Source organism: Flavobacterium hungaricum, from assembly GCF_015182285.1.
GTDB lineage: Bacteria > Bacteroidota > Bacteroidia > Flavobacteriales > Flavobacteriaceae > Flavobacterium > Flavobacterium hungaricum.
Map to the genome: position 1 here is coordinate 865,071 of NZ_PRDM01000002.1, position 230,686 is coordinate 1,095,756.

224 protein-coding genes, 7 tRNA genes and 1 pseudogene (1 of these 232 running past the window's edge) are annotated in these 230,686 nt (G+C 33.7%); 96 read left to right on the forward strand and 136 right to left on the reverse strand.

The window, feature by feature from the left end; all coding sequences use genetic code 11:
- Both C4F50_RS11485 and sppA read right to left on the reverse strand, forming a co-directional pair.
- Positions 1 to 540, reverse strand: partial view of an alpha/beta hydrolase family protein gene (locus C4F50_RS11485; protein ID WP_194138799.1) — the 5' portion only. 408 nt of this gene lie to the left of the window's left edge; only the first 540 of its 948 coding nucleotides appear in the window; the start codon lies at positions 538 to 540; its stop codon lies off the left edge, out of view.
- Between the two features lie 10 nt (positions 541 to 550).
- Positions 551 to 2,308 (reverse strand): signal peptide peptidase SppA, encoded by a 1,758-nt coding sequence (gene sppA, locus C4F50_RS11490; protein ID WP_194138800.1) that lies wholly within the window; start codon positions 2,306 to 2,308, stop codon positions 551 to 553.
- Positions 2,309 to 2,623: 315 nt separating this feature from the next.
- On the opposite strand from sppA, the gene folK reads away from it, so the two are divergent.
- On the forward strand, positions 2,624 to 3,757 hold the full coding sequence (gene folK / locus C4F50_RS11495) for a 2-amino-4-hydroxy-6-hydroxymethyldihydropteridine diphosphokinase (RefSeq protein WP_194138801.1): 1,134 nt from the start codon (positions 2,624 to 2,626) through the stop codon (positions 3,755 to 3,757).
- A gap of 144 nt (positions 3,758 to 3,901) precedes the next feature.
- Here the strand turns inward: folK and C4F50_RS11500 are convergent, their stop codons facing one another.
- From C4F50_RS11500 to C4F50_RS11510, 3 genes are all read right to left on the reverse strand, one after another.
- Positions 3,902 to 6,094, reverse strand: a complete 2,193-nt coding sequence (locus C4F50_RS11500; RefSeq protein ID WP_194138802.1) for a T9SS type B sorting domain-containing protein — start codon at positions 6,092 to 6,094, stop codon at positions 3,902 to 3,904.
- Between the two features lie 41 nt (positions 6,095 to 6,135).
- A complete protein-coding gene (locus C4F50_RS11505) occupies positions 6,136 to 6,672 on the reverse strand; it encodes an RNA methyltransferase (protein ID WP_194138803.1) in 537 nt (178 codons plus the stop codon).
- Between the two features lie 81 nt (positions 6,673 to 6,753).
- Positions 6,754 to 7,185, reverse strand: a complete 432-nt coding sequence (locus tag C4F50_RS11510) for a DUF1573 domain-containing protein (protein ID WP_194138804.1) — start codon at positions 7,183 to 7,185, stop codon at positions 6,754 to 6,756.
- A gap of 158 nt (positions 7,186 to 7,343) precedes the next feature.
- Between C4F50_RS11510 and mutS the strand changes: the two genes are divergently transcribed.
- The 4 genes from mutS (at position 7,344) to C4F50_RS11530 (ending at position 10,788) form a co-directional block, all read left to right on the forward strand.
- Complete coding sequence (gene mutS / locus C4F50_RS11515; protein WP_194138805.1) at positions 7,344 to 9,950, forward strand: DNA mismatch repair protein MutS; 2,607 nt, start codon at positions 7,344 to 7,346, stop codon at positions 9,948 to 9,950.
- A gap of 160 nt (positions 9,951 to 10,110) precedes the next feature.
- Positions 10,111 to 10,183, forward strand: a tRNA-Gly gene (locus C4F50_RS11520).
- Positions 10,184 to 10,197: 14 nt separating this feature from the next.
- Positions 10,198 to 10,283 (forward strand) — tRNA-Leu (locus C4F50_RS11525).
- Between the two features lie 124 nt (positions 10,284 to 10,407).
- Positions 10,408 to 10,788, forward strand: coding sequence for a DUF1508 domain-containing protein (locus tag C4F50_RS11530; RefSeq protein ID WP_194138806.1), 381 nt, complete (start codon positions 10,408 to 10,410; stop codon positions 10,786 to 10,788).
- 149 nt (positions 10,789 to 10,937) lie between these two features.
- Here C4F50_RS11530 and C4F50_RS11535 read toward each other — a convergent pair whose 3' ends face one another.
- Together C4F50_RS11535 and C4F50_RS11540 are read right to left on the reverse strand one after the other, a co-directional pair.
- Positions 10,938 to 11,153: a PG1828 family lipoprotein gene (locus C4F50_RS11535; RefSeq protein WP_194138807.1), complete on the reverse strand. Its 216-nt coding sequence runs from the start codon at positions 11,151 to 11,153 to the stop codon at positions 10,938 to 10,940.
- A 350-nt stretch (positions 11,154 to 11,503) separates the two neighbouring features.
- Positions 11,504 to 12,733, reverse strand: coding sequence for a 3-deoxy-D-manno-octulosonic acid transferase (locus tag C4F50_RS11540; protein WP_194138808.1), 1,230 nt, complete (start codon positions 12,731 to 12,733; stop codon positions 11,504 to 11,506).
- A gap of 134 nt (positions 12,734 to 12,867) precedes the next feature.
- Between C4F50_RS11540 and C4F50_RS11545 the strand changes: the two genes are divergently transcribed.
- From C4F50_RS11545 to C4F50_RS11555, 3 genes are all read left to right on the forward strand, one after another.
- The gene (locus C4F50_RS11545; protein ID WP_194138809.1) at positions 12,868 to 13,998 is read left to right on the forward strand and encodes a DegT/DnrJ/EryC1/StrS family aminotransferase; all 1,131 of its coding nucleotides are present in this window, start codon (positions 12,868 to 12,870) and stop codon (positions 13,996 to 13,998) included.
- A 111-nt stretch (positions 13,999 to 14,109) separates the two neighbouring features.
- Positions 14,110 to 15,126 carry a UDP-glucose 4-epimerase GalE gene (gene galE, locus C4F50_RS11550; protein WP_194138810.1) on the forward strand — a complete coding sequence of 339 codons (1,017 nt, stop codon included), beginning with the start codon at positions 14,110 to 14,112 and terminating at the stop codon, positions 15,124 to 15,126.
- A gap of 82 nt (positions 15,127 to 15,208) precedes the next feature.
- Complete coding sequence (locus C4F50_RS11555; protein ID WP_194138811.1) at positions 15,209 to 16,114, forward strand: DMT family transporter; 906 nt, start codon at positions 15,209 to 15,211, stop codon at positions 16,112 to 16,114.
- A 162-nt stretch (positions 16,115 to 16,276) separates the two neighbouring features.
- Here C4F50_RS11555 and fabD read toward each other — a convergent pair whose 3' ends face one another.
- The gene (gene fabD / locus C4F50_RS11560) at positions 16,277 to 17,152 is read right to left on the reverse strand and encodes an ACP S-malonyltransferase (RefSeq protein WP_194138812.1); all 876 of its coding nucleotides are present in this window, start codon (positions 17,150 to 17,152) and stop codon (positions 16,277 to 16,279) included.
- 72 nt (positions 17,153 to 17,224) lie between these two features.
- Positions 17,225 to 17,587, reverse strand: a complete 363-nt coding sequence (locus C4F50_RS11565; RefSeq protein WP_194138813.1) for a DUF983 domain-containing protein — start codon at positions 17,585 to 17,587, stop codon at positions 17,225 to 17,227.
- A gap of 225 nt (positions 17,588 to 17,812) precedes the next feature.
- Here C4F50_RS11565 and C4F50_RS11570 point away from each other — a divergent pair, with 225 nt between their 5' ends.
- Complete coding sequence (locus C4F50_RS11570) at positions 17,813 to 18,676, forward strand: helix-turn-helix domain-containing protein (RefSeq protein WP_194138814.1); 864 nt, start codon at positions 17,813 to 17,815, stop codon at positions 18,674 to 18,676.
- A gap of 214 nt (positions 18,677 to 18,890) precedes the next feature.
- On the opposite strand, the gene C4F50_RS11575 is transcribed toward C4F50_RS11570, so the two are convergent.
- From C4F50_RS11575 to C4F50_RS11590, 4 genes are all read right to left on the reverse strand, one after another.
- The gene (locus C4F50_RS11575) at positions 18,891 to 19,424 is read right to left on the reverse strand and encodes a YceI family protein (RefSeq protein ID WP_194138815.1); all 534 of its coding nucleotides are present in this window, start codon (positions 19,422 to 19,424) and stop codon (positions 18,891 to 18,893) included.
- 150 nt (positions 19,425 to 19,574) lie between these two features.
- The gene (locus C4F50_RS11580; protein ID WP_194138816.1) at positions 19,575 to 20,291 is read right to left on the reverse strand and encodes a pirin family protein; all 717 of its coding nucleotides are present in this window, start codon (positions 20,289 to 20,291) and stop codon (positions 19,575 to 19,577) included.
- A 308-nt stretch (positions 20,292 to 20,599) separates the two neighbouring features.
- Positions 20,600 to 20,959, reverse strand: a complete 360-nt coding sequence (locus C4F50_RS11585; RefSeq protein ID WP_194138817.1) for a hypothetical protein — start codon at positions 20,957 to 20,959, stop codon at positions 20,600 to 20,602.
- Between the two features lie 5 nt (positions 20,960 to 20,964).
- Complete coding sequence (locus C4F50_RS11590; protein WP_194139147.1) at positions 20,965 to 22,446, reverse strand: helix-turn-helix domain-containing protein; 1,482 nt, start codon at positions 22,444 to 22,446, stop codon at positions 20,965 to 20,967.
- 208 nt (positions 22,447 to 22,654) lie between these two features.
- Here C4F50_RS11590 and aceB point away from each other — a divergent pair, with 208 nt between their 5' ends.
- Both aceB and aceA read left to right on the forward strand, forming a co-directional pair.
- On the forward strand, positions 22,655 to 24,256 hold the full coding sequence (aceB, locus tag C4F50_RS11595; protein ID WP_194138818.1) for a malate synthase A: 1,602 nt from the start codon (positions 22,655 to 22,657) through the stop codon (positions 24,254 to 24,256).
- 183 nt (positions 24,257 to 24,439) lie between these two features.
- Positions 24,440 to 25,720, forward strand: a complete 1,281-nt coding sequence (aceA, locus tag C4F50_RS11600; protein WP_194138819.1) for an isocitrate lyase — start codon at positions 24,440 to 24,442, stop codon at positions 25,718 to 25,720.
- 84 nt (positions 25,721 to 25,804) lie between these two features.
- On the opposite strand, the gene C4F50_RS11605 is transcribed toward aceA, so the two are convergent.
- From C4F50_RS11605 to C4F50_RS11645, 9 genes are all read right to left on the reverse strand, one after another.
- On the reverse strand, positions 25,805 to 26,380 hold the full coding sequence (locus tag C4F50_RS11605) for a Crp/Fnr family transcriptional regulator (protein ID WP_194138820.1): 576 nt from the start codon (positions 26,378 to 26,380) through the stop codon (positions 25,805 to 25,807).
- Position 26,381: 1 nt separating this feature from the next.
- The gene (locus C4F50_RS11610; protein ID WP_194138821.1) at positions 26,382 to 26,702 is read right to left on the reverse strand and encodes a DUF6370 family protein; all 321 of its coding nucleotides are present in this window, start codon (positions 26,700 to 26,702) and stop codon (positions 26,382 to 26,384) included.
- Between the two features lie 2 nt (positions 26,703 to 26,704).
- On the reverse strand, positions 26,705 to 27,865 hold the full coding sequence (gene purT, locus C4F50_RS11615) for a formate-dependent phosphoribosylglycinamide formyltransferase (RefSeq protein ID WP_194138822.1): 1,161 nt from the start codon (positions 27,863 to 27,865) through the stop codon (positions 26,705 to 26,707).
- Positions 27,866 to 27,959: 94 nt separating this feature from the next.
- Positions 27,960 to 28,463, reverse strand: coding sequence for a hypothetical protein (locus C4F50_RS11620; protein WP_194138823.1), 504 nt, complete (start codon positions 28,461 to 28,463; stop codon positions 27,960 to 27,962).
- Position 28,464: 1 nt separating this feature from the next.
- Complete coding sequence (locus C4F50_RS11625) at positions 28,465 to 28,935, reverse strand: hypothetical protein (protein ID WP_194138824.1); 471 nt, start codon at positions 28,933 to 28,935, stop codon at positions 28,465 to 28,467.
- A gap of 445 nt (positions 28,936 to 29,380) precedes the next feature.
- On the reverse strand, positions 29,381 to 31,249 hold the full coding sequence (locus C4F50_RS11630) for a peptidase U32 family protein (RefSeq protein ID WP_194138825.1): 1,869 nt from the start codon (positions 31,247 to 31,249) through the stop codon (positions 29,381 to 29,383).
- Between the two features lie 202 nt (positions 31,250 to 31,451).
- A complete protein-coding gene (locus C4F50_RS11635; RefSeq protein WP_194138826.1) occupies positions 31,452 to 31,985 on the reverse strand; it encodes a hypothetical protein in 534 nt (177 codons plus the stop codon).
- A gap of 18 nt (positions 31,986 to 32,003) precedes the next feature.
- Positions 32,004 to 33,299 (reverse strand): nucleoside hydrolase-like domain-containing protein, encoded by a 1,296-nt coding sequence (locus tag C4F50_RS11640; RefSeq protein ID WP_194138827.1) that lies wholly within the window; start codon positions 33,297 to 33,299, stop codon positions 32,004 to 32,006.
- Between the two features lie 200 nt (positions 33,300 to 33,499).
- Positions 33,500 to 33,955, reverse strand: a complete 456-nt coding sequence (locus C4F50_RS11645) for a ferritin-like domain-containing protein (RefSeq protein ID WP_194138828.1) — start codon at positions 33,953 to 33,955, stop codon at positions 33,500 to 33,502.
- 348 nt (positions 33,956 to 34,303) lie between these two features.
- On the opposite strand from C4F50_RS11645, the gene C4F50_RS11650 reads away from it, so the two are divergent.
- Positions 34,304 to 35,359 carry a serine hydrolase domain-containing protein gene (locus C4F50_RS11650; RefSeq protein WP_194138829.1) on the forward strand — a complete coding sequence of 352 codons (1,056 nt, stop codon included), beginning with the start codon at positions 34,304 to 34,306 and terminating at the stop codon, positions 35,357 to 35,359.
- 52 nt (positions 35,360 to 35,411) lie between these two features.
- Here C4F50_RS11650 and C4F50_RS11655 read toward each other — a convergent pair whose 3' ends face one another.
- Complete coding sequence (locus C4F50_RS11655) at positions 35,412 to 36,602, reverse strand: pyridoxal phosphate-dependent aminotransferase (protein ID WP_194138830.1); 1,191 nt, start codon at positions 36,600 to 36,602, stop codon at positions 35,412 to 35,414.
- A 73-nt stretch (positions 36,603 to 36,675) separates the two neighbouring features.
- Entirely contained in the window at positions 36,676 to 37,773 is a 1,098-nt protein-coding gene (locus tag C4F50_RS11660; protein ID WP_194138831.1) for a fatty acid desaturase family protein, read from the reverse strand.
- Between the two features lie 107 nt (positions 37,774 to 37,880).
- Here C4F50_RS11660 and rsmG point away from each other — a divergent pair, with 107 nt between their 5' ends.
- A complete protein-coding gene (gene rsmG / locus C4F50_RS11665; protein ID WP_194138832.1) occupies positions 37,881 to 38,510 on the forward strand; it encodes a 16S rRNA (guanine(527)-N(7))-methyltransferase RsmG in 630 nt (209 codons plus the stop codon).
- A gap of 96 nt (positions 38,511 to 38,606) precedes the next feature.
- On the opposite strand, the gene C4F50_RS11670 is transcribed toward rsmG, so the two are convergent.
- From C4F50_RS11670 to map, 8 genes are all read right to left on the reverse strand, one after another.
- Positions 38,607 to 39,344, reverse strand: a complete 738-nt coding sequence (locus C4F50_RS11670; protein WP_194138833.1) for a hypothetical protein — start codon at positions 39,342 to 39,344, stop codon at positions 38,607 to 38,609.
- A 586-nt stretch (positions 39,345 to 39,930) separates the two neighbouring features.
- The gene (pruA, locus tag C4F50_RS11675; protein WP_194138834.1) at positions 39,931 to 41,556 is read right to left on the reverse strand and encodes an L-glutamate gamma-semialdehyde dehydrogenase; all 1,626 of its coding nucleotides are present in this window, start codon (positions 41,554 to 41,556) and stop codon (positions 39,931 to 39,933) included.
- 153 nt (positions 41,557 to 41,709) lie between these two features.
- Complete coding sequence (gene apaG / locus C4F50_RS11680) at positions 41,710 to 42,096, reverse strand: Co2+/Mg2+ efflux protein ApaG (protein WP_194138835.1); 387 nt, start codon at positions 42,094 to 42,096, stop codon at positions 41,710 to 41,712.
- 79 nt (positions 42,097 to 42,175) lie between these two features.
- A complete protein-coding gene (locus C4F50_RS11685) occupies positions 42,176 to 43,435 on the reverse strand; it encodes a type IX secretion system plug protein (protein WP_194138836.1) in 1,260 nt (419 codons plus the stop codon).
- Between the two features lie 84 nt (positions 43,436 to 43,519).
- A complete protein-coding gene (locus C4F50_RS11690) occupies positions 43,520 to 46,417 on the reverse strand; it encodes a DEAD/DEAH box helicase (protein WP_228012003.1) in 2,898 nt (965 codons plus the stop codon).
- Positions 46,418 to 46,567: 150 nt separating this feature from the next.
- Positions 46,568 to 47,341 (reverse strand): methyltransferase domain-containing protein, encoded by a 774-nt coding sequence (locus C4F50_RS11695; protein ID WP_194138838.1) that lies wholly within the window; start codon positions 47,339 to 47,341, stop codon positions 46,568 to 46,570.
- Positions 47,342 to 47,422: 81 nt separating this feature from the next.
- Positions 47,423 to 47,797, reverse strand: coding sequence for a GxxExxY protein (locus C4F50_RS11700; RefSeq protein ID WP_194138839.1), 375 nt, complete (start codon positions 47,795 to 47,797; stop codon positions 47,423 to 47,425).
- A gap of 58 nt (positions 47,798 to 47,855) precedes the next feature.
- Positions 47,856 to 48,674, reverse strand: a complete 819-nt coding sequence (gene map / locus C4F50_RS11705) for a type I methionyl aminopeptidase (RefSeq protein ID WP_194138840.1) — start codon at positions 48,672 to 48,674, stop codon at positions 47,856 to 47,858.
- 235 nt (positions 48,675 to 48,909) lie between these two features.
- Here map and C4F50_RS11710 point away from each other — a divergent pair, with 235 nt between their 5' ends.
- Entirely contained in the window at positions 48,910 to 50,163 is a 1,254-nt protein-coding gene (locus C4F50_RS11710) for a DUF445 domain-containing protein (protein ID WP_194138841.1), read from the forward strand.
- A gap of 319 nt (positions 50,164 to 50,482) precedes the next feature.
- Here C4F50_RS11710 and gpmI read toward each other — a convergent pair whose 3' ends face one another.
- Positions 50,483 to 52,000 (reverse strand): 2,3-bisphosphoglycerate-independent phosphoglycerate mutase, encoded by a 1,518-nt coding sequence (gene gpmI, locus C4F50_RS11715; RefSeq protein WP_194138842.1) that lies wholly within the window; start codon positions 51,998 to 52,000, stop codon positions 50,483 to 50,485.
- A gap of 140 nt (positions 52,001 to 52,140) precedes the next feature.
- Positions 52,141 to 54,576: a DUF5916 domain-containing protein gene (locus C4F50_RS11720; RefSeq protein WP_194138843.1), complete on the reverse strand. Its 2,436-nt coding sequence runs from the start codon at positions 54,574 to 54,576 to the stop codon at positions 52,141 to 52,143.
- A 301-nt stretch (positions 54,577 to 54,877) separates the two neighbouring features.
- Between C4F50_RS11720 and C4F50_RS11725 the strand changes: the two genes are divergently transcribed.
- A complete protein-coding gene (locus C4F50_RS11725) occupies positions 54,878 to 55,603 on the forward strand; it encodes a murein L,D-transpeptidase catalytic domain family protein (protein ID WP_194138844.1) in 726 nt (241 codons plus the stop codon).
- Here C4F50_RS11725 and C4F50_RS11730 read toward each other — a convergent pair.
- Both C4F50_RS11730 and C4F50_RS11735 read right to left on the reverse strand, forming a co-directional pair.
- Entirely contained in the window at positions 55,592 to 57,181 is a 1,590-nt protein-coding gene (locus C4F50_RS11730; RefSeq protein WP_194138845.1) for a L,D-transpeptidase family protein, read from the reverse strand. The two genes, C4F50_RS11725 and C4F50_RS11730, sit on opposite strands and share 12 nt — an antisense overlap.
- Before the next feature lie 2 nt (positions 57,182 to 57,183).
- The gene (locus tag C4F50_RS11735) at positions 57,184 to 57,621 is read right to left on the reverse strand and encodes a GNAT family N-acetyltransferase (RefSeq protein WP_194138846.1); all 438 of its coding nucleotides are present in this window, start codon (positions 57,619 to 57,621) and stop codon (positions 57,184 to 57,186) included.
- Between the two features lie 134 nt (positions 57,622 to 57,755).
- On the opposite strand from C4F50_RS11735, the gene C4F50_RS11740 reads away from it, so the two are divergent.
- Together C4F50_RS11740 and C4F50_RS11745 are read left to right on the forward strand one after the other, a co-directional pair.
- Positions 57,756 to 57,828: transfer RNA gene (locus C4F50_RS11740), tRNA-Gly, on the forward strand.
- A 106-nt stretch (positions 57,829 to 57,934) separates the two neighbouring features.
- Positions 57,935 to 58,007: transfer RNA gene (locus C4F50_RS11745), tRNA-Gly, on the forward strand.
- A 138-nt stretch (positions 58,008 to 58,145) separates the two neighbouring features.
- On the opposite strand, the gene pepE is transcribed toward C4F50_RS11745, so the two are convergent.
- Positions 58,146 to 58,853, reverse strand: a complete 708-nt coding sequence (gene pepE, locus C4F50_RS11750; protein ID WP_194138847.1) for a dipeptidase PepE — start codon at positions 58,851 to 58,853, stop codon at positions 58,146 to 58,148.
- 163 nt (positions 58,854 to 59,016) lie between these two features.
- Between pepE and C4F50_RS11755 the strand changes: the two genes are divergently transcribed.
- From C4F50_RS11755 to C4F50_RS11785, 7 genes are all read left to right on the forward strand, one after another.
- The gene (locus C4F50_RS11755; protein WP_194138848.1) at positions 59,017 to 59,784 is read left to right on the forward strand and encodes a carboxypeptidase-like regulatory domain-containing protein; all 768 of its coding nucleotides are present in this window, start codon (positions 59,017 to 59,019) and stop codon (positions 59,782 to 59,784) included.
- 73 nt (positions 59,785 to 59,857) lie between these two features.
- Positions 59,858 to 60,499, forward strand: a complete 642-nt coding sequence (locus tag C4F50_RS11760; RefSeq protein ID WP_228012004.1) for a carboxypeptidase-like regulatory domain-containing protein — start codon at positions 59,858 to 59,860, stop codon at positions 60,497 to 60,499.
- The gene (gene bamP / locus C4F50_RS11765) at positions 60,489 to 61,244 is read left to right on the forward strand and encodes a BamP family beta-barrel-assembly machinery protein (protein ID WP_194138850.1); all 756 of its coding nucleotides are present in this window, start codon (positions 60,489 to 60,491) and stop codon (positions 61,242 to 61,244) included. Before C4F50_RS11760 ends, bamP begins: the two co-directional genes overlap by 11 nt.
- Positions 61,241 to 61,747, forward strand: coding sequence for a DUF6702 family protein (locus C4F50_RS11770; protein ID WP_194138851.1), 507 nt, complete (start codon positions 61,241 to 61,243; stop codon positions 61,745 to 61,747). The genes bamP and C4F50_RS11770 overlap by 4 nt, the downstream gene beginning before the upstream one ends.
- 67 nt (positions 61,748 to 61,814) lie before the next feature.
- Positions 61,815 to 64,052: a M1 family metallopeptidase gene (locus C4F50_RS11775; RefSeq protein WP_194138852.1), complete on the forward strand. Its 2,238-nt coding sequence runs from the start codon at positions 61,815 to 61,817 to the stop codon at positions 64,050 to 64,052.
- Positions 64,053 to 64,208: 156 nt separating this feature from the next.
- Positions 64,209 to 64,556: a Sec-independent protein translocase subunit TatA/TatB gene (locus C4F50_RS11780; protein WP_194138853.1), complete on the forward strand. Its 348-nt coding sequence runs from the start codon at positions 64,209 to 64,211 to the stop codon at positions 64,554 to 64,556.
- Positions 64,556 to 65,125, forward strand: coding sequence for a phosphatase PAP2 family protein (locus C4F50_RS11785; protein WP_194138854.1), 570 nt, complete (start codon positions 64,556 to 64,558; stop codon positions 65,123 to 65,125). The genes C4F50_RS11780 and C4F50_RS11785 overlap by 1 nt, the downstream gene beginning before the upstream one ends.
- 217 nt (positions 65,126 to 65,342) lie before the next feature.
- On the opposite strand, the gene C4F50_RS11790 is transcribed toward C4F50_RS11785, so the two are convergent.
- The 7 genes from C4F50_RS11790 to C4F50_RS11820 form a co-directional block, all read right to left on the reverse strand.
- Complete coding sequence (locus tag C4F50_RS11790; RefSeq protein WP_194138855.1) at positions 65,343 to 66,077, reverse strand: phytanoyl-CoA dioxygenase family protein; 735 nt, start codon at positions 66,075 to 66,077, stop codon at positions 65,343 to 65,345.
- A gap of 70 nt (positions 66,078 to 66,147) precedes the next feature.
- Entirely contained in the window at positions 66,148 to 66,789 is a 642-nt protein-coding gene (locus C4F50_RS11795; protein ID WP_194139148.1) for an O-methyltransferase, read from the reverse strand.
- Positions 66,790 to 66,903: 114 nt separating this feature from the next.
- The gene (locus C4F50_RS11800) at positions 66,904 to 67,302 is read right to left on the reverse strand and encodes a hypothetical protein (RefSeq protein WP_194138856.1); all 399 of its coding nucleotides are present in this window, start codon (positions 67,300 to 67,302) and stop codon (positions 66,904 to 66,906) included.
- Between the two features lie 176 nt (positions 67,303 to 67,478).
- Positions 67,479 to 68,030 (reverse strand): YceI family protein, encoded by a 552-nt coding sequence (locus tag C4F50_RS11805; protein WP_194138857.1) that lies wholly within the window; start codon positions 68,028 to 68,030, stop codon positions 67,479 to 67,481.
- Between the two features lie 8 nt (positions 68,031 to 68,038).
- The gene (locus tag C4F50_RS11810) at positions 68,039 to 69,427 is read right to left on the reverse strand and encodes a hypothetical protein (protein WP_194138858.1); all 1,389 of its coding nucleotides are present in this window, start codon (positions 69,425 to 69,427) and stop codon (positions 68,039 to 68,041) included.
- Positions 69,428 to 69,432: 5 nt separating this feature from the next.
- Positions 69,433 to 70,002, reverse strand: a complete 570-nt coding sequence (locus C4F50_RS11815; RefSeq protein WP_228012005.1) for a YceI family protein — start codon at positions 70,000 to 70,002, stop codon at positions 69,433 to 69,435.
- A gap of 128 nt (positions 70,003 to 70,130) precedes the next feature.
- Positions 70,131 to 70,727, reverse strand: a complete 597-nt coding sequence (locus C4F50_RS11820) for a YceI family protein (protein ID WP_194138860.1) — start codon at positions 70,725 to 70,727, stop codon at positions 70,131 to 70,133.
- Between the two features lie 460 nt (positions 70,728 to 71,187).
- Here C4F50_RS11820 and rlmN point away from each other — a divergent pair, with 460 nt between their 5' ends.
- Entirely contained in the window at positions 71,188 to 72,240 is a 1,053-nt protein-coding gene (rlmN, locus tag C4F50_RS11825; RefSeq protein WP_194138861.1) for a dual-specificity RNA methyltransferase RlmN, read from the forward strand.
- A 181-nt stretch (positions 72,241 to 72,421) separates the two neighbouring features.
- Here the strand turns inward: rlmN and C4F50_RS11830 are convergent, their stop codons facing one another.
- Complete coding sequence (locus tag C4F50_RS11830) at positions 72,422 to 73,285, reverse strand: hypothetical protein (RefSeq protein ID WP_194138862.1); 864 nt, start codon at positions 73,283 to 73,285, stop codon at positions 72,422 to 72,424.
- A gap of 155 nt (positions 73,286 to 73,440) precedes the next feature.
- Here C4F50_RS11830 and C4F50_RS11835 point away from each other — a divergent pair, with 155 nt between their 5' ends.
- Positions 73,441 to 74,418: a polyprenyl synthetase family protein gene (locus C4F50_RS11835; RefSeq protein WP_194138863.1), complete on the forward strand. Its 978-nt coding sequence runs from the start codon at positions 73,441 to 73,443 to the stop codon at positions 74,416 to 74,418.
- 99 nt (positions 74,419 to 74,517) lie between these two features.
- Here the strand turns inward: C4F50_RS11835 and C4F50_RS11840 are convergent, their stop codons facing one another.
- Positions 74,518 to 75,018: a carboxypeptidase-like regulatory domain-containing protein gene (locus C4F50_RS11840; protein ID WP_194138864.1), complete on the reverse strand. Its 501-nt coding sequence runs from the start codon at positions 75,016 to 75,018 to the stop codon at positions 74,518 to 74,520.
- 244 nt (positions 75,019 to 75,262) lie between these two features.
- On the opposite strand from C4F50_RS11840, the gene C4F50_RS11845 reads away from it, so the two are divergent.
- The 4 genes from C4F50_RS11845 (at position 75,263) to dnaG (ending at position 79,830) form a co-directional block, all read left to right on the forward strand.
- Positions 75,263 to 75,823, forward strand: a complete 561-nt coding sequence (locus C4F50_RS11845) for an RNA polymerase sigma factor (RefSeq protein WP_194138865.1) — start codon at positions 75,263 to 75,265, stop codon at positions 75,821 to 75,823.
- Positions 75,810 to 76,520, forward strand: coding sequence for a hypothetical protein (locus C4F50_RS11850; RefSeq protein WP_194138866.1), 711 nt, complete (start codon positions 75,810 to 75,812; stop codon positions 76,518 to 76,520). The genes C4F50_RS11845 and C4F50_RS11850 overlap by 14 nt, the downstream gene beginning before the upstream one ends.
- A gap of 82 nt (positions 76,521 to 76,602) precedes the next feature.
- Positions 76,603 to 77,631, forward strand: coding sequence for a coiled-coil domain-containing protein (locus tag C4F50_RS11855; protein ID WP_194138867.1), 1,029 nt, complete (start codon positions 76,603 to 76,605; stop codon positions 77,629 to 77,631).
- Between the two features lie 129 nt (positions 77,632 to 77,760).
- The gene (dnaG, locus tag C4F50_RS11860; protein WP_194138868.1) at positions 77,761 to 79,830 is read left to right on the forward strand and encodes a DNA primase; all 2,070 of its coding nucleotides are present in this window, start codon (positions 77,761 to 77,763) and stop codon (positions 79,828 to 79,830) included.
- A gap of 281 nt (positions 79,831 to 80,111) precedes the next feature.
- Here dnaG and C4F50_RS11865 read toward each other — a convergent pair whose 3' ends face one another.
- Together C4F50_RS11865 and nadE are read right to left on the reverse strand one after the other, a co-directional pair.
- Entirely contained in the window at positions 80,112 to 80,741 is a 630-nt protein-coding gene (locus C4F50_RS11865) for a response regulator transcription factor (protein WP_008467169.1), read from the reverse strand.
- A gap of 92 nt (positions 80,742 to 80,833) precedes the next feature.
- Positions 80,834 to 81,640 carry an NAD(+) synthase gene (gene nadE / locus C4F50_RS11870; RefSeq protein WP_194138869.1) on the reverse strand — a complete coding sequence of 269 codons (807 nt, stop codon included), beginning with the start codon at positions 81,638 to 81,640 and terminating at the stop codon, positions 80,834 to 80,836.
- A gap of 99 nt (positions 81,641 to 81,739) precedes the next feature.
- Between nadE and gldB the strand changes: the two genes are divergently transcribed.
- Entirely contained in the window at positions 81,740 to 82,696 is a 957-nt protein-coding gene (gene gldB / locus C4F50_RS11875) for a gliding motility lipoprotein GldB (protein WP_194138870.1), read from the forward strand.
- Positions 82,696 to 83,031 carry a gliding motility protein GldC gene (gldC, locus tag C4F50_RS11880; protein ID WP_194138871.1) on the forward strand — a complete coding sequence of 112 codons (336 nt, stop codon included), beginning with the start codon at positions 82,696 to 82,698 and terminating at the stop codon, positions 83,029 to 83,031. The genes gldB and gldC overlap by 1 nt, the downstream gene beginning before the upstream one ends.
- A gap of 112 nt (positions 83,032 to 83,143) precedes the next feature.
- Here the strand turns inward: gldC and yihA are convergent, their stop codons facing one another.
- Together yihA and C4F50_RS11890 are read right to left on the reverse strand one after the other, a co-directional pair.
- Positions 83,144 to 83,764 (reverse strand): ribosome biogenesis GTP-binding protein YihA/YsxC, encoded by a 621-nt coding sequence (gene yihA, locus C4F50_RS11885; protein WP_194138872.1) that lies wholly within the window; start codon positions 83,762 to 83,764, stop codon positions 83,144 to 83,146.
- A gap of 42 nt (positions 83,765 to 83,806) precedes the next feature.
- Positions 83,807 to 84,571: an alpha/beta fold hydrolase gene (locus tag C4F50_RS11890; RefSeq protein WP_194138873.1), complete on the reverse strand. Its 765-nt coding sequence runs from the start codon at positions 84,569 to 84,571 to the stop codon at positions 83,807 to 83,809.
- A 378-nt stretch (positions 84,572 to 84,949) separates the two neighbouring features.
- Here C4F50_RS11890 and mraZ point away from each other — a divergent pair, with 378 nt between their 5' ends.
- From mraZ to C4F50_RS11965, 15 genes are all read left to right on the forward strand, one after another.
- Entirely contained in the window at positions 84,950 to 85,423 is a 474-nt protein-coding gene (mraZ, locus tag C4F50_RS11895) for a division/cell wall cluster transcriptional repressor MraZ (RefSeq protein ID WP_194138874.1), read from the forward strand.
- Positions 85,398 to 86,306 carry a 16S rRNA (cytosine(1402)-N(4))-methyltransferase RsmH gene (gene rsmH, locus C4F50_RS11900; protein ID WP_194138875.1) on the forward strand — a complete coding sequence of 303 codons (909 nt, stop codon included), beginning with the start codon at positions 85,398 to 85,400 and terminating at the stop codon, positions 86,304 to 86,306. Before mraZ ends, rsmH begins: the two co-directional genes overlap by 26 nt.
- 15 nt (positions 86,307 to 86,321) lie before the next feature.
- Entirely contained in the window at positions 86,322 to 86,669 is a 348-nt protein-coding gene (locus C4F50_RS11905) for an FtsL-like putative cell division protein (protein ID WP_194138876.1), read from the forward strand.
- The gene (locus C4F50_RS11910) at positions 86,660 to 88,669 is read left to right on the forward strand and encodes a penicillin-binding protein (RefSeq protein WP_194138877.1); all 2,010 of its coding nucleotides are present in this window, start codon (positions 86,660 to 86,662) and stop codon (positions 88,667 to 88,669) included. Before C4F50_RS11905 ends, C4F50_RS11910 begins: the two co-directional genes overlap by 10 nt.
- Positions 88,666 to 90,129, forward strand: a complete 1,464-nt coding sequence (locus C4F50_RS11915) for a UDP-N-acetylmuramoyl-L-alanyl-D-glutamate--2,6-diaminopimelate ligase (protein WP_194138878.1) — start codon at positions 88,666 to 88,668, stop codon at positions 90,127 to 90,129. The genes C4F50_RS11910 and C4F50_RS11915 overlap by 4 nt, the downstream gene beginning before the upstream one ends.
- A gap of 79 nt (positions 90,130 to 90,208) precedes the next feature.
- Positions 90,209 to 91,441 carry a phospho-N-acetylmuramoyl-pentapeptide-transferase gene (gene mraY, locus C4F50_RS11920; protein WP_194138879.1) on the forward strand — a complete coding sequence of 411 codons (1,233 nt, stop codon included), beginning with the start codon at positions 90,209 to 90,211 and terminating at the stop codon, positions 91,439 to 91,441.
- On the forward strand, positions 91,442 to 92,773 hold the full coding sequence (murD, locus tag C4F50_RS11925; RefSeq protein ID WP_194138880.1) for a UDP-N-acetylmuramoyl-L-alanine--D-glutamate ligase: 1,332 nt from the start codon (positions 91,442 to 91,444) through the stop codon (positions 92,771 to 92,773).
- Positions 92,774 to 92,848: 75 nt separating this feature from the next.
- Positions 92,849 to 94,168 (forward strand): FtsW/RodA/SpoVE family cell cycle protein, encoded by a 1,320-nt coding sequence (locus C4F50_RS11930; protein WP_194138881.1) that lies wholly within the window; start codon positions 92,849 to 92,851, stop codon positions 94,166 to 94,168.
- A gap of 28 nt (positions 94,169 to 94,196) precedes the next feature.
- On the forward strand, positions 94,197 to 95,282 hold the full coding sequence (gene murG, locus C4F50_RS11935) for an undecaprenyldiphospho-muramoylpentapeptide beta-N-acetylglucosaminyltransferase (RefSeq protein ID WP_194138882.1): 1,086 nt from the start codon (positions 94,197 to 94,199) through the stop codon (positions 95,280 to 95,282).
- Positions 95,283 to 95,438: 156 nt separating this feature from the next.
- Complete coding sequence (gene murC, locus C4F50_RS11940) at positions 95,439 to 96,788, forward strand: UDP-N-acetylmuramate--L-alanine ligase (RefSeq protein WP_194138883.1); 1,350 nt, start codon at positions 95,439 to 95,441, stop codon at positions 96,786 to 96,788.
- Positions 96,775 to 97,497, forward strand: a complete 723-nt coding sequence (locus tag C4F50_RS11945; RefSeq protein WP_194138884.1) for a cell division protein FtsQ/DivIB — start codon at positions 96,775 to 96,777, stop codon at positions 97,495 to 97,497. The genes murC and C4F50_RS11945 overlap by 14 nt, the downstream gene beginning before the upstream one ends.
- Before the next feature lie 6 nt (positions 97,498 to 97,503).
- Positions 97,504 to 98,916, forward strand: coding sequence for a cell division protein FtsA (ftsA, locus tag C4F50_RS11950; RefSeq protein ID WP_194138885.1), 1,413 nt, complete (start codon positions 97,504 to 97,506; stop codon positions 98,914 to 98,916).
- An 87-nt stretch (positions 98,917 to 99,003) separates the two neighbouring features.
- Positions 99,004 to 100,980, forward strand: a complete 1,977-nt coding sequence (gene ftsZ, locus C4F50_RS11955; RefSeq protein WP_194138886.1) for a cell division protein FtsZ — start codon at positions 99,004 to 99,006, stop codon at positions 100,978 to 100,980.
- Positions 100,981 to 101,237: 257 nt separating this feature from the next.
- On the forward strand, positions 101,238 to 101,687 hold the full coding sequence (locus C4F50_RS11960; protein ID WP_194138887.1) for a GatB/YqeY domain-containing protein: 450 nt from the start codon (positions 101,238 to 101,240) through the stop codon (positions 101,685 to 101,687).
- A 76-nt stretch (positions 101,688 to 101,763) separates the two neighbouring features.
- A tRNA-Arg gene (locus tag C4F50_RS11965) sits at positions 101,764 to 101,837 on the forward strand.
- Between the two features lie 84 nt (positions 101,838 to 101,921).
- On the opposite strand, the gene C4F50_RS11970 is transcribed toward C4F50_RS11965, so the two are convergent.
- From C4F50_RS11970 to C4F50_RS12025, 12 genes are all read right to left on the reverse strand, one after another.
- Positions 101,922 to 102,941, reverse strand: a complete 1,020-nt coding sequence (locus tag C4F50_RS11970; protein WP_194138888.1) for a virulence RhuM family protein — start codon at positions 102,939 to 102,941, stop codon at positions 101,922 to 101,924.
- A gap of 756 nt (positions 102,942 to 103,697) precedes the next feature.
- Complete coding sequence (locus C4F50_RS11975) at positions 103,698 to 104,768, reverse strand: hypothetical protein (RefSeq protein ID WP_194138889.1); 1,071 nt, start codon at positions 104,766 to 104,768, stop codon at positions 103,698 to 103,700.
- A 74-nt stretch (positions 104,769 to 104,842) separates the two neighbouring features.
- A complete protein-coding gene (locus tag C4F50_RS11980; RefSeq protein ID WP_194138890.1) occupies positions 104,843 to 105,616 on the reverse strand; it encodes a hypothetical protein in 774 nt (257 codons plus the stop codon).
- Positions 105,617 to 105,627: 11 nt separating this feature from the next.
- The gene (locus C4F50_RS11985) at positions 105,628 to 106,290 is read right to left on the reverse strand and encodes a hypothetical protein (protein WP_194138891.1); all 663 of its coding nucleotides are present in this window, start codon (positions 106,288 to 106,290) and stop codon (positions 105,628 to 105,630) included.
- A gap of 3 nt (positions 106,291 to 106,293) precedes the next feature.
- Positions 106,294 to 106,779 carry a hypothetical protein gene (locus tag C4F50_RS11990; protein WP_194138892.1) on the reverse strand — a complete coding sequence of 162 codons (486 nt, stop codon included), beginning with the start codon at positions 106,777 to 106,779 and terminating at the stop codon, positions 106,294 to 106,296.
- 20 nt (positions 106,780 to 106,799) lie between these two features.
- Positions 106,800 to 109,061, reverse strand: a complete 2,262-nt coding sequence (locus C4F50_RS11995) for an OmpA family protein (RefSeq protein ID WP_194138893.1) — start codon at positions 109,059 to 109,061, stop codon at positions 106,800 to 106,802.
- 10 nt (positions 109,062 to 109,071) lie between these two features.
- On the reverse strand, positions 109,072 to 109,569 hold the full coding sequence (locus C4F50_RS12000) for a DUF4280 domain-containing protein (protein WP_194138894.1): 498 nt from the start codon (positions 109,567 to 109,569) through the stop codon (positions 109,072 to 109,074).
- Between the two features lie 9 nt (positions 109,570 to 109,578).
- Positions 109,579 to 110,745, reverse strand: a complete 1,167-nt coding sequence (locus tag C4F50_RS12005) for a LysM peptidoglycan-binding domain-containing protein (protein ID WP_194138895.1) — start codon at positions 110,743 to 110,745, stop codon at positions 109,579 to 109,581.
- Between the two features lie 896 nt (positions 110,746 to 111,641).
- Positions 111,642 to 112,103 carry a MarR family winged helix-turn-helix transcriptional regulator gene (locus C4F50_RS12010; RefSeq protein ID WP_194138896.1) on the reverse strand — a complete coding sequence of 154 codons (462 nt, stop codon included), beginning with the start codon at positions 112,101 to 112,103 and terminating at the stop codon, positions 111,642 to 111,644.
- Between the two features lie 125 nt (positions 112,104 to 112,228).
- Positions 112,229 to 112,588: a VOC family protein gene (locus C4F50_RS12015; protein WP_194138897.1), complete on the reverse strand. Its 360-nt coding sequence runs from the start codon at positions 112,586 to 112,588 to the stop codon at positions 112,229 to 112,231.
- 131 nt (positions 112,589 to 112,719) lie between these two features.
- Positions 112,720 to 113,424 (reverse strand): LytR/AlgR family response regulator transcription factor, encoded by a 705-nt coding sequence (locus C4F50_RS12020; RefSeq protein ID WP_194138898.1) that lies wholly within the window; start codon positions 113,422 to 113,424, stop codon positions 112,720 to 112,722.
- A gap of 4 nt (positions 113,425 to 113,428) precedes the next feature.
- Complete coding sequence (locus C4F50_RS12025) at positions 113,429 to 114,517, reverse strand: sensor histidine kinase (protein WP_194138899.1); 1,089 nt, start codon at positions 114,515 to 114,517, stop codon at positions 113,429 to 113,431.
- Between the two features lie 207 nt (positions 114,518 to 114,724).
- On the opposite strand from C4F50_RS12025, the gene C4F50_RS12030 reads away from it, so the two are divergent.
- Both C4F50_RS12030 and C4F50_RS12035 read left to right on the forward strand, forming a co-directional pair.
- Positions 114,725 to 117,073 (forward strand): TonB-dependent receptor, encoded by a 2,349-nt coding sequence (locus C4F50_RS12030; RefSeq protein ID WP_194138900.1) that lies wholly within the window; start codon positions 114,725 to 114,727, stop codon positions 117,071 to 117,073.
- 52 nt (positions 117,074 to 117,125) lie between these two features.
- The gene (locus C4F50_RS12035; protein WP_194138901.1) at positions 117,126 to 118,607 is read left to right on the forward strand and encodes a serine hydrolase; all 1,482 of its coding nucleotides are present in this window, start codon (positions 117,126 to 117,128) and stop codon (positions 118,605 to 118,607) included.
- Positions 118,608 to 118,716: 109 nt separating this feature from the next.
- Here C4F50_RS12035 and C4F50_RS12040 read toward each other — a convergent pair whose 3' ends face one another.
- The 3 genes from C4F50_RS12040 to C4F50_RS12050 are packed head-to-tail and all read right to left on the reverse strand — an operon-like array spanning position 118,717 to position 120,358.
- On the reverse strand, positions 118,717 to 119,208 hold the full coding sequence (locus tag C4F50_RS12040; protein WP_194138902.1) for a hypothetical protein: 492 nt from the start codon (positions 119,206 to 119,208) through the stop codon (positions 118,717 to 118,719).
- Positions 119,209 to 119,223: 15 nt separating this feature from the next.
- Positions 119,224 to 119,751: a hypothetical protein gene (locus C4F50_RS12045; protein WP_194138903.1), complete on the reverse strand. Its 528-nt coding sequence runs from the start codon at positions 119,749 to 119,751 to the stop codon at positions 119,224 to 119,226.
- A 28-nt stretch (positions 119,752 to 119,779) separates the two neighbouring features.
- The gene (locus C4F50_RS12050) at positions 119,780 to 120,358 is read right to left on the reverse strand and encodes a suppressor of fused domain protein (protein ID WP_194138904.1); all 579 of its coding nucleotides are present in this window, start codon (positions 120,356 to 120,358) and stop codon (positions 119,780 to 119,782) included.
- A gap of 119 nt (positions 120,359 to 120,477) precedes the next feature.
- On the opposite strand from C4F50_RS12050, the gene C4F50_RS12055 reads away from it, so the two are divergent.
- On the forward strand, positions 120,478 to 121,485 hold the full coding sequence (locus tag C4F50_RS12055) for a hypothetical protein (protein WP_194138905.1): 1,008 nt from the start codon (positions 120,478 to 120,480) through the stop codon (positions 121,483 to 121,485).
- 92 nt (positions 121,486 to 121,577) lie between these two features.
- Here C4F50_RS12055 and C4F50_RS12060 read toward each other — a convergent pair whose 3' ends face one another.
- From C4F50_RS12060 to C4F50_RS12090, 7 genes are all read right to left on the reverse strand, one after another.
- A complete protein-coding gene (locus C4F50_RS12060) occupies positions 121,578 to 122,429 on the reverse strand; it encodes an alpha/beta fold hydrolase (protein WP_194138906.1) in 852 nt (283 codons plus the stop codon).
- 190 nt (positions 122,430 to 122,619) lie between these two features.
- On the reverse strand, positions 122,620 to 123,300 hold the full coding sequence (locus C4F50_RS12065; protein ID WP_194138907.1) for a metal-dependent hydrolase: 681 nt from the start codon (positions 123,298 to 123,300) through the stop codon (positions 122,620 to 122,622).
- Between the two features lie 194 nt (positions 123,301 to 123,494).
- Positions 123,495 to 123,959 carry an Mpo1 family 2-hydroxy fatty acid dioxygenase gene (locus tag C4F50_RS12070; protein WP_194138908.1) on the reverse strand — a complete coding sequence of 155 codons (465 nt, stop codon included), beginning with the start codon at positions 123,957 to 123,959 and terminating at the stop codon, positions 123,495 to 123,497.
- Positions 123,960 to 124,073: 114 nt separating this feature from the next.
- Entirely contained in the window at positions 124,074 to 125,318 is a 1,245-nt protein-coding gene (locus tag C4F50_RS12075) for a TMEM143 family protein (RefSeq protein WP_194138909.1), read from the reverse strand.
- Between the two features lie 696 nt (positions 125,319 to 126,014).
- Entirely contained in the window at positions 126,015 to 126,476 is a 462-nt protein-coding gene (locus C4F50_RS12080; RefSeq protein ID WP_194138910.1) for a hypothetical protein, read from the reverse strand.
- Entirely contained in the window at positions 126,477 to 126,941 is a 465-nt protein-coding gene (locus tag C4F50_RS12085) for a hypothetical protein (RefSeq protein ID WP_194138911.1), read from the reverse strand. It abuts the gene before it with no gap.
- A 143-nt stretch (positions 126,942 to 127,084) separates the two neighbouring features.
- Positions 127,085 to 127,651 carry a hypothetical protein gene (locus C4F50_RS12090; protein ID WP_194138912.1) on the reverse strand — a complete coding sequence of 189 codons (567 nt, stop codon included), beginning with the start codon at positions 127,649 to 127,651 and terminating at the stop codon, positions 127,085 to 127,087.
- 304 nt (positions 127,652 to 127,955) lie between these two features.
- Here C4F50_RS12090 and C4F50_RS12095 point away from each other — a divergent pair, with 304 nt between their 5' ends.
- Both C4F50_RS12095 and C4F50_RS12100 read left to right on the forward strand, forming a co-directional pair.
- Positions 127,956 to 128,372, forward strand: a complete 417-nt coding sequence (locus C4F50_RS12095; RefSeq protein ID WP_194138913.1) for a DoxX family protein — start codon at positions 127,956 to 127,958, stop codon at positions 128,370 to 128,372.
- A 733-nt stretch (positions 128,373 to 129,105) separates the two neighbouring features.
- Positions 129,106 to 129,390, forward strand: coding sequence for a hypothetical protein (locus C4F50_RS12100; RefSeq protein WP_194138914.1), 285 nt, complete (start codon positions 129,106 to 129,108; stop codon positions 129,388 to 129,390).
- Between the two features lie 133 nt (positions 129,391 to 129,523).
- On the opposite strand, the gene C4F50_RS12105 is transcribed toward C4F50_RS12100, so the two are convergent.
- Both C4F50_RS12105 and C4F50_RS12110 read right to left on the reverse strand, forming a co-directional pair.
- Positions 129,524 to 130,237 carry a LytR/AlgR family response regulator transcription factor gene (locus tag C4F50_RS12105; RefSeq protein ID WP_194138915.1) on the reverse strand — a complete coding sequence of 238 codons (714 nt, stop codon included), beginning with the start codon at positions 130,235 to 130,237 and terminating at the stop codon, positions 129,524 to 129,526.
- The gene (locus C4F50_RS12110; RefSeq protein WP_194138916.1) at positions 130,210 to 131,208 is read right to left on the reverse strand and encodes a sensor histidine kinase; all 999 of its coding nucleotides are present in this window, start codon (positions 131,206 to 131,208) and stop codon (positions 130,210 to 130,212) included. Before C4F50_RS12110 ends, C4F50_RS12105 begins: the two co-directional genes overlap by 28 nt.
- Positions 131,209 to 131,519: 311 nt before the next feature.
- On the opposite strand from C4F50_RS12110, the gene C4F50_RS12115 reads away from it, so the two are divergent.
- The 4 genes from C4F50_RS12115 to C4F50_RS12130 all read left to right on the forward strand — a co-directional run bounded on the left by C4F50_RS12115 (position 131,520) and on the right by C4F50_RS12130 (position 135,558).
- A complete protein-coding gene (locus C4F50_RS12115) occupies positions 131,520 to 131,729 on the forward strand; it encodes a hypothetical protein (protein ID WP_228012007.1) in 210 nt (69 codons plus the stop codon).
- Between the two features lie 122 nt (positions 131,730 to 131,851).
- Complete coding sequence (locus C4F50_RS12120; RefSeq protein ID WP_194138917.1) at positions 131,852 to 133,381, forward strand: SulP family inorganic anion transporter; 1,530 nt, start codon at positions 131,852 to 131,854, stop codon at positions 133,379 to 133,381.
- Between the two features lie 337 nt (positions 133,382 to 133,718).
- Positions 133,719 to 134,627 (forward strand): helix-turn-helix domain-containing protein, encoded by a 909-nt coding sequence (locus C4F50_RS12125; protein WP_194138918.1) that lies wholly within the window; start codon positions 133,719 to 133,721, stop codon positions 134,625 to 134,627.
- A gap of 91 nt (positions 134,628 to 134,718) precedes the next feature.
- Positions 134,719 to 135,558, forward strand: coding sequence for an oxidoreductase (locus tag C4F50_RS12130; RefSeq protein ID WP_194138919.1), 840 nt, complete (start codon positions 134,719 to 134,721; stop codon positions 135,556 to 135,558).
- 322 nt (positions 135,559 to 135,880) lie between these two features.
- On the opposite strand, the gene C4F50_RS12135 is transcribed toward C4F50_RS12130, so the two are convergent.
- From C4F50_RS12135 to miaB, 10 genes and pseudogenes are all read right to left on the reverse strand, one after another.
- Positions 135,881 to 137,080 (reverse strand): alkaline phosphatase family protein, encoded by a 1,200-nt coding sequence (locus C4F50_RS12135; protein ID WP_194138920.1) that lies wholly within the window; start codon positions 137,078 to 137,080, stop codon positions 135,881 to 135,883.
- A gap of 330 nt (positions 137,081 to 137,410) precedes the next feature.
- Positions 137,411 to 139,042 (reverse strand): chaperonin GroEL, encoded by a 1,632-nt coding sequence (groL, locus tag C4F50_RS12140; RefSeq protein ID WP_071636498.1) that lies wholly within the window; start codon positions 139,040 to 139,042, stop codon positions 137,411 to 137,413.
- Positions 139,043 to 139,123: 81 nt separating this feature from the next.
- Positions 139,124 to 139,399, reverse strand: coding sequence for a co-chaperone GroES (locus C4F50_RS12145; protein ID WP_012023920.1), 276 nt, complete (start codon positions 139,397 to 139,399; stop codon positions 139,124 to 139,126).
- A 147-nt stretch (positions 139,400 to 139,546) separates the two neighbouring features.
- The gene (gene secG, locus C4F50_RS12150) at positions 139,547 to 139,882 is read right to left on the reverse strand and encodes a preprotein translocase subunit SecG (protein ID WP_194138921.1); all 336 of its coding nucleotides are present in this window, start codon (positions 139,880 to 139,882) and stop codon (positions 139,547 to 139,549) included.
- A 2-nt stretch (positions 139,883 to 139,884) separates the two neighbouring features.
- Complete coding sequence (locus tag C4F50_RS25890; protein WP_431357477.1) at positions 139,885 to 140,871, reverse strand: tetratricopeptide repeat protein; 987 nt, start codon at positions 140,869 to 140,871, stop codon at positions 139,885 to 139,887.
- A gap of 618 nt (positions 140,872 to 141,489) precedes the next feature.
- Positions 141,490 to 141,666 (reverse strand): annotated as a pseudogene (locus tag C4F50_RS25945) (DUF8458 domain-containing protein); the annotation flags it as partial.
- Between the two features lie 66 nt (positions 141,667 to 141,732).
- Positions 141,733 to 142,251: an LptE family protein gene (locus C4F50_RS12160; protein ID WP_194138923.1), complete on the reverse strand. Its 519-nt coding sequence runs from the start codon at positions 142,249 to 142,251 to the stop codon at positions 141,733 to 141,735.
- Positions 142,252 to 142,339: 88 nt separating this feature from the next.
- Positions 142,340 to 143,599, reverse strand: coding sequence for a sigma-54 interaction domain-containing protein (locus C4F50_RS12165; RefSeq protein WP_194138924.1), 1,260 nt, complete (start codon positions 143,597 to 143,599; stop codon positions 142,340 to 142,342).
- A 58-nt stretch (positions 143,600 to 143,657) separates the two neighbouring features.
- Positions 143,658 to 144,179 carry a YcxB family protein gene (locus C4F50_RS12170; RefSeq protein ID WP_194138925.1) on the reverse strand — a complete coding sequence of 174 codons (522 nt, stop codon included), beginning with the start codon at positions 144,177 to 144,179 and terminating at the stop codon, positions 143,658 to 143,660.
- Positions 144,180 to 144,282: 103 nt separating this feature from the next.
- Positions 144,283 to 145,728 (reverse strand): tRNA (N6-isopentenyl adenosine(37)-C2)-methylthiotransferase MiaB, encoded by a 1,446-nt coding sequence (miaB, locus tag C4F50_RS12175; RefSeq protein WP_194138926.1) that lies wholly within the window; start codon positions 145,726 to 145,728, stop codon positions 144,283 to 144,285.
- A gap of 665 nt (positions 145,729 to 146,393) precedes the next feature.
- Between miaB and topA the strand changes: the two genes are divergently transcribed.
- From topA to C4F50_RS12215, 8 genes are all read left to right on the forward strand, one after another.
- On the forward strand, positions 146,394 to 148,925 hold the full coding sequence (gene topA / locus C4F50_RS12180; RefSeq protein ID WP_194138927.1) for a type I DNA topoisomerase: 2,532 nt from the start codon (positions 146,394 to 146,396) through the stop codon (positions 148,923 to 148,925).
- Positions 148,926 to 148,930: 5 nt separating this feature from the next.
- Complete coding sequence (locus tag C4F50_RS12185) at positions 148,931 to 150,082, forward strand: formimidoylglutamase (protein ID WP_194138928.1); 1,152 nt, start codon at positions 148,931 to 148,933, stop codon at positions 150,080 to 150,082.
- A 263-nt stretch (positions 150,083 to 150,345) separates the two neighbouring features.
- The gene (porK, locus tag C4F50_RS12190) at positions 150,346 to 151,743 is read left to right on the forward strand and encodes a T9SS ring complex lipoprotein PorK/GldK (RefSeq protein WP_194138929.1); all 1,398 of its coding nucleotides are present in this window, start codon (positions 150,346 to 150,348) and stop codon (positions 151,741 to 151,743) included.
- Positions 151,744 to 151,802: 59 nt separating this feature from the next.
- Positions 151,803 to 152,450, forward strand: coding sequence for a type IX secretion system motor protein PorL/GldL (gene porL / locus C4F50_RS12195; protein WP_194138930.1), 648 nt, complete (start codon positions 151,803 to 151,805; stop codon positions 152,448 to 152,450).
- Between the two features lie 52 nt (positions 152,451 to 152,502).
- Positions 152,503 to 154,044, forward strand: a complete 1,542-nt coding sequence (gene porM, locus C4F50_RS12200) for a type IX secretion system motor protein PorM/GldM (protein WP_194138931.1) — start codon at positions 152,503 to 152,505, stop codon at positions 154,042 to 154,044.
- Between the two features lie 45 nt (positions 154,045 to 154,089).
- Entirely contained in the window at positions 154,090 to 155,079 is a 990-nt protein-coding gene (porN, locus tag C4F50_RS12205) for a type IX secretion system ring subunit PorN/GldN (RefSeq protein WP_194138932.1), read from the forward strand.
- Between the two features lie 227 nt (positions 155,080 to 155,306).
- A complete protein-coding gene (gene porN / locus C4F50_RS12210) occupies positions 155,307 to 156,296 on the forward strand; it encodes a type IX secretion system ring subunit PorN/GldN (RefSeq protein WP_194138933.1) in 990 nt (329 codons plus the stop codon).
- 70 nt (positions 156,297 to 156,366) lie between these two features.
- Positions 156,367 to 157,440 (forward strand): NAD(P)/FAD-dependent oxidoreductase, encoded by a 1,074-nt coding sequence (locus C4F50_RS12215; protein ID WP_194138934.1) that lies wholly within the window; start codon positions 156,367 to 156,369, stop codon positions 157,438 to 157,440.
- Here the strand turns inward: C4F50_RS12215 and C4F50_RS12220 are convergent.
- Complete coding sequence (locus C4F50_RS12220; RefSeq protein WP_194138935.1) at positions 157,421 to 157,804, reverse strand: DUF983 domain-containing protein; 384 nt, start codon at positions 157,802 to 157,804, stop codon at positions 157,421 to 157,423. The two genes, C4F50_RS12215 and C4F50_RS12220, sit on opposite strands and share 20 nt — an antisense overlap.
- Before the next feature lie 296 nt (positions 157,805 to 158,100).
- Here C4F50_RS12220 and C4F50_RS12225 point away from each other — a divergent pair, with 296 nt between their 5' ends.
- The 18 genes from C4F50_RS12225 (at position 158,101) to C4F50_RS12310 (ending at position 174,449) form a co-directional block, all read left to right on the forward strand.
- Positions 158,101 to 158,676: a TerD family protein gene (locus C4F50_RS12225; RefSeq protein WP_194138936.1), complete on the forward strand. Its 576-nt coding sequence runs from the start codon at positions 158,101 to 158,103 to the stop codon at positions 158,674 to 158,676.
- Positions 158,677 to 158,744: 68 nt separating this feature from the next.
- Positions 158,745 to 159,410 carry an HAD family hydrolase gene (locus tag C4F50_RS12230; RefSeq protein ID WP_194138937.1) on the forward strand — a complete coding sequence of 222 codons (666 nt, stop codon included), beginning with the start codon at positions 158,745 to 158,747 and terminating at the stop codon, positions 159,408 to 159,410.
- Between the two features lie 2 nt (positions 159,411 to 159,412).
- Entirely contained in the window at positions 159,413 to 160,219 is an 807-nt protein-coding gene (locus C4F50_RS12235) for a phosphoribosyltransferase family protein (protein ID WP_194138938.1), read from the forward strand.
- A 3-nt stretch (positions 160,220 to 160,222) separates the two neighbouring features.
- Entirely contained in the window at positions 160,223 to 160,777 is a 555-nt protein-coding gene (locus tag C4F50_RS12240) for a TerD family protein (protein WP_194138939.1), read from the forward strand.
- A gap of 4 nt (positions 160,778 to 160,781) precedes the next feature.
- Positions 160,782 to 161,390, forward strand: a complete 609-nt coding sequence (locus C4F50_RS12245; RefSeq protein ID WP_194138940.1) for a TerD family protein — start codon at positions 160,782 to 160,784, stop codon at positions 161,388 to 161,390.
- 4 nt (positions 161,391 to 161,394) lie between these two features.
- The gene (locus C4F50_RS12250; RefSeq protein WP_194138941.1) at positions 161,395 to 162,483 is read left to right on the forward strand and encodes a toxic anion resistance protein; all 1,089 of its coding nucleotides are present in this window, start codon (positions 161,395 to 161,397) and stop codon (positions 162,481 to 162,483) included.
- Positions 162,484 to 162,497: 14 nt separating this feature from the next.
- Positions 162,498 to 163,463 carry a hypothetical protein gene (locus C4F50_RS12255; protein ID WP_194138942.1) on the forward strand — a complete coding sequence of 322 codons (966 nt, stop codon included), beginning with the start codon at positions 162,498 to 162,500 and terminating at the stop codon, positions 163,461 to 163,463.
- A gap of 12 nt (positions 163,464 to 163,475) precedes the next feature.
- Entirely contained in the window at positions 163,476 to 164,027 is a 552-nt protein-coding gene (locus tag C4F50_RS12260) for a TerD family protein (RefSeq protein ID WP_194138943.1), read from the forward strand.
- A 21-nt stretch (positions 164,028 to 164,048) separates the two neighbouring features.
- On the forward strand, positions 164,049 to 164,708 hold the full coding sequence (locus tag C4F50_RS12265; protein WP_194138944.1) for a TerD family protein: 660 nt from the start codon (positions 164,049 to 164,051) through the stop codon (positions 164,706 to 164,708).
- Positions 164,708 to 165,121, forward strand: coding sequence for a hypothetical protein (locus tag C4F50_RS12270; RefSeq protein WP_194138945.1), 414 nt, complete (start codon positions 164,708 to 164,710; stop codon positions 165,119 to 165,121). The genes C4F50_RS12265 and C4F50_RS12270 overlap by 1 nt, the downstream gene beginning before the upstream one ends.
- A 13-nt stretch (positions 165,122 to 165,134) precedes the next feature.
- Positions 165,135 to 165,773 carry a vWA domain-containing protein gene (locus tag C4F50_RS12275; RefSeq protein ID WP_194138946.1) on the forward strand — a complete coding sequence of 213 codons (639 nt, stop codon included), beginning with the start codon at positions 165,135 to 165,137 and terminating at the stop codon, positions 165,771 to 165,773.
- Positions 165,774 to 165,904: 131 nt separating this feature from the next.
- A complete protein-coding gene (locus C4F50_RS12280; protein ID WP_194138947.1) occupies positions 165,905 to 166,540 on the forward strand; it encodes a vWA domain-containing protein in 636 nt (211 codons plus the stop codon).
- Between the two features lie 2 nt (positions 166,541 to 166,542).
- The gene (locus tag C4F50_RS12285; RefSeq protein ID WP_194138948.1) at positions 166,543 to 167,028 is read left to right on the forward strand and encodes a hypothetical protein; all 486 of its coding nucleotides are present in this window, start codon (positions 166,543 to 166,545) and stop codon (positions 167,026 to 167,028) included.
- A 252-nt stretch (positions 167,029 to 167,280) separates the two neighbouring features.
- Positions 167,281 to 168,333 carry a TerY-C metal binding domain-containing protein gene (locus tag C4F50_RS12290; RefSeq protein WP_194138949.1) on the forward strand — a complete coding sequence of 351 codons (1,053 nt, stop codon included), beginning with the start codon at positions 167,281 to 167,283 and terminating at the stop codon, positions 168,331 to 168,333.
- A gap of 3 nt (positions 168,334 to 168,336) precedes the next feature.
- Positions 168,337 to 169,743, forward strand: coding sequence for a PP2C family serine/threonine-protein phosphatase (locus C4F50_RS12295; protein WP_194138950.1), 1,407 nt, complete (start codon positions 168,337 to 168,339; stop codon positions 169,741 to 169,743).
- A 2-nt stretch (positions 169,744 to 169,745) separates the two neighbouring features.
- On the forward strand, positions 169,746 to 171,257 hold the full coding sequence (locus C4F50_RS12300) for a helix-hairpin-helix domain-containing protein (RefSeq protein ID WP_194138951.1): 1,512 nt from the start codon (positions 169,746 to 169,748) through the stop codon (positions 171,255 to 171,257).
- Between the two features lie 27 nt (positions 171,258 to 171,284).
- Positions 171,285 to 172,292: a TerC/Alx family metal homeostasis membrane protein gene (locus tag C4F50_RS12305; protein WP_194138952.1), complete on the forward strand. Its 1,008-nt coding sequence runs from the start codon at positions 171,285 to 171,287 to the stop codon at positions 172,290 to 172,292.
- 240 nt (positions 172,293 to 172,532) lie between these two features.
- On the forward strand, positions 172,533 to 174,449 hold the full coding sequence (locus C4F50_RS12310) for an ABC-F family ATP-binding cassette domain-containing protein (protein WP_194138953.1): 1,917 nt from the start codon (positions 172,533 to 172,535) through the stop codon (positions 174,447 to 174,449).
- Positions 174,450 to 174,573: 124 nt separating this feature from the next.
- Here C4F50_RS12310 and C4F50_RS12315 read toward each other — a convergent pair whose 3' ends face one another.
- Positions 174,574 to 175,533, reverse strand: a complete 960-nt coding sequence (locus tag C4F50_RS12315; protein ID WP_194138954.1) for an App1 family protein phosphatidate phosphatase — start codon at positions 175,531 to 175,533, stop codon at positions 174,574 to 174,576.
- A 61-nt stretch (positions 175,534 to 175,594) separates the two neighbouring features.
- On the opposite strand from C4F50_RS12315, the gene C4F50_RS12320 reads away from it, so the two are divergent.
- The 3 genes from C4F50_RS12320 (at position 175,595) to C4F50_RS12330 (ending at position 178,905) form a co-directional block, all read left to right on the forward strand.
- A complete protein-coding gene (locus tag C4F50_RS12320) occupies positions 175,595 to 176,464 on the forward strand; it encodes a diacylglycerol/lipid kinase family protein (protein WP_194138955.1) in 870 nt (289 codons plus the stop codon).
- A 132-nt stretch (positions 176,465 to 176,596) separates the two neighbouring features.
- Positions 176,597 to 177,499 (forward strand): hypothetical protein, encoded by a 903-nt coding sequence (locus C4F50_RS12325; protein ID WP_194138956.1) that lies wholly within the window; start codon positions 176,597 to 176,599, stop codon positions 177,497 to 177,499.
- 227 nt (positions 177,500 to 177,726) lie between these two features.
- Positions 177,727 to 178,905, forward strand: a complete 1,179-nt coding sequence (locus tag C4F50_RS12330; RefSeq protein WP_194138957.1) for a hypothetical protein — start codon at positions 177,727 to 177,729, stop codon at positions 178,903 to 178,905.
- A 38-nt stretch (positions 178,906 to 178,943) separates the two neighbouring features.
- On the opposite strand, the gene C4F50_RS12335 is transcribed toward C4F50_RS12330, so the two are convergent.
- Positions 178,944 to 180,089 carry a GNAT family protein gene (locus C4F50_RS12335; RefSeq protein ID WP_194138958.1) on the reverse strand — a complete coding sequence of 382 codons (1,146 nt, stop codon included), beginning with the start codon at positions 180,087 to 180,089 and terminating at the stop codon, positions 178,944 to 178,946.
- Positions 180,090 to 180,209: 120 nt separating this feature from the next.
- On the reverse strand, positions 180,210 to 180,698 hold the full coding sequence (locus C4F50_RS12340; RefSeq protein ID WP_194138959.1) for a DUF1761 domain-containing protein: 489 nt from the start codon (positions 180,696 to 180,698) through the stop codon (positions 180,210 to 180,212).
- 229 nt (positions 180,699 to 180,927) lie between these two features.
- Between C4F50_RS12340 and C4F50_RS12345 the strand changes: the two genes are divergently transcribed.
- Positions 180,928 to 181,722: a leucine-rich repeat domain-containing protein gene (locus C4F50_RS12345; RefSeq protein WP_228012008.1), complete on the forward strand. Its 795-nt coding sequence runs from the start codon at positions 180,928 to 180,930 to the stop codon at positions 181,720 to 181,722.
- A 259-nt stretch (positions 181,723 to 181,981) separates the two neighbouring features.
- Positions 181,982 to 182,287 (forward strand): hypothetical protein, encoded by a 306-nt coding sequence (locus tag C4F50_RS12350; protein ID WP_194138961.1) that lies wholly within the window; start codon positions 181,982 to 181,984, stop codon positions 182,285 to 182,287.
- A 186-nt stretch (positions 182,288 to 182,473) separates the two neighbouring features.
- Here C4F50_RS12350 and C4F50_RS12355 read toward each other — a convergent pair whose 3' ends face one another.
- Genes C4F50_RS12355 through C4F50_RS12365 form a run of 3 tightly spaced genes read right to left on the reverse strand, consistent with a single transcriptional unit; the run spans position 182,474 to position 185,039 of the window.
- Positions 182,474 to 182,998: an endonuclease V gene (locus C4F50_RS12355; protein WP_194138962.1), complete on the reverse strand. Its 525-nt coding sequence runs from the start codon at positions 182,996 to 182,998 to the stop codon at positions 182,474 to 182,476.
- The gene (locus C4F50_RS12360; RefSeq protein ID WP_194138963.1) at positions 182,991 to 183,791 is read right to left on the reverse strand and encodes an alpha-ketoglutarate-dependent dioxygenase AlkB; all 801 of its coding nucleotides are present in this window, start codon (positions 183,789 to 183,791) and stop codon (positions 182,991 to 182,993) included. The genes C4F50_RS12355 and C4F50_RS12360 overlap by 8 nt, the downstream gene beginning before the upstream one ends.
- Before the next feature lie 12 nt (positions 183,792 to 183,803).
- Positions 183,804 to 185,039 (reverse strand): hypothetical protein, encoded by a 1,236-nt coding sequence (locus tag C4F50_RS12365; protein WP_194138964.1) that lies wholly within the window; start codon positions 185,037 to 185,039, stop codon positions 183,804 to 183,806.
- Between the two features lie 281 nt (positions 185,040 to 185,320).
- Here C4F50_RS12365 and C4F50_RS12370 point away from each other — a divergent pair, with 281 nt between their 5' ends.
- Positions 185,321 to 185,944: a hypothetical protein gene (locus C4F50_RS12370; RefSeq protein ID WP_194138965.1), complete on the forward strand. Its 624-nt coding sequence runs from the start codon at positions 185,321 to 185,323 to the stop codon at positions 185,942 to 185,944.
- Here C4F50_RS12370 and C4F50_RS12375 read toward each other — a convergent pair.
- The 3 genes from C4F50_RS12375 to C4F50_RS12385 all read right to left on the reverse strand — a co-directional run bounded on the left by C4F50_RS12375 (position 185,933) and on the right by C4F50_RS12385 (position 188,186).
- Positions 185,933 to 186,541, reverse strand: a complete 609-nt coding sequence (locus C4F50_RS12375) for a hypothetical protein (RefSeq protein ID WP_194138966.1) — start codon at positions 186,539 to 186,541, stop codon at positions 185,933 to 185,935. The two genes, C4F50_RS12370 and C4F50_RS12375, sit on opposite strands and share 12 nt — an antisense overlap.
- Positions 186,542 to 186,873: 332 nt before the next feature.
- Positions 186,874 to 186,945, reverse strand: a tRNA-Glu gene (locus C4F50_RS12380).
- A gap of 776 nt (positions 186,946 to 187,721) precedes the next feature.
- A complete protein-coding gene (locus C4F50_RS12385; protein WP_194138967.1) occupies positions 187,722 to 188,186 on the reverse strand; it encodes a DinB family protein in 465 nt (154 codons plus the stop codon).
- A 484-nt stretch (positions 188,187 to 188,670) separates the two neighbouring features.
- Between C4F50_RS12385 and C4F50_RS12390 the strand changes: the two genes are divergently transcribed.
- The 4 genes from C4F50_RS12390 to C4F50_RS12405 all read left to right on the forward strand — a co-directional run bounded on the left by C4F50_RS12390 (position 188,671) and on the right by C4F50_RS12405 (position 191,018).
- Positions 188,671 to 189,411 (forward strand): DUF6882 domain-containing protein, encoded by a 741-nt coding sequence (locus C4F50_RS12390; protein ID WP_194138968.1) that lies wholly within the window; start codon positions 188,671 to 188,673, stop codon positions 189,409 to 189,411.
- 1 nt (position 189,412) lies between these two features.
- Positions 189,413 to 190,345: a tetratricopeptide repeat protein gene (locus C4F50_RS12395; protein WP_228012009.1), complete on the forward strand. Its 933-nt coding sequence runs from the start codon at positions 189,413 to 189,415 to the stop codon at positions 190,343 to 190,345.
- 124 nt (positions 190,346 to 190,469) lie between these two features.
- Positions 190,470 to 190,634: a hypothetical protein gene (locus tag C4F50_RS12400; protein ID WP_194138969.1), complete on the forward strand. Its 165-nt coding sequence runs from the start codon at positions 190,470 to 190,472 to the stop codon at positions 190,632 to 190,634.
- A gap of 72 nt (positions 190,635 to 190,706) precedes the next feature.
- Positions 190,707 to 191,018: a hypothetical protein gene (locus tag C4F50_RS12405; RefSeq protein ID WP_194138970.1), complete on the forward strand. Its 312-nt coding sequence runs from the start codon at positions 190,707 to 190,709 to the stop codon at positions 191,016 to 191,018.
- Positions 191,019 to 191,343: 325 nt separating this feature from the next.
- Here C4F50_RS12405 and C4F50_RS12410 read toward each other — a convergent pair whose 3' ends face one another.
- From C4F50_RS12410 to C4F50_RS12430, 5 genes are all read right to left on the reverse strand, one after another.
- Positions 191,344 to 191,598: a GIY-YIG nuclease family protein gene (locus C4F50_RS12410; RefSeq protein WP_194138971.1), complete on the reverse strand. Its 255-nt coding sequence runs from the start codon at positions 191,596 to 191,598 to the stop codon at positions 191,344 to 191,346.
- Between the two features lie 53 nt (positions 191,599 to 191,651).
- A tRNA-Met gene (locus C4F50_RS12415) sits at positions 191,652 to 191,724 on the reverse strand.
- Between the two features lie 91 nt (positions 191,725 to 191,815).
- The gene (locus C4F50_RS12420; protein WP_194138972.1) at positions 191,816 to 192,340 is read right to left on the reverse strand and encodes a DUF4269 domain-containing protein; all 525 of its coding nucleotides are present in this window, start codon (positions 192,338 to 192,340) and stop codon (positions 191,816 to 191,818) included.
- Positions 192,333 to 193,856 carry a glycosyltransferase family 39 protein gene (locus C4F50_RS12425; protein ID WP_194138973.1) on the reverse strand — a complete coding sequence of 508 codons (1,524 nt, stop codon included), beginning with the start codon at positions 193,854 to 193,856 and terminating at the stop codon, positions 192,333 to 192,335. Before C4F50_RS12425 ends, C4F50_RS12420 begins: the two co-directional genes overlap by 8 nt.
- Positions 193,857 to 194,013: 157 nt before the next feature.
- Positions 194,014 to 194,559 carry a DUF4494 domain-containing protein gene (locus tag C4F50_RS12430; protein ID WP_194138974.1) on the reverse strand — a complete coding sequence of 182 codons (546 nt, stop codon included), beginning with the start codon at positions 194,557 to 194,559 and terminating at the stop codon, positions 194,014 to 194,016.
- Between the two features lie 438 nt (positions 194,560 to 194,997).
- Between C4F50_RS12430 and C4F50_RS12435 the strand changes: the two genes are divergently transcribed.
- The 3 genes from C4F50_RS12435 (at position 194,998) to C4F50_RS12445 (ending at position 197,887) form a co-directional block, all read left to right on the forward strand.
- A complete protein-coding gene (locus C4F50_RS12435) occupies positions 194,998 to 195,240 on the forward strand; it encodes a hypothetical protein (protein ID WP_194138975.1) in 243 nt (80 codons plus the stop codon).
- A gap of 284 nt (positions 195,241 to 195,524) precedes the next feature.
- On the forward strand, positions 195,525 to 196,991 hold the full coding sequence (locus tag C4F50_RS12440) for a glycoside hydrolase family 130 protein (RefSeq protein WP_194138976.1): 1,467 nt from the start codon (positions 195,525 to 195,527) through the stop codon (positions 196,989 to 196,991).
- A 212-nt stretch (positions 196,992 to 197,203) separates the two neighbouring features.
- Complete coding sequence (locus C4F50_RS12445; RefSeq protein WP_194138977.1) at positions 197,204 to 197,887, forward strand: hypothetical protein; 684 nt, start codon at positions 197,204 to 197,206, stop codon at positions 197,885 to 197,887.
- Positions 197,888 to 197,978: 91 nt separating this feature from the next.
- On the opposite strand, the gene C4F50_RS12450 is transcribed toward C4F50_RS12445, so the two are convergent.
- The 23 genes from C4F50_RS12450 to C4F50_RS12560 all read right to left on the reverse strand — a co-directional run bounded on the left by C4F50_RS12450 (position 197,979) and on the right by C4F50_RS12560 (position 215,245).
- On the reverse strand, positions 197,979 to 198,449 hold the full coding sequence (locus tag C4F50_RS12450; protein ID WP_194138978.1) for a phage holin family protein: 471 nt from the start codon (positions 198,447 to 198,449) through the stop codon (positions 197,979 to 197,981).
- A gap of 80 nt (positions 198,450 to 198,529) precedes the next feature.
- The gene (locus tag C4F50_RS12455) at positions 198,530 to 200,854 is read right to left on the reverse strand and encodes a fibronectin type III domain-containing protein (protein WP_194138979.1); all 2,325 of its coding nucleotides are present in this window, start codon (positions 200,852 to 200,854) and stop codon (positions 198,530 to 198,532) included.
- Positions 200,855 to 200,895: 41 nt separating this feature from the next.
- Positions 200,896 to 201,555 (reverse strand): hypothetical protein, encoded by a 660-nt coding sequence (locus C4F50_RS12460; protein WP_194138980.1) that lies wholly within the window; start codon positions 201,553 to 201,555, stop codon positions 200,896 to 200,898.
- A 15-nt stretch (positions 201,556 to 201,570) separates the two neighbouring features.
- The gene (locus tag C4F50_RS12465; protein WP_194138981.1) at positions 201,571 to 202,638 is read right to left on the reverse strand and encodes a hypothetical protein; all 1,068 of its coding nucleotides are present in this window, start codon (positions 202,636 to 202,638) and stop codon (positions 201,571 to 201,573) included.
- 179 nt (positions 202,639 to 202,817) lie between these two features.
- On the reverse strand, positions 202,818 to 203,120 hold the full coding sequence (locus tag C4F50_RS12470) for a hypothetical protein (RefSeq protein ID WP_194138982.1): 303 nt from the start codon (positions 203,118 to 203,120) through the stop codon (positions 202,818 to 202,820).
- Complete coding sequence (locus C4F50_RS12475; RefSeq protein WP_194138983.1) at positions 203,107 to 203,406, reverse strand: hypothetical protein; 300 nt, start codon at positions 203,404 to 203,406, stop codon at positions 203,107 to 203,109. Before C4F50_RS12475 ends, C4F50_RS12470 begins: the two co-directional genes overlap by 14 nt.
- A gap of 223 nt (positions 203,407 to 203,629) precedes the next feature.
- Positions 203,630 to 203,962 (reverse strand): hypothetical protein, encoded by a 333-nt coding sequence (locus C4F50_RS12480; protein WP_194138984.1) that lies wholly within the window; start codon positions 203,960 to 203,962, stop codon positions 203,630 to 203,632.
- Positions 203,963 to 203,966: 4 nt separating this feature from the next.
- Positions 203,967 to 204,437 (reverse strand): hypothetical protein, encoded by a 471-nt coding sequence (locus tag C4F50_RS12485; RefSeq protein WP_194138985.1) that lies wholly within the window; start codon positions 204,435 to 204,437, stop codon positions 203,967 to 203,969.
- A gap of 2 nt (positions 204,438 to 204,439) precedes the next feature.
- Positions 204,440 to 204,922 (reverse strand): M15 family metallopeptidase, encoded by a 483-nt coding sequence (locus tag C4F50_RS12490; protein ID WP_194138986.1) that lies wholly within the window; start codon positions 204,920 to 204,922, stop codon positions 204,440 to 204,442.
- 383 nt (positions 204,923 to 205,305) lie between these two features.
- On the reverse strand, positions 205,306 to 205,599 hold the full coding sequence (locus C4F50_RS12495; protein WP_194138987.1) for a hypothetical protein: 294 nt from the start codon (positions 205,597 to 205,599) through the stop codon (positions 205,306 to 205,308).
- A 34-nt stretch (positions 205,600 to 205,633) separates the two neighbouring features.
- Positions 205,634 to 206,248 (reverse strand): hypothetical protein, encoded by a 615-nt coding sequence (locus C4F50_RS12500; protein ID WP_194138988.1) that lies wholly within the window; start codon positions 206,246 to 206,248, stop codon positions 205,634 to 205,636.
- Positions 206,248 to 206,931 (reverse strand): hypothetical protein, encoded by a 684-nt coding sequence (locus C4F50_RS12505; protein ID WP_194138989.1) that lies wholly within the window; start codon positions 206,929 to 206,931, stop codon positions 206,248 to 206,250. The genes C4F50_RS12500 and C4F50_RS12505 overlap by 1 nt, the downstream gene beginning before the upstream one ends.
- A gap of 311 nt (positions 206,932 to 207,242) precedes the next feature.
- Entirely contained in the window at positions 207,243 to 207,554 is a 312-nt protein-coding gene (locus C4F50_RS12510; protein WP_194138990.1) for a hypothetical protein, read from the reverse strand.
- A gap of 104 nt (positions 207,555 to 207,658) precedes the next feature.
- Positions 207,659 to 208,201, reverse strand: a complete 543-nt coding sequence (locus C4F50_RS12515) for a hypothetical protein (RefSeq protein ID WP_194138991.1) — start codon at positions 208,199 to 208,201, stop codon at positions 207,659 to 207,661.
- Positions 208,202 to 208,660: 459 nt separating this feature from the next.
- On the reverse strand, positions 208,661 to 209,275 hold the full coding sequence (locus C4F50_RS12520; RefSeq protein WP_194138992.1) for a hypothetical protein: 615 nt from the start codon (positions 209,273 to 209,275) through the stop codon (positions 208,661 to 208,663).
- Positions 209,276 to 209,312: 37 nt separating this feature from the next.
- Positions 209,313 to 209,624 carry a hypothetical protein gene (locus C4F50_RS12525; RefSeq protein ID WP_194138993.1) on the reverse strand — a complete coding sequence of 104 codons (312 nt, stop codon included), beginning with the start codon at positions 209,622 to 209,624 and terminating at the stop codon, positions 209,313 to 209,315.
- Positions 209,625 to 209,894: 270 nt separating this feature from the next.
- Positions 209,895 to 210,716 (reverse strand): hypothetical protein, encoded by an 822-nt coding sequence (locus tag C4F50_RS12530; RefSeq protein WP_194138994.1) that lies wholly within the window; start codon positions 210,714 to 210,716, stop codon positions 209,895 to 209,897.
- 119 nt (positions 210,717 to 210,835) lie between these two features.
- Complete coding sequence (locus C4F50_RS12535) at positions 210,836 to 211,780, reverse strand: hypothetical protein (RefSeq protein ID WP_194138995.1); 945 nt, start codon at positions 211,778 to 211,780, stop codon at positions 210,836 to 210,838.
- Positions 211,781 to 211,819: 39 nt separating this feature from the next.
- Positions 211,820 to 212,164: a hypothetical protein gene (locus C4F50_RS12540; RefSeq protein WP_194138996.1), complete on the reverse strand. Its 345-nt coding sequence runs from the start codon at positions 212,162 to 212,164 to the stop codon at positions 211,820 to 211,822.
- A gap of 258 nt (positions 212,165 to 212,422) precedes the next feature.
- Positions 212,423 to 212,848 carry a hypothetical protein gene (locus C4F50_RS12545; RefSeq protein ID WP_194138997.1) on the reverse strand — a complete coding sequence of 142 codons (426 nt, stop codon included), beginning with the start codon at positions 212,846 to 212,848 and terminating at the stop codon, positions 212,423 to 212,425.
- A gap of 121 nt (positions 212,849 to 212,969) precedes the next feature.
- Positions 212,970 to 214,136 (reverse strand): DUF2586 domain-containing protein, encoded by a 1,167-nt coding sequence (locus C4F50_RS12550; RefSeq protein ID WP_194138998.1) that lies wholly within the window; start codon positions 214,134 to 214,136, stop codon positions 212,970 to 212,972.
- A 291-nt stretch (positions 214,137 to 214,427) separates the two neighbouring features.
- Positions 214,428 to 214,607: a hypothetical protein gene (locus C4F50_RS12555; protein ID WP_194138999.1), complete on the reverse strand. Its 180-nt coding sequence runs from the start codon at positions 214,605 to 214,607 to the stop codon at positions 214,428 to 214,430.
- 71 nt (positions 214,608 to 214,678) lie between these two features.
- Entirely contained in the window at positions 214,679 to 215,245 is a 567-nt protein-coding gene (locus tag C4F50_RS12560) for a hypothetical protein (protein WP_194139000.1), read from the reverse strand.
- Positions 215,246 to 215,528: 283 nt separating this feature from the next.
- Between C4F50_RS12560 and C4F50_RS12565 the strand changes: the two genes are divergently transcribed.
- Positions 215,529 to 216,329 (forward strand): XRE family transcriptional regulator, encoded by an 801-nt coding sequence (locus tag C4F50_RS12565; protein WP_194139001.1) that lies wholly within the window; start codon positions 215,529 to 215,531, stop codon positions 216,327 to 216,329.
- A gap of 80 nt (positions 216,330 to 216,409) precedes the next feature.
- On the opposite strand, the gene C4F50_RS12570 is transcribed toward C4F50_RS12565, so the two are convergent.
- The 14 genes from C4F50_RS12570 to C4F50_RS12635 all read right to left on the reverse strand — a co-directional run bounded on the left by C4F50_RS12570 (position 216,410) and on the right by C4F50_RS12635 (position 230,455).
- Entirely contained in the window at positions 216,410 to 217,114 is a 705-nt protein-coding gene (locus C4F50_RS12570) for a hypothetical protein (protein ID WP_194139002.1), read from the reverse strand.
- Positions 217,115 to 217,349: 235 nt separating this feature from the next.
- On the reverse strand, positions 217,350 to 218,003 hold the full coding sequence (locus tag C4F50_RS12575; protein WP_194139003.1) for a hypothetical protein: 654 nt from the start codon (positions 218,001 to 218,003) through the stop codon (positions 217,350 to 217,352).
- The gene (locus C4F50_RS12580; RefSeq protein ID WP_194139004.1) at positions 217,975 to 219,015 is read right to left on the reverse strand and encodes a hypothetical protein; all 1,041 of its coding nucleotides are present in this window, start codon (positions 219,013 to 219,015) and stop codon (positions 217,975 to 217,977) included. Before C4F50_RS12580 ends, C4F50_RS12575 begins: the two co-directional genes overlap by 29 nt.
- A 12-nt stretch (positions 219,016 to 219,027) precedes the next feature.
- The gene (locus tag C4F50_RS12585; RefSeq protein ID WP_194139005.1) at positions 219,028 to 219,654 is read right to left on the reverse strand and encodes a DUF4280 domain-containing protein; all 627 of its coding nucleotides are present in this window, start codon (positions 219,652 to 219,654) and stop codon (positions 219,028 to 219,030) included.
- A 3-nt stretch (positions 219,655 to 219,657) separates the two neighbouring features.
- Positions 219,658 to 220,656 carry a hypothetical protein gene (locus C4F50_RS12590; protein ID WP_194139006.1) on the reverse strand — a complete coding sequence of 333 codons (999 nt, stop codon included), beginning with the start codon at positions 220,654 to 220,656 and terminating at the stop codon, positions 219,658 to 219,660.
- A 10-nt stretch (positions 220,657 to 220,666) separates the two neighbouring features.
- Positions 220,667 to 221,968: a hypothetical protein gene (locus tag C4F50_RS12595; RefSeq protein WP_194139007.1), complete on the reverse strand. Its 1,302-nt coding sequence runs from the start codon at positions 221,966 to 221,968 to the stop codon at positions 220,667 to 220,669.
- A complete protein-coding gene (locus C4F50_RS12600; RefSeq protein WP_194139008.1) occupies positions 221,961 to 222,518 on the reverse strand; it encodes a DUF6046 domain-containing protein in 558 nt (185 codons plus the stop codon). The genes C4F50_RS12595 and C4F50_RS12600 overlap by 8 nt, the downstream gene beginning before the upstream one ends.
- A 16-nt stretch (positions 222,519 to 222,534) precedes the next feature.
- Positions 222,535 to 223,005: a hypothetical protein gene (locus tag C4F50_RS12605; RefSeq protein ID WP_194139009.1), complete on the reverse strand. Its 471-nt coding sequence runs from the start codon at positions 223,003 to 223,005 to the stop codon at positions 222,535 to 222,537.
- Positions 223,006 to 223,025: 20 nt separating this feature from the next.
- Entirely contained in the window at positions 223,026 to 223,220 is a 195-nt protein-coding gene (locus C4F50_RS12610; RefSeq protein WP_194139010.1) for a hypothetical protein, read from the reverse strand.
- A gap of 280 nt (positions 223,221 to 223,500) precedes the next feature.
- A complete protein-coding gene (locus C4F50_RS12615; protein ID WP_194139011.1) occupies positions 223,501 to 225,054 on the reverse strand; it encodes a hypothetical protein in 1,554 nt (517 codons plus the stop codon).
- 475 nt (positions 225,055 to 225,529) lie between these two features.
- Positions 225,530 to 227,437 carry a hypothetical protein gene (locus C4F50_RS12620; RefSeq protein ID WP_194139012.1) on the reverse strand — a complete coding sequence of 636 codons (1,908 nt, stop codon included), beginning with the start codon at positions 227,435 to 227,437 and terminating at the stop codon, positions 225,530 to 225,532.
- A gap of 49 nt (positions 227,438 to 227,486) precedes the next feature.
- On the reverse strand, positions 227,487 to 228,110 hold the full coding sequence (locus tag C4F50_RS12625) for a hypothetical protein (protein ID WP_194139013.1): 624 nt from the start codon (positions 228,108 to 228,110) through the stop codon (positions 227,487 to 227,489).
- Positions 228,111 to 228,551: 441 nt separating this feature from the next.
- The gene (locus C4F50_RS12630) at positions 228,552 to 228,743 is read right to left on the reverse strand and encodes a hypothetical protein (RefSeq protein ID WP_194139014.1); all 192 of its coding nucleotides are present in this window, start codon (positions 228,741 to 228,743) and stop codon (positions 228,552 to 228,554) included.
- A gap of 20 nt (positions 228,744 to 228,763) precedes the next feature.
- Positions 228,764 to 230,455, reverse strand: coding sequence for an autotransporter outer membrane beta-barrel domain-containing protein (locus tag C4F50_RS12635; protein ID WP_194139015.1), 1,692 nt, complete (start codon positions 230,453 to 230,455; stop codon positions 228,764 to 228,766).
- Positions 230,456 to 230,686 lie beyond the last annotated feature (231 nt).

Here is a 230,686-nt window from a genome sequence, read left to right on the forward strand (position 1 = left end):
AGCAATCTGCGATTTAATGATTTTATCAGCCGAATCACCAGCTCCTGCAATCGAAACAAATTTATCAGCTTTTGCTGCGGCAATCATTCCGATCAAAGATCCTTCGCTGTGGCCGATGATGATCACTTTAGAAAAACGTTTGTCTTGTTTTAATAAATTAACCCAGCTTTTTGCATCTTCAATATAATTTTCGAATACCAGACTGCCTTCAGAAATAGCAGAAGCTTTACTTTCTCCAATTCCTCTTTTGTCATAACGTAAAGAAGCAATTCCGTTTTTAGCAAGCGCCTCAGCCAGCATTTTCAGAGAATTGTTTTTCATCATCGGATTATTTCCGTTTCTGTCCGTAGGCCCAGAACCGGCAATAATTAAAGCAACCGGATATTTCTTTGTAAGATCAGGAGTCGTTAAGGTTCCAAAAAGCTGATCGACATTTATTTTAAGAACAGTTGGCGTTTCTTTAAACGTAATTTCTTTTTTATCCTGAGCATTTAAAGCGCTCAAAAACAAAACCGTTAAGAAGAAAATTATTTTATTCATCTCAATTTAATTAATAAATGTTAAGTCCATAAGGAAGAATAGTTTGAACTCCTTTTAGTTTTTGAAATCGCTTTACTTGTTCTAAAAGTTTATAATTTTCTTCTCCAATTTCCTCTTTTATAAAAGCTTCTTTAGATTGTGCAAAAGGTAAACCCGAGAATAAGTCATTAAGAGTTTTATCGTATTCAGGATAATTCTGAGTGCTGTATTTTTTGATTTTAGCAATTTTTGCAGCTTCCGCAACGGCGTCATTCAAGCCGCCTATTTTATCAACTAAGCCTAATTTCAGAGCTTCAGTTCCAGACCACACTCTTCCTTGTGCGATAGCGTCTACTTGTTCAAAAGTCATTTTTCGGCCTTCAGCCACGTGAGTAACAAATGTATTGTAGATTCTTTCTACGCCTTCTAATGTAAATGCTTTAAACTTTTCGTCAACCGGTACAAACGGACTGTAATTTGGAGCATTTTCGTGAGTTTTAACCTGTTCAGAATTAATTCCTAACTTATTGGCAAGAGGAGAGAAGTTTGGCAAAACTCCAAATACACCAATAGAACCAGTAATAGTATTGTTTTCGGCAAATATTTTGTTGGCGTTACAAGCGATATAATAACCTCCCGAAGCGGCATAATTACCCATCGAAACTACAACCGGTTTTACTTTTTTAGTAATTTCTATTTCTCTCCAGATCAAGTCAGAAGTTAATGCGCTTCCGCCTGGACTGTCAATTCTAAGAACAATTGCTTTTACATCGTCATTTTTTCTGGCTTCTTGTAAAGAACGACGCATTGATCCTTCGCCAATGGTGTTTACATCGCCTTCTCCGCCTGTGATTTCGCCTTGAGCATAAATAATTGCAATTTGATCGCTTGAAGTGTCTGCCAAAGCTGTTGTGATATTATTTTGAGTATAATCTGAAATCGAGATTTTATTATAATCTTCGTCTTCTTTTACTTTTAATGCTTTTTTGATGGCATTATGATATACATCTTCATAAGCTACAATATCTACTAAATGCTGTTCTTTTGCCATTTCTGGAGTTCTTGCCAAAAGACCATTTGCAATTTCGTTAAGTTTTGGTAACGGAATATTTCTGCTTTTAGAAATATCTGTAGAAATTGTGGTCCAAAGTGAGTTTAACAGCGCTGTAATCTGCTCTCTGTTGGCATCGCTCATTTTGTTTTCTAAGAAAGGTTCAACGGCACTTTTGTATTTTCCGTGACGGATAACTTCCATGTGGATTCCAGATTTATCCTGAAAATCCTTAAAGAACATTACTTCAGAAGAAAGACCTTTAAAATCTAGATCCCCAGCCGGATTTAAGTAAACAGTATTGGCAACAGAATTTAAATAATATTCTTTCTGCGAATAGGTGTTGGCGTACGCCCAGACAAATTTCCCTGATTTTTTAAAGCTTTCCAGCGCATTTCTCAAATCTTTGTATTGCGCAAGACCAAGCGAAGATTCGTCGTTTAAGATTGAAATTCCTTTGATTTTATCATCCGTTTTCGCCGCTTCAATTGCATTGATAACATCGGTTAAACCAATTTCTTTTCCGCCTGAAAATTTAGTTACCCAAGGATCTTTGTATTTTCCTGCATAATCATTTTTGATTTCTTTTAAGTTGAGTTCAATAACCGAGTCCGATTTTGCAGAAACAATGTCATCTCCTCCAAAAATAGCCCCAATCAGGATTACTCCAAAGAAGAAAATCATGATAAAGACAAAAATACCAATTACTGTGGCAAGTATATTTCCTAAAAACTTCATAAGTATATTTTTTTTTAATAAGTAGCAAAAAGAGCCGCTTTGTTACAAATATAATCGAATTAGATTTTAATTCTGATATGCAAAATGTGAAATATTAGAAAATTTACGTCGAAAAAACTTAAAAATTAAACCGGCTGTTTTGTAAGATAAATATTGTTTTGAGATTTATTATTCTATAATTTGAAACGAATAACTTTTACTGATTACTTATACCTGTTTTTACAAAAAAAAGAATACGAAGTAATCGGAAACTTCTAGGCTTTGATGTAATAAAACGCTTAATTCTAAAATACTTTTAGTTAATTTGCATTAATTATGAAATTACAGCATCAAGTCGTTTTATCGATAGGCACCAACGAAGGCAGCAGACTAGAAAATATCCAAAAATGTATTCAATTAATTCATAAAGAAATAGGAACGGTGATTAGAGTTTCTAAGCTTTATGAAACGCCTGCTTGGGGTTTTGAGAGCGATGCTTTTTATAATTGTGCTTTACTACTGCATTCTGATTTTAGTGCTCAGAAAATACTAAATCAGGTTCTGAAGGTTGAAAAACAACTGGGAAGAATTCGCCTAAATCAGGAAGGATATCAATCGAGAATTATTGATATTGATCTCATTACTTTTGATGATGAAATTATAAGTTCAGAAAAACTTCAAATTCCGCATCCTTTAATGCAGAATCGTAATTTTGTTTTATTGCCAATGCAGGATTTAAAATTAGACTGGAAACATCCTGAATTGAATAAAACAGTTGCAGAATTAATTGCGATTTCGCCAGATGAAAGTGTTTGTACGGTTGTTCAGGATTTAAAAAGCCCTTTACAGGATATTCCGCTGGAGAAGTTTAATTATATTTCTTTGGAAGGAAATATTGGAGCGGGAAAAACGACATTAGTACATAAAATTGCAACCGATTTTAATGCTAAAACAGTTTTAGAACGATTTGCAGACAATCCGTTTCTTCCTAAATTTTATAAAGATCAGAATCGATATGCTTTTCCGTTAGAAATGTCTTTTCTGGCCGACCGTTATCAGCAGTTAGCCGATGACTTAGCGCAGTTTGATTTGTTCAAAGATTTTATTGTTGCAGATTACCATATTTTTAAATCGCTGATTTTTGCTAAAATTACTTTAGCAGAAGATGAATACCGTCTGTATCGAAATCTATTTGATATTATCTACAAAGAAATGCCAAAACCCGATTTGTATATTTATTTGTACCAAAACACCGACCGACTTCTTCAAAATATAAAAAAGCGCGGCCGTAATTACGAGCAGAATATTGAAGCAGTTTATTTAGAAAAAATCAATAACGGTTATTTAGAATACATTAAATCACAATCCGATTTAAACGTTTTGATAATTGATGTCTCTGATCGCGATTTCGTCAAAAAACAGGAAGATTATCTCTATATCCTCGAAGAAATTCAGAAGAAAATAGGATGATTAGAGAGTGGGTCAATTAGATAATTGGTCAATTAGATAATTAGTCAATTAGTTAATTTGTCAATGAGATAATTGTCATCAGATAGTTTTAAATTCAGTAAGTAATTATCTAATTGTCTAATTGCCCAATTATCTAATTAAAAACTATCTCTTAAGAGAAAAATGTCCTTTTAGAACAGGAGTATTATCGTCTACTTTTAAAGCGTACCAATAATCAGAAGCAGGCATTGGCAGTTGATTAAAATTACCGTCCCAGCTCATTTTAAAACGGCTTAGCTGTGCAATTAGTTTTCCATAGCGGTCAAAAATAGTGACTTGAGCCTGAGGATAATTTTCCATTCCGGTTACTTCCCAAAAATCATTAAAAGTGTCGTTATTTGGAGTAAAGAAAGCAGGGAACACCAACACTACAAATTGCTTTCTGTAATAACCGCATCCTGATTTCTCTTGTACAAAAGCGTTTTGTAATCCGGCAGGAACATTGTAAAAAATATTAGAATCCTGAAAATTTTCACCATCTACAGAGTATTCAAAATACGAAGCTTCTTTTGTGGTGTAAATTACAGCTTTTGTTCCGTCAACGTCAATACGGCTGATTTTGGGTGCAAAATGCTCTGCTACCGTAATTGTCTTAATACTTTCGCAATTTTCTGGAGCCGGACTGGTTACTTTAACGGTATAAATTCCAGCGGCAGTAACTTCTGTAGTTTGTGTTGTTGCTGCATTGTGAGGCCAAAAATAATTCATTCCCGTGATACCTGCATCTAAAGTAATGGTTTCAAATTCGCATAGAATTACAGTTTCGTCCATAACTGCAGGAGGTGTGTACACTACAGCATTTACAGGAGTCCGTACAGGATTGATACAGCCGTTATTGGAAGCTTCTGCATAAAAAGTCGTATTATCCGTAAGAGACGGAGTGATAAAATTAAGTCCAGTGTAAAGGCTGGATCCTCCCGAAGCCGCTTCGTACCAATTTACAATTCCGATATTGGTTGTTACTCCAAGTATTACTCTTCCCGGTCCGCATGTAGAGAAAAAAGACTGTGTCGCGGCAGGAGAATTTGGAGTGGCATTTACAGTTGCTGTAACGGCTTTTCGATTGGTTTCGCATCCAGCATCTGCATAGTAGGTTGTAGTGGTATTGATTATTGGAGTAGTGTAAGTGTTTCCAGTGCTTAATAAATTGCCTCCCGTCAGCGCATCAAACCATCTGATCGTAGTGCCGTTCGCGGTTGAAGCAGTTAAAGTAGTACTTCCAGAATCACAAATAGAATCTGGAGGCAGCACTGTTGCTGTTGGAATAGTAATTTTGGTACTTGCAGCAATTTCTAATGGACTCTCGCCCGGCATACCGCCATACTCGACAACATATCCTTTTGGCTGATAATTGTCGCCGGGAATTAGTGACCCTGTGTTAGCCAGATCGTTCCAAGAACCTTTTATTCCAACACCCGGTTGTGTAATGTGGGCATAATCTTCATCACCTAATTGATTAGGTTCTTGTGAATTCCAAAATGCAAAATTTGGAGTAGAACCATTTGCAGTTCCATTCCAGAAAATAGTTCCGGCTTCGGGCCCTGTTGCCCATTTCCATACGCCTTCTGTCTCAGCATCAGTACCGCCAATCCAGCCTGTTCCCGAAGCCTGCTCGCCAATTAATTTTGCTTCATCAGCTGATGAAACAGTTGCCAAATATCCTTTGAGTCCATAATAAGTACTCGCAGCGGCTAAATCCCGAGCATTTGTCCAAGTGACTCCTACATTGGGAGCGAATAGGTAATAATGTCCGGTAGATGGGAGGTAATTGGCTTGACCTATTGTTATAGAAAAAGTTCGCGATCCAGAAGCAGCTGCGGAGGAGTTAGAGAACATTACATCTTTTACAGCATTGACTAAATCGATATAAGGAATCTCAGCAGCAGGATTGGCTCCGCCTAATCGTAATTTTCCAGTAGAAGAATCCCAAGATGCGGTTATATTAGGATGAGAAGCTGGATTTGCTAATTCTAATTGATCAAAATTACTATAGCCGGAAGATATCTGGATATAAACGGCCTGAGTTCCGTTTTCGGCAGGATCGTGCTTTATATTAAAATCCGTAACAATAGCAATAGAAGTTTGCGGGCAGTACAATTGATCTCCCGCAGCAGTAAGTTTTGGTGGATCAATTGCAACAGCTTGTATAGGGTTTTTCTTTATCTGGGATTTTAAAGCGTCTTTTGGGTTAAATACAATTCTATTGTTAAAAAATTTTGATTTTTCGTTTGATAAAGAAAAATTAAAACTTAAAACGGAAAATAAATAGATAATTTTTGTAAAATTGATATTTTTCATTTTATAAAAATATCAATTAATTAACAATAAAAAAATATATTTTATTTTGGCCAGTTTATTTTCTGGAACAAATCCCAAACTACAATTCCGGCACTAACCGCAATATTGAGAGAGTGTTTGGTGCCAAGCTGTGGAATTTCAATACAGCCGTCGCAAATCGCAACTGCTTCCTGAGAGACACCGTAAACTTCATTTCCAAAAACCAGTGCATACTTTTGATCTTTCTCAACTTTAAAATCCTGAAGAAAAACCGAACTTTCAACTTGTTCGATGGCCATTGTTAAGACATTTTCTTTTTTGAGATTTTCTATTACTTCCAATACATTTTCATGATGTTCCCAAGCTACCGTTTCGGTTGCGCCAAGAGCCGTTTTATGAATTTCTTTGTTGGGTGGAGTTGCAGTAATACCGCATAAAATGATCTTCTCAACCAAAAAAGCATCCGAAGTTCTAAAAACAGATCCGATATTGTGTAAACTGCGAATATCGTCCAAAACGATTATTAAAGGAGTTTTGTCTGATTTTTTAAAATCTTCAATAGATTTTCGTTCCAATTCGCTATTCTCAAGTTTTCTCATTGTTTGTAATTTCTGGTCATAAAAAAAGCTTCCAAAGATAAGGAAGCTTTTTCAATTATTTTATTTTGTTTTATTTTCAGATTAGCTTTTTACTGGATCTGGTAAAACAGTACCTTTAATTGTCAGTACTTTTGTTGGTTGTCCTTCTGCATTAGAAGTTACAGTTACAGTTTTTGTAAATGCACCAACTCTGTCAGTAGCATATTTTACCCCAATAACACCTTTAGCTCCAGGAGCAATTGGTTCTTTTGGAGTAGTTGGAACAGTACATCCGCAAGATCCTTGTGTATTAGTAATGATCAAAGGCTTAGTTCCGTTGTTTACAAAAACAAACTCACGTTTCCCGTCAGCATTGTGAGCAACAGTTCCGTAGTCAATAGTTTCAGTTTCGAAAAGCATACCAGCGCCTTCTACTTTTGCAACTTTAGCAGCTTTAGCTTTTTTAGTTGTTTGTGCATTTGAAGCTGTAATACCAGCTACAGCTAACATAGCGAATAAAATTATTTTTTTCATCTTTTCAGGGTCTTTGTTTTAATTATGAACAAATCTATAGAAAATTCTTAAATGTGACCTTAAAAAATTCATAAAATATTTTAATTTTTCTACTCTTCGATATTCCTCCAAAAAATCATAAATTCGCTGTCTTAATTTTTCATTTAAAACACAATAATTTGGCAGCTAAAGAAAAAGTGGCAAAAGAGACGCCCTTAATGAAACAGTACAACGAAATCAAGAGAAAATATCCTGATGCCTGTCTGCTTTTCAGAGTGGGGGATTTTTATGAAACCTTTGGTGATGACGCAATCAGGGCTTCTAAAATTTTGGGTATAACGTTGACCAAAAGAGGCGCTGGTTCTGAAACCGAAACGGCTCTTGCGGGGTTTCCACATCATTCGATTAATACTTATTTGCCAAAATTGGTAAAAGCAGGGCTTCGTGTCGCGATCTGCGATCAGCTTGAAGATCCAAAAATGACCAAAACAATTGTAAAACGTGGTGTTACAGAACTTGTGACGCCTGGAGTTTCTTTAAATGATGAGGTTTTACAGTCTAAATCAAATAACTTTTTAGCATCGGTTTATTTTGCGAATAAAAACATCGGAATTGCTTTCTTAGATGTTTCTACAGGAGAATTTTTAACAGCTCAGGGAAATGCAGAATATATCGATAAACTATTGCAGAATTTTAATCCAAGTGAAGTTTTAGTTCCAAAGAATAACAAAGGAGATTTTAAAGCAGCATTTGGCGAAGATTTTCATAGTTTTTATCTGGAAGATTGGATTTATAAAGAAGACTATGCTTTAGAAACTTTAACCAAACATTTTCAAACCAATTCTTTAAAAGGTTTTGGTGTAGAAGAATTAAAAGAAGGAATTATTTCGTCTGGGGCAATTTTGTATTATTTGTCAGAGACGCAGCACAATCGAGTGCAGCATATTACCGCAATTCAACGAATTGCAGAAGATGCTTACGTTTGGATGGATCGTTTTACAATTCGAAATTTAGAATTATACCATAGTTATAATCCGAACGCAGTAACACTTTTGGATGTTATTGATAAAACACTTTCTCCGATGGGAGGAAGATTGTTAAAACGCTGGCTGGCACTTCCGTTAAAAGATGCAAATAAAATTAAAGGCCGGCATGAAGTGGTTGCGTATTTGAAATCGAACCCAGAAATTCTGCAAAATATTCAATATCAAATCAAACAGATATCAGATTTAGAACGTTTAATTTCTAAAATTGCGGCTGGAAAAATATCGCCTCGTGAAATTGTATATTTGAGAGAATCATTAGACGCAATTATTCCGATAAAAACACTAGCGCTTCAAAGTCCGCAGGAGGCGGTAAAAGTGATTGGCGACAGCCTGCACGCCTGTGATCTGCTTCGCGAAAAAATTAAAACCACTTTAAATCAAGACGCTCCTGTAGCAATAGCAAAAGGAAATGCAATTGCCAGCGGGATTAATGAGGAATTGGATGAGCTGCGTGCTATTTCGACTTCTGGAAAAGAATTTCTGGAAGGAATTGAAAAAAGAGAATCGGAGCGAACAGGTATTTCTTCATTAAAAATATCATTCAATAACGTTTTTGGGTATTATATCGAAGTACGAAATACACACAAAGACAAAGTTCCGGAAGAATGGATTCGAAAGCAGACTCTTGTAAATGCAGAACGTTATATTACAGAAGAGCTAAAAGAATACGAAACGAAAATTCTTGGAGCAGAAGAAAAGATTTATAAAATAGAATCAGAGCTTTTTGAGCAATTAGTAGCTTGGATCGCTACTTATATCAAGCCTGTTCAGATGAATGCGTATTTGGTTGCACAATTAGATTGTTTGTGTTCTTTTACACAAATGGCTGTAGAAAACCAATATGTATGCCCAGAAATTGATGATACGTTTGAGCTGGATATTAAAAACGGACGCCACCCAGTGATAGAAAAACAATTACCGGTTGGAACGCCTTATATTGCCAATGATGTTTTCTTAGATCGGGAAACCCAGCAGATTATTATGATTACGGGACCCAATATGTCTGGTAAGTCTGCTATTTTAAGGCAGACAGCTCTTATTGTGCTTTTGGCTCAAATGGGAAGTTTTGTTCCGGCAGACAGTCTTAGAATGGGAATTGTGGATAAAATTTTTACTAGAGTTGGGGCGTCAGATAATATTTCGATGGGTGAATCTACTTTTATGGTCGAAATGAACGAAACGGCTTCTATTTTGAATAATATTTCAGATCGCAGTTTGGTTTTGTTAGATGAAATCGGAAGAGGGACCAGTACGTACGATGGAATTTCGATTGCTTGGGCAATTGCTGAATTTTTACACGAGCATCCAGGAAGAGCCAAAACGCTTTTTGCTACGCATTATCATGAATTGAATGAGATGACCGAATCGATGCCGAGAATCCAGAATTTTAATGTAGCGGTAAAAGAGCTGAAAGATACTGTTCTTTTTGTTCGTAAGCTGGTGCAAGGCGGTAGTGCTCATAGTTTCGGAATTCATGTCGCAAAAATGGCAGGAATGCCTCAATTGGTTATTTCGAAAGCGCAAAAACTGTTGAAGAAATTGGAGAAAAATCATTCGAGTGATGCTTTAAACGGAATCAAAGCGGCGAATGATGAAATGCAGATGAGTTTCTTTAATTTGGATGATCCTTTGCTGGAAGAAATTAAAGAAGAGATTTTGAGTCTCGATATAAATGCGATTACACCAGTAGAAGCATTGATGAAGTTAAATGAAATTAAAAGAATGCTGGTTAAGAAATAAAATTCTAAAAATTTTCAAATTTAAAGTTTAGGTTATCAGAAAGTTATAAAATAAGCTTGATTTTTTTTGAAAAAAGTCTTGTATAATTGAATAAATGTCCTAAATTTGCACTCGCAATACGAAACAAATCAAGTGTTGCAGTTCTTGAAAAATTTGAAATGCGAAAATAGCTCAGTTGGTAGAGCGCGACCTTGCCAAGGTCGAGGTCGCGGGTTCGAGCCCCGTTTTTCGCTCAAAAGCACATAATGCTCGGATGGTGAAATTGGTAGACACGCTGGACTTAAAATCCAGTGAACAGCAATGTTCGTGCGGGTTCAAGTCCCGCTCTGAGTACTAAAGCCTCTTCTTTTGAAGGGGCTTTTTTTATGGTCTAAACTTTTTAAAACTTCTAAGGGTTTGGAAGGGCAGAGAATCTGAATAAATCTAAAATCAACAATTTAAAATCTAAAATTAATAAATGGGTGCTTTTGTAATCAGCAGGCGGTTTAATGATGAATATAAGTTTGTGTTTACTTCGAGAAAAGGGAAAGTGATATTTACAAGTCTAAGTTATGAATTGAGGTTTGAATGTGAGGAGGATATTGAGAAGTTTAAAAAATCAATTGATATTGCCAGGTTTTTGAAGTTTAAAGGCTCTGGAGGAAAGTATTTTTTTAAATTGATGCTGGGTGACCTTCATTTTGCAACAAGTCGTAAATACACTACAGAATTGCTTTTGCAAAAAGGAATTAAAGAAATTATAAATTATGCTGTAAAATCTGAGATTTTGGATTTTTCATCCAATGAATCAATTTTTGGAGATGAAGAGGTTGAAGATGATGATGAAGCTGCGGAATAAAAAAAATGAATTCTAGAATAAAAAAAATCCAAATTCTAAAACGTAAGCTTTAAGATTTGGATTTTTTTGTTGGAATTTCTCCGTTGATTTTTGGGCATAAAAAAACCATCACAATGGATGGTTTTAAAATCGTTAGAACTAAGTTCTAATTATTTTTTTACTTCTTCTACTTTAGCAGCAGCTGAATCAACTTTAGCAGCAGCAGAATCAACAGTTGCAGCAGCAGAATCAACTACAGCAGCAGCTGAATCAACAGTAACAGCAGCAGAATCTGCAGCAGGAGTTTCTGCAGCAGCGTCAGCTTTTTTACAAGATACAACAGTTAAAACAGCAACAACAGCTAAACTTAAAAATACTTTTTTCATCTTACTTTATTATAAAAGGTTAATTATTAATTCGTGGCAAAGATATAAATTTTTTAATATGTAAAATATTTTTTCACTTTTTTTTTAAAATATTTTCCTTACTCACGATTATCTTATTTATCAAATAATATGCCAAAACAGAAAAGATATTCCATATTATTGGATATTTTGCTTAAATTATTTTTCATTGAAAATTCTATCAGTGTTTTGGCTCTTTTAATTAGGTTTGTTGTTGTTTATTTTGTTTTTTAAGGAATATTCTGTTTCCTTTAAACTTAAAAAAGAGCTTTTTTGAAAACGTAACTGGGCAAAAAAGGAGAGTGAATGACTTTTAATTGCCTTTTTTGGAGTTAAGAAACGATTTTCATGATTGTCTCAGATGCTCCTTTGTTGTTTTGAATAAAAGAGCTGCAGATTTTACTTTTTTCAATATAAAAAGATTTATCAAAGAGTAATTGATCCAGAATATTTTTTAATTCTGTTGTATTCGAAATTACCGTACATCCATTAAGTTGAACAAGCGTAACCGCTTCTGCAAAATTGGAGTAGTTAGGTCCAATTACAATCGGAATACCAAATGTTGCGGGTTCTAGAATATTGTGTATTCCCGGATTTCCAAAACCTCCGCCCACATAAGCAATGGTTCCGTAGCTGTATATTTTGGTTAGTAAACCAACGGTATCTACAATTAAAACAGCATATTTTGACAAATCATGATTCTCTTTTTTCGAAAACAATACAGTCGATTTTGTAATCTGAGATTTTAGATTTTCAATCTGCTCGGCTTTAATGTTGTGTGGTGCTATGATGAATTTTACGTCGTCGGGTGCTTGGTTGATGTATTCGGCCAGGATCATTTCATCTTTAGGCCATGAGCTTCCGATCACTATTACGGGTTGGTTGTTTTTGAAATTTTCAATAAAATCTAATGAGTTATCACGCTCTAGAATTGCGTTAACACGATCAAATCGGGTGTCGCCGGAAACAACTGCATTTTTAAATCCTAAACCTTCAATCATTTGTTTTGATTTTTCGTTTTGAACGAAAAAATAAGTAAAAGCAGTCAGCGCTTTTCGGTAAAATCCGCCGTACCATTTAAAAAACATCTGGCTTTCTCTAAAGATTCCTGAAATCAAGTACGTTGGAATTTTGTTTTTCTCTAATTCATTCAAATAATTAAGCCAGAATTCATATTTAATAAAAAACGCTAATTCTGGATGGACCAATTTTAAAAATTTCTTAGCATTGCTTTTGGTATCAAGCGGCAGGTACACAGTAACATCGGCAACTGTGTTATTTTTACGCACTTCGTATCCAGATGGTGAAAAAAAGGTTACAATAATTTTGTGCGAAGGATATTTTTCTTTGATTTTTTCGATCACAGGAAGTCCTTGCTCGTATTCGCCAAGTGAAGCTGAATGAAACCAGATCGTTTGGTCTTCGGGTTTTATTTTATCTTTTAAAATTGAAAAGACGTTTTTTCTGCCTTCAACAAAAAGTTTAATTTTCGGACTAAATAGCGCAATGATTCTTAAGAAAAATCCTGCGGTGTAAACGGCTGCATTATATAAAAAAAGCATGTATAAAATTTTGTGGCTAAATTACGTTTCTTTCGACTATTTTCATTGTTTGAAGGTATTAAATAACTATTTTTGTTCCTCCTTTAGGGATTTCTATGAGAAATGGAGTCTTTAATTTTAAATTGTATTCAAAAATGAAAAAAATTCAAATGGTTGACTTAAAAAGTCAATACGAAAAAATAAAATCTACTGTAGATGCTTCTATTCAAGAAGTTTTAGATACCAATACTTATATCAACGGACCTTTAGTTCATCAGTTTCAAAAAAATCTTGAAGAATATTTAGGTGCAAAACATGTGATTCCTTGTGCAAACGGAACCGATGCATTGCAGATTGCAATGATGGGATTAGATCTTAAACCAGGCGACGAAGTAATCACTGCTGATTTTACTTTTGCTGCCACTGTTGAGGTAATTGCTTTATTGCAGTTAACACCAGTCTTGGTAGATGTTGATATGGAAAATATGAATATTGATATCGAAGCACTTAAAAAAGCAATTACACCAAAAACAAAAGCAATTGTTCCAGTGCATTTATTTGGCCGTGCTGCTAATATGGATGCTATTATGGAAATTGCAGCTGCACATAATTTATATGTAATCGAAGATAATGCACAGGCAATTGGAGCAGATTATGTTTCTAAATCTGGGGCAAAAACCAAAGTTGGTGTAATTGGACATGTTGCAGCAACCTCATTCTTTCCGTCTAAAAATTTAGGCTGTTACGGAGACGGCGGTGCAATTTTTACTAATGATGATAAACTGGCGCATATTATTCGCGGTATCGTAAATCACGGAATGTATGAGCGTTACCACCATGATGTAGTGGGAGTAAACTCTCGATTGGACAGTATTCAGGCAGGAGTTTTAAATGCGAAGCTTCCTTTGTTGGACGAATACAATAAAGCACGCCGCAGAGCTGCAGGTAAATACAATGCTGCTTTTGCTGGAAATGCAAAAATAATTACACCTAAGTTTGATGCAGATCAAAACGATCACGTTTTTCATCAATATGTTTTAAGAATTATTGATGCCGACAGAAATGCTTTAATGCAGCATTTGTTAGATAAGCAGATTCCGTGTGCGATTTATTATCCAATTCCGTTACATTCTCAAAAAGCATATTTAGATCCTCGTTACAAAGAAGAACAGTTTCCGGTTACGAATCAATTAGTGCAGGAAGTAATTGCTTTGCCAATGCATACAGAATTAGACGACGAACAAATTAAATTTATTACAGACAGCGTAATCGAATTTTTAAAATAAGAAAATAGAATATAGAGTTAAGAAAATAGAATTTTAAAAAGAGTAATAGAAGGAAGATTGTAGAGGCGAGATCTATTTTCTTTGTTCTATTTTCTATAATCTAAAAAATATATGAAAGTATTAGTAACAGGAGGATTAGGATTTATTGGTTCTCACACCGTAGTTGAATTGCAAAATGAAGGCTTTGAAGTTGTGATTATTGACAATCTTTCTAATTCTTCGGAAGAAGTTTTAAAAGGAATTACAGCCATTACAGGAAAAGCGCCTTTATTCGAAAAAATTGATTTAAGAGAAAAAAGCGCCGTTCGGGATTTCTTTAAAAAACATTCTGATGTTACTGGAGTAATTCATTTTGCAGCTTCAAAAGCGGTTGGCGAAAGTGTCGAAAACCCTTTGTTGTATTATGAAAACAACATTAGCAGTTTGGTTTATCTTTTGCAGGAATTAAAAGAAAAACCAAGTGCCAGTTTTATTTTCAGCTCTTCTTGTACGGTTTACGGTCAAGCCGAAAAAATGCCGATTACAGAAGATGCACCCGTTCAGGCTGCAATGTCTCCGTACGGAAATACAAAGCAAATGGGGGAGGAAATTATTATAGATACCGCGAAAGTGACTAATATCAGCGCTGTTTTACTGCGTTATTTTAATCCGGTTGGTGCGCATCCTTCTGTCGAAATTGGGGAATTGCCTCTTGGAGTTCCTCAAAATTTAGTTCCGTTTATTACACAGACAGGGGTAGGATTGCGTCAGGAATTGTCAGTTTTCGGGAACGATTATCCAACGCCAGACGGAACTGCTGTTCGTGATTATATTCACGTTGTAGATTTAGCAAAAGCACACGTTATTGCGTTACAGCGTTTATTAAATAAAAAGAATTTAGAAAAGGTTGAAACCTTCAATTTAGGAACAGGAAAAGGAAGTTCTGTTTTAGAAGTTATTCAAAGTTTTGAAAAAGTCAGCGATAAAAAACTGCCGTATAAGATTATGCCTCGACGCGAAGGAGATATTACAGAAGCATATGCAAATACTGATAAGGCAAATAATGTCTTAGGATGGAAGGCAGAACTTAGTCTGGACGAAGCAATGGCAAGCGCTTGGAAATGGGAACAAAAAGTGAGGAATAAATAATTCTCGCTATTAAAATTATAAAATTTTAAGATCCCAAATTATAGCAGTATAGTTTGGGATTTTTTTTATCGTAAGGATTATCATGAAACAAAGTATAGATTATAAATTGATATTTGCCCTAGCGGCAGTGGGAATTATTTGGGGAACCACATTTTTGGGTATTAGGGTTGCGGTAGAAACCATTCCGCCTTGGTTTGTAACTTCAATTCGTCAGGGATTGGCGGGAATAATTATGATGATTATTTTGCTGTTTAAAAAAGAATTAAAATGGATTGGCTGGGAAAATCTGAAACATCAGTTAGTCGCATCGGTTTCGATGCTTGTAATCGCAAACGGATTTACGACAATTGCTGAGCAGACTCTGCCGAGCGGATTAGCGTCTGTTATTAGTGCCTTGGCGCCGATACTTATTTTTCTGGGCAGTATTTTGTTCGGATTGCAAAAAATGAGCTTTAAAGGATTTGTCGGAGTTGTAATTGGTTTCTCTGGAGTTGTGCTGATATTTAAAGACGGATTGGGATCATTTCTGGATGCAGATTATAGGACCGGAATGATATTTATGGGATTTGCAATTCTGGCGTGGGCTGCAGGAACTATTTATACCAAAATTCACGGAAATAAATCGAAGAATATTATCCTGAATTTGTTTTATCAATTTACAATGGCCTCTTGTGTTCAATTGGTTTTGGCCTCTATTTTTTCTCCAAATCCAGATCTAAGTTCGTGGAGTTTGACTAGTATAGGAGCAGCCTTGTACTTGTCGATTTTCGGATCTGTAATTGCTTTTTTTAGTTATAATTATGCTTTGAAACATGTTTCTCCTGTACAAGTTTCTATTTTGGCATATATCAACACCATTATTGCAGTGTTTTTAGGATGGCTTCTTTTGAATGAAAAAATAACAGTTGAGTTTATAATTGCAACAATCCTGATTATTCTAGGCGTTTTTATTATCAATTACAAAAAGAAAGAAAAAATTCTTGAATAGTTTCGATAAAGTGATTGTAATGCAGGGAAGTAAACAGGAAGAATAACAAAGTCGAAGAGCCTGCGACACAAAGTAAAAATCCCAAATTCATCAAAGAATTTGGGATTTTCTAATTTATATTTCAACTGATCACTAAAAAAATGGATCACTGAATACTAAAGATTATGCATTTGCAGTAACCGCTTCTTTATCAATTTTATTAATCAAACCAGCTAATACTTTTCCTGGGCCGACTTCAGTAAATAAAGTAGCACCGTCAGCGATCATTTGCTGTACAGATTGAGTCCATTTTACCGGCGCAGTCAATTGAATGATTAAGTTCTTTTTAATTTCGTTTGCATCAGAAACCGCACTCGCTGTTACGTTTTGGTACACTGGGCAGATAGGGGTAGAGAAAGACGTTGCTTCAATAGCAGCTGCCAATTCTTCTCTTGCAGGCTCCATCATTGGTGAGTGAAAAGCTCCTCCAACAGGTAGAATCAGAGCGCGTTTTGCTCCTGCAGCTTTCATGGCTTCACAAGCTTTTTCAACTGCTGTGGTTTCTCCTGAAATCACTAATTGTCCCGGGCAGTTATAATTTGCAGCAACTACAATTCCGTCGATAGAAGCACAAACTTCTTCTACAATATTATCAGCCAAACCTAAAACGGCAGCCATTGTAGATGGGGTAATTTCGCAGGCTTTCTGCATTGCCAAAGCACGTTGAGAAACTAATTTAAGACCATCTTCAAAAGATAAAGTTCCGTTAGCAACCAATGCTGAAAATTCTCCTAAAGAATGTCCTGCAACCATTTCTGGTTTAAAATCGTCACCTAAAGTTTTAGCTAAAATAACCGAATGTAAAAATACAGCTGGCTGCGTCACTTTAGTTTCTTTTAGTTCTTCGGCAGTGCCTTCGAACATAATATCTGTAATTCTAAAACCTAAGATTTCATTTGCTTTCTCGAATAATTCTTTGGCTAAAGCCGAATTTTCATAAAGGTCTTTACCCATTCCTGTGAATTGTGCACCTTGACCTGGAAATACGTATGCTTTCATTTGTCTAATTTGTTTTTTATTTTTTTTGGAATTGAAAATTAGTTTCAATTGAAAGGCAAAAATAGTATTTTTTTAACTCGTATAGCCCTTAAACATATAAATCCACGCTAATCTTGAAAATCTAAGATTAAAAGGAGTCAGCATAGTAATGACAACAGCGATTATAGGAATAATTCTTAAATCGAAGTTTTTTTCAAAGAAAAACTGAGCGATACAATACGTTGCGATTCCCTGAGCAACTGTTAATCCGTAGTTTACATACATAGCGCCGAAGAAATATCCAGGTTCTTTTTGAAATTTATAATGACAATGACTGCAGTATTCATTCATTTTTGGCAAACTGAAATTCAGAAAAATGTTTTTGTCCGTAAAAACTTTTCCTTTGTGACAAACAGGACATTCGTTTTTTAAGATATGAGTTAATGCGTGTGACATGACGTTGTTATTTTTTGTTTATACAAAGGTAATTTACAGAATCATAAAAGTCTTTTTTATATCTTCGCTACTTATAGCACAATAAGGACATTTAGCTTAAAATTCAAATTCCAAAATCCAAATTCCAAAATCCAAATTCCAAAATTCAAATTCCAAATTCCAAAATCTACAATCTAAAATCCACAATCTAAAATCTACAATCTACAATCTAAAATCTAAAAGCGTATGAAAAAATATCCCATTTACAGCGTTCAAAATTTCAGCTGCAACGACATTCATCGCGATTTTTATGTCAATACTTTTAAAGAACATTTAAAAAGTCACAGTTTTGTAGAAGAGCCGCACCGGCATGATTCGTATTTGATGGTGTTTTTTACAAATGGTTCGGGATTGCATGAAGTAGACTTTGATCAATTCGAAATCAAAAGAGGAAGTTTATTTGTGTTACAGCCTGGTCAGATGCATCATTGGAGTTTGTCTGAAGATATAGAAGGTTTTGTCGTTATTTTTTCGCAGGAATTGTACAATCTTTATTTCGGACAAAAGAACATTAATGAATATAATTTTTACCATTCAATTCACAACAGACCCGAAATGGTTTTTGAGGAAAAAGAAATCCCAAAAATTCTCCCATATTTTGATTTACTGATTCAGGAAAATAATCTAAATGCTAAATTTCAGTTAGATAAAATGCTTAATTTATTAGATTGCATTCATATTGAAATTTCGAGAAAATATGCCGAATCATTTTCGCATGAAACACATTCGTACAATGTCAAAATCAGTAAGTTTGAAACGCTTTTAGAGCAGTATTTCAGACACGAAAAACTGCCTTCTTTTTACGCAGAAAAGTTAAGCATTACACTAAAACACCTGAATAGAATCTGCAATGAAATTCTCCAAAAAACAGCCACAGAAGTCATAACAGATCGTGTAATTCTGGAAATAAAACGTATGCTAATCGACAAACAATTAGCTGTAAACGAAGTCGCCTTTAAAGTGGGCTACGAAGATTACTCGTATTTTTCCCGTTTCTTCAAAAAACAAACCGGAATGTCGCCGACGGAATTTAGAAATACAGTTAGATGATTTTTTCCGCCACGAATTCCCGAATTATTTTTATTAATCTTTGGCTGTTTTTTGGTTTCACGCAGATTAAAAATAAATTTGTGCAAATCTGCTAAAATCAATTTAAATCTGCGTGAAATAAAAAATAATTCGTGAATTCGTGGCAGACAAAAAAGCCCTGCACTTTGTAGTACAGGGCTTTTAACCAACCAATTTTTAATCTAAAACCAAAAGATTAAGCTTGTTTTACGAATTGTAATTCAATGTTTAATTTTACTTCTTCACCAACCAAAACACCGCCTGTTTCAAGAGCAGAGTTCCAGTTTAAACCCCAGTCTTTACGATTGATTTTTCCTTCGATGCTTAAACCAACTTTAGTATTTCCCCATGGATCAGTTAAGATACCGCTGTATTCTACTGGAAATGTTACTGATTTAGAAACACCTTTAATGTTTAAATCTCCAGTGATTTCATAGCTTCCTTCGTTGATTTTTTTGAAAGCAGAAGCTTTGAAAGTTAATTTTGGATGATTTTCAGCATCAAAGAAATCGCCGCTTCTTAAATGCCCGTCTCTGTCTGCGTTTGCAGTATCTACAGAAGCAATATCAGCAGAAAATTCAATTGCAGCGTTTTCGAAGTTGTCTCCGTCTGTAGTAATTGTTGCATCGTAAGTTCCAAATTTACCTGAAACATTTGTAAACATCATGTGTTTAACTTTAAAACCAATTTCTGAGTGAGTTGGGTCAATTGACCATTTTGTAGTTGCCATAATTTTTATTTTTAAATAATTAATTTCATTTTGATAGGACAAAGTTACGGTGAGAGTTTTTCTGAAGCACTTAACCTAGATTAAGAAATAAAATGACTCATTTTTGATTGTCCGTTTGTTTTGTTTGTTGTTTGAAAAACTGCTGTCGAATTAATAATTCATAGGAACATCCATCAATAATAATTCAGCATCAGTATTTGCTTTGATAGTCAAAATATCAGTTCCTGAAATACCAACCGCATCACGACTGTTCAATTCCTGACCGTTGATGGTTACGTTTCCTTTTAAGATAAAAGCATAAACGCCGTTTCCTTCTTTTTTAATTTTATATTCAGTTGCTATTCCGGCATCAAAATTCCCCATATTAAACCAAGCGTCTTGGTGAATCCAAACACCTTCATCATCTGCATTTGGAGATAAAATTTGAGATAATTTATTGTGTCTGTCCGCAACATCCAAAGTAATCTGCTGGTAACGAGGTGCAACATTTCTTTTATTTGGAAACAACCAAATTTGCAATAATTTAGTCTGCTGATCTGCGTTTGGGTTAAACTCACTATGCTGAACACCAGTTCCGGCACTCATCACCTGAATGTCACCATTTTTGATAATTTCGGTATTTCCCATGCTGTCTTTGTGAGCCAAATCACCTTCAAGCGGAATCGTAATAATTTCCATATTATCGTGTGGATGTGTTCCAAAACCCATGCCACCTGCAATTGTATCATCGTTTAAAACACGAAGCGCCCCAAACTGAATTCTATCTGGATTGTACCAGCTTGCAAAGCTAAAACTGTGATAAGCGTTAAGCCATCCGTGATTTGCGTTTCCTCTTGTTTCTGCTTTATGTAATACTATATTTTCCATGATATTAGTGTTTGTTATTTTTATAGTACAAAGATACCGCCATGGTAAAGGAAAAGCACTTAATGTAGATTAAGAAAGATTCTAAGGTTCTGAAGTTGTAAGGTGCAAAGGTTCAAAGTTGCAGAGGTTCAAAGGTTTTAAGGTAGAGGCGCACAGTAGTGCGTCTAGCACACAGTTTGTCATCTCGACGAAGGAGTGATGAAAAGATTGCGAGAAGATATGTTTAGGTGATTATATTCAAAATGAAATAAAACTTTGCGACTTCTCTCCCGATAGCTATCGGGATTGCGATTAGAAAAAAAACTAAATTACTTAATCCTAATCAATTTTCCTTTTCCGACCACTTCATCAAGGTAATTGGCAGAAGAACTTTGCTTATCGTGCATGTAAAATAGTATCGTATCTTTTTGGATTTGATCTTTTGAGATGCTTATAATTAAATCAATATTTATGAAATTATCCAATAGTATTGTATTGCCATAAGAGATTTTTCCTTTTGGCATATACTTGTTGTCAAATACAAAAACACTATCCTTAAAAGTAATTTTATCTTTTTGAATATAGGAATTGTCATCTTCTATTAAATAATTATAACGGCCGGTAAGTTTTTCTTTTTCCTGATTCCAGCTGATGGAAAGCAGTACTATTATTAAGGTAAAATATTTCATGATTTCTAACTATATTGTGAGATAAACTGCTGCACAACAGCATCTGTGTTCTCATGGCGTTTCTTTCTTTCTAAAACAATTGGAGGCGCAGCTCTTTCTAAACAATCTTTTACCGCGCAAGTCTCGCAGGTAACACCTACAATTCTTTTTACTAAAGGTTTTCCTTCGATGAATTTGAATTTCTTTTTCATTGTCGGATTTATCAGGATGCCGACAGAAATACTTCTAATATAATGATCTGCGAAAGGATCTTTTGTAGCCGATGAAAAAACAAGATACTCGTTACCACTATTGGCATAGCTGGAAATCTGCGCATCAAAAAAATGAGATTTGTTTTGTCTGATAGCTTCGTCTATTGTTTTAACCGAAACCCATCTTCTGCAATAATGTTCGTTGGTTTCGTTGGCATGTGGTTCCTGCTGATGTGTAATGTGCAGTTCTTTATTAATTTGATAAACATCAGAACCTACGCGATGCGATAATCTTAGAAAAAATAGGTTTTTCAGCTGAAAATCTTTGGGTAATAAATTGGTTAATCGCTGGTAAAAAGATTCTGGTGAAACTTCGAAACTTTCTATTAGTGCGACAAATTCTTCCGGCTTTGGATTTTTATTTTCTAAAAAGGAATTGATTTTATCTACTAGTAATTTTCTAGGCAGTAATAAAGCGCCGGCAAAATACGAAGCGTAAAAATTGTGCAAAACCTGATCGAAATTTTCAAACTTAATCCAGCTGAAAGTCAGCAGACGATCCGATATTTTTAAATAATTATAAGCAATTTCTTTTGCTAAAATAAAAGCCTTTTGGGGAGCGTCGAGTTCTGTTGACAGCAATAAAGTTCTGCTTTTCGGAACGTAAATCGAACGCAAATCGCCTAAAGCTTCTTGATCTGTAAAAACAATTTCTTTAATGCTGTATTCGTATTCTTCTTTTAGAATTGCTTCTAATTCTTCAATAGTAATTTTTGAATCCAAATTAATCTGAAACGACTTCGAAAATGCGATTACTTTTTCTTCTAAATCTTCAAAATAATTGCTGTGCGCTTCCTGATACGATCGTAAAGCAGCTAAAAAGAAACTTTCACGGCTTAAATTATAATGCTGTGCAATTTCGATAATGGTACTAATAAACGCATTGACTTTTGCCGGAGCATTCGCAATAATATCTATTAAATCTGCTTCCTGAATTCCGAAAAGGTCTAGCGGAATCTCTTTTAAAATTCCTGATTTTAAAATTTCACCAATCGGAGCGAGGTTGTTATCGAGTTTTAAAGACACCATTTGGTCGTAACTCACGTCCAAATGTTTGCATAAAAGCAAAATTTTATCTGCTTTTGGATATTTTTTTCCCTTTTCAATTTCGTTTAAATACGATTTTGAAAGATTCGTCAATTTGGCCAGTCCAAAAAGAGAAAGATTTTTTTGAGTTCTGACTTGCTTGAGTTTAAGTCCAAATATCAGCTTTATATAGTCTTTTTCGATATCCATAATATCAAATGTAACTGATTTACAAATAATCGCCAAAAAAATATTTTTAAATTTTAGCGAACGTTCGCTATTTTTATAAAAAACTTTTTGTAACATTGTAGTATAAAATATATTAGCTATGACATCGCTAATTAAATATTGTCTTTGGAAAGACAAAATAGACTAAGCGATTGCATGGCTGACCAATTAAAAATAAAAATCAGCAGCTATGAAAAACCAATTAGAAATTACCGAAACGGCAATGGAGTTTTTAGCCGAAAAGAAGCTTCGATATCCAAAGATCTGGACAGAAGGAGCGATTGCTTTTATAACTGAATTGCATAGAAAATTCGAATCACAGCGAAAACTATTGCTTTTGCAGCGCGATCAAAAACAAGTCACTTTCGATCAGGGAAACATGCCGGTTTTTATTCCGGAAACTAAAAACGTGAGAGAAGGGAATTGGACGGCTGGTGAAATTCCGAAAGATTTATTAGACCGAAGAGTGGAGATTACAGGTCCGGTTGATCGCAAAATGATTATCAACGCTTTGAATTCGGGAGCAAAAACTTTTATGGCTGATTTTGAAGACAGCACTTCGCCCACCTGGCAGAATTTAATGGAAGGCCAGCTCAATTTAATCGACGCGGTTAATAAAACAATCACGTTTACTGATTTGGTGAAGCAAAAGTCCTATCATTTAAATGAAAAAACAGCAACGTTAATCGTACGTCCTCGTGGTTTACACCTACCCGAAAAGCATCTTTTAATTGAAGGAAAAGAAGTTTCGGGTTCTCTGGTAGATTTTGGATTGTATGTTTTTCATAACCATAAACGACTTTTAGAAAACAATTCAGGACCGTATTTCTACATCCCGAAATTAGAACATTATCTGGAAGCACGCTGGTGGAATACGGTTATTGATTTTACCGAGGATTATTTAAAACTGAAAAGAGGCACTATAAAAGTGACGGTTTTAATCGAAACCATTACGGCAAGTTTTCAGCTGGATGAAATCATATATGAATTGAAAGAACATATCGTTGGCTTAAACTGCGGACGCTGGGATTATATTTTTTCTTACATCAAAAAGTTTAGAAAAAATCCAAAATTCATTGTTCCAGATCGCGATCAGGTAACCATGACTTCGCCTTTTATGAATGCATATTCGAATTTAGTTATCCAAAGATGTCATAAAAGAGGAATTCATGCCATTGGCGGCATGGCAGCGCAGATTCCGATTCGAAATAATGAAGAAGCTAACGCTCTTGCTTTCGCGAAAGTGAAAACCGATAAAGAGCGCGAAGTTCGAAATGGCCACGATGGAACCTGGGTAGCGCATCCGGATTTGGTTTTGCTGGCAAAAGAAATTTTTGATAAAGGAATGCCGACTCCCAATCAAATTCATATTAAAAGAGAACATCGAAAAATTACAGAAGCTGATTTGATTGAACCACCAATTGGAATCATCACTGAAAATGGTGTTCGAAAAAATATCAATGTTGGGGTTTTGTATTTGGCTTCATGGCTGAACGGACAAGGTGCAGCGGCATTGCATAATTTGATGGAAGATGCCGCAACCGCCGAAATTTCGAGATCGCAATTGTGGCAATGGCTTCAGAATAAAGTGGTTTTAGATAATGGACGAAAACTAGATTTGGCGTATTATCACGAATTGGCTTTAGATGAATTCAGAAAAATAAAAGAGGAATTAGGAGACGAAAATCATGAAAAACAACAATTTCCACTGGCTGAAAAAGTATTGGAAAGATTAGTTGTAAATACTGATTTCGTTGGCTTTCTGACGATTCCATGTTACAAATATTTGTGATTTTAAATAAAATCTGCTCAATCTGCCCAATCTGAGAGCGAATAACTTTTTCACGCAGATTTAGCAGATCAAGCAGATAAAACTAGAGACTTTACTGCAAAAAAAATTAAGTCCAGTTAAAACTGAATACTAAAAACTGCGACTGAACACTCTTACTTACTAACCGCTTTAACTAAACTATTTATGAAAACAACAGAAGACAGAATTCAGGAATTGATTAACGATTGGATAACGAACCCGAGATGGAAAGGCGTTGAACGTCCTTACACTGCAGCAGAAGTAGTTACGCTTCAGGGATCTTATCAAATTGAGCATTCTATTGCCAAAATGGGAGCGCAAAAATTATGGAGAAAGTTAAAAAGTCAGGATTATGTTGCGGGGTTGGGCGCGTTAACCGGAAATCAGGCGATTCAGGAAGTTGATGCGGGTTTAGAAGCAATTTACTTAAGCGGCTGGCAGGTTGCGGCCGATGCAAATCTGGCGGGAGAAATGTACCCGGACCAGTCACTTTATCCTGTAAACAGCGTTCCGATGGTGGTTAAAAAAATTAATAACGCTTTATTGCGTGCTGATCAGATTCAGACTGTAAATAATATTGAAGATAAAAAAGATTATCTGGTTCCGATTGTAGCCGATGCCGAAGCAGGCTTTGGGGGAAATCTGAATGCTTTCGAATTAATGAAATCAATGATTGAAGCTGGAGCTTCTGGAGTTCATTTTGAAGATCAGCTGAGTTCTGCTAAAAAGTGCGGACACTTGGGCGGAAAAGTTTTGGTGCCAACTCAGGAAGCGATCAATAAATTAATTGCAGCGCGTTTGGCTTCTGATGTTATGGGTGTTTCCACTTTAATCGTTGCGAGAACAGATGCTGATGCCGCCAATTTATTAACGAGCGATGCTGACCCAAGAGACAGGAAATTTTTAACAGGCGAAAAAACGGCTGAAGGTTTTTTCTATGTAAATAATGGAATCGAGCAGGGAATTGCAAGAGGCTTGAGCTACGCACCTTACGCGGATTTAATTTGGATGGAAACTAGTAATCCGGATTTGGATTATGCGAGAAAGTTTGCGACGGCTATGAAAAAAGAATTTCCGGATAAAATGCTGGCGTACAACTGTTCTCCGTCTTTCAACTGGGCTGCAAAATTAACGGTGGCCGAAATGGAAACATTTAGGGAAGATTTAGCTGCAATGGGTTATAAATTCCAGTTCATTACTTTGGCAGGATTCCATGCTTTGAATACCAGTATGTTTGAATTGTCAAAAGCCTATAAGGAACGCGGCATGGCAGGCTATTCTGAATTGCAGGAACGTGAATTCGCTTTGCAGAAAAACGGATTCAGGGCAGTAAAACATCAGGCTTTTGTGGGAACTTCTTATTTTGATGCGGTTCAAAATACGGTTATGATAGGAAAATCAACCATAACAGCTATGAAACATTCTACGGAGGTGGAGCAATTTTAATTTTTTTTTTTTCGCCACGAATTCACGAATTATCTTTTAATAATTTTTGAGAATAAAAATTTGTGAATTCGTGGCGGAAAAACTTTATTTTTTCAAAAGCCTAGCTTTCATTTTGCTGAAAAATTCCGGCGTTACTCCAATGAAAGAAGCGATTTGTTTTTGAGGTACTTTATGAATTAAGGTTCCGTATTTTTTGCTGAATTTTTCAAAACGTTCTTCTGCGGGTAAACTTAAATTGTCCATCAATCTTTGCTGGTTTGCGACCAAAGAATTTTCAATTAAAATCCTGAAAAAACGTTCTAGCTTTGGAATTTCAAGATACAATTGTTCTTGATTTTCTTTAGATAAAGAAACAACTTCGGCTTCTTCCAGAACTTCAATAAAAAGCTGTCCGGGTTTCTGCGAAAAATAACTGTACATATCGCTCATCCACCAGCCTTCGCAGGCAAAAGAAAGTACATGTTCTACAATATTATCGTTGATATTAAAGCTTCTTAAAATTCCAGAATTTACAAAATAGGAGTGTTTACAAACTTCGCCCGCATTCAGCAGAATCGTTTTTGGTTTGTAAATCTGAGTTTCCAATTTAGATAAAAAAAGTGCCTGTTCTTCTGGAGTAAGCGTAACGTGTTTGGCAATGTTTTCGAGGATCAATGCCATATTATTTTTTCTCGTCTATTAAAGTGAATGAACTGGCTACAAAACGATTACCTTTTATTTCTCCTGTAACAGATGCTTTTCTTACGGCATTACAAAAGCCATTATCGGCATGCGCATCACCATGATCGTGGATTGTTGTTCCGTCAACAAAATAGCTTTTTCCGTCAATACGAACAGCTAAATCACAGCTTTTGCCTTTCATTCCGAATTGACATTCGCCGCAGGAAGCCTCTACAACAGTAGGTTTGTCAAATTTCTTTTTGTCTTGTGCGTTTACCGCAGTTCCAATAAATAGAAATGCAGCTAAAAGTATATTTTTCATAGTTAAGAATTTACAGTTATTAATTTTGCGGTTGCTTTTGCGCGTTCTGTTATTTCGTTGATTGGAGTAGCCAAAGAATCATGACTCAAAACAACTCCCATTCTGCGGTACGGTCTTGAAGTCGGTTTCCCGAATATTCTAAAATCTGTTTTGGGTAAAGCAGCGACTTTTTCGATTCCCGTAAAAGTTGGATTTGTCGAATCTTCTGATGCTAAAATTACGGCACTTGCTCCGGCTTTTTCTAACGTAATTTCGAAAATTGGAAGGCTTAAAATCGCACGTAAATGCAATTCAAATTCGTTAAAATTCTGTGTTCCGGCCAAAGTTACCATTCCCGTATCGTGCGGACGCGGAGAGAGTTCAGAGAAATAAACGCCTTCGCTGGTTAAGAAAAATTCAACACCAAAAAGTCCTGCTCCGCCAAGAGCTTCGGTAATTTTTTCGGCCATATCCTGCGCTTCGTACAAATCTTTTTCTGAAACCAAAGCCGGCTGCCAGCTTTCCTGATAATCGCCTCGTTCTTGTCGGTGGCCGATTGGGGCGCAAAATAAAGTTGGATTTCCGTTTTGGGTAATCGTCAAAAGTGTAATCTCTGAATGAAAATCTACAAAAGCTTCTACAATCACTTCGATAACGTCGCCACGCGAACCCGCAACGGCATATTGCCATGCTTTTTCGATATCGCTTTCTGTTTTTATAGTCGATTGTCCTTTTCCGGATGAAGACATTAAAGGTTTTACCACACAAGGAATGCCGACTTCCTGAACGGCTTTTTGTAGTTCTTCTGCAGAAGTTGCGTATTGGTATTTAGCCGTTTTTAAACCTAATTCTTTTGCAGCTAAATCACGGATTGCTTTACGGTTCATAGTAAAGTTGGCCGCTTTCGCTGAAGGAACAACAGTGATTCCCTGCTTCTCGTAATCGTAAAAACGTTCGGTGCGAATGGCTTCTATTTCCGGAACGATAAAGTCTGGCTGGTGTTTGGCTACGATTCGGTCCAGAGCTTCGCCGTCAAGCATATTGATGACTTCAAATCCATGTGCAACCTGCATTGCCGGCGCGTTTTCGTAACTATCAACTGCAATTATGGTTTGTCCGATTCGTTGCGCGGCAATGACAAATTCTTTGCCTAATTCGCCTGAACCTAGAAGTAGTATTTTCATTTTGGAGTTTTGAGTTGTTCGGTAAACAAAAATAGTCAATTTGATTAAATTTTGTGGTTCAATACCAATTCAAAAGTTCAATAACTTTATTGTTTTAGTCCTCAAATCCTTTAAAAAGTTTACTGTTTTTTATGATTTTATACATTAGGACTGTTATTATAATAGATAGAAGCCAAAAGAAAGGAATCGCAGCTTTTTGATAAAATATTTTTTTTGCCGGTAAACTTTTGTCTTCTTTTTTTGCCGGATAAGCAAAATCAATCCCATTTCGATACCATACATACATATGAGCATTTCCTGTAGAATCTATTTTGCTTTCTTCATCTCTGTCCTTATTAAGTAATATAATTGTTTTGTAATTATTCAGATCTTTTGAGTAACCATCAACTCTGGCTTCTGGATCGGATGAAAAATATTCTAATGAATCAATCAAAACATATTTCTTTTGATATTTTTCGGAGTTAATATAAGTATCATTGTAGTACAGAATTGTACAAATATTGCCAATCACAGGAAAGAAACCGATCAATACAAAGAACGTAGAAATCGCCCCTATTAATCTTATCCATCTTCTGTAGTATACATCGTTCCTGGCCAAATTATATTTTTTGTTGATTTAGTTTTACAATAATTAAACTGCTTACAAAAGTTAGCATCATTAATATAAAGGATAGAAATAAAATCATTAGTAATGAAAATAAAATTTGATAAGGAATTTGCACGTTATGTACTGATGAAATTCCGTTTACCAATAATCCAATAACATATATTGTAAAAAGTGCTGCTGTAATTTTTGAACTTACTCCGAAAGAAAATTGAGAACAAGCTTGGAAATAATTGATTTGATTAAGTGAATAGCTTATTTTTTTAGCGGTATTCCAAAATAGAAAAATGATGAATAATGGAAACAAAATTCCCCAGAAAATGGGATTCCAAAATGTGCCAAAATTACATATTTGAATGCATTGAAAAATAAAATAGCTATCTGAAAATATTAAAACTGGAAAGAATGAACAAATTAAAAAACCGGCAATAATTGAATATTTGGCTAGATTGTTTTTTTGCTCCATTTAAATTTTGTTTTGTGAGTAAATATAAAGAAAATGGAATTTATTCTAACGTTGATTTTTGCAGTTTCAGGGATTTAAATTTAACCGCAAAGTTCGCAAAGAATTACGCGAAGAACGCAAAGTTTTTGTTTTTAAGTTAAAAAGGGACAAAAAATTTCTCTCGCAGATTTTGCAGATTCGGCAGATTTTTTTTAATTTGAAATTTAATTTTTAAATAAAGTAATCGTATAGTTTGTTATTTCGAGGAACGAGAAATCTCCGCAAGTAACTCCGTTCCAATAAGCTAATCTTTGTCGAGCTACTCGTGAAGATTTCTCCTTCGTCGAAATGACAAGATTGTGGAAATACCAGAATAAAAAAAGTTCGCAAAGCTTAAAAAAAACTTTGCGAACCTTTGCGTAATTCTTTGTGCCCTTTGCGGTAAAAAACTTTGCGGTTACGTCACTTAATGAAAATGATCTTCTTCAATTTCAAATTCAGCATCTTTTTCCCAGATCTCCATTTCGCAGGGTTTACAGTTGAATTTTAGTTTGTATTCCAATTCGCCTTGCTTTAGTACTAGTGGTTCTTTTACCTTGACACCAACAATATCTTTTTGGTGTATCGGACATTTTTTTAATTCGTACTTAATGCAATATTTGGTGGTCATTACACGAGATTTTCCTGGATCCCATTGTAATTCGAATGCTTTTTCGATTTCGGTAACGCCGTGACGTTCGTAGAATTTACGAGCCGTTTTGTTCGAAACGTTGTACATAAAATCCAATTTCGTTTCTGGATAAGGATGTGACGTTTTTACCAATTGGTGTTCTTCGCGAACATAATTTGCCAAACGAATTTCTGATAATTGATCGAAAACATTTCTTCTCATTTCGTTGATTTTTGAAATAGGAAGAAACCAGTTTTGAGAAAACACAACATCAATTTCATCAGCGCTGTAAGGTGTAAAACCTGTTTTTGCCAATTGAACTTTAATGTTTTCTTCGATTGATTCACCAGTTTTAGTCTGCTCTTTTGCGTGCTCTAATTTTACTGTACTTACGTTTCCGTCTTCGTCTGTTGCGATTAATTCGAAACCATTTTCATTTTCAGTAAGTAATAAAGTAGTTCCGATTTTGCGGATGGCGCTGTCTTCTCTTTCTACAATTTTAATAAAAGCAGCGTCATTATTACGGTAAATAAAAGTCCCGTCTTTAATTTCTTTTAAAACGTTTGGATATACTTTCCCGTTTTCGGCTTTGTTAACGTAAATTCCGTCAGCTTCGTTGTTTTCGTTGATGAAACAAAGTCCGTCGCCGTTGTTTAGCAATTCGCCGTTTTCGATTTCGTAAGCGTTTCCAACAGTTCTAATTAATTTACCAATATATTGTCCTTTAGATTTTGGACTTTCCCAAGAACCAATAGAACTGTGTCTTTCGTTAACGAAATAATCGGTATAACCACGGTTAAAAGTTCTGCTTAAAGTAGAATCGAAAGTGTAGGTACATTTTCCTGAAGAAGCTTTGGTGTATTTGTCGCTTCCTTCTAAGTAACTGTCTAATTTCTGGCGAAGATAAGATACGTTGTTTTTTACGTAAGCTACATCTTTAAGACGCCCTTCGATTTTGAAAGAAACGATTCCAGCTTCGATCAAATTCGGAATCTGATCAGATACGTCTAAATCTTTTATAGAAAGTAAGTGACTGTTTCTGATTAAAGTATCTCCGTTTCCGTCGATTAAGTTGTATGGTAAACGACAGTTTTGAGCGCAGGAGCCACGGTTGGCGCTGCGTTCTCCGTTTGCCACACTCATATAACAGTTTCCGCTGAACGAAACACATAAAGCTCCGGTTACGAAAAATTCTAACTCAACATCAGCATGGTCGTAGATTGTTTTAATTTGATGCAAGTTTAATTCACGTGCTAAAACGACACGTTTGATTCCGGCATCTTTAAGGAATTTGATTTTATCGGCATCACGATTATTGGCTTGTGTGCTGGCGTGAAGTACAATAGGAGGTAAGTCCATTTCCATAATCGCCATGTCTTGAATAATCAAGGCATCAACACCAATGTCGTATAATTCCCAAATCATGGCACGGCACGTTTCTAATTCGTTATCGTACAAAATGGTATTCATTACCACAAAAACCTGAGCATTAAATAAATGCGCATATTTTACCAATTCGGCAACATCTTCTATAGAATTGTTGGCGTTAGAACGTGCTCCAAATTGCGGGGCGCCAATATAAACGGCATCGGCACCGCTGTTTATGGCCGCAATTCCTCCAATTAAATCTCTAGCAGGAGCTAATATCTCAATTTTCTTCTTCATTTCTAAAACTTTAGCTTTTGTGGTATTCACGAAAAAAAGTGTGCAAAGGTCTTATAAAATATTTGAGTTTGCTAATGATGAAGGGATTTTTTTGAAATTGTTAACTTAATATTTTAAATTAAAAAAGTGAAACTACTTTTATAGATAATCTGTATCGTTGTTTAAATTATTATAATTTCGGGCAAAATTCAATTGTGCCTTGCTAATAACTTTCTTCTTTTAGATTTTGATATTGATTTAATAATGGTAGAATTATTTTATCGAACTGTTCTTTTAATAATTCAAATTGATGAACATTTTCAATATAAAATCGATATTTAAATTTTTCTCCATTTTCGATAAAATTGATTGAATTTTCAAATCCATTGTAGGGAGTTCTACTATTTCGTGAAGATCCTCCGCTATAAGCGAAGATGTTTATTTCAATTTCTTCAAGATTACTCCATTGGTATAGTGTAGATTCCTGCCCTTCGTTAATTTCAATACCATTTTCGGAAAAACTAATGTATGTATCTTTTTGTATAATTCCTGAAGGCAGAAACTTACCTTTTGTAATACTATTAAAAATTCCAAATCCAATAAGTCCAACAATCACACTGAGGCAATAAATAGGTTGCTTTGTATTGACCCCATAAATGAAAGGAACGAAGATTATTAACATTAAAAGAATAGCGAAGAAAGCTTCTGTAATAGTGGGCTTTTGATAAATGGCAATTGAAAATTTTTGTTGATTCATTACTATTTTTATTGAAATTTATTTATCTAACAGCCAGCTCCATCGTTCTGCCCAATCCATTAAGATGGCGTTTCTCCATTTTAAAATTGTTTTCCCGCCTTGTATCTTGCCGTCGTATAAATTGGGATCCGATTTGTCGGTGTACCAGCTGTTACCCAATTTGTAATCGGTGTTGTGTTTTTTGCCTGGCCATAAGTTTTCTACCACTAAAACTCCGTCCTGAACGGGGAAATTTGGCACCTCTGAGGTAAATTTATATTTTAAAATCTCAGCTTGTTTTGGCACATATTTGATAGCATATTCCCCATTGCCTAAATAATATCCCGGCCATTTTTGTACTTTTCCTTTAAGAGTGGTTTCCATCCAGAAACAGGCTGAATCTGCTGGGATATTTATAACGGGTCCTTTTAAATGAAATTCTGTAACGGTACAGTAAGCAACAGTATCTTTTGTGGTTGTTATGCCGTTAAATATCACTCTGGGGCTGTGAGTCATTTTTTCAAAACTGCCGCCCCAGCTTTCACGTTCGGGATGGTTTGGATCACCGTCCATCATATAAAGTAGGGTAGGAGTGTCTCCCATTTTTACATTTCCGTTGTAATAATTTTTAAAATCTTTCCCTAGATTTCCTGCACCCTGAATATATTTATCATAATAATCAGTAGTTTTTACACTATCAGGTTCATTATTATTGGAGAAAAGACCGTAGTACGAAGAGTTGTTTTCGATAAACCAAAGGTTTGGAAAGTTTGCAGCGATATATGCATAACTGTTAGCACTCCATTTTTTGTTGGGACCGCCAATCCATACGATTTTTATTTTATTTTGAATTTCGGGTGCATCATGTAATGCTTGTGCTGCATCTTCCAATCCGCCCCAGACCAATACCCATAAAGGCTCTTTGTCTTTCTTTTTGGCACATTTTATAATCCATTCAGAGCCTTCTGTAGGTTTTGTGTAGCCAATGTACGGCGCAGCGCCATGACGTCCTTGTTTAGTAATAGAACGCAAATAGTCGGGAGAAAGTAATCCTTTTTGGTGTTTTTTAAGTTTAGGCAGATCTTTTTCATACAAATTGATCATTCGTAGAATCTCTTCTTTATTTCCGTCTCCAAAAGAGGGAGAAGAAACGAGTCCTTCAATAGTGAATAATTCGCTGTACATAAACAAATGTGCAAAAGACTGATTGTCGTCTGGATCGGTGCCTCCAATATCACTGCTGATGAGAATCCGAGGTTTTACGGGGACTTTTTGTTGTGCAATTAGCGTAAATGAGTAGAAACTTATTAAAAAGAACAACAGAAATCTATTCATAATTTATGTATTTAATTGGAATGATAAATGAATTATTCGATTGTTGAAATGTAAGATTTATTTTTTGTTTTTATATAAGAACTAATTGAAGTTATAAATCGAAAATTTATTTTTTTGTTAGAAATTATCTGAAACAAAAAAACCGCCCGATCCTAAAACCGGGCAGTTTTCAAAAAAAAAAGCATGAATCGATCGATCGATTAATTCGCTCTCATTTTAATTTGCGATAGCGTATTTTGAATGCTATTCAATTGTTTTGAAACGATAGAAACTTGATTGTATTCTAAATGGTTTTCTTCGAGTGCATTTTTATATTTTTCTACAGCAGCTTCTTCACCCGTTACACAGGCATTGATAATGGCTTCTGTATCTCCGCCTGTAAAAGATGATTTGATATCAATCCAAGTACGGTGTAAAGCTCCTAATGGTCCTCCGCCAGAAGTATCTGTAGATTTTCCAAGTTTGTTGATTTCGTCTTGTAATTCTACAATAAACAAAGCTCTTTCTCGTGCATATTCCAGAAAATCAGTCTTTATAGCTGGATTTTCTACATGTTCTGCCGCGTTAGTATATCCTAGTTTTCCATCTTCAAGAATTGAAATTAATCCTTCTAAAGTTTTAACTGCTTCTTTTGTGGTTTCATCTGTATGTGTCATGACTAATAGTTTTTAAATTAATACATTACAAAGTTGCTATTTTACAAGAGGTTATGTCTTACATCATTGCAACTGACGTTTTATAATATTGTCGAATGGGAATTTTGAAAGCTTGACTTCAGAATTCAAATAGATTTTGTTGTTTCTTCTCAAATGTGCTTTTTTCTCATGTTATTAATAGGGGCGTGTCCCGCCGAAAAAGGCGGGTCGGGCTATCCGTTTCAAGTCCTCGCACTTCCTTCGTCAGGCTGTGGGCTTTCCACTGCTATCCCTCACGCAAGACAGCAGTTGTAACCTAAAGCGTAATTGTGTCGTCAAAATAAACATCAATCACTAAGCAATCACTACATGAAAACAATTTCAAAAATTCTAATTCTTACGTTTTTAATTTTTCAACCGGTATTTTCTCAAAATTTAGAAACTAAAATAGACAGTTTAATTCCTGCCAGATTTAAATCTGAAAATCCTGGAGCGGTATTTCTAGCTGTTAAAAAAGGAAAAATCATTTATCGAAAAGCTTTCGGAATGGCAGATTTGGAAATGAATGTAAAAATGAAACCTGAATTTGTTTTTGAAATTGGTTCAATGACCAAACAATTTACGGCATTTTCTATTTTGATATTGGCAGAACAGGGAAAACTAAAGCTGGAGGATGAAATCACAAAGTTTATTCCAGATTATCCAACAAACGGAAATAGAATTACAATACACCATTTGTTGACTCATACTTCTGGAATCAAAGATTTTACGAGTATGAAATCTATTAAAAATATTGCGAGAGAAGATTTGTCTCCAAAAGAATTGGTTGATTTTTTTAAGAATGAACCAGTTGATTTTAAACCTGGAGAAGAATATAAATACTGTAATTCTGGTTACGTGCTTTTAGGATTTATTATCGAAATTGTTTCGGGCAAAACTTATGAGGATTTTTTATCAGAAAATATTTTTAAGAAAGCAGGAATGCAAAATACCTATTATGCAAGTCACGATAAAATAATTAAAAACAGGGTCTCTGGCTATCGAGGTAAAGAAGTTTACAGTAATGCCAATTATATTAGTTTTTCTATTCCGTATGCTTCGGGAGCAATAATGTCAAATGTTGATGATTTGCTGAAATGGCAGAATGCTATTGATAATAATACTGTATTGGGATCTGTTTTTACCCAGAAAGCTTTTACAAACTATCAGTTAAATAATGGAACTTATATCGATTATGGATACGGCTGGCATTTAGAAAAGGTTAAAAATAAAACCGTCCGCGAACATGGCGGCAGTATTTTTGGGTTTAAATCGATGGGAGTTTATGTGCCGGAAGAACAGCTTTATGTGGTGGGGTTAAGTAATTGTGATTGTAATTCGCCAACTGAGATTACAAAGAATATTGCTTTGCTGTTAATGGATTAAATGAAAAAAGGGTGTTATAAAAACACCCTTTTCAATATATTGTTTACAATTATTAAACTGCTAAAGCTTCTTTAATTCTGCGTAATGCTTCTTTTAAGATATCGTCGCTTGTTGCGTAAGAGAAACGAATACAGTTCGGATTTCCAAAGGCATCTCCTGTTACAGTCGCAACGTTAGCTTCTGCCAAAAGATACATCGAAACGTCGTTTGCATCTTTAATCTCTGTTCCTTTTAAGGTTTTTCCGAAGAAAGAAGAAACGTCTGGGAAAACATAAAAAGCTCCTTCTGGAACGTTGATTTTTATTCCTGGAATTTCTTTTAATAATCCAACTACTAAATCTCTACGAGTGTGAAAAGCCTGAACCATGTGGTTTAATACACTTGGGTCTGCATCTACAGCTGTAATAGTGGCACGCTGCGCAACAGAATTTGCACCAGATGTTACTTGTCCTTGAATTTTGGTACATGCTTTTGCAATAAATTCAGGCGCACCAATATAACCAATTCTGTATCCTGTCATTGCAAATGCTTTTGCAACTCCGTTTACAGTAATTGTTCTGTCCAGCATTCCTGGGATAGAACCGATACTGCAGAAAGTTCCAGAGAAATTGATGTGCTCATAAATCTCATCTGCAACTACGTATATATTGGGGTGTTTTTCTAAAACTTTTGCAAGTGCTGTTAATTCTTCTCTGCTGTAAACAGAACCAGAAGGATTACAAGGAGAAGAAAACCACATCATTTTTGTTTTTGGTGTGATTGCAGCTTCTAATTGCGCTGGTGTAATTTTAAAATCAGTTTCTACTGATGTTGGAACTTCTACAGGAACTCCTCCAGAAAGTTTTACGATTTCAAAGTAAGAAACCCAGTAAGGTGCTGGTAAAATAACCTCGTCACCATCGTTTAACATTACTTGTGCAATGTTGTATAATGATTGTTTTGCTCCTGTAGAAACGACAATTTGAGTTGGTTTGTACTCCAATCCGTTGTCTCTCTTGAATTTTCTGCAGATTGCTTCTCTCAATTCTAAATAACCTTCAACAGGAGAATAAGTGCTGTAATTTTCGTCTACAGCTTTTTTAACAGCTTCTTTGATAAAGTCCGGCGTATTAAAATCTGGTTCGCCTAAACTTAAACTGATAATATCTTTTCCTTGTGCTTTTAATTCGCGTGCTAAAGCGGCCATTGCTAAAGTTTGTGATGTCGCTAAGTTGTTGATTCTGTCCGAAAGAATATGATTCATTATAAAGTTTTTGAATGTCCTTAATTTGCTGGGCCTATTAAGGAAGGTTAATTATTAATAGATTTTTTTAGTTTTAGACCGATAATTCAGGTTTCATCCCCAATTCTCTTAAATGCTTAAAATGCGCTACAATAGCACTTCCCATAGTTTTGTACTCATAATACGGCAAGTTGCATTCTTTTGCAGTTTCTTTTACAATTTTTGCAATTTTTCCGTAATGAATATGACTGATATTAGGGAAAATATGATGCTCGATTTGGTGGTTTAATCCGCCGGTGTACCAGTTTACAATTGGATTTTTAGGTGCAAAATTAGTAGTGGTAAACAATTGGTGAATTGCCCAGGTATTGTCCATTTCTCCCAATTCGTTTGGGGTTGGATTTTCTGTATGGTCTACCACGTGAGCTAATTGGAATACAACACTTAAAATTAGTCCAGCTGTATAATGCATTACAAAAAAGCCCAAAAGTACTTTCCACCATGTAATTCCAATTGCCATTGGCAGTACAATCCAGATCGAAATGTAAATCATTTTGGTAATTACCAATGTTGTCCAAAGAATTTTAGGACTTTTTGGCTCGCCGTAAGAAAGTTTTCTTTTAAGGTAATTACGCATCTGTTTAAAATCGGTTGTAATGGCCCAATTAAAAGTCAGTAAACCATATAAAAAAACAGAATAATAATGTTGAAAACGATGAAAACTATGCCATTCAGCATGCTCTGTAAAACGTATAATTCTTCCTGCATCAAGATCTTCGTCATGTCCAGGGATATTGGTGTAAGTATGGTGAAGTACATTGTGCTGTACCTGCCAGTTGTAAACATTTCCGGCAAGAACATAAATAGTTCCTCCCATAAATTTATTGATCCAGTTTTTGGTCGAATAAGAGCCATGATTTCCATCATGCATCACATTCATGCCCACACCAGCCATTCCGATTCCGATTACAATCGATAAAAGGAGCATTACCCAAAAAGGCATTGGAAGTGTTAAAATCAAAAAGTATGGTGTTAAGAATACAGCAAAAAGAATTACTGCTTTAAGGTGCAGTTTCCAGTTCCCTGTTTTCTTAAGATTATTTTCTTTGAAATAATTGTTTACCCGTGAGTTAAGAGTTCTAAAGAACTTCATATTATCTTGCCTTGCAAATGTAGGTGCGCTGTTATTCATAATTATTTTAAATAGGTTTCAAAGGTAATTATTATAAATTCTCAATTTGCAAAATTGAGTTAAATATTTCAATCGTAAAGTAGTACTTTTGTTAAAAATTTACAGCAATGGATGAGATATTGAAATATTTTCCTGATTTAACCGATATACAAAAAGAACAATTTCAAAAACTAGACTTTTTATACCACGATTGGAATGAAAAAATCAATGTGATTTCGCGTAAAGACATTGATTCTTTATATACCAAACACATTCTGCATTCTTTGGGTATTGCCAAAGTGATGAAGTTTGAACCAGGGACAACAGTTTTGGACGTTGGAACTGGAGGTGGTTTTCCTGGAATTCCGTTAGCAATTCTTTTTCCAGAAACCCGCTTTTATTTGATTGATGTTATTGCAAAAAAAATCAAAGTGGTGCAGGGAGTTGTAGATGGGCTGGAATTAAAAAATGTAAAAGCAGAGCAAAAACGTGCCGAAATGGTAAAAGGTGATTTCGATTTTATTGTGAGCCGCGCTGTAACCAATATGCCTGATTTTGTTTCTTGGATTAAGGATAAAATTAAAAAACAGCATAAACATAAATTAAAAAACGGTATTCTTTATTTAAAAGGCGGCGACTTAAGCGAGGAACTGAAAGATTTTCCAAATGCCACATTATATGATTTGGCTGATTTTTTTGAGGATGAGTTTTTTGAAACTAAAAAGGTCGTGCATCTTCCATTAAAGTTTAAAGCTTAATCTTTAATAATTCTAAAAATACAAAAACCGCAGTTTACAAAATAAAGTAACTGCGGTTTTTTCAGAATTATTAACCTAATTTAATATATAACTGATTTAGGATCTTTTTTGATGTGTTTTTTGATCAAAACAAAATAGATTAGAATTGTAATCAATTTGCTCGATAAAATTATTTAAGGCTTCTTTTGACTTTGCGTCATCGTAATTAAATTCTAAATCAAAAAAGAATTCGCGGCAAATTGCGGGCTCATTAGAGAAATCGTAAAATGAATTTTCAATCTCAGCTGCTTTATTAAAATTCTGGTTCGGAAAGATTTCAATTAAACTTTCCATTACATGATTAAACCATCTGTCAAAATATTTCTTTTTTGGAGTGATATGTCTTGCTAATAAAACAAGTCCAACTAATTCACTTTGAAGAAAATTAGAACCTTGTTTATATAAAAGATCAATCATTCTTACGTTCATTAAAGCTACCCAAATAGGGCCGTTAACAAAACCAAATGCGGGGAAATCTAAATTTTCATCAAAGACCAATGGTTTTGTGTTTTCAGGGTTTTCGATGGTGCTCCAAATTGCCTCTATACGCTGTCTTATTTCCTCTCCCGAAGTCCCGAAACCTTTATATCTCCAGTAAACCCATTCCAGAAGCGCAGCGGTGAGTCCCATAGCGGCTTTATGACCGATTTTATTAAGGGCAATTTCTAGTTCATTGTTTTTCTCCAATGGATCAATTAAATTTTGTATTGTTTTTTTGGTCCATTTATAATTTAAAACAGATCCACTGCTCTTTGCTTTTAAAATTATTTCGGGACTATTTTTTAAATTTTTCATTGTGCGATTTTTTAAAATTTAATATCATTTTTATAAATTTTTCTTTTACTATAGTGTGGTCGAAAAATAGTTTTTAAGTTTTTTCAAAAGTAAGAAGTGAAAGCAGTTGTGGAATGTCTCGAAAAGTTTTTAAAATGTTAGAATAAGGTTTTTTTAAATTGTATATATCTGATAATCAATAAAATAAGAAAAGTATTACAAATTAGTAATTCCATAAAAAGAGAAAAAACTTACAGAAGTGAAATGTTTAATGTTTCTGTTTTGATGGGGTATTAATGATAACTATTTGTTTTTTAATTACTTATTTGTTTGTTTTTAGATGTTTCTAAGAATTTTTAAATAATTTTAAGCGTAATCTAAAACAGTTAAGAAATTATGATTTGATAAAATAAACGACCAAGAATAAATGCTAGACTCCCGATTGAAGTATTCAATCTAGAAGTTCTATTTTGAAAATTAAAAAGCAATACCGAATTGAGATTATCGGCAGCTATTGCGATCTGTATTTGGGAAGTAAAAGACATAAAAGTAAAAGCCGGAATTTTCAATAGAAAATTCCGGCTTTTTATAATCTCAAATCGGATTGTTAACCTAAGAAAGGATATCTGTAATCTTCTGGAGTTACAAATGTTTCCTTGATAGTTCTTGGAGATACCCAACGTAACAAGTTTAATGCAGAACCTGCTTTGTCATTAGTTCCAGAAGCTCTTGCACCACCAAACGGCTGCATTCCAACAACTGCTCCAGTTGGTTTGTCATTAATATAAAAGTTACCAGCAGCATTTTGTAATTTAGTTGTAGCAACTTCAATTGCATAACGATCCTGGCTGAAAACAGCTCCTGTCAAAGCGTACTCAGAAGTAGTATCAACTAACTCTAAAGTCTCTTCCCATTTAGCATCTTCGTAAACGTAAATTGTAATAACTGGTCCGAATAATTCGGTTTCCATTGTAGTATATTTAGGGTTTGTCGTTACAATAACTGTTGGTTCAATAAAATAACCTACAGATTTATCGTAGTTTCCACCAATAATGATTTCAGCATCAGCATCTTTTTTAGCTTGGTCAATATAACTTGCTAATTTGTCAAAAGAACCTTCGTGAATAACGGCTGTAATAAAGTTTCCAAAATCTTCTGGAGAACCCATTTTCATAGATTTTACGTCAGCAGTTAATTGTTCTTTTACTGCCGGCCATAAACTCTGTGGAATATAAGCTCTTGAAGCAGCAGAACATTTTTGTCCTTGAAATTCGAAAGCACCGCGAGTGATTCCCGTAACCACTTGTTTTACGTTTGCGCTTGGATGAGCAATGATAAAATCTTTACCGCCAGTTTCGCCGACGATTCTCGGATACGTTTTGTAATTGTGGATGTTTGCTCCAATTTTTGCCCAGATATCTTTAAATACATGAGTAGATCCTGTAAAGTGAATACCCGCAAAATCACGGCTTGCTAATACAGTATCTGTAATCATTAAGGCATCTCCAAAAACAACGTTGATAACTCCGTCTGGAACACCAGCTTCTTTGAAAACTTCTAAGATAATTTTTGTAGAAAAAACTTGGCTGTCACTTGGTTTCCAAACCACAACGTTACCCATCATTGCAGCGCTTGCAGGAAGGTTTGCAGCGATAGCAGTAAAGTTAAAAGGAGTAATCGCATAAACAAAACCTTCTAGAGGTCTGTATTCTAAACGATTCCAAACTGTAGAGTCAGATTTTGGCTGATCGTTATAGATTTGTGTCATGAATTCTACGTTGTAACGTAAAAAGTCAATTAATTCGCACGAAGCATCAATTTCTGCTTGGTGGATATTTTTAGATTGTCCGATCATAGTAGCAGCATTGATACGTGCTCTATATGGACCAGCAATTAGTTCTGCTGCTTTTAAAAAGATGGCCGCTCTTTGTTCCCAAGCCATATTTGCCCAAGCTTTTCTTGACTCAAGTGCATTTGCAATAGCTTTTTCGATATGTTGTTTTTCAGCTAAATGATAGATTCCAACTACATGTTTGTGATCGTGAGGAGCTGTTATGTTTCTAGTGTTTCCAGTTTTGATTTCTTCACTTCCAATATACAACGGAACGTCAATTTTAGCGTTCCACATAGAAGTATAGGCAGCTTGCACCGCTGCTCTTTCTGGTGAATTTGGTGCGTAACCTTTTACTGGTTCGTTTACCGCTTTTGGTACATGAAAGAATCCTTTAAGCATCTTATTTAAAATTAGTGAATTAGACAATTTAAAGTTCGACCATTCATTTTGTTACGAATAATCTAACGCTGCACAAAAGTACAAAGGATAAATTAATAAATTGACAAATTTATGATTAAGATAACGATAAAAGCAACAGATGCAGACTAATCCTTAATTTAATGCAAAGGGAGCGCACATTCTAAAAGTAGGGACTATTACTTTGAATGTTTTTGTGGTAGTAAAATTGATCATATTAAAATGACCTTTCATTGCTCCATAAGGAGATGATAATAAACAACCCGAACTATAAGTATGATTTTCGCCAGGTTTTAAAACTGGTTTTTTACCAATTACACCTTCACCGTCAACAACCTCTAAGTCATTTAATGAATCAAAGATTTCCCAATGACGAGAAGTTAACTGTACAGAATCTTTACTATGATTTTCGATTGTAACTATATAACTAAAAGCAAAATGAATCTTATAGTTCTTGAAGTAAGTACCTTCAAAACTTGTTAAAACAGATATTTTTATGCCTCTTGTAATTTGAGAAACCATACTAACGCAGTATATATGTGTGTGTTATAGAGGCAAAGCTACAAAAAAAAATCTTGTAATTGAGAACCTTAACATTGTTTTAATTGACTATATTGATAGAGTTAGCATTTCCTTTTCCGATAACCCGCTGATAACGATCTGTTGCTTCTTTATAATAAACCAAAATGGTGTACTCATTTTCGGTTTGATAGAAGTTGCCGTCAATCGCATTTTCGTAGTCGATTACCCCTTTTTTATCTGCAACAGTATATTGAAAATTAGTAAAACCCTGTTTGATCATAACAGCCTTCTCAAATACGGCTTTATCGGTGTTATAATCCATTTTGTATTCTGGAGAAAGGCTGTAGTTGTTGAACATTCCCGTAATATAAATGTCTTTATTTAATCTGAAAGCCGGGGCAGAAAGTGTAAAATAAACCCAGGCATAATCGGCTTCGATATCATTGTTGGAACCGTTAATGTTTTTCACAACAAAATTTCCGTTTACATCTTGATACAATGTATAAATTTGATTTCCTCTTGCTGCGTTAGTATATAAATACGCATTATAAATATCATTATTAGAACCTATGCGTCCCACATTGTTGCTTGCGGCGCGGATGTCTTTGTTTTCAAAATACAAAAATTCATTGCCTCCCCAGAACTGAGTTTCTTTATCGTATTTGTAAACCAGCTGATTTCCGATGGTGTATTGAGGAACAATATTTTTGATCGCAGTATTAAAATTTCCATTTTGCAACAGCAGTACTTTTACATTTTGCAGCGGCGTTTGAAAAACAATATCATTGGACAAAACTGCAAAATCGAGATTTTGCCTGTAATTAATATTACTTAGATTTCGGCTTCGTTTTACCTGTGCAGTAACAGTCGCATGATCTTCATACAAAATAAATTTTCTGGAAAAAACCACTTCTTTGTCTTCATTGAGAATTCGAAGCATATAATTTCCCGACAGCCGAATCTCTGTCGTAAATTGATTTGGAAACGAAAGCCTGTAATGCGAATAAATCTGCAGTGTATTAAAAGAATTGGAATAATCTGTAATGCGCTGATTGTCTAAACCGCGGACATAATCTGTTTTAGGAATATCGGTCTGCTTCCAATTGTAATCGCAATGCACCAATTCAAAGTAATAATTGGCTTCGTTTGCAAATAAGTCATCGAATTGAAAGCTGAAAGAAGATCCTAACTCAAATATAGGAACCACATTACTGCCATTTTGAATAAATGAAACTGTTTTGATATTATAAGGCGGTTCAACTTCATTTTGCACCTCTTGTGCAAACATCGAACTGCAGAAAAAAACAAATAATAGGTTCTGAAATAAAAATTTTGGCATCTTATTTTATTGTAAGATTGTAAATATAGCAATTTTATATAACGGAAAACAGTCTGTTTTATTGGATTTTTATGACAATATGATTTAAGAACTCAAAATATATTCTAAGTTACTTTCTATTTCTTCATTTATAAAACTTTCTTCTAACAGCGAATCAGACAACAGTTTTTTATTTTCCTGCAGGTTGATTATTTTTTCTTCTACCGTATTTTTAGAAATAAAACGAATCACGTTTACTTTATTCAACTGCCCGATTCGATGTGCTCGTCCAACACCTTGTTTTTCTGCAAAAGGATTCCACCACGGATCCAGAAACAAAACATATGAAGCTTTGGTAATATTTAAACCAACACCGCCCGCCTTAAGTGAAATGAAAAATAATAACGGTTCCTCTTTTTCTTGAAAACGTTTTACTTCATGTTCTCTTTTATTCGCAGGAGTTTCGCCCGTAATTTCACAATACGCAATTTTATTTTCTTTGCACCAATCGGTGTAAAAGCTCAAATTGGTTACAAATGAGCTGAAAATAATTGCTTTCTGTTTTCCTTTCACCAAACTTTCCAGATAATTGGTAACCGCAGTATATTTTCCAGAATCAATTTCAGAAGACGCATCGACCATCTTAGGATGATTACTCAGCTGACGCAGCTTCATCAACGTATTAATAATGCTGATTTTATCTGGAGAACCATCGGTTTTCAGCAAAAAGTTACGTGCTTTAGATTTTTCCTGTTCGTATAATTTTTCCTGTTCAGGATCCATATCGCAGTAATAAATCTGTTCTGTCAATTCTGGTAAATCTTTTAAAACCTGCTCTTTGGTTCTTCTTAATATATAAGGCTGAATCAGGTTTTTTAATTCGCTTAACACCTCTTCATTCTGTTTTTTCTCAATCGGAATTTTAAAGTTTTCTGCAAAAAAATTATAACTGCCCAGAATATCCGGATTAATAAACTCCATCTGCGACCATAAATCGTCAAGCGAATTTTCTATCGGAGTACCGCTCAAAGCAATCTTATGAACGGTATTGATTTTGTTAATCGCTTTAAAAATCTTGGAATTTTTATTTTTAATGTATTGACTTTCGTCTAAAATTAAATAACGGAAATTGTATTTTTCTAAAATTGAAATATCACGATGCACGACACTGTAACTGGTGAAAATCAAATCTGACGATTCTAATCTGCCTGCCAATTGTTTTCTGTCATTACCTGTGTATTGAATTCTCGAGAAATGCGGTGTAAATTTTCCAGCTTCATTATACCAGTTAAAAATCAAAGAAGAAGGCAGTACAATCAACGTTTTTAAAGGTTCTCTTTCTATCGTAGTTTCGTTTGCAAACAAATCAAAATTGGTGGTTTTGGTTGTAAAACCCAATTGTTCTTGTACAGCAACGAGCACAGATAAAGTCTGCAAAGTTTTTCCAAGTCCCATGTCGTCTGCCAGACAAGCGCCTAAATTGGAATTAAAATGCCCCAATAGCCATTTTACACCTTCTACCTGATAAGGTCTTAAAGTTGCTTTTACCAAATAAGACTGTACATATACGGCTTCTTGAACAGGATTTGCATCACTTTTAAGTTCGGGAATCGAATCTAAAGCTGTAAAATTACTTTTGCGCAGCAATAGATTTCCGTTTTCTGTTTTGGCAAATTTTGCCAGCGAACTGTATTTGCTAAACCATTCTAAAGGAATTAAGAAATAGTTTCCGTCAGGCAATAAAAAAAGTCTTTCTTTGCTTTTTATGCTCGGAATAATTTCGCTGAAGTTAATCGTGTAACTGCCAATCGTAATAATTATTTTGATATCAAACCAATCTTCTTTTGTAGTTTGAGAAGCCGAAACCAGATGATTTTCGGCAATGATTTCTTTGCTTTCGAGTTTTAAATTTTGAATAGTAAAACCTAAGCTTTCGAGTTTTTCTTTATTTTCAATAATTAATTGAACGTTGGCATAAGGGTCTTCATTTTCTATTTCTGAACTGGATCCAAATAACTCATTTTTAATTTTCGTTAAGCCGATTTCGCTTAATCTATCCGTATAAAAACTTTCTTCAGTATTTCGTTTAAATTGAATGATTTTGGGTTCATTAGGAATTGTAAAATCAACAAACGAATGCGTTTTTTTTGTTTTCGAAGCATCAAATAGATAACCGTTATAATCGAAATATAAATTAAGATAATAGCAGTTTTTAAAGAAATCATAAACCGGCTGAATCGTGCAGGAAATAATTGTGTCCCGAAGTTCTATTTCGAAACCATCTGCTTCGATATCAATTTTCTTGGCAATTTCTGGAATAAAACTTTTGAAATAATTGTCTACTAATTTTGACGGAATTTCGATCGATTTTTTCTTTAAAAAGGGTGAAAGTTTTTTAGCGTTAAGCTCTTTTAACTGCCCTAATTTTTTATTAATAAGCAGCCAGCCCGGTTCGTCCAAAAGAATTTCGACAGTACGATTCATGGGTAGAAATGTAGTTTCGTTTTCTTTTAAAGAAAGGGTGTAGGTTATGCCTTCTGCATGTTTGTCAAAATGAATCTGAGGCTCAAAATCAAGAGTTTCTACGCTTACTTTTGAACGGTAAAAATCTTTTTCTGGTCCAATATTAAAAGATAACGCGAATTGTTCTTGTACAATCAAACTGTAGAACGAACTCAAATGAAATTTTAAATGCTGTCGAATGGCAAATTCAATTTTAGAATCTTTCTGCAGATCGGCAATAGATTTAGCCGACTTGACTTTGGCACTGAATTTTTTAAAAATAAATTCAGGTTTCAAAGCGTCACAAGCTGTGAGGATCTTTTTTGTATTCGGATTTAAATTTTCTAAAACAAGTCCAAAGCTTTTGAGGACATCTGTACTTGCTTTTTTGTTTAAATATTTAATTTCATCGTTGCCTTCAACAATATAGGCGGTTGGAAGAAAGACATTCAGATTTTTATCAAAACTGATGTCAAAGCAGAATTGAAATGGATTTTCCAAGGTTAACAGTTTGGTTTTTGGTAGAATTTTGGGGAATTCTTCAGGTTTAAAAAATAAAATACTAATCATTAAAGAGAAAAATTCTATCTAATGATTAGTATTTAAACAAGTTTTTAAAATGAACTTATATCATTTATGGTTTAGAAAAATCTAGTTTTCAGGTTTAAAGCAAAGCGGTATAATTTCGCCTTTTGCCAAACAATATTTTTCTACTAGTTCTGGTGCAATTTTATTGGTGTAATCTTCTTCGATTACAATAAAGCCAATACTTCTGAGCTTGTCAAAATAATCTCTTCCGTAGATACGAACGTGATCATACTGGCCAAATATTCTGGCGCGTTCTTTTTGATCGGTAATCGAATCATCTGCAAAAGTAACTTCTCGATTTAAATCTTGTGGTATTTGCAAAACAGCCATCCCGCCTGGTTTTAAAACGCGGAACAATTCCTGCATTGCTTTGGTATCATCTGGAATATGTTCTAAAACGTGATTGCATAAAATAACATCGTATTCGTTGTCTTTAAAAGGCAAATTGCAGATATCTGCTTTTACATCTGCCAAAGGCGAAAACAAATCGGTTGTAGTGTAATCCAGATTTTTCTGCTTGCGGAATAGTTTGTAAAAAGCTTGTTCCGGTGCAAAATGAAGTACTTTTTTTGGAGCCGTAAAAAAATCAGTCTGATCGTTTAAATACAGCCACAGCAAACGGTGTCTTTCTAAAGAAAGTGTACTTGGCGAAAGCACATTATTACGCTGTTTTCCGTATCCGTAAGGCAAAAACGATTTAAAACTTTTCCCGTCTATAGGATCAGTAAATTTATCTCCCTTTAATGAGAAGGCTAAAATTGGACGCGCCACATAACTCAAACGAATTAATAATGGGCGTGGAATGGTATTAAGGACAAGTTTAAAAAGTTTTTTCACTGTTTAAAAAAATTTGAACACGAATTTCACAAATTCACACGAATTAACGTTGCGATGAAATTTCACGAACCTTGATTTGGGTTAAAGTATTATTCTTTTATATTTTAGACTATCCTCACCAAAATTGACTAGTAAACCTAATTTGTTTTTTGAAGCGGCTAAATAATTTAATGTTTGTTTTATTTCACTACTTGAAAGAATTGCAATTGCTTTTAATTCAAGAATAATTGTATCATAAACTACAAAATCTGCGAAATAATAGCTTGGTAAAACTATGTTTTTATAATTGATGCAATATTTCAATTCACGATTGTATGGAATATTATTTTGCTGAAATTCATATTCTAAAGCATCACCATAAACCTTTTCACTATGTCCTTTACCTAAAATTTTATGGACTTCCATGCAGATTCCAATTATTTTATAAGACTCCTCTCTTAGATATAATTCACTCATTTTAATTAGTGAAATTTTTCAACAATATATTAATTCGTGACAATTTGTGAAATCCGTGTTACACAATTAAAGGCACTTTTCTAAATTCATCTTCTTCATTGCTTTCGATTCCTAAAGCCTTGTAGATGTATTGGAAAGTAGATAACAATTCTGGTTTCCCGTCAATTAACGCTACGTCGTGTTCAAAATGTGCACTTGGTTTTCCGTCAGCGGTTAAGATTGTCCAGCCGTCTTTTAGTTGTTTGATGTTTCGGGTTCCCATGTTAATCATAGGTTCAATTGCAACCACCATTCCTTCAACAAAAAGTTTTCCTCGGCCTTTTTTGCCGTAGTTTGGCATTTCTGGTTCTTCGTGCATTTTTTGTCCCACACCGTGTCCAACCAATTCGCGAACAACACCATAGCCATGAGCTTCAGTATATTTCTGAATCGCGTTTCCAACATCCTCTACACGGTTTCCAACTTTAAACTCGCGAATACCAACGTAAAGAGATTCTTTAGTAATTCTCAAAAGTTTCTTTACTTCTGGAGCCACTTCGCCAATTTCAAAGCTGTACGCATGATCTCCATGATAACCGTTTTTAAAAGCACCGCAGTCTACCGAAATAACATCACCGTTTTTTAAAGGAGTATTATTCGGAATTCCGTGTACGACCTGCGCATTTGGACTCATGCAAAGTGAATTTGGGAAATCGTACAATCCAAGAAAACTTGGAACAGCACCATGATCGCGGATAAATTCTTCTGCTAATTTGTCAAGATATAATGTTGTAACTCCTTCTTTAATTTCAGAAGCAATCATTCCTAATGTTTTTGATACGATTAAGGCACTTTCGCGCATTAATTCGATTTCCTCTCTAGTTTTTTGGATAATCATATTTTTCCCATTTTCAGTTCGCAAAAGTACAATTTTTATCTCATTTTTTGAGTAATTTTTTTTCGCCACGAATTCACGAATTTATACAAATTTGAATTGGTGAAATTCAATTTCACCAATTCAAATTTTAAAGATAAAAAAGAAAAAATTCGTGAATTCGTGGCTAATTTAGATCGTTATGTACTTCAATTTTTCAGCAAAAAACCTTAAATTAGTAGTAAAAACGGTTACAGTCATGGAAACTATTACAGATCAAGATATGGTCAAAGTTAAAGCCTTACAAAAAATGAAGCGCAGCGCTTTAGCACTTTTAGGTGTTGCGGTCCTTCTTTTTATTGTGGCGATTTATTTTAAAATTCCGATGCTGCAGGCATTTAGCGAAGCAGCAATGGTGGGCGGTATAGCCGATTGGTTTGCGGTTGTGGCGTTATTTCGTCATCCGATGGGAATTCCCATTTGGCACACCGCTATTATCCCTACCAAGAAAAATGAGATTGGAGAAAATCTTGGGAATTTTGTTTCAGAAGAATTTCTTAATCGAGAGAAATTAGAAATTAAATTAGATGAATTCAATTTTGCAAATAAAGCTTCAGAATGGCTCTCTGAGGGTCAAAATGCTGCTAAAGTCGCAAATGTTGTGGCGGTAAATATTATTCCGGGGATTTTAAAAGCGATTAAAGACGAAGATATTAAAAGATTTATTCAAGTTCAATTTAAAGAAAAGTTAGAAGGAGTCAATTTTGGAAATTGGGTTGCGGTTGCATTAGAGCCTTTGCAGAAAGGAGATCTTAAAAACCAGATGCTCACAAATCTTCTAGAAGTAATGAGCAGCGAATTGACCAATAATAAAGATTTAATCAGACAGAAAGTAAAATCCTCCACTCCGTTTTTAAGTTTTGGCTTGGCAGATAAGAGTATTACCGAAGGCGTTTTTAATGGTTTACAGGATTTTTTAAACGAAGCCAAAAATCCTGAAAGTGCAGTGCGCCTAAAAATTGATGAATATATTTTTGATTTTTTAGAAAAAGTAAAAAACTCAGAAGAAATGAGAATCAAAATCAACGATATGATTTTAGGTTTTGTCGGAAAAAAAGAGGTGCAGGATTATATTAATGGAATTTGGGATGAAATAAAACTTTCCATAACTATGGATTTGGAAAAAGGAGATCAATCTGCAATTAAAAACAGCATTGCCGGATTGGTTCAGACTTTTGGAAACGGATTGAAAGAAGATCCAATTATGTTTGAAAAAATCAACAGCTTCATTAAAAACGATTTACTTTCTATTCTTTTGAATAATAAAAAAGTGATTGGTGATTTAATTTCATCAACCGTAAAATCTTGGGACGGAAAAGAAGTTTCGGAAAAGTTAGAATTAGAAATCGGTAAAGATCTTCAATATATCAGAATCAACGGCACTTTAGTCGGCGGCTTTATCGGACTTGTGATTTATGGTGTTGAGCAATTGTATCATTATTTTATTGTTTGATTTTGAGTAATAGACACGAATGTCAGGCGGAGTGAAGCCGAAGCCTTTTTGAATCTTAAAGTCATGTGCCTACGACTTCGCTCAGGCTGACAAAATGGGATATAAATATAAATAAGCATTGCTTAATTTAAGAAATGAAAATATCACATAAGATAAAAGCTAAACTAAGCGTTACATTCTAGTATAAAATAGTTCTCGCAAAGTCGCAGAGGCGCAAAGCTTTATAAATTTCTTTGCGACTTAGCGTCTTTGCGAGATTTTTTAAGTTCGATTAAAATGAACTTATATTACTTATATGGTTTAAAAGTTTAGGCGTTTTCTACAAAAGCGAATGACAAGTCATTGCGTTTGGCTGCTGTACGCCCATTAATTCTAAGATAGTAGGAGCGATGTCGCCTAAAACTCCATCTTGAATATTTTTCAAATCTTTGTCAACCAAAATAATCGGCACTGGGTTTGTCGTGTGTGCTGTATTTGGGCTTCCGTCAGGATTGATCATCGTTTCGCAGTTTCCGTGATCTGCAATTACAATCGTAGTATAATTGTTGGCAAGAGCAGCTTCGATTACTTGTTTTGCACAAGCGTCAACCGCTTCGCAGGCTTTAATAGCAGCATCCATAATTCCGGTGTGACCAACCATGTCGCCGTTTGCAAAGTTCAGACAAACAAAATCAACCTCGCCTTTATTTAATTCAGGAACAAGTGCATCAGTAAGTTCATAAGCACTCATTTCTGGTTTCAAGTCATAAGTTGCCACTTTTGGAGAATTTCTTAAAATACGAGATTCGCCTTCAAAAGGAACTTCACGTCCGCCAGAGAAAAAGAACGTTACGTGAGGATATTTCTCAGTCTCCGCAATTCTGATTTGTTTTTTACCTGCTTGTTCTAAAACCTCACCAAGTGTTTCAGTAATATTATCTTTATTGTAAACTACTTTTACGTTTTGGTACGTTTCGTCATAATTGGTAAGCGTCACATAGTACAAGTTTAATTTGTGCATGTTCTGCTCGTGGAAATCTTGCTGCGAAAGCGCTTCTGTAAGTTCACGTCCGCGGTCTGTTCTAAAGTTAAAGAAAATCACCACATCACCTTCAACAATAGTTGCCAACGGTTTTTGCTCTTCGTCAACCATAACAACCGGAGCGATAAACTCATCTGTCACATCATGCTCGTAGCTTTCCAGAACACTTTTAACAGCATTTGTAGAAGGAATTCCGATTCCGTTTACTACTAAATCGTAAGCTAGTTTAACACGTTCCCAGCGTTTATCACGATCCATTGCGTAATAACGACCAACGATAGAAGCAATTTTAACTGGAGTCTCTTTAATATAATCTTCTAAATCATGAATGTATTTTGCACCAGATTTAGGGTCAACGTCACGACCATCTGTAAAAGCGTGAACATAAACTTGATCTAAACCATATTCTTGAGAAGCATCGATTAGTCCGCGAAGGTGTGAAGTATGCGAGTGAACGCCGCCATCTGAAACTAATCCTAAAAAGTGTACTTTTTTATTGTTGTTTTTAGCGTAAGTAAACGCGTCGATAAGAACTTGTTCTTTTGCTAAAGTTTTGTGCTCTACGGCTAAATTAATTTTGGCTAAATCTTGATATACAATTCTTCCTGCACCAAGATTCATGTGGCCAACCTCACTGTTTCCCATTTGACCTTCTGGTAAACCAACATTTAAACCGTCGGTTCTAAGTTGTGCATTTGGGTAATTTCTGTAAAGGCTGTTTATAAAAGGAACATTTGCATTGTCGATTGCAGATACTTTAGGGTCAGGAGATTTTCCCCAACCATCTAAAATCATAAGGATAACTTTTTTGTTCATTACTTTTTGTTTTCTACAAAGATAAGTCATTTCTAAAATGTTCGCGAAAGTCATCGGTACAATTATATTTAATAAAATGAAGCTTGTAAAAAAATACCAATTTAATTATAGAAGTCTGAATTTTTTAAAATTATTTCACGCTAGGCTCTCTTTCTCAGCTTATTTTTGACAGCATTATAGTCAATAAAATATTTTACACTGATAGAAAAGATATGTTTCAAGGCATCATTGGTTAAAAGCCGTGTAAAATTATTTTTAAAATCCTTATCGATTATACGTTCAAAATTAGAAGCATTGTTCCGGTATAAAGCAGAAAGCTGGCTTCCAGGTGCAAACCACCAAGAGTACGATAAATCGGCATTCCAAGAATAAAAACTTGAATTTTTGTTTTCAGTGTATTGCGGATACGGATCCAAAGTTCCGTCTGGTTCAAGTTTAAGAATGTCTTTGTTTTCTGCTGAAGACCAATATTGGCGTACAGCCAGATTTAAAGTCATCGCGCTGTTGATTGCGTATTTTCCACTAATGGTGTTGGCATAAGTAATAACGTCGCGATTAGCAAATACAATAGTTGAAGGTGTGTTTTCATTAGCGTCATCATCAAAGCTGTCTATAAAACCTTTGTTGTTGTTTCTTTTGACAAAGCTAAAAGTATAAGTCAGCAGTAACTTATCATTAAATCGATATCTAGGTCCAATGTCTACGCCGTACGCTGCACGGCCGGGCTCGTCTGCAATAGATAATGACGGATTCAGGTCTAAGGCAAATTTATAATTGTAATTGGTTGAAAGGCTGGCCCAAAAGTCTATTTTCCTCGGTATGATCACATAACGATCTGAGGTTCTCGGCTCATAATAGTCATGCGATTCTAAAGGCGAAGCCGTAAATCCGATGCCGTAATAATTGTTTTTAACGGTGCTGAGATTTAGTTCTGCGGCGATTTTGTTGTCCTGTACTTTTCCTGATTCTTTATTAAATTCGCTGTACATTTCGTAATCAATCCTAAAGCTGTTAAAACGTTTGGTCGGATTTAAGATTCTGTAATTTGCATTCCCATAAACATTATAGTAATTGGTATAAAAATTAATTCCCAAATCGTTTGGATCAAAATTTTTAGACACAAAATCAGTCCCTACACTATAGCGGTATTTACCGCTGGTTTCGGCAAAACTAATCGTCGAAAATATACCATTTGTATCTTTAGTATCATTGATGGTGCTGTACTTTACGTTTCCAAATAAGCTGTACGTATTTGCCTTTGTGTTCAAATCCCAAGCGAGTCCCGTAACATTTGCATCTTTGTAGTGACCGTTTCGGGTTACATTTGTATTAATAAAAGTGACAGACGAATTTTTTCTGAAACGCTGATCCAAAACCAATACGTTATAATTTGTCAAAGGCTCAACAACCGCACGTCTTGTTTCTCCAGAGATCGTATCCTTAATAGTGGCAAATGTTTTTTCTGTCACTGCATTCAAGATTCCGATTCCCAAACCGCCTTTGGTTCTGCCTGACAGTTTTAATGCATTGATAAGATTTACATTTTGAACAGTTTCAATAATCTCTTCATTTTCATTTAAATCGGGTTCAATAGTAGGGGCGCCTCCAATTCTTCTGGAATAAAACATTTTTCCTTTATTGAATAAGTCAGTTCCTTCGGTAAAAAAAGCCCTGTTCTCGTTAAACTGCTGTTCAAAAGGCCCGAGATTTAGAATCTGATCGTCGTATTTGGTCTGTCCAAAATCAGGAATTAAAATAGCATCAACAGTAAAGGCATCGTTTATACCGTATTTAATATCCATACCGCCCTTCATGGTGCCATAGGTTTTCTGGCCTTCGCCGGCATTTAAATAATAAGAAGCATAAGGCATAAAAAACAATCGGGTAGGCGGTTTGATATTTTCAATGCCTTCCAAGGCTCCAGTCTGCTGTGTAAAAGTTCCGAGTTTTGCGTCGACAAAATTCCAAGTATATTTATAACGAGTGCGTTTGATTTCCCTGAAAAAGTTGATTCCCCAAGTTTGTTTGTTTTCTGCTGAAAAACGCAGGGCTGAGTACGGAATTTTCATTTCTACAATCCATCCATCATTAGTAATAGCTGCTTTACTGATCCAGACTGCATCCCAAGAATAATCCTCGCCATTGGCATCGGTCATAATACAATCGGCCTGTACGTCTGCGGCAGAAACGTAAAACATAAAATCCTGCTGTCCATCGTTAAAACCGTTTATGAAAGCACCAAATAAATCTGCTGTTCCAAAATTATCCCGCTGCGAAATCTCTTTTAAAATTTTATCCGGCTCATTATCATACATCATTGCGCCTATGTAAATAGCCTCATTGTCGTACACAATTTTGATAATTGTTTTTTGATTTTCTGGCTCAGGTTTTCCGTTATCGGGTTCAAATGTGATAAAATTGTTGGCAGAAGAAGCATTTTCCCAAGCCGCTTCATCTAATTTTCCGTCAATAAAGATAGCTTGTGTAGTTGCCTGCGCCTGAATTGTTTTTTTTTGATTCTGGGCATAACCGCATAAGGTGGAAAATAGTAAGCTAAAGAAAATGGTATTTTTCATTGAAATTTTGAATGCGAATTAGTGGCTAGATACATTAATTTAGAAACAATAGACAACATTTTGTTTCAATTGTTACAGTTTAAGTTTCAAAATTCCCACTTTTTTTTGATTTTTTTAAGAAAAATCTCTATTTTTTTAGGATAACCTGCAGAAGAAAAAATCTTACAGAAACAGCGTTTTTATGTTAATAATGTTAAAATTTCAACAAAAAAGCCCTGAAAATCAGTATTCTATTTTGCTAAGGGTGAATTTTTTATACTTTTGCCTTACCCAAATTTTTTGTTTAACCTAAAGAAATTCAATGATTTACAAAATTTATCCGTTGTTTGTGTTTTTGTTATTGTCTTTTGGAAAAGAGTCGAAAAACACTGCCGATCTTAAAAAAGAAGCAACTGTAAGAACAATTGCTAAAGTTGAAAAAGTAACAGTTGACGCTAAAGTTGAAAGCGTTTACAATGCTTTAAATCCTAACAATTATAAAATGCCTGAGCTTAAAACTTTCTCGGAAGCTTTAAAAGGATTTTATTTATTGAAAGACAAAGGGGTTATAAAAAAGAATATTTTAACTCTTATTGATTTCAGTTTGTCTTCAAACACAAAACGTTTGTGGGTTATTGATTTAACGACCAATACCATTTTGTTTAATTCACTTGTAGCGCACGGAAGAAATACTGGTGAAGAATTTGCTACGGCATTCTCAAACCTTAATTCTTCTTTTAAAAGCAGTTTAGGTTTTTATGCTACAGGAGAAATTTACCAAGGAAAACATGGCGCTTCTTTACGCTTAGATGGTTTAGAAAATGGTGTTAATGACAATGCACGCGAAAGAGGTGTAGTAATGCACGGTGCAGATTATGTTTCTGAATCTTTTATAAGAAACCATAAAAGATTAGGAAGAAGCCAAGGCTGTCCTGCAGTTCCAGTAGAATTGACGGATGAAATCATTCAATTAATAAAAGACAAATCGTGTTTGTATATCTATCATCCGTCAAGAAGTTTTGCGATGGAGGAGAAGTTAATTTCTTAATTTAGAATACAAATCGGCATCAAGATCATAAATATCAGCTCTGAATAAGAGCTGATTTTTTTTGCTCCATGCTGTCCAGTACCATTGGTACAAAGCGTAATTTTTAGTGATTTTGACACTTGTCGTCTTTTTAGAAGCGATAATAGTATCGATTCGATCCTGCGGCCAAGAACCTCCGTCGTCCAAAATATGCTGTGCCAGTTCCAGCGGATTTTCTACTCGAACACAGCCAGAACTCAAAGATCTGTTGTTTCTTCCAAAAATATTACGATGATTAGTATCGTGCAGATACACGCTGTAATGATTAGGAAACATAATTTTCATTAAACCCAAAGAGTTATTGTAGCCAGGGCTTTGAACATAGCGGTATCTATTCGGTTTGTTTTCGTTCCAAGCTGCTGGGGCAACTACATTTCCAGAAGAATCGTAAATGGTAATATTCTTTTTAGCCAGATAATTACGGTTTCGTTTCATGGCCGGAACCACGTCTTCTTTTAAAATTGTAGGAGGTACTGTCCAGGTTGGATTAAAAACAACGGTTCTTAATTTTGAAGTTAATACTGGTGTTTTTCTTTTATTGGTTCCAACGGCGATGTTTCGAACTAAAGTGGTATCTTGATTTTCGATAACATTTAGACTGTAATTGGCAATATTAATGATGAAATAATTTTCTGCAAATTCACAAGAAAACCATCTCCATCTTTCTAGATTAACAATAATCTGCTGTCTGCGCTGTTCTTTAGAATAATTCAATGCCTTAATAGTTCCAGCTCCAATAACTCCATCTGCAGCTAAACCGTGTCTTTCTTGAAAATTCTTAACAGCCTCAAAAGTCTTTTGATCGTATATTTGGGTTAAACTGTCCTTTCCTGACATGTCTTTCCAAAACAGCAGCCTTTTTTTAATAGCAATTAAAGCTTTGCTGGTATCTTTTAGGTTTAATTTTACAACACCTTCTATTGCTGGAATGTCCTTGTCATCTGGAAAATCATTAATAATTTCCAATGATTTTAAAAGCTGTTTGTAAGTCTCAGCTTTAGGTTGAATGTTTTCTACAATACTGTCTAATTTGTTTCTGTTAAAAGCTTTTACGAGAATGGTATTGACATCAAAAGTTTTTTCTTCCAGATCCCAATTGCCGTACAGTTTTTTAGGATCTAATTTTCCTTTGTATAAATGATTGAGGTATTTTTCGAAATTATAGGTTAGTAAAATGTCGTAGGTAGCCAGATCGGTATCGCTCAAAGAGCTTATTTTTTCTTCAAATTTTTGCAGCTGCGAAAATTTATAATCTTCAGGTTCTAATCCTAGTTTTTCAGATTTTTCAAATTGAGATAAAACAAAAGTCCTTTTTTTTAAGTTTCCCCAAACTGTTTTGTTTTCAGAGGCCGCATAAAACTGCTTCAGTGTTTCGCTTTTATAGCGGCCAATTGCAGCGGTATCAATCTCTACAGTTCTTTCGTCAGTAAGTATAATAGCTGGTACAGGTTTTTTTACTGTAACAGGTTTGATTTTTGGAGCGTCTTTTTTGCATCCAATAACAATCGATAATACTAACAAAAGGTAAAGTTTCTTCATAGTTATATTTGTTTAAACATTAAATAATGTTCTCCAACATCTTTAATATCGAAAGGTTCTCCAGATACCTGATAATTCATTTTTCGATAAAACCCAACCGCGGCCGTTCTAGCGTTAAACCATATTAAATCAATGTTTTGATCCTTACAATGATTTTCGCAATGTTTTACTAAGGCTTCTCCAAAACCTTTTTTTTGGTGATTATCCAGCACTGCCATGCCGCGAATCTGTGCTTGGTTTTCGGCAGCAAATATAGGATTGATTTGTTTGAATAACGAAATAATTCCTGTTAATTCTTTATTTTCAAATAATCCGAAATGTGTTGTTGTGGGTAAATCATCGCCTTCAAAGATGCAGCTTTCAATTGGTCTGTTTGGTCTAAGAACAGGCTGGCGTACTGAATAAGTTTCTTGAGACGAGATTTCTTTAATGGTATTCATAAAATTGATAAAATAAATGAATTTATAACTTTTTAATTTTAAATTAGTTATAAATAATTGTTGTTTTTAATTGAATTTTTTTGCAAAAATACTTGTTTTGAACTGAACTTTCTCCTTATATTTGCACCACCAATGCGAAAGTAGCTCAGTTGGTAGAGCTCCAGCCTTCCAAGCTGGTTGTCGCGAGTTCGAGCCTCGTCTTTCGCTCTAAAAAATTGAACTTTTAAAGTTTAGATTTTTTTGTCAAAAATAAATAATTTTTGATTTTTATTTTTTAATAATAAAAAATTATTTATATTTGCACCCTGTTAATGCGAAAGTAGCTCAGTTGGTAGAGCTCCAGCCTTCCAAGCTGGTTGTCGCGAGTTCGAGCCTCGTCTTTCGCTCTTCAAAAGCCTCAAACATTGTTTGAGGCTTTTTTGTTTTTTTGTTTTTTTAAAACCATATAAGTGATATAATTTAAATAAGCTTTTCTGAAAGCTGTATTATTTAAATAGAAATTATATCACTTATATGGTTTGAGATTATTTCAAGTCACTCAAATCGCTTTCTGGTGCTAATTCTTGTGGTTCTTTATTTTGAGTAAACAATCTAGCCGATAAATTTCCTTTTAAAGTGATTTTGTCGCCTTTTACTTCCAGCCAGCTTCCTTCTCTTAAACCTAAAACAGGAATAGCGTTAAAAGCGTGAAATTCTTTGATTCTGGTTTCGCGCGTTTCTCCCATATGTTTAGACTGCAGGTCAGCATCTAAATAATGCGGATTAATGTTGAATGGAATTAATCCTAAGGTTTGAAAACTTGGAGGGTAAATAATAGGCATGTCGTTTGTGGTCTGCATCGACAAACCGCAAATGTTGCTTCCTGCACTGGAACCCAAATAAGGCGTGCCATTTTTTACGGTTTCAGAAAGTAATTGCATTACATTGTTTTTGTAAAGCTGTGTAACCAATAAAAAAGTGTTTCCTCCTCCTGTAAATATTCCTTCTGCATTTTTTACAGCATCCTGCGGATTTTCAAATTCATGAATGCCTCTCACGTCAATTCCGATCGAACTAAATACTTGCGCGGCTTTTTGAGTGTATTCGTCATGAGATATGCCGCCGGGTCTTGCGTAAGGAATAAAAAGCAGGTTTTTGCAATTTTTAAAATGCTCTTGTAAAGTTGGGAGCAGGTATTCTAAGTAACTGCCGCCGTGCAGTGTTGAGGTGCTGGCAATAAGGATATTTTTCATGATTGTAATCGCTGATTTATGTTCGCTAAAGGTATTAAAATCTCTCTTTTTGAGATCTTTTTTGCTGTTTTAATTAACATATTTTTACCATGTTCTTAATACTATATTTGGAACACATTAAGATATTTTTACGCTTTTAAGAATTCCTTTAAATTATTTTGTCTTGATTAAGAAAATCACTTGTTTTTTGCTTGTTACCGCTATTCAATCTGTTTGGTGCCAAACCGACGAACGTTTGCTTATAAACGGGAAAATTACCTCCAATACTTCAGATTTAGAGGGTGTTTACGTGATTAATGCGCAAACAGAAGCGACTGTAACTACTGATGCTTCTGGTGCTTTTTCGATTTTAGCAAAGCCAGAAGATGTTTTGGTTTTTTCTTCAGTTAGTTTTAAAGAAAAACGAGTTAAACTGGTCTTAGAAAATTTTTCGGATCTTAATTTTAGCGTAAAGCTAAGTATGGTGATGTATCAGCTAGAAGAGGTTATTGTCAAGAAATATGATAATATTAATGCGGTTTCGTTAGGTATTGTGCCGCAGGGACAAAAACATTACACAGAGGCAGAGCGAAAATTACATACTGCAACAGCATTAAATGCAACTGCTAATGCTGGCGGAATGGTTGGCGGATCGATTTCGGCTGATCCTTTACTGAATTTTTTCTCAGGCAGAACCGCTATGCTTAAAAAAGAGGTTGAGGTAGAAAAGAAAGAATTTTTTATGAAGCTTTTAGAAAAAATGTTTACTTGGGAGCATTTTGTAGAACGCTTAAAAATACCTGCCGAATACGTTAAGGGATTTGAATATTATGCAGTAGAGAATGATAAATTCACCAAGATTTTAAATTCAAAAAATAAAACATCAACAGAATTTTTGCTGGGTGAGCTGGCAGTTAAATACAAAGAATTAATTGCAGGTGAAATCAAGTAATAAAATAATAATTGTCCTTTTTTTATTTTTTGTTCAAATAAGCTTTGGACAGAAAACAGTATCAAAAGAATTGTTGGGAAGGATATTAGAGCAGTCTTCGGTTGTTGAGGGGGTGAATATCATCAATAACACTACGCAGGTTACCGCAGTTTCTGATGCTGACGGGAATTTTGCTATTGCAGTTCGTGAGGGAGATGTTTTGGTTTTTTCTGCTGTTAATCTTGAGCCCTTAAAACATCGAATAACTGCTGAAGATCTGAATATGAGTGTTATTGTTTTTAAAATGACTGCTAAAGAAATCGAATTAAAAGAAGTCGTTGTAAATGAAAATGCACACATAACGGCAGAGAATTTAGGGATTATTCCGCACGGGCAAAAGAAGTATACTCCTGCAGAACGAAAATTGTATACTGCAAATTCAACTTCTGTAGATAAGATTTTAAACTCAATTTCTGGGCGTACTGCAATGCTGAAAAAGGAGGTAAATGTGGAGAAAAAAGAAGCTCTTTTTAGGAAACTGGAATATCTTTTTGATGAGAATTATTACACTGATCGTTTGAAGATACCTGTAGATTATATAAAAGGATTTCAATTATTTTGTGTAGATGATGCCGAATTTGCTGTATCTTTGAATACAAAGAACAAAACAATGAGTATGTTTTTGATCACAGATTTAGCAAGAAAATATCTAACAATTCTCGAAAATGAAAAATAATTTAGTTATACTCGTTGTAAGCTTATTTTGTCAAATTATATTAGGGCAAAACGCTTCGCGAAAACCTCTGCACGGACAGGTAAAAAATGATTTTCTAGCAATAGAAAGCGGTTATGTAATGAATATTAATGCAAATGTCAGAACTTTTATAGGTTCGGGAGGTTTGTTCGATATAATGGCGCGGCCAAAAGACACCTTGTTGTTTTCTGGTTTAGCATTTCAGTCTAAAAAGATTGTACTAACAGAGAAAGATTGTGCTGAAGTTTTGTTTATTGCAAAACTGGATTTAGTAAGCAATCAATTGAAAGAGGTTGTTGTTCATAAAGAATTAAAAGTAAAATCATTGCAGGGCGGTTCTCAGAAAATTGTAGACATGCAGTTTGAAGATGATTTGCAATCCAGTCCAGAAAACAAAGTGAGTTTGTCGGATCAGACTATTAAGTACGGAATGGATTTTGTCCGAATCTTTAAAGATGTTAAAAAGGCTTTGAGGAAAAACGACGAGATAAAGGAGGAAGCTATATCGGATATCGCCTTTACAGAATATGCAAAAGATAATTTTACTAAAGATTTCTTTACTAAAACGTTAAGCTTGAAACCAGACGAAATTGAATTGTTTCTGATGTATTGTTCTAATGATCCTCAGTCTAAACAATTGGTAAAACCAGATCAGAAATTTGAGTTAATAGATTTTATGATTAATAAAAATAAAGAATTCAAGAAGGCCGAAGTTACCCACAAATGAAAAAGAAATTAGTTTACAGTCTGCTGGCGTTGGTGTTTTTTTTGTCTTCGTCTTTTACTTTTCATAAATTTTATGTGGGGGTTTTTCAAGTAAATTACGCCTCCGAAAAAAAAATGCTTCAAATTACTTCGAGGATTTTTATAGATGATTTGAATAATGCAATGGAAAAAAAGTACCACAAAAAAACTTTTGTCGGTACTGATAAAGAAACGCAGGCAGATGTAGATTTGTTGAAAAAATACCTTTCAGAACATTTTTTGATCAAAGTTAACGGGCAATCAAAAGGCATTACTTTTTTGTCTAAAGAGGTAGAAGCAGGCGATGTTTTGGTTTGTTATTCCAGAATAAAAGAGGTTGATAAATTCAAAACCTTAGAAATCTCAAATACCATTTTAGTGGACTGGAATGCTGAACAGCAAAATATTACACATGTCTCGGCATTTGATACCAAAAAGAGTGTTCTTTTTACAGATTCATCAAGGAAAGAAGTGTTAAAGTACTAATCAATAGTTAAAATCATTATTATAATTACTATTTTCACACCCTAGATAAAATTACCATTAAATTTTTATGAAAAAACTTTCATTATTGTTACTTTTTCCTGCAATGTTGGCAGCTCAGGAAAAAGCCCCTACTTCAAAGCAGCAAGGAAAATACGATACTAACAAATTTAGCCAGATGTATGATCTTTTGGCTACGCCAAATATGTTTCGTACAGCATCTGGAGCTCCAGGTCCAGCTTATTACCAGCAGCAGGCAGATTATAAAATCGATGTTGAGCTAGATGATAAAAACTCAAAATTAAGTGGTTTTGAAACCATAACATACACCAATAATTCACCAGACAGTCTGGAGTATTTATGGATGCAGTTGGATCAGAATCAAGCTAGAGCCAATACACAAACTTCATTGGCTGAAAGCGACAAAATCAATCAGGTGCTGCCATTAGAAGGTTTTTCTACTAAATATTTAAAAAAAGATCTAGAACGCGGTTTTAATATCGAGCAGGTAAAAGATGCAAAAGGGAGTTCGATGTCTTATACGATCAACGAAACAATGATGCGTATCAATTTGACTACACCTTTAAAACCGGGAGAAAAAATCTCTTTTTCTGTAAAATGGTGGTATAACATCAATAATTATAGGAAAGAAGGCGGACGTTCTGGATATGAATTATTTGAGAAAGACGGCAATAAATTATATGTAATTGCTCAGTTTTATCCAAGAATGGCGGTTTACAATGATGTAGAAGGTTGGCAGAATATGCAGTTCTGGGGAAGTGGAGAATTTGCGCTTCCTTTTGGAAATTTTGATGTAAATATTACAGTTCCTGCCGATCACGTAATCGATGCTACAGGAGAATTAACCAATAGAAGCGAAGTTTTTACTGCAGAACAGGTAAAACGTTACGAGCAGGCTCAAAAATCATTTGATAAACCTGTCGTTATTGTAACGCAGGCAGAAGCAGAAGCTGCAGAAAAAGGTTTTTCTGAAAAGAAAAAAACATGGAAATTCAGCGCGAAAAATGTTCGTGATTTCGGAATTGCTTCTTCAAGAAAATTCATTTACGATGCAATGGCTGTAAAATTGAATAACAAAGTAGTAATGGCAGAATCGGTTTATCCTAAAGAAGCCAATCCGCTTTGGGGAGAAACTTCGACTATGACTGTTGCACATACTTTAAAAAGTTATTCATCACATACATTTGATTATCCTTATCCAAAAGCAGTTTCTGTTTCGGCAGAAGACCAAGGTATGGAATATCCAATGATCTGTTGGAATTACGGTCGTCCAGACGAAAATGGAGTAACGAGTAAAGAGGTTAAAAACGGAATGATCGGTGTTGTTATTCACGAAGTTGGACACAACTTTTTCCCGATGATTGTAAATTCAGACGAACGTCAGTGGACTTGGATGGACGAAGGCTTAAATTCGTTTTTAGAATATTTAGCAGAACAGGAATTAGATCCGACTTTTCCTTCAAGAAGAGGGCCTGCAAAAAATATTGTTCCGTACATGAGCGGTGATCAAAAGTTTTTGGAGCCGATTATGTCTAACTCTGAAACGATTCACCAATTTGGAAATAATGCTTACGGAAAACCTGCAACAGGTTTGAACATTATGAGAGAGGTAGTAATGGGAAGAGAGTTGTTTGACCATGCTTTTAGAACTTATGCAAACAGATGGAAATTCAAACATCCAACACCGGAAGATTTCTTTAGAACAATGGAAGATGCTTCGGCAGTAGATTTGGATTGGTTCATTAGAGGCTGGTTTTACTCAACAGATTTTGTTGATATTGCCATCAATAGTGTTAAACAATATTATGTTTCAGAAACGCCGACAGCTGACTTAAAAGATGTAAAAGTAAGAAAAGGACGTTTCGGATTCGAAAAAGGACCATTTGTATATTTAGTTTCTGGAGATAGTAATGAGGTAAATTCTGCAGCAAAAAAAGCATTAAAATTAACAGATGTAAAAACTTTAGCAGAATATGTAGATCAAACTTTCTCTGCTCAGGATAAAGCAAATATTAAATCTCCTAAGTACTTTTACGAAGTAGAATTTTCTAAACCAGGCGGTATGATTATGCCGATTTTAGTTGAGATTACATACGAAGACGGTACTAAAGACAATTATCAATATCCTGCTCAAATCTGGAGAAAGGGTAATGAAACCGCTAGAAAAGTATATGCTACAACCAAAGCAATTAAGAATATTCAAATTGACCCGAAATTGCTGACTGCAGATATTGATGTAACAAACAATTCTTGGCCAAAAGCAGAGACAAAGTCAAAATTTGACTAAGTAAAATAAATTGATGTGAAAAAAGTTCATCAGGTTTGCAAAAGCCTGATGAACTTTTTCTTTTTAGGGAAATATATTTTAAAGGACTTTTTAAGTTAATTTTAAAACTGTTCGCAGCAAAATTTAATATCTTTGCGACACACAAAATCTAAAATTATGTTTGGTATAGGAGGAGGAGAATTAGTTTTTATATTATTTATAGTGCTAATGCTTTTTGGTTCAGACAAAGTGCCGGAGATTGCACGTACAATGGGTAAAGCTATGGCTCAGTTAAAAAATGCAACAAATGATATTAAAAGTGAAATCCAGAAAGGTGCAGAAGCTAATGGTCTTGATGCAAAATCTTTGAGCGATATTACGGGTAATATCAATGCAGAAATTAACAATGCAAAAACAAATTTGTTAGGCGATAATTCCAATTTATTAGGTGAGACGGGTAAGGAGATTGAAAAAATAAAAGAAGATATCGATTTGATTCCAGGACCTATTAAACGCCAAAGATAATGCTAGAAAAAATAAAGGAATTTGACATCAATCTTTTGGTGTATCTTAACGGATTAGGTTCTGAAACATACGATAAATTCTGGCTTATTATTACCAATCAATTGTATTGGACGCCTTTTTTCTTATTGTTGTTTTATCTTATTTATAAAAAGATTGGCGTAAAGCAAACGCTGTACATTTTACTTTTTATAGCGATTTTGATTGCTTTTACAGATCAGACAACTAATTTGTTTAAACACACTTTTCAACGTCTGAGACCTTGCAATAATCCTGATCTTAAATCAATTATTCGTATCGTTCAAGTTAGAACATCGTATAGTTTCTTTTCAGGACATGCGGCCAACACTATGGCAGTGGCAACATTTTTATTTTGGATTTTAAGACGTCATTTTAGATATTTCGGATTTCTATTCTTATGGCCGTTAATTTTTGCTTACAGCCGTATTTATTTAGGCTTGCATTATCCAGGAGACATTTTAACAGGATATTTGTTTGGGGCTCTTTTTGGTTCACTTCTTTATTTAGTGTATCGAAAATTAAAACCGCAGTATTTTCCAGAGAAGGTATAGTTTTTTTAAGCTGCTAAGTTTCTGAGGAGTTTACGTAATAAGTTCTAACAAAAATATTTTAATGACCTCCAGCTTCAGCTGGAGGTTTTTTTTGTGTCCGAAAGAAAAGGCTTTATCCGAAACTTTTGAGTTTGGGCTAAAGCCTTTTTTGTATTTAAACCGTAATCCTCCAGCTAAAGCAGGAGGCAATTGAGATTTATCAAAAAAATATTTAAATTTATTTTACCTGCGACACAGAGAATTCTAATTTTTCGCTCCATTCAATTCCTAGCGGCAATTCTTGTCGGCTGAATTCAATGTGTATTACTCTTCGTCTTTCGTTATTTGTGGTTTTATTGGAGGCATGAAAAAGTAAAGGTTTCATGATCATGATACCGCCTTTTTCAACTTCGCAAATCGTTTCTTTTTCGTTTTCAAAATCAAGATTTTCAATTCGTAAAACCCCTTTTGAATGTGAATTGTTGATTACCTTTAAGGCGCCATTGTCTTTTGTTGTTTTATCAATATGAATTCTAATCGTAAAATTATTTTCTAAAATTTCTGTAGAAGGCTGAACTGCAAACTGATTTTGTTTTACAGTCCAATTATGAAAATCATTGATTTCAATTTTCTTGTCAACAGAAATGGTTAAATCCTGATGATAAGCCACGAACCAATTTGATTTTTCAGGTTTATCAAAATAAATAGACTTCGTTATAAAAAAACCTTCGCCAAAAGTCGATGTTATGATATGCTGTAAATTTTCATTAAAGATAAAAGGCAGCGTTTCAGGAATTTCTTTGTGAAATTGTCTGATTGCAAATAAATCTTCAGACTTTCTGAAAGTGCTGTTTTCGGGATTATTGGCAGTTTTGTTTTCAATTAAAGAAATTATATTTTCAATTTCATTTTCTGTAAAAACATTATTTATTATCGAAAAACCTTCCTTGTCGATCTCGCTTATATGCGCCATTGCAAATTAGTTTAAAGTATGAAAAGAAAAACCTTAGAACCTTAGTTTGTCAGAACCTCAGTGCCTTTATCTAAAGTACCCTCGAAACCGTTAATCCATCACGAATAGGTAATAAAACCGTCTCCACTCTAGGATCATCTTTTAAGAGCTGATTGTATTCTAAAAGGACTTTTGTACTTACGTCATTTGGATGCACCGGATCAAGAATTTTACCGCTCCACAAAACGTTGTCAGATAAAATAATACCGCCTTTATTCATTTTAGGAACAATCATTTCCCAATAATTCAGATAATTTTCTTTATCAGCATCAATAAAAACCAAATCAAATTTTGCATCAAGATTAGGAATAATATCGACAGCTTCACCCAAATGCTGAAAAATCTGTTTTCCCCAAGGAGAAGCATCAAAATATTTACGTTGAAAATCGACTAATTCTTCTTTAATATCGATAGTGTGGAGCTGACCGTTCTCCTGCATTCCTTCGCACAAGCATAAAGCTGCATAACCTGTATAAGTTCCGATTTCAAGAATATTAACCGGACGGATTAGTTTTGAGAGCATACTTAAAACACGGCCTTGAAAATGACCGCTCAGCATTCTTGGCAAAAGGATCTTTTGATAGGTTTCTTTGTTTAGTCTGGCAAGCAGTTCTGGTTCATTTTCAGAATGTTGTTCTATATAATCTTCTAATTCTTGAGAGATAAAATGCATTTGTAGTATATTCAAATTTAGATCGCAAAAATACAAAAAAAAGAATCTAGATTTTGGACATAAAAAAAGCCATTCAAACTAGTGAATGGCTTTCGGTTATTAGCTTTTAAATTGTTATTTTTTCAAAGCTTCATTTACTTCTTTTGCTGTTTTTACAGTTCCGTCTTTAGCTGCTTTCGCTGCATTTTCAACTTTTTGCGCACCTTTTTTAGTGGCATCTTTCACATCATCAGCTGTTTTTTTTGCAGCAGCTTCAACATCATTTGCCGCTTTTTTTGTAGCATCTTTTACGTCGGTTGCTGCGTTTTGTGTAGCGTCTTTTGCTTTAGCAGCAGCACTTTCGGCTTTGCTCACAGCACTGTCTTTAACTTCTTCAATGTCTGTAGTAAGTGTGTCAACTTTGTTTCCAAGAGTTAATTCGTCTTCTGCAGTTTTTGGTTCTTTCTTCTCGCAAGATTGAACAGCAAATGCCAATAAAGCAATAATGGCTAAGCTTAAAATTTGTTTTTTCATAATCAATTTTTTTTAGGTTGATAAAATCTAAAGGTTAAATGGCTGAAAAATAAAAATACAAATTTTAAAATGATTGAGCTCTTTGTAAGATTACTTTTCTTTTGAGAGCAAAACAATTCTTGTGCCAAATTTTTTCATTTTTGTTGTAGTGTTCAATTTTTTTGTAAGTTGAAAATTTAATTTTTGTACAAGGTAAAATCTATTACTATTTCATCTTTCACTTTTATTAAGCCGCCCATTTTTACTGGCGGTTCTAGTCCGATATCTGAAAAATTTATATTAAAGCTTCCTTGGATTTTATTGTCTGAAGTTTTTAAAATGAAGTCTTTGTATTTAAGAGTTTTATCTGTTATTGCAAACGTAAGATTGCATCTATAGTTTTTAGCACAAGGCTTAATGTCAGAAATTGTAACAAAGCTGTTGGGGTATTTTTTGACTTTAACGGTAGACTGAAGATCTTTGGTCATGATTCTATTTTTGCAGTCAAATGCAGACATAGGAATCTGAGCAGAAATACTGTTCTTTTTATTTAGGTTCAAAAAAATACTATCATTTTTTATCAATGAATTGTCACAATTGTAATCCCCTACGGTTGATTTTCCTTTAATTTTAATTTCAATTTTATTGATAATCAAAACTACGTCATCATTGTTAAGGGAGGGCTTGGTACTCCCTAAGCAGCAGAAGAGTACCAGTCCCAAGAATCCAATTATGCCTAAGTTTTTCATGGTAAAAATTAGAAAGTGATCACAGCTTCAAACATTAGACCGTTGAATTCCCCTTTATAAAAATCGTTTGGTATTGCACCGTTAAATTGAGCAAAGTTTTTATAGTTTTGATCTACATACTCCAATTTTGCCAAAATATTTTTAGTCATAAACCATCCAGCAGCAGCTTCGAATCTGTTAATTTGGATGTTTTGAGTGTTAGCGTTTGCTAATTTCCCGTCAACTAAATTGTATTTTCCGCCAATGTAGAATCTTTCATCTTTACCAAATCGGTAAACAATATCACCAACGTATTGATTAACTTTACGAGTATCATCTGTACCTTTGTAGTCTCCTCCAGAAGTAAATTCTAAAGTTCCAAAAAACTCAAGACCTTTGTATTTGATAAATGGGTTAATCATATAAGATGTTGCCCAGTTACCGTACGCAGGATTAAACCTTCCCGTGTCTTTGTTTGCTTCTGCATCTACGTTGTTTGCTACTGCTGTAACAGCTCCTGTTGCAGGGTCGATCACAGTATAGTCAGCATGAGTCATTACACTAAAGAAACGGCTTCCTGCTCTGTCAGAAGAATACAAGTTTCCGCTTGAGTTCGCTGTATGATAATAAGATCCTGTTAATCTAATTCTTAGATCATCGTTGATTTGTTTGTCCCAGCCTAATTTTGCGAGGATACTAGGGCTTATTACAGTATTGTTATCTGGTTTTGCGGCTGTAGGTGTTCCAGGTATAATCTCTACAACGTTTTGATTTAGTTTAGAGTTGGTAACTCCAATCATACTTACAAATCCTGATCTGTTATAGTAAACTTCGGCTCCCATTTCTGTGATAAAAGCATCCATAATATTGTTTCCAATGAATGGATTCATGAAAGCATTTCCGTTATCAGATCTTCTAAAGTGAGCGTCACCATAGTTGTTCTCCATCTGACCGATTTTAATAGTTGTGTATTTCATGAAATCGGCAAGGAAATCTTTCTGAATGAAATCTAATTTATCAATTTGTAAATAACCGCCTTTTACCCAAGTTTCGTGATGGTGTCTAGACGCTAAGTAGATATCCAGATTTACACGTACACCATCATATAATTGAGCGCCAATTGTAAAGTTGGCATTTGGAAGGTTAAAGTTATTGGTTAGATTGTTTAATCTGTAGTTAGGCGCTGTGGCTAAATCCTTTTGTTCGTTAAAAGATTTTACTGCTTGAAATTGAAGTGCAAAAGCAGCCCCCATATCCACACTCAATCCTTTGAAGGCAACAGTATCTTTTTTAACATCAAATTGGTTGATGCCTTTTTGATTTCTTGGAATTTGGTTTTGAATTTGCCCAAAACTGACTTGAGCATTGACAGCAAACGTAGTAATTAAGGTTGCAAATAGAGCATAAATCTTCTTCATGGCTGTTATAAATTAAAGGTTAAATTAAATTTTATGGTTAGGTCTTGTCCTGTTTTAATAGTTCCCAGCATTGCAGTTGGAGATTTCATTCCAAATTCTGTAAAAGTGATTTTGTTAGATCCCTGTAAGTTCAGCCCGTCTTTTGTAACAGTGGTTTTTACAGTTGTTTTATAGACTTTGCTGACTCCTGCGATAGTATAAGTTCCAGTTAGTTCCCAAGTAGTTTCGTTTACTTTTTCCACAGATTTTAAAACGTATTTAATGGTTTTGTTTTTGTCTGTTTTTAGAGTTTCGTAAGCCACTTTGTCCATGCTTTTTTTCTCGCTTTTAACAGTTTCTGCTGGAAGGGTCACTGTTAATGACTCGATATCTGTAAGTTTAGAATTAGCAATTGTTAAGTTAGCGGTTCCTGTTCCAGATGCCGATTTCATTTCCCAATCGTGTAATGTTGAAGTTCCGGCAACAGCAAAAGTCGATTTACTGTCTAAGCTGTATGATTTTTGTGCATTTACAAATGAAGTCATTCCTAAAAATGCAAGTACAAGTGCGAATAATTGTAATGTGTTGCTTTTCATTTTTGTCATGTTTTATTAAGTTGATAATTTGGGTTGTTATTTTAGTACTAAGAATATTGTTGTGATTTGTTTGAACACTTCGTTAGAAGTGTGCCCAATAAAATCATAATTGAGCTTTTTTTGTTGAATTAATTAATAACCAGTACGTTATCGTTTTTTGCGTAATCGATCAGAAAGAGATTGAAAATCACAGTTAAATCTTTCCCTGCTTTTACAACTCCCAAGGCAGCTTTTGGAGGCGCCATTTCAAAATCTGCAAAAGTGATTTGATTTGAACCTTGAAATTTCACTAAGCCATTGTTCGCTGTTATATTGACCATTGTTTTATAATCTCTGCTGACACCTGCAATAGTGAAAGTCCCGTTTAGCTCCCAGGTATTTTCGTTTATTTTTTGAGCAGATTTCAAAACGTATTCAATGTATTTATTAGTTTTTGTGTCCAAAGCCTCATAAGCGACATCATCCATGCTGGTTTTACTGCTTTTCAAGCTTTCTGCTAATAGAATAACTTTTAGGCTGTTGATTCCAGTTAGTTTAGAGTCTTTAACCGTTAATGTAGCGTTACCAGTTCCTTCTGTAGATCTCATTACCCAATCATGAACTGTAGAAGTTCCGGCAACTTCAAAAGTTGATCTAGAATCTACTGTATAATTTCTTTGAGCATTTACTTGGAATGTCAATGTGCTAATCAGTACTGTTAAGAAAATTGCTTTAATCGTTTTCATTTTGATGCGGTATTTAGTTATTCATTTTAGATCTTTTATTGCTTCTCTTTTTTTTGAGATAGACAATTAGTATCTTTTTGTTGTATCAAATGTATTATGTATGCCTGCCATCGGGCATGATAAAAATCATTGTTAAAATTTTATTAAATGCTTACTATCAAAGGAGAAGCGCGGTTTTGTAAATAGGATAGTTTTGTCTTTAAAAACGATGTCTGGATTAATTATTTGTTAGTCAATTAATTATGTGAATAGCGTTTTCGGGTTTACTCCAGATTATTTTATAAAAAAATAAATTTGAAGAAGAGATTTCAACAGTGATAAAAAAAATCAGTATTTACGGGCTTTGAGCCTTAATATAACGATTGAAATTTTGTAGAAATTTTTTTTCGATTTTTTTGAATTTCAATAAGATTGGATTTAAAAAACAGAAAAAAATAACAAAAGTGCTTAACTTTGCAGCATGCAAATGGAGAAAAAAGACATACGAGCGTTATCAAAAGAGCAGCTTCGCGATTTTTTTGTTGAAAATGGAGATAAAGCTTTTCGCGGCAATCAGGTTTACGAGTGGCTGTGGAGCAAAGGAGCTCATAGTTTTGAAGACATGACAAATGTAGCCAAGGCTACTAGATCGATGCTTGAAAACAGCTTTGTGATCAATCATATTAAAGTTGATACAATGCAGAAAAGCGCAGACGGAACAGTAAAGAACGCTGTTCGTCTTCATGACGGACTTGTGGTTGAGTCTGTTTTAATTCCAACCGATACTAGAACGACCGCTTGTGTTTCTAGTCAAGTTGGTTGTAGTTTAGACTGTAATTTCTGTGCAACCGCAAGATTAAAAAGAATGCGTAATCTAGAACCTGGCGAAATTTACGACCAAGTTTTAGCAATTGATAAAGAAAGCCGTTTGTACTACAATCATCCGCTTTCGAATATCGTTTTTATGGGAATGGGAGAACCTTTAATGAATTATAATAATTTGATTAAAGCGATCGATATGATCACTTCAGAAGAAGGTTTGGGAATGTCTGCAAAACGAATCATGGTTTCGACTTCTGGAATTCCAAAAATGATCAAAAAAATGGCCGATGATGATGTGAAGTTTAAATTGGCAGTTTCCCTTCATTCTGCAATTGATGAAACCCGTGCCCGCATTATGCCTTTCAGTAAAAACTTTCCTTTAAAAGATTTACGAGAAGCCTTAGAATATTGGTATAGAAAAACGAAAAGTAAAGTTTCATACGAATATGTAGTTTGGAAAGGTATCAACGATGATAAAGCGTCTATTGATGCTTTGGTGAAATTCTGCAAATACGTTCCTTGTAAAGTTAATTTAATTGAATACAATCCAATTGACGATGGAGAATTCCAGCAAGCTTCAGAAGAATCAATTTTGGCTTACATAAAAGCTTTAGAAAATATTGGAATAGTGGTGAAAGTAAGAAGAAGCAGAGGAAAAGACATCGATGCTGCCTGCGGACAATTAGCAAACAAAGAAGCAGAAACAATATAAGCAGCGAGAAAAATATGTCAAGAAATATAATCCGTTAGGATTATCTCGTTGGTAGAAAAAAAATAATTGCGTCAAGAGAATATGTCCTATCGGGACATTTGACCGCAGCAATGGTAAACAAAAAAGCATTAAAAACGAGAAAAATCTTGTCTTTAATGCTTTTTTTTGGGCAAAAAGGATTTTATTTTTTCAAATCTATTTCTTCTGTAACCCCGTTTTTTGTTACTGTTGCAAGCGTATTACATTCTCCATTTCCATAATCAATCACAGCCGAAGCGTCATTTTTGGTTACGGATACAATACCTTTTACAGCAAAAGATTTTCTGCAGGACGCTTTAAATTCTAAAGGAGTTGTAATTTCTGCCGAAAAAGTATCTCCGTTAGGAAAAGTAGTCGTGTCGCTTCCTGTTACCACAAAAGCATTGTCGTCCCAGTCAAACCAAGTATCGTAACCAGAAGTCATTTCTTTAACCAAAGAACCTTTTCTCGTATATACTTTTCCATCATCAAAAGTAATCGTTAAATCTATTGAGGCTGTCGAGACAGGATGAGGCGTAACCAGAATATTAGTCTCTTTAATAGTTCTTACAATACTTTTACTTCCCTGCAGTTTTTTACCATTATGATAAAAACCTTCAAAAGTGTAACTAATAGTTTGTGTAGAAGAGCTGAAATCATTAGAAAACGAAACCACCATTTTTCCTTTTACAGTATTTCCATTATTCAAAGTACAGCCTTCAATTCCAAAATCTACCGTTTTAGTCCACGTATTGTTGGTCAAAACCGTGGTTATAGTGGCGCAGCTTGGCAGGAAATTTTTTATGGGTCCGCCTGCTTTTGCTGTTATGTTAAGCTGTGAATTAAATTGATCTTCAGCAATATTTGTAATATCTTCTACAGAAGCGTCGATTTTAGAATTCGTAATAATCTCTTCGTTTGTAATCTTTGCACTAGAGCCGTCATTTGTTTTTTCATCAGAATTACAGCTGATAAAAAAAGACAATGTAATCATACATGTTCCAATTAATAAAAATTTTGTTTTCATAAAATAAATAGTTTGGGTTCTTAATTAATGAATTCAAATCAGTATTAGTTAGAGCTATTTTTGGAGGTTATTTTTAGATTAGTTCATAAAATATTAAAATCCTAACCTAAAATACACAACGTATTTTTATTAAAAATAGTATATTTGGAACCTAAATGAATATTACTTCTCAAATAAAACAGCCTATTTTTAACGAGATGGAACTTTTCGAACAAAAGTTCCATGAGTCGATGACTTCAAAGGTTGCGTTACTAAATCGTATCACTTATTATATCGTAAACCGTAAGGGAAAACAAATGCGTCCGATGTTTGTTTTTCTTACTGCAAAGATGGTTTCTGGGGGTACTGTAAACGAAAGAACGTATCGCGGAGCATCGGTAATAGAGCTTATTCACACTGCAACTTTGGTGCATGATGATGTTGTTGACGATAGTAACCGCCGACGCGGCTTTTTCTCCATTAATGCACTGTGGAAAAACAAAATTGCTGTTTTAGTGGGAGATTATTTATTGTCAAAAGGTTTACTGCTTTCTATCGATAACGGTGATTTTGATTTGTTAAAAATCATTTCAGTTGCCGTTCGCGAAATGAGTGAAGGAGAATTGCTTCAAATCGAAAAAGCAAGAAGGCTGGACATTACCGAAGACGTTTACTACGAAATCATCCGCAAAAAAACCGCGACGCTTATTGCAGCTTGTTGTGCGCTTGGCGCGAAAGCCGTAATCGAAGACGATATTCAGGTAGAAAACATGCGCAGATTTGGTGAGTTAATCGGAATGGCGTTTCAAATCAAAGACGATTTATTTGATTACAGCGAAGAAGCCATCGGAAAACCAACCGGAATCGATATTAAAGAGCAAAAAATGACACTGCCTTTAATTCACGTTTTAAATACCTGTACTCCGCAGGAAAAAAAGTGGCTGATAAACTCCATCAAAAACCACAACAAAGACAAAAAGCGCGTAAAAGAAGTGATTGCTTTTGTAAAAAACAATAATGGTTTGGCTTACGCCGAAAACAAAATGGTCGAATTCCAGCAGGAAGCACTTTCATTACTTCAAAACTTCGAAGATTCTGAATATAAAGAGGCGCTGACTTTGATGGTGAACTACGTAATCGAGAGAAAAAAATAATTAGAAAATTAGATAATTAGAAAATTTATCAATTAGATAATTGGTTTGCTTTTTTTTACGTCATTTATTTGGCTTCTAATTTTTAGAATTGGAACTTTCTCATTCGGCTTTAGATATTTTTTGTCTCTTCTTTTTCTTTTTTGACGGTAATGTGATATCGGGAGCAGAAACTATAAAATGATGAACAACTTTGATTCTTGAACCTAGATTGATGTTAATTTCCTGAATTTGACAATCATTTAGATTAATTTTTTCAATTTCAAACTTTCCGTAAGATCTTTGGAAAAATGCAATAGAATAACTACCTCTTTCAACTTCAATATCATATAAACCATCCTCGTTTGTCTCGCAAGACGTTGTGGCTTTAGTAGCTAAATTTGTTAGTGTGACATTTACATTCCCTACGCCGAAAGACTTATGGTCAGAAGTTTTGCCTTTGATTTTGGTAAAAGAATCAGAGTACCCGATTGTCTTATTTTCAATCATTTTTATAGAGTCTTTTTTTACTTCTTCTGAGTAAGCCGATTTTAAGTTGTTTTGATTTTGCGAAAAAAGCTGTGATGAAAAAACAAATACAATTAAGCTTAGAATTAGTTTCATGTTATGATATCAGAAAAAGTAAAATTAGAATTACTCAAAAATATTTAATAAAACTCAGAAATAATAATTTACTTCTTTTTATTTCCGCCTGATTTTATAGGGTTTAACAAACGAAAAGCATACTTTAGTTTGGAATTTGGAATTTTTTTATTGAAAATTTTTCCACCCCATGCAACCATTTCAAATCGACAATCGTCTATGCTAATAGAAGTCTGTTTCTAAAACCAAAACCGAACGCTTATTAATGAAAATTATTCAATTACATCAAGAAGAAGCTAAAATCATAAAGCTCGCTGTCGAAAACAATCGTCAGGCGCAGCAGCAGATTTACGGTAAGTTTTCTTCAAAAATGTTAAGTGTCTGTCGACAATATATAAAGGACATTCAGCTGGCAGAAGATGTAATGATTACGGCTTTTATGAAAGTGTTTACGAATCTAAAAAACTTTGAACACAAAGGAAGTTTTGAAGGCTGGATTCGACGAATTATGGTTAACGAATGCATTTCGTATTTACGGGTTCAGAAAAAAGTAAAATTTGCCGAAGACGAGTTTTTTGTTGAAGAAAGTTTCAACGAAATCGACAGCCAGTTTACAGTAGAACAGATTCAGTTTTTAATTGATGCTTTGCCGGATGGTTATAAAATGGTTTTCAATTTATACGCAATAGAAGGTTACAGACACAATGAAATTGCCAAGATGTTAGGAATTAATGAGGGAACATCAAAATCGCAATTATCGCACGCTAGAAAAATGCTGCAGACACAAATTACTATTTTAAAAAAACAAGATAATGGAACCGAATAATTTTGAAAAGGATTTCCGTGACAAACTAAACGAACGCAAAATTGAACCGAGCAATAAAGCATGGGACAGACTGGATGCGATGTTAAGTGTTGCCGAAGAACAAAAACCGAAAAAGAAAAATAGAAAATGGTTGTACATCGCCGCTAGTTTCGTCGGATTTCTTTTGGCTGGAACTATCTTTTTCAATCAAAACAACAATACGGCTGAAACACCAAAAACAGTTGTTGTAGAAAAAGAAATGCAGCAAGAATCAATTACTGAGCCAGTTGTGCATAATATTGATTCGACGAAAACTGTAATTGTGAGTTCTGAAAAAAACGTTGAGAAAACTATAATTAAACAAGAAAAAATCAGTAATCGAACTATAAATAAAACCCTTAAAAATGAATCAAATCAAATAGCGGAGTCTTCAATCATCAATCAAAACAATCAATCAAAACAACCAGTAAACAATCAAACTGTAATTGCCGAAACACCTAAAAAAGAAAATGTTGACCAGTTGTTAGAAATAGCTGAAAATAAAGTTATAGCTGAAAGCAAGGCAAAAAAAGCAAAAGTAAAAATCAATGCTTCGGATTTGCTTAATCAGGTAGATGGCGAACTAGAGCTTTCTTTTAGAGAAAAAATGATCACAAAAGTCAATAAGAATTTTCAGGAAGTTAAGGTTGCTGTGACAAATAGGAATAAACAGGAATAAAGAAGTTTAATATCAATATCAATATCAATATCAATTACAATTATTATCAATCAATCATCAATCAAATTTTAAACAATCAATCATGAAAAATTTTACCATTTATCTCATTCTTTTCTTCTTTTTATTAGTAAGTAAAGTTGTGGGGCAGGAAACCTTTGAATCTGAGGCAAAACGAATTGCTAATAAGATTGAAAAAATCACCAAAGAAGAAAAAGAAACTTTAAAACAAGAAGTCGAAGCTGTGAATGTGCAGTTGTCTGAAGGGAAAATTACGCAGGAACAAGCCGATAAACGCAAAAAGGAATTGGCAGAAGCAAGAGCTGTAATTATTGAAGAAAAAGTGACTCAGGCTCAGAATGAACTGAATGATCTGGTTCAGAAAAAAGTGGACGGAAAAATTAAAGAAGATTCGTCTAAAGTTTATATGATTCGATGGAAAGATATAAAACATCATAAAGATTCTATTCGCAGCGAAAAAAGAACGACATCTCAATTCGTTTTTGCAATGGGCTTGAATAATATGCTGGCTGATGGCAAACTTCAGGATTCTAATTACAGTTTTATAGGTTCACATTTTTACGAATGGGGTTTTACTTATAATTCGAGATTAATGAAAAATGACAATCTGCTTCACGCAAAATACGGGCTTTCGTTAATGTATAATAATATTCGTCCGACCAATAACAGAAGTTTTGTAGTAGACGGTGATCAGACCAATTTGGTAGAAAATCAGATTAATTTGAATGAGTCTCGTTTTAGAAATGTGTATTTGGTTGCACCAGTGCATTTAGAATTCGATTTTACGAGACCAATTGAAAAGAATGGAAAAACGTATTTTAAAACCCATAAAAGTTTCCGTTTCGGAATTGGAGGTTATGCGGGAATCAATGTAAAATCAAAACAAATCTTGAAATTCGAAGAAGAAGATTTAAAATACAAAACCACTATAAAAGGAGATTATAATGTAAATAATTTTATTTACGGACTGAGTTCTTACATTGGTTACAGAGAATTGAGTTTGTATTTTAAGTATGATTTGAACCCGTTGTTTCAGGATAATTTAGTCAAAGAGAATAACATATCGTTAGGTCTTCGAGTAGATTTAAATTAAGTACAGATCGTTTAGTTAGTGAAAAAAAAGCATTTCGAAAGAGATGCTTTTTTGTTTTAAAAAGCACTAAAATTCCAATAGGATTTGCGTATTTTTGCAAGCTCTCAACGCTAAAAAATATTTTACATTTTGATTTCACAAAGCACCATAGATTCTGTTTTTGAAACTGCTCGAGTAGAGGAGGTTATCGGCGATTTTGTGAATTTAAAACGCGCAGGAAGTAACTTTAAAGGATTGAGTCCGTTCTCAGACGAACGCTCGCCGTCGTTTATGGTTTCGCCTGCAAAAGGAATCTGGAAAGATTTTAGTACAGGTAAAGGAGGAAACTCTGTTAAGTTTTTAATGGAGCACTCGCAGTTTACCTATCCAGAAGCCATTCGATATCTGGCACGCAAATACAATATCGAAATTGAAGAAACCGAACAGACCGATGCGGAAAAAGCAATGACGGATGTTAGAGAAAGTATGTATCTGGTTTCGGAATTTGCAAAAGACTATTTTCATAAAACCCTTTTAAATTCAGAAGAAGGAAAAGCAATCGGACTTTCTTATTTTAAAGAAAGAGGTTTTACCAACGAAACAATCAAAAAATTCAGTCTGGGATATTCTCCAGAAACTTGGGATGCGCTTACCAAAGAAGCTCTGGGAAAAGGTTATAAATTAGAGTTTTTAGAAAGCACTGGTTTGACCATTCCGAGAGAAGACCGCCCTTTTGACCGATTTAAAGGCCGTGTAATGTTTCCTATAGAAAGTATGTCTGGCCGCGTTTTAGGTTTTGGTGGACGTATTTTGACAAACGATAAAAAAGCAGCAAAATATCTGAATTCGCCGGAAAGTGATATTTACCATAAAAGTAAAGTGCTTTATGGAATCTTTCAGGCAAAACAGGCCATTGCGAAACAAAACAATTGTTATTTAGTAGAAGGTTATACAGACGTAATTCAGTTTAACCAAGCCGGAATCGAAAATGTTGTAGCGTCTTCTGGAACCGCTTTAACGCCAGACCAGATTCGTCTCATAAATCGTCTGACCAGAAACATTACAGTTCTTTTTGACGGTGATGCTGCAGGTTTAAGAGCTGCCATTCGAGGAATTGATTTAATTCTGGAAGAAGGAATGAATGTTCGTGTTTGTTCTTTTCCTCAAGGAGAAGATCCTGATAGTTTTGCCCGTAAAAATTCTCACGATGATTTAGTGGCTTATTTAGAAGAAAACAGCAAAGACTTTATACAATTTAAAGCTTCAATCTTAATGAATGAAGCCAAGAACGATCCTATAAAAAAAGCCGATCTGATTCGGGATATGGTCACCAGTATTTCAAAAATTCCAGATCGTATCCAGCGTGAAGTGTATATTCAGGAATGTGCCCGAATTATGGATATTTCGGAACAGGTTTTGGTAAGTACTCTCGCGCAGCTGATTCAAAAAGATATTGCAGAAGCCAATAAAAAGCAAAAACAGGAACAAAAACCGTTTGAAGTTGTTCGAAATAATCAGCCGCCAAAAAATACTGGATTTTCTGGTGGAGATCCAGATGATCCAAGAACAGGACCGCCGGAAGGTTATGAAGAATATTCGGGATATCCGCAAGAGCAGCAGGTAGAAAAAGTAGATATTCTCTACGGTTTTGAAAGAAAAATTATTGAGATATTGCTTTTGTACGGAAGTGTGGAAGAAAGTTTTGAAGATGTTTTCTTAAAAGCCGATGAAGAAGGGAATATCAAAGAAGTTTCTGAAAAACGCCAATATAAAGTGTACGAGAAAATATATCTGAGTCTTCAAGAAGATGAGGTAGAATTATCCAATGCGTTGTTTCAGAGTATTTATACCAATATCATTGACTTTTATAATCAAAACGAAATATTTAGCCTTGATAAATATTTGATGCATTTGCAGCCAGAATTTGCGCAGGAAGTAACCAATATTTTGATGGAAGATGAAAAAGTAGTCATTCATAATTGGGAAGGACAGAATATTTTTCCGAAACATAAAAATGTAACCATTGAACAAAATGTTTCAGATAGTATTTTTTCTTTAAGATGGTTCTTGGTTTCAGCGATTATAGCAGACTTAAAAAACTCGCTTTTAACAGATCCGCAGGATGATAATTCCGAAGTTTTAATGATGGTTGTAGATTATTCTAAACTCTTGAATAATTTTTCGAAGAAATTAGGACGTGTAGTCGTTCCTTATCATTAATAAAAAAAGATCAAGACTAATTGTTGAACCGCAAAGCTCGCAAGTTTTATTTAAAAGATTTTATAAAAACGCAAAGTTCGGAAAGCTTCAGATAAAGCTTTTCGAACTTTGTGTTTATAGAAATACTGCTGATTTAAAATTTTTTGTGTTCCAATTTTACTGGTCAATAGGTTTTTGTAATAATCCCTTAAAAAGGAAAAAACTCTACCTATTTTGAAAAATCAAAACAGATAGAGTTTTTATTAAATTTTCGATTTACTAAAAAGATAATCGAATTGTAATTAAATAATTTCTAAAGTCTTCGCTTTGTTTACTAAGTCAACTAAATTAGTAACATTTAATTTAGTCAATAATCTTAGTTTGTAAGTACTGATCGTTTTTTCGTTCAGATTTAAGATTTTAGAGATTTCATTGTTTTTCTTACCATCACTTAAGTAACGTAAAACCTCGATTTCACGGTTAGAAAGTTTTCTGTAAAGACGCTCACTTTTGCTTTGTTTAGCAATAAGTGCCATGTTTTTGCGTACTGTTTCGTTGATGATAATCTTTCCTTCGTGTACTTTAATAATAGAATGACCTAATGTTTCAAGTTTTTCTGTTTTGTGTACATACCCGGAAACTCCTGCCTTAATTGCATTTGGAGCATACATTTGCTCAGCAAGATCACTAAAAATAACAATTTTTGTTTTTGGGAAATTTTTCAAGATTGACTTGATCTCAAAGATACTAGAAAGGCCTTCTAATTCTAGATCTAGAATTAAAATGTCGATTTCCTTCGTCTGAAGAATATCTCTAACCATTGAAAAATTGCCTACGTTGGCAACAATTGAAATTTGATCGTGGTCTTTAAAATAAGACTTTACACCAAAGTGCGTAACAGGATGATTGTCTGCTAGACATACTTTAATCATAATTTTTACCTTTTTTAGAATTGTTCATGTTTTTGGAACTGTAAAATTAATAAATAAATTCTGTAATTAATTGCAGACAAATGTTAAAAAAATTATTTTAACGTTTTTGGGATCAAACAAACCGGAATTGGATCCATTTTATGCTTGTTGCTGGTGTTTAATCTTTTATAAATTTCAAAGACAGATTTTTCTCTCCCATCGAAGTCAGCCACCGTATTTCCTGACTCCGCGGCTAACATCGCCCATTCTAATTCATCGTAACTTGCGCCCAATTGGTCTTCATCTGTTCGGTTATCTCCAAATAAACCATCTGTCGGTGCAGCGCTTAAAATTGACTCCGGAATTGCTAAAAATGCTCCTAAAGCATACACATCTGACTTCATTAAGTCTGCAATTGGACTCAAATCGACGCCGCCGTCGCCATATTTTGTGTAAAAACCTACGCCAAAATCTTCAACTTTGTTTCCTGTTCCGGCAACAAGTAAACCATGAATTCCTGCTAAATAATATAAAGAGGTCATTCTGATACGTGCGCGAGTATTTGCTAAAGCCAAACTTACTTTTGCTTCGTCTTCTGTTTTAGGAACGGCACTTTTAAAAGATTCGAAAACTTGAGTTAAATCTGTTTGCACGCTGTCAACATTGGAGAAACGTTTTTTCAATTGCTCAATATGTTCTTTTGCTCTGTTAACCTGACTTTCTGCCTGATGAATCGGCATTTCAACACATAAAACTTTCAGTCCTGTCTGCGCACATAAAGTTGAAGTTACAGCAGAATCTACACCTCCTGAGATTCCGATTACAAATCCGTTTACTTTTGCATTAGCCGCATAATTTTTAAGCCACTCTACAATATGCGTATTTACTTTTTCTGTCTGAATTGTGCTTTTTTTAGCCATAATTGTTTAAGTTTTAAGATGCAGGGATGTATATTTGCAGAATTATTTGAAGTATACATTTACTTTAAGTTCTGGTAACACAAATCTAATTAAAATAAAATGAAAATATATCGCTTTGCAGTGCTTCTGTGCCTGTTTTTTTTGTCTTGTGATCAAAAATCTAAGGTAGAAAAAGAAGTAGAAGAAATTCCGGTTAATGTTGCAGTAGAACGCTTTGATAAAGTGTTTTTTGAAACCAAACCAGAAGATCTTGCTAAAGTAAAAAAACAGTATCCGTTCTTTTTTCCGACAGGAACAGATGATAAAGTCTGGATCCAGAAAATGCAGGAACCAATCTGGAAAGAAGTTTATACAGAAGTGCAGAAAAAATACGGAAACTTTGAGCCTGTTCATCAGGAGTTTAATGCACTTTTTCAACACGTAAAGTATTATTTCCCTAAAACAAAAACGCCTAAAGTAATTACAGTTATCGGAGAAATGGATTATACTGCAAAAGCAATTTATGCAGACAGTCTTGTAATTGTTGCTTTAGAATTGTATTTGGGTAAAGAGCACGAATTTTATCAATTTCCAAATTATCTAAAACAGAATTTTGAGGAAAGACAAATCATGCCCGATGTTGTTTCGAGTTTTTCATATCGAAATATTCCAAACTCTTCAGACAAAACACTGCTCTCGCAGATGATTTTTGAAGGAAAGCAATTGTACGCAAAAGATTTATTACTGCCCAATTATACAGATCCAGAAAAAATGGGCTACACTCCAGAACAGTTAAAATGGTGCGAAGAAAATGAAGCCTATATGTGGCGTTATTTCTTAGAAAATGAAATGCTGTACAGTGTAGATCCAAAACTCAATACCCGATTTATAACGCCAGCTCCCTTTTCTAAGTTTTATTTAGAAATAGACAATGATTCACCAGGCAGAACAGGAGCGTGGATAGGCTGGCAGATCGTACGTTCTTACATGAAAAACAATACGGTTTCTTTAGCAGAATTATTTAAAACAGAAGCAAAAGAAATTTTCGAAAAATCAAAATATAAACCTAAGAAATAATGGCAGACACAATAAACTCAGAAATTAAATTCAATATAGAATTAGACGAAAACCGCGTTCCAGAAAAACTAACATGGAGTGCTCAGGACGGCGGCGTACAGGCAGAAGAGGCAAAGGCAATTATGCTTTCTATCTGGGACAGTAAAGCAAAAGAAACCATGCGTATCGATCTTTGGACAAAAGACATGCCGGTAGACGAAATGAAGATTTTCTTTCACCAGACATTAGTAGCCATGTCAGACACTTTTAAACGTGCAACAGACGACGAAAAAATGGCAGATACTATGAAAGATTTCTGTGACTATTTTGCAGAGAAACTGGATTTGGTGAAGTAGTTCAAATCTCAATATTAAGAATTCCACAGGATTTCAAAATTCAATAAAAAATCCCAAATTTCAATTGTAAAAATTGGAATTTGGGATTTTTGCTATTGGAATTTAAGCCTAACTAGAATTCCGAGTTGTTCTTAAAAACTTCCTGATTTACTTCGTCAATATAAGAAAGCAATTCTTCTTTTCCAATTGATTCTGTTGATGAGGTTACAAAATATTGAGGCATTTCGGCCCAGTTATTGGCAAACATCTGTTTTTTGTAAGCTGCAATATGCGAATCAATTTTTACTTTACTGATTTTGTCTGCTTTTGTAAAAATAATACAAAACGGAATCTCGCTTTCGCCCATATACGACATAAATTCGATATCGATATTCTGAGCTTCATGACGAATATCAATTAAAACAAAAGCACAAACCAATTGTTCTCTGGTTTCAAAATAATCGGTAATAAACTGCTGGAAAACTGATTTTGTCTTTTTTGAAACTTTAGCATATCCGTAACCTGGTAAATCCACCAAAAACCAATTGTTATTAATCTTAAAATGATTAATCAACTGTGTTTTTCCTGGTCTTCCAGATGTTTTGGCTAAGTTTTTATTATTGGTAAGCATATTAATTAATGATGACTTACCTACGTTTGATCTTCCTATAAAAGCATATTCGGGCAAAAATTCTGGCGGACATTTTGCTACAACAGAATTGCTGATAATAAATTCGGCGGTGTTAATTTTCATGTTTCTTCGTTTTAAAACCTCCTAAATAATAAGTTTTAATGGCTATAGTTTTTTTTCAGTAAGCCATTTTTCAAGAATTTCATTGAATTCATCTGGATGTTCCATCATTGCTGCGTGTCCACATTTATCAATCCAATAAAGTGTTGAATTTGGTAATAATTTATCAAATTCTTCAGCAACATTTGGTGGTGTTACAGAGTCATTTTTACCCCAAATAATGCAGGTTTCTACATCCATTTTTGGTAAATCTTTGGCCATATTATGACGAATTGCACTTTTGGCAATCGTAAGGGTTTTGATTAATTTGATACGGTCATTGGCAGTTGCGTACACTTCATCAATAAGTTCAGGAGTAGCAATTTTAGGATCATAAAATACGTCTTCAGCTTTCTTTCTGATGTATTCATAATCGCCTCTTCTTGGGTAACTGTCTCCCATTGCGCTTTCGTAAAGACCAGAACTTCCGGTAATTACAAGTCCTGCAACTTTTTCAGGATAGAGTTTTGTGTGATAAAGCGCTATATGTCCTCCAAGAGAATTTCCTAGAAGGATTACTTTATCAAAACCTTTGTAGGTGATAAAATCCTTAACGTATTTAGCAAAGCTTTTTACGTTGGTTTTTAAAATACTCTGCGTATATATTGGCAAATCCGGAATAACAACTTTGTATCCTTTTGTTGGGAAATATTGTGCTACACCATCAAAGTTACTAAGTCCTCCCATTAATCCGTGCAGGATAACGATTGGAGTTCCTTCGCCAGCTTCAAAATAGCTGTATTTGCCTTCTTTTTTATAGTGTTTGTCCATCTAATCTAATGCCAATTTCAATTTCGACAAATATAGGGTTAATTACATAAAAATGAATTTTTGCCGCCATTTTTTAACTAGATAATTTGAGTAGAATTTATAAGTATTTAAAAATCAGAGTTTAAAACTGATTTTGGTATATTTCTAAATTGTTAAATCTATTACGTTATAGTTAGTTTTTTAAGAGAATTAGTATGCAATTTTTATAATTGTTAAAAGAATTTATTTCAACGCTGATTAATGTGTAAAGTATTGATTGATTACGAATTAGTGTATGTGGGGGTAAAGTGGTTAAACTTATTAACAAAGTGGTATAAAGTGGTAAAATGTGGTAATATTTTTTATATTTTTGCTGTATAACATGTTAACTAGTTTTTTTTGAACACAATCGTTGGAACATATGAGTGTAAAGTCGATGCTAAAGGCAGGCTGATGATGCCTGCGCCTTTAAAAAAGCAATTGACTGCTTCTCTTCAAAGCGGATTCGTTTTGAAGCGTTCTGTTTTTCAACCGTGTTTAGAGTTGTATCCTATGGAAGAATGGGATTTAATGATGAAAAAAATCAACAAGCTTAATCGCTTTGTAAAAAAGAACAACGATTTCATTAGAAGATTTACTGCTGGTGTTAAAGTGGTTGAGGTTGATGCATTAGGAAGATTATTGGTACCAAAAGACTTAGTGACTTTTGCAAGTATTTCTAAAGATGTCGTTTTTTCATCGGCGGTTAATATTGTAGAGATTTGGGATAAGGATTTATACGAAAAATCAATAAGCGGCGAAGATATGGATTTTGCAGATTTAGCCGAAGAAGTAATGGGAAATATTAATGACGACGACAATGGAATATCATAATCCGGTTTTGCTTCATCCAACAGTTGATGGTTTAGATATTAAACCAGACGGAGTGTATGTAGATGTTACGTTTGGAGGCGGTGGTCATTCAAAAGAGATTTTAAAAAGATTAGGACCAAACGGAAAGCTGTTTGCATTTGATCAGGACGAAGATGCCCTTGCTAATGCACTGCCAGACGAAAGGTTTACTTTAATAAATGAAAACTTTAGATTCATAAAAAGATTTCTGCGCTTTCATGGAGTAAAAGAGGTCGACGGAATTTTAGCAGATCTAGGAGTTTCCTCTCATCAGTTTGACGTTCCAGAGAGAGGTTTTTCTACCCGATTTGATGCCGAACTCGATATGCGGATGAGTCAAAAAAATGATTTAAATGCTTACCGTGTGGTTAACGAATATGAAGAACAGGATTTACGTCGTGTTTTTTTTGATTATGGGGAGTTGAAGAATGCACCGGTTTTGGCACGAACGATAGTGGAAGCGAGAAAAGAGTTTCCGATCAAAACAACAGACGAATTAAAAGAAGTGCTTAAAAAATATCTGCCGGAGAAAGTTCGAAACAAAATTCTGGCTCAGATTTATCAGGCAATCAGAATTGAGGTAAATCAGGAAATGGATGTTTTAAAAGAATTTATTGAGCAGTCTTTAGAAATTTTAAAACCGGGGGGGAGATTTTCAGTAATCTCATACCATTCTTTAGAAGACAGGCTGGTAAAGAGATTTATTAAAAACGGAATGTTTGAGGGAGAACCGGAACGCGATTTTTACGGAAATTTTTCAGTTCCATTTAAAACCATCGGAAAACTGATTGTTCCGGATAACGAAGAAATTAAAATCAACAACAGAGCCAGAAGTGCGAAGTTAAGAATTGCAGAAAAGATATAATATATATAGGTAGAAATGAAAGGCGGCGTATTCAGCATATTAAAAGCAAGATTTCTGATTCATGAAGATGCAGTAAAAAACTGGCGCTTCATTGTTTTTATAATTCTGCTGGCCATTTTGATGATTGCAAATACACAGCGATACGAACAAAAGGTTTTTGAAATTGCAAAATTAAACAATGATGTAAAAGAGCTGCGATCTGAATTTGTAGACCGACGTTCTGAATTGATGAAGCTAAAAATGGAATCGACAATCTCGGATAAAATGTTAGAAAAACAAATTTTTCCGTCAACGGTTCCTCCAATAAAAATAGAAGTTAAAAAAGCAGAAGAAAAAAGTTTCTTTAAAAGAATATGGCAGTAGAAGATAAACATATATCCTACAGAATTTACCTCGTAGCAGTTTTCATCTTTGTGATGGCAATTGCTATTGTTGTTAAATTAACCAATATTCAATGGGTGCAGGGAGATTATTACAGAAAACTAGCAAAACAGCGTACCGTTAGAAACTTTGTAATTCCTGCAAACAAAGGAAATATTTATTCTGCTGACGGAAGTTTGCTGGCTACATCAATCCCGAATTATGAGATTCGATTTGATGCCAAAGCTCCAAAATTGGAGACATTCGAGAAATATGTAAAACAATTATCAGATTCTCTAGAAACTGTTTTAGACAGACCTTCTGGGTATTATGAAAAAGAATTAAGAAAAGCGAGAGCCAATAAAAATCGTTATTATTTGATTGCTCGTAATCTGAGTTATACTGAATATGTAAAGATTAAAGGCTTTCCGTTATTCAAATTAGGCGCTTTTAAAGGCGGTATTATTGTAGAACAGGAAACCGTTAGAAAACACCCGATCGGGAAAATTGCGGAAAGAACCATTGGTTATGACCGTATTGATCCAGAAACTGGAGTAGAAGTAGGAAAAGGAATCGAATGGGCTTTTAAAAGCTATTTGAATGGAAAAGATGGTAAAATTCTAAAACAAAAAATTGCAAAAGGACAGTGGAAACCTATTCGTGATGTAAACGAAGTAGATCCTATTGATGGCTTTGATGTGATTTCGACTATAGATGTATTTATTCAGGATATTGCACATCACGCTTTGTTAAAGCAACTGCAGGATTACGAAGCAGACCACGGTTGTGTAGTGGTAATGGAAACAGAAACGGGTTACGTAAAAGCAATTTCTAATTTAGGAAGAGCAGAAGACGGATCGTATTACGAAACAACAAATTACGCTATTGCTGAATCTCACGAGCCAGGTTCGACTTTTAAATTGGTTGATTTAATGGCAATTCTGGAAGATAAAGTAGCAGATACCAGTACGGTTTACGACAGTCACGGCGGAGTGGTAAAATATTACGGACGCAGCGTTAGGGACTCGCACAATGGAGGTTACGGAAAAGTGTCTTTGGCACGCGGATTCGAACTTTCGTCAAACACCGTAATGGTTCAGGCAGTTTATGATAATTACAAGAGCAACCCGTCAAAATTTGTAAATCATATCAAAAGTTGGGGATTAGATAAAACATTAGGATTGCATTTTAAAGGAGAAGGAAGACCTTATATCCCAAAACCTGGAGACAAACACTGGTCGGGAACGACACTGCCTTGGATGGCTTTTGGTTACAATGTTTCGCTTACACCAATGCAGACTTTGGCTTTTTACAATTCAGTTGCCAATAATGGTGTGATGGTAAAGCCGCAATTTGTATCGGAAATTAAAGAATGGAATAAAACGATTAAAAAGTTTGATACCGAGGTAATCAATCCGAAGGTTTGTTCGCCTGAAACGCTAAAAAAAATAAGAGCTGTTTTATTAAATGTGGTTAAAAAAGGAACAGGTTCTAAGTTGTATTCAAAAGATTTTTCGATGGCAGGAAAAACAGGAACTGCTCAAATGAATTATGGAGGAGTAAAAGGAAAATCAGATTTGTATTATGCGTCTTCTTTCGTAGGGTATTTTCCAGCAGAACATCCTAAATATTCCTGTATAGTAGTGGTGCATAAGCCTAATACCTCTAAGAATAACTATTACGGAGCAGACGTTGCCGGGCCGGTTTTTAAAAGAATCGCACAAAAGATTTTTACCGATGCGCCTTCAACCAATAAAATTAAAAAATTAGATGCTGTAATTCCAAAACAGGATTACAGTTATAACAAATATACTGCTGAGGCAAATAGAAAAACAAATCAGATTCCGAATTTGAAAGGAATGCCGGGAATGGACGCGATTGCTTTACTGGAAAATTTAGGTTTGAAAGTAAGAGTAAATGGAATGGGGAAAGTGAAAAATCAATCGATTCAAGCGGGAACCAGTATTAGCAAAAACACAACAATTGTATTAGAATTATCGTGAAAGTATTAAAAGACATATTATATAAAGCATCAATTGAATCTGTAAAAGGTTCGACAGATATCGCTATTCATAAAATTGATTTTGATTCAAGAAAAATTGAACAGAATGATGTTTTTGTAGCTATTCGAGGAACGCTTTCAGATGGTCACGATTATATCGAGAAAGCAATAGAATTGGGTGCTTCTGCAATTATATGCGATACGCTTCCTCAAGATTTAAAGGAAAACATTACGTATGTAAAAGTACAAGATACCAATAAAGCATTGGCTTTTATGGCAGCTAATTATTTCGGAAATCCTTCTGAAAAATTAAAATTAGTTGGTGTCACAGGTACAAACGGAAAAACAACAATTGCATCTTTATTGTTTCAGATGTTTCAAAAAGCAGGTTTTGAAGTTGGTTTGCTGTCAACGGTAAAAATCATGGTTAATGATACAGAATATCCTGCAACGCATACAACACCAGATTCTCTTACCATCAATTATTATTTAAATGAAATGATTGAGTCTGGAGTTACACATTGTTTTATGGAAGTAAGCTCGCACGGAATTCATCAAAAACGTACCGAAGCATTGCACTTTGTTGGCGGAATTTTTACAAATCTTTCGCACGATCATTTAGATTATCATCCAACTTTTGCGGAATACAGAGACGTTAAAAAATCATTTTTTGATTCACTGCCAAAAACCGCTTTTGTTTTAACCAATATAGACGATAAAAATGGACCAGTTATGCTGCAGAATACAGCAGCTAAAAAACTGACTTATGCTTTAAAATCTTATGCAGATTACAGAGCACAGATTTTAGAAAGCCAATTGTCTGGATTATTGTTAAAAATTAATGACAATGAAGTTTGGGTAAAACTAATCGGAACTTTTAATGCTTACAATGTTTTAGCAATCTATGGTACGGCTGTAGAGCTTGGAATTGACAGTCTTGAAGCGTTGCGCTTACTGTCTGATTTAGAAAGTGTTTCGGGTCGTTTTCAATATATTGTTTCTGATGCAAACATTACGGCGATTGTGGATTATGCACACACACCAGATGCTTTAGAAAATGTTTTGAAAACCATAAACGACATTCGCACCAAAAACGAACAATTGATTACAGTTGTCGGCTGCGGTGGTAATCGCGATAAAACAAAACGTCCGATAATGGCCAAGATTGCTTCGGACCTGAGTACGAAAGCAATTTTAACATCTGATAATCCTAGAAACGAAGACCCAGAAGTGATTTTGGATGAAATGGAGCAGGGAGTGGAACCTCAGAATTATAAAAAAATGCTTCGAATTACCGATAGGAAGCAAGCGATTAAAACTGCTTGTCAGTTAGCAGAAGCTAAAGATATTATCCTGATTGCAGGAAAAGGACACGAAACCTATCAGGAAATAAAAGGAGTTCGTCATCATTTTGATGATATGGAAACGGTAAAAGAAATTTTAGAGCAACTAAACAAGTAACAAAAAATTTTTAAGTTCAAATACCACAAGAAAAATTGGAATTTGGAATTTCAAATTAGAATTTAAAAAATAAAAATATATGCTGTACTATTTATTTGAATATTTTGACAAGACATTAGATCTTCCGGGGACAGGAGTTTTCCAGTACATCACATTTAGATCGGCTTTGGCATTTATGCTTTCGCTGCTTTTGTCAACAATTTACGGTAAAAGAGTAATCAACTTTCTGCGTCGTCAGCAAGTAGGTGAAACAGTACGTGAGCTTGGTCTTGCAGGTCAAAATGAAAAAGCGGGTACACCAACAATGGGTGGTTTAATCATCATCTTCGCAACATTACTGCCTGTGCTGCTTTTTGCTCGTCTGCATAATATTTATATCGTTTTGCTTATTGTTACCACTTTGTGGATGGGAACAATTGGTTTTGTTGACGATTACATCAAAATATTCAAAAAAGACAAACAAGGTCTAAAAGGTATTTTTAAAGTTTTTGGACAAGTTGGTTTAGGTATTGTGGTGGGTGCAGTTCTTTATTTTAATCCTGCGGTTACAGTAAGAACAGATACAGGTCGTACAGATGTTTTTAAAGCCGCTGCCAATACAACAGTAATTTTACCTGCTCCGATTGAGGAAAAGTCAACAGCAACTACAATTCCGTTTGTAAAAAACAACGAGTTTGATTATGCAGAAATATTGTCTTTTATGGGAGACGGATATGAAAAATGGGCTTGGCTGATTTTTATTCCGGTTGTAATTTTTATCATCACAGCAGTTTCAAATGGAGCCAATCTAACCGATGGAATTGATGGTCTTGCAGCAGGAACCTCTGCAATATCTGTCCTCGCGCTCGGGATATTTACGTTTGTTTCAGGGAATATTATATTTTCAAATTATCTCAATATAATGTACATCCCAAATTCGGGAGAAATGACGGTTTTTATCTCTGCTTTCGTGGGTGCTTTGATTGGGTTTTTATGGTACAATTCTTATCCGGCGTCTGTATTTATGGGAGACACGGGAAGTTTGACCATTGGCGGAATCATTGCAGTTTTAGCAATTGCAGTTCGAAAAGAAATATTAATTGTATTGTTCTGTGGAATTTTCTTAGCCGAAAGTGCTTCGGTAATTATACAGGTAAGTTATTTTAAATATACCAAGAAACGTTTTGGAGAAGGACGAAGAATTTTTCTAATGTCACCCTTGCATCATCATTATCAGAAAAAAGGGTATCACGAAAGTAAAATCGTAACCCGTTTCTGGATTGTTGCTGTAATGCTGGCCATTTTGTCAATTATTACTTTAAAATTAAGATAGATGAGGCTTGTAGTACTTGGTGGAGGAGAAAGCGGTGTTGGAACTGCGATCCTCGGAAAGAAGAAAGGATTTGATGTTTTTGTTTCTGATTTCGGAAAGATAAAAGAGAGTTATAAAGAAGTTCTTATCATTAATAAAATTGCTTGGGAAGAAGAGCAGCACACAGAAGATTTAATATTGAATGCTGATGTTGTAATGAAAAGCCCGGGAATTCCAGAAAAGTCGCCGATAGTAAAAAAACTTTTGGCAAAAGGAATAAAAATAATTTCTGAAATTGAATTTGCAAAACCTTATACAGAGGCATTAACAATTGGAATTACCGGGAGCAATGGTAAGACAACGACAACAATGCTGACCCATCACCTGCTAAAATCGGCAGGATTAAATGTTGGTTTGGGAGGCAACATCGGAAAGAGTTTTGCCTGGCAGGTGGCCGAAAACAAATACGATGCCTACGTTCTTGAATTAAGCAGTTTTCAGCTCGATGGAATAATAGAATACCGGCCGGATATTGCGATAATAACCAATATAAGTCCAGATCATTTAGATCGATATGAATATAAGTATGAAAATTATATTGATTCGAAATTTAGGATCACAATGAACCAGACCGAAAGCGATTATCTGATTTATGATGCAGACGATGAAGCGAGTGTAGAATGGTTAAAAAACAACACAACAAAAGCAAAATTAATTCCTTTTTCATTAACGAAAAGATTTGACGAAGGAGCTTCTATAAATAACAACAAAATGGAAATAAAGATCAACCAAGAAGAGTTTACAATGGATACAGAACACATTGCGTTAGAAGGAAAACATAATATGAAGAACGCAATGGCAGCAAGCTCGGTAGCAAAATTGATGCAGATTAGAAATGCAACAATCCGCGAAAGTTTATCTAATTTCCAAGGTGTTGAACACCGTTTAGAAAAAGTATTAAAAATACAAAATGTACAATACATCAACGATTCAAAAGCGACAAATGTAAACGCAACTTTCTTCGCTTTAGACAGTATGAATGCTCCAACTGTCTGGATCGTAGGAGGTGTTGATAAAGGAAATGATTACAACGAATTAATGTCTTTAGTGCGCGAAAAAGTAAAAGCAATTATCTGTCTGGGCGTTGATAACAGAAAAATAATTGATGCTTTCGGAAACGTTGTGGACATTATGGTTGAAGTAAACAATATGAACGATGCTGTAAAAACAGCTCAAAGATTAACAGAAAAAGGCGATACTGTTTTGTTGTCTCCGGCTTGCGCAAGTTTCGATTTATTCGAAAGCTACGAAGACAGAGGAAAGCAATTTAAGCAAGCGGTACATAACTTGTAAAAATAGTTTCAAGTTTCAAGTTTCACGTTATGTGGGAACCTGAAACCTGAAACAAAGAAACCTGAAACTAAAAACATGAAGGAATTAGTAAACAAATTAAAAGGAGATAGAGTAATATGGTCATTCGTGGCTTTATTAGCGCTGTTTTCGTTTATGCCTGTTTTTAGTGCGAGTAGTAATTTGGCTTATATCGGGCATGGAACGGGAAATACACTGGGATATTTGGTCAAACATTTGGCGCACATCTGTATCGGATTTTTGATTATTTACTGGGTTCACAAAGTACCGTATCATTATTTTAGAGCGATTTCGAAGATTGCGCTTCCAATAGTCTGGCTTTTGTTGTTGTACACACTATTGAAAGGTACAGTGATTGCTGGTGCAAACGCAAGTCGTTGGATTCAGGTTCCGTTTATCGGGATCACGTTTCAGACTTCAACTTTAGCGGCAAGCGTTTTGTTTATTTATGTAGCAAGATATTTGTCTAAAAAGAAAGAAGAAAACGAACCGTTTCAAACCTCATTTATACAGCTTTGGATTCCGGTTTTTATCACATTGATTTTGATTTTGCCAGCCAACTTTTCGACCACGGCATTGATTTTTGCAATGGTTATGATGCTGACATTTATTGGTAAATATCCATTAAAATATATTGGGTTCATTATAGGTTCTGGAATTGCGATGTTAGCGTTTTTCCTTTTAGTGGCCAAAGCATTTCCAGATTCCAGATTCTTCAGCAGGGTGTCAACATGGGAAAGTCGTATTGCAAACTTTACCACAGACAAACCAGATGAAGACGATTATCAGATTGAAAAAGCAAAAATTGCGATTGCATCTGGACAATTTGGAGGATTAGGACCAGGAAAAAGCGTTCAAAAGAACTTTTTGCCACAATCATCTTCCGATTTTATTTACGCCATCATTGTAGAAGAATATGGTTTATTAGGAGGAGTATCGATCGTGATTTTGTATTTACTGCTTCTATTTCGATTTGTGATTGCGTCACATAAAGCCAATACCCTTTTTGGGAAATTAGTGGTAGTAGCGCTGGGGTTTCCAATGATATTTCAGGCCATGATTAATATGGCAGTTGCAGTAGAATTATTGCCGGTAACAGGGCAGACGCTTCCGCTGATAAGTTCTGGAGGTAGTTCGATCTGGATGACTTGTTTTTCGCTGGGAATCATTATTAGTGTAACGAGAAAAGAAGAAGAAATCGCAGAAGAGAAACAAGAGAAAGAAAAACGCAAAGAAGCATTGCAGCGATTAATTGATAAAGAACTGGCAGAAGAAGATTTACCTGCTGATGAAAGAGAGGAAATCTACGAAGGGGAAGCAATGTATTCTATCGAAGACAATTCAAAAAATCCGATGCATGCGGTTTTAAATAAATAAAAAATTAAACATTGTAATTTTTAGAAAAATGAAAAATTATAAATTCATACTTAGCGGCGGCGGAACAGGAGGACATATCTATCCTGCAATTGCGATTGCTAACGAATTAAAATTACAATTTCCTGATGCAGAATTTCTTTTTGTAGGTGCCAAAGATAAAATGGAAATGCAAAAAGTGCCTCAGGCAGGTTATGAAATTAAAGGTCTTTGGATTGCAGGTCTGCAAAGAAAGATAACGTTAGATAATATGATGCTTCCTTTGAAATACTTAAACAGTTTAAGTAAATCACGCAGCATTGTGAAGCAATTTAAACCCAATGTGGTTATTGGGACAGGAGGATTTGCCAGCGGCCCTTTGTTACAGGCGGCAGGTCTGGCTGGAATTCCGACCGTGGTTCAGGAACAAAATTCTTTTCCGGGAATTACCAACAAATTGTTGAGTAAAAAAGCCAATGCGATTTGTGTGGCTTATGAGAATTTGGAACGGTTTTTTCCAAAAGAAAAAATTGTTTTAACAGGAAATCCGGTTCGTCAGGATTTAATTGATATTGAAAGCAAACGTGATGAAGCAGTCGCTTTTTACGATTTAGACCCTAACAAAAAAACATTGTTGGTTTTAGGCGGGAGTTTAGGAGCAAGAAGAATCAATCAGTTAATTGAAAAAGAATTGCAAAATTTTCTTTCGCAGGATGTTCAAATTATCTGGCAGTGCGGAAAACTATATTTTGAAGATTATAAAAAATACAATCAGCCCAATGTAAAAGTGGTTGATTTTATTGAAAGAATGGATTTTGTGTATGCAGCGTCGGATTTAATTATTTCACGTGCAGGAGCTTCATCGGTTTCAGAATTATGTATTGTGGGTAAACCAGTAATATTTATTCCGTCTCCGAATGTTGCTGAAGATCATCAGACCAAAAACGCTCAGGCCATTGTAGAGGCTAAAGGTGCGGTTTTGTTGAAAGAATCTGAATTAGACAGTCAGTTTAGCATTGTTTTTGAAGCGTTGCTGAAAGATCAGGGAAAGCAAAAACAATTGAGTGAAAATATCAAAAAACTGGCTCGCCCAGATGCAACAAAGCAGATTGTAGCAGAAATTAAAAAGTTGTTATAATGTAACTTTTAAAGAAAATTATACAACACGAAAAATAAAGCAGAAACTTATTTTAGGCAATTTAGACTGAAAAACGGCTTTGAGTTCTAAGAGTTTAGTAATTAGTTTCTTATGAAAATTGAAAGAGTAGAAAGTCTGAAAAAACAGCATTAAAAAATGAATTTAAATCAAATACAGAACGTTTATTTTATTGGTATTGGAGGCATTGGAATGAGTGCTCTGGCACGTTATTTCAAATTTATCGGGAAACAGGTTTCTGGTTACGATAAAACGCCGTCTATGCTGACCAATGAATTGATTGAAAGCGGTATTGATATTCATTTTGAAGACGATATCAATTTAATTCCAAAAGAGTACTACGTAGAAAATACATTAGTGATTTTTACTCCTGCTGTTCCAAAAACACATTCAGAATGGAATTACTTTATTGAAAGACATTACGAAGTTAAAAAGCGTGCGGAAGTATTGGGAATTATAAGTAAAGATACTTTTTGTTTTGCAGTAGCGGGAACGCATGGAAAAACCACAACGTCAAGTATTTTGGGGCATATTTTGTTTCAAAGCGGGGCAGACGTAACAGCTTTTATTGGGGGCATTGTCGAAAATTATAATTCTAATTTAATTGGAAGCGGAAAAACGGTAACCGTTGTAGAAGCAGATGAATTTGACAGATCGTTCTTGCATTTACGTCCAGATATTGCTTGTGTGACTTCTATGGATGCAGATCATTTGGATATTTACGGAACAAGCGACGCAATTGAAGAATCTTTTAGAGAATTTGCTTCGAAAGTAGAAGATAGAAATAAACTCTTCATTGCAAATGAACTGCCGTTAGACGGAATAAAATGTGCTGTAAATGAAGATGCAGCTTATAAAGCATTTAATGTTAGAATAGAAGACAGCAGTTATGTTTTTGATGTACAGACGCCGTCAGAAATTATAAAAGACCTGCGTTTTGGACTGCCTGGCAGACACAATTTAATGAATGCGTTAATGGCTATTGGTATGGCGAAAACGTATGGCACTCCGACCGATGCTATTGCAAAAGCTCTTGCTTCGTTCAACGGAATCAGAAGACGTTTTTCATATCAAATTAAAACTGAAAATTTAGTTTATATTGACGATTATGCGCATCATCCGACAGAAATAAATGCTGTTCATCAGGCGGTTAGAGAGCTTTATCCAGGCAGAAAAGTATTAGCAGTTTTTCAGCCGCATTTATTCAGCAGAACTAGAGATTTTGCAGACGGATTCGCTGCGAGTTTGTCTCAGTTTGACGAAGTTTTTCTAATGGATATTTATCCTGCAAGAGAACTTCCGATGGAAGGAATAACTTCAGAATGGCTGTTAGGTAAAATGACAAATTCGAATAAAAAAATTGTTGCAAAAAGTGATTTATTGGGGCAGATTAAAGCCAGTGATGCGCCAATAATTGTGACAATAGGAGCTGGTGATTTAGGAGAAATGGTTCCGTCAATTAAAAAGATTTTAAATGAAAATATTTAATTGGGCAAATATACGTTTGGTACTCATTTTGGGAGCAGCGCTTTTTTTATATTCATTCGCACAACACCGAAACGGCGATCGAAAATTAAAGAAATCGATGGTGGTTTTTGTAGGAGAAAATTCTCTTTTTGTAAAGCCTGAGTCGGTTAATAAATTGTTAATAGAAAATAAACGCGACGCTTCCAGTATTAGAAAAGATGAAGTAGATTTGAATAAGATAGAGAAAACCCTCGATTCGCAAGACATGATTGAGAAGTCGGATGTTTTTGTAAGTATCGACGGAGTTCTAAAAGCAGTAGTAAAACAGAAAACGCCCATAGCAAGAGTTTATGATGGCGCCGCTTCTTTTTATATTGACTACGAGGGAAATAAAATGCCTTTGTCAGACAATTTCACTGCGCGAGTTCCTCTTGTTTCAGGGGCAATTAATGAAAAAAATAACGAAGATTTAGCTGCTTTATTTCGCACAATTTATGACGATGCGTTTTTGAAAAAAAACATCATTGCTATACAAATTATGCCCAATGGCAGCCTAAAAATGTTTAACCGAAACTTTGATTACTTCATAGATTTTGGCAGAACCATGAATGTTGACAAGAAATTTAGAAACTATAAAGCGTTTTTTCAAAAAGCAGTTTTAGACAGTTCGTTATACAAATACAAAAAAATTGACCTTAGGTTTACGGAACAAGTAGTTTGCACTAAATAATAGAAAATGGAAAAAGATAATATTGCAGTAGGTCTAGATATTGGAACAACCAAAATCGTTGCCATGATTGGCAAGAAAAATGAATATGGTAAGTTAGAGATTTTGGGCATTGGTAAATCCAAAAGTTTGGGTGTTGCCAGAGGAGTTGTAAACAACATTACGCAGACGATTCAATCGATTCAGCAGGCGATAATCGAAGCAGAAAATAATTCAGGATACAAAATCAAGGATGTGGTTGTGGGTATTGCCGGACAGCACATCAGAAGTATTCAGCATACAGATTACATCAGCAGAAATAATCCTGAAGAGGTAATCGGTGAAAATGATATTCAACAATTAATTGATCAGGTCAATAAACTGGCAATGCTTCCTGGTGAAGAAATTATTCACGTGCTGCCGCAAGAATTTAAAATCGACGGGCAGTCTGAAATAAAAGAACCAATCGGAATGTACGGCGGAAGATTAGAATCTAGTTTTCACGTTGTCGTTGGTCAGGCTTCTTCTATTAGAAACGTGGGCAGATGTATTCAGAGTTCAGGAATTGAATTGTCTGGACTAACATTAGAACCATTGGCTTCGGCAGATGCTGTTCTTAGCCAAGAAGAAAAAGAAGCTGGTGTTGCGCTTATCGATATAGGTGGCGGTACAACAGATTTGGCGATTTTTAAAGATGGCATTATCCGTCACACAGCGGTAATTCCGTTTGGCGGTAATGTGATTACAGACGATATTAAAGAAGGCTGTTCGATTATCGAAAAACAAGCTGAGCTTTTAAAAGTAAAATTTGGATCTGCTTGGCCGGGAGAAAATAAAGACAACGAGATTGTTTCTATTCCTGGATTAAGAGGAAGAGAACCAAAAGAGATTTCATTAAAAAACTTATCAAAAATTATCCATGCAAGAGTAGTGGAAATTGTAGAGCAGGTTTTTGCTGAGATTAAAGCTTACGGACATGAAGATCCTCGTAAAAAACTAATTGCAGGAATTGTTTTAACAGGCGGAGGCGCGCAATTGCAGCATATTAAACAATTGGTAGAATACATTACAGGAATGGATACCAGAATAGGGTACCCGAACGAACATTTGGCTGGAAATTCTAGTGAAGAAATTTCAAGTCCTTTGTTCGCAACAGCCGTTGGTTTGGTAATGAACAGTATCGAAAACAACTCGCAGAGTGCTGTGAGAATGGAATTGGTGAACGAACAGCCAAAAGTGGTTTATAGAACAGTACCAACTCCGCAAGTGCAGCGATACGAAGTAGAAGAAAATTACGTTGAGAAAGTAGAAGCTTTTGAAGAAGAGCCTAGAGAAGTTAGAACCAAAAAGGCGGCATCAGAATCTACTGAAACCAAAATAAGAAGATCATTTTTTGATCGATACGTTGATAAAATCAAAGAATTTTTAGACAACGCAGAATAATTAGAATAACAAAGAGAAGGATTACTTACTTGCCCCAAGTCAAGAGGTAAAAAATGTACTAAATAAGAATTTCAAAAAACCAAAAAGATGATGAGCAACTCAGAATTTGGAAGTATATCATTTGATTTACCAAAAAATCAATCAAATGTAATCAAAGTAATAGGTGTTGGAGGAGGCGGAAGTAACGCCATCAACCATATGTTTAAACAAGGTATTAAAGGCGTTGATTTTATCGTTTGTAATACCGATTCGCAAGCGCTTCAAAACAGTTCAGTTCCTAACAAAATTCAGTTAGGACTTAATTTAACTGAAGGATTAGGAGCAGGAGCAAATCCAGATGTTGGACAGCAGTCGGCTATTGAAAGTATTTCTGATATTGAAAAAATGTTGGATAAAAATACTAAAATGGTATTCATTACTGCAGGTATGGGTGGAGGAACAGGAACAGGTGCTGCTCCTGTAATCGCTCAATTAGCCAAAGAAAGAGAAATATTAACAGTTGGTATCGTGACAATTCCGTTTCAATTTGAAGGGAAAGTACGTCAGGAGCAGGCAATTATTGGAATCGAGAAACTGCGCAAGCAAGTCGATTCGTTAATTGTAATCAACAATAACAAATTAAGAGAAGTATACGGAAATCTTGGCTTTAAAGCAGGATTCTCAAAAGCGGATGAAGTTTTGGCAACAGCCTCTAGAGGTATTGCAGAAGTAATTACGCACCACTATACTCAAAATATCGATTTACGTGATGCAAGAACTGTTTTGGCAAACAGCGGTACTGCTATCATGGGATCTTCTGTAGCAACAGGCGAAAACAGAGCAAAAGACGCTATTGTTTCTGCTTTAGATTCTCCGTTGTTAAACGATAATAAAATTACAGGTGCCAAAAACGTATTGTTGCTTATCGTTTCTGGAACAAATGAGATTACTCTTGACGAAATCGGAGAAATCAATGATCACATTCAGGCTGAAGCAGGTTACAATGCTAATATCATCATGGGAGTTGGTGAAGACGAAACTCTTGGTGAAGCTATTGCAGTAACTATTATCGCTACAGGTTTTGATGTTGAACAACAAAACGAAATTGTAAATACAGAACCTAAAAAAATCATTCATACGTTAGAAGATGAGCAGAGAAGTGTTCATAATTTAACAAACAGACCTTTAACATCTTTTGACTTAACAACAGATACACCAACTGCAAAAGCCGAAGAAAAAGTTGTTTTTGAATTAGTGGATGATGATGAAACATTTGCTCCAACTTCAACTCCGATCAAAGCTGTTGCTCCAGCAATCAATCAGGATGAATTGGTAGTAATGTCTGAGTTTATTAAAAACCTAGATGTAACTTTTGAAATCGTTTCGCCAATAACAGATATCGATTTTACTATTTCTGCTCCAGAAGTGCCGGTACAGCAAGTACAGCCAGTGCAGCAGCAAAGAATTTTTGAAAAAGAAGAGCAGACTACTTTTTCTTTTGATCTTCCTTTGTTCAGACAAGAGCCTGTGAAAAAAGAACCGGTTATTGAAGACAACAGAGTTTTATTTGAATTGACAAACGAAACCCGTGAGATCAAAGTAAACGATCCTGTACAATTTGTACCCGTTACAGAGGTTGCAGACAACGGAATCATAAAATATTCTCTAGAAGAGTATATGGAGGTTGAGAATGATTTAATCGCTTCTAAACCAGTTGAAAAAGTAAAAGAAGAAACGATTCCAGCGGAATTAAACATTACTTTGAAACCAAGAGTTGATTTTACAAGTCAGCCGGATTTTTCAACTACTTCTGAGGTTTCTCCACTAGAATTAACTATTGAAGAGACATTAAGATTGAGAGCTGAAGAAAGAAGAAAGAAACTAAAAGAATTTAATTATAAATTCCATAACAACGTTTCGAGAATCGATGAGCTGGAAAAAGAGCCGGCTTACAAAAGATTAGGAATAGATTTGTCTAATTCACAATCAAACAATACAAATTCAAGAATTTCGGTTGGAACAGATAGTAACAACGATTTGCAATTGCGTTCAAACAATTCATTTTTGCACGACAACGTAGATTAATTTTTTACAATCTTAATTATAAGGATAACCCGAAAATTGGATTTAATTTTCGGGTTATTTTTTTTATCTTCGCACAGAATTTAAAAATTTGACTTTAAAAAGAGATATTTGAATTCAATATTGTCTTCTTGAGCAAAGTCGAAAGACTTTTCTATTAGAGTGGGTTTCTCCCGAAGTTTCTGGGACACTCAGCCTGACAAGTCTGAACAATCAAATAATTAATTTATAAGCATCGCTTATTTAAATAAAATATAAACATGAGTTTACAAACACAAATCATGGACGAAATTAAAACGGCCATGAAAGCAAAAGATACTGTAGCTTTAGAAGCTTTAAGAGCTATTAAATCGGAGTTACTATTAGCGTCAACTGCATCTGGATCAAAAGAAGATTTATCTGAAGATGATGAGATTAAATTGCTGCAAAGATTGGTAAAAACCCGTAAAGAAAGCGCAAGAATCTTTACAGAGCAAAACCGTCCCGATCTAGCAGAGCCAGAATTGGCACAAGTTGCAGTAATCGAGAAGTTTTTACCAGCGCAGTTAAGCGAAGAAGAAGTAGAAGCTGTAATCGCAAAAATCATTGCTGAAACAGGCGCTTCTGGAATTGCATCAATGGGAAAAGTTATGGGATTAGCATCTGCACAATTAGGCGGAACTGCTGAAGGAAAAACTATTTCTACAATTGTAAAAAAGTTACTTTCGTAAATAATAATTTTAGATTTTAGAGTGTAGATTTTTTAGATTTCAATCAGTATCTATAATCTAAAATGAGAAATAAACTGACCGCGTAGTTCAACTGGATAGAATATCAGATTTCGGCTCTGAGGGTTGGGGGTTCGAACCCCTCCGCGGTCACTAAAACACTTGTGTTTAAAGGGTTTTAAAAGGTTTTAGTCAACATTTAGTCAACAAGTTTGATTGATGGAGATTAGAACCTTTTTATTTTTTTAAATTTTTAATGTCAGCCTCAATTTCTTTTAAGCTTTGTTCAATTTCTATTTTTTTGTACTGTTCTTTAAATTTAGAATATTCTTGTATTGATTTATCAACTGCCATTTGGTGCGAAATCACTCCTGCATGAGTTAATAATTCCCTGCCGTTTAATTGTAAAATGCTGTCAAGCCTCGCAGCCCAATCTTTCATGTACATCGGCATTTGCTGTTGCGCCATAGTTTCTGCGAAAGCTAAATATTGCTCTACTAAGAGGCCTAATAATTTTATTTCATCTTCATTCAGATAATTTTTAGCAATACTTACTTCAGATTTGGAAATATTTTTTTGCTCTTTTTTATCATAGGATAACATTCCTAAAAGAGGTAAAGAGGCATCTACGCGTCTATAAACCAATTCAGCTGCAGTATTTTGAGAAATTGCCCAAAGTAATTTGTTTTGAACTACTTTGAAGAAAGAAGTTGTTTTTTCGTCTTTAGGATCGTAGTCAATACTTGTAGCATATATATCTTTGATTTTTTGATAAAAGAATTTTTCTGAAATTCGAATTTCACGAATGCGATTTTGCAATTCGTTAAAATAATTCATGGAATTACCAGATTTAAATCGATCGTCATTTAAAGCAAATCCTTTGATAATATATTCTTTCAAGCGTTGTGTTGCCCAAATACGAAACTGTGTTCCTTGATGAGATTTCACACGGTAGCCAACAGAAATTATAACATCAAGATTGTAAAGATTAATTGTAGATTCTTGTGTTTTATTTGGTATAGCGCCATGTGGAGTGGTAGTTCGGAATTTCCGAATTACCACTTCGTCATTTAATTCTCCTTCAAGGAAAATGTTTTTAATATGCTCACTTATTGTTGATTTTGCTTTCCCGAAAAGAGAAGCCATCTGATCTTGCGTAAGCCAAACTGTTTCTTCTTCAAGTCGAACATCGATTTTTATGTTTCCATCTTGGTTTTGATAGATAATTATTTCACTATTATTCGTAGTCTTTTCCATTCTCTATAATCTGAAAAATTGTTTGTAATTTCAAATGCTAAAGTATATAATTATTTAGCTTTGGAACTTTTTATTTTAACGAGATTAACGAAATATAGTTTAGATTTACTGATTTAGAAAACTGATTTGAAATCTAAAACTTAAATTGAGAAATCAAAAATCAGATTATTGAATTATTTAACTGGATAGAATATCAGATTTCGGCTCTGAGGGTTGGGGGTTTGAACCCCTCCGCGGTCACTATAAAATTTAAAAGCCTGAGAATTTATATTCTCAGGCTTTTTTTATGCTTCGAAAATTATTCTGAAAATTCTATTTTTTCGTAAAACCAGTGTTTATGGCAAATTTCGGTTCGAACTCCGTGAAGGATTTTTAAATTAATAATACCTTAAATATTCAGCTGTTTTTCATTTTACTTTGTTATTGATGAAATATTTGTACTAGTTTTTGAGAAATTTAGTATCGCAATTTTTTTATATTAGCCAGACAATTTAATTAAACTTAAATAATTAAGCGTATAAGAGATCGAAATTGAATTTTTTTCAGAGTTGGATGATAACAATCAAACTCCCGTAATTTTAAATGTTCTTGATATTAATGAAAGCTCTACAATTGGAGAACTCTTGTTGAAAATTCATGAAATCTGTTTTTCTGTGAAAGTGATTTTTGCTAAATCTTTTTTTGCGAATTACAGATTTGCAGTAAGATGTCGACAAGTATAAGTAAAAAGGAATTTTTCATTGATTAAATCTAATTTTAAATCACAGTTAATTTTCCTCCCTTTTCTTTTCGCTGGAAAAGAAAATCTAGATAAATATTTTCATCAGGATTTTTCTTGTTTCTTAGTCGAATTACTCCTTCACCATCAGCTTTGTGTAATAATGTGGCAAGTTTCCCATATCCTTGATATTCTAATTGAAATGTTTCTTCGAACAAAGGTTCTATTTCATAATCACCATCATTAAGCAACTCCTCCGCCATTTTTCTTTTTTCTTTGCGGTCTTTTTCAGTATAGTACATTGTTTTTTCCAGTAATTCTTCCCTTTCTTTGACCAATTTCAAATAGGCTTGTACGTCTCTGTTTTTTATAATTTCATGTACCTTTTTATATTCAGCAATTAGTTCTGCTTTAATATTTTTATTTTCGTCTTCTTGCTCTTTTTCGAGATTTACAGAATTATGCCAACCAACCAAATCATAAGGAACTTGGGCTTCAAAAGTACTTCTCCATTCATAAATGGGTAATCCTTTTAATGGAAGTGGTGTCTTTGGTTCGTAATGACCTTCTACCCAAGACGTAGTACCGTATTCACCTTTGTCGCCAACCCATTGTTTGTCGAAATGATCTAAAATGATTCCGTCTTTACCTCGCATTTTTTCATCATAAACAGTTGTTTTAAAATTACCATCTCTAAAATGTTGAAATACTAAACCAACTGCTGCTCCAATCTTAAAAACTTTGTCACCATAAGGCGGATACATTCTTACTTTTATTTCGTTAGTACCACTAGTTAATAATAAAAAGTTTGTAATATGACCTCCTGTAATGCCACCTTTTCGTGCCATTTCTCCTTTAAAGTTAGTTAACAACACATCATTTATATATACTTCAAACTGACAATCTGCACTGTGAATGTATATGTAGTTTGATCTTTTTTCATTACTAATTGAGGTATCTTTTTTTATAGGATATTCCATTGTACTTTTGTTCTTATCGATTGTTTGATTTCTTATTTTCCAAAAAGGTTCTTTTTTATTTATTTTTTCTTTTTTTTCTTGTGATAAGTTCGATTGACAAGAGAATAGAATAGACAAAAAAAATGTCATTATCAGTAGTTTAATTGATTGGATTTTAAAAGGTATCCTCATTTTTTTTTGCTAGGAGAATTGATAATTGTTTTCTAAAAAATTTCAAATTGATCTTTTCCTGGAAAACCACAAAAACGTATATCCAAAACAATTTCTTCATTTGTTCTTGAATTCTCTAGATACAAGGCAGGCATTCGATTTAATCTTTTTAATGTTGCTAATTTGTTATAAGCAGAGTATTCAATATATACCTCATTTTTAATAGGTACAGCTTTAAAACCTTCTTCAATTTCATCTGTTATTTGTGAAATTCTGCTTTTAGATTCTGATGCATTTAGATACATGGCAATTGCTACGTTTTTTTCTTTTTTTGATAGTTTATCAATAAAGAGTTTGTAGTCTTTATTGTTCAACATATCAACAAGCTTGTTGCCTTCTTTTATTAAAGCTTCTTTTAGATCAAAACTAACATCTTTTAAATTTACACCATTTTGCCATGCGTCTAGTTTATAAGATACATTTGCTATAAATACGCTTTTATGTATGAGAAAAGGAATGTTTTTTTGAACAGGAGATGTTTGAAAATTCTCAAATTGTCGCATAAATTTAAAATCTCCAGAACTTACATCATATTCTATAACTTTATATCTTACGTAAGCTTCTTTATGAAGTTCCTTACCTCCAGATAATGGTAAAACTCTGATTTCGATATCTTGCTCTCCTTTTTCTAATATCCCACTATTTATTGGGATATCCATTGAAGCTTGACCATCTACATTTAAGGAAAAAACAACAACATCATTAATTCTGATTTCAAAATAGCACATTAAAGCACTGCAATCTAATTCGTAATATATTTGATTCATGGTCTCTTGTTTTAATTTTGAAAACGATTTTTTAGAATTTCTAAAACATCAAACGCATTGGGATTTTCGTCTAATAAATTTTTTATCTTCTGAGAATCAGTTCCTTCATCAGGATTTAATTTCAAGCCTCTTTTGAAAACAGCTAGTTCTGTAGAAATGAATTTATTTTTTTCGTTACTAAAGTATTCAGTGTTTTGCTTAATATAAATTAATTGGTTTCTGGCTTTGTCATCCCATAAATAACTTGACTGGACATGATTGTCCTTATTATAAACATTTTGTTTGAGAGGTTTTCCTAACTTATTTTTAACATAATTGAATAAATCGTTTCCTTCGTCTTCTTTTTCAATTCTTATTGCAAAACCAAGTAACTTATTAGACTCATAATTATCCACAAAAAAGGAAATACGACTTTCGTAATTTATTAAACTATTTTTATCTGTATCTTCAATTCTGTAATTTGTAAAGCTGAGTTTTCCGAAAGAATAATTGTTTACTTTGTTTGTTTCATAAGATATAAAAGGGAAAATGACATCATTTTCTTTTTCAAATTTTGTAGAATCTTTTACTATTGATGAAACATTTGTGTCTAATTTTATTTTTTCTAAATCAGTTTGAGAGTTGCATGATGTGATCATTAAAGTAATTGTAAATAATAATATTAAGTTTTTCATTTTTTAATTTTTAATTATTGGTATATTGGCATCTATGTTAAATAATTCTTCTAATTCTTTTATAACATCAAAAGGAGGTATGACCTCTTTTATTTTACCCTCTGCGATTTTATAATCTCCTTCTCTATTTTCTTCAATAGATTTTTTGTCTTTTGCTATTTTCATTGCAAGACTTGCACTAATTTTAACGATATATTCAGCATCCATGCCGTCAAATCCTAATTTTGGCCTGTAGTATAGTCCTTTTTCATCATAGTTGATAGTATGGGCATACGTTACGGAAGCTTCTGCACTTGCTGATGCTTCAAAGTAAGCTTTAACTTTAATGATAACAATTGCGGCTTCACCTTTTATTTTTATACCTACTTTTAATTCTACTTTTAGTTTGGTTTCATTTTCTATTTTTACTTTTGCGTCTTTTGCTTTTCCTGCCGTGTTGAATGCTATATCTGTATTTATGGCTATGGTGCTTGTAATTATCAAATCCATATAGATGTCTATACTAGCGCTTACTCCATTTTTTTCATCCCCAATTTAGCACCTTTTTTTAGTTGTCCTTGTATTGCATTATACACGCTTGTAGCACCTGGTCCAGCTCCCACAATAGAGCCCCCAATAAAAACTGCTGCTCCTAATAAATCAATAGTGACCTCTAAACCTATAAGGGGCTTCGCGTGTAAACCTATTTTGACATCGGTACCAATTATAGATTTATTGTCTTTAGGATGATCTAAAAACCAGTCGCCAGTAAAAGATAAATTAGGAGGCTTTACAATAAAACTTGCAGGAATATTTTTCATGGACTTGGAACTTATCGTACCCTTTGTTTTGTTTGTAATACCATCTGCTAATGCACCAATCGAATTAAAAGCATCATAAAATTTTTTAAATTTTGTTTCGTACTTGGCGGTTAATTCTTGTTTTTGTTTATCATTATCCCATTTTGCTTTTAAACTAAAACCTATTGATGCATCTTTTTGTTTCCATCTTTTTTCAGCACCTATCTTACCAGATTTTTTTTGTAACTCTTTAACATTAAAGTCATTTTGATTCTGCCATTTAACACTTAAATCATTAGTAAGATTTAAGAAAAACTCAAATGCCCATTTTATGTCCGGGTAGGCTTTTATGTGAATAGTATGATTAGCATCATTGGAAAAATATCTACAAGAGTGAACATCAATAAAATAGCTGTTAGCTGAATCCATACTTTTTTCGGCATTTAAAACATGCGTTATATTATACCTTGGCCATATATATTGTAAAGGAGCAGGGTTCATCCATGACAAATCTGACTTGACAGCAAAATCTAATTTATCTGCAACCTGATCTATTGCTTTGCTATATTCGGGCGAGCTTATCTTGATGTTTTTTTTGTGTTTTCCTAGTTCTCTAAAACAGGCTTTGTTTTGGTATTCGGTAATGTCAATAGTAATATTGTGGCTATGGCTTGGTGCAATAGTTTCATATAATATAGTTTGAGCATCGTGACCAAGAGAATCAAACAAGATGTCGACACGGCGATTCTCAATATATTCTTTCTCATTTTTGTATTTTATATTATCTCTTCCTTTTTTTTCATCGGTTGGATTTACTTCGCCACGGCCTATAGAAATAATACGACGTGAATCCAGACCGCCATCAACAAAAAGTTTTTTTACGGCATCACTCCTCTGCTGAGATAGTTTTTGATTATATTGTTCCTTGCCAATGACACATGCATGACCATCAATTTTAATTGTTGAATAATGTGATTGTAGTAGATACTGTAAAACATTGTTTAGAATTGTTTTGGCTTCTGCAGTAATTTCATATTTTTCAAATTCGAATAAAATGGTTTTTGAAATTAGTGTTTTTGGGTTTGTTACTTTGCTTAAATTTTGACCGTTATTAAACAATTTTATAATAGCTTTTTTAGGCTCTGTTATAGAAATGGTTTCAAACTTGCAAAGTTCAAATCTAGCTTTATTTTTATTTGGTTCTCCAGTTTTTAATGGAGATAAATTTGTTGGAGGTTTTATTTCTTTAGAAACAATTTTTTTATTAATTCTTAAAAATGTAGCATGATCTGTTAAGCCTTTTTCGTCAGTAATATAAACCTTAGTAACAGGGTCATAAATTTTTATATAAAATTCTTCGGTTTGCTTTATGTCCTTAATTGCAGTATACCAATTAAAAGAGCTTGTTATTTCCAAATTTATTTCTCCATCAATTACCAGTATGTCTGTATACTTAAAAACCGCTGGATCTTTTTGAAAATTAAGATGTCTAAAAATTAAGATTTGCAAGTTTTGATGACCATTTAAACCTTCGGTTTTTAGATTTAAGTAAACTTTTTCGCCATAAGAAAAAAAATAAGTTTTACGAATGTCTTTTCCATCATAATCCTTTGACCATTTACTGCTGATTAATTTTGCAGGAGTATATCCACTTATATAAAGACCAGTTTCATTATGAAAATCTCTTTTGCCTCCCAGACTTGCTTCAAGATAATATTGAAAAGGGCCACATAATTCTTTAGGAATATTAATCTCTTTCGGAACGTTTGCAGATTGTACTTTTTGAATAATAATGGTTTGTTTTTTTCGATCCTGCAAGATCCAAGTTAGGTTCTTTTTCTTTTCTTCTTCAGTTGTTTGATTATACCAAGACTCTACTTCAAAAGAAACAATCTGATCTGCATCAATAGTCACTTTTTTATTTGGGATAGACTTACTGGCTATTACTTTGCCTTTTCCTGTCCATTTTATTTTTTTAACACCTTTTGCCATTTTACAATAATTAGTCAAATTTTATTCCTTCGTGCTTTGCTTCCTTTGTATACATATCTCTAACATCAACCATTGGGTTTATAAGATTATGCACCATAGGTTCCGTATTTTTAAAATTTTGTTCGCCAGGTTCTGCGGTTTGTCCGTGATCTGTAATTTCAATACAATCGGGCGCTCCCATTGGGCAGGTTGCTTTACTGTCTTCGAGTAATATTTTACCCTCATTGCTAAGAGTTACTTTTTCATAAAAACCACTCCACTTTGTAATTGTGGCCTGGCAAACCATAAAGCTGTTCCCTACAGGTTGTTTTTTGCATTTACCAAAGGTGTTTTTTTCTAAAGTCTGACCAATTTCTTTCGATGTGGCTATTAGTTTTTTCGAACCTTCTTTATCATTTCCAAAATGTTTACTTTGTGATTTGACTTTAATTTTATCAGTCTTAGAAGGGTCTTCGCTGAACTTGCATTTGCAAGTGGCGCCTTGTACTACAAAATGTTTTTCACTCATAATTGATTTTTAAAATTGCCACCACTTCTTTTTAGGTTCTACTTCTTCAACAAATAATTGAGCTGCGGGTTTTACTCTCATTTCTCTTTGATCGTCTTTGTTGGATATGGTGACCGAAAATTTTTGAGGTGTTTCTAATGCTAGATCACAGCTTATAAAAACTACTTCAGGCATATGGTTTTGTGGATTTAGAAAATATTTTGCTCTGTAATTGCCTGTAGTTTTTTCTTCGGAATATTCTTTGACGGCCAGGCCTAAATCTTTTTCAAGATCAGTCTTAGTTCGGTGGTCATTTAATTTTCCGTTGACGTCAATCACTAAAAAATTGTCGATGTCTAAGTATTCATCTACTTTAAGCTCCACCTTAAAATTAAGATTGTCGTTTTTAGCTAAGAATGGAAATTCCTGTTCTTTCTGAATGCTCAAAGAGGAAGGATATTCAATATGAATTTCGTTGAAAAAAGCATTAAGAAACCAGTCTCTTGAAAGTGAAATATATAAGGAATCGCTGTCTTCTAAATTCCGATCATAAATAGAAAAGTATTTTTCTACCATTTCGCCTTTGTAGTATTTTTGGATCTGTTTTTTGGTTTCAATCCAGCGTTCTTCAATCTGGTTGAAGTTGTTAATATAAACCCATTTTCCAGATTGATCAACCACCACCAATAGAGGGTATAATGCTGCAGAAGCTTTTTCTGCAATTTCAGTGGCCATTGTAGAAGCTTGTGTGTCATTTATATAAAGATCTCCAATTCGGCTAACTTCAAAAAAAGAATAGCCATCCTCATTTTTAGCTCTCCATTTTACATTGAATTCCTGTTTTATATCATATACATTTTTCCCCTTTTCAATAGAGTAAAGAACGGAGTATGACTTGTTGATATGAGAATTGTCAAGGGAAAGTTTAAAGGAACCTTTAGTGTTTATTTTTGTTCGGTTTTGCTCTTTTTCTTCATCAGTAAGTGCAGCCTTTTGAGGCTCCAAAATAAGATATTCGAGATGATGAGGAAAATCTGCTTCGATTAAGTCTTTTGTAGATGGTACAAATCGGTTATGATAACTTCTGAGAAGATAAGGTTCAATGCCCAAATCTTGAGCAACACTAAATAGTGTGTCTCCTTTCTTAATCTTGTAGGTTAAATAATCTTCGTATGAAGATTCTGGAATATAATGCATTAGGCAGGTAAAATAGTTTGAACCAAATATATGTTTTTTCCTGCAAAAAAAATGTTTTCCTGATAAAAAGTATGAAAAGAAGTAATGTATTACAAAAGAGAACTTTAGAAGAAAAACACGATTTGTTTTTTGAATTTCAATATATTTTAGAGGTAAAAAAAAGAAAAAGAATAGTATTTTCATTATTAATTTGGAAACTATAACGGGATAAAATTCATAAAGAGTAATGAAAAATAAAGATGAATTAAGTACTTGGTTTGAAGAAAATTCACCTATTTTTTTAGGATTCAAGTATTGTCATTATCAGTATTTTTTTATTGGGCAAATTCTAAATCTCGTAATAATGCCACAGCATTAAATTAGTTCCTAGATGCCAATGAAGTTGATACGTGGCCAGTAGCTTTTCATGCCTATCTCTAATCTGTCTAAAGGTTTTGGTGAAAAAAAACACCAGTGTTATTTTGGCAGTTTATTAATAAATTGCCAATTAAAAATAATACTGTGAAGTTGAAATGGTTTTCATTAAAAAAGATTAAAGGTATTTATCAAATACGATAATTAAGTGATCGTTCTGCGAATAGAGCAAATTTCTATCAAAATCTTCTTTAATTGCAGTATTGCAATTTTCATCAATCAATTTGAGCATATTTTTTTTTGATGCATCATCTTCAGAAACAAAGGAATGTGTTACAAAGAACGATTTTAAAAGAAGTACGTTAGTATATTTCGTTTCATTACAATCAAAAGGAAATCTTGCAAAGAAAACTGAATTCCCTTTCTTATCGCTATAACAAATATAATTCATTATAAAAATAAAAGAGCCTGAAAAATATAAATTCTCAGGCTTTTTTAGTTACTCTAAATCAGAAAAACTATTGCTCTTATAGCAGTGTTTTTTATTCATTTTTATTTTTATCAATAAGTTGGCTCATATTCGAATTGAAAGACGAGAGATTTTCGTCTAACGAAGAAAAGAAATCAAGATCGGCATTTTCTACCTCAACAATTGCTTTTTGTAAAATGATTTCTCCAGAGTCTGTTAGTTTAATCGTTTTTGCCCTAGTGTCCGTTTCATGTTCTTGTCTTGTTATGAAGCCTTTTTCTTGAAGCGTTCGCAGTACTTTTGATACCATCATTCTGTCCGAATTGCTTTGGTTGGCAATGTCGATTTGTGTTACGGCATCATTTTTTTTAGAAAGCCAGCCCAAAGCAGCTAATAACACAAATTGAGTCTGCGTTAAATCTAATGGATCTAAAACCTTTTTTAGTTTACGCTGCCACAGCATGGTAAGTTGTCCGAGCAGATAACCAGGGCTGTCTTTTGGACTTTTAAAATGAAAATTAATTTCTTTAGACATAATGAGGTTTAATATTGGTGTCAACAATAAATCAAAATCGTGTTTCCTGATTTTCAAAGATAGGCATCAGAATGATAATTGGGCGTAATACAGAAGTTGTTTTCTAAATAGTCAATAAACTATTTTTATTTGGTTTCCAAAAAAGTAAGTTTATAGCCGTCAAGGTCTTTTACATGAAAAGCTCTTCCAAATGGAGTTTCGATAATTGGTCCGGCTGTAGTTACTCCATTTTGTATAAATGTCTCTTTTAATTCGTCTACATTTTCTTGAACGGCAAACCAAAGCGCCACACCAATGCCCAATTCTTTTCCTTCAATCGGTTCTAAGGGTGTACGAATAGCAAAACTCGCCTGCCCTTGATTGTATTTGAAAATACAGGCTTGAGGGTTGGTGTTTCCAATTTCAAATCCTAATTTTTTTTCGTAGAAGTCTTTGGATGCTTCTAGATTGTTTACTTGTAGTGATGCAAATGTTAATTTTCTCATTTTTTTAAAATTAAATTGTTGTCGCAAATATAGTATACACGACAACAATTTGCAAATAATTTTGCTTCTTTCTTATTTGAGCTTTAAAAAATGAGGATTAAAAATTTAGAATGGTCTGCGTCAGTGTTCTTTTAATTGCTCTTAAGCATTTTAAAAACATATTCCTTATAACTCGCTCCAATTGGGATTTCGATGAGACCGATTTCAACATCATAAGCTGTAAATGCGGTGATTTTTTTTAAATTGATGATAAATGAGCGGTGTATGCGAAGGAAGTTTTTGTCCTGAAGTTCCGTTTCAATATCGCTGATTTTGTATTTAGCATTGAGTTTAACGCCGTCTTTTTGATGCACGATAATGTAATCTTTTATACTTTCGATATATAAAATAGAATCGACATTGATTTTATTAAATTTCGGTCCGTTTTTGATGTATATAAAGTCTTCCTGCGTTGGCGTAATGATTTTATTGTTCACAGGACCACTGATTCTTAAATAACGATCTGTGGCCTTAAAAAAGCGGTCAAAAGTGATGGGTTTTAAAAGATAATCAACAATATCAAGTTCGTAACTTTCTAGTGCATATTCGCGATAAGCGGTAGTAAAAATAACAGCAGGCGGATTTCGTAAGGTTTTTAAAAAATCAATTCCGGTAATCTGAGGCATTTTAATATCCAAAAACATCAAATCAACAGCCGTAGTTCTTAAAACTTCTGCCGCCTTTAACGCATTTGGGCATGTGGCTACCACTTCTAAATAATCTAATTTACTAATATGATTTTGCAGTAAGCTGATTGCCAAAGGTTCGTCGTCGACTAATAAACACTTTATTTTCATCTGTTTAAGCTAAGTTATATTGTGAAGCAAGATTAATTTTTAATACAGCAGTAAAATCGTGATCTGTTTTTGTGACATTAAAAGTATAATTTTCTGGATAAATTTTATCAAGCTGCTGTATAATATTGTTGAGGCCTATTTTGCCGCTTTCGGTTTCAAATTCCATTTTGCAGATGGTATTTCGAATCGTAAAATCGAAATTATTGTTTCGTAATTTGAGGTCGATTTCGATTTTAGGCGCACTTCCAATATCTTCTCCAGCTCCATGTTTAAAAGCATTTTCTACCAAAGAAAGTAAAATTAAAGGCGCGATCATTCCGTTATGATCCATTTCATGATTGAAAACCACACTTAGGCGATCATCGTAACGTAATTTTTCAAGGGAAATATAATTCTCTAATAATGTGATTTCTTGCGTAAGCGGTACATAAGTACTGCTGCAACGGTATAAAATACAATCTAATATTTCGGATAAAACAGCAATTGACTGCGAAGTTATGGGAGAATTTACAACAGAAAGCGAATAAATATTATTAAGCGTATTGAATAAAAAATGCGGGTTTAATTGCGCTTTCAGAATTTTTAATTCCGTTTCGGCTTTTTGCTTTTCCAGCAATAAAGATCTTTTGTGAATGATGTATTGGTCTTTTATCAATTTTATAAAAATAAAGAATATAGACAGCGAAAGTATGTGCAGAAGATAGCCGACAAACAATGTAGGCAGATCTGTGACAATTTCTGTTATCGATTCCTGATTAAAAGGCGGTTTGCGTGTAATAGGTTCTACGCCATAAACCATTGTAATTCTTGCAATAACTGAGACTATATAACTTCCTATAATGAATTCTGCCCAAACCCAATTGTGTTTTTGGGAGGTCATTAAACGAGGCAGTATTCTATAGGATAAAAAATAAGCTCCAATGATCGAAAAAACCTCATAATATAGGGTGTACAATATATCAATCTTTAATTCTTCAGGATTGGAAGAGGTGTTTTTACTAAAAAACATAGTAAAAATAAAAACCCAAAAAATAACATGAGTCGTTATTCTATGAGCTGTGCTGAAGTTTATAAGTTTTTCGAATGGTGTCATGCAGTCAAAATTACGATTTATTTGTAAAGAGAAATGAATTGTCGATGAACGTGCAAAAAAAAGATACCAATAAGCAAAAATCGGACATAAACACAGAATAAGGGCTTTTTTCGATTATTTATAGGTTAGAATACTCCTTCTATCATTCGTAAGAATTTTGATTGGAATAAATAATGAGTTTTGCTTCGAATTCTAAACGCAATCAAAATGAAACCATTCCAATTACTACTCGCATTATTCTTCGGATTCGCATCTTTTGCACAATCCACAGAATTTACCATCAAAGGAAAAGTTATAGATGCTGCAACCAAACAGCCTCTGCCATACGTAACGGTGATCTTATTGTCTTCTTCTCAAAAAGTAAAAGAAACTGCTGCTGACGAAAATGGAAATTACGTTTTTAAAAACATTTCAGGAAACTATCAAGTTAAGGCGGCATTTCTATCTTATAAAACCTTTACTACAGAAACCTTTAAATTGAATCAGGATTTGGTTCAAAATATTTCTTTAGAAGAAGAAATGAATCAATTAGAAGAAGTAAACGTTGTGGCAGAAAAATCGGCTGTAGAACTTAAATTGGATAAAAAAGTATTCAATGTCGGAAAAGATATTTTGTCGCGAGGCGGGTCTGCCAACGATATTTTAAACAATGTTCCTTCTGTAAATGTAGATGTTGCCGGCGTTGTGAGCTTGAGAGGAAACAGCGGCGTTACGGTTTTAATTAACGGGAAACCTTCCATTTTAGCGGCAAATAATGGTTTATCGCAGATCTCAGCAGCCAATATCGAAAAAGTAGAAGTAATCACCAATCCGTCTGCTGCTTATGAAGCGCAAGGCGGGGGAGGAATCATTAATATTATTTTGAAAAAGAACAGTTTGAAAGGTTTTAACGGTTCGCTTCAAGCTGGAATCGGACATCCGGAAAATTATAATATGAATGCCAATGTGAGTTATAAAACCGAAAAAATAAACCTATTTGGAAATTTGGGTTATCGTGAACTGAACATCTATGGTTACAATAAACAATTTCAAAGAAACGTAAATAATGGTGTTACAAGTTTTTTAAATCAATATGATGATAATAAAAGAAGCAATGCAACTACCAATATTTACATTGGAGGAGACTATTATATTAATGATAAAAATACTTTGACAGGAAGTTACTATCGTTCTAAAAATACCAACAGAGAAAATATCCAATACAATTACAACTATTCTGATGTGAACAATGCAGCGGATAGTATTATTTCGAGATCTCAAAAATATGTAGAACCGCAGATTTACAATGTTTTAGAATTAAACTATGCAAAAACATTTGATAAAAAAGACAAAAAATGGACTTCGAGCCTGCAATATGTATTCTGGAATGATAATGAAAACCAATACATTGACCAGCAAAGAACCTTTCCAGACCAGTCACCAGTTTCTAATTTGTATACTAATGATATTGAAAGCAGTAATGATATTTTTATAAAATCGGATTTTGTGAATCCGATTAGTGAAAACTCTAAGATTGAGATGGGAATTAGAAGTGATTTAAGAGCCATAAGAAGTGATTATTACACTATTTTGGATGAAGTGCTTCAAAATCAGTTTACCAATAAATTAAAGTATGACGAAAATTTATACAGTGCTTATTTTCAATTTGGAAGTAAAATCAAACGGTTTAATTATTTATTAGGCCTGCGATCTGAATTATCGGACATCAAAATCTCAGACAGAAAAAACACTTTTAACAACAGTAAAAACTACATCAATTTGTTTCCGACCGTGCACTTGGTGTACAACTTGACATCCAAAACAGATTTACAGTTAAGCTACAGCAAACGTATTAATCGACCTAGATTTTGGCAGCTGAATCCGTTTTCTGGACTTTCAGATTTGAGAAATCTAACAGTCGGAAATCCAGATCTTAACCCAATGTATACCGATTCTTTTGAGTTTACTGTTTTAGCAAAACCAGGGAAATTCAGTATCAATCCTTCGATTTATTACAAGCATACAACCAATTTTTTCGAATACATAGTAGAACGTACCGATAACAATTATTTTATAAATACTCCGGTAAATTTAGGAACAGAAAATCGTTACGGTGCAGAAGTTGCAGCAACCTATAATCCGACCAATTGGCTGCGTTTGTCTTTAGATTTCAATTACTATCACTTTAAACAAGAAGGCGAATATAAAGGTGTGCAATACAATTCAGAAAATCAGACTTGGCTGTCTAGTTTTCGCTCGGTGATCAAATTCCCTAAAATTATTTCGGGAGATTTCAGTTTCAGATACCGCGGCAAAAACCAAGGCGTACAAACACTTACAGAAGCACAGTACAGCGCAAATTTAGGTTTGAGTAAAGATTTTCTTCAAGAAAAAATGTCTGTGACTGTAAATGTGAACAACCTTTTTGATTCTCAAATCAGAAAAAGCCAAACTAAAACGGCATCATACGATTTAGAATCAGAATTCAAACCGCAAGGCCGATATATAAACCTAACTGTGATTTATCGTTTTAATCGTAATAAGACAGAAGCCGACAGATTACCAAGTTCAATGTAATGAAAACCAGAGTTTAGACTCCATAAATACTATAAAATATAAATTCAAAATAATGAAAATACATTTTTTAAAATCGCTTATAATTTCTTTTTTAATAAGTTTTGCATCGCATTCACAAAATCAAAAACAAACAGACAGCATTGATCTTTTTCTTAAAAGTAAAATGGAAAAACTTCATATTCCCGGACTGCAATTGGCAATCGTTCAAAACGGGCAAGTGATCAAACAAAGCAGTTATGGACTTGCGAATATTGAAAACGCTATTAAGGTTACCGATCAAAGCATGTTTGCTGTTAATTCCTGTACCAAAGCATTTGTGGGAGTTGCGGTCTTACAGCTTCAGGAAGAAGGAAAATTAAATACCAATGATCCTATTTCAAAATATTTGGATGATTTGCCTGAAGCCTGGAAAAACCTAACGATTAAACAATTGTTTTCAAATATTTCGGGACTTCCAAATATTATTGATTTCTCCGAAAATTTCTTGGGCGATACTGAAGAATCGTCTTGGGAAAAGGTTAAAAAACTACCGATGGAATTTGCTGCCGGAGAGCGTTTTCGTTACAATCAAACGGGTTATGTAATTATTGGCCGTATTATTAATAAAGTAAGCGGCATGCATTTTACTAAATTTATTGAAGACCGCCAGTTTAAAACAGCAGGAATGAAACAAACGCGTTTTGGAGATTCTAACGACATTATTACCAATGCAGCAGGATCTTATACAAAACAAGCCGTTGCTGGCGGAAAATGGATAACGACAAAGGAGCTGCAAAACAATTTTTTTAAATTTCCAGAATACTTTAGAACCTGTGCAGGGATTGTTTCTACATCGGGCGAAATTGCGCAATGGATTATTGCATTGCAGAACGGATCGCTGCTGCAGGAAAAAGCTAGTTTAGATTTACTTTGGCAGCCCTCCATTTTAAACAACGGACGTACGCGAGGTTTTAACAAACTGGTTAATGGATATGCAATGGGATGGCCAATTGCAGCTAGAGCAGAGCACCCGGCAGCGGCACCAATAGGAGGTATGAGATCTGCCTTTTTTGTTTATCCAAAAGATGCTATTTCGATTGTGGTTCTAACAAATTTTCAAGGCGCAAATCCCGAGTTTTTTATAGATGAAATAGCAGGTTTTTATATTCCAGAAATGAAAGAATCAAATGGTTTCGGATGGTCGCCTTCACTTAGAAAATTAAGAAAAGAACTTATCAAAGAGCATTATAACAATGCACTAAAATTGGCTGGAAATCTCAAAAAGAAAGATGTTAATTTTGCCTTGGATGAAAATGAACTCAATGATTATGGTTACAAATTATTAGGTGAAGATAAAAAAACAGAAGCCCTAAAAGTTTTTAAACTTAATGTTGATCTTTATTCTAAAAGCGGCAATGCTTATGATAGTTATGCAGAAACACTAGCCGGTTTAGGAAACTATAAAGAAGCAATACAATATTACAAGCGAGCATTTGAACTGAATCCGAAAAATAAAAATGCGCAAGAGCAGCTAAAGAAATTACAAAGTTTATAAAGGGGTTAAAGTAATGTGTGTTTATTTACATTTTAAGTTCAAAAATAAAACAAACGATATTCCTTGCAGATAAAATTTAGAAAACAATAATTGCTTTTAGTACAAAAGATTATTGTTTTCTTACATAAATATGTTTCACACTGTAATTTCTTTTTTCACCAATATTATAAACTTTCCCATCATAAATAATTAAAGTATCATTGGCGATTTTATCAATGTAGTAATCAGATTTTAACCGATTTCCATAATTATCAATAATATAAGTTGTGTCTTTTTCTTTTTCGAATCGTCTAACTACTGGAAAATAGGTTTGAATTAATTGACCATTATTATAAGTTTTGCAGGAGATGTTTTTAAACAGGTTATTTTTTCTTAGGTTTCTAACGATTTCAGGCATTTTCTGAATGTCTTTTTGATCGTTACATTTTTGAAAACTCATTTTTTGCACCGGACAGACTATATCAAATTCAATTTTTTGAGGCTTATTGTCAATTAAAGAATATTGGTATTCCCAATTGCCAATAATTTTTTTATCTATTCCATCAAAATAAAATGAGAGAAAGACAAGAGATGCAAAAACAAATAATTTGATAGTATTCATAAGATTTATCTGCTCTTAATACAAATTGTCATTAATTTTTAAATAATCGGTAATTTCAAAGACAAACTTTTTATTGGCTGTTTTTTTAGTGATGTTAAGGTAGTTAGAATTATTCTCAGAATTCATTTTAAAGTAAAATACCATCTCGTTTTTACTTTCTTGATATCCCAAAAATTTGATTTTTACATTATGATTAAAATTGATCTGTAAATCGTATGCTTTGGTTTTTAATATTAAAACGGCTGTAAAAATAGTTTTAAAACAGCATTTTGATTGATCTTGAGTTAAGTCAATAAAATATTGGTTTTTAGGGATGTTTTTCTCTTTTTTGATATTTAGATGCCCATCAAAGAAAACCAAGTCTTTTTTTGATATCGTTTTACTAATAAAAGTCGATACAAAGTAAGGATGATTTACTGCTTTTATGAAATCGGTAGTACTGCTTAAAGAAACCTTATCTGTTAACAGATTCGTTTTATTCGGATTGTGGTCGACACATCCAAAACAGAAAAATACCAATACCAAGATTTTTAATTTCATCATAAAAAATCACATTTAAGTGTTTTGTTTCCTATCCCTTTATTAAACATTCTCTATCTGGATTCAAATAATCAATCTGCTCATCTTCAAAAAGCTGTTCTAGTGCATCTGAGCCATTTTCAGATTTATAATCTCGTTCTTTTTCTGTAATCGGAATCAGCCAATTACAATAGTATGTTTTATCATTAAAATTAAAAATTTGAAGAGCTTCACCGTCAAGATAAGGAAGCGAAATAAAAGCATGATCGCATTTAGAATTATCAAGCCAAGGTCTTCCAATATTAACCGTGTGATTAAGATTTAAAGGCATACGATTGCGGTGATACGATGCACAAACTGTAATCAATTCAACTTGTGCAGCATCCTGACGGGGAGAGTACACAAAAATCTCGATTAAATTATCGTCTTCTCTTTCAAGCGACATTCCCAAAGAACAATAAACCCAAAAGTTGTGCTGCTCATTCGGACCAAATTCTAAAACATAAAAATCAGGATGCAGTTTTTCTTTTGGTCCGTTTTCTAAAACTAACTGTTTTCCAGAAATACCAAAATGGTTTTCGTAATGTTTTTGAAGTTGGTTGGTATAGGCGGCAGATTGTGGTTCAGTCATGTGTTTTTCAGAAGAAAATTAGAATAAATCATGGTTTGTTAGCAGCTAATATAACCCAATTTTGTTTTTTATTTTTACATTAGCGTCAGCAAATTCTTCCTAGAAACTTAAATTATACAATGAAAGAAAACCTCGTTAAAGCCGAAAAGAAAACCTTATACATTGTAATCTGCTGTATCGGAATCTTATTTTTTCTTTTTTTAGCAATTTTGACTGGAAGTAATTATCCAGACGAAAAAATAGAAGGAATGCGTGTTTTGCTTGGGCCGGCTCTTCTCTTCATATGGATTTTAATTTTTGCTTATGCTTTGATACAAATGCCAAATTTGTTTTATAATTCAGTCAAAATAGAGTTTAGAACTATTTTTGGAACTGTAAAAAAATCAATTTTCCTGAATGATATTGAAAGCTGGGTCTCACAACAAAAAAAGAGCAAACACGATAGTTGGGAAGATTTAATTCTTATTACAAAAGATCAAAAAAAACATAGGCTGCATAGTTATCATTATAGTGATTTCGAAAAAATAAAACAGCTACTCACAAACGGTAAAAAGAAAAACGAAGCCGTAGAAAAAGAGCTGGAACATAAACAGATTCTAAAATATGCAAAAGTTACTTTTATTTTAGGAATATTATTTTTCTTATCAGCATTTCTGATTTCTCAAAATAAAACGCTTAAAACCAATGAGATTGTGGGAATCAATGGTGTACTTTCAAAAGACATTATGGTTAAGAAGCAAAAGAAAACAAGAATACTCCACATCTTTTTAGAAAATTATCCAAAGCAGTATTTTAAAATAAGAAGTACTGAGAAAAATTGGCGCTATAAAGCAATAACAGAAAATTATAAAAAAGGAAGTGCTATTTCGTTTAAAATTGAAAAAGAAGATTTTGAGAAAAAGATACTTTCAAATCCAGATTTAAACCTGATAGAGAAATACTGGAATCCTTATGAGGTAACAATTGTCGAACTAAAAGATCAAAACAATACCTATCAAACTTTAGAAGATTACAACGAAGATATTATAGAAAGTCGCTATTCACTGATTGGTTTTTTTGTTTTTTTCGGGATAATTTTATTTGTAATTTCTGGTGTTTTTTATAAAAACAGAAACAATCTAACTTAGAAAAACAAAAAAAGACAAAGAAGAATCTATTCTAATTTGTCTTTTTTTAAGGAGCATATTGCAGCCATTTATTTTCCTAAGAAAATTTCGTTTTATTTCGTATTCTCCAAGAAACTTTCGATATAATTAACGACCAAAGGCACATTCTGATGATGCGGTGCGTGACCCGTCTGCGGCAGAACAATCAATTGTGTGGTGGGAAGTTCTCGCGTTAAGGGATACCAGTTTTCTACGGCAAAACTAATATCGTGATCTCCAGAAATTACCAAAATCGGTGTTTTGGTCGTTTTTAATTTTCCTCTAAAATCATCTTTGTCTTCTGATAAACCTTCTCCGCCGGCAAAGTAAAGTTGAAAAACCTCCATTGTTGAGGGAATTTTAGAAACGTCAATTCGTTGCGCAATTCGATCGTGAGAAGCTTTTGCGGCTTTCTTACTTTCTTCAGATAACGGCTCAAAGAAAAGTACAATTTCGTCCTCAAAACTATTAATCGGTTTTAAAGCGGCATCCAGAAAAGCCTGTTCCAACGGCACAACTCTTTTTCCTGGAGGCCCTGTTCCTAGTAAAACAGTTTGCGTTATAAGATCAGAATATTGCAGTGTAGCAACCTGAGTTACCAAACCGCCGTAAGACCAGCCCATTAAAATTGTTTTTTTGATTTTGAGATAATCAGCAAGATCTTTGACATCTTTGGCAACTTCTTTAATATCTGTCGGAAGCGTTCCTGTAGAATGCCCGATCCCAGAATAATCAAAAGTAATTACTTGGTATTTCTCAGAAAGCAGATCAAGAAACAACGGATCCCAAGTATCCAAAGTTCCACGAAAACGGTTTACTAAAATAATCGGATCTCCAGAACCAATAGACCGATATGCAATTTTTCGGCCCGAAACGTCGGCAAATTCGGTTTGCGAATTTGAAGCATTTGTTTTTTGTGCACTCATAATAAAATAGTTATAAACATCAAAAAAAAAAAAATACCTGATTTTTTGTGTTTTGGTTATTATTTAAAAAACATACAACTTTGATGCCCTTTGCTAATTATTTTGCCACAAGACATTTCAAGTCGTTTTGCATTATTTCATTCTATTTTATTTCGCTAATGCGAAGTAATTTTAGCGACATTTAGAGAAATTAGATCTCGATTACGGCTCCTATTTCTGGAAGAAATAATTGTAAATCGGCTGCCTTAAAATAATTCAAAGCCTTTTGATGATCCATTTTGATAAAACCAAAAGTATCGTAATGCACTCCCATAATTTTTTTGACATTTACTAGTTTTGAAGCCTCTACAGCCTCTTCAATTCCCATTGTAAGACCATCTCCGATTGGGAAAACAGCAAAATCAAGTTTGGTAAATTTAGTAATCAGTTGCATGTCCAAAGTAAGCGCTGTATCACCGCTGTAGTAGAAATTTCCGTCGGTTGTGGTAAGCACAAAACCCGATGCAATCCCGCCATAACTTCCGTCCATAAAACTGCTCGAATGCTGTGCTGTTACGCATTTTACAGTTCCGAAATCAAAATCAAGTTTACCTCCGGGATTTATAGGATGCGCATTTTCTATTCCGTTTTTTAAGAGCCAGTTGTAGATCTCAAAGTTACCAAGAACTTTAGCTCCTGTGTTTTTAGCAATACGTTCTACATCCAGAATATGATCGTAATGCGCGTGCGAAATAAAAATATAATCGGCCTTTACTGCATCGACATCAATGTGTTTTGCCAATTCATTTGGAGTAATAAAAGGATCAAACAACAAATTTTTACCATTCGCATAAACAGAAAAACACGAATGACCGTAATAGGTTACTTTCATAAAATATCATTTTAAAGTTAATAGTTTAAGTTGTTGATATTCAAATGATATGCCGATATTAAATGTAATAAAAAAGCACAACATTTATATTTGTTGTGCTTTAAAAAATGGAGTATAATTTTATTTTAATTATTTAGTCAATTTAGATTACTTTCTGATTCCTATAAAAGTGTAAAGCCTAAATATAAGAATCTTTACTTTTTAGAAAACAAATTATCGGCAACCCAAGCCGGACCGATTAATAAAAACTGAAGATCTTTTAAGAAAGAAGGTTTTTTGCCTTCGATATTATGACCATAAAATTGTCCGATCCACGCAATCACAAAGACGCCGATAGAGAAAATCCATAAAGGCACAAACTGACCGATATAATAATTAACGACCAGACAAATTACAGAAAAAAGGGCGATTTTAACTGCCATTGCAATCGATAAACGGATGTAAAAAACAAGAACAAAAAGTAAAACCACAAATGCCCAGTTTTCGATTATCGGAGCATTTAGTTTTAAAGAATTAGAGATAAACTCACTCGGAATACTCATCAGCAATCCTACAATCGAAAAGAAAATAGCAGGAACGCAAATGTAATGGATCGCTTTGTTTTTCGGGTTTTGGTGGCTTACAGCATATTCTGCAAACCATTGGTCTAATGTTCTCATTGCTTGTGGTTTTAAGGTTAGTTGAGGTAAATCTAGCAAAATTTCTTTTAGCTTGATACGAAAGGGATCAATAAACCAAAAATACGAGCAATATATTTATACAAATAATTACATTTAATGAGCAACGTTATATTGAAAAACATTATCCCACAATTCATCGATTTTAATAAGCGATTGTTCTAAAGAAATAACAGTCCATTTTCCGTTGTTTTCAATTCCGAGACCAATACTTTTCAGTTTTGCCAAGGCATCATTGACATCAAAATCCAGCTCGGTATTTAATTTATTTTCGAACCAAGATTCAATTTGATGGTCTAATTCTTCAGCCGTCAATGGTTTTTCGCTTTCATGTAAAAAAGAATAGGCTAGAATGGTTTCTTTTAAAACTTCTTCTTCAGAAGAATTCAATAAAGAATAAAAAGCACCGCTGTTGTTTCCGAGATTCTTAAAATACAAACTGTCTGAGAGCATTTTAGAATAACGTATTTTTTTGTTTACAAAATTATTATATTGTCTAAAGCAGTACGCAGATAGAATTCCCAACGCAATTAAACCTTGATTTAAAGATGTTTTACTGTTTAATAAATCAATCGCTTCACGGGTTTCATACGCATCGTACATATTAATCAAAGCCGGAATTACCTTGGCGCTCAATAACGAAATACCTCCAAAAAGCCCTGGAACCCAAAGTAATAATTTGTCTTTTGTAGACATTCTCGGAATGGCGTTTGGAAAAACCGTTTCGATATCATTTTTCGGAACCCGTTTAAAGATTTTCAATCCAATAGATCCGGGTTCAAAAGGCATTTTTCCGAGTTTGACCTTTTTTTCCTGTAGAAAATCAGAATCGCTGTAATTGAGGTAAATCAAGACACGATCGTAATATTCGATTTCGATTTCCTTTTTCCAAAACCAGAATTTGGTTATTTTTTCTTTTGATTTATGATGCCCGCGAACGTATATTTCGTAATCCTTAAAAGCATTAAAATCGATAGAAAGATTCAACCCGATCAAATCAGAATTCTCAAATGCAGCGTCTAAAGTTTCTTGATCGATACGAATGTAATTGCCGCGCTCTAAAACCTGAAGTAAGGTTTCTTTGAAAACGCTGAAATTACTTTTTCCGATAAAATTTTCACGTTCTTTTGGGCTTAAATCGGGATCAAATAAGGCGTAGTTTTGTTTTAAATTCCGATTAAGATTAAAAGCTTCGTAGTGATAATAATGTTCAACAATATCGAATAACTTCTTAAAATCATCAATCTTTTTTTGGTCTTCGCCAAAAGCTTTTAGCTGCTCCTCGAGTAAGAACTCCTTATTGAACGGAATATAATTTTCTCGTGTTGTTTTTGTTTTCAAGAATTTAGAGATGTGGCGTTTATAAAGCACAAAAATAACAAGATCTTTGAGATTTTTACCGCAAAGAGTGCTAAGAATTTCGCAAAGTCCGCAAAGTTTTGATTTCTTGTTTTTTGTTTAAAAAGTTCGCAAAACTTTGCTTGCTCTGAGGATTTTGTTAATAAGGAAAAATTTGTTTTTTATTGGCTTATTATTTTAAACGCAAAGTGCGTTAAGAATTACGCAGAGTTTGCAAAGTTTTGGGGGCTTGTAGTTTTCCTAAAAAGTTTACAAAGCTTTGCGAACTATGCGATAAAACTTTTGTTCTCTCCGTTGAAATTTTAGGCTGCAAAAAAATAAGGTCTTAATCGTTGGCGTCGATTAAAACCTCACTAAATTGTTCCAAAAAAAAATGACAGCATTTATAATTTACCTCAGCAGGAAATTATCGCCTTAAATAAAAATTATTTGATGCAATTTTACGGCTAATTTTATTTTTGACACCCCGTATTTATACGTGTTTTTTACTAAAAAGCTTGATTTTTCTACTGCTGAAGCAACAATAAACACAATGATTTTTCTTTTTATAAAATTAATCTTGCAAAGAAATGAAGACTTAAAAAGCTTAAGAAGCAATGCGGCCATCTTTAATTTATACATTAGTGATTTTAGTTTAGGGTTTGGGGTAAATTTATTGAATTATGTACTGGCAATCATTTAAGAATCAAATTCAGATAAAAAAAATGCTTCTTCAAAATAGTTCTTAAAATTATCAGAGAGTTTTTGATCTTTAAATTTGACGATCGTACAAGAACTATCAAATGCTATAATTTCGATTAAAGAATTTGCAGCTTGAAAATGGTCATTCATCCAAGCCAAATCGTTTCCATCTGCAAAAGGCAATTCATTTTGATCGATAATTATTTCTTTATCGAATTGAAAGCCAATTACTACACCCCAAATTAACTGCGTTTCAGAATCTAATAGTTCTTTAAATTCCTTATTTGATAAAATAAAATAATCTTCGTCATGGTTAATAGGAAGTTCTTTGTTGGAAATAAATTCTAAATCGCATAACAGCCAGTTATAAGATTCAATATTGGTTATAATCGGAAATAGAATTTCTTTTAAATCAGTATGACATCTTAGCTTCTCTGAATTCTTAATTACCCAATTCATCTAAGGAATACTTTGTTTTTTTAAATCAATTATTTTCTGAATATAAAGTACCAGACTTTTTTTATCTACAGAAAAAGCTGCTTTTTCATCTTCTGTACTTAGATATAAATTGGCAATATCCTGTACATTCATGTCATGAGAAAGATGCTGATGTTCTACAAATTGAATCAGATTGTCTACAAAAAGATCTCTTTGTCTGCCTTTTTCGATCGTTTCTCTGTCCCCTTCCTTTATTTTTTCAATTTCAGATTCTGGTAAATCAATAGTGAGATAAGCGCAGTCTACCGCTACTTTAGAAAGAAGTTCTTTATTTACTTTTCCAGCGCCATTACAGTAAGCGCAAGGGGCAGGAACCCATTTTAATTGTTTATTTAAGCGACGGATATCTTCTAAGTCAACAAGACCTTTTCCGAGGCATCGCGGACACTCTACATTTGATTTTTTGAAAAAATTAAAAATAGTCATGATTCTAAATAAGTTAACGATTTGAGGATGTGCGAAGTTAAATTATTTAGGTAAGAAAATTATTCCTATAGAATATTTTTTTTAAGGAAAAATTAACAAGATAAAATGTAGTAAGAATCAGGTCTTGTTTTTAAACCGAAAACTTACTTAATAGTAGAAATCCCATATACAATATGGCTCTTTTCAAAAATGGCTTTAATCATGTCGTATTTCTCTGTGCAATAATCGCCGAGACTCAATCGCTTATCGCTGGATCTGTATTTGTTACAGCCAAAACAGAGCTCTATATACGCGATAATATGATTTTCTGCATCAAGAAAGAAAATAGCGTTTCGCGGATTATAACAATAAACATCATAGTCTTCGATCGGTAGTTTTGTATAAGAAAAGTTAAAGATAATATCTGATAATTGATTGATTTGTTCTGAAGTTAAAACGGCTGTTTCGTCATACAATGCTTCATTAAAAAGATCTTTTCCCATTTTAAGAGACAATAAATGACGTATCAATTGTTGTCCTGGCATTTCATTCAAATCTCCTTTATCTCTAAACGAAATAATCTTAACCTGCGAAGCCTCAGCAAAAGGAAAATAACTTGCTCGTTCTTTTTCTGAAATACTATTTTTTCTGATGCATTTTGTGTTTGCAGCTTCATCTTGCGCAAATGTGTTTTGAGCCAATAAAAGAAACAGTAAAAGGATTTTTTTCATTTAATAAAATATATTTTGAGGTTTTAGATGTAATTAAAGAACTATATTTTGGCGCGGATTTTTACGGATCTTTTTTTGATTATAAAATCTGTGTAAATCTGTGTTTTTGCGAAAGCAAATCTGTTTTATCCGCGTTCTAATTTATAGAGTTTCAAACGAAAATACAATTTAAAAAATAGAAGATGGAGAGTTTGATTGCTGCATGGATATTTCGCAGCGATTTGCAGCTTACAATAGAATGAAGTTTAGTTTTTAATGTTTTAAATTTGATTGAAAATTTTTACACAAGCAAATTATTTTAAAGATGGAAAATATACAAACTACCAAAACGCAAAACTTTTTTAGAATTCTATTAGGACTTTTTATGATTATGGCGGCCTTTGGCCATTTTACTTTTCAGAGAGCCGATTTTCAGGCGCAGGTTCCTAATTGGGTGCCGTTGGATAAAGATTTGGTTGTCATTCTCTCCGGAATTGTCGAAATAACTTTAGGACTCAGTATGCTGTTTCTTACGCGCTATAAAGTTTATGTGGGCATTGCGCTTGCCGTATTTTATGTATTGATTTTCCCTGGTAACATTGCCCAATACCTCAACAAAACTCCTGCCTTTGGACTCGACACCGACCAAGCCCGATTGATACGTTTGTTTTTTCAACCTGTTTTGATTTTTCTCGCGTTGTGGTCTACTGGAGCGATTGAGTATTTAAGAAAGAAACTTTAGAACAAAGACAGTGCGGATTTTGCAATCCGTGCCCATAAAGAGAATCAAGTTTTCAACGTAATTAAATTTTCCATTCGGTGCGGGCACGGATTGCAAATCCGCGCTATCATATCGGATATAGAGTGGCGGTTAAAAAAAATATTTTTAGAAAAATGTCTTATTTACAAAGACAGCGCGGATTTGCAATCCGTGCCCGTAAAGAGAATCAAGTTTTAAACGTAATTAAATTTTCCATTTGGTGCGGGCACGGATTGCAAATCCGCGCTATAGTATCGGATATAAAGTGGCGGTTAAAAAAATATTTTTAGAAAAATGTCTTATTTACAAAGACAGCACGGATTTGCAATCCGTGCCCGTAAAGAGAATCAAGTTTTCAACGTAATTAAACTTTCCATTCGTTGCGGGTACGGATTGCAAATCCGCGCTATCATATCGGATATAGAGTGGCGTTTAAAAAAAATATTTTAGAAAAATGTCTTATTTTACAAAGACAGCGCGGATTTGCAATCCGTGCCCGCAAAGAGAATCAAGTTTTAAGCGTAATTAAACTTTCCACTCGGTGCGGGCACGGATTGCAAATCCGCGCTATCGTATCGGATATAGAGTGGCGGTTAAAAAAATATTGTAGGAAAATATACTTGTTTTTATTTTTTGTTGTGTATTAATTTTGTACGTTTGGAACTGACAAAATACCGAAGGATAAAAGAATATTTAATCTTTAATTTTTCAGGACATGAAAAGAGAAAATCAAAAAACATCACACCGCGATGTAATGCGGTCGGTAGCCATTTTCGTCTCAAACTTAAGCTTTGAAGGCGATTTTAAAAAACAGCCAGTTTATCTGCAAGAAATGTTCGAGTTGCTGCTCGATACAGAATTTGGAAACGATCTCGTTCTAAGGCAGAAAATGCTAAGTTGTCTCAAAACCAGCAGAGATTTGGTTAAAGTTTTATCTCAATTCACAGACAAGCAAATTCAAAAAGCCTGCGATAATGTGACAATGGTAAAAGCTATTTAGGTTTTTATTTATTGTAATAAAAATTAAAGCTCCATTTACGGAGCTTTTTTTATAAATACGGTTTTTTACTACAAAAAAAGCCCAACTTTAAAGTTGAGCTTTTCAATAATTATCTAATTGACAAATTTCCTAATTATCTAATGGCTAAGTTGTCTAACAAAATCTGATATTTCCTTCCCACAGGAATAACTTCATTATTTGACATCGTTAAAGATTTAAAAGTAACAGAGATGATTTCGCGGGTGTTTACGATATAAGAGCGATGAACCTGAATAAAATTAGTACAATCAATTTCGCTGCTAATGCTCGAGAGCGAACCGTAAATAATAGTCGGTGATTTGAGTTTACAGCTGTACAATTTCATGTAGTTGCCCAGACTTTCGATATATAGGATATCACTGAGTAATATGTCAATCGTTTGTCCGTTAGAGCGGTACGAAAGCACTTTTTCGCTGTTGTTGGTTTCTTTTTTAATGTTGTTGCCAGAATGGTAGGTTTTGGCTTTTTCGATGGCTTTAGAGAATTTTTCGAACGAAATAGGTTTCATCAAATAATCAATTGCATCGTTTTGGTAAGCCGAAAGCGCAAAATCAGAGTAGGCTGTTGTCACAATCGTAAGCGGACGATTGGGCTGCGATTCCATCAATTCTACGCCCGAGATTACAGGCATGTTAATATCAAGAAATATAATATCGTATTTGTTTTCGTTGAGCATTTTCAGCGCTTCAATACCGCTGTAAGCACTGCCGGAATGTTCCAGATCGTCAAATTTTGAGATGTGCGAAATCAGCGCTTTGTGCGCCGGCGATTCGTCATCGATTATGAGACAGCGGTAGGTAAGTGCCATATGCTTAATTTTACAGTAAAAATACCTTTTTCTTTTTTGCAGGTCAACTCATGACGAAGACGATAAACTTCTAAACGTCTTTTTAGGTTTTCAATTCCGATTCCCGTACTCGAAAGTCTTGAACCCGATTCGAGATAATTGTTTTTTAAAGTAAAAGTCAGGTTACGGCATTTTATTTTTAAATCGGCTTTAATAAAAGGTTCCGGCATTTCGGCAGAGAACTTAACGGAATTTTCTACTAACGGGAAAAAAAGCAGGGGCGGAATTTCCAGATTTTCAAAGTCAATTTCAAAATTTTGAGTGACTTCAAGTCTTTCGTTTCTAAACGTATAATATTCGATATATTTTTTTATAAAACTGATTTCTTCTGAAACAAAAACAAAATCTTTTTTGGTGGCTTCAATCTGATAACGTAAAAGATCGGAAAGATTCAGGATTCTGTCGGGAAGTTTGTCTGGCTCAGACAATGATTCTCCGTACAGATTATTCATAGCATTCAACAAAAAATGCGGATTGAGCTGTTGTTTCAAAAAAGAAAGTTCTGATTTGAAATTCATAATATCTTTATCGGTCTGTGAAATTTTTTTTGAGATGACCGTATGCACAAAAAAGAAGAAAATACCATTTATGATTAGTGATAAGATCTGCAGGGTTTTTAATTCTCCGAGTCCTACGAGAGGAAAAAACCAATTCATAAAAAAATAAAAAGTTGTCCAATACATCAAAAAGAGTAAAAAGAACAATTTGACTTTTTTTCGAAATAAAGTTTGTTTGATAATCAAAACATTAAAACTGGTAACCCAGACAATACACGGAAAATAACCAATGGCAACCATGCTGAGCAGATAAGTCCAATTGTGGCCGCCCAATTTTACTTCGTCATAAACGCATGCAATTATGATGACATAAACTAAGGTATTGATAAATAGATTTCTGAGAAAAAAGTTCTGATAAATTTTGAGAATTGTCATAATGGCAAAAATAAACCAATTATATAATCTACAGCGTTTTGCAGTCTAAAATTATGCGAATGGCGTTGGTATAAAACTTACGCCGTTGGTATAAAAAGACTATATAATTATGTTACTGCAATATATTTTTGTTTTAGAATTTAAAACTGTTGTTAAAAAGTTACAGTTTGTGTGTAACAAAATGCAGGGTATGTGCGTCTAATTGTTTTTTGCAGTCACAAAAGATGCTCATGGTTATTTTAAATTCCGAATTACAGTGCATTTAAAAAATGTTTATAATTTAAAATTTAGTCTAATAAATAAAAGTAATCATGGTTGAAGTTTTTAAAACAAATGTCCAAAAGGAAACTGATACAAATTATATTATTGCTGTTATCAAAAGACAGTTCCCGATGTACAAAGTAAATTTTGATTTAGAAGACTGCGACAAAATTCTGCGTGTTGAGGGTGTTGATCTGCAATGGAGAAACATTATCGATTATGTAAATTGTCTCGGGTATATTTGTGTAAAATTAGATTAAACAATTATGATAAATTTTATTATTACTTGTGTTCTATTGCTTTTGGAGCAGTTATAAAACAATAGTTTTTTAGTTTTTATTGAAGAAAGGTTTCTGCGCATTATTTTCTAATTTTACGCGGTATGAAAAAAACACTTCAATTATTTGACTTTACTCAGAAGGTCAATTACAAAAACGAAATTTTAGCAGGCTTAACTGTCGCGATGACGATGATTCCAGAATCATTGTCTTTTGCTATTTTGGCTGGTTTTCCACCTCTTGCAGGCTTGTATGCAGCTTTTATAGCGGGGTTGATAACAGCCATTTTTGGAGGCAGACCCGGAATGATTTCGGGCGGGGCAGGAGCAACGGTTATTGTTTTGATTGCCCTGATGAAATCACACGGAATTGAATATGTTTTTGCAGCCGTTGCCCTTGGCGGTATTGTTCAAATCTTTGTTGGACTTTTTAAACTCGGAAAATTTATTAGGTTAGTACCGCAGCCCGTTATGTATGGTTTTGTAAACGGTTTGGCTGTTGTGATTTTTATGTCGCAGCTCGAACAATTTAAAACAATGCTGAACGGACAGACTTCTTGGCTTCAAGGAACACCGCTTTATATTATGTTAGGTCTGGTGATTTTGACTGTTGCGATTGTGCTGCTGTTTCCTAAAATTACAAAAGCAGTTCCGGCTTCTCTAGTGGCTATTATGGTTGTTTTCGCTATCGTGTTGATTTTTAATATCCAAACTAAAACCGTAGAAGATATTGCTTCTGTACAAGGTGGTTTTCCTCCGTTTCATATTCCGAATATTCCGATTTCTCTGGAGACTTTAAAAGTTATATTTCCGTATTCGGTAATCGTTGCAGCTGTTGGTTTGACAGAAGGTTTGCTTACGCTGAATCTAGTCGATGAGATTACAGGAACCCGCGGTAATAGTAATCGGGAATGTATCGCTCAAGGCGGATCAAATATATTAAATGGGTTTTTCTTCGGAATGGGAGGCTGTCCGATGATTGCTCAGACGCTGGTTAATCTTGGCGCGGGTTCGCGAGCAAGACTCTCTGGAATTATTGCTTCTTTGACCATTCTATTAATTGTACTTTTTGGAGCGCCAATAATAGGAAAATTGCCAATGGCAGCTTTAGTTGGTGTGATGATGATGGTTGCGATTACTACTTTTGAATGGGCAAGTTTCAGGATTATTACCAAAATGCCAAGACATGATATTTTTGTCGGAGTTTTGGTGGCTCTGGTTACTATTGTATTGCATAATCTGGCTTTGGCGGTTTTAATTGGTGTAATTATATCGGCATTGGTTTTTGCTTGGGAAAGTGCCAAACGCATTCGTGCGCGTAACTTTATTGACGAAAATGGCGTTAAACATTACGAGATCTACGGTCCGTTATTTTTTGGCTCTGTAGCCGCTTTCGCTGAAAAATTTGATATTCAGAACGATCCTAATCATATCATTATTGACTTTAAAGAAAGCCGTGTTTCTGATATGTCTGCTATTGAAGCTTTGAATAACCTGACTAAAAAATACAATCAACTGCATAAAGTTGTCGAATTAGAGCATTTAAGCCCAGACTGCAGACAATTACTTAAAAATGCGGATGCAGTGATTAAAGTGAATGTGATTGAAGATCCTGATTATAAAGTAGTGTCTTAATTTGAGAATGTGCCAATTTGATAATTAGATAATTTTACAATTGGGAATTATCAAATTGCATCCTAATTTTCCGTAGAAAGGCACTGCACTGCATCTATATTAGATATTCACGTCACGTTTCAATTAATTTCTAAACGATAAACCCGACAGTTTTTTTAAAACCTATCGGGTTTGTTGCAAATTTGCAATTCTATAATTTAGTTTGTCATGCTGAGCGGAGTCGAAGCCCCGCGTACCAATTGGAGTGTTCTTCGGCTTCGTTCGGAGTGATATTCGTCGCATTATCTAATTATCAAATTTTCTAATTAAGAAAGATTGATTTTTGTAACTTTGCAAAATGAAACTGACAGAAACACTCGAAGATTTTTATACGATTAAAATTAAAGGGATGCCCGAGAATCTTAAAAAAGAAATCGGACATTTTAATGTTTTTAAATTGGATGAGTATATTGGAAGTACTTGCAGTCCATTACCTTATACTCGAAAAGACTTTTATAAAATAAGTTTGATCATTGGCAGGAACAAAGTGCATTATGCTGATAAAGTTGTTTCAATAGAAGATCAGGCTTTGTTCTTTGCCAATCCGCAAATCCCATATAGTTGGGAACATATCGATGAAAATCAAACCGGTTTTTTCTGCATTTTTACGGATGCGTTTTTTAGCCAGTTTGGTAATTTAAAAGAATATCCTTTATTCCAGCCGGGAGGAAATCCGGTTGTTCCCGTTTCGAAAGAATTGGCAGAATCTTTAAAAACGGTGTATTTAAAAATGCTGGAAGAAATCAATTCGGATTACGCCTTCAAATATGATGTGCTTCGAAATTTGGTTTTCGAAATTATTCATCAGGCTTTAAAAACACAAACGGTAACTGCTTCATTATACAGTAAATCGAATGCTACCATCCGAATTTCTTCTTTGTTTTTAGAATTGCTGGAACGCCAGTTTCCGATAGAATCTATTTCACAACAGATTAACTTTCGATCTCCTTCCGAATTCGCACAGCAGTTAAATGTGCACGTTAATCATTTGAATAAAGCTTTAAAAGAAACCACAGGAAAGACAACTTCGCAAATTATTTCTGAAAGAATTGTTCAGGAAGCCATGATTCTTTTAAAACAAACCAATTGGAATATTAACGAAATTGCCTGGTGTTTAGGGTTCGAAGAATTGTCTCATTTTATCAATTTCTTCAAGAAAAATGTTCAAGTTTCGCCTAAAAACTATCGTTTAGCTGAAATTGTTTGATTTTTGCAGCTTATGCTTTGATTCCTTCAATATTTAAGAACCACTTCGGCAATACCTTTGTCCTGTAATTATAACGTAAAAAATTAAAATCATGGGAAATAACAAAGTTTGGTTCATTACTGGAGCCTCAAAAGGATTAGGATTAGAATTGGCTAAAAAATTATTAGCAGAAGGATTTAAAGTGGCTGCAACTTCAAGAAGTGAAGCTTCTTTAATAAAAGAATTAGGAAACATATCAGAAAATTTTCTTCCTCTTGAAATGGATTTGGTAAATGAATCCAGCGTGAAAAACGCAATTGATAAAGCCATAAATCATTTTAAAACAATTGATGTTTTGGTAAACAATGCAGGTTATGGCTTACTAGGAGCTTTAGAAGAATTAACTGATGCAGAATCCAGAAAGAACTATGAAGTAAATGTATTTGGATTATTGAATGTAATCAGAAATACAATGCCGATTCTTCGTGCTAATCAATCAGGACATATTTTTAATATTTCTTCTGTTGGAGGTTATTATGGAGAATTTCCAGGATGGGGAATTTACTGTTCTACAAAATTTGCAGTTGCAGGTTTAACAGAATCTTTAGCGGCTGAAGTAAAATCATTCGGAGTTCATGCAACCATTGTTTATCCGGGTTATTTTAGAACCGATTTCTTAAAAGACAGCTCTTTATTACTGCCTCAAAATCCAATTGCAGATTATAAAGAAGTCAGAGCATCTGAAAGTGCCCATAAAGATAATATTAGCGAGAATCAGCCTGGAGACCCTGTAAAATTAGCTGAAGCTTTAATTAAAGTGAGTCAGGATGAGAATCCGCCTTTGCATTTGTTTTTAGGTGAAGATGCTTATAATATGGCCAATCAAAAAATTGCAAGTGTTCAAAATGAATTGGAGGGCTGGAAATCAGTTTCTGTTTCGACTAATTTTTAATTGGTGAATTTGTCAATTTGATAATTAGATAATGATTTTGCGCAATGAATATCTGTATAGACCTACAGCAGTGCGTCTAACTGTAGAGACGCACAGCAGTGCGTCTAACACAAATATTTAGATCAATTGCCTCCAGCTTTAGCTGGAGGGGAATAAATGCTATTTAAAAGGCTTTAGCCGAACTATAGAGTTCGGCTAAAGCCTTTTATGTTTGACTTCTATAACCTCCAGCTAAAGCTGGAGGCAATTGACATTTTTAATATTCTTATAGCAATTATCTAATTATCTAATTGACACATTATCTAATTGACACATTATTTAATTAACGAAGTATCGAATCGACATCACTCAATTTTCCATCAATTTCACCGATCTGCAATCCTAAAATGTGAGCGATTAAAGGATAAACCGAGACATTTTGAAACGTCTTTACGGTTTTATTTACTTTAAAAGCAGGGCCTTTTGCATAAAAAATGGCATGCATATCTTTTTCATTATTATCATACCCATGAGTGCCGCCTTTTATGTGTGTACTTTCTTTACTCACTAAGCTCCATCCTTTTTCCGCTTCAACAACAAAATCATGCACGCGCGGATTTGTTCCGTAATGTAATCTTTCAGGAACTTCATTAGATTTCCAAAACTTAATATGCGGTACTTTTTTCAAAGTATTTGCAATAGAGTCCTGATAAACTGGTTTTGCCTGCAAACTCATAATTGGGTTAACAACATCTTTGTAATTAAGCCATTCTGGTTTTAGATAATCTAGAACTGCAACCTTTTTATCATTGCTGATATCGGCCATTCCGTGATCTGAAACGATGATTAAATTGATTTGTTTTCCAATTGGCAATTGCTCTAATTTTCGGGAAATTTCGCCCATAATGGAATCCATTTTGATGACCATTTTTTTGTTTTCCGGTGAAAGCGGACCAAAATTATGCCCCGTATGATCAGGTTCGTCAAAATACAAAGTAACCAAATGCGGTCTTTGTTTTTCTGGAAGCTGCAGCCATTTTAATACTGTATCTATTCGGGCGCCGTACGGAATTTTATTATCGTATTTTTTAAAATAACTCGGATTTCGTTTGTCAATATCAGAACCCGGCCAAAAGAAAGAGGCCGTTTTTACGCCTTGTTGTTCTGCCAGATTCCAAATCGGATTTCCGCCATAAAAGCGAGAATCATTTTTTGCGTCGCTCGATAATGAAAAAGATTGATTTAGAGAGGCATCATAAAAAACATTATTAATGATTCCGTGATGATCTGGATAAAGCCCTGTAACTATAGAATAATGATTTGGAAAAGTTTTGGTTGGATACGAAGGTTTCATAGATTTAGCATGAACACCTTCTTTTTCAATCTGCTTTAAATTCGGAAGATCGAATTGTTTGCCATAATCCCAGCGAAATCCATCCATGGAGACTAAAACGACATAAGCATCTTTATTGGTTTGGGAATGTGAAAGAGCGGTAAGAAGTAAGAATGTGAAAAATAAAAGGGGAGTAGTGAATTTTCTCATTTTGCAATTTTAAATAGAGGAGCAAAGATAGATATAAGAGATTTTTTAAAGAAAAAGAGAATGTTAAATAAAAAAATAGCAGCTAATTCACGAATTGTTTATTCAAATCGTTGTATTTAAAAATAGTTATCATTAATTATACGAATGCTTTGTGTGAAAAAAATACGCCAAAGATTACAATGGTTCCTGCAGATTATGATTCATTTAATGTGTGTAATATATGGGGAATAAAAATATGCACAAAGATTATAGAAAAATAATTCGTGAATTCGTGGCTAAAAAAAAACGCCAGATAAGAATCTGGCGTTTTAAGTTTAAGAAGAGAATGAATTACATCATTCCTGGCATTCCGCCTCCCATTGGCATTCCGCCTCCGGCATTTTCTTCCTTAATATCAATTAATGCACATTCTGTAGTTAAGATCATTCCAGAAACAGATGCAGCGTTTTCAAGAGCTACACGAGTTACTTTTTTAGGATCGATAATTCCAGCAGTAAGCATGTCTACATATTCGTCAGTTTTTGCATTGTATCCAAAGTCGCCTGAACCTTCAGAAACTTTAGCAACAACTACAGAACCTTCAAGACCTGCATTTTCCACAATTGTTCTTAATGGAGATTCAACTGCGCGAGATACAATCTGGATTCCAGTTGCTTCGTCAGCGTTATCAGCTTTAAGTTCTGCCAATGCAGCTTTTGCTCTTAATAAAGCAACACCACCTCCGGCAACAATTCCTTCTTCTACAGCAGCACGAGTTGCGTGTAATGCATCATCAACTCTGTCTTTTTTCTCTTTCATTTCAACTTCAGAAGCAGCACCAACATAAAGAACAGCAACACCACCAGCTAATTTAGCCAAACGCTCTTGCAATTTTTCTTTATCATAATCAGATGTTGTAGTTTCCATCTGACCTTTAATTTGGTTTACTCTGTTTTTGATGATATCAGCTTCACCAGCACCGCTTACGATAGTGGTATTGTCTTTATCGATAGAAACTCTTTTTGCATTTCCTAACATTTCGATAGTTGTATTTTCAAGAGTATATCCTCTTTCTTCAGAAATTACAGTTCCACCAGTTAAGATTGCGATATCTTCTAACATTGCTTTTCTTCTGTCTCCAAAACCTGGAGCTTTTACAGCAGCAATTTTAAGAGCACCTCTTAATTTGTTTACTACCAATGTAGAAAGAGCTTCTCCGTCAACATCTTCAGCAATGATTAATAATGGTTTACCTGATTGAGCAACTGGCTCTAAAACAGGTAATAATTCTTTTAAAGAAGAAACTTTTTTGTCGTATAATAAGATGTATGGAGAGTCTAATTCAACTTCCATTTTCTCAGGGTTTGTTACGAAGTAAGGAGAAAGGTATCCTCTGTCAAACTGCATTCCTTCAACAACGTCAACGAAAGTATCCGTTCCTTTAGCTTCTTCAACAGTAATAACACCTTCTTTACCCACTTTTGCGAAGGCAGTAGCGATTAATTCACCAATAACCTCATCATTATTTGCAGATATAGAAGCAATTTGTTTGATTTTATCAGAATCGCTTCCAACCACTTTAGCTTGTTTTGCTAAGTCGGCAACGATAGCTTCAACAGCTTTATCAATACCACGTTTTAAATCCATTGGGTTTGCACCTGCAGCAACGTTTTTAAGACCTTCTTTTACGATAGCCTGAGCTAAAACTGTAGCAGTTGTAGTTCCGTCACCCGCTAGATCATTGGTTTTAGAAGCAACTTCTTTTACCATTTGTGCGCCCATATTTTCTAATGGGTCTTTTAATTCGATTTCTTTTGCAACAGAAACACCATCTTTAGTAACTGTTGGTCCGCCAAATGATTTTCCAATAATTACATTACGACCTTTTGGTCCAAGAGTTACTTTTACAGCATTTGCTAATGCATCAACACCACGTTTTAATCCGTCACGTGCTTCAATATCAAATTTTATATCTTTTGCCATTTTTTTAATTATTTGTTTAAAGTTTGATTTGTTTCAAGTTACCGCAGTACTTGATTCTTAATACTTATGACTTAATTCTAATTAAATTATCGCAAGAATATCATCTTCACGCATAATTAGGTAATCAGTACCTTCAAGTTTTAATTCTGTACCAGCATATTTTCCGTAAAGCACTGTATCACCAACTTTTACAGTCATAGTATGATCTTTAGAGCCATTTCCTACAGCAACAACAGTTCCTTTTTGTGGTTTTTCTTTAGCAGTATCTGGAATAAAGATTCCCGAAGCAGTTTTAGTTTCAGCTGCAACAGGCTCAATAAGTACGCGGTCTGAAAGCGGTTTAATGTTTAAAGCCATGATTTTATATTATTAATTAAGTTATACAATTTTTTATGCTCAAAAGAACTTTCAGAAATTGTGCCATGCTCAAAAAACTGACATTATTTCTTAAAAAAAATGCCAGCTTTGACAGGCTGGCACTTGTTTTTATGTTAAGCTATATAATTATTTAGCTGGAGCTGCAGGAGCAGGAGTTCCTTGTACAGGAGCTGCAGGTGCATTTACAGGAGCTTCAGTTTTGTCAATGATTTTAGATTCAGTGTCGCTTAATGATCCTGTGAAGCTTAAGCTAGAAAGTAAAATTAATACAATTAAAACAGTTGCCAAAGTCCAAGTACTTTTGTCTAAAAAGTCAGTAGTTTTTTGAACTCCGCCCAACATCTGCGTACCGCTGATAGTAGAAGACAATCCGCCTCCTTTAGGGTTTTGTACCATGATAACTACGATCAATAGAAAACAAACTATTGTGATTAAAACTAAAAAAATTGAAAATGTGCTCATTACTAATTATTGTTATTGTTATTTTGTTGTAAAATCTTTATATCCGATATGCGGTCTGCAAAGAAAGTAATTTTTTCTGGATATTTCAAAATTAATATTTCATAAGCCTGAATTGCCTTTGTATATTTCTTTTGTTCCAGATATACTCTGGCCAGAGTCTCGGTCATTAAGTATGAATTGTCCTCATTATTGTTGTCAATTTGGACTGCTTGTGTGATATTTCCAGATTTAATCGGCGAAATTTTGGGGTTGCTTTCAATAAACTTGTCAATTATTTCTGCTTTTTTCTGTCTTTCATCAACCTTTAAAGGAGCTGTATTTTTATTATCAATCTCATTGTTGATTGATTCAGATTCGCCTAAATCATCTTTAGAACGATCAATTGGTTCTGTTTTAGATAATTGAAGCCATTCTTGAAACGAATGTTTTTCATTAAAAGAAAAATCTAATGGTTTTCCAATCTCCAGATGATCTTCGGCAATTAGAGCTTTGTTAGATTCTTCTGTTTTCTCAATCTTTTGTTCAACTAACTGTTCGGTTTGATCTTCAATTTCGATCGCAGTCTCTTTTGGAGCTTCGTTCTCAATTTCTTCTTGAGTTACTTCGCTAACAGGAATTTCAGTTGGTTTTGGAGTTTCCGATTCCTTTATAGAAGATAAAATAGATCTTTCGAGAGGATTGATTCGAAATTCTGGAATGATCATTTCCTCTATAACCGAATCGTCTTCTTCTTCAATATTATTTATAACCGTTTCTTCGACAAAAGAATCTGTTTTAAATTCATCACTTTTTATTGGTTCTTCTGTTGCAGGAGCTGCTTCTTTAATAGAACTTAAAATTGATCGCTCAATTACAGGGTCAATTTTTGGTTCTTCAGTTTTTTCGAAGGTAACAGTATTTTCTGCTGCTTTAATAGAATTTAAGATAGAACGTTCTACTGGGTCTGTCTTCGGTTCTTCTTCTTTTACAGCTGAATCTGCTGCCTCGATAGTCAATTCTTTTTCGGTAGTTGGTTTTTCGTAAGTAACCGAATATGCCTCTTTTAAAGTTGTAAAAATAGATTCGTCGATTACAGGAAGTTCTTTGGGTTCTTCTGTTTTTACTGTTTTTTCGTAAGTAACCGATTGGGCTTGTTTAATAGCTAATAAAATAGAAGGATCAATTTCTGGAAGATTCTTAAGTTCTTCTGTTTTTATCGGTTCTTCTGAATTTACTGATGAAACTTCGTGAATAGTCGCAGCAGTTTCATTAACTACAGGAATGTGTGCTGATTCTTCTGTTTTGATTGGTTCTTGAAAAGAAACAGCTGGAGTTTCTGGAGTTGCTTTTAAAACATTTTCACTTGCAGTTTCTAATGTTTTAACCGGTTCCTCAAAAGTTTTAGGTGCAGCTCCTTTTATTGAATTCAAAATAGATTGTTCAACAGGATCTACTTTTACTGCAATTGCTTTTTGAATTTGTTCTGGTGAGATGATTTCACTGTCAAAAACTTTGATTTCCAGAAGATCTCTTAGTTTTTGTTCAAAAAAATCATTTTGAATGGAGGTAAAAGCCTCCGATGTAATAAAATCAAATAAGACAGAACGATCAGCAGTATGCGCCGCCGTTACTTTTAAAGCATAATTATACTTAAAGCTGTTCTGATTGTAAAGCCCTTTTAAGCGCAGTGCCCGCGCACTCTGAAAATACGGAAATTCATTCAAAACACTGCTTAATGCATCTGCCTGCTTTTCTGTAATTGCATCAGGTTTGTTCATTAAGTAAGTATAATCGGTAACGTTCATTTTTTACAGTTTATCGTCTTGTTTTATTTATTATATATAAGGTATAAGTTTAATTTTGAAAAGCGGCTACCATTTTGCCAGAGACTCATTAAAGATATCTTGTGTAATTCTTTCAAAAATGGTTTTAATGGCATCGTTTAAGATAGATCCTGTAGGAAGCTGGTTCCCTTGAAAGTCATAATAAAATTCAAAAGTTTTTTCAAAGTCATCTGCTTCTTTCTTTTTATTCGTAAATCTTACGGCAACACGAATCGTCAGACGGTTTTGTGCCGCGCCCGCTTCGCCGGTTGACGTTACGGCAGTTGCTGTCATTGGAGTGGTTCTGTAATCTATGATTTCTCCTTCGTAAACCAAATCACCACCATTGCTTACTAGATTTAAATTGGTTTGATTCATAATCAAATCCTGTAATGCCAATGTAAAATCTCTATCAATCCCAGGTTCAATTAATTCTGCATTGTTGTGAAAAAAGTTCACCTGAAAGGTTTTGGCATCAATTGGCTTTGCTCCTGTAAAGTTATAAACGTTGCAGCTGCTTAACATAAACAGGCTTAATAATGCAAAAAGAGAATATATTTTTTTCATATTTTTTTAGTCAAATTCCAATATTTTGAAATTCTAAATTCCAAATTTCGCCAAATATAATGATTTCAAATTTGGAATTTATTTATTTTTATAAATCGAATTGTTTGATTTTGCGGTATAAAGTTCTTTCAGAAATTCCTAATTCGTCTGCAGCGGCTTTTCGTTTTCCTTTGTTTTTTTCTAATGATTTTTTGATCATTTCAATTTCTTTTTGTTCCAGACGCAGAATTTCTTCTTCTTCGATTGTTTCTGCAAAAAGATAATTGTCTTCGGGAATTTGATAACTTTCTTCACGAACAGAAGGAGTAGTCATAACAGCAGTTCTTGGTTCTTCTTCAAAATCAATTTCGCTGTCGTTTCCTTGATTTCCGTATATTTTCTGAATTAAATTCGGATTAATGTCCTGCACTTTCGAGGTTCCGTTTTTCATCAGTTCCAAAGTCAGTTTTTTTAAGTCATTCAGGTCGCTTTTCATATCAAAAAGCACTTTGTACAGAATGTCTCTTTCGGTGCTAAAGTCGCTTTCTTTTTTGCTTTCGCTGATCACAGAAGGCAGATTGCTTCCTTCAGCCGGCAGATACGATTTTAAAGTTGCCAGAGTAATATCGCGATTGGTTTCTAAAACAGAAATCTGTTCGGCAACATTTCGAAGTTGGCGAATATTACCGCTCCATCTAAACTTTTGTAAAAGTTGTACCGCATCTTCATCTAGTCTTAAAGGAGGCATTTTGTATTTGTGGGCAAAATCGGCAACAAATTTTCTAAACAATAAATGAATATCGTCGTTTCTTTCTCGTAAAGGCGGCAGCGTGATTTCGACAGTACTCAAACGATAGTACAAGTCTTCACGAAATTTTCCTTTTTCAATTGCATTAAACAAATTTACATTGGTTGCAGCAACAATACGCACATTTGTTTTTTGAACCTGAGAAGAACCCACTTTTATGAATTCGCCGTTTTCTAAAACACGCAGTAATCTTACTTGTGTCGTCAAGGGAAGTTCGCCCACCTCATCCAAAAATATTGTACCGCCGTCAGCTACTTCAAAATAGCCTTCGCGGGTGCTTGTTGCACCTGTAAAAGCGCCTTTTTCATGTCCAAAAAGCTCACTGTCAATAGTTCCTTCTGGAATCGCGCCACAGTTTACAGCAATATATTTTCCATGTTTTCTGTGTGAAAGCGAATGTATAATTCTAGGAATATTTTCTTTACCAACACCACTTTCCCCAGTTACCATAACCGAAATATCAGTTGGAGCAACCTGAATGGCTTTTTCAATGGCGCGATTTAATTTTGGGTCATTCCCAATAATCTCAAATCGTTGTTTTATTGCTTGAACTGTTTCCATTTTTTTTGTTTCAAGTTTTATTGGTTTCAAGTTTCAAGTTCTTTGCTAGACTTAAACCTTATTTTTTTAAACTTTTTTTTATATCTAATGAATTAAAAAGCTGTTTTAATTCATTGTATTGATTGTCTTTTAAATCTTCTTTAATAATGGGTAAGGCAGAGGTTTTATTTAGATAAAGTAAAAACCATTTATCTGTTTCTTTGATTTGATAAGATTCTTTCCAAAGATTTACCATTTTAAAACTTTCGCCTTCTTGTGTGAAGGAGTCCTTATTGAAAATTATTTTTTGGAGTTCTAAGTTTTTTTTGTTTTTAAGAATGTTTTTTTTAATACTGGAAATCGTTAGAAAATAAACGGCTAACCAAACTATAATAACTATTACGAAAGGTATAAGGTCTAGGAAATTCCACTCTAAATTAGTTTCAGACTGTGTGGTTGATAAAATTGCATTTTGTATAACTACAAAAAAGAAAATAAACATAATCCATTTTACAAAAGTCATCCGAAAAAGTAGGTATTTGGAAACTTTAACTAATGTATCTAAATTAGGTTTATATTCAATAATAATCTCTTTGTCCATTCTTAATCTTTATTTGGCTTTTAATAACTCTAAATCAATCAATATAAAATTCAATTTACGGAAATAACCTGAAACCTGAAACTTGAAACCTGAAACAAAAAAACTAATTCATGCTACTCAATCCAACAGCTTCACCTTTTAATGTTCCAGAAGTACAGCTTGTGATTTTTACGTTTACGAAATCTCCAATTTTATAATCCTCTTTCGGGAACACAACCGTAATACTTTGAGAGTTTCTTCCAGAAAATTCATCTTTCGATTTTTTAGAAACTTTTTCTACCAGAACTTCAACCGTTTTTCCGACAAATTCCTCACTTCTAAACCAGGCGTGTTTTTGTTGTAAGTCTACAATTTCTTGTAATCTTCTGGCTTTGGTTTCTTCCTCAACATCATCTTTCATTTTTCTTCCAGCCAAAGTTCCAGGGCGTTCAGAATACGAATACATATAACCGAAATTGTATTTTACATATTCCATTAAACTCATTGTATCCTGGTGATCTTGTTCACTTTCGGTTGGGAAACCGGCAATCATATCTTGTGAAATTGAAGCATCTGGAACAATAGCTCTAATCTTATCAATCAAAGCCATATATTCCTCGCGAGTGTGCAGACGATTCATTTCTTTTAAGATTCGATTGCTTCCAGACTGAACTGGCAAGTGAATGTGTTTGCAGATATTTGGATATTTCGCGATAACATGCAAAATGCTTTCGTGCATGTCCTGCGGATTTGAAGTTGAGAATCTAATACGCATTTTAGGAAACCCAACAGCAACCATTTCCAGCAATTGATCAAAATCTACTGCAGTTGCCTTTTGCATTTCAGAAGCATTTACAAAATCTTTTTTCAAACCGCCGCCGTACCAAAGATAACTGTCAACGTTTTGACCAAGAAGCGTAATTTCTTTAAAGCCTTTGTTCCATAAATCTTGAATTTCAGCCATAATACTTTGAGGTTCACGACTGCGTTCGCGTCCGCGTGTAAACGGTACGACGCAAAAGGTACACATATTATCACATCCACGAGTGATCGAAACCAAAGCTGTGATTCCGTTACTCATTAAACGAACCGGTGAAATATCTCCGTAAGTTTCCTCTTTCGATAAAATAACATTGATAGCATCACGGCCTTCTTCAACTTCTGCTAATAGATTTGGAAGATCCTTATAGGCATCTGGACCTACTACAAGATCAACGATTTTTTCTTCCTCCAAAAACTGGCTTTTCAGACGTTCGGCCATACAGCCCAAAACGCCTACTTTCATTTTCGGATTCGTGCGTTTTACAGCGTTGTATTTCTCAAGACGTTTACGAATAGTCTGTTCTGCTTTGTCTCGAATAGAGCACGTATTTACGAGAACCAAATCGGCTTCTTCTAGAACCGAAGTAGTATTATATCCTCCGTCAGACAATATGGAAGCTACGACTTCACTGTCCGAAAAATTCATCGCACAGCCGTAACTTTCTATGAATAACTTTTTAGTATTCTCAGGTTTATTTTCCAAAACAAGACTTTCGCCTTGTTTGCTTTCCTCAATAATCTTTTCCATTATAAAAATTCAAAGTGCAAAGATAGCGCAAATGTGTTTAATATGACAAGATGGCAGAAAGGAAATTTTAGATTTTAAATTTCAGATCGCAGATTGACCGCAATTCATTTTAAAAAAGCGCAGCTTTTTTAAAATCTAAAATCTAAAATCTAAAATCTAAAATCTAAAATCTAAAATCTAAAATCTAAAATCTAAAATCTAAAATCTAAAATCTAAAATCTAAAATCTAAAATCTAAAATCTAAAATCTAAAATCTCTAGCCCAGATTGCAGCGAAAAGCCCGGAGTAAAAAATGCAAAAGTTTCTTGTTTTAAAAAAGCGACTCCCGAGGCTTCGGGAGAAGCTCTTTTTAAAGCATTAGAAACTTTGCTTTTTTTATGAGGACTTGTAGTGAAAAGCTGGAAATAGCTTCTTAGAATAATTTAGGTTTTAAGTTTGATAATCGTAATTCTAGATCATTATCGATTTAGGATCTAAATTCGAACCATAAAAAGCTGAATTATAAAAGGTCATTCATAGGTAAAAGTTATACCTATATATATAATACAGAATATTACAGATAAATCTGCAATTTTAAGTTTCATAATATCAAAATACTTCAAAAATGCATGAGTAAGGTTAATATTTAAAAAAAATAGATACTTTTGTTGCAGAAAAATAGAGCAATGGCAAAGAATTTAGTAATAGTGGAGTCACCTGCAAAGGCGAAAACGATCGAGAAATTTCTCGGAAGTGACTTTCAGGTCGAGTCGAGTTATGGTCACATAGCCGATTTACCATCAAAGGAAATAGGAGTAGATGTAGAGAATGGTTTTAAACCTAAATATGAAGTTTCTCCAGACAAAAAAGCTTTGGTTAGTAAATTGAAAACACTATCTAAGAATGCCGAAACGGTTTGGTTAGCAAGCGATGAGGACCGCGAGGGAGAAGCTATTTCATGGCACTTGGCGGAAGAATTAAAACTAGATACAAAAAAGACCAAACGAATTGTTTTTCATGAGATTACAAAAACTGCAATTCTAAAAGCAATTGACAATCCGAGAGAAATTGATTACAATTTAGTAAATGCGCAGCAGGCAAGAAGGGTTTTAGACCGTTTAGTAGGTTATGAATTGTCTCCTGTTTTATGGAGAAAAATTAAAGGCGGATTATCTGCAGGTCGTGTACAATCTGTATCGGTTCGTTTAATTGTAGAGAGAGAACGCGAAATTCAAAACTTTAATGCTGTTGCAACCTATTCAATTGTTGCAGAATTTGTAAACGAAGCTGGAAAAGCTTTCAAAGCAAAACTTCCAAAAAACTTTAATACGAAAAAAGAAGCCGAAGATTTTTTAAATCAAAATATCGGTTCTAAATATAAGGTAGCTGATTTAGAAACTAAACCTACCAAAAAATCTCCGACAGCACCTTTTACAACTTCGACGCTGCAACAAGAAGCTGCTAGAAAATTGTATTTGCCGGTTGGAATCACAATGCAGCTTGCACAGCGTTTGTACGAAGCCGGACTTATTACTTATATGAGAACGGATTCGGTAAACCTTTCTAGTGAGGCGATGAATGCTGCAGAGGCAGAAATCATTAAATCTTATGGAAAAGAATTTTCTAAACCGAGAGTTTTTGCTAATAAAAATAAAGGAGCACAAGAGGCTCACGAAGCAATTCGTCCTACAGATATGTCTCGTCATACTGTAAATATCGATCGTGATCAGGCTCGTTTATACGATTTGATCTGGAAAAGAACTCTGGCTTCGCAGATGAGCGACGCTCAGTTGGAAAGAACAAACGTAAAGATTGAAGCAGATAATCATAGCGAAATTTTTACAGCTTCTGGAGAAGTTTTACTTTTTGAAGGTTTCTTGAAAGTGTACTTAGAAGGTCATGATGATGACGAAGAGGAGCAAGAAGGAATGCTGCCTGCATTAAAAGTAAACGAAAAACTGGCTAATAATTATATTACAGCTACAGAACGATATTCAAGACCTCCGGCTCGTTATACAGAGGCTTCTTTGGTTAAGAAGTTAGAAGAGCTGGGAATTGGTCGTCCGTCTACTTATGCACCAACTATTTCGACAATTATCAATAGAAATTATGTTGAAAAAGGAACATTAGAAGGTCAGGAGAGAAATTATACACAGCTTACTTTGCAAAACAGTAAAGTAGGAGAGAAGCTTCTTAAAGAAAATACAGGTTCTGATAAAGGAAAATTGGTTCCGACTGATATTGGTACAATTGTTACAGATTTTCTTGTCAAAAATTTTGGCAACATCCTGGATTACAATTTTACAGCAAAAGTAGAGCAGGATTTTGATGAAATTGCCGAAGGAAATATCGATTGGGCAAAAATGATGCAGGAATTCTATGATCAGTTTCACCCAAATGTGAAAGAGGTTGAGGCTAATGCAGAACGCGAAAGCGGTGAAAGAATTCTTGGAAAAGATGCAGACGGAAGACAGGTTTCTGTTCGTTTAGGAAAATTTGGACCGATGGCACAGATTGGAGAGGCGGATGATGAAGATAAAAAATTTGCCAGCTTAATGGCAGATCAAAATATAGGAAACATTACGCTTGAAGAAGCTTTGAATTTATTCCTGCTTCCTAAAAGTTTAGGGGATTATAAAGGAGAAGAAGTTGAAGTAAATAATGGCCGTTATGGTCCTTATGTTCGTCACGGAAGCGTATTTATATCATTACCAAGAGGAGAAGATCCGCTTGGGGTTTCAAAAGAAAGAGCTCAGGAGCTTATTGACGAAAAAGAATTGGCAGATGCTCCAATTGCAGTTTACAAAGGTGAAGGTGTTCAAAAAGGTGTGGGACGTTTTGGACCATTCATAAAATGGAACGGACTTTTTGTAAACGTAAGCAAAAAATACAATTTTGATAACTTATCACAAGCAGATGTTGAAGAATTAATTGAAGACAAACTGCAGAAGAATATTGATAAAGTACTTCATAATTGGGAAGAAGAAGGAATTGTTGTGGAAAAAGCACGTTGGGGGCGTTCTGTAATCCTAAAAGGTAAAATCAAAATTGAATTAAGCAAAGATGTTGATGCAACTAAGTTAACATTGGCTCAAGTTCAGGAAATGATTGCGGCAAAAACACCAGCAAAGAAAACGGCTGCCAAAAAGACAACTGCTGCTAAAAAAACAACAACCGCTAAAAAAGCTCCGGCTAAAACAGCTGCTAAAAAGAAATAATACAGATGGAATTTGATTTTCTAGAACCAGTAAATGACGCAATTGTAAAGTTCGTTGGTACACTGTCTTCACAAGAGCTTGGGAGTAAGATTGTCTTTCATACCCAAGATCAGTTTCCTGATATTGAAAAAATAAACATTGCTATTATTGGTGTTTTAGAAGATCGTACCAACATCAATATGGTTAATGAGGTGAATCTTACTGCAGTTCGTAAAAAGCTGTATGGTATGTTTCCTGGTAATTGGGATGCGTCTATTGCAGATTTGGGCGATATACTTGCAGGTGAATCTGTAGAGGATACTTATTTTGCATTAAAAAAAGTTACGGCTGCTTTAATTAAGAATAAAGTGATTCCTATAGTCGTGGGAGGTTCTCAGGATTTAACCTATGCTTTGTATCGTGCTTATGACGATTTGGAGCAGATGGTAAACCTTGTTGCAGTTGATAATAAATTTGATTTTGGTAAAGAAAACGAACTGGTTTCGGCCAATTCTTACTTGACGAAAATCATTATAGATGCGCCAAATAATCTTTTCAACTATTGTAATATCGGGTATCAAACCTATTATAATTCGCAGGAAGAAATTGATTTGATTGAAAAACTGTTTTTTGATGCTTACCGTTTAGGCGAGATTTCAAATAAAATTACTTTGGCAGAACCTATTTTTAGAGATGCAGATTTAGTAAGTATCGATTTGAATTCGGTAAAATCTTCAGCTTCTGGTAATTCGGTTTCTTTTGAGCCAAATGGATTTAACGGAAAAGAGATTTGTTCTTTGGCAAGATATGCCGGTATTAGTGATAAAGTTTCTGCTTTTGGAGTGTTTAATCACAATAGTACTATGGCAGAATCGGTTATTATTGCGCAAATTGTGTGGTATTTTGTAGAGGGATATCATTATCGTTCTAAAGAATATCCATTTGGAAGCCGTGCCAATTATTTAAAGTATATAGTTCCGTTGGAAGATGAAGAACTTATTTTCTATAAAAGTGATAAAACGGATCGCTGGTGGATTGAAATTCCGTACGAATCTACTGGCAGCAATAAATTGAAAAGAAATACGTTATTACCATGTTCTTACGATGAATATTTGTCGGCTTGCAATCAAGAATTGCCAGAAAGATGGTGGAAAGCGCAGCGAAAAAACGCTTTATAATTGTAAAATTCATTCGAAATCTAAAATTTTTAAAATTTCGAAAAAAAAGTTAAAATTAATTAGTAGGAAAAGTAATGTATAATATAAAATTTAACGTTTTACACCGATTTTTCAGTACAGTTTATCGAGTAAATATTTTTTTTTTATTTTATTTAACATTATTTTTGACCGGTAAAATAAATTTCGCAACTAGTATTGTTTTTTAGATAAATAATAAATACGTTTACGGACTTTTAATAATGAATAGATAATCCCAAATTTATATGAAGAAGTTTATTGCATTTGCAACAATGGTAACACTAGTAATCGGCTGTGGTAAGTCAGGTGACAAAGGTGAATTAGTTGGTGTTACAGGAGGAAAATGGCATCCTGAAAAACCATATGGAATGACTTTAGTTCCAGGTGGATCTTTTATTATGGGTAAATCAGATGCTGATTTGGCTAATGTAGAAGATGCTCCAACTAAAACAGTAACAGTTCGTTCATTTTATATGGATGAAACTGAGATAACTAATAGTGAGTATCGCCAGTTTGTGGAGTGGGTTAAAGACTCTACAATGAGAGTTCGTTTAGCAATTTTAGCAGACGAAACTGGACAAAAAGCTAGTGGTGACGCTAAAGGAAAAAAAGGCGGTAGCATTGCGGATTATGCATTTAATGATTCAGATCCAGAAAAAATGACAGCTTACGACAAATATATGTACGACAACTATTATAGTGTTGGTACAAAAGATGATCCGTATGCTGGAAGAAAATTAAATAGAAAAGTAAAACTTATTAAAGATACAAAAGCGTATCCAGATGAGTATTACACTGAAGTAATGGACTCTATGTATTTGCCAATTGAAGAATCATATAATGGTTTAAGAACGATTGATGTGAATAAATTAAAATTCCGTTACTCTTGGATGGATATTCAAGCAGCTGCAAAAGCTAAAGTTGGAAAAAGAAGTGACTTCGTAAAAACAGAGCAGGTAAATGTTTATCCTGATACCGCAGTTTGGATTAAAGATTTTGCTTATTCATATAATGAGCCAATGCACAACGATTATTTCTGGCACAAAGCTTATGGAGATTATCCTGTTGTTGGTGTAACTTGGAAGCAAGCTAAAGCATTCTGTGCTTGGAGAACATTAAACAAAAACAGTTATATTAAATCTAAGAAAAAAGGACGTGACTTAGTTAACTCGTTCAGATTACCAACTGAGGCAGAATGGGAATATGCTGCTAGAGGAGGTCTGGAGTCTGCTACTTACCCTTGGGGAGGTCCTTACACTAAGAGTGATAGAGGTTGCTTTATGGCGAACTTTAAACCAAGTAGAGGAGATTATGCTGCAGACGAAGCATTATATACTGTAGAGGCTAAATCTTACGAAGTAAATGGTTACGGATTATACAACATGGCTGGTAACGTTTCAGAATGGACTGACTCGGCTTACAATCCAAATGCTTACGAATACGTTTCAACAATGAATCCAAACGTAATTGACGGAAAAAACCAAAGAAAAGTAGTTCGTGGCGGTTCTTGGAAAGATGTTTCTTATTTCTTACAAGTTAGTACTCGTGATCACGAATATGCAGATTCTGCAAGAAGTTATATCGGATTCAGAACGGTACAAGATTATATGGGAACTCAAGTAACCGGAAACAGAAAAAAGTAAATTATAATTAAATCAATATCCAACAAATCTATTTTATTAAAACCTAAAAAAAAAGTATTATGGCATTATTAAGTAAAAAAGCAATGAATTTCGCTTATGGTATGGGAGCGGCAGTGGTAATCGTTGGAGCTTTATTCAAAATTACTCACTTTGAAATTGGACCATTGACAGGAACAGTTATGCTTTCAGTAGGTCTTTTGACTGAAGCATTAATTTTCGCGTTATCTGCTTTTGAACCTGTGGAGGACGAGTTAGATTGGACTCTTGTTTACCCAGAATTAGCTAACGGACAAGCTAGAAAAAAAGAAGTTAAAGCTGAGACTCCATCTGATGCCCAAGGATTGTTGTCTCAAAAATTGGATACATTATTAAAAGATGCTAAAATTGACGGTGAATTAATGGCTAGTTTAGGAAATTCTATCAAGAATTTCGAAGGAGCTGCAAAAGCAATCTCTCCAACAGTTGACTCTATCGCTGGACAAAAGAAATATGCTGAAGAAATGTCTATGGCAGCTGCACAAATGGAATCATTAAACAGTTTATATAAAGTTCAATTAGAAAGTGCTTCAAGAAATGCACAAGCTAACAGTGAAATCGCTGAAAATGCTTCTAAATTAAAAGAGCAAATGGCTTCTATGACAGCTAACATCGCTTCTTTAAACAGTGTTTACGGTGGTATGCTTTCTGCAATGAGTAACAAAGGATAATTAGTTTTTAACTATTATATTAAAATTATTAATAAGAACTAATTAGAAAAAAATGGCAGGAGGAAAATTAACCCCTAGACAGAAGATGATTAACCTGATGTATCTGGTTTTCATCGCAATGTTAGCAATGAACGTATCGAAAGAAGTTATTTCTGCTTTTGGTTTGATGAATGAAAAATTTGAAGATGCAAATACTTCTTCAGTTGCAACAAATACTTCATTATTAACATCTTTAGATCAAAAAGCTGCTGAAGCAAAAGGAGAATTTGCTATTGCTGCAGTAACTGCTCACAAAGTAGAAGCTATATCAAAAGGATTTTATGACTATATCGGAACTTTAAAAGCTCAATCTATAAAAGGATTTGAAGTTGAAAAAGAAACTGGTAAGTTACCATACGAAGCTATGGACAGAGGTGATAATATCGACGACTGGTTTACAGGAGACGGATACACTCAAAAAGGTAATGCTATTATCGCTGCAATTCAAAAATATAAAGCAGACATGAAAGCTGCTTTAGGATCAGATAAAAAATATGCTCCAATTATCGCAGAGATTGAAAAGAAATTTGATGTTTCTGACGTAAAAAACAAAGAAGGTATTAAAGAAAAATACTTAGCATACCACTTTAAAGGTTTTCCTGCAATCGCTTCGGCTGCAAAACTTTCAACTTGGCAGAATGATGTTAAAAAAGCTGAAACTGATGTTTACAACAGTGCTTTAGGAAAAGCTGCAGTTGCTGCTGCTTCTTACAGTAACTACCAAGCTATCGTAGTTTTAGATAAAAATGCTTATTTCCAAGGAGAAAAAGTAACAGGTAAAGTTGTTTTAGGTCGTTATGACGAAAACACAAAACCAACTTCTTTCCAAGGTCCTGGACAAATTGTTAACGGACAAGCTGTTATCTCTTTAACTGCTGGTGGAGTTGGAGAACAAGATATCAACGGACAATTTACATTCTTAGAGGATGGTAAAAATATTCCTTTGAAATTCTCTGGAAAATATGTTGTAGTTCCAAAACCAAACTCTGCTACAATTTCTGCAGATAAAATGAATGTAGTGTATAGAGGTGTTGTTAACCCTATCTCTGTATCTTTTGCAGGTGTTGACGCTAACAAAATTAATGCAAGTGCTCCTGGATTATCTTCTGCTGGAAAACCAGGAAAATATAACATGAGCCCAGGTTCAGGTACTGAAGCTACAATCTCTGTAACAGGTACATTACCAAACGGTGATAAAGTAACAGACAAGAAAACATTCAGAATTAAAGGTATTCCTGGTCCAACAGGAACAATTAGAGGAGAAATGGGTGTTGTAAAAGGACCTAAATCTAACCTTGAAATTGCTACTATTGGTGCAAAACTTCTTGATTTTGATTTTGAAGTTGGTTTAGATGTTGTTGGATTCAATATGAAAATTGCTGGACAGCCTACTGTGGTTGTTACTGGTAACAAAATGAATGCACAATGTAAATCAGTACTTTCAAGAGCAGGTAAAGGAGACCAAGTTACTATTTCTGAAATTAAAACTAAATTGGTAGGTGCTGGAAGTTATTTATTACCAAGAACTGCACCGGTAATTTACGAAATACAATAATATAGTAGTTTAAAACTACGTTCAATATCTTATAATGATACCACGATGAAAGTAAGAAATTTTTTATTAGCCATTATTTCTATTGCTGGAGGTTTTGCTTCTAATGCACAATCTAATTTGCTTAACGCAAAGACACCAGATCAGATAGGACTTAAAACTCCTGCGCAACTTATCTCAGATAATGATAAGCCTCTTGCTTATGGTTATGTTGATGATAGAGATATCTTGATGGGAAAAACTACTTGGGAAATTATTGATTTAAATGAAAAAATCAACTTTCCATTGTACTTTCCAGTAGATACAGCTAATATTGGTTCTAATAGACGTTCTCTTTACGACGTTTTGACGAAAGCTGTTAAAAACGGCAAAATAACTGAGGTTTATGCTGATAGTTATTTCAATACTAAAAAATCTTTGAAAGACATTCAAGGTGCATTATCTCGTATTGATACTACAGATGCTGGTAGAGAGTTGATTAATCAATATCCTGACGATTACAAATCACGTGTAGTGAAGAAAAAAGTAGTTACAGGTACTGGTAAAAAGAAAAAAGTATCTTATGTTGAAGAAACTGTTGGACCAACAAGAACGGTACCTGCAGAATACATTTTGAAACAAGATCTTACAGCAGCTGACGTTACTCAGTATAAAATTAAAGGATACTGGTATTTTGACAAACGTCAAAGTGAATTAAAGTACCGTTTATTGGGAATCTGCCCAGTAACTCCAGACGTTTATACAATGAATAGCGACGAAAAAGATTATATCGAGTTGTTTTGGATCTTCTTCCCGAACTCAAGAGATGTGCTTCATGAAGCAAAAGCTTTCAACGATAATAACTCTGCACTTCCAATTTCTTTTGATCAGATTTTAAACTCTAGAAGATTTAATGCTGTTCTTTACAAAGAAGAAAACTTGTACGGAGATCGTGAGATCAAAGAATACATGAAGGATAATGCACAAAATCAGTTGTTAGAATCTGAAAGAGTGAAAGAGAAAATCCGTAACTTCGAACAAGATATGTGGAACTACTAAGTAGTTGTGACATAGATTAATAAATATAAAAAACTCTTACTATCTTTGTAGTAAGAGTTTTTTTTTTGTTTCTATACTTTGTCTGCGTTCTTACCCATCCAAGAAAAGCTCTTAAGTTTTTTAAAATGGTTCTACGATAGTCCGTTTTAACTGCTGTTTATTTTATTGTAAGAATATTACAATAAAATAAATATTTTATCGTTTAATAATCTGTAAATTTTATTAAGATGAGAGTAAAAAGAATTTTTGTAACTGTTTTTTTGGTGATTGGCGGATTTACATCCTTTGCACAATCTAATTTGCTGAATGCAAAAACGCCGGCTGAGATTGGATTAAAGACACCTGCACAGCTTATTTCTGATAATGACAAGCCCTTGTCTTACGGCTATGTAGATGATAAAGATGTGCTAATGGGAAAAATGGTATGGGAAATTATCGACTTGAATGAGAAAATCAATTTTCCTTTGTATTTTCCTGTAGATACTGCTAATATTGGGCCAGACAGGCGTTCTCTTTATGATGTGCTGACGAAAGCCATACGAAACGGTAAAATAACAGAAGTTTATTCGGACAGCTATTTTAATACCAAGAAATCTTTAAAAGATATTCAAGGAGCGTTATCTCGTATTGATACCACAGATGCTGGACGAGAATTAATTAATCAGTATCCAGATGATTATAAATCACGTGTAATAAAGAAAAAAGTTGTTACAGGTACAGGTAAAAATAAAAAGGTTAATTATGTTGAAGAAACTGTTGGTCCGACAAGAACCGTACCTGCAGAATACATTTTGAAACAAGATCTTACGGCGGTAGATGTCAGTCAATATAAAATTAAAGGTTTTTGGTATTTTGATAAACGCCAAAGCGACTTAAAATACCGTTTACTGGGAATCTGTCCTGTTACTCCAGATGTGTACACGATGAACAGCGACGAGAAGGATTTTATAGAATTGTTTTGGGTTTTCTTCCCGAATGCTAGGGAGGTATTGCACGAAGCAAAAGCATTTAACGATAAAAATTCTGCAATGCCCATTTCATTCGATCAAATCCTAAATTCAAGGTATTTTAACGCGATAATTTACAAAGAGGAGAATGTTTACGGTGATCGTGAAATTAAAGATTACATGAAGGATAATGCACAAAATCAGCTGTTAGAATCAGAAAGAGTTAAAGAAAAGATTCGCAATTTTGAACAAGATATGTGGAACTACTAACGATTTTTGCAGCACAATAACCAAAAACTCTTGTTACCTTTGTTACAAGAGTTTTTTTTATTTTATTACGATGTTAGATTACTTAATAGTTGGATCTGGATTAGCTGGGATTTCTTTTGCAGAAGTAGCCCTTAAAAACAATAAATCTTTTTTAGTAGTTGATAATATGTCTCAGGTATCTTCAAGGGTTGCCGGGGGATTTTATAATCCTGTTATTTTAAAGAGATTTAGCGAGGTCTGGAACGCGCAGGAGCAATTAGTTTTGATGAATGAATTTTATGAGGAAATCGAAAACAAGCTTCAGACTAAATTTAGCTTTAAGCTGCCGATACTAAGAAAGTTTTTCTCGATCGAAGAACAGAACAATTGGTTTGCGGCATCTGATAAAAGAAATTTAGCACCTTTCTTATCTACAAAATTAGTTTTAAAAAAATATAATGGTATAAATTCTCCGTACGACTATGGCGAGGTGCTGCATACTGGGTATGTTGATACAATGCTTTTGATGGATACTTACAGAGAGTATTTGCAGAAAAACAATCTTATTTTAGAACAATCTTTTGATTGGGGATATATTGAGTTTTTGGATTTTGGCATTCAATATAAAAACATCAAAGCGCGTCATATTATTTTTGCAGAAGGATTTGGACTGCTTAAAAATCCGTTTTTTAATTATTTACCGTTGGACGGAACTAAAGGCGAAATGTTTGTTATAAAGGCTCCAGGTCTTAATCTTGATGTTATTGTAAATACAAGCGTATTTATACTGCCAATGGGTAATGATTTGTTTAAAGTTGGAGCTACATACAATTGGCATGATAAAACCGATATACCTACTCCAGAAGGAAAACAGGAATTAATAGATCGGATTGAAGAAATTATTACCTGCGATTTTGAAATTGTTGAGCACTATGGCGGCGTGCGTCCTACTGTGGCAGACAGAAGACCTTTAATTGGGACACACGAACAGTTTAAATCACTCCACGTTCTAAATGGATTAGGAACAAGGGGGGTAATGCTTGGACCTGCGATGGCAAAGGCTTTGTATGATTATATCGAAAATGAAATTCCTTTAGATCGTGAAATTGATATTAGACGCTTTCACAAAAGATATCTAAAATCGCTTATTTCTGACCAGCATTAGGATCGTAAGAGACAAACATATTAATGTACAAGTTTCTCGACAAACGAAGCACGAATGGAAATAAAACAACCAACGTTAAGATAATCGAAATAAAGGACTGTTCTATTGTTGCTTCAAAAAAGACAAAAGAAACGATAAAAGCGGCAATTCCTACTGCAACATTCAATCCGTAGCTTACATACATAGCGCCGTAGAAAAAGGAGGGTTCAATTTGGTATCTCAAACCGCAATGACTGCAATTTTCGTTCATTTTTAGAACTTTACTTAAATGAAGCGGATTTTTGTCCTTGTACATGCTTTCTTTCTGGCATTTTGGACAGCTTCCTGTTAAAATACTATTTAGTTTTGATCCTCTACTTAACATTTTCTGAAGTATTATTTTGCTTTGAATTTTAAAATTACTTTTTCGATTTTTTCAATTAGGAAGATAAAAACCTTCTAAAATTATTCTGTTGTAATTGCAGAGAAAAAGTCAATACGAAGATACAATTTTTATCGCATCTCCTATTAAAAAAGGGCTGGCCGTAATTGGAAGAAACTGCTTTTTGCTAAAATTTTCATATTTTGTTGATAAGTATTTGGGGTTTTACGTAAACCCACATTTTTCCTTAGCTTCCTTTTTGTATCATTGTAAGTTAAAAATTAATAAGAAGTTTTACTATGGCAATAAATTTACAAAAAGGACAAAAAATTGATATTGGTTTGTCTAGGATTTCTGTTGGCTTAGGCTGGGATCCTAACGAAGGTACAGGACATGAATTTGATCTGGATGCTTCTGCAATAATGATCAACTCTGACCGTAAACTTTTGGGTGAAAATTACTTTGTATTTTATAATAATCTGACTTCGCCAGACGGCGCTTTGGAACACACTGGAGATGATCCAACAGGCGGAAACAGCGACGGTGACGACGACGAAGCTATTAAAGTCGACTTATCAAAAATAGATGCCAATGTTCAGGAAATTCTTTTTGTAGTAACTATTGAAGATTTTGAAAGACGAAAACAAAATTTTGGTCAGGTAAGAAATTCTTATATCAGAATTGTTGATGATGCCAATGGACAAGAAATTGCAAAATATGAATTGGACGAAGATTTTTCGGTAGAAACCGGAGTTGAATTCGGAAGATTGTACAAACGTAACGACCAGTGGAGATTTGAAGCTTCGGGTATTGGTTACAGAGCAGATTTGAGCTTCTTTCTTGAGAAATATTATTCAGGAGAAATTATTAAGTAATAAAAAAAGAGCAACGCTTTAGGAGGGTTCAAACGGGCTTAACTATCGGGGATATTTAAGAAAGTATTTTGGATATAAATTATAAAAAATACAGCCATTTTTCTTTTGATTTGTGGCTGACATTAATTCGGTCAAATCCCGAATTTAAGAAAAAGAGAAATTTGTTGTTTAAAGATTTCTTCGCAATAGACGCTCCAATAGAAAAGGTAACCGAAGTTGTACGGTATTATGATGTTTTATGCAATAATATTAATGAAAAAACAGGATTAAATTTAAGTACGTATGAAATTTATTATCTAATTTTAAGCGCGCTAGGGGTTGATCTTCAGGTTAATGGAGTGGAAAAGCTGAGTGAATTTTATAACGAAACAGAAACTTTATTTTTTAATTATAAACCAGAATTAATATTTCCTGAAATTAAGAGGCAATTTGAAGAAATAACCAGTCAAGGTAAAACGGTAAATATTTTGAGTAATACTGGATTTGTAAAAGGAAAAAGTTTAAGAAAACTTCTTTCTTATTATGAATTATCAGATTCGATTTCTTTTCAGATTTATTCTGACGAAACAGGATTCTCAAAACCCAATGCTGCCATTTTCCAGCTCGTTTTTGATCAGGTAAATAATTCAAGAGAAGTACAAAAAAATGAAATACTGCATATTGGAGATAACAGTATTGCAGATTATAATGGAGCATTGAAATTTGGTTTTAACGCATATCTTTTAAAAATATAAAAGTGAATATAAGCTACAGTTTACATAAAATTGTTGAACAAGAAACCTGCCCTTTTAAGGAAGCAGAATACAGCCGATTTAAATTTGGAGATAAGTTATATGCAGAAAAATTTGCAGAAGATCTTTTTGATGGATTTGTCGAGCAGCATAGAGACTTAATTTTGTCGGATAAGGATATTGTTATTTTGCCAAGTCCGTATTTGTCTATTCCAACAGCGTCCAATTTTTTGTGCTATTATTTTAAAAAAGAGCTTAACAGCTATTTGTTTAAAAATGGAAAAAAAGCCTGTATCGAATCTAAAATCTATAGAAATCAAACCTATGTGACGGATTACGGAAATTTGGATTTTGAACAACGTGTCAAATTAATCTCAAACGATACGTATTATATCGATCGTAATTTTATTGAAGGTAAACTGTGCATTTTTGTAGATGATATTAAAATAACTGGAAGCCACGAGCATACAGTAAATAAAATCCTGAATCAGTATGATGTTAAAGGAGATTTTCTGTTTGTATATTATGCGGAATTGGCAAACAAAGAAATTCATCCAAAAATAGAAAATCATTATAATTACTTTGCTGTCAAAAATGTAGAAGATATTGTTTCTATCGTAAACAGCGAAGATTTTCAATACAATACCAGAATTGTAAAATATATATTAAGTCTGGATGATAAGCAGTTTGCTTATTTGGTTTCGAATATTTCGAGAAAAAAGAGCAACGAATTGTTTCATCTTGCAATAAGCAATAATTACCATCAGATTTTAGAATATCAAAACAACATTAACGTAATAAAAATAGATTAGACTATGGCTATCAACTTACAGAAAGGACAGCGTGAAAATATTAACGCTCCAAAATTTACAATTGGTTTAGGATGGGATACAAATAGCAGTACAACAGGATCAAGTTATGATCTGGATGCTTCGGTTTTTATTTTAGGTGATAACAGAAAAATTTTATCTGACTCTCATTTTGTTTTTTACAATAATCTAAAATCACCAGATGAATCTGTTATTCATACAGGAGATAACTTAACTGGAGACGGAGACGGAGATGATGAACAAGTAAAAATTGACTTGACAAAAATAAATCCTGCTGTAAAAGAAATTTGTATTGTAGTGACGATTCATGATGCGGTGGCGAGAAAACAGAATTTTGGACAAGTTAGAAATTCATTCATTAGAATTGTAGATGACAGCAATAATACCGAAATGGTTAAATATGAATTGGAAGAAGATTTTTCTATTGAAACTGCAGTTGAATTTGGAAGAATTTACAACAAAGACGGACAATGGAAATTTGAAGCTATTGGCGCAGGAATGAAAGGCGGATTAGAAGATTACTTAAACAAATACAACTAAAAACATGGCAATTAATTTAGAAAAAGGACAACGTATTAATCTTGAAAAAAGCAATGGGACCAAATTACAAAACATTTGTGTTGGAGTAAATTGGGGTGCAATCGAGAAAAAAGGATTTTTTGGAACAAAAAAAGAAGCAGTAGATCTAGACGCCAGCTGCGCTATTTATGATGATAAAAAAAATCATATTGATTCGGTTAATTTTAGAAAATTAATATCAAACGACCGTGCTGTAAAACACAGTGGAGATGATTTGACGGGAGACTTAAATGGTGATGACGGACTTGACAACGAAGTGATTACTTTAGATTTTTCGCAATTAACTCCAGCGGCAAACCATGTTGCATTTTTTATCAATAGTTTTAGAGGACAGGATTTTAAAGACATTCCTTTTGCATCTATTCGTATTTATGAAGGAACACCGACAAGAGTTACGCAGGAATTTGCTCGTTTTGATGTTGCAAACGATGCTTCTTTTGCAGGAAATGTTTCGATGGTTTTGGGAGTATTCTACAAAAGAAATGAAGAATGGAAATTCAGCGCAGTTGGAGTACCGACAAACGATAAAAAATTAGAGCAGACAATTGTGACAATTCAACAAAATTATTTATAATAAGATGGAAGAAAATCAATTAGTTACTCAGGAAAATACTGCTTTGATTGATAAAGATGGAAATGTAAACCTGGCTGTAATTACAGAAACAGAGGTTTCTAATTACAAGTCTATTTCAAATCAATTAAACGAAAATGATGCTAATTCGATCCTGAATTACGGGGCCGAAATTCAAAATTCTATCGCAAAACAAAGTGATACCTTTTTAACGAATGTTAGAACTTATAACTCTGGCGAAGTAGGAACTTTGATCAACGATTTATTGACAGAATTGAATTATGTAGATGTAGATCAGTTGGATCAAGGACCGTTTAAAAGGTTTTTGTCTAAAATTCCGGTGTTGAATAAATTGGTGGTGGATGTTAAAAAACTATTTCAGCAGTACGATAAAATTACGGTAAACATTGACAAAATCAGTAATAAAGTCAAAGCCGGAATGATCAATTCTGTAAAAGATAACAGCGCGCTTCAAACCATGTTTGACGGCAATGTGAATCTGATTAAAGAAATGGAAAAACATATTATTGCAGGTCAGATTCGTTTTAAAGAATTAGGCGAAGAACTTGCGGTAATGGAAGCAAATCCAGCACAATATCAGGATTATCAAATTTCAGACAAAAGAAATTTCGTAAACCGCCTGGACAAACGTCTTGCAGATATGAAAATTGTTCGTTTTATCATGCTGCAGTCTCTGGCTCAAATACGTGTGGTTCAGAATAATAATACTTCTATTGCAGAAAAAGCGCAGTCTATCCTGACTACTACAATGCCAGTCTGGAAAAACCAGCTTACGCTTGCTGTAGCATTACAGCGTCAGAAACAAAATATCGAAGTTCAAAGAAGAGTATCAGAAACAACCAATACCATTTTACAGAAAAATGCCGAAATGCTGAAACAAAACAGTATTGAAGTAGCTAAAGAAAATGAAAACACAGTTGTTTCTCTTGAGACTTTAAAAATGACAACCAAATCGTTAATTGATACTCTGACAGAAGTAAAACAAATTCACGAACAAGGTACAGAAACCAGAAGACAGCTTGACGCAGGATTGCAAAGTCTTGAAGTTGAATTGAAAAAAGGGGTTATAAGTTAATAGAATTTAATTGAATGCAAGAGGAAGAGGAAAGGTACGTTCAAATAATAAAAGATAGTAACAGAAAACTTGTGGTTTTAAAATTGTTGTCCAATTTTTTTAACCACAAGGACTTTGTTGGCGTTTTGGTAAGGACAAAAGTAATTCATTCTCTTTTTCAAAAGAACCAGACATTAGATATAAATAAACTAGAACTATTTCATATTCAGTTTACTAGTAGTCTGATTGATTTGTTTCAGAAGATTAAAAAATCGAAAGAACAGCAGTACATACTGATTTCTGATGAAATATACATTAACAATGATATCATCTCGAAATTAAAGTTTGAAATTGGAGAAGAAAGATTCGCAGAGCAGGCAAAAGAACATGCGCAGAAAATGTCGAAGAAGATCGAAGACTTGTATCAAATTTTTGCGTTAGACAGTAATTGTTTATTTGACTGGAAAGAAATCATGTCTTTTTCTGACGGAGTTAAATCAGAATTTTACAGAGAGATTACGATCGATCAATATGAAAAGCTGACCGCCGTTAATACTAAAAATTACGAAAACAAGTATGCCAGGTTCGAAAAAAAGCTTTTGGGCAGGTTAAATATACTAAAGTTTAAAATTAAGTTTTTGTGTGGTTTAACTTGTAATAATGAGATTATTGAAGTGTATGAATTTAGGGATTCAAATGATAAATTCATTTTTGTAGGCAACGAAAAAGCATTTTATTTCCTAGATAAAGAAATGGAAAAAGAAGTGGATTTTTCGAAAAATAATTCGGCAAAAGGCGAAATTATTGAACAGCTGCAAAATAAAAATAATCTGTTAGAACAAGAATTAAGCACGATTAAAACTTCTCTTCCAGAAAATGTACAGGAAGTGCTGAAAGATTATTTGAATAAAATTTCGTCTGTAGACTTTTTAGAAGATTTGCAAAATGTCGACGAGCAGACCAATATTTTAAAAACAATGTTAAATATTAATATAAATTAAAAGATAAATAAAATGGCAATTAATTTAGAAAAAGGTCAAAGACAAAGTATTGATGCACCAAAATTCACTGTAGGACTTGGATGGGACAGTAATTCAAGCAGTACAGGAGAAAGTTTTGATTTGGACGCTTCGGTTTTTTTAGTTGGTGCAAACGGAAAAATTCCAAATGATAACCATTTTGTTTACTATAATAATCTAAAATCACCTGATGGAGCTGTGATTCATGCAGGAGATAACTTAACAGGAGACGGAGACGGCGACGATGAAAAAATTCAAATCGATTTGTCTAAAATTTCTCCAGATGTAAACGAAATCTCTTTTGTAGTAACCATTCATCACGCCGATACAAGAAGACAAAATTTTGGACAGGTAAGAAATTCATTTATCAGAATTCTAGATCAGACCAATACCGAATTGGTTAAATATGAACTAGATGAAGATTTTTCTATAGAAACTGCGGTAGAATTTGGAAGAATTTACAAAAGAAATGAAGAATGGAAATTTGAAGCTGTTGGAGTAGGAATGAAAGGCGGCTTACAAGATTATTTAAATAAATTCAATTAATTATAAACCTGATTAAAAACTATGGCAATTAACTTAACTAAAGGGCAAAAAATTGATTTAAGAAAATCAAGCGGTGAAACATTAACTAATTTCTGCGTTGGTGTAAACTGGGGTGCAATTGAAACAAAAGGATTTTTAGGATTATCAAAAAATGTAGTAGAGATCGACTTAGATTTAAGCTGTGTTTTGATTGACGACCAAAATAAACTTTGCGATCACTTGTATTCTCCATTATACAGAGTCGAAGTATTACAACAGTTTGGTCTGCCAAAAGGTAAATTAGTAAGCGTTGACGGTGCTTTAAAACACACTGGAGACGACCTTGCCGGAGATACTGGCGGAGACGACGGCTTAGATAATGAAATTATAACTGTAGACCTTTCTAAAGTTGATGCCAAAGTAAATCAGATATTTTTCTTTTTAAATAATGCAGGAAAAGAAGATTTCTCTCAAATTCCATATGCAAAAATCAGAATGTACGAAGGTACGCCGACAAGAGTAGTTTCAGAATTTGCTTCGTATAATGTATCTGCAGATTCACAATACGTAAACAAACGCTCAATTATCATGGGTAAATTGTACAAACGTAACGGTGAGTGGAAATTTAGTGCCATTGGTGACCCAACAGATGATACTTTCTTAGGACAGACGATTCATAAAATCGTACAATCTTACCTGTAATGGAAATCAAAAATATTGAAGGACTAAGAGTTTCGCAAATACGAGACATGGTTCAGCAGGGAGGTAAATTTGTGGTTTTTCCGTACACAGTTTCATTTATATTAATGACCTTAAAAAGAAGTTCAGACATTTATTTCATCAAAGCAGATGAAAATACATTTAAGTACTCTTACGGCTATGTTTTATTGAACTTATTTGTAGGCTGGTGGGGAATTCCATGGGGGCCGATTTACACAATTGGTTCTGCTTATCACCACATAACAGGCGGTAAAGACATTACACAAGCCGTTATGAGCCATTTAATACAACACGATCCAGAAGCCGATACGAGCACTTATAATATTAATGGAGTAGAAAGTTCTAACCGACCAAGTGATGCTGTTGAAACACCAACATACAATATTCCTGTATAAATAACTGATAACCATGAGAAGACTGCCTGTATACTTATTATTAGACACATCTGGTTCAATGACCGGTGAGCCTATCGAAGCCGTAAAAAACGGGGTTCAAATGATGATCAGCTCACTGAGACAAAATCCGCAGGCTATCGAAACTGCCTTTATCAGCGTAATTACTTTTGATTCTACAGCACAGCAGCTAATCCCGTTAACAGATTTAGCCTCTTTTCAAATGGTCGATCTTAAAGCGTCGGGAGTTACAGCTCTCGGTGAAGCTTTAAAATTAACAGCCCATAAAATTGAAACCGAAGTAGCCAAAACAACGACAGAACAAAAAGGAGATTGGAAACCATTGGTTTTTATTATGACCGACGGAATTCCGACTGATAATTGGGAAAGTGGATTAGAAGAATTTAAAAGAGCAAAAATAGCTTTTACAGTTGCTTGTGCTGCAGGCGGTGGTGCAGATGCGGCGATTTTAAAAAGAATTACAGATAACGTAGTAAGTCTGGATACGGCAGACAGCGCCAGTATTGGAAAGTTTTTTCAATGGGTAACAGCTTCAATTGGAGTATCTTCTACAAAAGTGGAAGATTTTGGTAAAGATTTTACAAATTTTAAAGAATTACCTCCGCCTCCGTCAGAATTGAACATCGTAGTTTGATTCGGCGGGACGGAGTTACATTACCGTTATAAGCAGCATTTTTAAAAATCATTTTAAAAATGACACTAACAATTGCTTTCAATATTAAACTTGAAAGAAAGTAATTTTCATTGTGATAACATTAGACGAATATGAGAAGACTACCAGTATATTTTTTGTTAGACACGTCGGGATCAATGTACGGAGAACCCATTCAGGCGCTGAATAATGCTTTAAGCGGTATGATCAACACGTTGCGAACAGATGCCCAGGCATTAGATTCGTTATGGATCAGTATTATAACCTATGACAGAGAAGTAAAAGAAATCGTTCCGCTTACAGAACTCGTTCATTTTCAGCTTCCAGAAATTACCTGTCCCCAAAGCGGTCCCACTAATACAGGTGCGGGACTGGATTTTGTAATTCAAAAAGTAAAAAAAGATGTAATTAAAGGTTCTGCAACTCAAAAAGGAGATTGGAAACCCTTGCTTTTTGTTTTTACTGACGGAAAACCTTCTGATATTCAGTTTTATAGAGAAAAAACACAGGAGATCAAAAATCTGAGTTTTGGAGCGGTAGTTGGCTGCGCAGCGGGACATATGGCAAATGACGAAATTTTAAAAGAATTGACGGACAACGTAGTACATTTAGCGTCAGCTGATAGTTCTACATTGAAACAATTTTTTAAATGGGTTTCAGAAACCATCGAGCAGGGCAATAAAAGCCAGGGAACGGGCGAAAGCGTAACCTTGCCGCCGCCGCCGAGTGAAATAACTGTTGTGATCTAATTATGGAAGTGCTGGGAACAATAATATCAGTTATTGGTTTAATTGTATATATAATACAAAAAGTAAATCAATCCTCTCATGGAGATACTAACACGACTTATTACACCGACACGACCTATGCTGTTGTACACGAGTTTACACCGCAGGAAAAATTAGATAACATGAATATTGATAGTCTCAATATTTGTTATAAAACTGCTGGAATAACTGGTTTTTCTATTGAAAAAGCCAGACTTACACTGCTTAACCATTATGTAGAAAAAGATTTTTATATAGACGATGTTATTATACGCCAGAACTGCATGTACATAAAAGTAAGACATTCAATTCCTTACAATGACGGGAACAAATGTTATGGCGCTGCATTTTCAATGAATTTTATGACCGTAAATAATGGTGTTTCAGTTTACGGATCAAAGAAAATAAACGCTGACGAAGAACAGGTTTTTAAAGAAATTGCAAACGAATTAATAACAGCAGTTGCATAATGTATTTTATTAAAATTTTTATTCAGGTTTTAATAGTCGGCCTGTTTTTATACTCCAAATTATTGCCGTATAAAGAGAAGCTGCATCCGCAGTACAGAAGCATTTTTGATTTTTTCAATAGTATTTTCTCGCCCATATTCAATTTTTTAAAGACAATGATAAAACCTTTTCAGGTAGGAGCGGGTTTAGCCGTTGATATGACGCAGATTGTACTTTTAATTATTTTTTTAATGTTATTAAACTTCCTTTAAAATGAGAAGATTACCCATATATTTTTTAATCGATATTTCAGAATCAATGGTTGGAGAACCCATCCAGCAGGTTGAAGAAGGATTGGCGACTATAATTCAGGCCTTAAAAACAGATCCGCATGCTCTAGAAACCGTTTTTGTTTCAATTATTGTATTTGCAGGCCAGCCTAAAACGCTCGTTCCTTTGCAGGAAATAGTGAGCTTTTACCCTCCAAAATTCCCAATAGGAAGCGGGACTTCTTTAAGCAAAGGTTTAGGACATTTAATGTATGAATTAAGAAGCAATATCGTTAAAACAACTTATGAAGTAAAAGGAGATTGGAAACCAATCGTCTTCTTATTTACTGACGGAGTGCCTACAGATGACAGTCAGGCTGCAATAAACGAATGGAAACAAAACTGGCAGCGAACAGCCAACTTAATTGCGATCTCTTTTGGCAGCGAAACAGATACAAAATTATTAGGCGAACTTACAGAAAATGTCCTTCATTTTAAAAATACCAATGTGCAGTCGTACAAAGAGTTTTTTAAATGGGTCACAGATTCTATTAAAACCAGCAGTATCAGTGTCGAAAATAACTCGAGCGGTTTTGAATTGGCAAAATTAGACGGAGAAACACTTTCTAAAATAGATTTAACCAAAGAAATTCCGAATCGTCAGTATGTCGATGATAATTTTGTGGTTTTAAACGGAAAATGTCAAAATACAAAGAGGCCGTATTTGATGAAATACCGCAAAACTATTGCCGAATCTATTTACGCCGGAATCGAATTATCGTCTAAAAATTACAAATTAGTCGGAGCTTATCAAGTTGATAATTCTTATTTTGAATTAGCCGATTCTGGTAATTTCAGTAATAAAGTCAATACCGATGAACTTATTGGCGGTCCAACCTGTCCGTGTTGCGGTAATCAGGTTGCTTTTGCCGTTTGTGTATGTGGTAAAATACATTGTATAGGGGACGAAAATATCAGTACCTGCCCATGGTGCGGTAATCAGGGAAGTTACGGCTGCGGTGAAGGCGGTTTTGATGTAAACAGAACGCAGGGATAATTTATGGAAGAGACAAAAAGATATCTTCGGTCTTTTTTATCACAACATAAAATAGACATTTCTTCGGGCAAAACAGCGCTCTTTGACGAGTTTACTGCCAGCGAAAAAAATGTGAACGCAGTAAAAATAATTCAGGAAAACCAAAAAATGATTATGGAGAATTGGATGTTGAAAAATAAAATTCATGATATTTTGACCCAAACGGTTTCGATACCAAACGGAACTGTGAATAAAAAATATTATGCAAAAATTGATTTCAATACTTTGGGCTGGAATGATTTTATTGCCTTAGAAATTGAAGGTTTGGAAAATACAGGTCTTGAATTTACTAAAAACGATGAGCTTGTTGGAACTCCAGAAATAAGCGGCGATTTAAAAATCAAAATAAAATTTAGGATTGAAGGCGAACCCGAAGATTCTGCTTTAAATGAAAAAATAATTACATTAATTATAAATCCAGATCCCAAATCGCTGTGGAAAAATCTGGAAAGTGATAAAAATGATCCTTTCTGGAAACCGGATAATGAAGCCGTTGCGGCTAAATTTTTAGATAAAAATATTGTAATAGCATCCAAAAGAGGCAGAAGTCATGCCAATGCAGGCTCATTTAGAGAAGACGATTTTGCTTATAAAAATCTAAAAGAAATTGGCTGGAGTGTTCTGGCGGTTTCTGATGGGGCAGGATCTGCAAAACTCTCAAGAAAAGGTTCTAAAATAGCCTGTGAATCTGTTGTTCAGTATTTTGAAGAAAATTTAAAGCCAGAAAATCTAAAAGAATTTGATCAGGTTTTGGCTGAGCATCATAATAAAGCCAGTGACGAAACATCAAAAAAAATAAGTCATTTTGTTTATCAAAATCTCTCAAAAGCCGCACATGCTGCACATCAAAAATTAGAAGAATTTGCCGTTAAAAACGAAACAGAACTTAAAAACCTTCATGCAACTTTAATTTTTACATTGGTTAAAAAATACGATTTTGGATATGCCATTTTAACTTTCGGAATCGGCGACTGCCCAATCGGATTATTAAATAAAGATCTCACGGAAATTAAATTAATGAATTGGCTTGATGTCGGCGATTTTGGCGGCGGAACACGCTTTGTTACCATGCCCGAAATTTTTCAAAGTGATAAATTTTCGACCCGATTCGGTTTTAAACTGGTGGATGATTTCTCTTATTTAATGCTGATGACAGACGGAATTTATGATCCTAAATTTGTAGTTGAAGCTAATTTGGAAAAAATCGAAAAATGGGCAGAATTTCTGGAAGATTTAAAAGGAAAAAATGAAGACGGCACCAAAGTAGATTTTGATAAAAACAATCCCGATATTGCAGCGCAGCTTTCTGCTTGGATGGATTTTTGGAGTCCGGGCAATCATGACGACAGAACCCTTGCTATAATTTATTAAGTATGAGTACGATTACAGTAAAATCAATTAATGACACTACAAAGTCTTATCAGTTTGTTGATAACGGCGAGCCGATGCGCGGCGGTGTTAAAGATGTTTATTTTAGTCCTGACAGAAAATATGTTGTAGCAATTTTTAGGGATAAATTAGATTTCAATCAAAAAGAGAGACTGCAAAGAATCACTAATAAATATCTAACGCAGATTCAAAACGGAGATGCCGGAGATTATTATTTAAACGAAGTCTACCGCTGGCCCACAGATGTTATCGAACATAAAGGACTAACGGGAATTATTGTGCCTATTTACGATTCTAAGTTTTTCTTTAAAAAAGGATATGAAACCAGCGAGTTAATTCAGGGAAAAGAAAAAAACGGTAAATGGTTTGCAGGTTCAAAATTTAGAAATCCGCATTTTCCGCTTCGCGTAGCCAAATCAGAATTAGGAGATTGGCTGAGTTATTTTCAGGTTTGTGTTAATTTGACCCGCGGTGTCAAAAAAATGCACGCAATGGGACTGGCACATTCTGACCTCTCATACAATAATGTTTTGATTGATCCAGTCAATAAATCGGCTTGTATGATTGATTTAGACGGATTAGTTGTTCCCGGATTGTTTCCTGCAGAAGTTATTGGTACAGCAGAATTTATAGCACCAGAAGTACTTTCGACCAAACATTTAAACAAAACAGATCCCGATCGTAAATTACCAAGCAGATTAACAGATCTGCATGCATTGCCGGTTTTAATTTATATGTTTTTGCTGCACAGGCATCCGTTAAAAGGAGGGAAGGTGCATGATCTTGATACCGAAAAAGATGATTTGCTGTCTATGGGAGAAAAAGCAATGTTTATAGAACACCCCACAGATCCGACAAACCGACCAAAACTCAATCAGGTTTCAAAATGGGACTTGCCTTGGGCAGATATTACCAAATTGCCGTATACCATTACAGGGCCATATCTTAAAGCTTTATTTGATAGAGTTTTCATAGACGGACTGCACAATCCAATGCAGAGGCCAAATGCCGAAGAATGGGAAATTGCATTGCTTAAAACAACCGACTTAATGCAGAAATGCCACAACATTTCGTGCGAACAAAAGTGGTATGTTTTTGATAATACCAACACACCAAGATGTCCGTTTTGTAATACTCCACACAAAGGAACTCTTCCGGTTTTGGATTTGTATTATCAATTTCAGGAAACTGTCTGGAAACCAGAAAATCACAGATTAATGGTTTACAACGATCAATATTTGTTTCAATGGCATGTTAATCGTAATATTGCCAGAAATGAAAAACTCACGGCTGCGCAAAAAGTACCCGTTGGTTATTTTACTTTTTTTAATGATAAGTGGGTCTTTGTCAACCAAAAACTAACCTCATTAAAAGACGTAACCGAAGACAAAGAAATTCCTATTGGAACAATGCTTGAGCTTACAGACGGAAAAAAAATACTGCTTTCTAAAGAAGAAGGCGGCAGAGTGATAGTAGTTACAATGGCAAATAAATAATTTAAATCTAACCTAATTAATATTAAAATGAATCAACACCCTATTTTTTCAGAACATCCAGGCTTAATAATAGTATTTGCCGTCGCAGTCCTAATCATGCTGTTGTTAGATTTGGGAATTTTCAACAAAAAAAGTCATGTCGTAAGTAACAAAGAAGCAGTTACCTGGTCTTTGGTATGGATCAGTTTAGCAATGATTTTCAGTGGTTTGATCTATCACTATGCAGGAGCTGCTAAATTTTACGAATTTCAATCGGCTTATTGGATAGAGAAAGCACTTTCTGTAGATAACCTCTTTGTATTTATATTAGTTTTTAAATTTTTTGATGTACAGAACCAAAACAAACACAAAGTTTTGTTCTGGGGAATTATTGGAGCCTTGGTTTTAAGAGCCATTTTTATATTCTCAGGAGCATTCTTAATAGAGCTTACATACCTCAACAAACTATTAAGCCTAGTAGGTATGGAAGGTTTCAAATACGACATCAATCTAATCATGACAGCCTTTGGATTATTCTTGGTTTATGCAGGAATCAAATCTTGGTCTGCCGGAGATGAGGATGATGAAGAAGATTACAACAACACAAGAGGAGCAAGATTGATCAGAAAGTTTTTCAGCGTTTCTGATAAATACGATGGGGATAAATTCTTTACATACGAAAACGGAAAAAAACTAGCAACGCCGCTTTTAGTAGTGGTAGCAGTAATTGAGTTTACAGATTTACTTTTTGCAGTAGATTCTATTCCGGCAATTTTTGCAATTTCAAACGATCCTTTTATTCTTTACACTTCAAACATTTTTGCAATTTTAGGTTTAAGAGCATTGTTCTTTTTATTAGACAATTTCATTCACTTATTCAGCAAACTGCAATACGGACTGGCAATTATCCTTTCGTTCATTGGTATCAAAATGATTATTGCGCCGTTTTACCATATCGATTCTATTTACTCTTTAATCGTTATTGGAGGAATATTGGTAATATCAGTATTATTATCAATTTTGTTACCAGAACCAAAAGAAGAAACAGCAGAATAAAAACAATTTTTAGATTAAAAAAAGGATGGAAAGTCATTTTAGATTCTCCATCCTTTTTTTATAATCTTTTTTGAAAGAACGATCAGGAGAGAGATTTTACAATCAAAATGCATCAAAATATTTGTTTTCGATACAGCGGTTAAAACTTAAATTAATTGTCTTACTTTTGCACTTTCAAAAAGTAAAGTAAAAAAAGCCTTTTAAACGCTAATTTACAGCTCATACTTATAGTTACAACTTATGCTTAATATACACAATCTTTCGGTTTCTTTTGGAGGAACATATTTATTTGAAGAAGTTACTTTTCGTTTAGGCGCCGGCGACCGCGTAGGTCTTGTTGGTAAAAACGGAGCAGGTAAATCTACAATGCTAAAAATGCTCGCAGGAGATTTCAAACCAGATTCTGGGGTTATTTCTCAGGAAAAAGATATCAGAATGGGATTTTTACGCCAGGATATCGATTTTGAACAAGGAAGAACCGTTTTAGAAGAAGCATATGAAGCTTTTACAGAAATCAAAGTTGTAGAAAAAAAGCTCGAAGAAATCAACCACCAATTGGTGACCAGAACCGATTATGAAAGCGAAGAATACGGCCAGATAATCGAAGACCTTTCAGATTACACGCACCGTTTTGATCTTCTTGGAGGATATAACTATGTAGGAGATACCGAGAAAATCCTTCTTGGATTAGGTTTTAAAAGAGAAGTATTCAACAACCAGACCGAAACATTTTCTGGTGGATGGAGAATGCGTATCGAGCTGGCAAAACTTTTATTGCAGTCAAATGATGTACTGCTTCTAGATGAGCCAACCAACCACTTAGATATCGAAAGTATCATTTGGTTAGAAAACTTCCTTCGCAATTATCCGGGTGTTGTAGTGATTGTATCACACGATAAAATGTTTTTGGATAATGTTACCAATCGTACCATCGAAATTTCTTTAGGAAAAGCATACGATTTCAATAAACCTTATTCTCAATATTTAGAACTGCGTCATGAAATTCGCGAAAAGCAATTAGCAACGCAAAAGAACCAAGCTAAAAAGATTGAAGAAACAGAAAAATTAATCGAGAAATTCCGTGCAAAGGCCTCAAAAGCTTCAATGGCACAATCGCTGATTAAAAAGTTAGATAAAGTAGAACGAATTGAAGTTGATGAAGACGATAATTCCGTAATGAATATTTCGTTTCCAGTTTCAAAAGAACCAGGAAAAGTAGTAATTGAAGCGGAACATGTTACAAAAGCTTACGGAGATAAAGTCATCTTAAAAGATATTGATTTACTTGTAGAACGCGGCAGTAAAATTGCCTTTGTGGGACAGAACGGACAAGGAAAATCGACTTTTATCAAAGCCATTGTAAACGAATTTGAATACGAAGGAAATATCAAATTAGGACATAATGTACAATTAGGATATTTTGCTCAAAATCAGGCCGAATACTTAGACGGAGAAATCACTCTGCTGCAGACTATGGAAGATGCTGCAACAGATACCAACCGTTCTAAAGTTCGTGATATGTTAGGTTCGTTTTTATTTCGCGGAGACGATGTAGAGAAAAAAGTAAAAGTACTTTCTGGAGGAGAGCGCAACCGTTTAGCACTTTGTAAACTGCTATTACAGCCAATCAACGTATTACTGATGGATGAGCCTACGAACCACTTAGATATTAAATCCAAGAACGTTCTAAAGGCTGCGCTGCAAAAATTTGGAGGAACGCTATTACTAGTTTCTCACGACAGGGATTTCCTTCAGGGAATGTCCAACATTGTTTACGAATTTAAAGACCAGAAAATAAAACAATATTTAGGCGATATCAACTTCTTCTTAGAACAGCGCAATCTCGAAAACATGCGTGAAGTAGAGAAAAAAGATGTCGTAAAAGCGGCTGCTCCAACAAAAGAAACAAGCAAAGTTTCTTACGAAGACCAGAAGAAAGCAAAAGCACTTCAAAACAGATTAAGTAAAGTCGAAAGTCAAATCAAACAATTAGAAAAAGACATTCAGCACGACGATAAAATGCTCGCGTCTAATTACGACAAACATATCGAAGACGCTTCATTCTTTACCGCTTATAACAAAAAGAAAGCAGATTTAGATCAATTGCTTCTTGATTGGGAAGTGGTCCAAGAAGAGATAGATAATTTTAATGCTTAGTTAAGTTTTTTTGTTTCAGGTTTCAAGTTTTTGTTGGAACCTGAAACCTGAAACCTGAAACCTGAAACCTGAAACCTGAAACCTGAAACTTGAAACAAAAAGAACCCAAAACAAAAAGTCCAGCTTAAATAATCCCAATCGATCTGGAATGCTCAATAGCCTCAATACTATCTTTAAAATAACAAACTGAAACATCAAGGCTTTCTAGATTATTCAGGATTTTAAGAGTAGCATCTTTTTGATGTCTTCCCGTCTGCCTGATATAAACCGCAATAACCGTTACAGGGAAAATTTTGCAGATTCTTTCGTATAAAATAGGATCATGCTGAGAATCGTCGCCCAGCAGCACATATTTTAAAGTAGGATAAAATTCTACTACATGTTTTATTTTTTCAAACTTATGATCGTGGCCTCCTCTGCCGCTCATAAAAAAATCTGTAACACCTCTTTTGATATCTTTCAGCAGAATTACCGCTTTAGGAAGTTTATGAATCTTTGTAAATTTTGCAATAAAACGATACAAATTCCATTCGCTGCTCGAGATGTAAAAAAAAGCATTTGTTTCTTCCTGATTATTTCTTCCCGCCGCACTCAACGCTTGATAATGCGCCACGACATTTTTAAAAACTTTGCGGTCATTTACATTTTTAAACAAAAGAATGTACAGTTTTTTAAAAAAATTCTGCGTGTGCGAAATCAAAAAAGTATCATCAATATCCGATATAATTCCAAGATTTCCTTTGTGAGGTCTTATAAAACTGCCTTTGCAGGTCACATTTGCATTATTATATTTTAGCGACACCTCATAAGGCATCCAGCCAAAATGCGTTTCCTTTTCTAACGGAATACAAAATTTAAAATAACCGTCATCTAATGTCTTAGTATGAATCACTTGATCATTATAATGAAGATAAACATCAAAATTTTTAATGGTTTTAATTCGGAACAGTTTAAGAATTGAAGTGGCATTTTTAAATTTCCTTTTTTCGAAATCATAATTATGTTCTCTCTTTAAAACATGCCCCATTACAATTAATTCTTGCTCATTTGCATAACCCCGATATAATTGTAAAATTGGTTTCATTAATTGCGTATATTTATGTAACTGTAATTTACTTAATATAATTGGTTTTAAAAATAAAATTTTGAAAAAGAACATCCTCTTTGTCGTAAATCCAATCTCTGGCGACCTCGACAAATCAAATTTAATAGAAGCTGTAGAAGAATTTGCGGCCACCAATCATTTTGATCTGGAAATTTATGAAACAACCGGAAAAAATGATTTAAAAGAAATTCAAAAAATATACGATCAATATATTCCTGAACGAATCGTTGTTGCTGGCGGAGACGGAACCATAAAAATGGTTGCTGAAGCTATGGAAGAACACGATGTCATCATCGGTATTCTGCCTGCGGGTTCTGCCAACGGTCTTTCGGTAGATTTAAACCTGCCCGCAGGAATAGAAGAAAACCTTAAAATTGCCTTTTTAAACCATTATATCGAAATGGATATGATTTGTATCAATGGCAAAAAAAGCATCCATTTGAGCGATCTGGGATTAAATGCCAATCTGGTAAAAAATTACGAAGAAAGCGATGTAAGAGGCTTTTGGGGATATGCTCTGCAGGCTTTTACAACCCTTAAAGAAGCAGAAGAGCCTTTTGTCGCCACCATTTCGGCAAACAACAAAATAGAAGAGCATGTGGCCAGAATGATCGTAATTGCCAATTCGCAAAAATACGGAACAGGCGTAATCATCAATCCGAACGGGGCTATGAATGACGGGAAGTTTGAATTGGTAATCCTAAAAAACCTTGATTTACTTTTAATAGGCAAAATTATTACTGGAAATATGCCTATTGACTCCGATGACGTTGTGATTATTTCGACGGACAAAGCGACAATTAAAACCGATTATCCCGTTAATTTTCAAATAGACGGAGAATATTGCGGCGCTCAGACTTCGTTAGAGATTCATATTCTGCACAAACAAATGAAATTGGCTGTGCCTTAAAAAAAAAGAAAGATTAAAAATTTAAGTAAGTAATAAAAGGAAGAAAAATCTGGAATAATGGCAAATTTTTTAAATTGAAAAAAGTATTTTAGTTTTTTAATAATAACCATTCATTAACTTACTTATTTTGTAATGAAAAAAATATTTTTCACCTTTTTTGTACTGCTTCAGAGCATTCTGAATTCTCAAAATGTTGATTTGAGAAATTTGACAATGAATAGTAATTTAATACTTTTTGTTGAAATGTCAGATTTTGATTACAGCAATAAGTATATTAATGATCATTCTAAAGCGGGGTTTATTAAGGTTAATAATTATGAGGAAATCATAAAAAATGATTCCAATATCAAATTTATTGATAAAGAGATTTATTGCCCTCAAAGTGAAAACGATTATTATGAAAACAGCCGGATCAATGGCAGTGAATGCTTGGGTATTGCAGATTTCGGGTCTGATAGAAAGTATTATAGCATACTGTTTTTTAGAAAAGAAAAAAAAAGACTGACGCTATTGGCGCATTTTGCTAAAAGTGATTTTAACTTTAAGAGCATCATTGAGAAAATAAAACAAGTACAAGAAATTGAAAAATCAAAATCACTTGGGGAACGTTATGAAAAAAGTATTGACTATTATTTGAAGTGTAAAGACCTGCCGAATACTGATTTTATAAATTATTACAAACAAGTAAACATTTTAAAATCGGATACTTTAGTTTTAACCGAAAAACAATTAATCTTGGCAAAAAATAATTTCTTGGAGGGAAATGAAGGATATTATGAATTGGTTTCAGATAAATTTCCTGAAGAAGTACAGCATTTTTATATCAATAAAATGAAAAGTTTCTTAAGTCTAAAAGAAGAGGATTATTTTAGTTACTATGATTTTAGAGAGGCATACGAAAAAGCGACAAATACAGGTTATGCGGATGATAGTGAAATGGGAAAATTAAAAGACAAATTAACTGATGAACTGTCCATTAAGGAAAGAATAGAAATTATGCGGCTATTAATTCAAAATGCTGAACAAGAAGATTAGCTCCAAAAAGATTTTTAATGAAAAATAAACTTTTTTTTATTCTATTTGTTTTTGCAGCCTTTAGCCACGCTCAAAACAAAGTTTCAGACATTTTTAACTCCGATTATTGTCAAGTTAATAGTAGCGTGCTTTATTTTTATAAAATTGAAAAAAGAGGATTTACTCAAAGACGCTGTATTTTTTCGAGCAATAAATTGTATGCTTATGCTACAGAAAAAGTAGATTCTATGGAGAAAAAAAATTATGATACTATGGAGGCGATTAAAGTCGCTGATATAGATGATAATTTTGATTTAGTAAAAGAGTTTAAAGACAAAGTTTATGGGGTAAAACAGTCTTATTGGAAATATTTTTATTTCTTGAAGAACGATAGTGTTTTGGTTTGTAAGGTGCTGCGAAAAGGAAAAGTTTGGCAGTTAGAAAAGGAAAAAGAAGCAGAAATAAAAAAGATAATCTTAGCCAATAATAAAATTATCTATTGGTCTTCACAACTTGGTTTGATTTATAAAAAAAATAATGAGATAAAAACCAGCTTGCTGGGGCTAATAAGTTATTATAATGATCGTAGTGCCGCATTTTTTATAAAAGATAAAAATGAAGTCGATATGAGTACAGGATATTTTGAAACAGGAAAATATATCCTTAAAGTAACAAAAGGCGACCATTATACCGTTTTTAAAGATAATCAAAAGATTTTAGAGGACATTCCGTTAAAATATTACAACAACAAGCAGTTTATTACTATAGATGATAAGACTCTAAAATTCTATAATTCTGATTTTGCATTAGACAGTTCCTTTATCTATCGGGATATTAATCAAGCAGCGGACAACATTGAAATTTTAACGGATAATAAAATTAAAAAATTTGACACACGCCTTTTTACCAATACATCTTACGGGGATGAATTTTTAGGCTGTGGCACGGTTACGTACCATTTGTTAAGTATAAAACGTAATAGAATAAGAGAAGTAACGGATGCACAGATGACTTATGGTTATAGATCGCCGCCCAGAAATATATTTATTAATTCTAAAATAAAATTCGATTCCTTGCTATTTGTAAGCCGGCAAAAGACTATGGATTATTCTGTCAATGGCGGGTTTGATGATAGGATTATATTAATAAAAAATAAAAAAGAAGGACTCTACACATTTAAACAAAAAAATGATACCATTACCTTAAAAGAAATCGTGCCGATAAAATTCAATAAGATTTATTTACTAAATGGCTTTTTGATTGTAAACAAAAAAGAACAAGTCGATTTTTATGATGAATGTTTTAAGGAGAATAAAATGCGTTTTACTAATATTGATTTCTTTAGTTATAATTATGTAAGATATAAGAAAAAGGATCAAACCCAAGGATGGATGAATCGGAAAGGAATTTTGTTTGATGATTTATAAAACACCGACAATGTTTAATAAAGACATTTTACAAAAACTTATTTAAATGGATTCCGTTCCTGCCATTCTGTTTTAGGCTCCAGATAATTAAAGAATCGGGAAATGTTGTGATTAATCAAAGCATTGCTGTGCGTAATTAAACCGTACATTTTTATAGGTTTTGCACCCACAGAACTTTTGATTTCGAGTGCTGTTCTCGCAAAAACAATCTCTTTAAATCCTTTTTTGATAGAGTAGGCGATCATGTCGTACAACATGTTGAGATAGAGCATTTTTTCACGCTGTACACTTTCATCGTAACCTAAAAAGTAAGTGTCCATTGTTGTTCCGTTTTTGATTAAAGTATTAAAACCAATTAACTTTTCCTCAATAAAATAGCCGTACAAAAGAAAGTTTTCGCCCATAATTTCCTTGAAAAAGCTAAAATGATTTCGGGCTAGAAAAAAAGTATTAAACGGTGCATTTTTGGCCACATGAAAATACAATTCGTAGAGTACATCTTCATAACGTTTGATATCCGATAAAGACAGCTGCTGTTTGGTAATTCCTTCCGATTTTTTTCGGGCGCGTTTGTATTGATCGCGGTATTTTTTGGACAAAGCGTCGATATAATCCTGTTCGTTTTTCCAATTTTCCCTAATCTCAAAAACCATATTAGGCTGCGTCGAAAACGTATAGTTGTTTTTAAATTCGGCTTGTAAAGGTTCGATCTCTTTCGCAGTAAAATCTTTAATACTCGTAATATGAACTTTTTTACCGCTTTCTTTCAAGTCTTTTTTAAGCTGATTAATAGCTTTATGAAGTGTTTTTACAGCTTTTGCTTCTTTAATATTTTCATCAAAAATAAAAGCGTTCTGACCAGTTAGCATATTGTTTCCCACAAACAATACATGCGAAGCAAAATTTTTAAGCGCAAAATTTCGAACAGACGTTTTCAGGCATTTGTCTCGTTCGCCAAACGATTCTAGTTTTTCGGCAAACAAAAACTGCGTTAAAACAATTCCAACAAGTTTTGTTTCTTCAAAAAGTCCGATAAAATGACAAGTCATGTTTACAGGACACGAATTTTCTAGAACTTCGAGATATTCGCGAGTCAAAAAGATATTGTCAACAGCCAGCAGATTCCATTCTAAAGGCAGTGAAGAAGTGTTTTTGTAAATTTGGAAAGAGTAAGTTGTAGTCAAAAGCGCGATGTAATTTCATCAAAATTAGATAATATTTATAATAACGAAATGGCTTTAAGTTATTATTAAGAAAAAACCCGTTTGAAAAGAAATCTTCAAACGGGTTTTAAGAATTTTTGATTATACAAAAGCGCAGATAATACCGCCCATCAGCGTAAGAGTAACGAGCCAGTAACCTGAGTTTATAAAAATATATTTCCAAGATTTTCTTTCAAACAAACCATTAATTCCAATTAATGGAAAAGCAAATAACAAACCAGACAAAAAACCGTGCAGTGCCCCGTGTTTAAAGGTTCTGTAAGCCATTCCGTAATCGGCCATAAAAGCCGCAAACGACGGTTCGGCCTTGTCTATCTCCGGTGGTCCGCCCACCATGCCGACTGCTCCAGACTGGTGAATAGTGAGCGACATTAAAGTAACCGTAATCAGTAAAGAAAAAACATACGTTAATCCGAAGATTTTAAGCATATTTCCTTTTTTTAAATCTTCTTCTGTTAGATTATTTTCTCTCATCCAAATCGTTCCGAATACTTTTGGACTGTACCAGACAAAACCGACAATAAGGGTAACAATTGCGGCAATAAGTAATGCGATAAAGTTAATTTTCATAATATGAGGTTTTTAGAATTAGTCAATTCAAATGTAATGAAAAAGCATCTATGAAGCTGTTTATTTTTTAAACAAGACAATTAGTGTTAATTTTTATTTTATCAACAGTTTATCGACAATAGGCAGATTACGTCGACTAAATGCATAATTTAGCCCTTAGAATTATAGAGGGTTATTTCTCATGAAAAGTCTTGCATCTTTTGTTTTACTATGTTTTTTTTCAGCTCAAATGGGTGCAAAGACCGTTTCTGAAAAAGACAAAGAGGCATTGATTGCTTTTTATCATGCCGCAAACGGAAACGAGTGGAAAATTAAATGGGATTTATCGCAGCCTGTAACAACGTGGTTTGGGGTTGAGGTTGAAGAGGGAAAAATAATCGGACTTTCTTTAGCAGATAATAACCTCAGCGGGACAATTTCAGAGGCACTGTTTAATTTGACTAATCTGATATCAATTGATTTTCATAAAAATAAACTAGAAGGAAATCTAGCGTTTTCAATAAGTAATTTAAAAGAGCTGGAAGTTTTAAAGCTGTCTCAAAACAGACTTTCGGGTAAGATCCCCGCTTCGGTTTCTGAATTGTCAAAACTTAGGGATTTGGAACTTTTTGCGAATGAATTAACTGGCGAGTTGCCGTTGCAGATTGGAAAATTAAAACAGCTCGAAATTCTCGTATTGTCTAATAATAAAATTGAAGGTGCGCTGCCCGTTTCTATTTATAAAATGGATCATCTGCAAATACTTCTTTTAAACGGAAATAGATTATCAGGTTCTTTAAGCAGCCAAATAGCAAACTTTACAGCATTGCAGAATTTGAGTTTGTATGATAATAATTTTGAAGGCGAAGTACCAAAAGAGCTGGAAAAGTTAGCGGCTTTGTCAGAATTAAATCTATCTTATAATCAATTCAGCGGAGAAGTGTCCAGAAATCTCGTGCTTTTAGATGCTTTAAATATGACTATGCTGGACCAAAACGGAAATCCGTTTTTGCTGGAAATTAATCAAGAAAATAAATTACAATAATTATCCCAAATTAATCGTGCTTATGAATGAATTTTACTCTCGTTAACAAGTTGATTAAATATATTTAGTTAATTGCTGAAACCGTAACTTGTTACGGTTTTATGTTTTTTAGGAAGTAAAATTTCTTCAAAAAATAACATTTAATTTGGAACCTATTTTTTATGTTTGTCTAAAATTTTTATAACTTTAATTAAGTATTCGGACAAGCAAAAGCTGATGCATCAGCGGTATTACTAATCATTATAACAAACTAGAAATTATGACACTGCAATATCAAGGAGAACAACACGGAAAAGCTGCTACTTTTACCTTAAGAATCAATGGTAATAACTTATCCAAAAGCAGTTCAAACTACCAAATCGATCTTTTGGTAAACGATAAAAAAGTACCGACTTTTACAAGCGGAATCCACCAAAGTCTTTCTAACTGCTTAAAAGAAATCTATTTGTTTAGAAAATACAACGGAATCACTTTTAAGGAGTCGTCAGAAAAAATTGTTTCGCTTTATGTTCCTTACGATAAAGTGTTGTTCAATCACAATAAATATGCTTTGTTTAGAGCATAATTTTTCTCAAAAGATTAATTAAGAAAGGCCATTATAAAAATGGCCTTTTTTTATTGCTTTTTTTGATGATTTCTGCTTTCAAGCAGATTTGGCAGATTTTAGCCGATATTCGCAGAAGGATAAAAAATCAATTTAAATCTGCTTAAATCTATTTGTAATACCACCTTTCATAATTACATCCAGCGATTAAACAGTATCTTCTTTTGTTAATCGGTCCAATTCTCGCAGCAGCGTTGGAAATCGATATTCTCCCGCCATACTTTCTACTTTTTTAAAAGCATCTTCCAGATCAATTCCGATCGAAGTAATGTACAGCGGTTTTTGACTGTCGCCTCTAAACAAACTTTTTTTGTCTTTGTTTAAAGATGCAAAATTTGTTTTGGCAACGCCGATTATGGGGATTTTAGGATCTAGTTTTTCATACAAATGACCGCCTAATCCATATTTTTTATCATCGTCCAGATAGACGAAACTGTCTACGACAATGGCTTCAATATTCTTTGTCTCAATCTTATTTAAAAGACTTAAAATACAAGGAAGTTCTCTTCTGTAAAATTCACCTGGAATATATTCCTCCACATTATCCATAATTTCGGTGTGAACTTTATAGTCTTTTGTTTGATTCCATTCTGTAAACTCAATACAGACCGTTTTGGCTTTTCCATCATAATAATACGTGTCAAAGGCTAGAATCGCAGGATTTTCAGTCATTTTTTTTAGGTATAAAAGTATCCGCTTTGCTCAGGGTATACGTTAATTTCGGATAGTTGAAATTCAAGTTGTTGTTTTCTGATCCCCTCAATTGGTAAAATTCTTTTTTCTGATCTTCGTCGGCTAAGGTTAATAATGTTCCGTCAGCAAGATAGGGCAGATTGTCCTTAAAATGAATAAACGTTTTAGATTTTCTAAAAGTAAGTCCCATCCATCTGTTGTCTTTTTCCATTTTCTTAAGACTCGGCTGTGACTCGAGAATAATTTTATGAAGATACTTTGAGTTGGTTTCCAAATCAAACAATACAATTGAATTGTGTGTGAGCGGTACTTCAAATTCTTCTCCATTTTCTTTGTTTTTTACCTTTAGTTTTCGAATGTTTTTTTCGGTTAAACCCTCTGGATTCTCATAACAAGTAAAAAGACCGATATAAGAACTTTTTTCCAAATCCAAGTCCTGATCAGAATGGTATTTCATAGTTGCATAATTGCAGTCGTAAACTTCAATCAAAGCATTGTTGAAATCCATGATTGGCAGGGATTCTTCTGTGATTTTTTCGATCGAAGCATTTAGATTTTCAATGATTCGATGATGAACAGAAGAAAAATCAAAAGCTGGTATGTTGTAAATTGTGCTGGTTCGCACAATCGGAACCTCATCGTTTTGCACGCGTACCAGATGATTTCCGATTCTGCCTTTTGTAACCGCTTCAAATGTTACAGAATCAAATAATTCGTCAAATAAATGCTTCTCCAGCGGCAGTGTAATTTTATAAAAAAAAGGTTTGTGCACTTTTGATGAAGTTTAAAATATTGGTTTTTCGTAATCGCCAGAATTCATACTGAAATGAATTTTGCCGTATTCGATTTTCTTCTCACTAACATTTTCTTCGTAATAAGAATCTCTTAGATAAATCATCGTTTCCTCTGTCATTTGTTCCAATTTGATTAACTCGCCGTTTTCTTTAATAAAAGTCTGATTGTTCGTAAAAACGGCTTCTAAGTTAGAGCAGCGTGCTACATAACCCAATCGAATCGGAATTTGATCTGCGTTTAATACAGACGGTTTAATCTCGTGGGTGTACAATCTGTTGGTAGAAAGCGGGATCAAAAAAGCCGAGTTCGGATACAAAGTCACGCTGAATTCTTTGTCCAAATCGGGATCTGTAACCGTGCTTTTTAGTTTAAAATGCAGTCTTGTCAAACCGCTCGTTTGTTTGTAACACCAATCATAAAGGTCTTTTTTTGAAGGCAGCAGCTGTTCAGAATTAGATTGGTCATAAAAGGTGCAAAAAGCAATAAGACCGTCTTTGGGCATGTCTTTTGTTTTGTCAGAATGGGCTTTGATCTTCGATTTTACTTCTTTAGCATTTTCGGCGCTTTTGATCTTATTTTCGTAAATCTGCGCTAAGACATGGTTGAGTTTTGTTTCTTTCTCAAAAGTATGTGTAATCGCATCATTTAAGGTGTTGATTATAAAATGATCGGCAGAACGAAAATTATCTGTCGGTCCTGTAAAATTACTCGAACACCTCAACAAACGAAAATGAAGTGCGTCGCTGTCTTTTTCAGTCGTTTCTTTTGAAATCTCTGTTAAGTAAATGCCTTTTCGTAAAGCTTTAGATTCTTTGTTGCCCTCAGTTAACTGCTGAAACTCATGTTCCGATTTTATGGTCTTAAAATAATCCTCACCTGTAAACATTTCTCTAAAATAAACACCGGCATTACTGATCAAGATTGGAACTTTTCCAAGTTCGATTAAGCGAATATTTTTAGATTCAGTATTTTCAAAGCTGTTCGAAAGTTCTTTGATAACCCAAATTATTTGTCCTTCGTGCTGTAATTTTTCGATATCACCGCAGCAATAAATAATTTTATTTTCTAATGGTTTTTGAATTTCGGACAAATTGTTGACTACCGTACCGCAGAAATTTTTGATTAAATAATCCAGTTCAGAACTAGATTCTATATTTTCTTGTAAAACAATTAAGAAGTTTTTTTCTTTAGATATTTTATTTTCAGCAGGTAATGTCGGTATCATTTGGCTATTGTTTTGACAATTCAAAAAAGGCGTTTTTCTCTTAGTTTTTAATTCTGATATTTTTGTTTGAGTAGCGAATATAGGATTAATTTTGTTAGAAGAATAGGGATGCTAATTTAAATTGCTGCTTTAGAAAAACTTAAAAATGTTAAGAGAAGATTTTCTATTTTAGCAAAGTTTGAAATTCGAATTACAGAATATTTTAAGGAATGACTTAGGCGACAGCTCAGAAATTGATCGAAAGATACAGAATCGTAAAAAATAACACTGTCCAGAAACATATGACCAGATTAAAATACAGTTTAATATCGCAGCAGTTTATTTGTCCATACGAGGCTGTGCCTTTTATAAGAAAGAATAGTAAAACGGATAAAACATGCAGCGTTTCCTTAGAAGTATTTGATATAGACTTTATTCAATCCTTCTTAGAAAAGTTTGATGTTTCCAATTTATACGCCATTTCTATTTTGGATCTTACAGAAAATTTTTCAGTTGAAGATTCTTGTTTGGTTTCAAAATATAATCTTTACGATAAGAATATTGTAATTGCTAAAATCGATTCTAATTTCTTTAAAAAGATTACTTATAATTCCAGAGGCGAAATTCAGAAGCCCTTTTTCTTTAGAACCGACAATTTTGAAGAATTGAATATGCAGGAGGTTTTAAATGGATGTTTGTACGAACGTGAATTGATAATCGGAGAGTTTAGGAAAAATATTGTAACAGTTGACCTTTTGAAATTATTAAAAAACAAACCTATTAAAACTGTTTTAGAGTTTTATGTTGATCGTACCGAAGCTTCTTTAGAAGAGCTTCTTGGTTTAAAGGATTATGTTCTAGATGCCAATGAAGATTATATAGCCAAAATAGAGATTAGTTTTGACCGCTCTACGTTATCCAATTGAACGTAAAGCAAAAAAAAGAATTAAGGTGATCATGCCGATTATAAAGGCTGGATCCATTTGGTCAAAAAGAATGGGTTTCTTTTCCAAAGCATAAACGATAAAGGTCATAAGCGATATTGCAAGTAATATGATACAGCCTCTTTTTCCGTCGTAATTATCTGCATTGTTTCGGCATTCCATGTCAAGATATTCTTTATCATTTTTAACGAGTGAATGAATTTTACAAACATTTTCGGTGTCAAAATTTTCCATTTCTTTATGGAGAACCTGAATAGAAATCGTATCGCCGGGATTTATCTCGTCGTATATTTCAGAACGAAGAGCACAGCTGTAATCAAAACTTGTAATTTCAAAAGTGCTGTAGTTTTGAGCACATTTAAATTCAATCCATCTTCTAGAATGTTTACCATTAGTCTTTTTAAAAACGGGTTTCTCAGAAATTACTAATTTATCTATTGTATTTAGTTCAGCGGTTTTTATGATGTAGCTTTCGGCAGTAACATTATAAAAGAAGCAAATTCCAGCGATAAAACAAATTATTGAAACGGCTAAATAACTTTTTCGCCTTTCTTGCCAGGTTCTCGGAGGTTTTTGCATAAAATTATAGGTTAGAATATTTAGTTGTTTGAGGAAAGTTAGTTCTAATTTGTAGTTTTTGATTAGCAATTTAGAGTATAGCAAAAAAAGGAAAAAAAATCTATATAAAGCAGTTGGATGTATTATTAATACACTTTTTGTTTTTCCCCGAAAAAGACAAAAATATTTTTAAAATAGGTTTTTTATAAAACGCAAGGTTTGCAAAGCTGAATCAATATAAAGTTTTGCGAATTTTGCGTTTATGGATGTAATGTTGACGTAAATATCACTTCGTCCACTGCAGTTAAAAAGTATTTAAAACAAAAAAGCTCCAGATTTCTCTGAAGCTTTTGTAGTCCGTGGGGGAATCGAACCCCCCTTACCAGGATGAAAACCTGGCGTCCTAACCGATAGACGAACGGACCTGTTTTGCTGTTGCGGGTGCAAAAATGCAACTATTTTTGGAATGTGCAAAACGATTTTGAAAAAACTTTTTTAGAATTTACTAAAAGTATCACATTTTGGAATTATTAAATCTTCAATAAATTGAGTTAAGTAAAATGTATTTGTTTGATTAATAATTGGTTGTTTTGTGTAAAGAAAACGGGTAAATGACTTTTAATTAATAAATAATTTTTCAGTAAAATATTTCAATTTTGTTTTTATGAAAGAATATTCTTTAGGTATTTTGTCTCGTTTTTTATTTATTTTAAAAATTTGCAAGTGTAACCGATCAAAATATACGAAGTGAAAAACAGTATAGTAAATGCAAGTATAAAGACTAAAAAGTTGTTTTGGGCTTTAAATTAATTATGGTTAAAAAATAAAACGATATCGCTAGAACGTATGGCAAAACAAACAAAGCGAATAGTTCAAGATAAAAACTTTCAGTTATCTTTTGCTGGTAGGTATCTATTTTTATTAGATTTTTGTGGAAATCAATTTTTGTCGCTTCCATATTTTTCCAAATAAAATGTATGGAAATGTATCTAATAACAATTGCTGTAATTACTGAAAATGATAATAATTTAAAAAACTCTTTTTTTATTTTGCATTTGTCTCTGGAGCTTTAAATTTCTTCTCTAATAAATAATTCCTGATTTCTGAAGGCTTAAAAAAAACATTTCGATTAAAAAAGGCTGCATTTCAAAGATAGAAAAATATCGTATCATGTAACTTTTTATTGATTTTTTACTAAAAACTATCTTATAATATCTGTATCAACAGGAATATAACCCAAATGTCTGCTAAGAGATAGAATTTGTCCTTTATGATGATATTCGTGCGTTATAACGTGTGTAAATATTTTGAAAGGCTCAGTTTTTGTTTTTTGACCATTTCTTTCATATTGAATTTCATTATCTGATTTTTCTGTTAATTCAAAGAAGTCATCCATCAATTCATCTATGGATAGAAACAATTTTATCACATCCTCAATGTTTTGATAATTTTCATAAGGACTGAAAACAATGTTTTTTTTCAAAGAAATATTTGCAATCCAAAATTCATAAGTATTGGCAATATGTACTAATAAGTTCCGCATGCTTCCACCTCTTCCAAAAGAAGAATTTTCATTTTTAAAATCTTGTTTTTTAATTGTTTTGCAATAATCAAAAAGAACATTCCTAGATTCTAAAACAAGATTATATTGCTTTTGTAGATACATTATAGCTTTGATTTTTAATGTTTTATAAAGTTAAGTTTTTTCAGTTAATTGCATTTAATAACTAAAAAAAATGAACCCGATTGATTAATGTGATTTTTAGAAAGTGAGTTGAAGATATGTAATCTGTATCCATAAAGAAATATAGGAATAAATAAAGTTCCAGAATTTAGATTGCACTCAAAAGTTTAGACGAATTTATAATTGTACTTGACTTTTCTTTCCGTAAAAATGCTCTCAAATAGTGTTTAACTTTTTGAGGGTAGTTCAGTCCCGAAGGGCATTTTTTGAGGAATGAAAAAAATATTATGCGCACTTCTCTGGCTGTGTCCAATACCTTTGCTTTGCTTTTTTTTATTTGCTTTTTTTACTTTGAAGAGAGGAAATTGTTTTTATATTCGTACAAAAATAACACTTAGCATTTTAATGCAGAGTTTGTGATTTGCTGATACATTTACAGCTAGTATTACTATAAAAAACATTAAATATGACATATGAAGATTTCTTAACAGATTGTTTTGGTGAATTAGAAAAATTGCAAGACAATTTAAATAAAGCGTATGACATTAATTCTTTTACAAGTTGGAACTATGACCAACCGAGCGGCATTATCACACTATCTAAACCTGATAGAATAATTAATTTTAGATATTATCAAGCTGGTACTTATTCAACAGCATCAAAAACTTGGAAATGGTCTTGGGACAATGAAAATACAGCTAAAAACGTAGTCGCTGATATTGATAAAATTAAAGGTTTTGGAATTGCAAATAAGTACGAGAATTTAATTAAAGGAGAATTTCCTTCTTATGACGAGATAGGATGGGAATTATCTTCTATCTGCTGTAATTTAATAGGTGGTATCGGTGTGTATAGGCCTGTTGTTGATAGTTTAAAAATTCACATTGTGTTAACCGAGCTGATTGATAATGATTTAGCTGAAAGAGAAAAGACTAAATATGTTGATTGTGAAAATCATGATAGAAGAAGAAGGGCATTTATCTGCCAGCATTTAAAAGAAGGCAGCAAAAATGGATTCGAAGAATCTTTTGAAACATTTGAAGATATGGAATTCGAATATGAAGATGATGATTTTGTAGCTTGGTGTAACGAATGTGAAAAAGTGAGAATCGAAGAAGGTAGTTTATCAGGAAAATGCTGGGAAGAAGGCAAATTTAAAATTGTTTGCGAAAAATGCTATTTCAAAATTAAAGAAACAAATATCTAAAATGAAAAATCAAATTCTGATTTTATTACTATTACTTAAAATATTAGCAGTTCAAGGGCAGAGTAAAATGGAAAATAAATGTATTACTTGGGATGATTTTGTAAAAGGATTTGGTAAAGAGATGGTTTCCGCTGCAGATGTCTTTAAAAGTATGTCTGATAGTGGATTGAAAGACAATTCTCTAACTAAAATGGATTTTACTTTTATTTCAAACGATAAAGAAAATCTAATCCGATTAGCTGAATTCTTAAGCTCCCATTATCCATATGTATTGCATGAAGTTAAGAAATATGGATCTCTTTGGGAAGTAAATGGAGAAACAAATGAAATACCAATGACTGCTGACAATTTAATGTATTGGAGTTTGGATATGTACAAAAGAGGATATGAATTTGATTCAACTCTCGATGCTTATGGAGGATTATTTGATCCACAAAACCCAAATTTTCCAGACTTGGATAATTCGAAAGCGGAGTACTATTTTGATAAAGGTGTTGATTGTTATAACAATAGAGATTTAAGCGGCTCAATATTTAATTGGTCATTGGCAATTGCAATTGATTCGAAAGATCCAAATGCTTATTATTCAAGAGCAATTGTAAAGAATGAACTTTATACTTGGAAATCCGCTCTTAAAGATTATGACAAAGCTATAGAGATTGCTCCAAAATTTGGAAGCGCTTTAATAAATAGAGGCGGATTAAAAGATGAAAACGGAGACTATCAAGGAGCGATTGCAGATTATGAAAAAGTACTGCAGTTTGATAATTCATCACTTGAAAATAAACAGCAAGCATATTTTAATCTTGGAAATACAAAATTTAATTTAAAGGATAAAAGGGCAGCTTGTGAAAATTGGAATAGAGCATTGGAACTTGGTGCCGATTATGCTAAAGATAAAATTGATGAATACTGTAAAGGAAAAAAGAAATGAATGCTTAATCCCTTTCTACAATGAATTTTCTTAAAACTATTATTGGCATTAAGAAGTCAGTCATACAAAATACTGATTTTTTATCAGAAAGCATTAACCGAGATGATGAGTTTGATTTAGAAGATTGCTTTATGTTTTAACAAAAGCATATAAAATTAAAATAGGTAAAATTGAAGAAAATGCAACCTTTCCAAGAGATGTAGCATTTCTAAAAGGTTTAGATTACGATTTTGGGGTGCCTCCAGCAAAAGCAATGGATTGGAAAGAGGAAGAGATGCCAACTATTTAGCCTAAATTATGGAGGCTGTTTATTAGTAGCCAGCCGATATTTACATAATGAATAAATAAAATAATAGATGATATGGTATTAAGCAGCGCAATTGTAAACTGTATGCATTATGAGGATACTGAAGAATATATGTATTCCATTTATGCTAAAAGAATAAATGGAAAATTTCAGCCAGATTCGGAAGCTTTAGTATTAAAATTGACAGTTGAAGAAATGGAAATGAAATCAATTGAAGTGGTTGAAGAAAAATGTCCAGGATTTGATTATTTCTTAGAAATATTTGTTTTAAAAGATTTTTACGAAGATTTATTAAAACTTGAGGAATTCAAATCAGACACGAAAAAGGTAGAAAGAATTATTTATTATGCAGAATTTGATGCTTAAATGAAATGGATAATTATTAAAAAATATTCTATGATAGAAGTACTTCTTAAAAAAAAATCCAACAATAAAAGTTTTATAATGATTGCGATTTGAAGCTTGAATCTTATCGATTTGAAACTTCAACTAGTTCTTTAAGAATGACACTTTCAATTAATCAGAACAGCTGTGACAGAGTAAATGCAGTAGTGCATCTCATCTATAGGATTAACAGGCTGATAGGACTAAATAAAAAAGGGACAAAGAAGGAATTTCTTCTTTGTCCCAATTAGTAGCGGGAACAAGACTCGAACCTGTGTCCGCCGTGGCGGATAAGAGCCCGCCGAACTTAAATTTTAGCAACAAGGTTTTTGATGAATTCGCGTCCTACAACTGTTTTCAAATATTTTTCTCGTTTCGTTGCTTGGGTTTTAGAATTGAAAAATTCAACATAAATTACTGTCCAGGGTCTGAATTTTGGAGTAGAGCCTTTTGTTTCGAGAAAGTTATGTGATTTAAATCTTTCAATTAAATTGGAACTAAAACCGGTATAAGTTTTCATGAATTTTTCAGAATAGACAATGTAGACAACAAATTCATCCATATCACAAATGTTATAAAAAAAACACCACTTGTAGTAAGTGGTGTTTTTTGTAGTAGCGGGAACAGGACTCGAACCTGTGACCTTCGGGTTATGAGCCCGACGAGCTGCCTACTGCTCTATCCCGCGATGTTTCGGGTGCAAAGATACACAGTAAATACGGTTATGCAAATAATTTTGGTACTTTATTTTTTATAATTTAAAATTAAGACTGGTTTTTTCAGATTTTGAAATTCAGTAATTCATGGTAAACGTTTCCAGTTAAGCCTAATAGCAAACCAAACGCGGGTTCGGTTTTATAACCTTTTTGTTTCAATTCTAGAATCTCTCGGCGGAACTTTTCGCCTTTTTTGCGGAGAATTTGATCCTCAATGACCATATGTTTGTATCCGTTTTGCTGTTTGGTCGGAATGTTTTGCCCGAAAATTTCGATTTCGAAATTTTCTAAATAAAAATTGGCAACTACAGATTCCTGATTGTCAATTAAAACTTCACGGATTGTAAAACCGTTTTCTTTTTCGAATAATTGTTTCACTTTTTTTGCAAAATCAGATTGGTTTTTAAAACAACAGATGATATCCAGATCGCTGTTTTCGATATCAATATTAATCGGAATCGTGCCGACTAAAATTGGATCAAAATCAGAAAGGTTTTCTAAAACACGAAATTGAGTCAAAACGGCAAACGCTGTTTTTTGCTTTTCGTTACCGTCTTTTAGATACGAAATAGTGGTAAAATCAGTCATAATTTTTCTCTTCGGCAATTTCCTGTTCCAATCTTTTGTTGATGTTTACTTTTGCATTTGTAAAGACAAAAATAGTAGTTTGGTATTCTCTTGCATATTTATTGTTAATCTGGCCTCCAATAAAAGCATTTTCAAAAAACGGACTGGTTTCTGCAAATTCTGTGCTGTTTTCTTCAAAACTTTTAACGCGAATTAAGTTTTTGTATCGAATATCAAGATTGAACCAATTTACATAATCAGCATTAAAAGAAACGGCTTTAATTCCTTTTTGAGTATAAAAATTAATCGCTCCGGCTTGGCCGTAATTATCGCAAAGTACAATCGTTTCTTTTTGGTTTGAAAGCATTGCATACAAAGAATCTGTTTTTCGAGCCAATTCTTTCCATCCCAGCATATCGGCAAAATCCTGCGGTAATTGATGTTCTTTTCCGTCTTCCCAGCGAAGCATTCCCAGTTTTCTATATTTTTCAGGATGTAAGGCCATATACTGCGGACTTTTATTAGGAAATGCAACATTGTACATCGGAATGAAAAGCAGTAACGGAATCAAGATGAAAAAGGGTTTTAAGAACCGTTTCCATCCCGTACTTAAAACATCCGATAAAAAAACAGCTCCAAAGGCAATATAAATAGGGTAAAGGCCAATTGCGTAATACGCTTTAGCTTTGAAATAAAGAAAAATAAGCAGTGTAAAAATAAATGCAGCAAAAAAGAAGCTGTAATTATGAAATGGTTTGTAAAACAAGCAAGCATATAATCCTGCCAGAATTACAAAAAGAGCACCGATAAAAAATAAGATTTGTTCTTTTAGAAAATCAACACGATCTACATTGACCAATTGCGTTTCGGCCAATTCCTTCATATGATGCACAATTGGAAAATGATTGTTGTACTGCCATAAAAGATTAGGAAGGATCAGAAGGATTCCGAAAAGTAACGCAAAATAAAGTTGTTTTTGAGTCAGTATTTTACGCTGATTGGATAATAAAACGGCTGGAATTAACCCCAGTAAAAGAAATAAGATGTTGTATTTGTTAAGAAACCCAAAGGCAAAAACAGCGGCACTAATATAAAGCCATTTTGATTTTTGAGTGGTAATATAAAGAACCAGAAAATAATAAAAAGCAGTCCAGCAAAGTACATCGAGCGAATTGGGCTGGTAAAGCGTATTTAAGCGCAAAAGACAGGAAAATAAAATGCATACAGCTCCTAAAATCAGAGCGTAGAGATTTCCTTTTAAAAGTTCAATAGTTTTCCAAACTACCAAAAGTGTCAGTGCGCCAAATAGGGCAGGGAAGAATTTTATCCAGAAAACGGAATTTCCGAGAAGATAAATAAGGTACGAAAACCAAGAAGTTACGGGCGGTACAGACAAATAGCCCCAAGCCAGATGATGAGCCTGATCGAGATGCAGATATTCGTCACGCTGTAAATCGTATTCGGGACTGATTAAAATGTATTGTAAAGCAAATTTTAAAAGTATAAATCCGATTAGAATGACGGTTTTCTTGCTCATCTCGATGGGTTTTTAGATACTGAATTTTGGAAGTTGAAATCTAAAGCTAATATATTGTTTATTTTGATTTAAGTTTAAAAATCAATAAGATAACCTCAACAAAAAAGCTTCAGATCGCAATCTGAAGCTTTTATAAATTTTTATATTGAATTCTGAATTATTCTTCCACAGCGGTTTCAAATTCCATATGATCAACAATTTCTACAGCCTTTTCTGGTTTAGAAGCTTTCAGGGTATTAAAACGTTCCAGCATTTCTGCTTCACCTTCTTCACCGCTGAAATAAGGAAAAACATCCATAATTGCTGTTTCTGAAATAGCCGGAATAGAATATTCGCCCATTGTATTTTTCATTACATGAAGCGTGTTGTCAAAAGCTTCGCGAACATCATTTGCCTGAACCAGCATGTACATGCTTGTTTTTCGTTCTTTACCGCTTTCTTCATCATAAGCAACTAAAGTGATTTTAGATTTAAACCATCTATCTGCATTTTCAAACGGGTGTATTTCGGCATAATTTGCCACTTTGATAGCCGTGATTTTAAACTCCTCACTCGTATAAGCAGCCATTTCTTCGTGCATTCTTTTTTCGGCTTCTGTATAAGATAAAGCGTCAACCAAATAAGGTTCGGTTAAAACTTTTTGTCCGCCGGTTTCATCTGTCTTTCTATATTTTACTTTGCATTCGTACCAAACTGCGCTCATTTCTTTTAAATTTTAAAGGATGTCAAAGATAAATTTTACACTAAAATAAATACTTAAATATTAAAATAGATATTCACAATTTGAAATTGTTTTTGGTAACCTATTGACCCGTTGAAAGTTGTGTTTTTTGAAAAAGAATCTAAAAATGGATTGTAAGAAATTTTATTTTCAAAAGAACCTTTGTTGGCGATGTACTTTCTTTTAATAAAATCTAAAATGTAAGATATTGTTTTTCAATAATTTGTTTTTTGCAGATTGTTAAAGTTTCATTTTTTCTGATTTTTCTCAGAACCGTATACCGTATTTCTACGTAAGTGCTTAAAAACGGTTTTTGGAAGTGGGATAAATTCAAATGATAATTAGGTTTTTGGAGCAACAGAATCTTATCACACTTCTAAAAATCGTTTTTTTATAATTAAATTTTAATAAAAATAAAGGTTGGGAAAATTAAACGTTCAGAGATTAAAAGAAACTTTAAACTATCTTCAGAGTAAACAGCGAGAGCTAAAAAGACAACAGGAAACCGATACCCGAAGTCTGGAATCAATGATAAAGTATTTGAAAAAAGACATGATGGAGCAATACCATCTTTCTGAACATCATGTTTCTATTAAACAAGAAATTAAAGATACCGAAGCTTTTATAGAAAATGTAAAGAATATTATCGAAACGAATTCTTGAATTGAAGTCTTCAAATTTAAGGGTTTGAATAAATAAAGAAAACTCTTTCTCGTGAAGCTTAATTCTTTTATTAAAAAATAAAGCTGTCTTCTTGATTGCGATTTTTAATAAAAAATTAAGTTTTGTTTTTAACAAAATGATTAACTTGTTATAAAAAAGGAACAATACCAATTGTTTCAAAACAAGAGTACTTTTATATCTTTCTAAGTTACAGTTCCCAAGACTGATTTTTAGCGATAGCAAAAGTGCCTTTTATTCATTGTAATTAAAAAAAAGACAAATTTATGCGAGTATCAGTAGTTCGAAAAAATATAAAATTCACCCCAGATTCCAGAAGAGTTGTTGCCCGATATTTTATGAACGGATATGAACGGACACAACAAATGGTACTTCGAATCATGATGCTTGACGAAAAACAGGTGACACAGACTTTGGAGCAGACCCTGCGCGAATTTGCCAGACGTCACCGAAATATTTCTGCCGTTTTTTTTAGACACTGCGAAAAAATAAGACCCATAATAGAGTCGATGGAGATTGACTACGAAGGAATGTCTGTAGACCGAAAAATGCTTATAGGTTCTTATTGCACTATGGAATATGCGATTGAATCGGCAGCGATTTTTAACCCTTCAATAGTAGAAGATTTTGACCAAACCGGATTAGAGGCCGGAGAAAAACGAGTCGTTATTTCTTTTAGAGCAACAGGTGAGGGGCATATTTCTTCGATTGTTTTTAGAAGAGGAATTCTCGACAGAGACAATAATCTGCATATAATGAAAATTGGAAATCATATTGATAAGGCAGAAATTGAACATAAAACGCTATTCAATAAAGAACGATTTCTGACTAAATTAGCAGAAATGCATACGACAGATAAATATATTGTGCAGATTATGCAGGACCTGCCCAACGAATTTGAGTTTGCGGTTCTTAAAAACATACTCAAAACTTCTTTGAGTGATCCGTTGATTCGGGAAGAAAGAAAAATGGCACTTCAGGAAATTCTTTGGCTGGCGAACTCATTCTACGACATTCAATTCAAACATGATTCGGATATTACAGAACGAGTTATTTTTCCGATTTCAGAATCAGAAAGCAGAGGGATAGAAGATGCTCGTTTCGTCCGTTTTGTAGACGATGATAATTCTGTTCGTGTTATGGCAACGTATACCGCTTACAATGGACATACTATATTGCCGAAGCTAATTTCTACCGAAGATTTTTATAATTTTAGAGTAATGCCGCTTCATGGAGTGGGGGCTCAGAATAAAAACCTGGCTTTGTTTCCTAGAAAAATCAAAGGAAAATATGCCATGCTTGCCCGAATAGATGGTGTTAATAATTACATCATGTATTCGGAAAGAGTGACACAATGGAATACACCTATATTATTGCAAGAACCTCGTTATACTTGGGAATTTACACAAATTGGAAACTGCGGTTCTCCATTATGGACCCCAGAGGGATGGCTCGTAATTACGCACGGGGTCGGAACAATGCGCCGCTATTGTATTGGTGCTTCGCTGTTTGATCTCGATGATCCATCCAAAGAAATTGGCAGGCTTACAGAGCCTTTGCTTGCTCCCTTAGAAGATGAACGAGAAGGTTATGTGCCCAATGTGGTTTATTCTTGCGGCGCTTTAATTCATAACGACAGCTTGATTTTACCTTACGCCGTTTCCGATTATTGTTCGACTTATGGCGTAGTCAATATGGCAGAATTAATAGATGCTTTGAAGAAAAGTAAATAATATAATTTGGAACAGGTGAAATTCGAAAAATGTAAGAAAAGGATTCAATTAAGCGTGTTTGTTGATAATTTGCAATGTTTTATTTTAAAATGAACATAAATTCGTTGATAAATCGAGTGAAATAAAAATGAATTTTTAGATGATTTTTATAGCTTTGTAAAATATACGTTACCAAATAATCAATTGGAAACAATTATAAAAATCCAAAGACAATGAAATTTAGTACAGCATCATTTTTAGTTTTACTTTTTGTTTGTTCAAATTCGTATTCACAGTTAAGTTCAGATCGGATATTCGACAGCTTTAAACAAGGAGAACGTACTAATTGTTCGTCAATTGCTTTTATCAAAGCGTCTTTGAATATTTTTGGATTAGACAATCTGTTTATCACAGAAAAAGAAGGAGACAGTTTGTACAAAATAACCTTAAAAAATAATGCTTCTTTTACGCTGACCAGTAAAGAACTGAACACTGCAACGATTTCTGCCGATTTTGTTTTTATCAAAAAAAGCGAAGACAGCAAAAATATTCGGGATTATGCCGTTTTAGCATACGCTGTTATGGCAAAATACAAACAGATTATAGACAAAGAAGAGAGTTTTGAAAAAGCATTAGAAGATCTAGAAGAAGGAGAATTATACACACCGACTATTTATAAATATTTAGGTTTTGAAAAAGGAAAACAAATCGAAAAATTAAAACGATTATCTGGAGGTGAATACTGTGGCGTTGTTGCCTGGTCAAACGCACATGCTGTTTTTGTCTGCGAAGATTTTATGGATTATTACGGAAATAAAAAAAGTTTGTGGGATAAATACCCAGGACGTTTTAGAATCATAAATGATCAAGGCGCAGGAGGCGAGATGTCGGTTTCTGTAGCTCAAGGAGCATTATAAAAAAAGCGCGAAAATCAAATTTGACTTTCGCGCTTTTTTTTTGATTAAAGTATAAAAGTAATTTTGAATGAAGTGAAATGCTATTCCAGACTTATTTTTCTGGATGATATTTAGGATCAATAGTAATGAGAAGTCTTTTGAAGAGTAGAATTAAACGATTTCGTATTGATTTGAGAATCAAAGTCATGGCGTCAAAATTTTCTACTTCTTTTTTGGTTTTGATCGCGATTATATTACTAATGATAGAAATACCATCGCTGACAATAAGTAAGTCAACAACAATAGTTACAAACCATTTAAAGTTGTAATTTAAACCTTTGCTCATGAGAGCCAATGCAGTGGGAATTAGTAAAACGGCTAGTTTGGAAACGAATCCTAAGGCTAGTTTTTTGAAACTAAAAGCGTTATTTAAAACAATAGTTTTAACAATGCCTAAAAAAGTATCCATTACCATTAAATAGAATAATACCCTTACAATTCCTGTGTCCATGTCTAAATAGATAAACACGAGATAGAGTAATAATTTTAATTCATTTAAATACTCTGAGATTTTCTGTATCACGGTTTTTGGGGTTTTGAGATTTGAGATAAATAATCTTTTGGGGTTTTTACGCCCCAAAAGATTAGTAGGGTAATTAATTATTATGGTTCAACTGGATTAGGATCCATTGGTTTATCATTATGAGCAGCAATTCCAGAAATAATGTAATTATCTACATTTTCAACATCTAACAGCGCAACTTCCAGCGGTTCATCTTTAAAAATAATAGATTCAATTGCTTTTGTTTTTCCTGTTTTATCTATCAAAAACATGGTTTCCAAAACATTTTTGGTGCTTACCCATTTAACGTTTTCACCGTCTTCAGTTACTAATAAAGGGTGTTCGCCGGTAACTTTAATTGTAGTATCTGCAGTTTGAATTTCGTAGTAACTTGGCTGAATACTTGTAGTTTTGTTCACTACAGTTACTTCTGCTTTAGCAGCTTCGCTTAATTTTCCGTTCCAAAGCATATAATCGCCTTCAGATTCATCAATTTCATTCGGGAAAGTCAATCCGTGCAGTTTGTCTCCAACTACAATATTTTTCAATTTTTTAGATTGTCCAGACGCCATCGTTACTAGAGATTCTACGTCAAAACAGCCTCCTGGGCCACTACCACCGCTGCCGCCATTTGAGCCTATAGAAACCATAATTTCGCTTGATAATGCAGAGGCATTTCCGGCAGCATCTAATGCCCTTACTGCGAAATAATATGTTGTGTTTGCTGAACCTGTAAAAAGACCAGAGGTATATGGAGTTCCGTAATATGGGTCAGAAACTTCTCCGGTAGATGTTCTTCTGTAAACCTGATACCTGACAACACCAATATTATCTGTTGAAGGATACCATGAAAGAGTAATATAATTGCCTTCTAAAGAATAATCTAAATCAGTTGGTACAGAGGGTTTTATAGTGTCTAAGATAGTTGTAACATCTAATGTATTGCTGGAACCTGAAAGATTTCCTGATGCATCTCTTGCGATAACATAGAAATTATATTGTGCTCCAGATGTTAGACCGCTGGCATCGTATGTGGTAACATTTCCTAAAGTTTCTATTTGAATTCCATCTTTATACAATAAATAATTTGTTACATTACTAAAACCAGTTGGAGCATCCCAAGATAAAGTTAAAGTTGTGCTGCTAATATTTGTTGCTTTTAAATTTGCTGGCTTCGCAGCATCACTTGTACCTCCTGTGTATACAATAAATTGAACCACTCGGTATGGACTCATAAGCGGAAAAGATTTACTTCCTCCAGTTTTGTCTGTCCTGTTTGTAGAAGAAATACCTTCATCTGAATTAGCCGATTCGACTATTGACTGTCTAGTACTATTTCCGCCGCCGTCGGTTGGCAAAGCGTGATCGTGAGCAGGCATTTCTTCAATAGTTAAACCTTTGGCTACGTTTCCGCCAACATTTCCTATTTGATCAAAAGGCCATATGCGAGTTCCATTATCACCAAGATAATAGGTCAGATTTTCGTAATAAGCTCGTTGGCCAAATTGCATATTACGTTCATTTTGAGTAGGATTGTAAAGCCCAACAGGCATTCTTCCTCTCAATGGGATATATTCTTCCCAGCCTTCAGGAATTGGGTCCGTCTTCCCCCAAATGGCAATCATTCCAATTGGGACCGCTGATGCTGGTTTGCTTTCTAAAATCGTAATACGCTCAATTAACGAAGCGATTATCGTATTATTTTTAACGACCTGGTTTGCACTATTTAATGATAAAAAATCATTTGAAGTTGCCAGACTTAAATTGTTTAAATATAATTGATGAGATCCAAGGCTTAAATTGCCTTCCATGGCTTTTGAGCCGTTTAACGGAAGATAATTTTGTTTAATATCCGCTTCTATTGCATCAATATTGGTTTCAATTGCGCCGATATTGGTTTCAATTGCATCAATATTTCCTTCAACAGCAGCAATGTTGGACTTTATAGCTGTAATATTAGCGTTGATTAAAGCTAAAATTTCCTCAATCGCATTAAGATCTTTTACAACTTTAAAACCATTTAGATCATAATACACTACAGTTTCTTCGTTATTTGTAACGGGAATTCCTAAAGCATCTGCATATACTGCTTCATAATCGTAATAAGCAGTTTGAGAGGTTCCGTCTCCGTATATTAAATTGGTAGCTTTTCTTGTTGTTTTTAAAAAGAAAGTTGGAGTTCCTCTTTCAATCGGATATAAAATACCTGCTGCATTTCCGTCCTCATCCGTTTCATCCTGATGAATAATCGCCCAGCCTCTGCTATTAGGCGTTGCCGGTGCGACAATATAATTGAAATTGGTCTCAATGCTTAAATGTTTTTTTAAGGCTTCATAAAGCTCGGATCTGTAAGCAGTCTGGAGTCTTTCTAAAGTTTCTTGTTCAAGAGGAAAACCTCCAGAATGCGTAAAATTTACTTGTTTCATTTGTGATGATTTAAATTTCTGTTGTTTTTTTAATTTCTGATTTAGGTTACTGTATAATACAAGTAGCTTGCATAACTTTTTCCAGCCAGTTTATAGAAGTTAAGAAGATTGTGGTATTCTATCGAAGTAACGTTAATTGCCTCTGTCTCTGGGCTAGATGCATTTCCATTTAATGCAGCAGGAATAGTTAGGTTTCGAACTAAAATTTCGGGAATAAAAACCCTAAAGTTGGCGTAAGATACTTTCGTATAATCATCAAAGTGAGCTAAGTAAACAGGTTTGTTGTCTTTACTGTAATATTCATAATTGTTGAAAATCGTTAATAAAGGCATTCTTAATTCACCTTTAATTATCGTTCCGTCTGGTAAAACCTTATCCTTTTCAAAATATTCTTTATGGAGATACAAATATTGAAGTGAAGGCTTTACAGATTCATCAATATAAATTAAGCCGCGTTGTCTTTTTTGTTCGATGCTGAGATTGGGATCGTATTTTTGGGTAATATTAAAAGCTTCGTTTAATACTTTTTCCAGATAAATGACCTGTCCTGTGTGCTGCATTTTGTATAGAATACTTTCGTAAAGAGAATGAAGCGGTGCCAGCAGTGTATTGAGCCAGACGGCATGGGTTCTTTTTCTGAGAATAGGAGGGATGAGCCATAAGAGGAGTTTTCCCCATTTTAAAACAGTGTATTTGTTCATTGTAAATATATTTGACTATTGTTTATCTCTGTAAAATGTATAAGGAATGTAGTTTACCTCAATATCAAGGGCATCGATATCAAAATATCCCGCTCTGGGAATAAAATATTCTATTGCTGTAACGTCCTTCAAAACAGGAGCTGTGCTGTCATTTGAATTTTTGGCGATTGAAGTCTCAATTTTACTCAATATTGGAAGCTTAATACCTTCTGCTTTTTGAATGGCATCCACTAAAAATGTTTTCACAAAAGCGCCATTAAATTCAATATTTCGTAGATGGTCATTTACAGCATCCAGTACTGGGAAAATATCCCTGTCAAGTATTAAAGAACCATTTTTGTCATCTAATTTAAAATCGCTGTTATCTTCGTAAGCTTTTAGCAGGTCTTTTTGAACCTGAGTAGGTTGGCTTAAACTTTTCAGTTGATAATATTCAATGTTTTCTGGATTAATAAAAATTGCCAATGGATCTACGTAAACATTTAGTTTTAAGCTTAATATATCTCCATCATCAGAAGTAATGTAAACTTGATTTCCGGCATCCTTAATTTTTGCAATGTATTCTTTAAAAGCAAAAAGCTGGTTGGGAACATCAATTCTAGAGATTTTGCCATCATTTTCGGTTGCTACTTTTATAAAAACAACCCCAACTTTATTATGGAAATAATCAGAAAAAATTTCTTTTATTTCTTTACCTGGATTTAATACCGTCTCCAAATCAATTTCGCTTACTGCGCAGTGTTTGATGATTTTAGAAGCTTCAGGATCATCGATTCCTTCGGTATCAAATTGATAAGAACCGTCTTTCCAGATCAGCGAAACGCCATTGGTAGAATCAGCAGTTAAAGGCGAACCATAATGAAAGTTTAATGCCTGTTCGCGATACCAGTTTAAAGTGTGAGGTCTTGATATTAAAGCATTTTTTTCTACGATTTTTTCGTGTACCCAGATTGCAGTAGCTACAATATTGGTCCAAAGTCTCCAAATACTTGTTTTCGATTCACTTGTTAATTTATTGAGGGAACTTTGTTTTTCCTTTTCGTTCAGAATTTCCTTCTGTATTTCAGCAATTGTACGTGCCATATTTTTGATTTTTGATATAGTTTATCCTGTAAGACATGTAGAATATGCTTATAGTTAACTGATTATGTTTTTTTGTGATGACTACAGAAATGTAGTTTTGCTTTTAGAATTTTCTAAAAAAGAGCAGTAAAGATTTTGCCTGAAGATTTTGTTGTGTTGAGCACACGTTTTTGGTTTGATTAATAAATGATAAAATCATCCTCAATAATCATGTAATCAATTCCAGAGAAGTTATCAAGCAAAAACTCTTCTTCTTCTGTAAGCGCTGTTGCAGGTTTATGATTCCTAGAATTGTAATATTCGACAATATCTTTTTTAAAGGCTTCGCGGCCAATTTTTAGATCGTTGTATACAGAAAGGTCTTCTGTAAGATCAAAACGATCATTATCTTCTAAAAGATCAAATACTTTTTCAATACTTCCGTATTCTTGCAGCGAAATATCAAAAATGTTTTGATTTTCCTGTGGTTTAATAGTTTCCATCGATTTTAATGTTTTGTAAATCGTTGACATCTAACGTTGTTACGTGAAAATTGTCATACGATAATTGTTTGTCTATTTCGTTTTCAAGCCTCAGCCTGGATGTGGCATCTGGACTGTTGATATATTTTTTGATTCCCACGCCAAGAATTGGAAACTCTTTATAGCTTCCTTTTTGGCTTAACAGCAAATGTTCAATATTTTGCTGATCAGCTTCTTTAATGACAAAATCGCCATCGGTAAGAGAATCAATTATCAGTAAGTCATCTTCTATGATAAAATCTTTCATATATCGTTTTTGTTATAAAATTTTGAGTGATTTTTTTCTCTGAATCTGCGCGCCATATTCAAAGAATATTGGTTTTTATTTCATACTGTAAAAATACGATAAGAGGGTCCTTTTGCCAAGAATTTGAACCTTCCAGATCAGTAGTTTCAGTAAGTTGTGAATTTATTTTAATTGCTTTTAATCAGGTAGTTGTGTTTTATTTTTGATGGTTGCAGCATTGTCTTTACACGCCTGGAACAATAAGCTCTACAATAAATTTAAAAATCGTTTTGATGATATTATTTTTAAGCGAATTCAATTTTATTTTTGAGATTCCCGTAGTTTGCAAAGTTTGTAAAGCCACCAAATCGAGCTGACTTTTTAAAAGCCATTCTAATTCTTCTTCGGTCAAATTTCCTGAAGCAAAAAGTAAAATCCAGCGTTCTAATTTTTCTCGGGATTTTTCGAGAAAAGCATTTAGATCTTTTTCTAATTCAGGTTTAAAATCGCTGTAACTTTTGGTTATAACAGTTTTAAGTCTGTTTTTTAATTCTTCTAATACTTGATCGTTGTTCATATTTTTAAGAGTTGAGGTTAATTAAATCCAAAAGCAATTCTTTTGATTCTTTATCTTTTTTAATTTCATATTGAATAAGTAAATCCAAAGCATCCGAAATTTGTTTTTTGGATTCTTCTTGAAAAACCGGCGATACAATTCCTTTTTTCTCCCAAATTTTAAAGAAACCCGCCAGAAGATTTTTCTCCTTATCATTCAAAACCTGCCACATCGCAAAAGTGATTTCGTTATTGGGCTTGTTTTTTTCATATTCCGTCAATTTTTCGATGTTTAATAAAAGAGATTGAACCTTTTCTTTCTGTGTTGTGAAAGGAGTATTGGCTTGATTTAAAAGCTGTATCGTTTCAACTTTAATTTCAGTTGTTTTTTGATACGAATATTGATCGAATAAAGCCGTCTTGGTCGAAGTGCATGAAGCAAGTGAAAGAGAAATTAAGATTAAAAACGAAGCAAGTTTAAAGTTTAATTTTTTCATGATTATTTGTATAAGATTACATAGTTTTTTTTGTCACGTTTTAGTTTGCTGAGCACCTTCCAGTCGCCGTATCCTTTTTTGTCAAAATGCGGGAGATCTTTAAATGTTTTCCAGTCACCGCCCCAGTTCCAGCCGTGTTTTTTAAAAACATTTACACATTCCTGCCAATCCGAAATTTGGTCGTTGTCCCAGTCTTTTGCAGTATCCCAAGAAGCCGTTTTTCCGTCAATGATTAAACAGATATCAACCGCAAAACCATAATTGTGAATCGATTGGCCGCCTTTGGCATTGGTTACTTTTTTGCCAGGTTTTGTTCTTCCAAAAGCGTAGAGATCTTCTTGTTCCTGAAAAGTTCTCAATCCTTGCGTAATGCGGACTTTGGCTCTTCCGGTAAGAGCGAGATCACATTCTTCGATGATTTTTGTGACTTCTTCCCTGACGGAAGGATGAAGCAGATCGATGTGTTTTTTTGTTGTTTGATCCATATTTATAAGTGTTAATGATTTACAGTTTGAAGCATAAATAGCCTTTTCCAAATGTTCGGAAACAATCAAAAAATCTAGATTTGACGATAAGAAAAATGTGTTTTGAAATTATTTGCAGCTTGATTTAATCGGAAAATAAATTCTTGAAAAGTGCTGTTTTAAAACCGCATTTAGAATAAGGCTTCTATTTTATTGAGACTGTAAAAATACTCCAAAAAGGGCTTTTTTAGAAATAATAGCACTTTGTAAATCAGTAGTTTCAGTAAGTGATAATGGACTTTTTGAGATTGTGTTTGGTGGTTTGGAATTTAAAAATATGTGCAAAAAATAACCCGTTTTTCTGAATTAAAAAAACGGGTTTCTGAATTTTTGACGTTGTTATTTTATTCCAAAAATGAATCAAAATAGAAAAACATTTTACATAAAAAGACTAAATTGATCACAAGTAAAATAAGAGAAAAAATCATATAAGTTTTAACCTTTAAAATTTTTAGAAATGCGTAAAATGAATATCCGAAAAGCAGGCTGGTGGTTATGTATAGCATTTTTAAAAATGCGACAGTATCTGCATCAATTACAATAAAACTTCCTTCATTGACTTTGTAAGGATCAATAATGTAGCTTGATAAAAAAAGAAAAACTCCGATAAAAAATAAGATTTTTGTAAATGTTTTCATTGATAAAAAAAAGCTTTTTTTTAGTTATTTTAAATCAATAGAGAGGCATATATATTATTACCTTATCTTCGTTGATATTTAATTTAACACTTTTTTTAGTAATTTCTAAAGAAGCAATAGGAGAATCTTTTATCTCATAGATTAATATCTTTTCTTTTTGGGTTTTGGTATATTCTTTTCCTGCAAGGGCTTTATCAATTATTTCAAAAGGAATTTCTTTATCAAATTCTAAAAATAGATTTTGCATATAATATTCACTGCTCCAGAATTTTTCGAGCATTTCTTCGTCGGTGTATTGTTCGCTATAAAATTGAGTAACCATCCCAATAACTTCTTTTCTAAAAAAGTTATTATAAATAGATTTATCTTCAGTGACTAATCTTCCATTCTCATTAGTGTAAGATAATAGAATTTTATCATCAGAGTCTAAAGAAATTGTATGATAAAATTTATCTCTTGGATATTTGTCCTTATATGTATAGACCATCAAATAAATAAGTTCCTCAAAAGAACAAGTTTCAACATAATCTTCAAAATGTCTTTCGTCCCAATCAGTTTGAGCGTAATAAAGTTCTTTTCTTTTAAAATAGTTTTCATCTGTGAATTCTAAATTAAAATATAGGAAGTCAAGTTTTGGTAAATTGTTCATTATTTATTTTTTTTAACTCTAAATTCAATTGAAGAAGAACAATTCTTAAATGCTATAAAATAATAATCGGCTGTAACTCTTTTTATATATGAAGTCTTTTCAAAATAGTCATTGCGTGTGCATTCTTGCTTATCGGTAAATGATTTTGGAATATCGACCAATGTTTTTGTTTTTCTATTTACATCATAAACAAATAGGTTGTAATCATTATCTTCATCTATGTATAAAATCAGTTCGTTTTTTAGATCAAAATCAAGTTGTATTTTAAAAGACCCATCTGTTAAAACTTCATCGCCAGTCTGTTTATCATATAACCAGAAATAATAATTACTTGTTCCGCCTCCATTACTATGTAAGGCGAAATAATTTTCAAAATCTATTCCTTCATAATATGGTCGATAATTTGCAATGAAAGTATCTGCTAATAAAAAGGTTTTATCTTGTTTACCATTAATCAATCTAAAATTAATTACTTCTTTATTTTTATCTAAAGCTGGAAAAATGATTAATTTATAGTTGTTTTTGAGAGAAGCGGTCTGCGATTTTATGGTATCACCTTTTTCGTCAAAAAAGACGGTATCGATTGATTTTTTTGTGTGCTTTTCTTTCTTAACTGATTTGGTATTATCCATTTTGCAGCTAATAAAGCAAATTAACAGTACTATTAAAATTGTATTTTTCATTTTTTTGATATCTCAGGCTAAAGAATATTTTAATAACCCGTTTGGTGTAATTCAAAAACTATATATTTTGACGCGGATTAGACAGATTCGTTATCACGAAAACGCGGATTTTCAAAGATTTTTTAAATTCTGCACATAAAATCCGTTTTTATCCGCGTTTTTGCAAAGTAAATCCGTTTTATCCGCGTTATAAATTTCCACTGACTGTATAGAAAATATAATTACACCCAACGGATTTTAATACTTTAAATTCATAAACAAGAAAATGCAAAATCAATTTTCTTAGCTGTATGCTATATGTGATTTTTTTGCTAGAATGAACCATCAGCCTCAATATAGCCGATGTGTTTTTTTATGTAAAGTAATTCTAAAGTTTCTGCATCAAAATAAGCGAAACAGTACATTCCTTCAAAAAATGAGATTACGTCACCTTTCTCATTGTATTCTATATTGGTGCTTTTAGTTTTAAAAGAGACCACATAAACTTCTTTTTTTGTTCCGTCTCTTAATTCTTTAACCTCCTTATCCCAGCAATTAAAAGGGATACGATCCTCATAGGTTATAATATTTTTTTTCTCAATCCAGGCTTTTAATTTTTCAATTAATTGTTCTTTTGTGGTCATAATTGATTTTTTTTCAGCTGAAATATAATTACAATTTACCTTTTAACCACGAAGATTATTTTAGTTTTTTATTTATTGGTTTGAAAATTTCGTTTTTAGCTGCTTTACTGTAATTTGCCATATTTTTTTTTAACGCGGGCTCTTTCTATTGATTCTGGAGATGTTGGACATAAAAGATCTTCTTTTAAAGATTCTAAACCATAACCTCTCACTTCTTTTATTATTGAAAAATTGTTATCGATTAATAGCATTACAATAATTGAAGTGCGTATTACTCCTTCTTCGTCCTTACATTCTTCATCTGTAAAGAAGTAGTGAATGTTTTCTTCATCAATTTTTATTGAAGGTATAAAATTATTTGAAAAATATAAATTTTTAGTTTTAGTAGGAGCTATTTTGTAAATAGAAGATGATGATTCTTTGCACAATTTATCAATACCTTTTAGGCAAACAATGTATTTATTAAAAGGAATTGAATATGTGATTACTAGTACAGATTTATGACTTATAGTGTAATTATTTGTCTTTTCGTTATCTAGAAAATCAATAACTGTTTTTTCTAACGAATCGGCCGTTGAAATTGATTGAGCTTTATTGGAAATGATCCAACATAGGAGAAAAATTAGACTTATTATTGTTTTTTTCATTTTATGGCTTGCTAGATTATTACAGAAAGCTGATCGATTTTTATTGAAGACTTTGATTCTAGAATTTTCTTTTAATTACATCTAACCAAATATTGGTTACACCATCAGATTCATTAGTATTTAAATAGCCATTTTTAATTATTTCTATGTCATTCAAATATAAATCGATGCTAGCATTTTCAAAGCCATTGGCGAAGATTACAGTATATACAATTTTATCATTAATTGAATCAGGATTTTGCGACTTACACGATAGTAATGATGCAAGTAATACGAAAATTATCATTTTTTTAATCATAACATTGTCTCCCTTTATTTAATTCAGCGTTTTCAATTATTTTAATCGAAGTATACAAAGTTTCTTGTAGACTGTCACACTCTTCTTTTGTATAAAAAAAATCAATATTAATAATTTGCCTGGCCATAATCCATTTCTAAATTGTTTTTAAAACTTTAATATCAATAGAGAGGCATATATATTATCACCTTCTGTTTGTTGATATTTAATTTAATACTGTTTTGAGTAATTTCTAAAGAAGCGATGGGAGAATCTTTAACCTCATAAACTAATAGGTCTTCTTTTTGAATTTTGATATATTCTTTTCCTTCAAGTGCTTTGTCAACTATTTCTAAAGGAATTTCTCTATCAAATTCTAAAAATAGATTTTGCATATAATATTCACTGCTCCAGAATTTTTCGAGCATTTCTTCGTCGGTGTATTGTTCGCTATAAAATTGAGTAACCATCCCAATAACTTCTTTTCTAAAAAAGTTATTATAAATAGATTTATCTTCAGTGACTAATCTTCCATTCTCATTAGTGTAAGATAATAGAATTTTATCATCAGAGTTTAAAGAAATTGTATGGTAAAATTTATCTCTTGGATATTTGTCCTTATATGTATAGACCATCAAATAAATAAGTTCCTCAAAAGAACAAGTTTCAACATAATCTTCAAAATGTCTTTCGTCCCAATCAGTTTGAGCGTAATAAAGTTCTTTTCTTTTAAAATAGTTTTCATCTGTGAATTCTAAATTAAAATATAGGAAGTCTAGTTTTGGTAAATTGATCATGTTGTTTTTTTAACCGATTAAATATTAATTGATTTTTTTAATAAGAACCATCAATTTCTATATATCCAATTTTTTTATGTATGTAAAGCAATTCTAATGTTTCTGCATGAAAATAGGCAAAGCAATACATTCCTTCTAATAAAGAAATAATTTCTCCATTTTCATTATATTCGATATCACTTTCTGTTTTAAAAGATACTATATATACTTCTTTTTCTGTTTTGCCATCCCTTAACACTTCCAGCGCTTTTTCTCGGCACCTTAATCCAATATCTTTGTCGTATTTAATAACATTTGTTTTTTTGAACCAAGTCTTTAAATTTTCAATTATTTGTTCTTTTGCATCCATAAATTTATTTTATTTTAGTTATGTCAATCCCCAATCAGTTTGAGCGTAATAAAGTTCTTTTCTGTTAAAATAGTTTTCATCTGTGAATTCTAAATTAAAATATAGGAAGTCTAGTTTTGGTAAATTGATCATATTGTTTTTTTTGTGATTTTAGACTAAAATTTGTCTCATTTCGCTCTAAACAAATTTTAAATAGGCTCTTAAACGACCTTAACTTTACTCAAGCATATGTCGCACGAAAGGATTCATGCGAGAGCGTGAGGAGCTAAATCAAAATTTAAAAAACCAGTTTGATTTACTTTTATCAACTATGAAATACCAATCGTTACTGTCATGGAAAGTCTCTTCAAATTCAATAAACTCTTTGCTTGGTACAACGAATATAAATTTCTCTTTATTCTTTATTAATGAATCTTTCTTAAGACTGTAGAGACTTATTTCGTTTTTTCTGGTCCCCCAATCTAAATAATCCAATTCTCCATCATTATCAAAATCTGCAAAAACTTTTTCATCATGATAGCCATTATAAAAAAGCCAAGTACTTATTAGTGTACTTTTATGCATTTTGATTAGAAGATAGCTAGTGATATCTCCATTCATATTAAAATTTCTGTTTTGTAATTCTATCAAAATATAATCATTTTTGCCAAAGTGCAAATAACTTACTGTTCTAAAATAAAAATAGGGATGCTTCTCAATAACGTTATTATGTTCTTTATACAATAAAGAGTCTATACTAATTTTTAAATTATTAATTTTCAAATATTCTGAGTGAAAAGCTGCGTATGTGGGAGGAGTGTATAAGTATGTATATAAATTAATATTATATTTTGTACCAATTCTTTTTTTTACTAATATAATAGAGTCTGATAATGATTGTGTGTCTCCTTCGTAATCAATCTGAGTCTCCTTCTTATTTTTAAATAAATTGGTTGTTTTACTTATTTTATTAAATAATTTTTCCGAAGATTCAAAATCGATATAATTTTTTTGTGATGCAATATTATTTTTTGGAGATGTAATATTTTTTTTTGGAGATTCACCACAGCAAACACACATGCATACAAAACTTATTAAAAACATCTTTTTCATAGTAATTTATCTTTTTTTTTCTGAAATATTTATCGTAGTTTAAGTTGTTTTTTTACTTTTTTCCTAGATTGGAAAAAAAGTGCTTAATTCCTTCTCTATAAATGTAATATTTTTTCATTTTAATCTATAGTTATATATTTTCTCTCTTTACTTGTTGTTTTTAAAGCTTTACCACGAATTCTCTTCTGAAAGAAAAATCTTGATCCTTCTGTTTTGATAAAGTATTCTCCTTCATGAGATCCGTTTGGATAACCTAGCCAGGAATTGGTGCCTCCTGTAGGATCTTTTTCAGGATATAGTTTTGATTTAATCACTGCGGCTATTGTGTTCATCATGTCTTTATCCATTGAAATTGTTCCTCTTACTTTCCAAAAACGTTTTCCAGTTTGATTTTTATATCCTCCCGAAAAATACTTGTCTTTTTCTAATCTGCCACTTGCATCTTGCATTAAGTAATAATAAAGCTTATTCTCATCTTTCTTTGCAATATCGCTGTCGTTGTAAGCGTTTTCTATAGTATAAGCAACGAATTCTGGAATTTTATATCCACCTTCTGCATAAATCCAGTTTGCTCTATCTAGTAATTGAGTATTTGTTAGTTTATATTTTTCTGTGAAATAAATAATCTCATTTTTTCTTTTTTCTATTTCTAAAATAAATGGGTTGTTATCTAAATTGTATCTGTTTGCAGAATAGGTTATCATGTCTTTGGAAACTGTTTTTACTTTTTCTATTTCTAAAAACGTTATTTCATCAGTAATGTAAACATTATCGTTCAGGTCATCTCCTCCTATTTTTCCTAAATACTTTCCTGTTTTTGTGTAAAAATAACCTCTTAAATTTACAATAGTATCAACAGACTGATCTTTTACATTATCAGCTAAATTAGATTTCAAAGTGTCATGTTTATAATCATTTTCTTTGTTTAGATCATGAATGTCGTTATTTAATACATTCTTATCATCCTCAATCTGCTGACGCCAAATGCCAAGCATAATTTGTCTAAAGCGTGCCATTTCGGCTTCGCTGGTATCTTTCAGGAATATGTTATGGTTTCTAATCATGGTGGTAAGGTTTTGCAGGAGGATAAAAAAAAGAGGTTGTTAGATAATTTCGACTTTAACAGGTTTGGGCTGAATATGATCTGAAAATGCTGTGGTAATATTGAGACGCAGGTCGTCTTCTTGTTCTATTTTGCCGTCACCGCCCAGATAACAATTTTTAAATAGGACTTCTAAGGCTTTAAATTCATCCATTTTTGAAGCTTGTAAAACTGCGGCACGAATACTCATATCCGGTTTTTTGAAATAAGCAAAAAGAGTAGTTTCGTCATCGTCTTGAATGGTAAGTTTGACTACTTTTTTATATTTGTATTTCCATTGATTAAGTTGTGCCTGAGTAATATTGCCGTCAAGAACATCGGCGCTTTTTGGTTCTGTTTTTTCCATTTTTGAGTTTTTTTTTTTGAAAAAAGACTGCTTGAGCTGCATTTCAGGATGAAAAATGCTCAAGCAGCCTGTGAAGTAGATCATTACCTGCCCAGAAACGGACTCATTAAGAGCTGTAGAAATAATTGGCTGACAGAAATCATGTTGCTTTTGAACTTCTTTTCTGTATAACGCTGTAAGATTGGTTTTCTCTTTTGAGTCGGTTTTTTAGACAGGAATTGTAATTAAAAAATTGTAATTAAGTAAAATAGGTAACTATTAGTTCCACTCGATGTGAGAACAGATCAAGTCAAAAGAAACGGCAATTTTAGTATCTCCCTGGCTGATTCCTCTGCTGTTTGAGTTGAATTCGCAGTTTCTTACTGTGTGCGTAATCACTTCGTTACTGTCGTCTAAGTAACTCACAATGATGCTGAACGGGTTAATATCCTGAAGTCTTTGTCCTTTTGGTAAAGCAGCTAAAATCGCTTCAACTTCGTAATTGTATAAAGTGATCGAAGCTTTTGCTTCGTATTTGCCTCTTCCTCTGTGAACTGGCATATCGCCGGCTCCATAATGGTTTTCTTTAGAAACAGAATCGCTGTAGTTTACGGCTGTAATTCCAGAAACAATGTTACCTGCAATACTTACTTCAATAGATGACCAGCTGTGTTGTTGTCCGTTAATTAATGGTAATTTATTCATGTGTAGATTTTTTGTTTTTTAATGATTTTGATTACGTTTCAGGACTATCATCACGATTTGTTTGCAGCAAATGAATCGTGATGAGGTCGCCTGAGATTTTTTTATTGGCAAGAAAGAAGTATTATGCCTGCTCGATTCCGAATGGATTTTTAAATCCTAAATCGACTTTAATTTTACGAGCGGTTCCAACTGGAGTAATTTCAGCCTTAATTTTTAATTCAGAAGTTGCCAAAATGTTTTGTTTAGGATCAACATAAACATCAAAAGCTGATACTTCTTGATTTGCAACCATTCCTTCAAGGGCAGATCTGCACAGACCTTCGAAAGCTTTTGATACAGATTGCGGTAATTTACCATCAATATCTACTAAAACCGGAGAAGCCAATTTTGGTAATAAAGCAGCACGCAATAAACGAGTAGCTTTGTTAATTGTACGGTTGTTTTCGATGTAAGCATAATCTTCTGTACCAGCTGTACAAGTGTGGCTGTCATTGAAATAAACACCTGCTAGGCCAGTGTGTGTCTGTGTAAAGATGTATCTTTTGTCGTTTAAAGTTCTCAAAGCTCCAAGTGATTTGATTTCTTGTCCGCCAACAAATCCTGGTTTTGAAAAACCTTCGCCTGTAAGATTGAATTTTTCGATCCAAGCAATGTTTTCAGATACTTTTGCTTTTGATACGGCTCCTAAAACTACACCAACTGCAGCACTATTTGGATATTTTACTGCTTTTTCAAGATCCATAGCGACAACTACTGATACATTTTCGGCAGCAAAATCCTCTAAATAACTTGAATTTGCTTCTACTGTTGCATCAAATCCTTTTCCTTCCAGAATAATTTCGAATGGCATAAACTCTGCATAAGCCTTCTTTGTTTGTGTATTTGCCTTTTCGATTGCATCTTCAGTTTCAGCAAAAGTTGTAGGTCCAGAATAAATTACAGCCATTTGACGAATATTTCCGTTTGCTTTTTCCTGCATTTCCATTGCTTTGTCAACAATACTTCCGTAAGAATCTCCAGTTGTTGCCATAACATATAAATCACCAGAAGGATTTATTCTGAAGAATTGTTGAATTTGATAGTAAACAGATTGTCCAGTGTAATTGTCTATTGTTTCTTTAATCCCAAAAGTTTCAGCATCTTCTAATGATGCAAGACGTTCTACTTTATCAAATTCAACTCCCTCGAAAGCGTTAAAAAGCAATCCCGAAATCATGTCTTGTTCTGGACTTCTTCTGCCTAATCCGCCTGATAGTTTTGTAATTTCTACACCGTTTAATGTACTCATAATATAAATTGTTTTAAATGTTTAAAAATTTGTTTTTGGTTTGCTTGAAAAAGGGCAAAAGGGGGCTTGTAACAAGTGTTGAAACTTGTCAATATATAGAGGTATTTTGATGATTATTTTAAGTGAATACAGAAATCCGGATTACTTTTTTGAATCGTTTTATTTAGATTCTTTTGAGTTTTTTACCTTAGGCCGTGCGGTAAAATTGTTTGATGTTTGTGAGAACAAATTTAAGAATGAAAGTTGTGTTTTTCAAGTTTTTTGTCGGGTAAGATCAGTAGTTTCAGTGTATTAAGCTCTGGCGTCTGTAGACAATCCTTCGTTAATAATGGTGTAAATAGTGCGTTCTGTTAAGAACAAAGAATCGGAAAGTTCTGCGACCACAACCTTCATTTGTTTGGCTTGGTTGGTGTTAAGATAGTTCATTACAAAATCTCTCCTTTTGTCTAATAATGTTCTGCTTCTTTTCATTTTCTTGGGGTTAATGATATGTAAATTTTTGCTTGTTTTTTGGGTTTTATGCTGTGGGCGGCAAGTTTAGATTAGATAGTGGTATTCAAATCTACGTTTCCTTCAACTTGATTAGGGTTGATTTCGATTATTCCAGTAGTTAGATTGTATCCAAGTTCTTCGAGTTCTTCATTACTCAAACCATTATTAAAAAGAATGTATTTCTTTTTTAAGGTATTTTCGATCAAAGTAGTTTTGTAAGTCACTTCCCAGATGAAATAATCGTTTTTACTCCAATAATCTTGTTCATTACAATATTGTTTTTCTTTTACTTTAAAAGTAGAATTAGTGTCAATAAGCGCATTAACGCTTGGAGATAAAACAGCTTTGTCAATACGATGTGCTATTTCAAAAACATCTTCATAAGCTGCAGCCGCCGCAATCGGCATTACAATATAAAGACAGAATGCTACGTCTGCTTTATAATTTTTTTCAGAAGAGGTTTCCCAATTTACGGTGTCGTATTTAAATAAAACGATTGGCTCTGTAATTGGAGTTTTAAAAACAGCATCACTGTAAAGATTGACTGTCGTTGTGCTGGAAGAAAGCGCTGTTTCTATCGCATTTTTTTTCTCGGTATAAAATTCTTTTAAAATCATATGTTGGATTATTTTTAAGCAAATATAAAACATATGTTTTGATTTTACAAACATATTACATATAAAATTGCAGTAATTTCAGTAATATGATTTAACTATTTGAATATGAAATGGTACGATAATTCAGCTTTTTAAGAAATATTTATATCTGAAAATCAATTAATTATAAAATAATTTAAAGAAATAGAGATTATTTGCCATATATTCTGTAGCTTTGCAACATATACTTGAAGTTAAGCTTTAAGTAAAACATATTACATAATAAAACAACCAGAGTTGCAGCATGGAAATACACGATAAAATAAAACGCATTATAGACGAAATGAAGTTAAACAATAACTCATTTGCAAAACTGATTGGAGTTACCAGTACAACTATTGACAGTATTACTATTGGAAGACTTCAGGCCGACGGCGAAAGAAAAAGGACTAAACCAGGTTTTGATCTTCTCCAAAGTATTATTACACATTGTAATATTAACCCAGAATATTTTTTTGGAGAAAGCGAAGATATTTTTGCCAATAAGACAAGTAATGCAGTCACACTTCATATTCCTAAAGTTATAACCGTAAACGAAGACGGAGACGAAAACATTAATTTTGTTGGAGTAAAAGCAAGGGCAGGTTATTTAGACGGATATGCAGATCCAGAATATATGGAAAGTCTTCCTTCTTTTAGTATGCCGATGCTTAAAAACGGAACTTTTAGATGTTTTGAAATCAAAGGAAATTCGATGTCAACAACAATTCACGACGGAGATTACCTTTTCGGGAAATATGTTGATAATTTTGATGATATTCTTGATGGAAGGATTTATGTAATTGTCAGTAAAAATGATGGAGTAGTAGTAAAGAGGGTTTTAAACAGAATTAGAGAAAGCGGTAAATTAATCCTTAAATCGGATAACCGAGACGGAAATTACCCAATGTATTCTATTTATGCCGAAGATATTCTCGAAGTTTGGTACGCCAGTATGTATGCTTCGCGACAAATGCCCGATCCGGTTAATATTTACGAAAAACTTCATGCTCTTGAAAGTAAATATTATGAGTTGGAAGAGAGTTTAAAAAAGAAGTTGAACTAAAATAAAAAAGAGAAAATTTCAATTAATCTGAAATTTTCTCTTTTTTATTGTTTTGTATTTTTGGCTGTCGATAGAAATTCTTATTTATATTCCTCTCTTAATATTCCAAGCTCGTCTTGTTCTACCATTCCACCACTTGATTCTTCTAGATTTATACCAAACATTTCCATTATCATTTTTTCTTTTTCGGCACACATATCAAGTCCTTCTAATTCTTTGTTACTAAAACTTGTTCTTCTAAAAATTTGGCTGGGAAATGCGATGTAATCTTTATTCTTTCCATTTTTTACAAATAGCAATATAATTTTGGGATATGTGTCTTCTATATTCCAGCAGCCTGTAATGCGATAACTTCGTATAGTTACGTTATCATATTTTATGAGATAATAGTTAAAAAGAATATCTGAAATTTTATTGAGTTGTTCTTCTGTAACCAATGTTTTCGAATCATGAAATTTTGATTTCAGATAATTTCGAGGTTCTTTGTCTAAATAGTACTTTGGTCTAATAACATACACAGAATCATATCGAGAAAAAGGGAATAAGCTTCTTCTTATCTCTAATGGGATTTTAAAAAGTGGAATCAGAGTGTCTTTTTCATGACTTATTTCTAAAGGAGATGGGGGCCAATCTGGAAGTTTTGAAAGATATTCTAAATGTTTATTGTAAAAATTGCATTGTTCGTTACAATATATGTTTCTAAACTCGTCAAGTTTGTTTTTCTGAGCATTGCAGCTAAAAGTAAATAAGATCGTTAGCGTAATTAAGATTATTTCCTTTTTCATATTGGTTTATTTAGTTCAGGGTATGCCGCTTCAGTGTCTAATTTCCATTTTTAATATCTTGGCAGCCCCTAATTTTTAACATAGAATTTTTCAAAGTTTTTCGAAAAATATAATTGAGCATGTTCTTCTTTTGTAGACTGGTCTTTTGTATGATTAATTGAAAAACTAAAAACTTCAACTAAAACTGCATATCCCACACGAAATGATCGTGCGGGAACAGAGAATATTTTTTTTATTATTTTCTAATATCCTTAATATGAATACGATTTTTTTCTTTACACACTTTAGCACGCAATGAATCTGGGTAAATACGACTATTGTTGCTCAAAACAATAAGTGTATCTAATTCATACTTATAAGTTTCGGAATAAGAATAAGAAAGATTTGATAATTTTATGATTTGAACGGCATTATTTTTTACTTTAAAATCTATGAGGTATTCATTATATCTTTCACTGCTAAAATCGAATGCCCCTTTAGTTTTTGATATCTTTTTAATTTCCAAATATGAAGTAGGCTGATTACTAGCATAAACATCCTTTATATCATTATCCAAAATTGCAATTGCATTAATTTTAAAATCTTTTTTAGTTAAAGTATTAAAAATTGTAATTTCATTTTTAGAGAAAATTTCTTCTCCGGTTTTATAAAATTTAGAAACGGTATCTTTAGATAAAATGTATTTTATTTTATCATCATAAATTATTACAGGTTTAATAATCAAATTTGCCCATTCTCTAAATAAAATGGTATCTCCTTTTGCCACTTTTTTGGTTTTTATCAAATCTTCATCAAAACCATGTTCGAGGGAATTTTTTATAATTGAATCGGAACTAATTATTTGCGTATTTTTTTTAGAATCAATAATTGCTTTTTGGCAGGAAATCATAAAAAAAATTAGAATTAGGCCCCCAATTTTTGCTATTACATTTTTCATAATCAAAAATTATTTTTAAATCAGATGTATATTTTTTTCTTTCAGTTAGACCTTTATCGCCTCCATTAATTATTTTTGTCACTTTGGTTACATTGTCTTCATCTGCAAACTTATTGAGATCTTTTCTGTCCCAAAACCATCCTGCACTATCACAGGCATAATGAAGCTCGGTAGAAAGTTTTTTGGCAAATGTTTTTAAGGTATTCAAAAAATCTTCTGGAAAACCATTTTTCGTAACCCTTTTCATATACGAAGTAAGCCCTTCTCCCTCTTTGTTTCTACCTTTGTATTTGTCTCTAAAAAGAGTTGTACTATTTACCTTATCATAATATTCAAGATAATTCATATCATGTGTAATTTGTTTTAATCCTCTTCCTTGAAAATCTGCACCTCCTCGATAATTACTTTTTACAGCAGTTAATCCCTCATATGTATCTACAAAACGTCCTGATTCAACATAGCATTGAGCTAAAAAGTGTATTTTTCTAAGACATGTATTTATATTGTAATCTTTAAAGATTTTGTTTATTTCTTGAGTAAATTTAGGAATTGTTGCATCATCATTTTTTATTTTTTCAATTCTTTTTGATTGAAAAATAGAAATCCCTAATTCATCAAATTTACTTACCGTTTTTTTATATTTTTTAGGAGCTTCTTTTTGAACGAACTTTCCATTGAGATCGTAGTAACCATCTTTGCCTTTTTGAACTAATAAAAGTCCTTCTTCAGTAATATATAATGGGTCTTTCTCATGATACTGTTGTTCTTGGTGGACATCATCTTTTTTTCTTAGTTGAGTAATAATATTAGTTAATTCAACTTCTGTAAAATCTCTATTGCAATAACATTTCTTCCCATAAATTTTTAAAGTTTGATTTTGAAATTGTGTGTCATCATTTACACTTTTAATTCTAAAAACTTTACCACTAAATTCATCCTCTCTTAATTCGTTTAGTTCTTTCATATTTTTAAATAGCTAATTTTCAATTGTGATTTCTTCTCTTAAAACTGCAAAACCATCAGCATTTACTTCTCCACTAAATTTTACCATTTTGGTATTTGGTTTAATGTTTTGGCCGTTAACTTCATCTATTACAATGACTACTGTTTCTCCCTCATTGTAATTTTTTGTTTCAACAACTAAACTTACTTTTTCACCAATGTTTGCTGTATCTATTTCGCTTTCCAAATTGCCATTTTTCCAATTAACACTTATAATTTCTTTTGTTAAAGGTGTTACTGCAGGTGGGGAATAATTATCAAGGATTACTGTTTTTGGGCCAGTTTGAAGTGGGTCTGTAATTTTGATATTCCCTCCAACATCACATTTTAAGGTTGAGGTTTCTAAAAGAGCTTTTTTATCGTTTCCATATACTTTATCTGTGGGATTTTTCCACTTATTTGCTATAGCTGGACCGCATGGCTTGTTTTGATTAGCTGCACAAGTTCCAAAGAATGGAGTTTCAAAAGTTATATCTTCATCCAAAGCCATTAATTTTTCTTGAATGAAGATTTTGTTCTGAGATTGTACATCTAAAAATCCTGGGGTAGATCCTTGATCGCAGAAACATAATGCTCCATTACATACATATTTAGTAGCCATACATTAATTGATTTTTACATTATTTCCTGTAATTATAGTATCTCCAGAGGCATTTATATTTGTTTTTTCAGTAGATTTCATATTTATGTTTTTTGCTTCTATATTAAAATCTCCTTCGGTTTTTATGTTAATTGCCGTTTTTCCTTTTAGTTCAATCAAGTTTGCATCATCTTTTTTTAATCGAATGCTATCACTTTCTCCGTTTAATTCGAATGCTAATTTTTTAAGTTCATCTTCTTCAAATAAGTATCCTGCTATTTTAGTTTTGTCAATTGTTAAAGAACTTTGTTTTTTATCCTCATCATTTTTTAATAAAATAGAATATTTTTCAGGAGTTGCGAGTATAGAATTTAGTTCTTTGCCTTTCTCGTTTTTGAACTTAAAAGAAACGGTATCTTTAGAAACAGCCAGAGTTAAATGCTCTTTTACTTCTTTGTTTTCTATCGAATTAAAAGTGGTTGTGAGACTATCAGGAGAAAAATGTGTAGTTGACAATGGCTTTTCATTCTCATCAAAATAGCTGATTCTAAAATTTTGGTTTTTATCGAATTCAATTTTGGCAACATCAGCAATCTTTTTTTCGTCAGTTTCTGTTTCACTATCAGCGTTTATGTAACGAATATATAGTCTGCTGCCATCGGCACTATAATCCAAGAACAACTTTGAATCATTTACGGCCTGAATTCGTCCCATTATTCTGTCTACTTCTGCATATTGCGAAATAAAAGCCCTAGTTTCAACTCCGTCAATAATTGAAGCCAAAACCCAGCTGTCTTTTTTCGGGATAGTAATAATTCCCTGTTCGACGTCCTGAATAGAAGCTTTTAGGCGCACATTTTTAATAATAGCGCCATCAGAACGCATGAGGTTTACGGTGTAAGCATCTTCGGTATTATGTGGTGAATCCGTTTCTTTATTTATTTCGATAACTTTTGCCGCAAACGTTTCAATATTTTTATTGTTGACGGCGACGTTTTTTATTAAATCTGTGATATTTTCCATTTTCTCTTTTTTAAACTAATTCGACTCTTCTTCCTAAAAAAATCTTTTGTCGATAACCATTTTCGCCATAACTGCGTTCTACTTTTTCTACCTGAAAAGTGCCGTTTTTCTCCTTGTCTTTTGCATTTTCGAGAATTACTTTATCTGTCGGACGTACAAAAGGTTCTCCAAAAGTGAGAATATGGCCTTCAAAACCATTTGGCTTAGATTCCATTGCTCGTAAAGCGGCAAATTGGTACAACTCTGAAGCAATTTCGGTTGTTGTTTTTTTGAAAATTTCAGGGTCTTTTGGTAAATCCTCAGAATCGCTATGAAGAATGTGTGTTTTTAATAATTGCCCGTTCGGATCTCCCAATTCGACATAAATCGGCGTATTAGAATTTTTAAAATATTTTTCGACCCTAGTTCTCGTATTTTTTGTCGATTCGTTTATAACGACCAATTTATCAGCAATAATGTTATGGCGAAATCTAAAATTCACTAGTCCCGAAAAACCGTTTGTAAGTGATATAGTAGCTTTATTTAATTGAGACAGTAAAAGATTTAACCCTTGATTGATCAGTTTTTTTACAAGCGCATTTGCAATTGGACTTTTGATGAAATTTCGATCAATAAAACTTGCCAATTCGTTTGGAGTATGCTGCTGTGGATTATTGGTTATATTGAGAACCGGCCCAGTTATTTCCATTTTAAAGAAAGTATAAATTCCTTTATCTTTCAGTATTTCAAAAACTTGTGCCAGACTATGATTCCTGCTGATTATAATATTTCCTAGATTTTCGTTGAGCGCATTTACTTTAAAAGGAAATTTTAATTCTTTGATTCTTTTTTCGAAAAAAGTTTTAGGATTAAAATTTTCAATATTTATAGACGGATTTTCTGATACAGTATTCAAAGTGTCGTTTTTGTCTTGAACATCATCGTCTTTAACGGCTTTTACTTTCTTAAAAGCATACATGGCATCCTGACAAGTTATTGTAGCATTTACATCTGATTGAACTCCAGTGATGTATCCTACAAAAGCAGGTTTGTAATCGTCGTCGTAACCCAAATAGATTTCAATGAAATTTTCTACTTTAAAAAAATCGTGAATCGTTTTTTCTGTGCCGCTGGCGTTTGCAAATAAGCTCTGATCAAAGCCTTTGGTATCTGTATATACTTTTTTGGGCATTACAATCGTAGCTGTATCCGTAAGTGTTTTGTACGAGCTGTTTATTTCGACATTTTTTACATAAGTAAACTCATAAAACTTGGGAGTTGGAAACAGTTTTATAGTTTCATAAACTCTAATTCTTGCATTTAATTTAAGCATTGTCTCTAATTATTAGTTCTACAGTTTCGTCGGATGTGGCGCTGGCAGTAAATTTTTGAATATTTTTTGTGCCAGAAATAGAAGGAATTGAATACGAATCAATAACCAGTTCGTAAATTCCAAATCGGTTTAAGATAGCATGTGTCACTCGTAAAGAATAAGGAGCGTTTAAGAATTGCTTCAATAAAAAAAGCTTTTCTTTTGGGTATTCGTCTCCCGTTTCGTTGGCAATTAAGCCTTCGATCGAAATGCTGAAATCTCCATTTGTAATATGTTCTTTGATTGTTGAATCTCTTCCTTCTACGCTTTCTTTTTTGATCATTTTAGAGCGACTGAGATTTACCGTTACAGCATCTACTCTTAAGCTCGGAAGATTGAGATCTTTTTTTATAAGCGGTTCAAAAACCAAAGGAGCAAAAACGCGAAGATTAAATTCGCCTCCTGTTTTGTCTATAATAAAATCTTTAGACTCCGATTGATTATAATTAATACCGCTGTATTCTATTTCTTTTGTTTCTAAAACTTCGTTTACATTAAAATTGAATTTCATGATTTTTTATATTTTTTTAATTTGAAAATGTTTTTGCAAAAGCCGTAATGAGCGTGTTTTCTAGTCTTGTTTCGGTATGTTTTTGCAGCCAAAGCGCTTCTTCCAGTAATTTGTAAAATTCATCCATCGGTAATTGATACGGATCAACCTGAAAAGCAGCTCGAATTAAGGCAGCTGATTTTTTGAATTCGTCTTTTTGAGGTGTTGGATTAATGGCAAATTCACTGTCCTTTTTGATCATTTCCACAATAGAATTTCCTGCTGAAAGCATAAATTCATCTTCATAATTTTCGTTTTCTAAGACACATTCTTTAAACAAAAACAAAATCGCTTCATGCGGATTGTCTTTGTATTTGGTTTGATAATTTAGAAAGGTGTTAAAAGAAGGTTTTTTGCAGCAAACTGTAACCAATTGATCATCAGAAGTAAGTTTAAGCAAAGAGCCGTGTTTTTCTTTTAGGTTTTGGATTGTTGTTTCGTCAAGCATTTTTATTTTTTTGATAAGAATTAAATATTGCTGTCTCTGCTTTCTTTTTTGATAGCTTCTGCCAGGCTTTCTCTTTTTTCTGAAACATTTAAAGGAGTAATTAGAAATTGGTCAATAAAAATGTTTCCTTCAGAAGTTTGAGCCAAAGGATTTTTAAAATTGCTCATGTCTGGTGCTGGAGGTGTTTCTCCTAAATCTTTTGGTGTAAAATCCATGATTAGTGATTGTTTAATTATTAATAAAAAAGTTGAGGTAGTTGTTTTTAAAGTCTTTGAAAATGAGGTTTCCGTGCTTCTGTTAAGCAAATTTATTTTCGACTTTTGAGTATGTAAAAGTAGGGCAGAAGAAGCTGAAAAACGAAAAATTGGAGGTGTGTTTTCAGTAGTTTCAGTACAAAAAAAAACGCTTCTTTTTGTTGATTTACTTACTTTTTAAATCAGAAATACGCCAAAACCTTTTTGGATTTTGACGTATTTCTGATTCTATAAATTTAAATTATGTCAAGTTTGTTAAAGCGGCTACAGCCCAAGTATCAGATCCTGTTTTAATAGCTAATTGCATGGTTTCAAGATGAAAGTACGATTTTCCTATTGGTGCATCGGCATAAACCGTATTCAGCCAGTTTTTATTGAAGAAAGCTGTGCCATATGTGATTTTGTCAATAAGTGAAGGCAGGCTGATATTACCATGTACATCGGCCTTCTTGTCATTTATGGATAGTAGCATCGTACTGTTACCTTTAATGCCGCTGGGTAAAAAGATTTTAGAATCTGCTGTGACTTTAGAACTATCAATGTCGGTTGTTACAGTAGGTGCAGCTACTGGATTGGTTTTAAATTTTAAACCGTTTTGTAAATAAAAGGATTCTCTAACGATCATATTACCAATTAATTGGATAGCTTTTAAATCGTCAATGGCAACATAGTTTAGTCTTATTTCCGGACTTTCAGGATTATTTGAGGGATCTTTGAATACGATTCCTCCTCCGCCAGAAATATTGACGTTATTCTTAAAATTAGTATTTCCTGATTCTATATTAAAATAATTTCCATTAATAGTAACTCCAGATCTTCCCAAAATTTTGATTCCTTCTGTACCTCCTCCACCTCCTGCTAATGTTAGGGTTCCTGCTCTTGAATCGATATAAAGTCCTTGATTTTGTGACATGCTGATTTCTCCCCATGAAGAAGCATCTATTTTTACTCCTTCGTTTGAGTTTGATCTTATTGATACTTTACCAGTCGATTGGCCGTCAATTTTAATACCATCTTCGTTGCCAATAGCAATTTCACCTTTTCCTCTTGTCTGTAAATTGATTCCGTTTTCTGTGTTGAAGAAGAAAGCTCTGTCGCCACCGCCATTTAATTCTAAAAAACCTTTTTCACCCAAAGATATTCGCATATTCTGAACTTCTACAGAGGTACTGCCAGCATTAAGACTTTGTTGCCATGTTGATGCAGTCCCTCCCTGGCCGTTAATATTCACGTTTCCATTTATATCAGCAGGGATGCCGTTTACTCTTGAAACAAGCGTCACTGTTGGTGCGGCTGTTTCAGCTGGAAGCTGAAAATCTGTAGTTTTTGTTAAATTATCAGTTTTAATGATACCTGCACCGTCTGGTGCTGCATTGGTTTTTAACAATAAGCCTTTGGTGTTTAATCTAAATCCTAATTCATTAGCATAATCACTTCTGCTAAATAATGAAGTAACATGATCTGCGCCATATAATATTCCATAAGAATCTCCATTGTGAGATCTTTCTATTCTAAGTCCTCCCGGTCTGAATGACATACTGTTAAACTGCCAGCCAGGTGCATATTGATTAGTAAATGTCATATAATCATTTTGACCGTTGGTATAATAAGTATTTCCTTTGGTAAGCACTTCTTTAATATCTGGAGCAAGGTTTTCAACTCCATCAATTTCCTCGACAGAAATTTTTTCATCTTTATGTCTAAAAGAATCCCAAGTATCCCAAAACTGCTGTTGTGTTGGTTTTAAACTAGTTCTAAACCAGTTTTTAATAGTGTCTAATGTTTGTATTGCCATTTTTTTATGAATTAAGTTATAGTAATAAAATTGTGCCTAATAATATTTTTAAATACCTAAGTAATGGTGAATTTGCAGATGCAAAAATACTTTTGAGTAAGAGAAAAAATGAAAAAACGAAGCGCGCTCTTATGTAGTTTTAGTAGGTTTAAATTATTGATATTTATGTTTTTATGTTTTTTTTTGAGATTTTGATCTGTAGAATAGGAACCAAAATCTATAAAGTGAAAAAGCGGCAGTAAAGTTTTTTCTGCTTAATTTGTTGATTTTAGATGTCTTTTAAGAGGTTTATTTTTGAAATATAAAAAATATCCAGAATCATCAGGAAATGGATTTTCTCCTAATAATCTTTGGGTGTTAATTTTATAAAAGTAATATATCAGTATAAATCATCTGAAAATTAACTTTCGTATTCATTGTTTCAATATGCACCAGAAATTAATAATGAATTCTTATAAATATTGAAAGGTTAATTTTAAGAAGTTGCTAAAAGTGAGAAGTAAAAGATATTACCAATGCACTCTAAAACTCCTGTTCTATTTGGTGGAACTATACAAGAGCTACTTAATGTGCCGTTTGTATCTATTGCATTGCTTCTGGTAATTGTAACGTTACCTGTCATTCGGTTAATAAACGTCATTCTTCGACCTCTAAAAAAAGTGGGTGTGTTGTCGAAAGTCACACTACAGTTTGCTGCAGTATTAAAAACAAAACTCATGCTATTTTGTGTTGTAGGAACAATGTAGCTAGCTGTTTGAACAATTACGGCTCTGTTGTATTCTGTTGCAGGAACTTTGTAAATTCTACTACCAGTATCCATTGCTAAGAAAAAATCGTAAGCATATTGCGCAGGCTTAAGATACATTATATCATTTCTTTGTACCCAGTATTGAGAAATGTCTTCGGCATTTTTTATGACATTTCCATCTTTATCAAAAGCTAACAAATTACCTCCAAATTTAGGGTAATATCTTATGTAATTATACGCCCCTATGGAGCCAACACAACCGTAATAGTTGTCATTCCAAAACATTAAAGTATTACCGTATTCCTGTTTTATTTCTCCTTCAAATGCGTATGTGTTTGTAAACTTATGTATTCCGTATTGTGGTTTAGTTCCTGTTGTCTTCGGGCAGATTAATAAGCTTGCTCCGTCAAATCCTATAGCTGATATTCCTAAGCTTTTCCAGTTTGAGTTTGCACTAGGAACTCCAGTTAAATTTATCGCTGTAGCGTCTCCAGAAGTCAATTCCAAAACATAAATACCTGTATTATTTACTTCATCTTTTGCTAAAGCGTAAACAGTTCCAAAGTTAACAAACTCTCTTCCTAATGGAACAGGAGAATTAAACGGAGTTCCTACTCCAGCGTAAGTAATTCTTTTTGTCTGTCCAGCATGATCGCTAAACATGTATAATCTAGCTGCTGAAGTAAAAAGATTTCCTATTAATGGTTGTCCTAGTACTGGACTTGATCCTAAGTCAATCACTAAACTTATAGTATCGTTTGCGGCTAATAATCTATAAATTCTATTTATAGAATAATCAGAGTTTGTAGCTCCAAAGTAAACGTTATTGTCAACACCTAAAAAAGCATGTGTAGCCAATAAACCGTCTGGAATGGCTAAATCTGGATACGTTGTCAATCCTGAGCCAAAGCTTGTTCTAAAAGATGCAATTTTGTTTATTACAGAAGAGTCTTTATAAAAAACTAATCCTATAGATGTGTTATAAAGGACTGGTATTCCTTTCGTTCCTCCTGTTGGTGCTGTCCAAATATGACCGCCCCCACTAATTGATTGTTTTTCATATATTCCGACACGACGTTCTGAGCCATCCCAAGAAAAAGAAAGCATCCAAATTGCTGTTGATGTAGTTAAAACTGCAGGTTTTACATAAGTTCCTACAGTGTCAACGTTAGTCATAAACCATTTTTCTATATTTGGCGAAAAATCACTCTTATTAAATTTTAATCCCATAACACCAGTTGTTTGACTATCAATTTCAACTGTTTTATTTATTAAAACCTGCTCACTTTCCTCTATTATAGAACTCTCTTCTAAATTAGTTCCAGAGATATTAAATTTTGTTATGCTATTAGGTGTACCGGAAATGTCTCCACTTCCATTAACGGTTATATCACCATAACCTGTAATAGATTCTCCATTGATTGTTTTAAAATCTGGTTTATTTAAAATTTGAGATGGCCCCCAGTTAGAGTACCAATCGGCATTTACCTGCGGTGTGAGTTCCTCTCTAGGGATAAATTTTACAGTTTTGTCTACTCCTTGCACTAATATTTTAACTGCTTCATTCTCACTTCTTGGTACAGAATTTAGTTTTAGAGGTTTACTGACGTATTGTTTTGGTTCTTGATTTTCCATGTTGTTTTAGATTTTTATTGACTATTCTTTTTTGAGTTTCTATTTTGAATTATTCTACGTTTTGTATTACAAATTCTTCTGAATCTTCGAAATCACCAAGAGTATCCGTTAATTTAAGAATAGTGCCCGGAGTTAATTCAAGCCATGAGACCCATGTTTCTGGATAATAACCAGTAGGCCATATACTAGAAAATTCAAGTTCTCCTGGTTTTTTATACAGGATATAAATTCCATTATAAGCACCACAAGAAGTGTATCTTAGCAGTACATCATCATTAAGCTCATAAATAATTTTGTCACCGTAATAGTAGTCAGTTGTAAATGCAACAATTCTGCCTACGACATTATTTGGTTTGGTAAAACTGCTCATCAAGCTTGTATCTCCGCCGTAATAAGTCGCTTCACAAAGGAAATTGCCTTCACAATAACCGATCACACTGTCACCGATTTCTAATTCGTTATTGGTATTGGGAGCAACTTTAAAAATGATAAATTCTCCAGATTTTACAATTTTGGTTTCATTAATTACTTGATCAAGACCTTCGATTTCCTTAATATAAATTTTATCATATTTATGTCTAAAAGAGTCCCAAGTGTCCCAGAATTGCTGTTGTGAAGGTTTTAAACTGGTTCTAAACCAGTCTTTTATAGTGTTTAAGGTTTGTATTGCCATTTTTTTACTTTTTTTAATAAATGTTAGTCGAAATGTTTTTTAGAATTGTAGGTTCAGGAATTTTTTAAATGGCATTTTGTCGGGAATTTTTAGTTTTTTTTCCATAGTCTTAGATTTCAGTTACGATTATTTTTAATGTGATTTTTTAGAAGGATTTTCAAATTCTGAGAGTATAATAAAATACTAATTTGAAATTTTAGGGCTGTAAAAGTAAGTTGGAAAAGTAGAAAGATAAGCGTAAAAAGTCTTGATAATTCAGTAGTTACAGTAGAAGTGAAAATTTTTAAACTGCAGAAAATCTGTTTTTTGGCTTATGATAAAAAGCGCTAAAAAAAAGCTGGCATTAGAATTCTTTTAGTTTCAATGCCAGCTTTTTAACAAATCAAATTAGTAAACAAGACATACTTTTAGTTTGATTTTCATTTCTTTTTGATGCGATATTTACTCTGTTTTTTTGAAATATAAATCAGATATGCTTGGTAATACCGCTGCTAAAACTAAACCAGCTAATTTAATTCGATTTATGGTCAGCAAAGACAATCCGGCATCCTGTAAAAGATCGAATTTGGTGTCTGCAAAACCTGTTAATACAATAGAAATACTAATTAATACTGCGATTTGTGATTTGTTCATATAATTAAAATTTGAGATTATTACCAAGTAGTCAAAGCCGATCTTACCCATTTATTTGCGGCTGTGCAGACATAAATATAATCTGCCGTATATCGTATTTCTCCAACTGTTCCTATTGCCGAAGCTGAATCAGGAGCCGTGTCTAATGCTGTTTTATTGAGCTGGCCTGTAAATTTCCAGTTAGTTCCGTCATTTTGAGCCTTTATATTTCCAACACCATTGCTAATCACAATGTTATTTTCTAATGCTGCATTCAATCCACTGACTTTTCCTAAAATGACATTACCGTTTCCCGTGGTAATTCCCGTTGTATTCCCGTTATTAGGTGCAATAATCATGTTATTACTACCAGTAGTGATTCCGCCTCCGGCTTGAATAAAACCAGTTCCAGCAACTATTACATTTCCGTTTCCGGTAGTAATCCCACTTCCAGCTTGTAATCCTATAGCAACATTATGCGTTCCAATTGTCTGATTACTCATTGCAAAATTACCAATAGCTATTCCGTGTCCAGTTGTATTTGACTGCATGGCACTTGAACCAATTGCAATGCTTCTATGACCAAAAATATTTGATCCATCGACACCCACATTCTCCCTTAAGGCATTAACTCCAATGGCTACATTCTGGCTTCCAAATTGGTTTTTTGTTAATGCCCAAGAACCTATCGCTGTATTATATAATCCCGTAGTGTTGCTGTATAACGCTCTAGTACCTAAACCAGTATTGTAACTTCCTGTTGTATTATTAAATAATGAGGAGGTTCCTACGCCTGTATTGTAATTTCCTGTAATGTTATTGATCCCGCTATCAGAGCCAACCATTGTATTACTTTTACCCGTGGTTAAATATTGTAACGGACCTTCAACCTCTCCATCGCCATTGCCTATTGCAACATTATATTGTCCTGTAGTAACAGATGCTAAGCCATTTCGTCCGATTACTAAATTATTCTCGTAATTGGCATTTCCTTTACCAATCCTGATCCCGTTAATCAATTTATCGGTGCCTCCTAATTCTTGTAAGGAATCATTATTGACAATTCCAGATTCTGTTGCAGAAACAGGAAATGCCTTGTTATTTTCTATATCATTAATAGTTGCGACTTCGTAATTTCCTTCTGGCCTGTTAATGTTGTTAAAAGTGTAAGTAACCTTGTTGTCTCCTAATTTTAAATTGATTGAAGTCTCTTTATCGTAATATGAATATTCATCTTCAATTGCATCAAGATTTTTAATTCCAATTCTTCCCATATAATCACCATCAATTCCAAAATTTAAAAGAGACCTGAAGTTATAATCATTAAAATATAATTCATTAAATGATAATCCACTTGTCCGTTTTGAGGATATGGCACTATAATTAACAGATCCTGCAGCAAGTCCAGTGACTTGATCATTTCCATTCCATAAACTTAATGTTTTGTCGAAAGCGTCATTGCCAGAAGTTAAAACTTGATTTAATGTAGGTATTGAAGGATCTTGAGTAATAGAAAGATTTCCCGAGCCTAAAATTGTTTGGCCGTTTATAGTCTTAAATTCATCTTTGTTTGCTTTAGTTAAAAGCAATTCATCCAAACCTTCAACTTCTTTTAGAGGAACATTTTCATTTTTATGTCTAAAAGAATCCCAAGTATCCCAAAATTGTTGCTGTGTTGGTTTTAAACTCGTTCTAAACCAATTTTTGATAGTTTCTAATGTTTCTATTGCCATTTTTATTTTTTTTTGATAATTGTTAATTCAAATGTTTTTTTCGAATTGTTTGTTTAAAGTTTTTTGAAATGTGATTTGTCCGGAATTTTTAGTTTTTTTTCCATAGTCTTAGATTTCAGTTACGATTATTTCTAATGTGATTTTTGACGAAGATTTTTCAAATTCTGAGAGTATAAAGCGGTGCTTGAATTTGAATTTTTGGGGATGTAAAAGTAAATCAGAAAAAGAGAA

Excerpts from the sequence above, each read along its gene's own strand:
- C4F50_RS12115 (WP_228012007.1), top strand. The coding sequence starts at position 131,520 with ATGGTTGAAGTTTTTAAAACAAATGTCCAAAAGGAAACTGATACAAAT.
- C4F50_RS12630 (WP_194139014.1), bottom strand. The coding sequence starts at position 228,743 with ATGAACAAATCACAAATCGCAGTATTAATTAGTATTTCTATTGTATTA.
- C4F50_RS12505 (WP_194138989.1), bottom strand. The coding sequence starts at position 206,931 with ATGAAAAATACAATTTTAATAGTACTGTTAATTTGCTTTATTAGCTGC.
- C4F50_RS12305 (WP_194138952.1), top strand. The coding sequence starts at position 171,285 with ATGAATCAACACCCTATTTTTTCAGAACATCCAGGCTTAATAATAGTA.
- C4F50_RS11660 (WP_194138831.1), bottom strand. The coding sequence starts at position 37,773 with ATGAATAACAGCGCACCTACATTTGCAAGGCAAGATAATATGAAGTTC.
- C4F50_RS12370 (WP_194138965.1), top strand. The coding sequence starts at position 185,321 with ATGACCAGATTAAAATACAGTTTAATATCGCAGCAGTTTATTTGTCCA.
- C4F50_RS12325 (WP_194138956.1), top strand. The coding sequence starts at position 176,597 with ATGAAAAAAATATTTTTCACCTTTTTTGTACTGCTTCAGAGCATTCTG.
- C4F50_RS11995 (WP_194138893.1), bottom strand. The coding sequence starts at position 109,061 with ATGGCAAAAGGTGTTAAAAAAATAAAATGGACAGGAAAAGGCAAAGTA.
- gldB (WP_194138870.1), top strand. The coding sequence starts at position 81,740 with ATGAAAATATATCGCTTTGCAGTGCTTCTGTGCCTGTTTTTTTTGTCT.
- C4F50_RS12555 (WP_194138999.1), bottom strand. The coding sequence starts at position 214,607 with ATGAAAAGAAGCAGAACATTATTAGACAAAAGGAGAGATTTTGTAATG.
- aceA (WP_194138819.1), top strand. The coding sequence starts at position 24,440 with ATGAAAACAACAGAAGACAGAATTCAGGAATTGATTAACGATTGGATA.
- C4F50_RS11700 (WP_194138839.1), bottom strand. The coding sequence starts at position 47,797 with ATGAGTGAATTATATCTAAGAGAGGAGTCTTATAAAATAATTGGAATC.
- C4F50_RS12045 (WP_194138903.1), bottom strand. The coding sequence starts at position 119,751 with ATGATGAAATTAAAAATCTTGGTATTGGTATTTTTCTGTTTTGGATGT.
- C4F50_RS12625 (WP_194139013.1), bottom strand. The coding sequence starts at position 228,110 with ATGGCAATACAAACCTTAAACACTATAAAAGACTGGTTTAGAACCAGT.
- rsmG (WP_194138832.1), top strand. The coding sequence starts at position 37,881 with ATGGATGAGATATTGAAATATTTTCCTGATTTAACCGATATACAAAAA.
- C4F50_RS12365 (WP_194138964.1), bottom strand. The coding sequence starts at position 185,039 with ATGATACCGACATTACCTGCTGAAAATAAAATATCTAAAGAAAAAAAC.
- nadE (WP_194138869.1), bottom strand. The coding sequence starts at position 81,640 with ATGGCTAAAAAAAGCACAATTCAGACAGAAAAAGTAAATACGCATATT.
- C4F50_RS12035 (WP_194138901.1), top strand. The coding sequence starts at position 117,126 with ATGAAAATACATTTTTTAAAATCGCTTATAATTTCTTTTTTAATAAGT.
- C4F50_RS11835 (WP_194138863.1), top strand. The coding sequence starts at position 73,441 with ATGAATATTACTTCTCAAATAAAACAGCCTATTTTTAACGAGATGGAA.
- C4F50_RS11685 (WP_194138836.1), bottom strand. The coding sequence starts at position 43,435 with ATGCCAAAATTTTTATTTCAGAACCTATTATTTGTTTTTTTCTGCAGT.
- C4F50_RS12185 (WP_194138928.1), top strand. The coding sequence starts at position 148,931 with ATGGAATTTGATTTTCTAGAACCAGTAAATGACGCAATTGTAAAGTTC.
- C4F50_RS11500 (WP_194138802.1), bottom strand. The coding sequence starts at position 6,094 with ATGAAAAATATCAATTTTACAAAAATTATCTATTTATTTTCCGTTTTA.
- C4F50_RS11575 (WP_194138815.1), bottom strand. The coding sequence starts at position 19,424 with ATGGCAACTACAAAATGGTCAATTGACCCAACTCACTCAGAAATTGGT.
- C4F50_RS11530 (WP_194138806.1), top strand. The coding sequence starts at position 10,408 with ATGGGTGCTTTTGTAATCAGCAGGCGGTTTAATGATGAATATAAGTTT.
- C4F50_RS11775 (WP_194138852.1), top strand. The coding sequence starts at position 61,815 with ATGAAAAAACTTTCATTATTGTTACTTTTTCCTGCAATGTTGGCAGCT.
- C4F50_RS12220 (WP_194138935.1), bottom strand. The coding sequence starts at position 157,804 with ATGTTAAGTAGAGGATCAAAACTAAATAGTATTTTAACAGGAAGCTGT.
- pruA (WP_194138834.1), bottom strand. The coding sequence starts at position 41,556 with ATGCTTAAAGGATTCTTTCATGTACCAAAAGCGGTAAACGAACCAGTA.
- C4F50_RS12480 (WP_194138984.1), bottom strand. The coding sequence starts at position 203,962 with ATGAACAACGATCAAGTATTAGAAGAATTAAAAAACAGACTTAAAACT.
- groL (WP_071636498.1), bottom strand. The coding sequence starts at position 139,042 with ATGGCAAAAGATATAAAATTTGATATTGAAGCACGTGACGGATTAAAA.
- C4F50_RS12160 (WP_194138923.1), bottom strand. The coding sequence starts at position 142,251 with ATGAAAAAAATATATTCTCTTTTTGCATTATTAAGCCTGTTTATGTTA.
- C4F50_RS11670 (WP_194138833.1), bottom strand. The coding sequence starts at position 39,344 with ATGAAAAATTTAAAAAATAGTCCCGAAATAATTTTAAAAGCAAAGAGC.
- C4F50_RS12095 (WP_194138913.1), top strand. The coding sequence starts at position 127,956 with ATGGAAAATATACAAACTACCAAAACGCAAAACTTTTTTAGAATTCTA.
- C4F50_RS12050 (WP_194138904.1), bottom strand. The coding sequence starts at position 120,358 with ATGACTGAACCACAATCTGCCGCCTATACCAACCAACTTCAAAAACAT.
- miaB (WP_194138926.1), bottom strand. The coding sequence starts at position 145,728 with ATGGAAAAGATTATTGAGGAAAGCAAACAAGGCGAAAGTCTTGTTTTG.
- C4F50_RS12080 (WP_194138910.1), bottom strand. The coding sequence starts at position 126,476 with ATGAATTGGGTAATTAAGAATTCAGAGAAGCTAAGATGTCATACTGAT.
- C4F50_RS12000 (WP_194138894.1), bottom strand. The coding sequence starts at position 109,569 with ATGAGTGAAAAACATTTTGTAGTACAAGGCGCCACTTGCAAATGCAAG.
- map (WP_194138840.1), bottom strand. The coding sequence starts at position 48,674 with ATGATTATCCAAAAAACTAGAGAGGAAATCGAATTAATGCGCGAAAGT.
- C4F50_RS12285 (WP_194138948.1), top strand. The coding sequence starts at position 166,543 with ATGGAAGTGCTGGGAACAATAATATCAGTTATTGGTTTAATTGTATAT.
- C4F50_RS12250 (WP_194138941.1), top strand. The coding sequence starts at position 161,395 with ATGGAAGAAAATCAATTAGTTACTCAGGAAAATACTGCTTTGATTGAT.
- C4F50_RS11510 (WP_194138804.1), bottom strand. The coding sequence starts at position 7,185 with ATGAAAAAAATAATTTTATTCGCTATGTTAGCTGTAGCTGGTATTACA.
- C4F50_RS12170 (WP_194138925.1), bottom strand. The coding sequence starts at position 144,179 with ATGGACAAAGAGATTATTATTGAATATAAACCTAATTTAGATACATTA.
- C4F50_RS12040 (WP_194138902.1), bottom strand. The coding sequence starts at position 119,208 with ATGAATACTATCAAATTATTTGTTTTTGCATCTCTTGTCTTTCTCTCA.
- secG (WP_194138921.1), bottom strand. The coding sequence starts at position 139,882 with ATGAGCACATTTTCAATTTTTTTAGTTTTAATCACAATAGTTTGTTTT.
- C4F50_RS12330 (WP_194138957.1), top strand. The coding sequence starts at position 177,727 with ATGGAGAAAAAAAATTATGATACTATGGAGGCGATTAAAGTCGCTGAT.
- sppA (WP_194138800.1), bottom strand. The coding sequence starts at position 2,308 with ATGAAGTTTTTAGGAAATATACTTGCCACAGTAATTGGTATTTTTGTC.
- gldC (WP_194138871.1), top strand. The coding sequence starts at position 82,696 with ATGGCAGACACAATAAACTCAGAAATTAAATTCAATATAGAATTAGAC.
- fabD (WP_194138812.1), bottom strand. The coding sequence starts at position 17,152 with ATGAAAGCATACGTATTTCCAGGTCAAGGTGCACAATTCACAGGAATG.
- C4F50_RS12605 (WP_194139009.1), bottom strand. The coding sequence starts at position 223,005 with ATGCTTGACGAAACAACAATCCAAAACCTAAAAGAAAAACACGGCTCT.
- C4F50_RS11640 (WP_194138827.1), bottom strand. The coding sequence starts at position 33,299 with ATGAATAGATTTCTGTTGTTCTTTTTAATAAGTTTCTACTCATTTACG.
- C4F50_RS11905 (WP_194138876.1), top strand. The coding sequence starts at position 86,322 with ATGAAAGGCGGCGTATTCAGCATATTAAAAGCAAGATTTCTGATTCAT.
- C4F50_RS12430 (WP_194138974.1), bottom strand. The coding sequence starts at position 194,559 with ATGAGCGCAGTTTGGTACGAATGCAAAGTAAAATATAGAAAGACAGAT.
- C4F50_RS12465 (WP_194138981.1), bottom strand. The coding sequence starts at position 202,638 with ATGGCACGTACAATTGCTGAAATACAGAAGGAAATTCTGAACGAAAAG.
- C4F50_RS11815 (WP_228012005.1), bottom strand. The coding sequence starts at position 70,002 with ATGAAAAGCAACACATTACAATTATTCGCACTTGTACTTGCATTTTTA.
- C4F50_RS12620 (WP_194139012.1), bottom strand. The coding sequence starts at position 227,437 with ATGGAAAATCAAGAACCAAAACAATACGTCAGTAAACCTCTAAAACTA.
- C4F50_RS12375 (WP_194138966.1), bottom strand. The coding sequence starts at position 186,541 with ATGCAAAAACCTCCGAGAACCTGGCAAGAAAGGCGAAAAAGTTATTTA.
- C4F50_RS12280 (WP_194138947.1), top strand. The coding sequence starts at position 165,905 with ATGAGAAGACTACCAGTATATTTTTTGTTAGACACGTCGGGATCAATG.
- C4F50_RS11735 (WP_194138846.1), bottom strand. The coding sequence starts at position 57,621 with ATGAATACCATTAAAGAAATCTCGTCTCAAGAAACTTATTCAGTACGC.
- C4F50_RS11635 (WP_194138826.1), bottom strand. The coding sequence starts at position 31,985 with ATGAATCAACAAAAATTTTCAATTGCCATTTATCAAAAGCCCACTATT.
- C4F50_RS11820 (WP_194138860.1), bottom strand. The coding sequence starts at position 70,727 with ATGAAAACGATTAAAGCAATTTTCTTAACAGTACTGATTAGCACATTG.
- C4F50_RS11720 (WP_194138843.1), bottom strand. The coding sequence starts at position 54,576 with ATGAAAAATACCATTTTCTTTAGCTTACTATTTTCCACCTTATGCGGT.
- C4F50_RS12025 (WP_194138899.1), bottom strand. The coding sequence starts at position 114,517 with ATGACACCATTCGAAAAACTTATAAACTTCAGCACAGCTCATAGAATA.
- C4F50_RS12165 (WP_194138924.1), bottom strand. The coding sequence starts at position 143,599 with ATGGAAACAGTTCAAGCAATAAAACAACGATTTGAGATTATTGGGAAT.
- C4F50_RS11890 (WP_194138873.1), bottom strand. The coding sequence starts at position 84,571 with ATGGACAAACACTATAAAAAAGAAGGCAAATACAGCTATTTTGAAGCT.
- C4F50_RS12010 (WP_194138896.1), bottom strand. The coding sequence starts at position 112,103 with ATGTCTAAAGAAATTAATTTTCATTTTAAAAGTCCAAAAGACAGCCCT.
- pepE (WP_194138847.1), bottom strand. The coding sequence starts at position 58,853 with ATGAAAAATATCCTTATTGCCAGCACCTCAACACTGCACGGCGGCAGT.
- C4F50_RS12570 (WP_194139002.1), bottom strand. The coding sequence starts at position 217,114 with ATGAAAAAGGAAATAATCTTAATTACGCTAACGATCTTATTTACTTTT.
- C4F50_RS12610 (WP_194139010.1), bottom strand. The coding sequence starts at position 223,220 with ATGGATTTTACACCAAAAGATTTAGGAGAAACACCTCCAGCACCAGAC.
- C4F50_RS12255 (WP_194138942.1), top strand. The coding sequence starts at position 162,498 with ATGCAAGAGGAAGAGGAAAGGTACGTTCAAATAATAAAAGATAGTAAC.
- C4F50_RS11605 (WP_194138820.1), bottom strand. The coding sequence starts at position 26,380 with ATGGCATTGATCCTCGAAAACATTGCCAAACACGTTACGCTTACTCCA.
- C4F50_RS12350 (WP_194138961.1), top strand. The coding sequence starts at position 181,982 with ATGACACTGCAATATCAAGGAGAACAACACGGAAAAGCTGCTACTTTT.
- C4F50_RS12105 (WP_194138915.1), bottom strand. The coding sequence starts at position 130,237 with ATGGCACTTACCTACCGCTGTCTCATAATCGATGACGAATCGCCGGCG.
- porN (WP_194138932.1), top strand. The coding sequence starts at position 154,090 with ATGAAAGTAAGAAATTTTTTATTAGCCATTATTTCTATTGCTGGAGGT.
- C4F50_RS12470 (WP_194138982.1), bottom strand. The coding sequence starts at position 203,120 with ATGGAAACTATTAAACCACAGGAAAATCAAAACATTTTTGATATTTCG.
- C4F50_RS11770 (WP_194138851.1), top strand. The coding sequence starts at position 61,241 with ATGAAAAAGAAATTAGTTTACAGTCTGCTGGCGTTGGTGTTTTTTTTG.
- C4F50_RS11980 (WP_194138890.1), bottom strand. The coding sequence starts at position 105,616 with ATGAATCAAATATATTACGAATTAGATTGCAGTGCTTTAATGTGCTAT.
- C4F50_RS12455 (WP_194138979.1), bottom strand. The coding sequence starts at position 200,854 with ATGAAACAAGTAAATTTTACGCATTCTGGAGGTTTTCCTCTTGAACAA.
- porN (WP_194138933.1), top strand. The coding sequence starts at position 155,307 with ATGAGAGTAAAAAGAATTTTTGTAACTGTTTTTTTGGTGATTGGCGGA.
- C4F50_RS12395 (WP_228012009.1), top strand. The coding sequence starts at position 189,413 with ATGAAAAATCAAATTCTGATTTTATTACTATTACTTAAAATATTAGCA.
- C4F50_RS12245 (WP_194138940.1), top strand. The coding sequence starts at position 160,782 with ATGGCAATTAATTTAGAAAAAGGACAACGTATTAATCTTGAAAAAAGC.
- C4F50_RS12410 (WP_194138971.1), bottom strand. The coding sequence starts at position 191,598 with ATGGATGAATTTGTTGTCTACATTGTCTATTCTGAAAAATTCATGAAA.
- C4F50_RS12055 (WP_194138905.1), top strand. The coding sequence starts at position 120,478 with ATGAAAGAAAACCTCGTTAAAGCCGAAAAGAAAACCTTATACATTGTA.
- C4F50_RS12135 (WP_194138920.1), bottom strand. The coding sequence starts at position 137,080 with ATGAGAAAATTCACTACTCCCCTTTTATTTTTCACATTCTTACTTCTT.
- C4F50_RS12310 (WP_194138953.1), top strand. The coding sequence starts at position 172,533 with ATGCTTAATATACACAATCTTTCGGTTTCTTTTGGAGGAACATATTTA.
- C4F50_RS11630 (WP_194138825.1), bottom strand. The coding sequence starts at position 31,249 with ATGAAGAAGAAAATTGAGATATTAGCTCCTGCTAGAGATTTAATTGGA.
- topA (WP_194138927.1), top strand. The coding sequence starts at position 146,394 with ATGGCAAAGAATTTAGTAATAGTGGAGTCACCTGCAAAGGCGAAAACG.
- folK (WP_194138801.1), top strand. The coding sequence starts at position 2,624 with ATGAAATTACAGCATCAAGTCGTTTTATCGATAGGCACCAACGAAGGC.
- C4F50_RS11930 (WP_194138881.1), top strand. The coding sequence starts at position 92,849 with ATGAAGGAATTAGTAAACAAATTAAAAGGAGATAGAGTAATATGGTCA.
- C4F50_RS11810 (WP_194138858.1), bottom strand. The coding sequence starts at position 69,427 with ATGAAGAAGATTTATGCTCTATTTGCAACCTTAATTACTACGTTTGCT.
- C4F50_RS11850 (WP_194138866.1), top strand. The coding sequence starts at position 75,810 with ATGGAACCGAATAATTTTGAAAAGGATTTCCGTGACAAACTAAACGAA.
- C4F50_RS12525 (WP_194138993.1), bottom strand. The coding sequence starts at position 209,624 with ATGGATGCAAAAGAACAAATAATTGAAAATTTAAAGACTTGGTTCAAA.
- C4F50_RS12130 (WP_194138919.1), top strand. The coding sequence starts at position 134,719 with ATGGGAAATAACAAAGTTTGGTTCATTACTGGAGCCTCAAAAGGATTA.
- C4F50_RS11865 (WP_008467169.1), bottom strand. The coding sequence starts at position 80,741 with ATGATTAAAGTATGTCTAGCAGACAATCATCCTGTTACGCACTTTGGT.
- C4F50_RS12215 (WP_194138934.1), top strand. The coding sequence starts at position 156,367 with ATGTTAGATTACTTAATAGTTGGATCTGGATTAGCTGGGATTTCTTTT.
- C4F50_RS12405 (WP_194138970.1), top strand. The coding sequence starts at position 190,707 with ATGGTATTAAGCAGCGCAATTGTAAACTGTATGCATTATGAGGATACT.
- C4F50_RS12580 (WP_194139004.1), bottom strand. The coding sequence starts at position 219,015 with ATGAAAGAACTAAACGAATTAAGAGAGGATGAATTTAGTGGTAAAGTT.
- ftsZ (WP_194138886.1), top strand. The coding sequence starts at position 99,004 with ATGATGAGCAACTCAGAATTTGGAAGTATATCATTTGATTTACCAAAA.
- murD (WP_194138880.1), top strand. The coding sequence starts at position 91,442 with ATGAGGCTTGTAGTACTTGGTGGAGGAGAAAGCGGTGTTGGAACTGCG.
- aceB (WP_194138818.1), top strand. The coding sequence starts at position 22,655 with ATGAAAAACCAATTAGAAATTACCGAAACGGCAATGGAGTTTTTAGCC.
- C4F50_RS12145 (WP_012023920.1), bottom strand. The coding sequence starts at position 139,399 with ATGGCTTTAAACATTAAACCGCTTTCAGACCGCGTACTTATTGAGCCT.
- purT (WP_194138822.1), bottom strand. The coding sequence starts at position 27,865 with ATGAAAATACTACTTCTAGGTTCAGGCGAATTAGGCAAAGAATTTGTC.
- C4F50_RS11585 (WP_194138817.1), bottom strand. The coding sequence starts at position 20,959 with ATGAAATATTTTACCTTAATAATAGTACTGCTTTCCATCAGCTGGAAT.
- C4F50_RS11855 (WP_194138867.1), top strand. The coding sequence starts at position 76,603 with ATGAAAAATTTTACCATTTATCTCATTCTTTTCTTCTTTTTATTAGTA.
- C4F50_RS12520 (WP_194138992.1), bottom strand. The coding sequence starts at position 209,275 with ATGATCAATTTACCAAAACTAGACTTCCTATATTTTAATTTAGAATTC.
- C4F50_RS11535 (WP_194138807.1), bottom strand. The coding sequence starts at position 11,153 with ATGAAAAAAGTATTTTTAAGTTTAGCTGTTGTTGCTGTTTTAACTGTT.
- bamP (WP_194138850.1), top strand. The coding sequence starts at position 60,489 with ATGAAAAATAATTTAGTTATACTCGTTGTAAGCTTATTTTGTCAAATT.
- C4F50_RS12440 (WP_194138976.1), top strand. The coding sequence starts at position 195,525 with ATGCGAGTATCAGTAGTTCGAAAAAATATAAAATTCACCCCAGATTCC.
- C4F50_RS11945 (WP_194138884.1), top strand. The coding sequence starts at position 96,775 with ATGAAAATATTTAATTGGGCAAATATACGTTTGGTACTCATTTTGGGA.
- C4F50_RS11960 (WP_194138887.1), top strand. The coding sequence starts at position 101,238 with ATGAGTTTACAAACACAAATCATGGACGAAATTAAAACGGCCATGAAA.
- C4F50_RS11590 (WP_194139147.1), bottom strand. The coding sequence starts at position 22,446 with ATGGATATCGAAAAAGACTATATAAAGCTGATATTTGGACTTAAACTC.
- C4F50_RS11540 (WP_194138808.1), bottom strand. The coding sequence starts at position 12,733 with ATGCTTTTTTTATATAATGCAGCCGTTTACACCGCAGGATTTTTCTTA.
- porM (WP_194138931.1), top strand. The coding sequence starts at position 152,503 with ATGGCAGGAGGAAAATTAACCCCTAGACAGAAGATGATTAACCTGATG.
- C4F50_RS11570 (WP_194138814.1), top strand. The coding sequence starts at position 17,813 with ATGAAAAAATATCCCATTTACAGCGTTCAAAATTTCAGCTGCAACGAC.
- C4F50_RS11780 (WP_194138853.1), top strand. The coding sequence starts at position 64,209 with ATGTTTGGTATAGGAGGAGGAGAATTAGTTTTTATATTATTTATAGTG.
- C4F50_RS12560 (WP_194139000.1), bottom strand. The coding sequence starts at position 215,245 with ATGATTTTAAAAGAATTTTATACCGAGAAAAAAAATGCGATAGAAACA.
- C4F50_RS12290 (WP_194138949.1), top strand. The coding sequence starts at position 167,281 with ATGAGAAGATTACCCATATATTTTTTAATCGATATTTCAGAATCAATG.
- C4F50_RS11645 (WP_194138828.1), bottom strand. The coding sequence starts at position 33,955 with ATGACACATACAGATGAAACCACAAAAGAAGCAGTTAAAACTTTAGAA.
- C4F50_RS12550 (WP_194138998.1), bottom strand. The coding sequence starts at position 214,136 with ATGAGTACATTAAACGGTGTAGAAATTACAAAACTATCAGGCGGATTA.
- C4F50_RS12225 (WP_194138936.1), top strand. The coding sequence starts at position 158,101 with ATGGCAATAAATTTACAAAAAGGACAAAAAATTGATATTGGTTTGTCT.
- galE (WP_194138810.1), top strand. The coding sequence starts at position 14,110 with ATGAAAGTATTAGTAACAGGAGGATTAGGATTTATTGGTTCTCACACC.
- C4F50_RS12385 (WP_194138967.1), bottom strand. The coding sequence starts at position 188,186 with ATGTATCTACAAAAGCAATATAATCTTGTTTTAGAATCTAGGAATGTT.
- C4F50_RS11610 (WP_194138821.1), bottom strand. The coding sequence starts at position 26,702 with ATGAAAAATATACTTTTAGCTGCATTTCTATTTATTGGAACTGCGGTA.
- C4F50_RS11830 (WP_194138862.1), bottom strand. The coding sequence starts at position 73,285 with ATGAAAACAAAATTTTTATTAATTGGAACATGTATGATTACATTGTCT.
- C4F50_RS12295 (WP_194138950.1), top strand. The coding sequence starts at position 168,337 with ATGGAAGAGACAAAAAGATATCTTCGGTCTTTTTTATCACAACATAAA.
- C4F50_RS12445 (WP_194138977.1), top strand. The coding sequence starts at position 197,204 with ATGAAATTTAGTACAGCATCATTTTTAGTTTTACTTTTTGTTTGTTCA.
- C4F50_RS12005 (WP_194138895.1), bottom strand. The coding sequence starts at position 110,745 with ATGCATTATATTCCAGAATCTTCATACGAAGATTATTTAACCTACAAG.
- C4F50_RS12495 (WP_194138987.1), bottom strand. The coding sequence starts at position 205,599 with ATGAAAACATTTACAAAAATCTTATTTTTTATCGGAGTTTTTCTTTTT.
- C4F50_RS12535 (WP_194138995.1), bottom strand. The coding sequence starts at position 211,780 with ATGATTAGAAACCATAACATATTCCTGAAAGATACCAGCGAAGCCGAA.
- C4F50_RS12060 (WP_194138906.1), bottom strand. The coding sequence starts at position 122,429 with ATGAGTGCACAAAAAACAAATGCTTCAAATTCGCAAACCGAATTTGCC.
- C4F50_RS11795 (WP_194139148.1), bottom strand. The coding sequence starts at position 66,789 with ATGCATTTTATCTCTCAAGAATTAGAAGATTATATAGAACAACATTCT.
- C4F50_RS11990 (WP_194138892.1), bottom strand. The coding sequence starts at position 106,779 with ATGGATTTGATAATTACAAGCACCATAGCCATAAATACAGATATAGCA.
- C4F50_RS12345 (WP_228012008.1), top strand. The coding sequence starts at position 180,928 with ATGGGTGCAAAGACCGTTTCTGAAAAAGACAAAGAGGCATTGATTGCT.
- C4F50_RS11650 (WP_194138829.1), top strand. The coding sequence starts at position 34,304 with ATGAAAACAATTTCAAAAATTCTAATTCTTACGTTTTTAATTTTTCAA.
- C4F50_RS11840 (WP_194138864.1), bottom strand. The coding sequence starts at position 75,018 with ATGAAACTAATTCTAAGCTTAATTGTATTTGTTTTTTCATCACAGCTT.
- C4F50_RS12110 (WP_194138916.1), bottom strand. The coding sequence starts at position 131,208 with ATGACAATTCTCAAAATTTATCAGAACTTTTTTCTCAGAAATCTATTT.
- C4F50_RS12020 (WP_194138898.1), bottom strand. The coding sequence starts at position 113,424 with ATGAAAATAAAGTGTTTATTAGTCGACGACGAACCTTTGGCAATCAGC.
- C4F50_RS11785 (WP_194138854.1), top strand. The coding sequence starts at position 64,556 with ATGCTAGAAAAAATAAAGGAATTTGACATCAATCTTTTGGTGTATCTT.
- C4F50_RS12315 (WP_194138954.1), bottom strand. The coding sequence starts at position 175,533 with ATGAAACCAATTTTACAATTATATCGGGGTTATGCAAATGAGCAAGAA.
- C4F50_RS12355 (WP_194138962.1), bottom strand. The coding sequence starts at position 182,998 with ATGACTGAAAATCCTGCGATTCTAGCCTTTGACACGTATTATTATGAT.
- C4F50_RS12260 (WP_194138943.1), top strand. The coding sequence starts at position 163,476 with ATGGCAATTAATTTAGAAAAAGGTCAAAGACAAAGTATTGATGCACCA.
- C4F50_RS12615 (WP_194139011.1), bottom strand. The coding sequence starts at position 225,054 with ATGGCAATACAAACATTAGACACTATTAAAAACTGGTTTAGAACTAGT.
- ftsA (WP_194138885.1), top strand. The coding sequence starts at position 97,504 with ATGGAAAAAGATAATATTGCAGTAGGTCTAGATATTGGAACAACCAAA.
- C4F50_RS11975 (WP_194138889.1), bottom strand. The coding sequence starts at position 104,768 with ATGACATTTTTTTTGTCTATTCTATTCTCTTGTCAATCGAACTTATCA.
- C4F50_RS11805 (WP_194138857.1), bottom strand. The coding sequence starts at position 68,030 with ATGAAAAACTTAGGCATAATTGGATTCTTGGGACTGGTACTCTTCTGC.
- C4F50_RS11725 (WP_194138844.1), top strand. The coding sequence starts at position 54,878 with ATGATTTACAAAATTTATCCGTTGTTTGTGTTTTTGTTATTGTCTTTT.
- yihA (WP_194138872.1), bottom strand. The coding sequence starts at position 83,764 with ATGAAAATTAACACCGCCGAATTTATTATCAGCAATTCTGTTGTAGCA.
- C4F50_RS12475 (WP_194138983.1), bottom strand. The coding sequence starts at position 203,406 with ATGAAAGATTTTATCATAGAAGATGACTTACTGATAATTGATTCTCTT.
- C4F50_RS11710 (WP_194138841.1), top strand. The coding sequence starts at position 48,910 with ATGGAAACTATTACAGATCAAGATATGGTCAAAGTTAAAGCCTTACAA.
- rlmN (WP_194138861.1), top strand. The coding sequence starts at position 71,188 with ATGCAAATGGAGAAAAAAGACATACGAGCGTTATCAAAAGAGCAGCTT.
- C4F50_RS12125 (WP_194138918.1), top strand. The coding sequence starts at position 133,719 with ATGAAACTGACAGAAACACTCGAAGATTTTTATACGATTAAAATTAAA.
- C4F50_RS11730 (WP_194138845.1), bottom strand. The coding sequence starts at position 57,181 with ATGAAGAAACTTTACCTTTTGTTAGTATTATCGATTGTTATTGGATGC.
- C4F50_RS11985 (WP_194138891.1), bottom strand. The coding sequence starts at position 106,290 with ATGAAAAACTTAATATTATTATTTACAATTACTTTAATGATCACATCA.
- murC (WP_194138883.1), top strand. The coding sequence starts at position 95,439 with ATGAATTTAAATCAAATACAGAACGTTTATTTTATTGGTATTGGAGGC.
- porK (WP_194138929.1), top strand. The coding sequence starts at position 150,346 with ATGAAGAAGTTTATTGCATTTGCAACAATGGTAACACTAGTAATCGGC.
- C4F50_RS12530 (WP_194138994.1), bottom strand. The coding sequence starts at position 210,716 with ATGAAAAAGATGTTTTTAATAAGTTTTGTATGCATGTGTGTTTGCTGT.
- C4F50_RS12590 (WP_194139006.1), bottom strand. The coding sequence starts at position 220,656 with ATGGAAAATATCACAGATTTAATAAAAAACGTCGCCGTCAACAATAAA.
- C4F50_RS12340 (WP_194138959.1), bottom strand. The coding sequence starts at position 180,698 with ATGAAAATTAACTTTATCGCATTACTTATTGCCGCAATTGTTACCCTT.
- C4F50_RS11545 (WP_194138809.1), top strand. The coding sequence starts at position 12,868 with ATGAAAAAAATTCAAATGGTTGACTTAAAAAGTCAATACGAAAAAATA.
- C4F50_RS12270 (WP_194138945.1), top strand. The coding sequence starts at position 164,708 with ATGGAAATCAAAAATATTGAAGGACTAAGAGTTTCGCAAATACGAGAC.
- C4F50_RS11910 (WP_194138877.1), top strand. The coding sequence starts at position 86,660 with ATGGCAGTAGAAGATAAACATATATCCTACAGAATTTACCTCGTAGCA.
- C4F50_RS12485 (WP_194138985.1), bottom strand. The coding sequence starts at position 204,437 with ATGAAAAAATTAAACTTTAAACTTGCTTCGTTTTTAATCTTAATTTCT.
- C4F50_RS12545 (WP_194138997.1), bottom strand. The coding sequence starts at position 212,848 with ATGAATAAATTACCATTAATTAACGGACAACAACACAGCTGGTCATCT.
- C4F50_RS12425 (WP_194138973.1), bottom strand. The coding sequence starts at position 193,856 with ATGAGCAAGAAAACCGTCATTCTAATCGGATTTATACTTTTAAAATTT.
- C4F50_RS11845 (WP_194138865.1), top strand. The coding sequence starts at position 75,263 with ATGAAAATTATTCAATTACATCAAGAAGAAGCTAAAATCATAAAGCTC.
- C4F50_RS12090 (WP_194138912.1), bottom strand. The coding sequence starts at position 127,651 with ATGAAAAAAATCCTTTTACTGTTTCTTTTATTGGCTCAAAACACATTT.
- C4F50_RS12070 (WP_194138908.1), bottom strand. The coding sequence starts at position 123,959 with ATGAGAACATTAGACCAATGGTTTGCAGAATATGCTGTAAGCCACCAA.
- C4F50_RS12595 (WP_194139007.1), bottom strand. The coding sequence starts at position 221,968 with ATGCTTAAATTAAATGCAAGAATTAGAGTTTATGAAACTATAAAACTG.
- C4F50_RS11655 (WP_194138830.1), bottom strand. The coding sequence starts at position 36,602 with ATGAATCATATTCTTTCGGACAGAATCAACAACTTAGCGACATCACAA.
- C4F50_RS12030 (WP_194138900.1), top strand. The coding sequence starts at position 114,725 with ATGAAACCATTCCAATTACTACTCGCATTATTCTTCGGATTCGCATCT.
- C4F50_RS12390 (WP_194138968.1), top strand. The coding sequence starts at position 188,671 with ATGACATATGAAGATTTCTTAACAGATTGTTTTGGTGAATTAGAAAAA.
- C4F50_RS12460 (WP_194138980.1), bottom strand. The coding sequence starts at position 201,555 with ATGAACAAATACACTGTTTTAAAATGGGGAAAACTCCTCTTATGGCTC.
- C4F50_RS12500 (WP_194138988.1), bottom strand. The coding sequence starts at position 206,248 with ATGAACAATTTACCAAAACTTGACTTCCTATATTTTAATTTAGAATTC.
- C4F50_RS12240 (WP_194138939.1), top strand. The coding sequence starts at position 160,223 with ATGGCTATCAACTTACAGAAAGGACAGCGTGAAAATATTAACGCTCCA.
- C4F50_RS11505 (WP_194138803.1), bottom strand. The coding sequence starts at position 6,672 with ATGAGAAAACTTGAGAATAGCGAATTGGAACGAAAATCTATTGAAGAT.
- C4F50_RS12085 (WP_194138911.1), bottom strand. The coding sequence starts at position 126,941 with ATGACTATTTTTAATTTTTTCAAAAAATCAAATGTAGAGTGTCCGCGA.
- C4F50_RS11565 (WP_194138813.1), bottom strand. The coding sequence starts at position 17,587 with ATGTCACACGCATTAACTCATATCTTAAAAAACGAATGTCCTGTTTGT.
- C4F50_RS12510 (WP_194138990.1), bottom strand. The coding sequence starts at position 207,554 with ATGACCACAAAAGAACAATTAATTGAAAAATTAAAAGCCTGGATTGAG.
- apaG (WP_194138835.1), bottom strand. The coding sequence starts at position 42,096 with ATGGTTTCTCAAATTACAAGAGGCATAAAAATATCTGTTTTAACAAGT.
- C4F50_RS12065 (WP_194138907.1), bottom strand. The coding sequence starts at position 123,300 with ATGAAAGTAACCTATTACGGTCATTCGTGTTTTTCTGTTTATGCGAAT.
- C4F50_RS12565 (WP_194139001.1), top strand. The coding sequence starts at position 215,529 with ATGGAAATACACGATAAAATAAAACGCATTATAGACGAAATGAAGTTA.
- C4F50_RS11625 (WP_194138824.1), bottom strand. The coding sequence starts at position 28,935 with ATGGAGCAAAAAAACAATCTAGCCAAATATTCAATTATTGCCGGTTTT.
- C4F50_RS12600 (WP_194139008.1), bottom strand. The coding sequence starts at position 222,518 with ATGAAATTCAATTTTAATGTAAACGAAGTTTTAGAAACAAAAGAAATA.
- C4F50_RS12120 (WP_194138917.1), top strand. The coding sequence starts at position 131,852 with ATGAAAAAAACACTTCAATTATTTGACTTTACTCAGAAGGTCAATTAC.
- C4F50_RS12585 (WP_194139005.1), bottom strand. The coding sequence starts at position 219,654 with ATGGCTACTAAATATGTATGTAATGGAGCATTATGTTTCTGCGATCAA.
- C4F50_RS12265 (WP_194138944.1), top strand. The coding sequence starts at position 164,049 with ATGGCAATTAACTTAACTAAAGGGCAAAAAATTGATTTAAGAAAATCA.
- gpmI (WP_194138842.1), bottom strand. The coding sequence starts at position 52,000 with ATGAACAAAAAAGTTATCCTTATGATTTTAGATGGTTGGGGAAAATCT.
- C4F50_RS12490 (WP_194138986.1), bottom strand. The coding sequence starts at position 204,922 with ATGGATCAAACAACAAAAAAACACATCGATCTGCTTCATCCTTCCGTC.
- C4F50_RS12635 (WP_194139015.1), bottom strand. The coding sequence starts at position 230,455 with ATGGCAATAGAAACATTAGAAACTATCAAAAATTGGTTTAGAACGAGT.
- C4F50_RS12420 (WP_194138972.1), bottom strand. The coding sequence starts at position 192,340 with ATGACTGATTTTACCACTATTTCGTATCTAAAAGACGGTAACGAAAAG.
- C4F50_RS12575 (WP_194139003.1), bottom strand. The coding sequence starts at position 218,003 with ATGATTTCCTGCCAAAAAGCAATTATTGATTCTAAAAAAAATACGCAA.
- C4F50_RS12300 (WP_194138951.1), top strand. The coding sequence starts at position 169,746 with ATGAGTACGATTACAGTAAAATCAATTAATGACACTACAAAGTCTTAT.
- porL (WP_194138930.1), top strand. The coding sequence starts at position 151,803 with ATGGCATTATTAAGTAAAAAAGCAATGAATTTCGCTTATGGTATGGGA.
- C4F50_RS11790 (WP_194138855.1), bottom strand. The coding sequence starts at position 66,077 with ATGGCGCATATAAGCGAGATCGACAAGGAAGGTTTTTCGATAATAAAT.
- C4F50_RS12100 (WP_194138914.1), top strand. The coding sequence starts at position 129,106 with ATGAAAAGAGAAAATCAAAAAACATCACACCGCGATGTAATGCGGTCG.
- rsmH (WP_194138875.1), top strand. The coding sequence starts at position 85,398 with ATGACGACGACAATGGAATATCATAATCCGGTTTTGCTTCATCCAACA.
- C4F50_RS12515 (WP_194138991.1), bottom strand. The coding sequence starts at position 208,201 with ATGAAAAAAACAATAATAAGTCTAATTTTTCTCCTATGTTGGATCATT.
- mraY (WP_194138879.1), top strand. The coding sequence starts at position 90,209 with ATGCTGTACTATTTATTTGAATATTTTGACAAGACATTAGATCTTCCG.
- C4F50_RS12015 (WP_194138897.1), bottom strand. The coding sequence starts at position 112,588 with ATGAGAAAATTAACATTTGCATCACTACAAGTAAACAATCTAGAAGCA.
- C4F50_RS11800 (WP_194138856.1), bottom strand. The coding sequence starts at position 67,302 with ATGAAAAAACAAATTTTAAGCTTAGCCATTATTGCTTTATTGGCATTT.
- C4F50_RS11555 (WP_194138811.1), top strand. The coding sequence starts at position 15,209 with ATGAAACAAAGTATAGATTATAAATTGATATTTGCCCTAGCGGCAGTG.
- murG (WP_194138882.1), top strand. The coding sequence starts at position 94,197 with ATGAAAAATTATAAATTCATACTTAGCGGCGGCGGAACAGGAGGACAT.
- C4F50_RS11580 (WP_194138816.1), bottom strand. The coding sequence starts at position 20,291 with ATGGAAAATATAGTATTACATAAAGCAGAAACAAGAGGAAACGCAAAT.
- C4F50_RS12275 (WP_194138946.1), top strand. The coding sequence starts at position 165,135 with ATGAGAAGACTGCCTGTATACTTATTATTAGACACATCTGGTTCAATG.
- C4F50_RS11970 (WP_194138888.1), bottom strand. The coding sequence starts at position 102,941 with ATGGAAAAGACTACGAATAATAGTGAAATAATTATCTATCAAAACCAA.
- C4F50_RS12540 (WP_194138996.1), bottom strand. The coding sequence starts at position 212,164 with ATGGAAAAAACAGAACCAAAAAGCGCCGATGTTCTTGACGGCAATATT.